The sequence below is a fragment of the Arenibacter algicola genome (assembly GCF_000733925.1).
Lineage (GTDB): Bacteria > Bacteroidota > Bacteroidia > Flavobacteriales > Flavobacteriaceae > Arenibacter > Arenibacter algicola.
Genome location: NZ_JPOO01000001.1, coordinates 346,028 through 576,713 on the forward strand (window position 1 = coordinate 346,028; position 230,686 = coordinate 576,713).

At 40.9% G+C, this 230,686-nt stretch carries 170 protein-coding genes, 1 tRNA gene and 3 pseudogenes (2 of these 174 cut by a window edge); 116 read left to right on the forward strand and 58 right to left on the reverse strand.

Features of this window, described 5'->3' with window-relative positions:
• Both U735_RS0101460 and U735_RS0101465 read right to left on the reverse strand, forming a co-directional pair.
• Nucleotides 1-2,537, reverse strand: partial view of a S8 family peptidase gene (locus U735_RS0101460; RefSeq protein WP_031442128.1) — the 5' portion only. The gene continues 79 nt to the left of window position 1, outside the view; 2,537 of the gene's 2,616 nt are visible here — the first part of the coding sequence; its start codon is at nucleotides 2,535-2,537; its stop codon lies off the left edge, out of view.
• The gene (locus U735_RS0101465; protein ID WP_031442129.1) at nucleotides 2,530-3,510 is read right to left on the reverse strand and encodes an AAA family ATPase; all 981 of its coding nucleotides are present in this window, start codon (nucleotides 3,508-3,510) and stop codon (nucleotides 2,530-2,532) included. Before U735_RS0101465 ends, U735_RS0101460 begins: the two co-directional genes overlap by 8 nt.
• 488 nt (nucleotides 3,511-3,998) lie before the next feature.
• On the opposite strand from U735_RS0101465, the gene U735_RS0101475 reads away from it, so the two are divergent.
• The 3 genes and pseudogenes from U735_RS0101475 to U735_RS25870 form a co-directional block, all read left to right on the forward strand.
• Nucleotides 3,999-4,385: a hypothetical protein gene (locus U735_RS0101475; protein WP_031442131.1), complete on the forward strand. Its 387-nt coding sequence runs from the start codon at nucleotides 3,999-4,001 to the stop codon at nucleotides 4,383-4,385.
• Nucleotides 4,382-6,688, forward strand: coding sequence for a relaxase/mobilization nuclease domain-containing protein (locus tag U735_RS0101480; RefSeq protein ID WP_031442132.1), 2,307 nt, complete (start codon nucleotides 4,382-4,384; stop codon nucleotides 6,686-6,688). Before U735_RS0101475 ends, U735_RS0101480 begins: the two co-directional genes overlap by 4 nt.
• Nucleotides 6,689-6,759: 71 nt before the next feature.
• Nucleotides 6,760-6,999, forward strand: a pseudogene (locus tag U735_RS25870) (heavy metal translocating P-type ATPase); the annotation flags it as partial.
• 17 nt (nucleotides 7,000-7,016) lie between these two features.
• Here U735_RS25870 and U735_RS0101490 read toward each other — a convergent pair.
• The 4 genes from U735_RS0101490 to U735_RS0101505 all read right to left on the reverse strand — a co-directional run bounded on the left by U735_RS0101490 (nucleotide 7,017) and on the right by U735_RS0101505 (nucleotide 13,233).
• On the reverse strand, nucleotides 7,017-7,529 hold the full coding sequence (locus tag U735_RS0101490) for a hypothetical protein (RefSeq protein ID WP_031442133.1): 513 nt from the start codon (nucleotides 7,527-7,529) through the stop codon (nucleotides 7,017-7,019).
• Between the two features lie 64 nt (nucleotides 7,530-7,593).
• Complete coding sequence (locus U735_RS0101495) at nucleotides 7,594-10,236, reverse strand: KAP family P-loop NTPase fold protein (protein WP_031442134.1); 2,643 nt, start codon at nucleotides 10,234-10,236, stop codon at nucleotides 7,594-7,596.
• A gap of 170 nt (nucleotides 10,237-10,406) precedes the next feature.
• A complete protein-coding gene (locus U735_RS0101500; RefSeq protein ID WP_031442135.1) occupies nucleotides 10,407-11,318 on the reverse strand; it encodes a putative phage abortive infection protein in 912 nt (303 codons plus the stop codon).
• A gap of 34 nt (nucleotides 11,319-11,352) precedes the next feature.
• Nucleotides 11,353-13,233: a hypothetical protein gene (locus tag U735_RS0101505; protein WP_031442136.1), complete on the reverse strand. Its 1,881-nt coding sequence runs from the start codon at nucleotides 13,231-13,233 to the stop codon at nucleotides 11,353-11,355.
• Between the two features lie 474 nt (nucleotides 13,234-13,707).
• On the opposite strand from U735_RS0101505, the pseudogene U735_RS25170 reads away from it, so the two are divergent.
• Together U735_RS25170 and U735_RS25175 are read left to right on the forward strand one after the other, a co-directional pair.
• Nucleotides 13,708-13,819: pseudogene (locus U735_RS25170) on the forward strand (single-stranded DNA-binding protein); the annotation flags it as partial.
• A 26-nt stretch (nucleotides 13,820-13,845) separates the two neighbouring features.
• Nucleotides 13,846-14,295 (forward strand): annotated as a pseudogene (locus tag U735_RS25175) (heavy metal translocating P-type ATPase); the annotation flags it as partial.
• A 41-nt stretch (nucleotides 14,296-14,336) separates the two neighbouring features.
• Here U735_RS25175 and U735_RS0101525 read toward each other — a convergent pair.
• From U735_RS0101525 to lhpI, 4 genes are all read right to left on the reverse strand, one after another.
• Nucleotides 14,337-15,560 carry a site-specific integrase gene (locus U735_RS0101525; protein ID WP_031442138.1) on the reverse strand — a complete coding sequence of 408 codons (1,224 nt, stop codon included), beginning with the start codon at nucleotides 15,558-15,560 and terminating at the stop codon, nucleotides 14,337-14,339.
• Between the two features lie 267 nt (nucleotides 15,561-15,827).
• Complete coding sequence (locus tag U735_RS25180) at nucleotides 15,828-16,046, reverse strand: transposase (protein WP_316932996.1); 219 nt, start codon at nucleotides 16,044-16,046, stop codon at nucleotides 15,828-15,830.
• A gap of 81 nt (nucleotides 16,047-16,127) precedes the next feature.
• Nucleotides 16,128-16,997 carry a hypothetical protein gene (locus U735_RS0101530; protein ID WP_146032841.1) on the reverse strand — a complete coding sequence of 290 codons (870 nt, stop codon included), beginning with the start codon at nucleotides 16,995-16,997 and terminating at the stop codon, nucleotides 16,128-16,130.
• 50 nt (nucleotides 16,998-17,047) lie between these two features.
• On the reverse strand, nucleotides 17,048-18,007 hold the full coding sequence (gene lhpI / locus U735_RS0101535; protein WP_031442140.1) for a bifunctional Delta(1)-pyrroline-2-carboxylate/Delta(1)-piperideine-2-carboxylate reductase: 960 nt from the start codon (nucleotides 18,005-18,007) through the stop codon (nucleotides 17,048-17,050).
• Nucleotides 18,008-18,690: 683 nt separating this feature from the next.
• On the opposite strand from lhpI, the gene U735_RS0101550 reads away from it, so the two are divergent.
• Both U735_RS0101550 and U735_RS0101555 read left to right on the forward strand, forming a co-directional pair.
• Nucleotides 18,691-20,451 (forward strand): PQQ-dependent sugar dehydrogenase, encoded by a 1,761-nt coding sequence (locus U735_RS0101550; RefSeq protein ID WP_034247952.1) that lies wholly within the window; start codon nucleotides 18,691-18,693, stop codon nucleotides 20,449-20,451.
• 186 nt (nucleotides 20,452-20,637) lie between these two features.
• Entirely contained in the window at nucleotides 20,638-22,896 is a 2,259-nt protein-coding gene (locus tag U735_RS0101555) for a ligand-binding sensor domain-containing protein (protein WP_034247954.1), read from the forward strand.
• Between the two features lie 88 nt (nucleotides 22,897-22,984).
• Here the strand turns inward: U735_RS0101555 and U735_RS0101560 are convergent, their stop codons facing one another.
• Both U735_RS0101560 and U735_RS0101565 read right to left on the reverse strand, forming a co-directional pair.
• Nucleotides 22,985-23,662, reverse strand: a complete 678-nt coding sequence (locus U735_RS0101560) for a LytR/AlgR family response regulator transcription factor (RefSeq protein ID WP_031442143.1) — start codon at nucleotides 23,660-23,662, stop codon at nucleotides 22,985-22,987.
• Entirely contained in the window at nucleotides 23,649-24,680 is a 1,032-nt protein-coding gene (locus U735_RS0101565; RefSeq protein ID WP_031442144.1) for a sensor histidine kinase, read from the reverse strand. Before U735_RS0101565 ends, U735_RS0101560 begins: the two co-directional genes overlap by 14 nt.
• A 191-nt stretch (nucleotides 24,681-24,871) precedes the next feature.
• On the opposite strand from U735_RS0101565, the gene U735_RS0101570 reads away from it, so the two are divergent.
• The 8 genes from U735_RS0101570 (at nucleotide 24,872) to U735_RS0101610 (ending at nucleotide 32,208) form a co-directional block, all read left to right on the forward strand.
• The gene (locus tag U735_RS0101570) at nucleotides 24,872-25,159 is read left to right on the forward strand and encodes an EF-hand domain-containing protein (RefSeq protein WP_031442145.1); all 288 of its coding nucleotides are present in this window, start codon (nucleotides 24,872-24,874) and stop codon (nucleotides 25,157-25,159) included.
• Nucleotides 25,160-25,194: 35 nt separating this feature from the next.
• On the forward strand, nucleotides 25,195-26,193 hold the full coding sequence (locus U735_RS0101575; protein ID WP_031442146.1) for a YHYH protein: 999 nt from the start codon (nucleotides 25,195-25,197) through the stop codon (nucleotides 26,191-26,193).
• A gap of 95 nt (nucleotides 26,194-26,288) precedes the next feature.
• On the forward strand, nucleotides 26,289-26,942 hold the full coding sequence (locus U735_RS0101580) for a hypothetical protein (protein WP_034248195.1): 654 nt from the start codon (nucleotides 26,289-26,291) through the stop codon (nucleotides 26,940-26,942).
• 451 nt (nucleotides 26,943-27,393) lie between these two features.
• The gene (locus U735_RS0101590; protein WP_051891820.1) at nucleotides 27,394-28,158 is read left to right on the forward strand and encodes a YHYH protein; all 765 of its coding nucleotides are present in this window, start codon (nucleotides 27,394-27,396) and stop codon (nucleotides 28,156-28,158) included.
• 9 nt (nucleotides 28,159-28,167) lie between these two features.
• The gene (locus tag U735_RS0101595; RefSeq protein ID WP_031442149.1) at nucleotides 28,168-28,767 is read left to right on the forward strand and encodes a toxin-antitoxin system YwqK family antitoxin; all 600 of its coding nucleotides are present in this window, start codon (nucleotides 28,168-28,170) and stop codon (nucleotides 28,765-28,767) included.
• Nucleotides 28,745-29,437 carry an SCO family protein gene (locus U735_RS0101600; RefSeq protein WP_031442150.1) on the forward strand — a complete coding sequence of 231 codons (693 nt, stop codon included), beginning with the start codon at nucleotides 28,745-28,747 and terminating at the stop codon, nucleotides 29,435-29,437. The genes U735_RS0101595 and U735_RS0101600 overlap by 23 nt, the downstream gene beginning before the upstream one ends.
• Nucleotides 29,438-29,442: 5 nt before the next feature.
• Nucleotides 29,443-30,207 carry a hypothetical protein gene (locus U735_RS0101605; protein WP_031442151.1) on the forward strand — a complete coding sequence of 255 codons (765 nt, stop codon included), beginning with the start codon at nucleotides 29,443-29,445 and terminating at the stop codon, nucleotides 30,205-30,207.
• Nucleotides 30,208-30,627: 420 nt separating this feature from the next.
• Nucleotides 30,628-32,208 (forward strand): sulfatase family protein, encoded by a 1,581-nt coding sequence (locus U735_RS0101610; protein ID WP_031442152.1) that lies wholly within the window; start codon nucleotides 30,628-30,630, stop codon nucleotides 32,206-32,208.
• A gap of 50 nt (nucleotides 32,209-32,258) precedes the next feature.
• On the opposite strand, the gene U735_RS0101615 is transcribed toward U735_RS0101610, so the two are convergent.
• The 4 genes from U735_RS0101615 to U735_RS0101630 form a co-directional block, all read right to left on the reverse strand.
• Entirely contained in the window at nucleotides 32,259-32,984 is a 726-nt protein-coding gene (locus U735_RS0101615; RefSeq protein WP_031442153.1) for a LytR/AlgR family response regulator transcription factor, read from the reverse strand.
• Nucleotides 32,965-34,026: a sensor histidine kinase gene (locus U735_RS0101620; protein ID WP_031442154.1), complete on the reverse strand. Its 1,062-nt coding sequence runs from the start codon at nucleotides 34,024-34,026 to the stop codon at nucleotides 32,965-32,967. The genes U735_RS0101615 and U735_RS0101620 overlap by 20 nt, the downstream gene beginning before the upstream one ends.
• Nucleotides 34,027-34,034: 8 nt before the next feature.
• Nucleotides 34,035-34,379, reverse strand: a complete 345-nt coding sequence (locus U735_RS0101625) for a DUF4907 domain-containing protein (protein WP_051891821.1) — start codon at nucleotides 34,377-34,379, stop codon at nucleotides 34,035-34,037.
• A 78-nt stretch (nucleotides 34,380-34,457) separates the two neighbouring features.
• Nucleotides 34,458-35,426, reverse strand: a complete 969-nt coding sequence (locus U735_RS0101630) for a Kelch repeat-containing protein (RefSeq protein ID WP_371514384.1) — start codon at nucleotides 35,424-35,426, stop codon at nucleotides 34,458-34,460.
• A gap of 267 nt (nucleotides 35,427-35,693) precedes the next feature.
• Between U735_RS0101630 and U735_RS0101635 the strand changes: the two genes are divergently transcribed.
• From U735_RS0101635 to U735_RS0101645, 3 genes are all read left to right on the forward strand, one after another.
• Nucleotides 35,694-37,013, forward strand: a complete 1,320-nt coding sequence (locus U735_RS0101635) for a DUF4270 family protein (RefSeq protein WP_031442157.1) — start codon at nucleotides 35,694-35,696, stop codon at nucleotides 37,011-37,013.
• Nucleotides 37,006-38,253, forward strand: a complete 1,248-nt coding sequence (locus U735_RS0101640) for an OmpP1/FadL family transporter (protein WP_103104000.1) — start codon at nucleotides 37,006-37,008, stop codon at nucleotides 38,251-38,253. The genes U735_RS0101635 and U735_RS0101640 overlap by 8 nt, the downstream gene beginning before the upstream one ends.
• 289 nt (nucleotides 38,254-38,542) lie before the next feature.
• Nucleotides 38,543-39,859 carry an IS110 family RNA-guided transposase gene (locus tag U735_RS0101645; protein WP_031442159.1) on the forward strand — a complete coding sequence of 439 codons (1,317 nt, stop codon included), beginning with the start codon at nucleotides 38,543-38,545 and terminating at the stop codon, nucleotides 39,857-39,859.
• A 333-nt stretch (nucleotides 39,860-40,192) separates the two neighbouring features.
• Here U735_RS0101645 and U735_RS0101650 read toward each other — a convergent pair whose 3' ends face one another.
• A complete protein-coding gene (locus tag U735_RS0101650) occupies nucleotides 40,193-40,576 on the reverse strand; it encodes a LytTR family DNA-binding domain-containing protein (RefSeq protein WP_051891822.1) in 384 nt (127 codons plus the stop codon).
• Nucleotides 40,577-40,906: 330 nt separating this feature from the next.
• Between U735_RS0101650 and U735_RS0101655 the strand changes: the two genes are divergently transcribed.
• Entirely contained in the window at nucleotides 40,907-41,860 is a 954-nt protein-coding gene (locus U735_RS0101655; protein WP_031442161.1) for a 2-dehydro-3-deoxygalactonokinase, read from the forward strand.
• Nucleotides 41,850-42,488, forward strand: coding sequence for a bifunctional 4-hydroxy-2-oxoglutarate aldolase/2-dehydro-3-deoxy-phosphogluconate aldolase (locus U735_RS0101660; RefSeq protein ID WP_031442162.1), 639 nt, complete (start codon nucleotides 41,850-41,852; stop codon nucleotides 42,486-42,488). The genes U735_RS0101655 and U735_RS0101660 overlap by 11 nt, the downstream gene beginning before the upstream one ends.
• 88 nt (nucleotides 42,489-42,576) lie before the next feature.
• Here the strand turns inward: U735_RS0101660 and U735_RS0101665 are convergent, their stop codons facing one another.
• Nucleotides 42,577-43,698 (reverse strand): T9SS type B sorting domain-containing protein, encoded by a 1,122-nt coding sequence (locus U735_RS0101665; RefSeq protein ID WP_031442163.1) that lies wholly within the window; start codon nucleotides 43,696-43,698, stop codon nucleotides 42,577-42,579.
• Nucleotides 43,699-43,863: 165 nt separating this feature from the next.
• Here U735_RS0101665 and U735_RS0101670 point away from each other — a divergent pair, with 165 nt between their 5' ends.
• The 12 genes from U735_RS0101670 to U735_RS0101725 all read left to right on the forward strand — a co-directional run bounded on the left by U735_RS0101670 (nucleotide 43,864) and on the right by U735_RS0101725 (nucleotide 63,787).
• Nucleotides 43,864-45,039: a lactonase family protein gene (locus tag U735_RS0101670; RefSeq protein WP_051891823.1), complete on the forward strand. Its 1,176-nt coding sequence runs from the start codon at nucleotides 43,864-43,866 to the stop codon at nucleotides 45,037-45,039.
• Between the two features lie 15 nt (nucleotides 45,040-45,054).
• Nucleotides 45,055-46,572: a sulfatase family protein gene (locus tag U735_RS0101675; RefSeq protein ID WP_034247956.1), complete on the forward strand. Its 1,518-nt coding sequence runs from the start codon at nucleotides 45,055-45,057 to the stop codon at nucleotides 46,570-46,572.
• Nucleotides 46,573-46,745: 173 nt separating this feature from the next.
• Nucleotides 46,746-47,351, forward strand: coding sequence for an RNA polymerase sigma-70 factor (locus U735_RS0101680; protein ID WP_051891824.1), 606 nt, complete (start codon nucleotides 46,746-46,748; stop codon nucleotides 47,349-47,351).
• Between the two features lie 74 nt (nucleotides 47,352-47,425).
• Complete coding sequence (locus tag U735_RS0101685) at nucleotides 47,426-48,559, forward strand: FecR family protein (RefSeq protein WP_031442167.1); 1,134 nt, start codon at nucleotides 47,426-47,428, stop codon at nucleotides 48,557-48,559.
• A 143-nt stretch (nucleotides 48,560-48,702) separates the two neighbouring features.
• Nucleotides 48,703-52,092 carry a TonB-dependent receptor gene (locus tag U735_RS0101690; RefSeq protein WP_083260531.1) on the forward strand — a complete coding sequence of 1,130 codons (3,390 nt, stop codon included), beginning with the start codon at nucleotides 48,703-48,705 and terminating at the stop codon, nucleotides 52,090-52,092.
• Between the two features lie 4 nt (nucleotides 52,093-52,096).
• A complete protein-coding gene (locus U735_RS0101695; protein ID WP_083260532.1) occupies nucleotides 52,097-53,767 on the forward strand; it encodes a RagB/SusD family nutrient uptake outer membrane protein in 1,671 nt (556 codons plus the stop codon).
• A gap of 13 nt (nucleotides 53,768-53,780) precedes the next feature.
• The gene (locus tag U735_RS0101700; protein WP_051891825.1) at nucleotides 53,781-56,306 is read left to right on the forward strand and encodes an alkaline phosphatase D family protein; all 2,526 of its coding nucleotides are present in this window, start codon (nucleotides 53,781-53,783) and stop codon (nucleotides 56,304-56,306) included.
• 98 nt (nucleotides 56,307-56,404) lie between these two features.
• The gene (locus U735_RS0101705; RefSeq protein WP_031442171.1) at nucleotides 56,405-57,967 is read left to right on the forward strand and encodes a sulfatase family protein; all 1,563 of its coding nucleotides are present in this window, start codon (nucleotides 56,405-56,407) and stop codon (nucleotides 57,965-57,967) included.
• Nucleotides 57,968-58,014: 47 nt separating this feature from the next.
• Complete coding sequence (locus tag U735_RS0101710; protein ID WP_034248202.1) at nucleotides 58,015-59,544, forward strand: sulfatase family protein; 1,530 nt, start codon at nucleotides 58,015-58,017, stop codon at nucleotides 59,542-59,544.
• Between the two features lie 95 nt (nucleotides 59,545-59,639).
• Entirely contained in the window at nucleotides 59,640-61,172 is a 1,533-nt protein-coding gene (locus U735_RS0101715; RefSeq protein WP_031442173.1) for a sulfatase family protein, read from the forward strand.
• Nucleotides 61,173-61,294: 122 nt separating this feature from the next.
• Nucleotides 61,295-62,761, forward strand: a complete 1,467-nt coding sequence (locus tag U735_RS0101720; RefSeq protein WP_031442174.1) for a sulfatase family protein — start codon at nucleotides 61,295-61,297, stop codon at nucleotides 62,759-62,761.
• 195 nt (nucleotides 62,762-62,956) lie between these two features.
• Entirely contained in the window at nucleotides 62,957-63,787 is an 831-nt protein-coding gene (locus tag U735_RS0101725) for a phosphatase PAP2 family protein (RefSeq protein WP_031442175.1), read from the forward strand.
• A 902-nt stretch (nucleotides 63,788-64,689) separates the two neighbouring features.
• On the opposite strand, the gene U735_RS0101730 is transcribed toward U735_RS0101725, so the two are convergent.
• Nucleotides 64,690-65,133 carry a hypothetical protein gene (locus U735_RS0101730; RefSeq protein ID WP_031442176.1) on the reverse strand — a complete coding sequence of 148 codons (444 nt, stop codon included), beginning with the start codon at nucleotides 65,131-65,133 and terminating at the stop codon, nucleotides 64,690-64,692.
• A gap of 463 nt (nucleotides 65,134-65,596) precedes the next feature.
• Here U735_RS0101730 and U735_RS0101740 point away from each other — a divergent pair, with 463 nt between their 5' ends.
• Nucleotides 65,597-66,127: a lipid-binding SYLF domain-containing protein gene (locus U735_RS0101740; protein WP_031442177.1), complete on the forward strand. Its 531-nt coding sequence runs from the start codon at nucleotides 65,597-65,599 to the stop codon at nucleotides 66,125-66,127.
• A gap of 66 nt (nucleotides 66,128-66,193) precedes the next feature.
• On the forward strand, nucleotides 66,194-67,102 hold the full coding sequence (locus tag U735_RS0101745; protein WP_051891827.1) for a lysophospholipid acyltransferase family protein: 909 nt from the start codon (nucleotides 66,194-66,196) through the stop codon (nucleotides 67,100-67,102).
• An 88-nt stretch (nucleotides 67,103-67,190) separates the two neighbouring features.
• Here the strand turns inward: U735_RS0101745 and U735_RS0101750 are convergent, their stop codons facing one another.
• Both U735_RS0101750 and U735_RS0101755 read right to left on the reverse strand, forming a co-directional pair.
• Nucleotides 67,191-69,812 carry a sodium:solute symporter family transporter gene (locus U735_RS0101750; RefSeq protein ID WP_031442179.1) on the reverse strand — a complete coding sequence of 874 codons (2,622 nt, stop codon included), beginning with the start codon at nucleotides 69,810-69,812 and terminating at the stop codon, nucleotides 67,191-67,193.
• Nucleotides 69,813-69,937: 125 nt separating this feature from the next.
• Complete coding sequence (locus U735_RS0101755) at nucleotides 69,938-70,711, reverse strand: creatininase family protein (protein ID WP_031442180.1); 774 nt, start codon at nucleotides 70,709-70,711, stop codon at nucleotides 69,938-69,940.
• A gap of 237 nt (nucleotides 70,712-70,948) precedes the next feature.
• On the opposite strand from U735_RS0101755, the gene U735_RS0101760 reads away from it, so the two are divergent.
• On the forward strand, nucleotides 70,949-71,674 hold the full coding sequence (locus U735_RS0101760) for a FadR/GntR family transcriptional regulator (RefSeq protein WP_031442181.1): 726 nt from the start codon (nucleotides 70,949-70,951) through the stop codon (nucleotides 71,672-71,674).
• A gap of 13 nt (nucleotides 71,675-71,687) precedes the next feature.
• On the opposite strand, the gene U735_RS0101765 is transcribed toward U735_RS0101760, so the two are convergent.
• The 6 genes from U735_RS0101765 to U735_RS0101790 form a co-directional block, all read right to left on the reverse strand.
• Nucleotides 71,688-72,575: a phytanoyl-CoA dioxygenase family protein gene (locus tag U735_RS0101765; RefSeq protein WP_031442182.1), complete on the reverse strand. Its 888-nt coding sequence runs from the start codon at nucleotides 72,573-72,575 to the stop codon at nucleotides 71,688-71,690.
• 806 nt (nucleotides 72,576-73,381) lie between these two features.
• Nucleotides 73,382-74,512 carry a sialidase family protein gene (locus U735_RS0101770; RefSeq protein ID WP_034247958.1) on the reverse strand — a complete coding sequence of 377 codons (1,131 nt, stop codon included), beginning with the start codon at nucleotides 74,510-74,512 and terminating at the stop codon, nucleotides 73,382-73,384.
• A gap of 23 nt (nucleotides 74,513-74,535) precedes the next feature.
• Complete coding sequence (locus U735_RS0101775; RefSeq protein ID WP_031442184.1) at nucleotides 74,536-75,708, reverse strand: AGE family epimerase/isomerase; 1,173 nt, start codon at nucleotides 75,706-75,708, stop codon at nucleotides 74,536-74,538.
• A 45-nt stretch (nucleotides 75,709-75,753) separates the two neighbouring features.
• Entirely contained in the window at nucleotides 75,754-76,656 is a 903-nt protein-coding gene (locus U735_RS0101780) for a dihydrodipicolinate synthase family protein (protein ID WP_031442185.1), read from the reverse strand.
• 211 nt (nucleotides 76,657-76,867) lie between these two features.
• Nucleotides 76,868-78,373: a RagB/SusD family nutrient uptake outer membrane protein gene (locus U735_RS0101785; RefSeq protein ID WP_031442186.1), complete on the reverse strand. Its 1,506-nt coding sequence runs from the start codon at nucleotides 78,371-78,373 to the stop codon at nucleotides 76,868-76,870.
• Between the two features lie 10 nt (nucleotides 78,374-78,383).
• The gene (locus U735_RS0101790; protein WP_084681059.1) at nucleotides 78,384-81,704 is read right to left on the reverse strand and encodes a SusC/RagA family TonB-linked outer membrane protein; all 3,321 of its coding nucleotides are present in this window, start codon (nucleotides 81,702-81,704) and stop codon (nucleotides 78,384-78,386) included.
• Nucleotides 81,705-82,119: 415 nt separating this feature from the next.
• On the opposite strand from U735_RS0101790, the gene U735_RS0101795 reads away from it, so the two are divergent.
• The 21 genes from U735_RS0101795 to U735_RS0101905 all read left to right on the forward strand — a co-directional run bounded on the left by U735_RS0101795 (nucleotide 82,120) and on the right by U735_RS0101905 (nucleotide 113,510).
• Complete coding sequence (locus tag U735_RS0101795; RefSeq protein WP_031442188.1) at nucleotides 82,120-82,620, forward strand: hypothetical protein; 501 nt, start codon at nucleotides 82,120-82,122, stop codon at nucleotides 82,618-82,620.
• 801 nt (nucleotides 82,621-83,421) lie between these two features.
• Nucleotides 83,422-86,370, forward strand: coding sequence for a SusC/RagA family TonB-linked outer membrane protein (locus tag U735_RS0101805; protein ID WP_051891828.1), 2,949 nt, complete (start codon nucleotides 83,422-83,424; stop codon nucleotides 86,368-86,370).
• A gap of 18 nt (nucleotides 86,371-86,388) precedes the next feature.
• Nucleotides 86,389-88,074 carry a RagB/SusD family nutrient uptake outer membrane protein gene (locus U735_RS0101810; protein ID WP_031442191.1) on the forward strand — a complete coding sequence of 562 codons (1,686 nt, stop codon included), beginning with the start codon at nucleotides 86,389-86,391 and terminating at the stop codon, nucleotides 88,072-88,074.
• A 233-nt stretch (nucleotides 88,075-88,307) separates the two neighbouring features.
• Complete coding sequence (locus tag U735_RS0101815; protein ID WP_031442192.1) at nucleotides 88,308-89,333, forward strand: LacI family DNA-binding transcriptional regulator; 1,026 nt, start codon at nucleotides 88,308-88,310, stop codon at nucleotides 89,331-89,333.
• A gap of 141 nt (nucleotides 89,334-89,474) precedes the next feature.
• Nucleotides 89,475-90,416: a class II fructose-bisphosphate aldolase gene (locus U735_RS0101820; RefSeq protein ID WP_031442193.1), complete on the forward strand. Its 942-nt coding sequence runs from the start codon at nucleotides 89,475-89,477 to the stop codon at nucleotides 90,414-90,416.
• A gap of 11 nt (nucleotides 90,417-90,427) precedes the next feature.
• Nucleotides 90,428-91,303 carry a 5-deoxy-glucuronate isomerase gene (iolB, locus tag U735_RS0101825; RefSeq protein ID WP_031442194.1) on the forward strand — a complete coding sequence of 292 codons (876 nt, stop codon included), beginning with the start codon at nucleotides 90,428-90,430 and terminating at the stop codon, nucleotides 91,301-91,303.
• Between the two features lie 6 nt (nucleotides 91,304-91,309).
• On the forward strand, nucleotides 91,310-92,323 hold the full coding sequence (gene iolC, locus U735_RS0101830) for a 5-dehydro-2-deoxygluconokinase (RefSeq protein ID WP_031442195.1): 1,014 nt from the start codon (nucleotides 91,310-91,312) through the stop codon (nucleotides 92,321-92,323).
• 11 nt (nucleotides 92,324-92,334) lie between these two features.
• Entirely contained in the window at nucleotides 92,335-94,194 is a 1,860-nt protein-coding gene (gene iolD, locus U735_RS0101835; RefSeq protein ID WP_031442196.1) for a 3D-(3,5/4)-trihydroxycyclohexane-1,2-dione acylhydrolase (decyclizing), read from the forward strand.
• 19 nt (nucleotides 94,195-94,213) lie between these two features.
• The gene (locus tag U735_RS0101840; RefSeq protein ID WP_031442197.1) at nucleotides 94,214-95,812 is read left to right on the forward strand and encodes a solute:sodium symporter family transporter; all 1,599 of its coding nucleotides are present in this window, start codon (nucleotides 94,214-94,216) and stop codon (nucleotides 95,810-95,812) included.
• 35 nt (nucleotides 95,813-95,847) lie between these two features.
• A complete protein-coding gene (locus tag U735_RS0101845; protein WP_031442198.1) occupies nucleotides 95,848-97,323 on the forward strand; it encodes a CoA-acylating methylmalonate-semialdehyde dehydrogenase in 1,476 nt (491 codons plus the stop codon).
• Between the two features lie 12 nt (nucleotides 97,324-97,335).
• Nucleotides 97,336-98,241: a sugar phosphate isomerase/epimerase family protein gene (locus U735_RS0101850; RefSeq protein ID WP_031442199.1), complete on the forward strand. Its 906-nt coding sequence runs from the start codon at nucleotides 97,336-97,338 to the stop codon at nucleotides 98,239-98,241.
• A gap of 43 nt (nucleotides 98,242-98,284) precedes the next feature.
• Nucleotides 98,285-99,295 (forward strand): inositol 2-dehydrogenase, encoded by a 1,011-nt coding sequence (gene iolG, locus U735_RS0101855; RefSeq protein WP_031442200.1) that lies wholly within the window; start codon nucleotides 98,285-98,287, stop codon nucleotides 99,293-99,295.
• Between the two features lie 288 nt (nucleotides 99,296-99,583).
• A complete protein-coding gene (locus U735_RS0101865) occupies nucleotides 99,584-100,165 on the forward strand; it encodes an RNA polymerase sigma-70 factor (RefSeq protein WP_069857906.1) in 582 nt (193 codons plus the stop codon).
• Between the two features lie 65 nt (nucleotides 100,166-100,230).
• Nucleotides 100,231-101,373, forward strand: a complete 1,143-nt coding sequence (locus U735_RS0101870) for a FecR family protein (protein ID WP_051891829.1) — start codon at nucleotides 100,231-100,233, stop codon at nucleotides 101,371-101,373.
• Between the two features lie 401 nt (nucleotides 101,374-101,774).
• Nucleotides 101,775-105,233: a SusC/RagA family TonB-linked outer membrane protein gene (locus U735_RS0101875; RefSeq protein WP_232233150.1), complete on the forward strand. Its 3,459-nt coding sequence runs from the start codon at nucleotides 101,775-101,777 to the stop codon at nucleotides 105,231-105,233.
• An 11-nt stretch (nucleotides 105,234-105,244) separates the two neighbouring features.
• Nucleotides 105,245-106,825, forward strand: coding sequence for a SusD/RagB family nutrient-binding outer membrane lipoprotein (locus U735_RS0101880; RefSeq protein WP_051891830.1), 1,581 nt, complete (start codon nucleotides 105,245-105,247; stop codon nucleotides 106,823-106,825).
• Nucleotides 106,826-107,031: 206 nt separating this feature from the next.
• Entirely contained in the window at nucleotides 107,032-108,495 is a 1,464-nt protein-coding gene (locus tag U735_RS0101885; protein WP_198036610.1) for an amino acid permease, read from the forward strand.
• 233 nt (nucleotides 108,496-108,728) lie between these two features.
• Nucleotides 108,729-110,105, forward strand: coding sequence for a glutamine synthetase family protein (locus tag U735_RS0101890; RefSeq protein WP_051891831.1), 1,377 nt, complete (start codon nucleotides 108,729-108,731; stop codon nucleotides 110,103-110,105).
• 4 nt (nucleotides 110,106-110,109) lie between these two features.
• Nucleotides 110,110-111,495 carry an aldehyde dehydrogenase family protein gene (locus tag U735_RS0101895; protein ID WP_031442207.1) on the forward strand — a complete coding sequence of 462 codons (1,386 nt, stop codon included), beginning with the start codon at nucleotides 110,110-110,112 and terminating at the stop codon, nucleotides 111,493-111,495.
• Nucleotides 111,496-111,537: 42 nt separating this feature from the next.
• Complete coding sequence (locus tag U735_RS0101900) at nucleotides 111,538-112,710, forward strand: iron-containing alcohol dehydrogenase (RefSeq protein ID WP_031442208.1); 1,173 nt, start codon at nucleotides 111,538-111,540, stop codon at nucleotides 112,708-112,710.
• Between the two features lie 2 nt (nucleotides 112,711-112,712).
• A complete protein-coding gene (locus U735_RS0101905) occupies nucleotides 112,713-113,510 on the forward strand; it encodes a type 1 glutamine amidotransferase (protein WP_146032819.1) in 798 nt (265 codons plus the stop codon).
• 106 nt (nucleotides 113,511-113,616) lie between these two features.
• Here U735_RS0101905 and U735_RS0101910 read toward each other — a convergent pair whose 3' ends face one another.
• A complete protein-coding gene (locus U735_RS0101910) occupies nucleotides 113,617-115,878 on the reverse strand; it encodes a GH92 family glycosyl hydrolase (protein ID WP_031442210.1) in 2,262 nt (753 codons plus the stop codon).
• Nucleotides 115,879-116,385: 507 nt separating this feature from the next.
• Between U735_RS0101910 and U735_RS0101915 the strand changes: the two genes are divergently transcribed.
• From U735_RS0101915 to uxaC, 5 genes are all read left to right on the forward strand, one after another.
• Nucleotides 116,386-118,932 (forward strand): phosphoenolpyruvate carboxylase, encoded by a 2,547-nt coding sequence (locus U735_RS0101915; protein WP_031442211.1) that lies wholly within the window; start codon nucleotides 116,386-116,388, stop codon nucleotides 118,930-118,932.
• Nucleotides 118,933-119,537: 605 nt separating this feature from the next.
• Nucleotides 119,538-123,335 carry a PAS domain S-box protein gene (locus U735_RS0101925; protein ID WP_031442212.1) on the forward strand — a complete coding sequence of 1,266 codons (3,798 nt, stop codon included), beginning with the start codon at nucleotides 119,538-119,540 and terminating at the stop codon, nucleotides 123,333-123,335.
• 195 nt (nucleotides 123,336-123,530) lie between these two features.
• Nucleotides 123,531-123,926, forward strand: a complete 396-nt coding sequence (locus U735_RS0101930; protein WP_031442213.1) for a response regulator — start codon at nucleotides 123,531-123,533, stop codon at nucleotides 123,924-123,926.
• A gap of 235 nt (nucleotides 123,927-124,161) precedes the next feature.
• Entirely contained in the window at nucleotides 124,162-126,402 is a 2,241-nt protein-coding gene (locus tag U735_RS0101935) for a DUF7133 domain-containing protein (RefSeq protein ID WP_031442214.1), read from the forward strand.
• A 78-nt stretch (nucleotides 126,403-126,480) separates the two neighbouring features.
• On the forward strand, nucleotides 126,481-127,890 hold the full coding sequence (gene uxaC / locus U735_RS0101940) for a glucuronate isomerase (RefSeq protein WP_031442215.1): 1,410 nt from the start codon (nucleotides 126,481-126,483) through the stop codon (nucleotides 127,888-127,890).
• A 302-nt stretch (nucleotides 127,891-128,192) separates the two neighbouring features.
• Here uxaC and U735_RS0101945 read toward each other — a convergent pair whose 3' ends face one another.
• Entirely contained in the window at nucleotides 128,193-129,110 is a 918-nt protein-coding gene (locus U735_RS0101945; RefSeq protein WP_031442216.1) for a ThuA domain-containing protein, read from the reverse strand.
• Between the two features lie 9 nt (nucleotides 129,111-129,119).
• Nucleotides 129,120-130,136 carry a LacI family DNA-binding transcriptional regulator gene (locus U735_RS0101950; protein ID WP_031442217.1) on the reverse strand — a complete coding sequence of 339 codons (1,017 nt, stop codon included), beginning with the start codon at nucleotides 130,134-130,136 and terminating at the stop codon, nucleotides 129,120-129,122.
• A 284-nt stretch (nucleotides 130,137-130,420) separates the two neighbouring features.
• Between U735_RS0101950 and U735_RS0101955 the strand changes: the two genes are divergently transcribed.
• The 23 genes from U735_RS0101955 (at nucleotide 130,421) to U735_RS0102075 (ending at nucleotide 162,202) form a co-directional block, all read left to right on the forward strand.
• On the forward strand, nucleotides 130,421-133,549 hold the full coding sequence (locus U735_RS0101955) for a SusC/RagA family TonB-linked outer membrane protein (RefSeq protein WP_034247963.1): 3,129 nt from the start codon (nucleotides 130,421-130,423) through the stop codon (nucleotides 133,547-133,549).
• Between the two features lie 16 nt (nucleotides 133,550-133,565).
• A complete protein-coding gene (locus U735_RS0101960) occupies nucleotides 133,566-135,413 on the forward strand; it encodes a RagB/SusD family nutrient uptake outer membrane protein (RefSeq protein WP_031442219.1) in 1,848 nt (615 codons plus the stop codon).
• 55 nt (nucleotides 135,414-135,468) lie between these two features.
• The gene (locus U735_RS0101965; protein ID WP_031442220.1) at nucleotides 135,469-136,695 is read left to right on the forward strand and encodes a DUF6807 domain-containing protein; all 1,227 of its coding nucleotides are present in this window, start codon (nucleotides 135,469-135,471) and stop codon (nucleotides 136,693-136,695) included.
• A 65-nt stretch (nucleotides 136,696-136,760) separates the two neighbouring features.
• Nucleotides 136,761-138,137, forward strand: a complete 1,377-nt coding sequence (locus tag U735_RS0101970) for a Gfo/Idh/MocA family protein (RefSeq protein WP_031442221.1) — start codon at nucleotides 136,761-136,763, stop codon at nucleotides 138,135-138,137.
• Nucleotides 138,138-138,239: 102 nt separating this feature from the next.
• Nucleotides 138,240-139,616 (forward strand): putative oxidoreductase C-terminal domain-containing protein, encoded by a 1,377-nt coding sequence (locus U735_RS0101980; protein ID WP_031442222.1) that lies wholly within the window; start codon nucleotides 138,240-138,242, stop codon nucleotides 139,614-139,616.
• Nucleotides 139,617-139,769: 153 nt separating this feature from the next.
• Nucleotides 139,770-140,588: an SDR family oxidoreductase gene (locus tag U735_RS0101990; RefSeq protein WP_031442223.1), complete on the forward strand. Its 819-nt coding sequence runs from the start codon at nucleotides 139,770-139,772 to the stop codon at nucleotides 140,586-140,588.
• 235 nt (nucleotides 140,589-140,823) lie between these two features.
• Entirely contained in the window at nucleotides 140,824-142,026 is a 1,203-nt protein-coding gene (gene uxuA, locus U735_RS0101995) for a mannonate dehydratase (RefSeq protein ID WP_031442224.1), read from the forward strand.
• 184 nt (nucleotides 142,027-142,210) lie between these two features.
• Entirely contained in the window at nucleotides 142,211-143,185 is a 975-nt protein-coding gene (locus U735_RS0102000) for a TRAP transporter substrate-binding protein (RefSeq protein WP_051891972.1), read from the forward strand.
• Nucleotides 143,185-143,673, forward strand: a complete 489-nt coding sequence (locus tag U735_RS0102005; RefSeq protein WP_031442226.1) for a TRAP transporter small permease — start codon at nucleotides 143,185-143,187, stop codon at nucleotides 143,671-143,673. Before U735_RS0102000 ends, U735_RS0102005 begins: the two co-directional genes overlap by 1 nt.
• Complete coding sequence (locus tag U735_RS0102010; RefSeq protein ID WP_031442227.1) at nucleotides 143,663-144,973, forward strand: TRAP transporter large permease; 1,311 nt, start codon at nucleotides 143,663-143,665, stop codon at nucleotides 144,971-144,973. The genes U735_RS0102005 and U735_RS0102010 overlap by 11 nt, the downstream gene beginning before the upstream one ends.
• An 867-nt stretch (nucleotides 144,974-145,840) precedes the next feature.
• Nucleotides 145,841-147,058 carry a phosphonoacetate hydrolase gene (gene phnA, locus U735_RS0102015; RefSeq protein ID WP_031442228.1) on the forward strand — a complete coding sequence of 406 codons (1,218 nt, stop codon included), beginning with the start codon at nucleotides 145,841-145,843 and terminating at the stop codon, nucleotides 147,056-147,058.
• 18 nt (nucleotides 147,059-147,076) lie between these two features.
• Nucleotides 147,077-148,504: an aldehyde dehydrogenase family protein gene (locus U735_RS0102020; protein WP_031442229.1), complete on the forward strand. Its 1,428-nt coding sequence runs from the start codon at nucleotides 147,077-147,079 to the stop codon at nucleotides 148,502-148,504.
• A gap of 63 nt (nucleotides 148,505-148,567) precedes the next feature.
• Complete coding sequence (locus U735_RS0102025) at nucleotides 148,568-149,680, forward strand: 2-aminoethylphosphonate aminotransferase (RefSeq protein ID WP_031442230.1); 1,113 nt, start codon at nucleotides 148,568-148,570, stop codon at nucleotides 149,678-149,680.
• A 212-nt stretch (nucleotides 149,681-149,892) separates the two neighbouring features.
• A complete protein-coding gene (locus tag U735_RS0102030; RefSeq protein WP_031442231.1) occupies nucleotides 149,893-151,155 on the forward strand; it encodes an MFS transporter in 1,263 nt (420 codons plus the stop codon).
• A 112-nt stretch (nucleotides 151,156-151,267) separates the two neighbouring features.
• Nucleotides 151,268-152,488 (forward strand): NAD(P)/FAD-dependent oxidoreductase, encoded by a 1,221-nt coding sequence (locus tag U735_RS0102035; protein WP_031442232.1) that lies wholly within the window; start codon nucleotides 151,268-151,270, stop codon nucleotides 152,486-152,488.
• Between the two features lie 19 nt (nucleotides 152,489-152,507).
• Nucleotides 152,508-153,512 (forward strand): metallophosphoesterase family protein, encoded by a 1,005-nt coding sequence (locus U735_RS0102040; RefSeq protein WP_031442233.1) that lies wholly within the window; start codon nucleotides 152,508-152,510, stop codon nucleotides 153,510-153,512.
• Nucleotides 153,513-153,544: 32 nt separating this feature from the next.
• Nucleotides 153,545-155,239: an endonuclease/exonuclease/phosphatase family protein gene (locus U735_RS24855; RefSeq protein ID WP_083260538.1), complete on the forward strand. Its 1,695-nt coding sequence runs from the start codon at nucleotides 153,545-153,547 to the stop codon at nucleotides 155,237-155,239.
• 69 nt (nucleotides 155,240-155,308) lie between these two features.
• The gene (locus U735_RS0102050; protein WP_031442235.1) at nucleotides 155,309-155,866 is read left to right on the forward strand and encodes a helix-turn-helix domain-containing protein; all 558 of its coding nucleotides are present in this window, start codon (nucleotides 155,309-155,311) and stop codon (nucleotides 155,864-155,866) included.
• Between the two features lie 403 nt (nucleotides 155,867-156,269).
• Nucleotides 156,270-157,076: a pyrroline-5-carboxylate reductase gene (gene proC / locus U735_RS0102055; protein WP_031442236.1), complete on the forward strand. Its 807-nt coding sequence runs from the start codon at nucleotides 156,270-156,272 to the stop codon at nucleotides 157,074-157,076.
• A 3-nt stretch (nucleotides 157,077-157,079) separates the two neighbouring features.
• Entirely contained in the window at nucleotides 157,080-157,850 is a 771-nt protein-coding gene (gene proB / locus U735_RS0102060) for a glutamate 5-kinase (RefSeq protein WP_031442237.1), read from the forward strand.
• A gap of 25 nt (nucleotides 157,851-157,875) precedes the next feature.
• Nucleotides 157,876-159,078 (forward strand): glutamate-5-semialdehyde dehydrogenase, encoded by a 1,203-nt coding sequence (locus U735_RS0102065; protein ID WP_031442238.1) that lies wholly within the window; start codon nucleotides 157,876-157,878, stop codon nucleotides 159,076-159,078.
• 416 nt (nucleotides 159,079-159,494) lie between these two features.
• Nucleotides 159,495-160,811 (forward strand): IS110 family RNA-guided transposase, encoded by a 1,317-nt coding sequence (locus tag U735_RS0102070; RefSeq protein WP_031442239.1) that lies wholly within the window; start codon nucleotides 159,495-159,497, stop codon nucleotides 160,809-160,811.
• Nucleotides 160,812-161,206: 395 nt separating this feature from the next.
• Nucleotides 161,207-162,202: an IS110 family RNA-guided transposase gene (locus tag U735_RS0102075; protein WP_031442240.1), complete on the forward strand. Its 996-nt coding sequence runs from the start codon at nucleotides 161,207-161,209 to the stop codon at nucleotides 162,200-162,202.
• A 139-nt stretch (nucleotides 162,203-162,341) separates the two neighbouring features.
• Here U735_RS0102075 and U735_RS0102080 read toward each other — a convergent pair whose 3' ends face one another.
• Entirely contained in the window at nucleotides 162,342-164,609 is a 2,268-nt protein-coding gene (locus tag U735_RS0102080) for a GH92 family glycosyl hydrolase (RefSeq protein WP_031442241.1), read from the reverse strand.
• A 526-nt stretch (nucleotides 164,610-165,135) separates the two neighbouring features.
• Here U735_RS0102080 and U735_RS0102085 point away from each other — a divergent pair.
• The 5 genes from U735_RS0102085 to U735_RS0102110 all read left to right on the forward strand — a co-directional run bounded on the left by U735_RS0102085 (nucleotide 165,136) and on the right by U735_RS0102110 (nucleotide 170,999).
• The gene (locus U735_RS0102085; protein WP_031442242.1) at nucleotides 165,136-165,720 is read left to right on the forward strand and encodes a precorrin-2 dehydrogenase/sirohydrochlorin ferrochelatase family protein; all 585 of its coding nucleotides are present in this window, start codon (nucleotides 165,136-165,138) and stop codon (nucleotides 165,718-165,720) included.
• Nucleotides 165,721-166,016: 296 nt separating this feature from the next.
• Entirely contained in the window at nucleotides 166,017-167,495 is a 1,479-nt protein-coding gene (locus tag U735_RS0102090) for a xylulokinase (RefSeq protein WP_031442243.1), read from the forward strand.
• Between the two features lie 11 nt (nucleotides 167,496-167,506).
• On the forward strand, nucleotides 167,507-168,832 hold the full coding sequence (xylA, locus tag U735_RS0102095) for a xylose isomerase (protein ID WP_031442244.1): 1,326 nt from the start codon (nucleotides 167,507-167,509) through the stop codon (nucleotides 168,830-168,832).
• 349 nt (nucleotides 168,833-169,181) lie between these two features.
• Nucleotides 169,182-169,550: an endonuclease domain-containing protein gene (locus U735_RS0102105; protein ID WP_031442245.1), complete on the forward strand. Its 369-nt coding sequence runs from the start codon at nucleotides 169,182-169,184 to the stop codon at nucleotides 169,548-169,550.
• 432 nt (nucleotides 169,551-169,982) lie between these two features.
• The gene (locus U735_RS0102110; protein WP_031442246.1) at nucleotides 169,983-170,999 is read left to right on the forward strand and encodes a LacI family DNA-binding transcriptional regulator; all 1,017 of its coding nucleotides are present in this window, start codon (nucleotides 169,983-169,985) and stop codon (nucleotides 170,997-170,999) included.
• Nucleotides 171,000-171,023: 24 nt separating this feature from the next.
• On the opposite strand, the gene U735_RS0102115 is transcribed toward U735_RS0102110, so the two are convergent.
• Both U735_RS0102115 and U735_RS0102120 read right to left on the reverse strand, forming a co-directional pair.
• Entirely contained in the window at nucleotides 171,024-172,097 is a 1,074-nt protein-coding gene (locus U735_RS0102115) for a phosphotransferase enzyme family protein (RefSeq protein ID WP_031442247.1), read from the reverse strand.
• Nucleotides 172,098-172,109: 12 nt separating this feature from the next.
• A complete protein-coding gene (locus U735_RS0102120; RefSeq protein ID WP_031442248.1) occupies nucleotides 172,110-173,000 on the reverse strand; it encodes a sugar phosphate nucleotidyltransferase in 891 nt (296 codons plus the stop codon).
• Nucleotides 173,001-173,263: 263 nt separating this feature from the next.
• On the opposite strand from U735_RS0102120, the gene hemN reads away from it, so the two are divergent.
• The 3 genes from hemN (at nucleotide 173,264) to U735_RS0102135 (ending at nucleotide 176,720) form a co-directional block, all read left to right on the forward strand.
• The gene (hemN, locus tag U735_RS0102125; RefSeq protein WP_031442249.1) at nucleotides 173,264-174,625 is read left to right on the forward strand and encodes an oxygen-independent coproporphyrinogen III oxidase; all 1,362 of its coding nucleotides are present in this window, start codon (nucleotides 173,264-173,266) and stop codon (nucleotides 174,623-174,625) included.
• A 53-nt stretch (nucleotides 174,626-174,678) separates the two neighbouring features.
• Nucleotides 174,679-175,500, forward strand: coding sequence for a universal stress protein (locus U735_RS0102130; RefSeq protein WP_031442250.1), 822 nt, complete (start codon nucleotides 174,679-174,681; stop codon nucleotides 175,498-175,500).
• Between the two features lie 152 nt (nucleotides 175,501-175,652).
• Entirely contained in the window at nucleotides 175,653-176,720 is a 1,068-nt protein-coding gene (locus tag U735_RS0102135) for an amidohydrolase family protein (RefSeq protein WP_031442251.1), read from the forward strand.
• Nucleotides 176,721-176,748: 28 nt separating this feature from the next.
• Here U735_RS0102135 and U735_RS0102140 read toward each other — a convergent pair whose 3' ends face one another.
• The 8 genes from U735_RS0102140 to ccoS form a co-directional block, all read right to left on the reverse strand.
• Entirely contained in the window at nucleotides 176,749-177,618 is an 870-nt protein-coding gene (locus U735_RS0102140) for a PIG-L deacetylase family protein (protein WP_031442252.1), read from the reverse strand.
• Nucleotides 177,619-177,759: 141 nt separating this feature from the next.
• A complete protein-coding gene (locus U735_RS0102145) occupies nucleotides 177,760-178,461 on the reverse strand; it encodes a sulfite exporter TauE/SafE family protein (protein WP_031442253.1) in 702 nt (233 codons plus the stop codon).
• A gap of 37 nt (nucleotides 178,462-178,498) precedes the next feature.
• Nucleotides 178,499-178,957 carry a FixH family protein gene (locus tag U735_RS0102150; RefSeq protein ID WP_031442254.1) on the reverse strand — a complete coding sequence of 153 codons (459 nt, stop codon included), beginning with the start codon at nucleotides 178,955-178,957 and terminating at the stop codon, nucleotides 178,499-178,501.
• Between the two features lie 79 nt (nucleotides 178,958-179,036).
• Nucleotides 179,037-180,455, reverse strand: coding sequence for a cytochrome c oxidase accessory protein CcoG (ccoG, locus tag U735_RS0102155; RefSeq protein WP_031442255.1), 1,419 nt, complete (start codon nucleotides 180,453-180,455; stop codon nucleotides 179,037-179,039).
• Between the two features lie 66 nt (nucleotides 180,456-180,521).
• Nucleotides 180,522-181,400, reverse strand: coding sequence for a cbb3-type cytochrome c oxidase N-terminal domain-containing protein (locus U735_RS0102160; protein WP_031442256.1), 879 nt, complete (start codon nucleotides 181,398-181,400; stop codon nucleotides 180,522-180,524).
• Nucleotides 181,397-181,591, reverse strand: coding sequence for a cytochrome c oxidase subunit IV (locus U735_RS0102165; protein WP_031442257.1), 195 nt, complete (start codon nucleotides 181,589-181,591; stop codon nucleotides 181,397-181,399). The genes U735_RS0102160 and U735_RS0102165 overlap by 4 nt, the downstream gene beginning before the upstream one ends.
• A 3-nt stretch (nucleotides 181,592-181,594) precedes the next feature.
• Nucleotides 181,595-183,796: a cytochrome-c oxidase, cbb3-type subunit I gene (gene ccoN, locus U735_RS0102170; RefSeq protein ID WP_031442258.1), complete on the reverse strand. Its 2,202-nt coding sequence runs from the start codon at nucleotides 183,794-183,796 to the stop codon at nucleotides 181,595-181,597.
• A 2-nt stretch (nucleotides 183,797-183,798) separates the two neighbouring features.
• Nucleotides 183,799-184,005: a cbb3-type cytochrome oxidase assembly protein CcoS gene (gene ccoS, locus U735_RS0102175; protein ID WP_031442259.1), complete on the reverse strand. Its 207-nt coding sequence runs from the start codon at nucleotides 184,003-184,005 to the stop codon at nucleotides 183,799-183,801.
• A 361-nt stretch (nucleotides 184,006-184,366) separates the two neighbouring features.
• On the opposite strand from ccoS, the gene U735_RS0102180 reads away from it, so the two are divergent.
• Nucleotides 184,367-187,027, forward strand: a complete 2,661-nt coding sequence (locus tag U735_RS0102180; RefSeq protein ID WP_198036611.1) for a DUF7133 domain-containing protein — start codon at nucleotides 184,367-184,369, stop codon at nucleotides 187,025-187,027.
• Between the two features lie 118 nt (nucleotides 187,028-187,145).
• Here the strand turns inward: U735_RS0102180 and U735_RS0102185 are convergent, their stop codons facing one another.
• The gene (locus U735_RS0102185; protein WP_031442261.1) at nucleotides 187,146-189,527 is read right to left on the reverse strand and encodes a heavy metal translocating P-type ATPase; all 2,382 of its coding nucleotides are present in this window, start codon (nucleotides 189,525-189,527) and stop codon (nucleotides 187,146-187,148) included.
• Between the two features lie 173 nt (nucleotides 189,528-189,700).
• Between U735_RS0102185 and U735_RS0102190 the strand changes: the two genes are divergently transcribed.
• Nucleotides 189,701-190,336: a Crp/Fnr family transcriptional regulator gene (locus tag U735_RS0102190; protein WP_083260617.1), complete on the forward strand. Its 636-nt coding sequence runs from the start codon at nucleotides 189,701-189,703 to the stop codon at nucleotides 190,334-190,336.
• A gap of 265 nt (nucleotides 190,337-190,601) precedes the next feature.
• Nucleotides 190,602-191,504: a universal stress protein gene (locus U735_RS0102195; protein WP_031442263.1), complete on the forward strand. Its 903-nt coding sequence runs from the start codon at nucleotides 190,602-190,604 to the stop codon at nucleotides 191,502-191,504.
• Here U735_RS0102195 and U735_RS0102200 read toward each other — a convergent pair.
• Nucleotides 191,497-191,724 (reverse strand): hypothetical protein, encoded by a 228-nt coding sequence (locus U735_RS0102200; RefSeq protein ID WP_031442264.1) that lies wholly within the window; start codon nucleotides 191,722-191,724, stop codon nucleotides 191,497-191,499. The two genes, U735_RS0102195 and U735_RS0102200, sit on opposite strands and share 8 nt — an antisense overlap.
• Before the next feature lie 216 nt (nucleotides 191,725-191,940).
• Here U735_RS0102200 and U735_RS0102205 point away from each other — a divergent pair, with 216 nt between their 5' ends.
• Complete coding sequence (locus U735_RS0102205; RefSeq protein ID WP_031442265.1) at nucleotides 191,941-192,645, forward strand: NUDIX hydrolase; 705 nt, start codon at nucleotides 191,941-191,943, stop codon at nucleotides 192,643-192,645.
• A gap of 72 nt (nucleotides 192,646-192,717) precedes the next feature.
• Here U735_RS0102205 and U735_RS0102210 read toward each other — a convergent pair whose 3' ends face one another.
• Complete coding sequence (locus tag U735_RS0102210) at nucleotides 192,718-192,969, reverse strand: hypothetical protein (protein ID WP_146032829.1); 252 nt, start codon at nucleotides 192,967-192,969, stop codon at nucleotides 192,718-192,720.
• Nucleotides 192,970-193,683: 714 nt separating this feature from the next.
• Here U735_RS0102210 and U735_RS0102220 point away from each other — a divergent pair.
• Nucleotides 193,684-194,841, forward strand: coding sequence for a homogentisate 1,2-dioxygenase (locus tag U735_RS0102220; RefSeq protein ID WP_031442267.1), 1,158 nt, complete (start codon nucleotides 193,684-193,686; stop codon nucleotides 194,839-194,841).
• A gap of 49 nt (nucleotides 194,842-194,890) precedes the next feature.
• On the opposite strand, the gene hutG is transcribed toward U735_RS0102220, so the two are convergent.
• From hutG to hutH, 7 genes are all read right to left on the reverse strand, one after another.
• A complete protein-coding gene (hutG, locus tag U735_RS0102225; protein WP_031442268.1) occupies nucleotides 194,891-195,862 on the reverse strand; it encodes a formimidoylglutamase in 972 nt (323 codons plus the stop codon).
• A 181-nt stretch (nucleotides 195,863-196,043) separates the two neighbouring features.
• The gene (locus U735_RS0102230) at nucleotides 196,044-197,006 is read right to left on the reverse strand and encodes a glycosyltransferase family 2 protein (protein WP_031442269.1); all 963 of its coding nucleotides are present in this window, start codon (nucleotides 197,004-197,006) and stop codon (nucleotides 196,044-196,046) included.
• Between the two features lie 50 nt (nucleotides 197,007-197,056).
• On the reverse strand, nucleotides 197,057-199,462 hold the full coding sequence (locus tag U735_RS0102235; protein WP_031442270.1) for a tetratricopeptide repeat protein: 2,406 nt from the start codon (nucleotides 199,460-199,462) through the stop codon (nucleotides 197,057-197,059).
• 154 nt (nucleotides 199,463-199,616) lie between these two features.
• Nucleotides 199,617-200,471 (reverse strand): methyltransferase domain-containing protein, encoded by an 855-nt coding sequence (locus U735_RS0102240; RefSeq protein WP_031442271.1) that lies wholly within the window; start codon nucleotides 200,469-200,471, stop codon nucleotides 199,617-199,619.
• 235 nt (nucleotides 200,472-200,706) lie between these two features.
• Entirely contained in the window at nucleotides 200,707-202,719 is a 2,013-nt protein-coding gene (locus tag U735_RS0102245; protein ID WP_031442272.1) for a urocanate hydratase, read from the reverse strand.
• A 14-nt stretch (nucleotides 202,720-202,733) separates the two neighbouring features.
• Nucleotides 202,734-203,984, reverse strand: coding sequence for an imidazolonepropionase (gene hutI, locus U735_RS0102250; RefSeq protein ID WP_031442273.1), 1,251 nt, complete (start codon nucleotides 203,982-203,984; stop codon nucleotides 202,734-202,736).
• A 51-nt stretch (nucleotides 203,985-204,035) separates the two neighbouring features.
• Nucleotides 204,036-205,616, reverse strand: coding sequence for a histidine ammonia-lyase (gene hutH / locus U735_RS0102255; protein ID WP_031442274.1), 1,581 nt, complete (start codon nucleotides 205,614-205,616; stop codon nucleotides 204,036-204,038).
• Between the two features lie 78 nt (nucleotides 205,617-205,694).
• Here hutH and U735_RS0102260 point away from each other — a divergent pair, with 78 nt between their 5' ends.
• Together U735_RS0102260 and U735_RS0102265 are read left to right on the forward strand one after the other, a co-directional pair.
• Nucleotides 205,695-206,588, forward strand: a complete 894-nt coding sequence (locus U735_RS0102260) for a LysR family transcriptional regulator (RefSeq protein ID WP_031442275.1) — start codon at nucleotides 205,695-205,697, stop codon at nucleotides 206,586-206,588.
• A gap of 43 nt (nucleotides 206,589-206,631) precedes the next feature.
• Nucleotides 206,632-207,183 (forward strand): nitroreductase family protein, encoded by a 552-nt coding sequence (locus U735_RS0102265; RefSeq protein WP_031442276.1) that lies wholly within the window; start codon nucleotides 206,632-206,634, stop codon nucleotides 207,181-207,183.
• A gap of 9 nt (nucleotides 207,184-207,192) precedes the next feature.
• Here U735_RS0102265 and U735_RS0102270 read toward each other — a convergent pair whose 3' ends face one another.
• On the reverse strand, nucleotides 207,193-207,708 hold the full coding sequence (locus U735_RS0102270) for a DUF456 domain-containing protein (RefSeq protein WP_031442277.1): 516 nt from the start codon (nucleotides 207,706-207,708) through the stop codon (nucleotides 207,193-207,195).
• 556 nt (nucleotides 207,709-208,264) lie between these two features.
• Here U735_RS0102270 and U735_RS0102280 point away from each other — a divergent pair.
• The 16 genes from U735_RS0102280 to U735_RS0102360 all read left to right on the forward strand — a co-directional run bounded on the left by U735_RS0102280 (nucleotide 208,265) and on the right by U735_RS0102360 (nucleotide 220,764).
• Complete coding sequence (locus U735_RS0102280; RefSeq protein ID WP_031442279.1) at nucleotides 208,265-208,627, forward strand: BlaI/MecI/CopY family transcriptional regulator; 363 nt, start codon at nucleotides 208,265-208,267, stop codon at nucleotides 208,625-208,627.
• Complete coding sequence (locus U735_RS25875; RefSeq protein WP_031442280.1) at nucleotides 208,624-208,899, forward strand: hypothetical protein; 276 nt, start codon at nucleotides 208,624-208,626, stop codon at nucleotides 208,897-208,899. Before U735_RS0102280 ends, U735_RS25875 begins: the two co-directional genes overlap by 4 nt.
• Before the next feature lie 485 nt (nucleotides 208,900-209,384).
• Nucleotides 209,385-209,747, forward strand: coding sequence for a BlaI/MecI/CopY family transcriptional regulator (locus tag U735_RS0102295; protein WP_031442281.1), 363 nt, complete (start codon nucleotides 209,385-209,387; stop codon nucleotides 209,745-209,747).
• Nucleotides 209,744-211,741, forward strand: coding sequence for a M56 family metallopeptidase (locus tag U735_RS24355; RefSeq protein WP_034247968.1), 1,998 nt, complete (start codon nucleotides 209,744-209,746; stop codon nucleotides 211,739-211,741). Before U735_RS0102295 ends, U735_RS24355 begins: the two co-directional genes overlap by 4 nt.
• A 158-nt stretch (nucleotides 211,742-211,899) precedes the next feature.
• Nucleotides 211,900-212,376, forward strand: a complete 477-nt coding sequence (locus U735_RS0102305) for a hypothetical protein (RefSeq protein WP_031442283.1) — start codon at nucleotides 211,900-211,902, stop codon at nucleotides 212,374-212,376.
• A gap of 32 nt (nucleotides 212,377-212,408) precedes the next feature.
• A complete protein-coding gene (gene ruvC / locus U735_RS0102310) occupies nucleotides 212,409-212,963 on the forward strand; it encodes a crossover junction endodeoxyribonuclease RuvC (RefSeq protein WP_031442284.1) in 555 nt (184 codons plus the stop codon).
• 137 nt (nucleotides 212,964-213,100) lie between these two features.
• The gene (locus tag U735_RS0102315) at nucleotides 213,101-213,466 is read left to right on the forward strand and encodes a four helix bundle protein (protein ID WP_031442285.1); all 366 of its coding nucleotides are present in this window, start codon (nucleotides 213,101-213,103) and stop codon (nucleotides 213,464-213,466) included.
• A gap of 87 nt (nucleotides 213,467-213,553) precedes the next feature.
• On the forward strand, nucleotides 213,554-214,687 hold the full coding sequence (gene hemW / locus U735_RS0102320; protein WP_031442286.1) for a radical SAM family heme chaperone HemW: 1,134 nt from the start codon (nucleotides 213,554-213,556) through the stop codon (nucleotides 214,685-214,687).
• 24 nt (nucleotides 214,688-214,711) lie between these two features.
• Nucleotides 214,712-215,464, forward strand: coding sequence for a cyclase family protein (locus U735_RS0102325; RefSeq protein WP_031442287.1), 753 nt, complete (start codon nucleotides 214,712-214,714; stop codon nucleotides 215,462-215,464).
• An 8-nt stretch (nucleotides 215,465-215,472) separates the two neighbouring features.
• The gene (locus U735_RS0102330) at nucleotides 215,473-215,832 is read left to right on the forward strand and encodes a DUF4260 domain-containing protein (protein ID WP_031442288.1); all 360 of its coding nucleotides are present in this window, start codon (nucleotides 215,473-215,475) and stop codon (nucleotides 215,830-215,832) included.
• Nucleotides 215,825-216,448, forward strand: coding sequence for a DUF4230 domain-containing protein (locus tag U735_RS0102335; RefSeq protein ID WP_031442289.1), 624 nt, complete (start codon nucleotides 215,825-215,827; stop codon nucleotides 216,446-216,448). Before U735_RS0102330 ends, U735_RS0102335 begins: the two co-directional genes overlap by 8 nt.
• Before the next feature lie 110 nt (nucleotides 216,449-216,558).
• Nucleotides 216,559-216,954, forward strand: a complete 396-nt coding sequence (locus U735_RS0102340) for a Dabb family protein (RefSeq protein WP_031442290.1) — start codon at nucleotides 216,559-216,561, stop codon at nucleotides 216,952-216,954.
• A 9-nt stretch (nucleotides 216,955-216,963) separates the two neighbouring features.
• The gene (locus U735_RS0102345) at nucleotides 216,964-217,488 is read left to right on the forward strand and encodes a GNAT family N-acetyltransferase (RefSeq protein WP_051891837.1); all 525 of its coding nucleotides are present in this window, start codon (nucleotides 216,964-216,966) and stop codon (nucleotides 217,486-217,488) included.
• Nucleotides 217,489-217,509: 21 nt separating this feature from the next.
• Nucleotides 217,510-217,869 carry an MmcQ/YjbR family DNA-binding protein gene (locus U735_RS0102350; protein WP_031442292.1) on the forward strand — a complete coding sequence of 120 codons (360 nt, stop codon included), beginning with the start codon at nucleotides 217,510-217,512 and terminating at the stop codon, nucleotides 217,867-217,869.
• A gap of 34 nt (nucleotides 217,870-217,903) precedes the next feature.
• Nucleotides 217,904-219,676, forward strand: a complete 1,773-nt coding sequence (locus U735_RS0102355) for a MutS-related protein (protein ID WP_031442293.1) — start codon at nucleotides 217,904-217,906, stop codon at nucleotides 219,674-219,676.
• Between the two features lie 86 nt (nucleotides 219,677-219,762).
• Nucleotides 219,763-220,764, forward strand: coding sequence for a metal-dependent hydrolase (locus tag U735_RS0102360; protein ID WP_031442294.1), 1,002 nt, complete (start codon nucleotides 219,763-219,765; stop codon nucleotides 220,762-220,764).
• Between the two features lie 121 nt (nucleotides 220,765-220,885).
• Here the strand turns inward: U735_RS0102360 and U735_RS0102365 are convergent, their stop codons facing one another.
• The 4 genes from U735_RS0102365 to U735_RS0102405 all read right to left on the reverse strand — a co-directional run bounded on the left by U735_RS0102365 (nucleotide 220,886) and on the right by U735_RS0102405 (nucleotide 228,693).
• Nucleotides 220,886-221,986, reverse strand: coding sequence for a DUF4407 domain-containing protein (locus U735_RS0102365; RefSeq protein ID WP_031442295.1), 1,101 nt, complete (start codon nucleotides 221,984-221,986; stop codon nucleotides 220,886-220,888).
• A 1,462-nt stretch (nucleotides 221,987-223,448) separates the two neighbouring features.
• Nucleotides 223,449-226,169 (reverse strand): M56 family metallopeptidase, encoded by a 2,721-nt coding sequence (locus U735_RS24860; protein ID WP_083260609.1) that lies wholly within the window; start codon nucleotides 226,167-226,169, stop codon nucleotides 223,449-223,451.
• Between the two features lie 2 nt (nucleotides 226,170-226,171).
• Nucleotides 226,172-226,537, reverse strand: a complete 366-nt coding sequence (locus U735_RS0102390; RefSeq protein WP_031442299.1) for a BlaI/MecI/CopY family transcriptional regulator — start codon at nucleotides 226,535-226,537, stop codon at nucleotides 226,172-226,174.
• 767 nt (nucleotides 226,538-227,304) lie between these two features.
• Complete coding sequence (locus U735_RS0102405) at nucleotides 227,305-228,693, reverse strand: dipeptidase (protein ID WP_031442301.1); 1,389 nt, start codon at nucleotides 228,691-228,693, stop codon at nucleotides 227,305-227,307.
• 483 nt (nucleotides 228,694-229,176) lie between these two features.
• Between U735_RS0102405 and U735_RS0102410 the strand changes: the two genes are divergently transcribed.
• Nucleotides 229,177-229,258 (forward strand) — tRNA-Leu (locus U735_RS0102410).
• Between the two features lie 451 nt (nucleotides 229,259-229,709).
• Here U735_RS0102410 and U735_RS0102415 read toward each other — a convergent pair.
• Nucleotides 229,710-230,597: a PorP/SprF family type IX secretion system membrane protein gene (locus U735_RS0102415; RefSeq protein WP_031442302.1), complete on the reverse strand. Its 888-nt coding sequence runs from the start codon at nucleotides 230,595-230,597 to the stop codon at nucleotides 229,710-229,712.
• Nucleotides 230,598-230,628: 31 nt separating this feature from the next.
• Nucleotides 230,629-230,686, reverse strand: the 3' end of a protein-coding gene (locus U735_RS25880; RefSeq protein ID WP_232233152.1) for a BspA family leucine-rich repeat surface protein. It continues 6,257 nt past the right edge of the window; only the last 58 of its 6,315 coding nucleotides appear in the window; its start codon lies off the right edge, out of view — the gene reads right to left on this strand; it ends in the stop codon at nucleotides 230,629-230,631.

Below are 230,686 nucleotides of genomic sequence, written 5' to 3' on the forward strand. Positions count from 1 at the left end.
GCTATTTCGAGCGTAACGGCCAAACCATATTTGACAAAAGTACCGTGGCCCAATTTGCTTGCATCTTCCCTGCAATTTATTTTAATATTTAATGAATCCCCATCAACAAAAACATCGGCTTTATCTCCTTCCATGATATCATGTTGTACAGTTCCTGACTGAGCTGCATTAAAGTCATAAGAGAGCCGTTTTAATTCGAGGTGACCATTACGCTTTGGATTATCAAAGTACAAATGGGCAGATCTGTATTTTCTCGTTTTAAAATTCAAGGGACTATGATAAGACAAGGTAACCGTAAGTCTTTTTTTTATTTGTTTTTGACTTATGGTGGTTGGAAGCGGAAAACTATACAAATGGGCATTACCTTTTGAAAGTGCACCATAACCTAGCAACGTAACTCTTTTGTCTGTGCAGTAGAGAATCCTTTCTGGGTCAATATTGCCGTAACCTAGGTACGGTAAAGTGTTTCTTCTGATAGTTTTATTCGCTACTCCTGGCTGATTTTTTACAATCTCTAGCAGTTTTTCGGAACCTTTTCCCCAACCTGCACTGTGCACCAACAAACTTTTAATCAACACAGTTAAATAGTTACTATCCAGAAGTGAACCGTCGTCCAAGGTAAGCGTTGACAGAACTTCGTGCAATTGAACTGCCAGTCTGGAAGTCAGAGCAGCGGAGTTGCTTGTTCCACATAAATATCCTATTCCGTCAGTTCTTCCCTGTTGGGATGGCATAGCCACTTGGCTTCCTGGAGGATTTGCTGCCGAAACGGAGGATTCCATACGCAATATAGTCTGGGCAGGATTTGGTTGTATGGGAGCTTTACGGTATAGTTTTCTTCCGCCCGGCATTAGTATATCCGGCTTTATGCCCTTGCGATAACCAAAACCTATTCTACTTATAGGAGAGGGCAATTCTGGAGAATCGATGACATCTTTTCTTTGATGAAGGTTTCCGGGATTAGAATAATCGCGATGTGTCGCTCCTACCGTAAGATTGTTGATGCTTTCGGATGGGGTCAATATTTTGCGGTTATAGTTGGTTTTGACTATTTCTTGTAGTACAAGGTTCTCAATTTCTTCAATGGAAAGACCATCAAATTCTTGTTCACCTACATTTAAAACTAGTTGTTCAACATAATTTCCTGCACTAATGATAAAAAGGAGGTCAAATTCATACGCTAGCCAATCGAGAAGTTTTGCCCAAGAACTAATATTGAAATGAAATGGTCTGAAAGGATCACCAATGGATAGATTGATAAATCGAACTTTTGGGGCTGTAGGTGCATTTCCATTTTCCCCTACTTTCATTCGTAGTACTGCCCTGTGTATCAAATCAAGTGGGAGTCGGTCATCTGGTAAGGCCTCTTCTTGAAAGTGAGGCAATGAATTTAATTTCATTATGGGCCTCACGTATATCGGTGTATCCAGAACAGCAGAGTTCGGAGCGTTTAAATCTCCATGAAGAATAAGAGAAGCCATAGAAGTTCCGTGAATTCGCGCGTTACTTAGATAATTGGTGGCAAATTCATCGGGGTCATCGACAATCAATCTATTTCTGAGCAATTGATGATTTTCCAATGGCATACCATCGAAAAGTGCTACTACAGGCTCTCTGTTGGTTTTATCAACTTCTACGGTTTTAGTGGTTGGAAGAAGTTCATTTTCTTCTGGAACACGTAATACAGTTTGGCCGACCGGTCGAAAAAATAGAATCTGCTGACTTTTAAGAAATAACACATTGCTGTTTTCGGTTAAGTCATCAAAGGACGCTATCGGGGCTTGGGCAATGAAAGCATGGTAGCCAATCTCAGGAATCATTGTCCTTGAGTTAAGGACACCAAAACCCTCTTGAATTCCAAGTAGAGCGATAACCTCGTTGTAGGCGGCCAAGTTTCTATTTTTATCATCCTTGTATGCCAATTCAATTTCAAAGCGAACATAATCAAAATGGAATGATTTCATTTCATCGATATACTCCTGAAGGCCAGTATCACGAATCCTATCTGCCACTCCATAAGGTCTTATATCCCTTAATTGTTCGAAAATAGTTCTGAACTTTGTAGTACCGCGTTTAAAGTGCTGGTTTTCACTTTCCTTTTGGTATTCGTTCCAGTACTTTAGAAGTTCTTGCAGTGCCCGCTGATTGGTCATTGTAAGATAGAAACGGGTGTCAATGGGCTTATCAGTCGGTTTGTCTTCTTTATCTTTGACATAAAACTCTAGGTCGGCTTCAAGCTCTGCCTCAAATTCCGCGAGAAACTCCATCCCAGGAGTATGTTGGGCAGCCTTGAAAAATTCATCTATTTCACCTGCTGTTTCTAGCACAAGGACCATTTCAGGGATAATATTGTCGATAGAGGATTGTAAGGAGGCTGTTTGGTTAGCAAGCACTGTATCTAATTCGGTGATTCTCGGACCATGTTTGGTAATCTGACTTTGTTTATCTGGGAATCTAATCGAACCGGGACCGCCGGACTTGTTCGACCTTTGTGCCGTGGCAGGGGAAGGAAAAATCAATAAAGGCTTTTTACTCATTTTTCAAAGAGTATTTCTTTTCCATTTCATCCAAACATTCGTCCACGACCCGCTGAACGTTTACCTCAGGAAGTGATAATATATATTTTCTTTCTAGGGCCAGTATAAATTCTTCAACTTCTGAAAAGTTATTTCCAACTAGTTTTGATGCTATTTTGGAAATAGGATATTGTAAATCGTATTTTACCTTAGCCTGAAATTTTCGCAACCAGAGTTCAATCATATCCTTATCCGGTGCTTCAAGTTCCAAACGTATTTGAAAGCGTCTCCATACCGCCTTATCAAGAAGTTCTGGATGATTGGTGGCTGCGACGACTACCACATAACTTGGAAGTCTATCAATTTGTAATAGTAATGAACTGACGACCCTTTTTATCTCTCCTGTCTCATGAATATCGCCACGTTCTTTGCCTATAGCATCAAACTCATCAAAAAATAGGACACATTCCTGTGTTCGTATAAAATCAAACATAGCCTTTAATCGGCTAGCTGTCTCGCCAAGATAACTACCAATAATTCCATCGTAGCGGATAACATAAAAAGGGACCATTAAAGATTGGGCAATAACCTCAGCTAAGGAGGTTTTTCCATTTCCAGGAGGACCCGCTAGTAAAATTCTGTTTCGCGGTTCTAGATTATAGGATCTTAACAAATCACTCCGTAAGTGCTCTTGGATAAAGTCTTGGATTACTTTTTCATTGCTATCATTAATAATGACATCATCCAACGATTTGTTGGGGTAGATTCGATACAAAAAGTTGTCCAGCTTTTCATCCAGTAAACGACTCTGGATAGTTGTTTTGGTATTTGTTCTGTTTGACTCATTCAGTGCCTCCGTAAGCTGTTTTGCCACAACATGATGCTGTTTGCTCTTTTCTTCGGCAATAATGGACTCGACCACTTTTTTGAAAAGGGTCATATTACCATTTATCCCGGATTTGACAAGTTTTAAAAGGAGGTCCGCTCTAGCCATTTGATACAAATTTATATAATTCCTAGGACAATCAGCTTTTTTTAGTTTATCCTAGGTTGATTTTTTGTTGGGCCTGCCACCTGCGGAAGTTCAAAAACCTTCCACTTCAAGACTTCCCGAGCTAACCGCTGCGCCGGTTCGCATTCGGGATCTTTTCGTTCCATTTTTTTGAACCCCCTCGCGGCCGCGCAAAAACCCAAGCGGCGGAAAGGCCGCTTGTCTTTTTCTCTCCCTAGTCACAAATTTGAACATTTCCATATTTCCTTCCATTTTTTCAACACCATATTAGACCATTTAAATCTACTATCTAGACCCATTTGAAGCCATATGTATTCATATGTTTTTGAAGTATAACATATTGATAATAAGTTAGTTAAATTCAAAATTAATATGCTAAATTTATCTATGAAACAGATAGCGAGGTGCATTCTAAGTAACTTAGAATTGTCTACTTCTGACGAAGTGTTTTGCTTTAAAAAGCAACGAAAATGGAACAACGAAAAAGAGGCCGAAAACGATTGGGGAAAATGAAACGGTACCATAACGTGATGCTACGGTTCAACGATACGGAATATGAAGGATTGAGGAAAATCTGCGAATCCTATGACTTGGATATTTCGGAAAGAGGAACGATAAGTCCGTTGTTGAGAAGATTGGTTTTGCACAGCGAAGCAGAGGAAAAGGATAGGCTTCCCGATACTTCAAATCTTGCCTATCATGTCAACAAGATAGGAAACAACATCAACCAATTGGTCAAGATAGCCCACCACAAGAACCTGAGAAGTCCGAACAGTAGTTTACAAAATGAAATACAGAAGACCAATGAACTGCTGCATAACCTTATAGAAATTACAATAATGGAACAAACAAGTTGATAGCAAAGATCAGTTATGGAGAAACCTGTCAGGGGACATTGAACTATGTCTTCGGAAAAGAAGGTATGCGCGTACTCGGTTACGGCAACACATTTTCCCAAAGCATATCGCCAAAGTTTTTCGGGAGCGTGCTGCACTTTCAGGGACAGCGCAACGCCACCAAGAACCGCTATGCCCATATCAGCCTGAACCTTCCCCATAGCGAACACCTTGATGACGGTACGTTTTTTAAAATCTCCGAAGAATACATGCAAGAAATGGGCTATGGGGAACAGCCCTATGTAGTGGTACGGCATAATGATACCAAGCACGAACACGTCCATATCGTATCCACTATCGTAAAAGAAGATGGAAAAGTGCTCGAAATCTTCAATAGCCATAGAAGGAGCATGGCTACACGGCAGCACCTGGAAAAGAAATACCGCCTGTCAAAGGCACCGACGACAAAACAGAAAAGACAACTCCCGATATACCGATTGCCCGAACTACAGTTCGGTATGGATGTGGAAAAAGGAACGAAGTTCTATTTACAGGATGTACTGAACGGCATCAACCAAAAGTATAAGGTGCGGAGTTTCGAGGAACTGGCGAAACTTGTTAAGCCCTATCATATCGAATTAAGAACCACCACAAGCGAAACGGGAAGGATAGGAGTAGCCTATGGCCTGAACAACCAAAAAGGCTATCGGACAAGGTTCATAAACGGGTCCGCCGTACACCGAAAGTTGAGCGGCCCGAAACTGCAAAAGGTCTTCGATACACATTCCAAATCCAAAATGTTGCCCATGCACCGCAAAAGGCTATTAAAACAGATCGAGACCACCTATGGTCTTTTCAAAACCATCCAGCCGAGGGAACTGGAAAATGTCCTGAAGGAGTATCAATGCATCGACATAAAATGGGAGGAAAGCCAAGACGCCATCGAGGGTTACACCATCTATGACAAATCGGGGTATGTGTTCACAGAAAGGGAGTTGAGCCCGAACATTAGAATGCAGAACCGTTTGGATATTTTTGGGAACGTTAACGAACCCACGAAAATCGATACCGAAGGTAAACAGTTCAAATTGGAAATCCAAAAAGTGATAAAAGAGGCATTGACCACATCGTATCTGAAATCCCAGAAACAGAACGGGTTGCTCTCGGAACATATCATGACCAGGAATTTCTGCAATATCGTTCCGAGCTTGATGGTTTCAAATAACCATAATTTTTTGGAAGGATATTTCCCAACAAATCAGAGAAAAGAATTCAGGAAAGCGGTAGAAGATGCGTTTCCTATGGTCAGGGAAAGGTTATGCGAATTGGAAACGAAAAAGGAAAAGGAAGCCTTGGAAAACAAGTTCCAACTTATCGGTGATGTACTAAAAAAAGAAATTTTCGAGGTGGGTACAAAAGAGGGAAGCGTTCGTCTTCTGTTCCAATCCTTGGGCGTAAAGTACAATGAGAACAAATTGTCCTTCACCAATTCGAACAGGCATACGGTTCCTGTTCCGTTAGGACGTTTGCCTATCCCCGAGAATATGGAAAAATATGTATCCTCGGGATTCGTCCGTCAAAACCATTTGATGCTCCAAATGCTTTTGGAACGGTCTTCCGAAAACAGTCCCAAGTTGACGGCATTGGCCATTTTTCTGCCCATGATTTTTCCGAAACTTTATGAAAAAATGAACCCAGTTTACAAAAAACAATATGAAATGGTAGCCTTGGCTCCCTATATAAAGAATGCGGAACGGATGCATGCCCCGTTCGAAAAATCCCCGAAGGACTATATCGCCCTTTTCAATGCGAAAGGCTTCTATTTCGTAAAGGGAGAAAATGGATTTGAGGTAAAATCCATTTACACTGAGTACGAAACAAGTTACCCATTGTCGCAAAGGACAAGTCTTTATTTGAGTTCAATTCCCGATTTGACCACAACATTGAATAAACAAGGACCCATCATCCAAGGGTTGGTTCAAGATGGTCGGAACAACCTAAAGAACCTATGGGCGGGGCACCTCATGGAAAGGGGAGTCTACGATAAGGTCACTTTCATGCTAACGAGCGAAAAAGCCTACCCGAACCTGCATCGGGAGATGGTACAGCACCATATGGACAATGGGCTACGGCAGAGCCTTGTTCAAGTATCCGAAAGGCAATTCAGTATCCAGCAGAACCGAAGGCTCAGAAAAGGAGTTTATACCGTTAGTTCGTTGTTGGGCGTTGGCGGCAAGAAAACTGAAGAGGTCTTTAACGGTTTTAAGAATGAGATGACAGACTGGTCGAAATATAAACGTAAGAGTAGAGGATTTTCATTTTAAATTTTGTTTTTAGGCTTAGTTCCAAAAACTATTGTTTTATAAAAGATCTCATATTTTCTGACCATTTTTTCATCGATTGCATTACTGGCGGTTTACTACCCGAAGATAAACTGAGCGAAGTAGAAGAACTCAAGAAACAACCTGATAGCAAGGTTGAATTTAAGAGTGATGGTATCAATGACGCAACTGTATTGGCGGTAAACGATGTAGAAATCGCAATGGGCGGTCTAGGTAGTGATGTTGCCATTAAAACAGCGGATGCCATCATTCGGACCGACCAAGCGAGCAAGATTACAAGGGCGGTCAAAATATGCAATTACAGCAATGTTTAATTGTTCAGGTTCATTACCTTATTGATTGTTATCAAATCGTTTTTGTTAAAGTCAATCATATCCCGCTTTAATAAAAAACTATAGTCCATAAGTTCATTTACAAAAAGAATGGATGGTTTGCTGAAATGGGTACCAGCCATACCCATGGAATCCATTTTTTCCCTGATGGTAACCCCAACAAAAAACCGGCCTCTTTGTCCATGAACCTTCATGCCGTTTCGCAAAGAGGTATAGACCGTAATGCTATTTGTGGCCATATACTTTGACTCGAAGTCAAAGACATTGACCAACCATTCATGAGTAAGGTATATTGGGATGTACTTTAATTTGGAACCCTTTACATCTTTGCTTTCCCAGAGGAGGATTTCCTGTAGAACCGCTATGTCCACTATCTTAATTCGTTGTTGGTTGTTGTCATAAATGAGGTGGCCAACTTTGAACTTATCACATAAAGTGGTACGGTAACTTCGCTCTGGTTCAACGTAATTCTCAATATCGTATTCTTTCATTTCCTTTTTATAAACGGTCGTTGGGCAATATTCTCAGATTACTTAGGAAAGCATTGGCCCACAATTAGGCCCGCTGCCACACATGTGATTCCAAAGCTTCCCTTGCCGGAGGATATTTGAAGTCAAACACTATTCCTTCATCCCCAGATGCTAACAATTGCGTTGCAAATTCATGATATTCATCTATAAATTCAGACGCCAAATTTCCTTTATCTTTCTTTTGCTTCATGTCGTTAAGAAAGTCCATGAAATTGGATCTGTTTTCGAAAATATCGTTTACAATACTTATGATGCCTAATTTATCCGCTCCATCGAATCCATACATACGTGGCGTTTGGATGAATTTGACCAAAAAGTGATCTAGGTAATTCTCAATGAAAGCGATAAAGATGTAGTTGGCCTCTAAGAACCGTTCCTTTCTTGAGGTTCGTGAAGATGGGCCCGTTGGGTCCCACTCCGTGACCAAACAATTACTGTAGTAGTTCCAAACGTCACCGTCTGGTACGGTGACCTTCTTAGTGTAATTTTTAAAACTGTTTAGAATGTACTGTTTAATTTCCTTTTTAGACAGAATCCAATTCTCTCCATGATAATGACTGTACCACCAGTTAAGCAGGTTTGCGCAAAACATTGTTGAATATTCTTTGGAATGCATTAGGTTCTCAACGAAATCCTTTAGTTTCTCTCTTTGTCCATCATAAAACTTATTGGACACTATGTTGTCATGATCTCCTATTATATTTCTTAAACTAACTGGGTCATAACCGTAATAGCCCATATGGTATTTATCATTTTCTCTTTCCATACTTGCCAGAAAGAAGGTGGCCTTTATAATCTTCTCGAATGATTTCCTATCCGGCAGCTCATACGTTTTCACTTCATAAAATCGTGCCCGTACCGCATCCAATTTCCCCTGTTCCTTCCATTTTGAAATGGTATTTTGTATACTGTCCAAGTCCTTTTCAATCTCTGTATTGAATACCAGTTCCGATATTTCGTGTTCCTCCAAAATGTCTTGAAAATAGCGATAATAGTGCGATGAAAATACGATGGAGAGATGGCTTTTCGATCCATACGTATTGTTCCTGAAAATATCAGACACCAGTTTTTGTAGGTCTTTAAGGGAATCCCCATGGATACGCAGGACTTCTGTGGCATGGATTCCCAACCTTGAATCCTCAAACTTGAGAAAACGGTTCCTGTACTCGTTTTTAGTTTCCCCTTCATAGGCCAATTGCCTGGCATCCCTATGTACTCCGCTGGCATTGCTTGTATTTTGTGAGGGACTCAAATAGTAATGTGGGTCCAAAAATAGCACTCGATATACGTCGTAAAACTTGAATTTTAAAAGTTTAATATTGAGATAGTCTTTAAAGTCCACCTCTTGTTCTATTTTCTTGTATTCGCTCAGAAAATTTTGAAGAAATCGTTTCACGTCCCTAATATGCTTCAGGCAAAAATCTCCTTTATCTCCCGTCAAGGAACGCATCGTATAGCCAAAGTAATTGTCAATTTCCTTTAGTCTAGAAGGCAGTTCCTCTTTTAAACGATCTGAAAGGAACTTCTTAATCCTGGCCTCGGTAATCGGCAAGAGGTTTTCTTCCTTCAGGAAAATCTTTTCCGCGAACTTTTCGTTCTTGGGTATACCAATTTTATTCAAGGATTCTGAAATATAGGTCTTGTCATAGGCCACCAGGTAAATGAAGTTATCAAAGTTTGCGGTATTCCGAATCAATTTCAAAATCTCAAATACTTCATCCGCTTTCAAGCGGTCCATATCATCGAGAACGATTAAAAACTTTTTACCCAACCTTTTCAGGGAAGTATTAATGCGTTTGAAATCTTCCGTGACGCTGTCATTTTTTCCAAAATCCAGCAAATGCCCTAAAAATTGGAAAAGGGAACTAGGGCTTAACTTTAATATGTTTCTGGAATACTTGCCCATATCCATGTAGAGGTCATAGCTTTCAGGTCTAATTTTTAATCGTAGAAGTTCAAAGAACTCTTGGATTATAGTGGTCGTGCCCAAGTTCAACCATGGATTAAAATTTAGTACCAATAAATCCCCTTGCCCTCTTTTCTCCAGTTCCCGCTCCACCAAATTCAAAAATGAGGTCTTGCCCGACCCCCATTCACCGGTAACGCCAAACGCTATGGAATGTTTGTTTGACGCTGCAATTATCTCATCGGCTAATAAGCGTACCTTCGGCATGCGTTTCAAAATGTCCTCCTCCTCATCGTCTATGGGTTCGTCAAGCAGTCCGGCAGCCTGGTCCGCTGTGGAATTCTTATTCCTCATCATTCGCTGTAGGAACGAAACAAGAACAAGCAGAAGACCATATCCCATTACCATATCCAAATAGGTAATTCCTGGAAAGGAAGAAAAACCTGTGAGCGTATATGTGTTTGCGAAAAATCGGTAATGGACATAGCATCCCAGGATAAACACCAAGGTTGCCACATAACCCCTGCCCATATCGGTACGTTTGGTAAATTTCCGCCAGCTATCGTACAGCATCCAAAACAAGAAACCCAGAAGGATAAAATCAACCGATAGGCTGGATTGGACTTGGCTAAGGATTGGGTCAACCACTATAGCGTTGAACATCCGTTCCAATGGGTCAAGAAAAACAATGACCAGTGCCGTGACCACCAAGAGGATCCGCGTTTCTTTCTTTATGATATGGTTGGCCGACCTAGTTTTCATACTTCAAATATAACCTTATGTTGCTGTCCATTAAAATTACTTTGTGGAAATTGCTCGTTCCGTAAGCGGCTTACTCCTTTCACGATGGAACCATCCGGACCTGTCAATTTCATCTATTGTAACTGCTCTCCAAACGGGACTATTGCGCTTTCTATTTGGACTTGGATGTATTAAAGGAACCGGATTTTGCTATTGAAGGCCTTTGGATGATACGAATTCATCCAGTCCTTGTTTTTTAGCTCGGCCTGGTTAAGATTGTCGAGTATGGCGTACCGTTCAATGAGGGGCTTGAAATTTTCACCTTTCTCCGTTAGACCGTTGAAGAAGAGCAGGAGTAGTTCATAATCGGATAGTTGGGCCCTGATAATGGCGGCATACTTATATTTTTCCGCTTTGATCCTTTCCGTCTCCTCAATTTTTTTGCCTAAACCAGGACTAGCATTTTCAGCGGTGGTATTATGGCTAAAGTCATACTCATCAATCATCTTGAAAATCCGGTACAGGTTTCGATAGTAATGGGCAAAATCCGTTCTCCGCTCGTGGAACATTTCCTCATACACCTTATTGGGGTCCTCGGTGCCTTTCTTCAATTTCCTGTTCATGGCTTTAAACCGATTTCGGAATACATCCCTTCCTATAATGGTACTTAGTGTATACTCATTTTTAGGACTCGGTTTAATAGTCAAATCGATGTCATTCACAATTTGATGATGTAGCGAGACCATATTGAAAAAGGTATTCTCAAACAATTGTTGTTTCAAGGTGGCGTTCTGCTGTTTGAATTCTTCCCTTGTTTGCTGTAGCTCCTTACGCTGATGTTCCAATTCTTTGCGCTGCATCAATACGGTTACGATTAAAAACCCAAAAGCAAGTGCTGAAAACAAGGCATTGGCCGCACCAAAGCTATCTCCAAATTGCGCGGCCGTTGGCGGCAACTCATGCCAATGTCTGTTCAGTAGCCAGAAGCCTATAAAAATCAATAGAACAATTCCAATCGCTATACCGATCCACTTCCCAATATTTGTTTTTTCGAATGATTTATCTTCCAATTTTTTCGTATTTTTTTGATTTCTTGTCTGCATTTCTTTCTTCCTTGGTAAAACACTTCGAATTGCCCTAATTGTTTAATTTTCCAATTCTAATATCGTCCTCTATTTTTAGTAAGATAAGTACGATTACCTTCAGTAGCAAGTAGTAGTCGTGCTTATGTCTTTCTTCAGATAAGGTGTTGGTGCCATGCAAGTAGCTGTTCCTTAAATCGTAACCGTTTGTGCAATCCCTTTTATTCAAATAATAATTTAGATATCGCGCTTCCTCCCGGGTAAATAAGGTGTTTTGGACAATGAACGTTCCTTCTTTTATCATACGATCCAATTCCTCCCGGACAAACCTCGGATAGCGCCAGAAATTTAGTCCCTCGTTTCGGTGCAGTTCCCTAATGATGTAAACCAAAGTAATCCTTTCAATACTCACCTGTTTATCCTCATTGATGCACAAATAGCCGTCCTGAATCATATTCTGGATAAGGCCCTTTTGGAAATTGGCAAAGTCCTCCATGAAGATTTTTTCCTTGGTCAATAAATCGAATAAGTTGTTGTATTTGCTCTTGTATTTTTCCGTGTAAAACAAATGACTCTGGTCTGAGAAGAATAAGTGTTTCAGTTGTAAAATCAGATTATCCTCTGAGTATACATATTTTTTGCTGGATTGGCTTTTGATTTGTTCTATTGCTATCGGCCGTGAACTCCAATGAATCAATTCAAGGTCGATTAGTCCATCTTCGGCCAGGAGCTGGTATTGTCTGAGCAGAAAATCTACATCGGGCAAGACCGTGCGCATACGCTCCAAATAGGTAGCCTTTGAGTCCCTTATTTTAAATACGAATTCGGCTCCTTCAATGAGACCATTTACATGGACCATAAAAACATTGATAAGATTTTCTATTTTGCTGTCCTTACTTTCTAAGTAACTATTTAGAATATGTAGTTGCAAAAATGACAGGTACTCCTTTCTTGTGAACGCTTCCCCGATTTCGTATTCGTTTTTTGATTTTAAGGATATTCGCTCAAGTACGTCCAATTCACTTCTTTTGCTGACCAATAAAATCATGGAAGTGTCGTCGGTATATTGAAAAAGATGTTTGAACATACTGAACAACTCGACATCATCCTCGATACGGTCCAAAAACTTTGCACCGTAGGTAGTCTCGTACAAACCTTTATCATACTTGTATTTTACAGGTTCTTCCTGATCTTTATGGAGTCCCACCTGTACCCTGATGCTCCAGGCATGGCCCTTCTCGAAAATCTCATTGTTCATTTCCTGAGACCGCCTCTTGGCCTTTAGTCTTGTTTTTCCCGATAGCCTCAAATTATTGGAGTCCTTGGAATTTTCCACCAATCGAACGTAGTTCAGATTGGCATCCTCATGTTCCAGATAGGCACTGATAATACCTTCTTTGTCCTGTAAATCAAGACTTTTTGGAAAATGGTAATTTGGCCGGTCCTTATCGGATTTTTGCTCCTCGAACTGGGTCAACAATAGTTCAGCCGAACTTTTATAGCACAGCAGAAATTCCCTGATTGTGGCATCGAACCTCTTAACGATATTCCTTTGGGACAATACAAAATCGATATGTCGGGAATGCTTGTATAGTACCCTCTTGAACGTTGCATCCGACAATTTTTCATAGCTCTTCAACGTATTCAGCAAACGCCAAAACTGTTGATGGTATGGATACTCTAGGCTTACAAGCGTTGCATCAACATCTTCGTTATTGATTGTAAGCAGTCGTTCCTTAAGTAATCGCCAATTATTCTTCAGGGTCGTTTGGTATCCTTCCATGTCATGCACACTCCACTTGGGTAGAAACAGGTTGTTATCAAAATGCAATTGGATATTATAAATTTCCAGTAAGTCATTAATTGAAAATTCCGCATCCGGACTATAATTGTCCAAGATTTTTTCTGCCTTTATGAGGGAATGCTTGGAAGCCATATCTTCTTTCGAATAAAACACTACCCTACCCACTATACAAAGAATTAATTGTTCTTTCCATCTTTTTACTGCTCTGAATCCATCCCTCTTGGAACACTAAATTGGGCAATCATTGCAGCCCTCAATGTTATCTTTTTGGTTGGCTTGGACTACCATTAATGGAAGGTACAAAAATGTCCTTAAAATATTTGTTATGCAATAGAATTCGGAAGGATTCTTTGTTGGCGTTTTGCCCTGCTTTCTTATGGCTTACATGCCACAAGAGGGTTACTTCTTGGATTTTTCAAATCGGAAGGCCAAGCCCTTCGTTGTTTTCGGGGCAGCAAAAAACAGGCATAGCATAACCCACTTCCCATATTGTACTACGCACGGAGGAAATCAAACAAACACCCCTTAAAATGAACCAAAGGTTTCAATTCGAAAAGGGAAACTCATTAACCCATCTGTAAAAAGCGGATATAAAAACCACGTGTTATGAGCAGTTTTAGAAACCATGTACAGTTGATTGGGAACATCGGGAGCGACATCACTATCCCCGATTTGGAAAGTGGGAAAAAAGTTGATGCACTTTTCCCTTGCCACCAATTAGTATTACCGAAATGCCAAGGGGAGAAAGGTAGTTTACTAATGGATGATAAGCTCAACGAAGTGGAAAAAATTAAAAAGCAGCCCAATACCAAAATTGCTTTTAGGGGCGATGCATTAATAATGCCCCTGTCACAGTAGCTAGCGGTGTGGGTATTCTAATGGGTGGGCTGGGCAGCGATGTCACAATAGAGACCGTAGACGTTATAATCCATACCGACCAACCGAGCAAGATTTCTCGAGCTATTTAAATAGGTCGTTCTACCCGCAGCATTTTTATCGCAAAATTCTGGTTTGGCCTATGCGGTAAAAATTATAGTGTTCATTCTGGGTACAGACAGACTTACCACTATGTGGGAAGCCGTTTTCGCCATTGTGGCTGTGAAGTTGTTAGAGATATTGAATACGGAAAGGTTGCAGAAAATGCGGTGGAGCAAAATTTTGTGGTTAAGGAGAAGAAGAAAAAGCGAAACTTAATTTGGCGCGTGAAGAAAAAAAAGTACACAATTCAATAAAACTCAAGACATGATTTTCGCATCGTAATCATCAAGGACGTTGGTTTCAAAAGAACTTAGATAGGCTTGGGTCATGGCCTCGGTAGTATGCCCTAGGCTGTCTTGTATCACATTGCTGGGAGCACCGCTTCTTTTCAGAATATTGGCGTAGGTGTGTCTTGCACTGTAGATAGTGAATTTTGGAAGTTCAAGCCTTTCAGCCAAACGCTTTAGGTAGATGTTCTGTCTTTTTCTTTTGTTTTTTATGGTTTCGTGGATTTGATCTTGAGAAAAATCCCTAGTAAGAATGGGAATTACAAAATCATCTTCTTTTATTTTCCCATTGCTATAAGTAAGTAGGATTTGCTTTAAGGCAGGGGTAATTTTAATGGAAAACATTTTGTTTCTTGTTTTGGATCTTATGTACATTATCCGCTCCAAGTCACCTTGAATATTATCCCCTTTCAAAAAAGCCATATCCATCCAGTTCATTCCCCGCAAATAAAAAGAAGCCATGTATAGGTCACGAGCTTTGGCCAAATGGGATTCCTCAACCGGAGCATCTTTTAAGATTTCCAATTGCTCTCTATTCAAAAACTGTCTTTTCGGAGTTCCGTTCTTTATGGAATAATCATTAAAGGGATTGTGATTTTCCTTAGCTAAACCATGCTTAATAGCCTTCTTATAAACCGATCTGAGTGTTCTAAGGTATACGCTCAGACCTCCTGCAGTATTTCCGGAAGCGTAGTGCTGTGTCTCCAACTTCTTTACAAAGGCATAGTTAATTTGACGAAAAGGAAGGGAACTCTTTCCGTGGAATTTTTCTATTTTATTTCGCAGGGTCTTATAGATTTCAGCATTGCCATATTTTTGGCCCTTTTTCAAATCTTGTATTAAGGTATCAACGAAACTGAAAAAGTCCATGTTGCCAACTGATTTTCCTTCAATTTCTTTTTTGAGGGACGACATGGAGAGGCTTTCTATTTTACCATCTTCTTCCAGACGGGATACCGTGTCAAAAATCTTCTTCAATTTTTCTTGTATGCCATTGTTAAGCCGCGTAATATTTGAAGCTATTTTACTTGAAGGTCTAATCCGTTGGTTCTTTGCATCGAAGTCTTTCTTGGCCATGTTATAACCTAGCGGCAGATATATTGATTTTCGATTGTAAGTAACACGAATTACCAACGGAAAAGTTCCATCCTGTTTTTGGCGTACTTTATTGAGAAGGACCTTTGTGGTTAGCATTTGTTTATAAATTTATAAACTATTTATAAACAAATATAGGTATTATTTGGCTCAATATGGTTTTGTGTAATTATTAATATATTGAAAAGCAGCACTTTAATGTTTTATAAAATCATATAAAGCCATAAATGACGTGTCTGTCACGCAGGGGGTCGCGGGTTCGAGTCCCGTCCGGACCGCTAAAAGCCTTCAACGCAAGTTGAGGGCTTTTTTCATTTTAGGGGACGAATCAGGGGACGAATAATGGATCAAGAACAATTGTTGTGTTTATGCAAATATTGTGGTTAATCTATAAAGGAAGAATTCTACGTTTTTGACTCCTCTGAATTGCGCTCTAAAAGCTTTTATTTTTGCATTGAATGATTCCGCCGATGCATTTGTACTCCTGTTTATAAAATAGTTCAGGATCGACCTATAATTGAGCGATATCGTATTAGCAATAGTATTGAAGGCCCTAAAGCCTGTGTTCTCTAGGATCATGATCATTTGATGTGTTTATAGAAAGATTCCAGTTGATTTGTAGAGAATAATGTATTCAGTCCAAACAAGAAAAATATAGAAAAGCCTCTACTGAGTTTTTTCTACAGAGTAAAATGGCTTCCCAATTACTCCTTCATCACTAAATAAGGAAGATTTCTGAATATCTTGAAGGACCTTTGTAATAAGATGTACTTTGTTATTGACCAGGACACTATCCTGTACCAATCGGATTCCGTGACTGTAATCGGCATATGTTTCACTATGACCCGCATAGACCGGCTGAATTGGGGTTCCATTTTGGTAATGCCAACCGTAAATAACAACTGGCTTGGACGATTTTTCATAGATTTTGTTGGAGATTATAACATCCTTTTTATGTCCGGCCACCAAATCTCCCAAAGATGCCTGTTTAAGGGTCTCTTTCCTTTGCCCTTTTAACCTAGTGTTGTGTTCCCACATAACCGGAATGGTTGTCATTTGGGGACTGGGAGGAATGGGGGAGGGAGCCAATTTTACGGAGGCGTTGCTCCAAATTTGATCTACCATTTGTTTGGTTGGGAGGGTAAAATCGATAGCCTTGGCTATTTTCTGGGCCAGGATTGGGGTCATTGGCATTAAGAAATAATCGGTATCCGAGCCAACGGCCAAATAATCTGGAAGTACATAATAGGTTACAACATAAGCGGAATCCTTGATGGTTTTTGAAAATGAAATGGGAACCAAGTCACGTAAAAAAGTGGGGATATTTCCATTCAATATCTCTTGGTAAATTTGATTTTCCCTGTCTTCCACGCTTAGGGTATCGATCTGATTTTTAAAAGTACTACCGGAAATAGCGTCATTGGCACGTGCAGGGAGGGGTAATTTTTGGGCCTTCAGTATCCCAGAAACAGTCATGCCTAAAAATAAAAGCACGACTGTTGACTTATTTAATGCCAAATAGAAAGTTTTACTCATTTTTTTGATGTTCCTTATTTACGAATGTATTTGCTTGAATTTTTTTTGTTTTAAACAGCCTGGTACATATTGTAATAATAGGTAGCCGCAGCCAGATCTTCCAAGGCATGTCCGACCGACTTAAACATCGTAATTTCCGCAGCACTTTTCCTACCTCCTTTAAATTGGGATGCAAGTTCAAATAAATCGGCCTTAATGTCCGTCTCCTTCAAAATTCCACTTTTTAAAGGAATGACGATATCTCCACTTTCCTTTAAACCGCCTTGATACGTATCAACATACACTTCCGCTTTTTTAACTGCTTCATCATCTGCCTCCCGCATATCCACCTTGTAGGCTCCTACCAGATCCACATGTTGACCGGGCTGTAGATATTTTCCCAAAACAAGAGGAGTTTTGGATAAGGTGGCAGAGGAAATAATATCGACTTCAGATATCTTATCCTTAATCGCTTTAATGGGTTGGACATGGAAGGATGCGTTCTTAAATTTTTGACTCAAGCTAAGTGCCTTGGAACAATCCCTGCCCCAAACATAGACTGTTTCAATGGGACGTATACTGGCATGGGCCTGTATTAAATTGGGAGCGAGGGCACCCGTACCTATCATTAAAAAGGAGCTGGAATTTTCCCTAGATAAATATTGTGATGCCAAAGCGGAGGCAGCGGCAGTCCTTTTTACGGTTAAACTTTTGGCCTCCAAAAGTCCAAGGACTCTACCCTTTAGGGCATCCAGATAAATATACGTTCCCTGAATGGCCGGTAAGTTAAATTGACCGTTTTTGGGACTCACAGTGGCAATTTTTACCCCAGCCTGTTTGCCGGGCTTCCAAGCCGGCATCAATAGCAAGGTGGAATCTTCTTGGACTTCGGGATTGGGAAAATCGTGATGATGTCTCATGGGCACCAAGGTGTCCTGGGCAGAAAATGCAGTCCTCAACGCATTTATAAGATCGGGAAAATTGGTGTTTTGCTCTATAAAACTTGCCTGAATTTGGGTTATATTATTCATCTCCCCAAAGTTATAAAAATAAAGGAAAGTCAATCTCGGTTCACAGATACCATACAAGTGGTTTGGTTTGTATGAAACCTACCTGGAATTCACAGTTAGGTCTATAGTAGCTATGTAAACGGCACAAAGGGACAATTAGTCGCAATAATGTTTTCGGCCATAATTTAATTGCCAATTAAGCACTTATATGCTACACGGATCTACATTAAAGGCCTTGCCTGCCAAATTGGATAGTTCCCCCGAATACCTTTTCGGCAAGCTGGCCAGTATGTGTTTAAGATGTGATTCATTTTGCCTCAATGGAACATTGCCTTTTTCATAAACCAGTATTCCATTATGGCATTTCATGGACAAACCTAAATTTATAAAAAGACAATCCCTTGCGGTTTTCCGCAAGGGGGTTAAAAATGTTCTTGGTGGTTTGGAATTTTCCTTAAATGGATATTGAGAATTGCAGTAGCCACTAAAAATAATTAAAGGTCACTTAATTATTTAAACAAATTTGATTAGCTTAGGAGGGGTTGTTCGGTATCGGAATCAGTTATTTGTAATTAAGATAAAAGATTAAATGTTACTCTTTATGGCAACAAAAAAGCACATTGATCATCAATTAGTCCATGTTATTTTAATTATGCTCAATAATAGATTTTACTTTCTTGGCACCGAATAGGAAATATAAAGAAATGGCAGTTCTCCTCCGTATATATAACATCTTGATTATCTTATTGTTTTCGGGCATTATGATGCAATGCACGAAGAGTTTGCCACCTGGAGACCCTGATAATGGCGGATTGCTACTTCCTGAAGGTTTTGAGGCGGTAGTGGTGGTAGACAGTATAGGGCCTGCCCGCCATCTTGCGGTTAATGACAATGGCGATGTATATATAAAAATGCGATTTGCCCATCCGGAAGGCGAGAATATTGGTCTGCGCGATACTGATAATGACGGAAAAGCCGACCAAATTGAACGGTTTGGGGTATTTGATCAGCGCGGTTATTACGCTACAGGGATGCGCATCTATAAGGATTACTTGTACTACAGTACAGCAAGTACGGTATATAGGCAAAAGCTGACCAGGGGCAAGTTGGTACCTGAAGGTGAACCTGAGGTCATGCTTACGGATGACTATCAAAATTCCCCTTATGGCTATTCCCATATTGCCAAACCATTGACTTTTGATGGTGACGGTCATATGTATGTTCCCTTTGGTTCTCCAGGAGATGTGTGCCAGTCAAAAGAACAGAATAGAATGCCAGGGGCATTGGGGCAGGATCCATGTCCTGAGTTGGAGTGGCACGCCGGGATATGGCAATTTGACGCAGATAAGCCTGGCCAGACGCAAAAGGACGGCTATCACTATGCTACAGGTATTAGGAGTGTTGTTGGGATGGATTGGAACCCTTACGATAATACCTTATATGCCTTGCAACATGGAAGGGACAACCTGAACCGTAACTGGCCGGAATACTACTCCCCATGGCAAAGTGCTATGCTACCTTCGGAAGAGTTTCTCAAGGTCGAAGAGGGGACCAATGCTGGTTGGCCTTACTACTATTACGATCATATGCAGGGCAAAAAATTGCTTAATCCAGAATATGGAGGTGATGGCAAAAAGGAAGGTGATGGGGCTAAATACGAGCAGCCCATAATTGGTTTTCCAGGTCATTGGGCACCCAATGACCTGCATTTTTATCAAGGTGATCAATTCCCTGAGCATTATAAAAATGGTGCTTTTATCGCCTTTCACGGCTCTACTATCAGGGCTCCTTTTCCTCAAGCCGGCTATTTTATTGCTTTTGTCCCATTTAAAAATGGACAAGCTGGCGAGTGGGAAGTATTTGCCGATGGTTTTACACAGGTCGATAAAATTGTTGATACGGACGATGCAGGATATAGGCCTATGGGTATTGCCATGGGACCGGATGGTTCATTGTATATCAGCGAAAGTGAGCACGGTAAAATTTGGCGGGTAATGTACAAAGGGGACAAGAAGAGTTTTGGAAAAGACCAACTTTCGAAAATGGAAAAACTCAAAAACTTACCGCATATCAAAACTCCGGATGAAACTAAGGATGATCTTACGCCACTTAGGGCAGAAGCGGGAGCTGTATTATATAACAAATACTGTGGAGCCTGTCATATGGCCAATGGTATGGGAGACGGTAGTAGGTTTCCGCCGATCGCCGGTTCAGAATGGGTCAAAGGGGATCAACAAAGACTTATAGACGTTGTGTTGAGCGGATTAAGTGGGCCCATAGAAGTGAATGGCAAGGCCTTTGACGGTGTAATGCCAGCGGTAGATTATTTGGAAGATGAGGAAATTGCCCAGATTTTGACGTACATAAGAAAGGAATTTGGGGATAATTCCCCACCTGTTGGGTCCTACTATGTGAAGCAGGGCAGGTACTTCGCCAAGAAGAAAAAACAGGAAAGTGGCATTTAGATTTCTAAATGTTTTTAATGTAGATGATATGAGTTGGGGGTAGGAAGGAAAGATGAATGGAGTTTGTGTCCAGACATATTATACAATACGTTTTTCAGGGACCATAGATCAAAGAATTAAAGTTGATGGAGGCATATATCCTTGGTATGGATTAAATTTAGACCTCAAACAAATCAACCACCGAAAATGAAAAAATTAGTACCCTTTCTATATCTTATTCCTATTTTGTGCATTGGCCAAACCAAAGATGCCGAAGCCAAACCAATAGCAAAGCTTAATACAATTTATGTAGATGAGCCTTTTGTTCAAGAATATCACGAGGCATTTATTGTTGCCGAAAACAGTGAAGACACCAATAACGTTAGGGCCATAAAACCCGATTTGGCGGGCAACATCTGGATTGCCACCAAAAATGGCATTTATCAAAAGGAAGTCGATTCCAGGGAATGGAAGTTAGTTATTAGTGGGAACAATCAGGGTCCGGCCTATGACGTAGAAATTGATAAAGAGCAAGATGTATGGATGGCCACTTGGAACGGAGTTTATAGGAGTCGCTCCGGGGATATCCAAAAAATGGAAGGTCCTAAGCCGCCTATTGCCAAACTGCTATCGGCAAAAGAAGGTTTTTATGCCCTTGGGCCACATGGAATATGGCTGTATAAAGACAGTAAATGGTCGAAAAAAGAATATAAAACAGCGAGAAGTATTCGTGCGGTACTGTCTGATAATAATGGGGGACTTTGGATAGGTACGGACGTGGGCCTGTATTACTGTAAGGATGAAAAAACTACGGCATATCAAGCAAACGTGGATCTGATCAGTGCCTATGTTAGGGGAATGGATTTTGACCAGGATGGAAATATGTGGATAGGGGGCCTGGGGGGTATTTCCATTAGAAACAAAACCGCAAAAATTGGGGAAAAACGGCCTGAGGATGGGATTACCAATGCTAATGTAACCGCTGTGGCAAGAGGACCGGACGGTAGGATGTGGGTAGGTACCCAATACGGCATAACACGATTTATCCCGGGAGAAAAAGAGTATTCCGTTAGATTGGGCAAGCGCTGGTTGGTAGATGATGCGGTGAACGATATCGCTTTTGACCAGCAGGGAAATGCATGGGTTGCGACTGCCAATGGAGTTAGTGCCATAAAGAACCGGAAGATGACCCTTGAAGACAAGGCAGACTATTTTTATGATAAATTGATACGGCGCCATGTCCGGGAACCATGGATAATAGCCCGTTCCAAATTAGTGGTACCGGGCGATACTACAACCATACAACCGGAGGACGATGATAATGATGGGGAGTTTACATCCAATTATCTGGCCATGGAATCCTTTAGGTATGCAACAACCAAAAATCTGGAGGCTAAGGAAAGGGCCAAAAAAGCATTCGATTTCTTACATTTTTTAAGGGAAGTAACCGGGGAAGATGGTTTTTTTGCCAGAACTATAATTCCAGTTTCCTGGGAGCAATCCCATGATATGAACCGCACTTATACCGAACGCGAATTGGCCGAGGCAATAATTGAAAACCCAAGACAAAAACCGGTGGAAAAGCGTTGGCATGTTTCCAAGGACGGTAAGTGGAAATGGAAGGGCGACACCAGTAGCGATGAGATTTCGGGCCATTTATTCGGCTATTATTGTTACTATAACTTGGTGGCCGATGCCAAGGAAAAAAAGCGGGTAGCGGATCATTTTAGTAAAATTATGGACCATCTCATAGAAAACGACTTCAACTTGGTAGATGTTGACGGGACCCATACCAAATGGGGCGTATGGTCCCCGAATATCTTGAACCATAATCCCGACTGGGCTCCGGAAAGGGCATTGAACTCTTTGGAGTTGCTGGCGTTCTTAAAGTTTACCCATCACATTACCAAAAAAGAAAAGTATCAAAAGGAATATTTGAAATTGATCAAGGAAGAGGGGTATTTGGAAAATGCAAAAACCTTGCATAATACCAATCCTTCCTGGGAGACATATTTTGATATTTTTTTGTCCCTATACATGTATCCGACCCTAATAAATTATGAAGATGATCCTGAATTGAAGAGGGAGTATCACGACCATTTGGAGCAATGGTTCAATAAACATAAAAAGGCAAAGAGCCCCATGATCAATTTTACTTACAATTTTCTAACAGGGGGAGATGAGGAACTGGATAATTCCATTGCCTTTTTAAAGGATGCCCCCTTGGACTTGGTAGACTGGTATGTGGACAATGCCCAAAGGGAAGACCTTAAGGTAGTTCGGAAGCCTATTCTTGAAGAGCTGCAAACGGCCTTACGCCCACCAAGTGAGTACCGAACTATGCGATGGGATCAAAACCCTTATGTTGCGGTTAGCGGTGATCCGTCCCAGGAAAAAGAACCTGTATACTGGTTGTTGCCCTACTGGATGGGGCGATATTTAAACTTGATATCCGCGGAAAAGTAAAACTTTAAGCTATTCAATGCATTTGCTATAGCCCAGTCAATGTGCGAAGCTTACAGCCCCAAGAGCTGCCATTTGTTTGTTTTAGTCTTTAAAAAAGATTCTTTTTTACAAGCTCATAATAACTGGCACTTACGGGTATGATCGCTTTTTCAATCAATAAATCCCTGCCCTTTAAAGCGTTTACTTTTGCCTTGTTAACGATATATGATCTATGTACCCTCATGAAACTTTGTACCGGGAGCTTTTTCTCCAAGGCGCTAAGGCTCTGGTTGCTCATAATCTTACCTTGAGGAGTGTGATAAATGACATATTCACTATCACTTTCTATGTATAGAATGCTATCAAACTTTATTTTATGTAGGTCATAGCCAGATTTAACAACTATTGAATCCTCTGTGGTTTCCTGATTAGTTTCTGTTTTAATTTTGTTGACCGCCTTTAAAAAGCGTTCAAAGGTAATTGGCTTTAAAAGATAATCTATGGCATTTAGTTCAAACCCTTCCAGGGCGTATTCGGAGTATGCCGTGGTAAAGATGACCTGTGTGCCGGGTGGAATCATTTTGGCAAAATCGGTACCTTTTATTTCGGGCATTTGTATATCCAATAGAAGGAGGTCTATTTTTTTTTCCTTAAGTACTTTGATGGAGTCCAAGGGGTTTTCGAAATCGGCCACCAATTCCAAAAAATTCACTTTGGCAATATAGGTTTTAAGGAGGCTTCGTGCCAATTCCTCGTCGTCTACAATCAAACATTTAATGCTTCCCATTCAGATCTATGTGTAGTTGAACTTTAAAAGTAGTTAATTCTTTTTGGAGCTTTAAGCTATGCTTTTTAGGATATAGAATTTCCAATCTTTTCTTTACGTTTTCGAGGCCTATTCCTCCCATTTTGTCCTTTTGCATAGACTCTTTGGGAATGCTGTTTTCAATTTCAAAATGGATTTTCCTGTCATCGGAGAAGATACTTATTTTTAAAAAGGCATCTGTTATCTTTTCTAGATTACCGTGTTTTAGGGCATTTTCAACAAACGGAATAAAAAGCATAGGGGCCACCTGTACAGTATCGTTTTTTATTTGAAATTCTGTGTGTATGGGATAGGTTTTACTGCTTTTTAGGACGTACATGGCCAGATAGTCCTTTATATAAGCTACCTCCTTTCCTATGGGTACATAAGCCTGTTCACATTCGTACAAAACATAGCGTAACATATTGGATAGGGTACTGATTCCCTGTTGGGTCTTCTCCGAATTGGTAACCGAAAGGGCATAAATATTGTTCAGGGAATTGAAAAGGAAATGTGGGTTGATCTGCGATTTCAGCAGTTTTAGTTCGGTCTGCAAATTTTCATTTTTGTTCCTAATGGTTTCTTCTTCCTTCTTTTGGGCAAACAAAAATGTCTCTACAAAGGTGGCCAGCACATAGGCAATGGACATTATCAAAAAATGGATCAAAAACTGGGGCGGTACCCTGGGGCGCATAGGGCGTGGTGGACCTGCCTCACGTGGTGGCTGACCTGAAAATAGTCCCAAAACAGGTTCGGAAATAATGGCGGCACAGAAAACGATCAGGGCCAAAGAGATCAATATAAAGGGCACATACTTTTTTTTGAACAAAAGTGCTGGAGCTGTGTAATAGATCAAAACGGCTATGACCACAATTTGTAAAAGAAAGGACGGTGTGTTTTTTTTTGCAAAGCCTGCATCATCTGTCATTAGTAACCAGGCCATAAGCCAAACGGCTAGCCATAATACAGTGTGAAAAAGAAATCGTTTAGTTCTGTCCATGGTACAAATTAAAGGAATTAATTTTCATCGCACTGCAAAAATTGGCCATCCAAACCTTTCTGAATATGTAGTTCACTGAAGCTAACACCTCATACGCTTAAAACCTCCAGTGCTTCATTGAAACTGGCCATTTGGTATTAAACCACGGGCCACCTTTGTAGTCCAAAGAATGAATTTAAAAAACAATAACAATGAAAAAAATGGTATTAAAATCAGCAGTGTTAACAGCAATGGTAACCTTATTTTTTAGCGCTAACCTTAGTGCGCAATCCCAAGGGGGTAAAGGACAAAAAGAACCACCATCCGTAGACCAAATTTTTAAGGAAATGGACAAGGATGAGGACGGTAAATTATCCAAAGAGGAATTAAAGGGCCCTATTAAAGATGATTTTGACACGATAGATACCGATGAGGATGGCTACATCTCTAAAGAAGAGTTGGAGAAAGCACCAAAGCCTAAAGGACGTAAACGTGAATAGGTAGAAAACTTAAGTGTAAATATAAAATTGAAGCTATGACCAATAAATTCCCATATTTTCTTGTAGGTACCGTGCTCCTCATGTCCTGCCTAAACTGCAGCAATGATAGTGCTGATACTACGGATGATAGCGAAACTATAGATGATTCTGCTGTTGTAAATGTTGATCCATCCTACTTTTATACAGCAGATGGGTCGGTCACGATTACTACCGTACCTTGTACACTTTCAGACGGCACCCAAACGGATTGCTATCAAATTGTTACCTCTAGTTTGGCAACAGATCACGAAATGGGCCCTTGGTGCCCGGACCACATCGCAGACGGTGAGGAAGCAGGAGGTATATGGCTGGAAGGCGGGGAAGTTTATGATGTGGATGGTGCCTTTGTTGAGAATTTGGCGACATTTTACAATGATACCAATTGGCTGATGTACGATGCCAATGGAGATATTTATGTAACCGATACGGAAGAAGATTGTGAGAATGCCGCTAACCCCAATGTAGGCGCCGAATATGAGAACTTCTGCGTAGAATGCCTTCCTTCCTATATTACCGATTTAAGTCAGACCTGGGTTATACCAGTAAGACCGGTAATACAGACTAGTCCCACTTTGTTTACTACTGCAGGAGGAGGACCTCCGGGAGCAGGCAATACGGCGCCTTCGACTCGTGGAGTAGCTTTGAACGGCATAGAATTTTCTGCTCCGGCACCTGTGGATAATATACTTGGGGCCTACACTCTCGCTCCTTTTGATGACGCTGGGGGGCATATTAATGTACATCAGGGCTATCACTACCATGCTGCTACAGGATTTGGTACACAAATAGTACAAGACGATGGGCATGCAGCTTTGATAGGATATGCCTTGGACGGATTTGGAATATTTGCTTTGGAAGATGCCCATGGCGATAGTCCTTCCGACCTGGATGAATTACGGGGGCATACGGATGATACTAGAGGATATCATTACCATGTAGACGCTGCAGGGAATAACAATTTTATAAATGGTTTAAAGGGTGCTTACGTCAATTGACAATACAGCTAGGAATAAGCCATGACCAAATAAGTATGCAAATCGATGGGGTTTTGGCTTATTCCATATGCCCTTTTGAACAAAAATATAAACAGATGAAAAAATATATGTTACTGCTTGTTGTGTTTGGGTTTTCAGTGGCCAGTTTTGCCCATAATCCCAATGTTTCTACTACCATGCTCGTAGAAAAGGAAGGTAATGGTTGGGTATTACAGATAAGTGCATCATTGACCGCTTTTCAACAGGAAATACGAACACATTTTGCAGAAACACCTTATCAAACTCCAGAGGAGTTTCGACAAATGGTGTTGGAGCATATTAAGAACAACCTTCGGATCAGCTTCAATGGGGAAGAGGATATTTCTTTCGGAAATGGGGCCGTAAAACTTGGACATGAAACCATGGTGGTTTTCGAGGTCTTCGGCATTCCCTCGGAGATAAATTCGGTTCTTGTTAGAAACAGTGCCTTTAAGGATATTCACCAAAATCAAAGCGCCCTGGTTTTTTTAAAGGAAGGATTTGGCAAAGATCGTTTTGTATTAAATAATGCGAATGAACACACCCTGTCATTGGAGGTAGTCGGAAATGAATTTGTAGAAGTAGGCCAAAATGAGGCTAGCTTTTTTTCATCCAGTATAGGGGTTATTTTATTTGGAATTGCAGTTATTTTGATTTTAGGGCTGGTTTTGTTAGGGGTAGGATATTTATTTAATAGGCCTAAAAAAGTGCCACTTACCATAGTTCGATGACCCAAAAATTGTGCGGTACAACTAATTGGCTTTAGTGGTATTTAAATGTAGTAGAATTATTGTCACCAAGTTGAAATACGAGTGAATAACAAATCACATTGTAATCAAAGTAATTGAAATTCAATCTAAAAAAAGAAATATAACCAATGGAGCTATGGGATAACATATGGGGCCATTTCAAGATTGCGGGTAATGAACCCAATCTCTGGTGGGCTTTTATTGTTTCATGTATGGTAATTGTCTTAGCCGCTTTGGTTATTTATAAAATGATCAATCCTGTAAAATAGCCCTTAACCCTTAAAGTTAAAATTGGTTTACCGATTCATATATATTATAGGCTTAATAGCAGCTGTAGTTCATGGAATTAAGGATTTTGCACTTAACGGATGAATTAGATTTGACATTGCATAACCTATGTAAAAGTTAAAAACATCACATTAAATTAAAGGATATGAAAAAAGAAGTGAAAATAAAAAAAAGAATTATGGCATTGGCAATGGTTCCGGTCTTGTTAATAAGCTCTCTAATTGCTTGTAGTGCGGATAGTGCCAGTGACGAAGAAATTGAAGAAGCCGAAGTAACAGAATTACATGCCGCCTTTGCAGCCTTTAATTCAGAAGCTACCACCATTTATTTGGAAGGATCCAATGTCGTAATAGAAACAACGGGTTTGCCCGATCATGAAACGGTGTATTGGGGAGAGGGAAATGCATTATATAAGGAGGAGCCAGATGTTGATAGAACCCCAAGTATCATGTCCAGTAACAACAATGCTACTACAATTATAGTGGATGCAACCCCTAATTTAACGGGAAGTACCGTATCTACACAATTGAACACTATTGGCATAGCAGTAAGTGGGGCTTCCATTTTCAATGATCAAGAAGGGGGAGGTTCATTAAACCAAGCAGCTGCTAGTTTGGATTGGACTGGAGCCCATATAGGCCCTGGGGTTTATCATTATCACTTGGAGCCAAAGGCTTTCACCGATGACGATGAGAAACTGGTGGGGATACTCTTGGACGGGGTTTTTCTTTACGGCAGAAAGTGTACTTCCACAGGGACCTACCCAACAGATTTGGATGCTTCTGGAGGACACACAACTGCAACCCAGTATACCGATGGTGAGGAGGAGTATCATTACCACATCATTAATGAATTGTATTCAACGACAGGATCTTATCTGGCTTTTGCCGGTCCATATCAAGGATATTAAAAGGAAATTATGCGACCATTAATCCTATTGTTCTTTACGGCTTTCTTTCTGTTAAATTGTAAGCAGGCACCTAGCGGTATTCGTGAAGGGGGAAAGTCTGTGGCAATCAATTCTGTTGAGGTGTCAAAAAAAGATTTGGTCCTTAATCAAATAGAAGGCAAATGGTATTATAAAAACCAGGCTTACAATGGCTATTCGCTGAAATTTCACGCCAATGATACCTTGGCCGAAAGATTGGGGTTTGTAAATGGTAAAAGGGAAGGTGTGGCAAGAAGTTGGTCCGAAAATGGAGTGCTTAGGGTAGAATCTACCTATCATCAAAACAAGTTGGTAGGGGTGTATAAAAGCTGGTGGGAAAATGGGGTACTGGCGGAAGAATCCAATTACGTAAATGGTTTAAAGCAAGGTGAGGAAAAGCAATGGTATGCTACCGGGCAATTGTCTAAAATAAGGCAATTGGTGGAAGGGAAGGAAGAAGGCTTGCAAAAGGCCTGGTTGCCGAACGGGACCTTATATGTTAATTATGAGGCCAAAAACGGACGCATTTTTGGGATGCTTAGGGCTAATTCATGTTATAAATTAGAAGATGAAGTTGTTGTTAGGGATTAGGAAGATTGGGGTAGTTTTATTTTGTTTGTTGGCGCTTCTTGTTAGTTGCAAAAATCAAGTAAAAAAGGAGACCGTTGAAGTGGTGGAGACCAGTAGGGTGGAATACCTTCCCTACTACAGAGATGAATCCTTTACGCCATATTGGATAACGCCCAATAGCGATGAGGAAAAAAATTTCCATAAAATCCCGGATTTTCAACTGCTGAATCAACTAGGGGATACTGTTTCCCAAACGACTTTTGATGAAAGGATCTATATAGCGGATTTCTTCTTTACCACATGTCCCGGTATATGCTTAAAGATGACCGGGAATATGGCAAAAGTACAGGAAGCATTTAAGGATGATCCGGAAATATTGTTGCTATCGCATTCGGTAACCCCCTCAATAGATTCGGTTCCGGTACTTAAAAACTATGCCGAAAAAAATGGGGTAAAGGATAATAAATGGCATTTGGTTACGGGAGACAAAACGGAAATTTACAATTTGGGAAGAAATCAATATTTTGTGGAAAATGATTTGGGAGTACCAAAGGATATAAACGACTTTTTACACACGGAAAACTTTTTGCTTATAGATAAAAACAAGCATATTAGAGGTATTTATAATGGGTTGAACAGGGCTTCCATAGCCCAGCTCATTACGGATATCAAAGCTTTAAAATTGGAGTAGTTGCTATGCGTTTATTTGCAAAAATTCGACGGGGCTTCATATTTTCCGGAAAATTCAAAAGCTATCTGCTCTACGCTTTTGGAGAAATATTCCTGATCGTTATTGGTATTTTGATCGCATGGAAAATCAACGATTTAAATGAAATCAGGAAAAACCGGATAGTGGAGATGAAGATCTATCACAGTTTGTATGAAGAATTGAACACCAATTTGAAAGTTCTTAATGAGGGCATTATCAAGTACTCCAATAATGTTAACAGATTGGAAGCTGCCTTAAACTATGTTGGCCTTGCTCCCGAAAAAATTACAAGAGGGGCCAAGGATACTATAGTGCACATTAATTATGCGCCAATGGTCTTGTTGGATGGAGCCTTAAATTCGGTTATAAGTACTTCTAAATTTGAGATTATAGAAAGCGATTCTTTAAAAACCCTTATCGCCAATTACCCCACGGAAATTGCGGAATTTAAGATAACAGACGCAAAGATCAACGATATAGTCGTCAATCACTTACAGCCTGTATTGGAAAAGCATCTTGCCTTGGTAGATATACTGCCACAGGAAAACCCTAAGTACAATAAAATTAGAGACTTTGGAAGAGTCTCCAATTATTACACATTACTTAATACAAAGGAATATCAGAACGCCTTGGTGGATAGATTGCTGCAAACTGAAAACCTTTTGACCCAGGCCAAAAAATTAAGGAATAGGACTCAGGTCATGGGCCTAAAATTACGACAGGAGCTGGGGTATCCTTCAGAAAATTTATAGTAGTGCCTCTTTGTTGACCAGTCAGAGGTGGATGATATAATTACCTCCATACAGTACGGAAAGCTTAAGGAATCCAGAGTGCGAATATTTGGTAGGTGACAATCCTATTTACAGTATAGGGGTTTACTCCCCTTGGTTAGTTTAGTTAGATTTAAAAGGGAGGTCGTTTCTCCCTTTTTTTATACATTTTGATGCGAATTCGGAAAAATCAAGAAGACATTTAAAAAGGACCCATGGCATTTTACAAATTTGATCCTTGCATTCGTTCTCGGAATGAAGTTCAGATGGCTTAAAACTTTCCAGAACATGGACATCAAAAACAGCTTAATTATATCATAAATTAGTGCTAAAAGCTATCTTTTGGTTTTAAAAGTTAATTTTACGGAATTTAAGTTTTAAAACTAATAAAACATGATGAAAATGAAATTCTTTGTAACTGTTCTAGGCTTAGCATTATTAACCATCACCAGTTGTAAGAATAAGACAGAAGATAAAAAAGTGGTCAGTACGGAAAGACCTAATATTCTTTTTATAATGTCAGATGATCATACCGCACAGGCCTGGGGTATTTACGGTGGAATTTTAAAAGATTATGTGCACAATCCCAATATAAAACGGTTGGCAGCCGAAGGCTGTGTTTTGGAGAATTGTTTGGTGTCCAATTCCATTTGCACTCCCAGTAGGGCAACGATCCTAACCGGACAGTATAGTCACGTTAATGGGGTCACGACCCTAGGGGCTGGTTTATCCCCGAGTCATAACAATATAGCGAAGGAACTGCAAAAAGGCGGTTATGCTACCTCCGTAATCGGGAAGTGGCATTTAAAACAAGAGCCGGCAGGGTTTGATTATTATGCCGTACTGCCTGGGCAGGGAGATTATTGGAACCCAAGATTAAAAACTGCCGACAACTGGGAGGATTACTACGGAGGCGGTAAGGTAGTGGAAGGTTTCAGTACCGATATCATTGCCGATAAAACCATGGAATGGATAGAAAATAGGGACAAATCCAAACCCTTTATGGCCATGTGCCATTTTAAGGCTACCCACGAACCCTATGATTACCCGGAACGCTTTAGTAATCTATATCGGGATGAGGAAATTCCTGTACCCGATTCTTTTTATGATCAAGGAGCTGAAACTACCGGTCGCGTCTTTAAGGGGCAATCTATAGACAACCTACAAAAACGCTATTTGGATGCCACTGCCGATCCGGAATTGAGAAAGGATTATATGGCCTATCCGGAACTGCCCTTCTCTGTGGAAGGCTTGAGCGCTGATAAGGCGCGGATGAAGACCTATCAAAAATTTGTAAAGGATTTTATGCGCTGTGGAGCTGCCATTGATGACAATATTGGCAGATTGTTGGATTATTTGGAAAAGTCTGGATTGGCAGAAAACACCATAGTTATATATACCGCCGATCAGGGTTATTTCTTAGGGGAGCACGGTTGGTTCGACAAGCGTTTAATTTATGAGGAATCTATTCACATGCCCTTTGTAATACGGTACCCAAAAGAGATTCCAGCTGGTACCCGAAATGCCGATATCATAGAAAATGCCGATTTCTCGGCCCTCTTTGCAGATTATGCTGGCATAGATTATCCTGAAACTATGCAAGGCCATAGTTTTCGGGAAAACCTAAAAGGTAATACCCCGGCAGATTGGCGAAAGCATGGCTACTATAGGTACTGGGACCACAGCAAAGACAGGCCAGGCCATTTTGGGATTAGGGGAGAGCGCTACAAGCTTGCCTTTTATTATGGCAACGGACTTAAGGTAAATGGGTACAGCAAAGAGGAGCAGCCTGAAAAATACTGGGAATTCTTTGACCTGGAAGAGGATCCCAATGAACTTTATAATGCATATGCCGATTCAGATTATCAGGATGTTATTTCCGAAATGAAAGCCGAAATTCTTAGACAGCGTAAAATGCTAGGCGATCTTGATGAAGGTAATGAGGAAATTCATCAAATCATTGCTGACCATTGGAATGATTAGTAGAATTCCAGTTATTCAGACCACCTAATGGCTATTAAAAGTTTGATAAGTTATAAGCCCAAAAAAGCAAAGAATTGGGTCTTATGACTTTCTCCGATGGGAATACGGGTATCGTTGATTACAATTCGGTTCCTTTGTATGGTCTTGATCACATTAACGTTGACGACGAAAGATTTGTGCACTCTTATAAACTGGTAATGGGGTAGTTTTTCCATAAGATCCTTGAAGCTCAAAAGTGTCAAGATGGTCTTATTGGTACCTGCAATATGAATTTTTAAATAATCTTTGAGACCTTGAATGTATTCTATATCATCCAAATTTATTTTGATATTCTCGTGTTCGGATTTTACAAAAATAAATTTTTGGTTATCGTTGCTTCCCCCAAAGGAAGGAAAAATATTGGCTTCCGTTGGTTTTACCTTTTGGGCCAAAATTTCTTTGGTTCTTGAGATGGCCTTTATAAATCTATGATAGGGAATCGGCTTAACCAAGTAATCAACTGCGTTAAGTTCAAAACCTTCCACGGCATATTGGGTATAGGCTGTAGTAAAAACAAATAATGGCCGGTTTTCCAAAGCGTTTATAAATTCCAGACCACTTATTTGGGGCATTTCAATATCACAAAAAATTAAATCAACTTTTTTTTCCTTAATAACTGTTATGGCATCCAAAGGATTGGTATAAGTGCCTACTACATCGGTAAAGTCTATTTTTTTGCAATAGTCTGTCAATACATCTATAGCCAAAGGCTCGTCATCAATTATTATGCAATTCATAGTTCTTGAAATTTAAGGTTAAATTTACCTCATAGGTCTTTCCATCATCCGCTATAAGCAATACATGGGCATGGGGATACAAATAGTTTAATCTGTTTTTTACGTTTTCGAGGCCTACTCCGCTACTTTTCGATTGGGCTTTAAAAGTTCCAATTATGTTCGTTACCTGTAGATGTATAGACTCATTATTTATGGAAAGGTTTATTTTCACAAAGGTTTTTCCATTGTAATCGGTGCCATATTTAAATGCGTTTTCAATAAAGGAGATAAATAAAAGTGGTGGGACAAATTTTCCCCTTTCCTCACCGGATATTTTTAGGGACACATCCTCACTGTTGGAAAGTCGCAGCCGCTGTAAAGCCACGTAACTTTTAATGTATTCCAATTCCTTGGCAAGGGGCACTAGTCTTTTGTCCGCCTCGTAGAGCATATACCGCATAAGTTCGGATAAATTGATTACCGCTTCGGAGGTATCGGGAGATTGTTTTACCGAAAGGGAATAGATAGTATTTAATGAATTAAAAAGAAAATGCGGGTTTAATTGGGTCTTTAAAAATTGAAGTTCTGACTGTATTTTTTCTTTCTCCACCAATTTACGGAGATCTTCGTTTTTTTGCCATTCCGTATACACCTTTAACATTGTTCCAAAAATATAGGGAACGGCGAAAATAATGGTCGTCATCAATAAAAAACGAAAAGCTCCAGGGCCATTATCCGTAAATGGGCGCATACGGGCCGCCCGTCTGGGAAGGTCGTCGGGTCCCATAGGCGGATGGACTAAATTGGACAAGATACCTGTGGCCAGTAACAGTAGAACAGATAGGCCAATATAGGTCCACATACGATCCTTTAGTAATAATTTTGGTGCCAGATAATAATAATTGAGGTAGAAGAGTGCTATGGCCAAAAGTAATTTTGCACCTAAGCCGTATGGAATTGTCCTAGACTCTGATAGGAAAGGAAAAAACAGCAAAATGGATAGTGTGGACCATAATAGGGTGTGAACAAGCCATTGTGGTATATTTTTCTTGTCAAAAGCCATGCGCTGCTTTATTTTGAGTTAAATTCAGGAATTTGCAGTTCCTTCAATTCTAAAAGTGTCAAGATTGGACTCTCTTTTCTTAATAATTTGGTGATAACCCTATTGGCAGTGCGCTCTGCATCTTCAGCTGATGTAAACGGCTTTTTTCCTTCTAAAATTGGAATATACTCCTGTCTAATAAGTACTTTGTCCTCTAGTGCTATTTGATATCCATAGCCATTCCCTACCTTAAATGTTTCGGAATGCAGCGGGTTTTTGCTTTTTGTTGAACCAAAGGTGTAATCTGTGAAGTTCAAAAATAAAAGTCCAAATACGACCGCAATCAAAATATATGCTACTAAAATTCTTTTCATTTATCGTTTATTTTAAAAGAGCTATGCCAAACAGCATAGCTCTTTTTACTAATTAATAAGTAAACATAATCAAAATCACTAATCTTCGTCGTCGTATTCGTCATATGGTAAAAATTCCTCCAAATCATCCAAATAGAGGCTACCTGTACGGCCTAGACCTATAAATGCCCTTACGTTATTGGAGAATACCACTGCATCCTGTCTGGATGTTCTTTCAAAATCTGTTTTGGATTCCCAAGTATCGGTATTGGGATCATATTCCCAAATAGATTGTAAGGTTCCCCCAAAGGTTCCTGTGGCTATATATCCATAGTCATTTAGAGTAAAACCTAAGGCATTGCTTCGAACAATGGAATAATCGTCTTCCTCGTCAAGATCCAATTTCTGTGTCCAACTTTCTGTGGCGGAATCAAAAGCCCAAAAGTCATTCAAATAAATACCATTGGAAACCCCGGTTCCCATATATGCAGTTTCACCTATGGTAAAGGTGGTTGCAGCCCTTCTTTTGTCACCACCAAAGCCTACTAACTCGGACCAGCTATCGGTAGATGGGTCGTATTTCCAAAAATCCTTCCTATCGTTGTCACCGTCAAAACCGGTACCAAAATAGCCATAGCCGTTTATTCCAAATGCAATAGCACTTCGTCTTGGGGTAGATGGGAAGGATGCGATTGCCGTCCATGTATTGGTGCTTGTGTCGTAAGAATAAAAATCCGACAGTTCGTCAAGACCATCATAACCAGATCCTATATATCCCTTGTCATTTATGGCAAAGCCTACTGCGGCATTCCTTGCTGCTCCTGGGAAATCGGCTTTTTGTGACCAATAATCACCATCCATATCATAGGCCCAAAAGGAGGTTAGGTAATCATCGCCATCATAACCTACACCACTATATCCAATGTTTCCAATTGTGAAATAGGCACTGCCACTACGGGGACTCCCATCAAATACAGATTTGTCTATCCAGTTTCCTAGATCTTCATCCTCATCGTCGCTAGAGCAACTGGCCATTAAGCAAAGTGTTAAGCTAGCCATAGTTAACATTCTAATGTGGTTTACCCTTTCCTTCATATTATAAATGTATTTCATTAGTTATTTTTTTTTTTCAAAACTAGATGCCGAACCTCGGGTTTGAAACTTAAATAGATAAAGTCACCTATTTAACATATGAAAACGGCTATTTTATCTACCAATGGTAGAGCCTATTTAATAGCTAAAATCCCCCATTTGGTCTTATAAGTTTGTGGATTGGTCTATTGGGGTTTCCGGGCTAGGGAAACGCATTTACTTTTGGTATCAAATAATGAACGAATGAGAAAACTCCTTGGACTTATAGCTTTGCTGGCATTAATGGTTTCATGTAGCGATGATACTATTAATGATTCCGATTTTGTAGCTGGCGGGACATTTACGAACAGTAATATACGGGTTGTACAAATTGATACTATGAACGTGGAAACCTATACCATGAAGTTTGATAGCCTCGTAACTTCACAAGCCACCCGTATGTTGATAGGGAAATATATAGATCCAGTTTTTGGGGCTGTGAAAAGTGCAACCTATGTGGAATTGTTGCCCAACAGTTATTCTATTGACTCGGAAGCCGAATATGACAGTATCGGCTTCTTTCTTAAATATGACGCTTACTATTATAATGACACCCTTAAAAGCAACACCATCCATATTAAGGAGTTAAGTGAGCTACTAGAGCCGGAGGATGGGAGCAATTTTTACAATACCAGCAAGGTGGCATATTCCGATGAGGATTTAGGTTCCATAACCTACACTCCAAGGCCCCTTGAAACCGATTCTCTAGTTATAAAATTAAGCGACACTTTAGGGCTCGGTATTTTTGATCAATTACAACAAAAGGATATTACCAACACGGAGGAATTTAAGGATTACTTTCATGGGCTAACCTTTCAACCGGGCGAAGACGACGATGGGTCCATAATAGGGTTTGATTTTTCTACAAGTGTAATGCGAATGTATTATAGTATTCCCGGAGAGGAAAGTCGAACACAATTTACCGCAGATTTTACCATAAACACGACCAGCAGTCCAATACCTTTCTTTAATCAGATGTCCGTAGTTGAAACCAACGAATATTTGGAGACACTAACAGATAAGGAAGTTCTTCTCAATAGTTCCGAATCGGATAACCAAAGTTTTGTGCAGTCCGGTATTGGATACACCACCAAAATAGAATTTACGAATCTAAAAACGCTTTTCGATATTCCGGGACAGGGCACCTTGTTGAATGCTGTTCTTAAAATAAAACCGGTTTTGGGATCCTATAGTGATGAACTGGCTCTAAGGGACAACCTAGCGCTTTATATAGTAGATCAAAACAACGATTTAACGGAGCAATTGCTGGGAACGGATAATGCAGCGGTACAAGCCACTTTAAACCGCGATGGTCAGGAATTCAATGACATTTATTATGAAATACCCCTAACTACCTATATAGAAGGAATATTGTCCACAGAAAGGGATGCCGACTATGCATTTATTCTTTTGCCAGAGAATTACAACAGCACTGTAGACCGTTTTGTATTAATGGGAAAAGAGGGCACTGACCAAGGTGTAAAATTGGAACTTACCTATGCAATATATGATGAAGATGAATAAATTACCTTTATTTGCCCTATTTCTAACGTTTTTATCCGCAATTCCTGTTTTGAGCCAATCCGAGGGGCTCACAAGTTCACCTTATTCCCTATATGGTCTCGGTGTAATAAACCAGACCAGTATTGGCCGCACCAATGGCATGGGATATTCCGGAATAGGGTTGAAATCCGACACAGAAATAAATAATTTGAATCCTGCCAATTTTGCCTTGACACCCCAGAATTCATTTTTTTATGATGTCGGGATAAGGGGAAAGCATAACAGTTATAGCAATAGGATAAATGATGAGGCAAAAACTACGTTCAATTTTTCAAATTTGGCCCTTGCCTTCAGGATAATGGACAGACTAGGAGCGGGAATAGCCCTAGTTCCATATACCGACGTTGGGTATACCCTGGTTGGGGTAAAAACCAATATTGAGGGATCTGAAGAATCCTTTGAAAGTAACGTAAACGGTCTTGGAGGAATGAGCGATTTTAAGTTCAGCCTAGGATATGGAATTACTGATAATTTGAGGTTTGGAGCCAGTTTCTCCTTGTTATTTGGGAAGATTGAGGAGGAAGAATCCTTTCAGGTTTACGGCAGTGCCCTGGTCTCTACGGAGGATACCAATTACAGTGGCGCGCGTGTAGGTCTTGGACTGCAATATGACCTAACAAATAAAATCACTATTGGAAGTACGGTCCAACTTCCAACCAGTCTAAAGGGTAGTGTAAGGCGATCTGTAATTAAAAGTCTTGATGGGGTTGAAATAGACGTGGAAGAGGATGAAAGTGATACTGTTGCCGATTTTAATATGCCATTGGAACTGGGGGTGGGTTTAAGTACCAATTTTCTAAAATCCTTTACCCTAAACGCCGATTATAAAAAGAATTACTGGAGTGATACAGGACAGACCGAGAATATAGGGACATACGTTGATCAGGATATCTATGCGGTGGGTTTGGAATTCGTAAAAAATGCTGCCAGTTATAAATTTAACCAGCGTATTCGATATAGGACTGGTTTCAATTACGACACTGGGTATTTGTCCATCAACGATGAAAAAATAAATGGCTATAATTTTACCGCCGGTATTGGTTTGCCTATTGGCCGGGGTAATAATTCCATGCTCAATTTATCCTATTCCTATGGGTCCAGCGGACAAATAGAAAATATACTCGTCAAGGAAAATTACCATGTACTTACCCTTAATTTAAGCTTGGAAGACTTGTGGTTTAAGAAGCGAAAAACCGATTAACGTGTGTTCGATGGATTTTAAATTGATAATGTGTTGTTTATGGTAATGTTGTCCGGTCGAGACCCAAGAAATTTTATTTTTCAAGCGGTAATAATGACGTAAATTGGATCATAATCTACCGAATTGCAAAATAATCGTAGTCGGAATAGTGTTATTTACCTGTGTTCGAGCATGATTTTCAAAAATTTGGAAAGCGAATCTGGTACTCAATTTCTATAATTGATGTCCGTATGGTAGTCTTGCAAGCTTGTTTTTTTTGAAGGCAATTTGGTTTTATAATCATATAGCTATGAAAAAGATCAGAACCCATGCTGCAGGTATCGACATTGGGGCAAAAAAAGTGTATGTGAGTATCGAGGACCTGCCTGTAAAAAGCTTCGATACCTTTACCCAGGACCTGGAGGCTCTGGGCGTTTATCTGGTGGCCCATGGCATAGAAACTGTGGCCATGGAGGCTACGGGCGTCTATTGGGTCATTTTGTACGATATACTGGTGTCCCAAGGTCTGGATGTTTGGCTGGTCGATGGAGCGGGCACCAAACAGGTTCCCGGCAGAAAGACCGACGTAAAGGATTGCCAATGGATACAGCAATTACATAGTTATGGGCTGCTGAACAAATGTTTCGTGCCCGATATCCGGGTACAGGAACTGCGAGCCTATCAACGCCTTCGCGAGGACCACATCCGTAGTGGTGCGATGCACATCGGCCATATGCAAAAGGCATTGATACTGATGAATATCCGGCTGAAGGAAGTAATAAGCCAGATCCACGGGACAAGTGGGATGCGGATTGTCCGCGCTATCCTATCAGGCGAAAGGAATGCCGAAAAACTGGCATTGCTATGTGATCAAAGGATACTTAAAACAAAAAAGGAATGGGTGATAAGATCATTAAAGGGGCATTATTCGGAAGCCGCATTGTTCGAACTGGGCCAAGCCGTGGCCTGTTATGATTTCTATGGGGAACAAATTGCCATGTGCGACATAAAGCTGGAAGAGGTGTTGAAGAAGATGGACCTGGACGGTACACCAAAGCCAAGGTCCAAGGGAACAAGAAAAGCAATCCGTCACAATAGACCGGATATAGAGAATATGGGAGGACACTTGTTGGGGATCTTTGAGGGAAAGGATGCTACCGTCCTGCCCGGAATTACGGATTATAACTGGATGCAACTGCTGTCGGAGGTGGGCACCGATCTTGGGAAATGGAAATCGGAAAAACATTTCACCTCTTGGTTGGGACTTGCCCCAAAACAACACAATTCGGGAAAAATGAAACGCAATTACAAACCCAAGGGAGTCCCAAGGGCAGGTCTGATCTTCAAACAGGCAGCAGTAGGCCTGCTCAACAGCAAGCACATTGCATTGGGCGCTTTCGGCAGAAAGATACGGGCCAAAAAGGGAGGATTGGTGGCCATAAAGGCAGTGGCCAGGAAATTGGCCGAACTGTACTGGAAATTGTTTGTAAAGGGACTGGAGTATGTGGAGAACGGTATCCAAAAATACCAAGAGAAAATGCTCTTGAACAAACAAAGGGCGGTAACAAGAATGGCACAAGAACTAGGGTTGGGGATAACTCCATTGAAAATACAAAGTGCTGATTAACAGTTTTCTATGATAGACGTCAATGGTAGCCTGCCTGTCTGGCCGACATGGCAGGCTCGAGGAGACAGAAACAGTAACTTTGATTAATTGATAATCAGTTATTTGAATTTCATTCAAAGCTGAACCTACCTTAACTACTGGCAGGACAGAATGAATTATAACACGGAATAGTTATGGCAGAACGAACCCCGCTTTCTTTGGCGGGGTTTATGTTTGATGCTCTCACCCTATACCTGGTTTCTTCTAGGGTCTAGAACTTACACCGGAGTTAAATGTTATTCTTTGGGAAAACTGGAATTGGGGTTTCTTCAGTGAAGATTTCAAAGTAAAAAATCAATCCAGGCTATTTTTGGCAATGTAGTCAAAAAAATGAGGTTTATAATTTTCCGAAACCGTAATACGCTGGTTTCCGATTATGATCTGACTGCGTTCTATAACATCTATGGCCTGTAAGGAAACTATAAAAGAGCGATGTACGCGCATAAATTTATCTTTTGGAAGTTCCTCCTCCAAGCCTTTGAGGTTCATTAAGGTTAGGATGGCCTTGACCCTCTCTTCTTCCTTTTGGGAGGCTTCACAGTTGTTTTTGGCAATCAATATATTCACTATGGCATATGGCAATTGTATATAACTTTCTGTAATGCTCGGAGTTATATTGTTCTTGACCTCTTCCTCATATAGCTTATATTGATTTATTAGCAGCTTTCCCTGTTTCATAGATGATTTATTTGGCAAAGGGACTATCCTGTCAATTTTTTTGTGTTACAAGTATTTTGGAGGAAATCTAAAATGGTGTAATCCAGACCTCAAGAAGTAAGCAGGGAAATTGTGCCAATATGTGTTTCGCTTTAGAGATATATTTTAAAGATGAAAATAATTAACGTATTTTTCGGAAATAGTGGAATCTATGGATCAATTCCTGATTTCATTTTAATATTTACAGGCCCATAGGGGAATAAAAATCAGCAATGTTGAAGAGGCTTGTACAACTATTGCGCTTTACCATAATCTGACTAAATAAAGAATAATTAAAGCATTATAATAAATATGGGGCTACCCGAAAAGTTTATCAGTTGCGATTGGGGCACCTCCAATTTTAGACTCCGTTTGGTGGAAACACATTCCTTAAAGATCCTTTCGGAAACTAGGAGCGACTTGGGGATTAAAAAATGTTATCAGTTATACAAACAGCAAAAGGAGCTATCCCAGCAAGCCTTTTTTTCCAATTATTTGTTGGCACAGTTGGAGAAGTTGGATTTGCAGGCAGTTGGAAAGCCTTATTTGGTGTCTTCAGGAATGCTGTCTTCTTCCATAGGCATGCAGGAATTGGAGTATTGCAAATTGCCCATTGCATTTTCTGGGGAAGATCTGATTAGTAATTGGATTCCTATGGGTAAGGATTTGGACCTCCTTTTAATTTCAGGGGCTAGAACCAATAGTGATGTAATGCGGGGGGAGGAAATCCAGGCCATAGGGCTTTCGGATTACCTACCTAAGAGTGGAAGGGGGATACTTTTGTTGCCCGGAACACATAGTAAACACATCCAATTTAACGATGGGCAATTTATGGATTTCACTACCTATATGACCGGGGAATTATTTGAGGTTATTGGGAAGCAAAGCATTTTGTCCGCCTCCCTGGAGGAAGTGCCATGGAGCCCATTATTTAAGGATATTTTTTTGAAAGGTGTTAAAAAAGGAGTGGACAACCAACAGATGGCATCCCTTTTTTCCATTAGGGCAAATAGTTTGATACATAAATCCTCCAGTTCTGAAAACTATTATTTTCTATCCGGATTGCTGATCGGAGCTGAGTTGTCCCATTTGAAAGATAGCAAGGAAACGGTATACCTTGCGGTAACTGGTATACAAAACGAATTGTACCAATTGGCTTTGAGATCGTTTCTGGAGGAGGCCCGAATAGTTTGTTTTGAGCCGCAGATTATAGAAACGGCCCTATTGGTTGGCCAGCGAAAAATTTTGGAAGCACATGTTAAATAAAGAATCATTTTCTTGGGAGCTCTACAATAGGGCCCCCATCGTGGGTATTGTAAGAGGAGTGTCAATGGACGTTATGCGGGATATTGCCAAGGCGTATCTACGGGCAGGCCTGCACACCATAGAAATAACCATGAATACTCCCGGAGCTGCCCAAATGATATTCATGTTGCGAAACGAATTTCAACAGCTCAATGTGGGTGCTGGTACGGTCTGCAATCTGCAGGATTATGAAATGGCCGTTGCTGCCGGAGCCCAGTTTATTGTGACCCCGATCATTGATGAGGTCGTTATTAAAACTGCCGTAGCCCAAGAGATACCCATTTTTCCAGGAGCTTACTCTCCTACGGAAATATATAAGGCATGGAGTTTAGGGGCATCGGCCGTAAAAATATTCCCGGCCTCCCAGCTTGGGGTTCAATATATAAAGGACATTGCGGCTCCACTTAACGATATTAAAGTTTTACCTACTGGTGGGGTTTCTTTGGAAAATATCAAATCCTTTTTTGAGGCCGGTGTTGTGGGGGTAGGCATGGGCAGTTCGCTCTTTGATAAAAAGCTTATTGAAGATAGGGATTTTGACGGGCTAACCGAGCATTTTATCAAGATAAAGGCTGAAATTGGGCGCTAGACATCAATGAATATCGCGATTAAAAAAGAATCTTTAGGAAAATGAAATGATGGTCATTTATTAATGAGGTAAATGGATGGCCATATTTTTATCGTTTTAAGCTGAAGTGTCCGCTTAAGGACTTATTGTTGCCCAAATTCACAAAGAACCAATAATCCGATGAGGGCATTGGTGATCCTTCGTAGCTGCCGTCCCAGCCCTGGCTGTCAAATTCCAACATTCGTGCTAATTTTCCATAGCGGTCATAAATAAATACTGGTGACTTTTCCGTAATATTTAATATGGACCTATTAAGTTGCCAAAAGTCATTAATGCCATCTCCATTAGGCGTGAAGAATTTTGGGTATTGCTTTGCGCTGGCCTGTCCAGCACAAACTAAAGGGTCAATGTTAATTCTAAAACTGGATTGTTCCATGCAGGAACCAACCTGGTTTAAAATATAAATGAGCTGACTGTTGGTAACTCTACTGCCAGCTTGGAGTTCGCTGCCTGTGCCGTTGGGTCCGGTAAAATAACGGTTGTTGGTACTATGTACTGGTAGCGCAAAACTTTCACAAACGGTAATGTCCTCCAGTACTTCAACTATTGGAGGCTTTACCAACCTAAGGCTAAATATTGTCTCTTTTAAGCAGCCATTGGTATCCGAAGCTTTAACCAGAAGGGTATATGGGCTCGAGTTTGGGTTTGGCAAAAGTTGGTTGAGATCAATGGCATTACCTATCAAATCATAATAGGTTAACAAAAGATCTTCCTGTGCACCTATAAGTTCCCGTTCAATACTAGCAAAATCTACAAAAATTTCATTGGTCCCTACGTTTTCGGTATAACATACCGATATATCCTTTTTTGGATTTATATAAAAGTCACATTCCTGAGGGGTGCTAAAGGACCACTTTGGGCAGCCGCTGGCAATTTCCATATCGTTGAAAGGAGTAATGGTGACATAGATAGTAGCATTGTTTGGAAAAATGATTTCTTCGCTATAATTTACCATATATATTGTTTTGCTCAGGATATCATCAGCAGTAGGGGAGCTTCCTAGAGTTAAAAGGTAGCCCGATGCAGAAGGGGTTTCCGACCACGAAATAATTGTAGGGGAACTAATGTTTAGGGAACCGTTGGGGGGACTTATCATTGTTGGGCATTCCAACTGTGCATGGGAGAGTATTCCACTTAAGGCTATGGATAAGTAAAGCAGTTGTTTTCGCATTCTACATCGTTCAGGCTATACAAGATACTACAAATGCCTTGTTTTTAAGGTACTATGGCAGTTTTTATTTGAATAATGAAGGCTTGTAAATGAAAATGTTTAAACTCCTTTTTTTAGAGAGCAGGTATCATTATATTTAAAATTCAATATTAATAATAAAATGATATGTTAAGACTTCCATTGCAACAGAATTCTGGATTCATAGCCCTATTATTGGGGATGTCTATTTTAATCGGATGTAAATCGAACTCCAAAAAGGCGGAAATATCCGAGACGGATTTTGAAAAAATAGAGAATTCCGAAGGAAAAATTCAAAAACTCTTGGTAGGAAGTTTTGCCGAAGGGGATGACCAGGGTATTTACCAGCTCGACTTCAATACTGAAACCGGGCTGCTTTCCAATAGCCATCGTGTGGCAATAGAAAGCAAGCCAGGTTATCTTTACCTTTCAAAGAATGGTGACATGGTCTATTCCTCCAATGGAACCAAACCGGGTAGTGTATCGGCATTCCAATGGAACGAAGAAAAAACGGCTTTGGAGAGAGTGGCCAATCTACCCAGTATAGGGGATGGAGCCTGTTATGTTGGGGCAAGTCCCGAGGAACACCTTGTTGCAGCGGCAAATTATAGTTCGGGAAATATCGTTTTATATCCGCTTGATGACAAGGGGGTTATACTAGAGGAACCACAAGGGATACAACATACGGGAAGTGGTCCGCATCCCAACCAAAAATCGGCCCATGCACATTGTGTACAATTTTCCCAAAACGGAAAATTTTTATATGCTGTAGATTTGGGTATAGATCAGATTTTGACGTATCCAATTAATTCTGAAAATAAATTGGGCAAAGCCGAGGTGGGTCTACAATTGGATCCCGGCGACGGTCCAAGACATCTCGTCTTCCATCCCACTCAGAACATGGTTTTTATTATAAATGAACTGTCCAGTACCGTTGTATCGGCCACCTTGGATGAAGAGACCGGAGTTTTTACAAAAATCGATAAAAAGAGTACCCTCCCGGATGATTACCAGGAACCGAATGCCTGTGCCGATATTCATATTAGTAATGATGGCCGGTTCCTATATGCTTCCAACAGGGGCCATAATAGCATAGCTGTTTATTCGGTATCTGAAAGCGGAGATTTAAAATTGCTTAACATAGAACCTGTTCAGGGAGATTGGCCGAGGAATTTTGCGTTATCACCAGATGGAAATTTTCTTTTGGTAGCCAACCAGAAATCTGATAATATCACTGTTTTTGAAGTAGATAGGCAAACCGGACTACTAAAGTATACTGGAAACCAAATAAGCCTTCCGCAACCAGTTTGTTTAAAGTTTTAAAACAATTTAGTCCCAATGACCAACCATGACCTAAATGCCATTAAGCTATTTATTTTGACTTTTGCACTTTGGAACATTTCCTGCTCCCCTAAAAAGGAGTCCAAGCAAATTGATGATAAGCGGCCCAATATTGTTCTTATAATAGCAGACGATATGGCTTGGGACGATAGCGGTGCATATGGACATCCAAACATTAGGACTCCAAATATAGATAAGCTTGCCAAAGATGGGATGCGATTTGACCAGGCATTTCTTACCGCCAGTTCCTGCAGTCCAAGTAGAACAAGTATTATTACTGGGCTATACCCGCACAATACCAATGCCGAGCAACTACACTGGCCTCTTACCCCGGACAAAGTGACCTTTGTGGAAAAGTTGAAAAGCTCTGGTTATTGGACTGCCCAGGCCGGAAAATGGCATATGGGAGATGCTATTAAGGGCCGCTTCGATGTGGTGTATGATATAGGTACCTCTGGGTTTCAGTTGGCACCGGATGGTTCCAAAGCCAAACAAAAAGGAGATGGTAGTGGTTGTGAAAATTGGGTTCCCTTAATTCAGGAACGGCCACAGGATCAGCCTTTTTTCCTATGGTTGGCTGCAGTTGATCCCCATCGTCCTTATACCGATGATGTTGTAGCCTATCCCCACAAAAATGAAGATGTAATTGTACCTCCATATATGCCGGATACTGAAAAGGTTCGGGAGGACTTTGTCTTTTACTATAACGAAATTTTAAGGTTGGATGATTATGTGGGCCAAGTAGTGGCCGAATTGGATAGGCAGGGAATATCGGAGAATACATTGATTCTCTTTATTAGCGATAATGGAAGACCATTCCCAAGAGATAAGACAACCCTTTATGATGGAGGTATAAAGACTCCATGGATCGTAAAATGGCCTAAAAGTGTAAAGCCTAATTCTATTTGTAGCAATCTGGTCAGTGCCGTGGATATTGCACCCACCTTTTTAAAATTGGCAGGTCTTGATCCCCTACCTGCTTTTGAAGGAAAGGATTTTTCAAAGATGTTGACTAGTCCTGAAATTAATATTAGGGAGATGGTATATGCCGAAGATCATTGGCACGATTATGAGGATTATACCCGTGCTATAAGGACCAAGAAGTTTAAATATATACGTAATTTTTATGCCGATCTTCCCAATACCCCTTCGGCGGACGCCTTTGTCAGCGGTACATTTGCCGAAATGCGCAGACTGAAGGAAGCCGGAGAACTTACCCAGGCCCAGTTGGCATGCTTCCTTACTCCGAGACCCAACGAAGAGCTTTATGATATGGAGAATGATCCTTATGAACTTACCAATTTAGTAGGCAACCTGGATTATCAGGAAAGTTTGGGGACTTTGCGGGAAGAAATGAAAAAGATACGAAGGATTACCAAGGATAGTGTGCCTTCTTTAAGGACTCCGGATGAATTTGATAGGGAAACCGGTAAAGCAAATTCATTTAGGAAACGTCCGCGACCCTCTAAAAAGGAAATGGAAAAAATTATTCAAAATACCACTCGGGCCAATTAAAGGTGATAAATCTATTCTTGTATGATCAATTGAATTCGTCAAAATTTTCTCAGCACAAGCGTTGTTGAATAAATAATTTTTACGCGTAAATTTTACATTTAATAAATTTTTGTATATTTAGCTGCTTTATTGGTAGTTAAACACATTCAATTTTATGTAATTCTTAATGCATAATGGAGAAAGGGCAGTTAAGTTTGGCGGATTTTCGGTTCCTTCAATTTAGGGAAGGTGATCGGCGTGCTTTCGAGTATTATTTTAAAGAATATTACAATAGTATTGTTGGGTTCGCTATTCAGTTTATAGGGGACAAGGACAAAGCAGGAAGTATTGCCCAGGATGCATTTATAAAACTATGGGAGAATAGGGAAAAGGTCCAAAAAATTAATGGAATTCGGTCCTTTCTATATACCTCGGTAAAAACCGATTGTTTAAACCTAATAAGGCATAACAAGGTTGTTCGAAAGTATGAATCCAAACAATTGCAAGCAAGGGAGAGCAGCTTGCACACAGAAATTTTGAACTCCTTGAATTTTGATTCCGTCACCTTTTCGGAATTGGAAAGCCTTATTGAAAAGTCTATAGAGGAATTGCCGGACAAATGTAAGCTGGTATTTGTAAAAAAGCGTTTCGAAAATAAGAAGAACAAAGAGATTGCGGACGAGCTCGGTATCACACTCAAGGCAGTGGAGGCCAATATTACACGAGCAACCAAATTCCTTAAATTAAGACTCTCCCACTACGTATTACTTATAATTATTTATTGTTTTTTGCAGTTTTAGCAAAAAAAATCATAATTCAATGTAGGGTAAAGGACTTCTAAGGTGTACTTAATTGGAACGCTAAACTCCAGTTAATGGATCACCATCTAATTTCAAAATATCTTTTAGGAAATGCCACAGAGGAGGAAGTGGAACGAATCTTCCAATGGATAGATGATTCCCCGGAGAACAAAAGAGTCTTTATTCAATTTAAAAAGGCCTGGGCCTTGGGCGCCAAAAGCGATGAAGATAGCCAGCTGGCCTGGAAGGCATTGGAATCCAAACTGGACAACAACAAGTCGAAACCTGGGTTTTCCGGACTCATAATGTATGCTGCTATCTTCCTACTTCTTGTGGGCTTAGGGTATTTCTTTACACAACAAAAATCAAATTCCGATCTACCGATCATCGATGAAAACGCCATTACCTTGCAATTGGGCAATGGAAATATTCAGGTTATAACCGAGGATGGGGAACAAACCTTTGTTGACAAAAAAGGAAAGCTGATTGGCACACAGAAAGGAAATGTCCTAAATTATAAGAGTGTTGCAAATGATCTAGATACTTCAAAACCTATATATAACGAATTGAGCATACCTTATGGAAAAACCTTTAAGTTGGTTTTGTCCGATGGTACAACCATTCACCTTAACGCAGGCAGCTCCATTAAATATCCGGTAAAATTTATTGAAGGGGCCCAAAGGGAAGTATTCTTAAAAGGGGAAGCATTTTTTGATGTTGTCAAAAATTCAAATCAACCTTTCGTAGTAAATGTAAATGAGTTGAACGTCAGGGTTTTGGGAACCAAATTCAATGTTTCTTCCTATCCTGAAGATAAGAATATCAACACTGTTCTCGTAGAAGGGTCTGTTGCCCTGCACGATAAGGATGATGCATACAATACTTCAACCGCAGTTTTATTGGAACCGGGCTATAAAGGGGAATGGAACCCCGATTCAAAAGAAACAAGCGTGGCAAAAGTAGATACAAATGAGTATACCGGCTGGGTAGAAGGAAGGATGATCTTTAGAAACACCCCTTTTAAAATCATTAGAAAAAAACTGGAAAGGCACTATAACATCTCTATTAAAAATAATAATAAAATACTGGAAGAGAGGACCTATAATGCAGTTTTCGATATAGAAAGTATTGAGCAGGTATTGCGGACTTTAAACGAAATATATTCTATTGAATACACAATAGACCAAGACGAAATAGTAATCAATTAATTCTAAAACAATCAAATATGAAATGACATCAAAGAGGCTAGACTAAATCTACTTTATAAAAAAACCAGAAAATGCTTGCGACATTTTCTGGCAGATTAAAGTGATTAAAAATTTTTATTAACCACCAAACGTATTACTAAATTATGAAAAAATTTAACAAACCGCGGTATGGCAATGGTTCTCCATGGCGATTCGACTTAAAAATGAAATTAACAACACTTTTATTATTAGTTGCTCTTTTTCAGGTAAATGCAAGTACTTACTCACAAAACACAAAAATAGACCTGAATCTTAACAATGTTAAGGTAAACGATGTGCTCAACGAAATTGAATCCTTAACGGAATTTAAATTCTTTATGGACACCAAAGAGGTGGATCTGCAAAGGATGGTTTCCATTAAAGTAAAAAGGGAAACTGTTTCGAAGATATTGGAGAAGATATTTCAAGGAACCGATATTGTTTTCAAGGTTTTGGACAAACAAATTGCCTTAAAACCTGGCCCAAAAGAAGATAAGGTAGACCTAAAAGGCAGCCCGGAAATAGGATTGCAGCAGTCTACGATAACAGGGACAGTTTTGGACAATACTGGTACCCCGCTACCCGGGGCCAATATTGTGGAAAAAGGAACTACAAATGGGGTAACGGCAGATTTTGACGGTAATTTTTCCATTGAGGTGGAAGATGCCAATGCCACTCTGGTAGTTTCCTATATTGGTTTTTCAACAATTGAAGTTCCCATAGATGGTCAGACCAGTCTTAACATTACCTTAGAGGAAAGTGCAGCCGGCTTGGACGAGGTGGTTGTTGTTGGTTATGGTGTCCAAAAGAAGATAAACGTAATCGGTTCTATTTCGCAGGTCTCTTCAGAGGATATAGAGAATAGGCCCGTAACGCAGGCATCCCAAGCTATAACTGGACAGATGCCAGGGGTTACGGTAATACAAAGATCGGGAAGGCCAGGCCAGAGTGGCGGAGATATTAGTGTAAGGGGGGTAGGTTCCTTCGGTGCCACACCAAATGCCCTTGTGTTGATAGATGGTATAGCAGGTACTTTAAATGATATCAATCCAGATGATATAGCGTCTATTTCCGTACTTAAGGACGCTTCCTCAGCAGCCATTTATGGAGCCAGATCTGCCAACGGGGTAATATTGATTACCACAAAAAGTGGCAGTAATAAAAAGTTTTCCGTTAGCTATAACAGTTATGTAGGTTTTAATGAAGCCACGGAGCTTCCTGATTTTGTCGATTCTTGGGAGTATGCTGAAATGTACAATATTGCTTCGGGAAGCAATAGTTTTAGTGCCGAGGACATTGAAAAATACAGAGCTCAAAACGATCCTGACAATTATCCAAATACTAGGTTTTTAGAGGATTTGTTTTCAAAAAATGGTATACAGACTTCTCATACCCTTACCGTAAATGGTGGGGATGAAAATAATAAATACTATGTATCTGCCGGTATTTTGGACCAGCAGGGTATTGTACCAAAAAATAGTTTTAACCGCTATAACTTCAGGATGAACCTTCAAAATAAGTTGGGGGACAAGTTTGAATTGAATTCCAGGTTTTTTGGTTCCTTGGAGGAGCGAAAAGAACCTCAGGCTACTGCCAATAAGGGCGGTGGTTTCCTAGATCAACTGGTTCAGAACGCGGTGCGCTACCCAGCAACTTTTTTAGGGGTTGATTCCGAGGGGAATTACGGTATAGGACCTGAAAGTGGAGGAACACCAGTGGCTTGGTTAGATTCCCAGTCTTATTTAAACAACCCCACAACCAAGGCCGGTGTAAATGTAAAATTGGATTGGAAGCCTAATGATGACCTAGTTTTTTCCGCGATAGGAGGATATAATTTTACACTATATGAGGAGCGTTCATACCTGGCCTCCCAAAGACTTAACGAAGATGTATTTTTAGGGCAGTCATATCTAAATCAACAGAGCAACAAAACTATTTTTAAGACCATGCAGTTTACCGGGGAGTATTCCAAAGAGTTTGGGTCCCACGATTTTAGCTTGTTGGCAGGATATTCCTTTGAAAATGAAGAGCTCTCCCTGTTTAACGGATATCGTCAGGATTTTGCGAGCAATGATTATACGGTTATGGATCTTGGTAGCGCGGAGAATCAGCAATCCGGGGGTTATGATGCGGAATGGGCTTTACAATCATTCTTTTCGCGTTTAAAATACAGTATTAACCAAAGGTATCTATTTGAGGCCACTATGCGTTATGATGGTTCATCGCGCTTTCCAGAAAATAACAAATATGCGTTTTTTCCATCTGCTGCTGTGGGATGGCGTGTTTCCCAAGAATCTTTTATGCAAGAGGTGTCTTGGATCTCCAATTTAAAATTAAAGGCTTCTTGGGGTATATTGGGGAACCAAAACATAGGGAATTATCCCTATCAAACGGTTTTGGCCTCGGGAAGGGATTACTCCTTAGGGGGTGGACTCGCCACAGGTGCCGCATATGCGAATTATAAGGATGCCAATATTAAATGGGAATCCACGGAAACCACGGATATAGGCTTGGAAACAGGTCTTTTTGATGGAAAGTTGACCTTTAATGCCACTTATTTCAATAGGAATACCACAGATGTCCTTTTTAAACCATCTGCAAGTGTATCCTCGGTACTGGGAGTTGGTATTAGCGAAACCAATACCGGAGAGGTAAAAAATACCGGATGGGAATTTGATCTAGGACATCGTGGCAATGCAGGAGATTTTGGATATTCTATCAACGCCAATTTTTCTATCATTAACAACGAGGTTATAACCTTGGGTCTAGGTAATGTGGAACAGCCCAATGGCTTTGTAGGTAATGGTTCGGACTTGTTTATAGGCTACCCCATGCAAATGTATTACGGCTATAAAGCTGATGGAGTGTTCTTAAATGACGGGGAGGTAGATAGCTGGCCAGATATGTCGGCGGTGAATCCTACGGCCCAGGCCGGCGATTTTAGATACAAGGATATTAGTGGGCCGGATGGGGTACCTGATGGTAAGGTAGATCCAACATATGACCGCACCTATCTGGGAAGTCGTATCCCTAAATATACCTTTGGTGCCAATCTTGGTTTTAATTATAAAAATTTCGACCTGTCGGTTTTACTTCAGGGTACTGCGGAGGTAAAAGGCCAATTGACCGGTTATGCAGGGAATGCTTTCTTTAATTTAGGGAATATTCAGCGTTGGCAAATGGACGGTAGGTTCGACCCCAACAATCCTGTGCGTTACCCTGACTATCCTAGGCTGGAAGTGCTGACCAACAGTGGGTCGGCCAATACGGAGACATCAGATTTTTGGGTAATAGACTCAGGGTATTTACGTGTAAAGAATATACAACTTGGATATAATTTCCCAAATGCATTGACCGATGTCATTGGGGTAGATAGTCTAAGATTCTATTTAGGGGCAGAGAATTTAAATTCTTTTAATTCCTATAGAAAGGGTTGGGATCCTGAAATAATTGGGGGTGGTGCATATTACCCCATATTAACCACATACACTTTTGGTTTAAATCTAAAATTCTAAGATCATGATTAAAATATATAATAAAGATTCATATAATTCTAGGTTCCTGAAGTTGCTTTTTCTAGGCATCGTTTCTTTGGGAACAATTGTTTCCTGTGATAAGGAACTGGAACAATTTCCGAGCAACGCTTTTGCGGCGGATAACTTTTGGACTTCAGAATCCAATGCCAATATAGCCCTTACAGGGGCATATAGAGGGGCAGTGGAATATAGCACACAGGTGGTTCCCTCCGACTGGTGGACCTACTGTGGCATCGTATTTATGGAATTTGCCACGGACAATGCCTATGATCGTAGAGGTGACAATTCCACCCAAAATCGACTTACCAATGGGACATTACTGCCCAATAACAATGTTGTAAATGGATATTGGCAGGGCTCCTACAAGAGGATCGCCATATGCAACGATTTCTTGGAAAATATTGACAAGGTGGATATGGAACAGGCCAAAATAGATAGAATGAAGGCCGAGGTACAGTTTCTTAGAGCAACACAGTATTTTTACCTCTCACAGTTTTGGGGCAGTGCTCCTTTGGTTACGACTACTTTAACACCGGATGAGGCCAATAATGTGGATAAGGCCTCTAAAACGGAACTAGTGACTTTTGTTGAGAACGAGCTTAAGGCTGCTACCGCTGCCCTTCCCACTTTTGGGGAATTAAAAGCTGGGGAAGCCGGTAGGGCCAATAAACAGGCGGCCCTAGCTTTTCTGGGGAGGTTGTATTTAGGGGAGAAGAAATTTCCGGAGGCTTCCGCGGTATACAAGCAGATCATAGATATGGGAGACAATATTATTGATCCAGATTACAAATCGCTTTTTACTCCCGTCAATGAGGGTAGTAGTGAAAATATATTTAGTTCGCAGTATTTTGGGGGTCAGGCAGGAAATGCGCTACCCCAGCACGCCTATCCGGCGGTTGCCTCGGGGTGGCATATTGTAAACCCCTTGGGAAGCCTAGCGGATGCCTATGGTTTTGATGATGGTACGCCTTTGTCTTATGACGACCCAAGATTTGACTATGAGGATATGGGAGCCAACAGGGATCCAAGATTTAGATATAACTTTATTTGGGATGGTGCCACATTTGCCGGAAGGATCTATGATTGTCATCCAGACTCTTCCGGATCTGTAGATCAATTAACGTATTCCAAACAGGCTACTAGAACAGGTTATGGCCTGCGTAAGTTTTTTGATGAATCCTTTAGTGGTAACTTAAGGACGGATTATGGCGGAAATATTCCGATCATCAGATATGCGGAAGTATTGTTGAGTTATTTGGAGGCCGAGCTCGAAGCTGGCAATGCCATTACCCAACAATTGTTAGATGAAACAATAAACGCCGTTAGGGGAAGGGCATCCGTAGGATTGCCTCCTATAACCGAAACCAATGCAGCAGCCCTAAGACCTATTTTAAGAAATGAAAGAAGAATTGAGTTGGCCTTGGAAGGACAGCGTTTATGGGATATCTTTAGATGGGGAATTGGTGATGAGGTATTGGTAGGAGATTTTTGGGGGGCCCCATTCCCAAATTCAACCTTGTACCCAACTACATCGAAAAAACTGGATCCGCAATCACGATGGTATGTAACCACAAAGAATTTCAGGGAAGGTGTGGATGACGTATGGCCAATTCCAGAATCGGAAGTCAACGTAAATCCTAAATTGGGAAATTAATCATTTTCAAAAAATGGTATTAAAAAGAAGAAAATTTATACAAAAAGTAGGGTTGGCAATTCCAATAATTGCCAACCCTTTCTCAAATATATTTGCACAAGGTGGAAAAGAATTTATAGCAGCAGAGGTTTCCGTTGCACCTTCCGTTCAATTTGGGTTTGATAAACTAAACGATAGGATCTGGATCGGAAAAGATTTCTGGAGTGTTCCCATGGAAGACTGGGAAATTAAAAACAAACGACTGGAGTTTAAAGGGGCTATGCAAAACGCCCGTTTACATCTACTGACCTATGTGCTTAAAAAGGACCAGGTAGATTTTCGGATCAAAAGCAGTCTAGGTCTCCTGAAAAACAATGCAGATAAAGGTTCCGTCGGATTTACCGTGGGCATAAAGGATACTACGGATCCCAAAAGTGTAAAAGCGGCCTGTTATTTTGGGGAAGGTGTATCAGCAGGTATTTCTTTGAACGGCAAAATATTTATGGCCGACAATGAAACTCTGCTTCCCGAAAATTTTGATTATAACAAATTTGACATGGAGTTGGAGGCCTCACCAAAAAATGGGGGTTATGAGTGCACCTTGACGGTGGTGGACAACAACGGTCTAAAAGGGGAATTGACTTATAATCACTCCGGAGAAATGGAAGGTTTGGTAGCCTTGGAGCAAAACATCCAAGAAAAGGTTGGGAGTACATTTTGGTCCCGATCATTAAGCTTGGAAGGTAGTAAAGTAAAACATGTTGCCGACAACAGTTTTGGGCCCATCCTTTGGGCAATGTATACCCTTTCTCATGGGACTTTAAAATTATCTGCCCAATTACCTCCAATGGGGGATAAGGATTCCAAGCATGTGGAACTGCAATTTTTTAAGAATGGCAAATGGGTGAAGGAAGGTAAAATGGAAATTGATACCATATCATTTACCACCATTTTCACTGTCAGCGAATGGAATTCGGATCAGGATATTAAATATCGCCTGGCGTATTCCGTGGATAAGGAAAAGCAATACTACGATGGGGTAATCAGGGAAGAGCCGGACGACAGACCGCTGCGATTTGGGGGGCTTACCTGTCAGGAATGGGCAGGATATCCTTATCGGCCTTTGGTGGAAAACCTGGAAAAATCCAACCCTGATATGCTGTATTTTTCCGGAGATCAGTTGTACGAGGGCAATGGTGGATATCCCATTAAAAGACAACCAGAGGATAGCGCTATATTGAACTATTTTGGTAAGTGGTATATGTTTGGTTGGGCTTTTGGCAATATTATGCGGGACAGACCAACCATTTGTACCCCTGATGATCACGATGTTTACCAAGGCAATTTATGGGGAGAAGGAGGCGAAGGTATTTCTTTTGAAGAATGGGAAAAAGTAAGGGACGCCCATGGGGGACTTGTGCAGACCCCGAAAATGGTAAATGTGGTTTACCGCACCCAATGTGGTCATCTCCCTGATGCCTATGATCCATTGCCCCTGCCATCCGGAATTACCAATTGGTATACCCAAATGGTTTATGGAAAGGTCAGTTTCGCTATTGTAAGTGACCGGCTTTTTAAATCTGGTCCGGAGATGCTTAGGAGTGGAGAAGGTAGGATAGATCATCTTACTGCACCGGCAAAACCAGAGGAACTTGATTCCAATGACCTGACCTTTTTTGGAAATCGACAAATGGAGTTTTTGGATGGCTGGATCCAAGATTGGAAGGGAACCCATATGAAGGTACTGTTAAGTCAGACTTTATTTTCCAACGTAGGTACCCATCATGGCCCTAAAAAGCAATTTTTATTCGGCGATTTGGACTCGGGAGGTTGGCCTAAATCCAAAAGGGATGAGGTAATACGGACAATTAGGAAGGCCAGTGCCTTTCATATCAACGGAGATCAACATCTGCCTTTTATGGTGCAATATAGTGTGGATGAAGTGCGGGATGGGGGCTGGACCTTCTGTACCCCGGCTATTTCAACGGGCTATCCAAGATGGGGACAGCCAGATTCGGTCAACGTACCTTTCACGGATAGACCGGCACATGGTTTGCCCAATACGGGTTGTTATCGTGATGGTTTTGGAAATATTAATTATATCTATGCCGTTGGGAATCCGACCGATGATTTTGACCTAGAGAAAAATAGATACTTAAGGGCTCAGAAAAAGGCATCCGGTTTTGGGATAGTTACTTTTGATACCGGAGCTAGGACAATAAAAATGGAAGCGATTCGGTTTTTGGCGGACCTTGATGTGGAATCGGATGAAAACACTTACCCAGGTTGGCCATTGACCATTGGCCAAGATGATAACGATGGCAGAAGGGCATTCGGCTACCTTCCCAGATTACATTTTAAGGAATCCGACCAGGTTGTTAAGATCATTAATGAAGAGACCAACGAAATGGTGAAATCCTTAAGAGTAAAGGGCAATGAATATATTCCTCCTGTTTACTCTTTGGCCAAGCACACCTTGGTTATAGGGGAAGGGAAAAATGAAAAAGTTATTAAATCGGTTGAAATAAGTACGGACCCTAAACAAGTTATGGAGGTTTAGACCAAATAAAAAATATGTAGTAAGATGCGACCCAAAAAATAGAAGGGTTGTACCTTACGAGCTGCTAAAACCAAAATCAGTTAATATACTATTAGAATATGAAAATTATTAGAAAGAATTTGTTTCAAACCGCTTTGGTTGTTTTGCTTATGGTAGGATGCAAATCCAAGGCAGAAAAAGAGGTCGCCGTTGTAGAGGATTCAAAAAAACCGAACATTGTATTTATTTATATGGATGATCTGGGTTATGGGGATATGAGTGCCTATGGCGCAACCGAGATCAGTACGCCAAATATGGATGCCCTGGCAATGGGCGGAGTGCAGTTTACCAACGGTTATGCCTCCTCTGCCACCTGTACCCCCAGTAGGTATGCCATACTAACGGGTAGGTATCCTTGGCGTAACAAGGATGCTAAAATATTGCCGGGAACAGCTCCTTTGATAATAGACACGGCACAAATGACTGTGCCCAAAATGTTGCAGGGAGAAGGATATGCCACAGGTATAGTGGGGAAATGGCACTTGGGTCTAGGTAATGGCATGGTTAATTGGAATGAAAGGGTATCCCCTGGTCCCAATGAAGTAGGTTTTGATTATTCCTATATATTGGCTGCAACCCAGGATAGGGTGCCAACAGTGTATATTGCCGATGGGTACGTAGATGGGTTGGATCCTAAGGACCCAATAGAAGTTAGCTACGATAAAAATTTTGAAGGTGAACCTACGGGATTGGACAATCCTGAACTAACTACCATGAAATGGCATCATGGCCACAATAACAGTATAGTGAACGGAGTGCCGCGAATAGGCTTTATGAAAGGCGGGGAGGTTGCCAAATGGAGCGATGTGGATATGGCCGACCATTTTTTGGCCAAGGCCCAAGAGTATGTAAAAGAACATAAAAACGAACCATTTTTTCTTTATTACGCACTACAACAGCCACATGTACCACGTACTCCGCATCCACGTTTTGTCGGAAAATCCGGTATGGGCCCAAGAGGGGACGTTATTTTGGAAGCCGATTGGATGATAGGGGAGTTTATGAAGACTTTGGAAGACGAAGGAATCCTTGAGAATACCTTGATCGTCTTTTCCAGTGATAACGGTCCTGTTGTGAATGATGGCTACTATGACGACTCTGAGGAAAAACTGGGCAATCATACCCCTGCAGGAATTTTAAGGGGAGGTAAATATAGTTTGTTCGATGCTGGTACAAGGGTTCCTTTTATCACCTATTGGAAGGGTACTATAGCCCCAGGCAAGTCGGATGCCTTGGTATGTCAACTAGACCTGCTCACCTCCATGGCGGCCTTGGTCGGAAGCGATAAAACTGGGGAGGACAGTGAGAATCTTTTGGATGCTTTTCTAGGCAAGTCTACAGAAGGAAGGGAAGAGTTGGTTTTGGAAGCAACTTCTAGAACAGCCTTTAGGAAGGGCAATTGGGCTATGATTCCACCTTACAAGGGAGCGGCGATAAACAAACAGGTAAATATTGAGTTGGGCAATGCTGAGGAATATCAACTTTATGATTTGGAGAAAGATCCTAGTCAAAAGGAGAATTTGGCGAAGTCCAATCCGGAAAAACTTCAGGAATTGGTTGCCGATTTTGAAAAAATTAGAGGTAACGGGAATGAGGGTGTCCAAGAATTGGAGTTGAAGTAAACCGTCTAATGTTTCCAACCCATCATGTTAAGATAAAAAACCAAATCATGAAATCACCAAGCTTTTACCCATTGTTAATTGGAACCTTGTTCTTTGCCCTCTTAATCAATGCCCAAGCAACAGGTGAAAGACCCAATATACTTTTTTGCATTGCAGATGATGCCTCCATGAAGAGTTTTGGGGCATATGGCGATACCTTTGTCAATACACCATCAATCGATAGCATTGCTAGGGACGGAGTTGTGTTTAACAATGCCTATAACGGCAATCCAAAATGTTCACCGGCCAGGGCATGTATCCTTACGGGGAAATATAGCTGGCAGCTCAAGGAAGCAGCCGACCACAATGGTCGTTTTCCTTCCGAGTTTAGGACGTATCCCCAATTACTGGAAGAGGTGGGGTACGATGTTGGTTTTACTGGCAAGGGATGGGGGCCAGGGGTGTACGATACTGCAGACAATCCCGCTGGTCCGGAATACAGCAGTTTAAAACTAATACCTCCTTATAAGGCTATCAGTGATGTAGACTATGCTGCAAATTTTGAATATTTTTTGAATAAAAAGGACCCAAATACCCCATTCTGCTTCTGGTTGGGGACCAAGGAACCCCATAGGGCATATGAACTGGATTCATGGAAAAAAGCAGGGCGACAATTGAAGGAAGCTTCTGTGCCTCCCTTTTATCCGGACAACGACATTGTTCGTGGAGACTTATTGGATTATGCCAATGAGGTGGAATGGTACGATACCCAAGTGGGCCGGGCAATTAAAATATTGAATGATAAAGGTTTGTTGGAGAATACCTTGGTAGTGGTAACTTCAGATCACGGGATGCCTTTCCCTAGGGTAAAAGGTCAAATTTATGAAGAGGGTTTTCATATTCCCTTGATTGTTTATTGGAAGGGTAAAATACTTCCTGGGCGTAGGGTGAACGATTTTGTAAGTTTTTCAGATTTGGCACCTACTTTTATGGAGGTAGTTGGGGCTGAACCACATCCTCAAATGACCGGAGGAAGTCTTGTGAAACAATTGCTTTCCACAAAATCGGGACAAATAGACCCGACCCGAGACCATGTTCTGTTGGGGAAGGAACGTCATGATGTTGGCAGAGCCAATGAGGATGGGACCGATTTGGCATATCCTGTCCGTGCCATTCGCAATGATTCCATGCTTTATGTCCACAATATAAAACCGGAAAGATGGCCGGTTGGCAATCCTGAGTACGGGTTTTTAAACACGGACGATTCCCCAACAAAAAGTTATCTTACCAACTTAAAACAGGGAGATAGGGAATATTTCTTTTTTGAAATGAATTTTGATAAAAGACCGGAACATGAGCTGTACAACATTCAAAAGGACCCACATTGCATAACAAACTTGGCTAATCTTCCAGAGTATGCTGTTCAAATTAAAGAACTCCGTTTTCAAATGGAATCAGAGCTTAGAGCGCAGGGCGATCCCCGCACCTTGGGCAATGGGGATGTTTTTGACAATTATATCTATTACGGAAAGAGATTGGATTATAGTACGGGCCAGCGCATAAACGCAATTAAATATACAAAGCAGGGAACCGACTAGTAAATAGTATGAAATAAACCATTTTTAATACTTTACGATATCTTTATCACTAGTGGTAACCTATTAAATACAGGAGTTTTATAAACACTTACAAAATGAAATATTTGAATATAAAGCTAAGTATGTTTTTGTTGTTGGGCTTTTACTCATTTGGGCAAAAAGCAGAAAACGACAGACCCAATATTGTAATTATTTATGCAGATGACATGGGATATGGGGACCTTCATGTCCAAAACCCCCATTCCAAGATACCCACTCCAAATTTGGACCAATTGGCTTCTGAAGGTATGCGTTTTACTGATGCCCACAGCTCTTCCGGGATTTGTTCCCCCAGTAGATATGCCCTTCTTACGGGCACCTATCATTGGAGGAGGCAATTCGGTATTGTAGGGTCTTTTGGGGAACCTTTTTTTAATGAAAGTGATGTTACCCTGCCCCAAGTGCTTAAATACAACGGATATCAAACCGCTTGTATTGGTAAATGGCATTTGGGATGGAATTGGAATTTTAAAAATGAACCCTCTGGGGAGGTAGCGCAATGGGGAGGGATACGGAAATTTTATCAACCGGAGGATATAGACTGGAGTGGACCTATAACTGGTGGACCGTTGGATAGGGGATTTGATTATTATTTTGGTGATGGGACCATTAATTTCCCTCCCTATGCCTGGATGGAAAATGACCGATTTGTACGGTTGCCGGAAAGTGTTATGGATGTTCATAATGTGGGCTTCGATATCGAGGAAGGGGAATGGGAATTTAGACCTGGGCCCAAGGTGGAAGGTTGGAACCCTTATGAGGTTTTGCCAACGCTTACCAAAAAAACAGTGGAATGGATAGGAAAACAGGATAGTAATAAGCCTTTCTTTTTGTATTTCGCCCTTCCTTCTCCACATGCCCCTATAATTCCAAACGATGAATTTAAAGGGAAGTCTTCGGCGGGACCCTATGGAGATTTTGTTTATCAAACGGACTGGGTAGCGGGTCAAGTTCTCAAGGCATTAAAAGAAAAAGGATTGGAAGAGAATACCATAGTTATTTTTAGTGCCGATAACGGACCGGAAAAGTATGCCTTTGAAAGGGCCCAAAAATATGATCATTTTAGTATGGGCGAATTTAGGGGACTAAAACGGGATGTCTGGGAGGGCGGTCACCATGTTCCCTTTATTGTAAAATGGCCAAATCACATTAAGCCTGGGACAGTTTCCAAGGAAGTAATATCCCAGGTAGATATCATGGCAACATTGGCATCCATTACCAATACAGGCTTACCCACAAATGCGGCACCCGATAGTTATAATTTAACCCCGCTTTTAAAAGGCAAGGCCTATAGTTCCCCCTTGCGAGAGGCCACGGTACATAATACCTACGAGAAAATCTGGGCCTTGCGTCAGGGTAAATGGCTATATATAAACGGTCCTTCTGGAGAACATTCCAAAATGCCCGAAAGTTTTAAGGAGCTTAGAGGTTACACGGATTTTGAATCGGCTGGATTACTATTCGATATGGAAATTGATGCCGAACAGAAAAATAACCTCTATGATAAATATCCCGAAATTATTAAGGGTATGCAGGGTGTTTTGGAAAGGTACCAACGGCAAGGGTATTCCGTTGAATCCAGACAATAGTAGGAATAATACAAAATTAAATTGGCCTATATTAAGATTTATGCAGGGGTATAGGTTCAAGTTGAATGATTTTCCAAGTTGTAGTATAATACAAAATGAATTTTAACAACTAAATATATCCAATGAAACCTAGACTAGCCATTAGTATGTCCATTATTGTGATGTTGTTCAGTTCCTGCGCGGACAATAAAGAGGCAATGGTAACAACACAGACCTTAATAACTAGACCAAATATTATTCTTTTTGTTGCCGATGACCATGGAACGGATGCTTTGGGTTCTTATGGGAATAATGTAATTAAAACCCCTCACCTAGATCAATTGGCTACCGAAGGGGTGCGTTTCAACAATGCCTATTGTACCACTGCCAGTTGTGCCGCCAGCAGGTCGGTAATTCTTACCGGACTGTTCGGCCACGCCACTGGGTCTTATGGGCATGTGCATGATTATCATCATTTTAGCACCTATGACAAAGTAAAATCATTACCTGTATTGCTGGAGAAAGAAGGATATGCCACAGCAAGAATAGGCAAGTACCACGTAGCTCCCGAATCGGTGTACCATTTTCAGGAGGAGTTAAAGGCCAACCCAAGAAACACTGTGGAAATGGCAGAAGAATGTAAAGATGTATTGGCTTCGGAAAAGCCATTTTTTCTTTATTTCTGTACAGATGATCCCCATCGCGCAGCTTCGACCAACCCAGGGCAGTGGGATGCCCCAAATAGTTTCGGAAATAAGGTGGATGGATATGCCGGAGTAGAAACTATAACCTACGATCCCGAAGAGGTTATTGTACCCGATTTTTTACCGGATACCAAGGAAAGCAGGGAAGAAATTGCGCAATACTATCAAAGTGTTTCCAGGATAGATCAAGGTTTTGGTAGGTTGATGCAGATGCTCAAGGAGTCGGGCAAGGCAGACAACACAATTGTTATTTATATATCGGACAATGGAATGGCTTTTCCGGGAGCAAAGACCACCCTTTATGAACCGGGCATGAAATTGCCATGTATCATAAAAGATCCCTTTTCAAAATTGAAGAACACTACATCCGATGCTATGATTTCATGGGTAGACCTAACGCCGACCATTTTGGACATGGCGAAAGTGGAAATAAAGGAAAATTCGTTTCATGGGCGTTCTTTCAAAGATGTTTTGAACGTAAAGGAACCCGAAGGATGGGATCAAATATATGCCTCCCATACCTTTCATGAAATTACTATGTATTACCCCATGCGTGTGGTTCGCGACAAGAATTACAAGCTGATCAGAAACATAGCATGGCGCTTGGAATACCCCTTCGCTTCAGACCTGTGGGCGGCATCAACCTGGCAGGAAGTACATAGAAACCAAAAGGAGTTTTATGGAAAAAGAAAGGTGCAGGATTACCTATTTCACCCCGAATTTGAATTATTCGATTTGGAAAAAGATCCAGATGAAATCTTGAACTTGGCCAATGACCCGGATTATAAGGAAGTAGTGGATGAAATGATCAAAAAAATGAAGGCCTTTCAAATCCAAACTCGGGATCCTTGGTTGATTACTTGGGACCATGACGATTCGTTGCAGGGAACAGGTGTTAATTTATAGCCTAATAGTCTTGAGAAGTGATCGAATGGGAATGTTGCGGTTTGTCAGGGTAAATATACTTACCTCGACCTATATGATTGACAGTGACAGCTAACAATGGCCTTTTTTTTGATGGTATACGTTAAAATTTAGAACTAAAACCATAATTGGTTAATTTTGGCCACAATTAAGACGGAGTTTCCAATGGTATTGAAAATGAAAGTAATTGTATTTGGTCTAGTCCTTTTTTTATCTATTCATAAAATGGACGCCCAATCCCAAGTAAAGGACACGGTCACTACTTGGGAAATGCTGGGTTATGATGGGGCAAGCGCCTTTGGTGGGTTAAAGTATGCCTACTCTCGGCCGTTTCATTGGGAGAAAAAAGATTTTCTAACGGCAGGGGCCATAGTCTTGGGAACTGCTGCGTTATTTACTTTTGACGAGGAAAGTTCCGACTGGTTTCAGGGGCAGGAAGAAGACGTTCCGGGAGTTCTTAAGGAAACAGGCTATTATCTTGGAAAACCGCTTTACAACTACTCCATTAACGGAGGGGTGTATTTAATAGGGCTTTTTACTAAGAATGAAAAATGGAGAAAAACAGGGGTGCTCTTAATTTCATCGGCCACTACGGTGGGATTGATACAGACCGTTAGCAAAACTTTGGTGGGGAGAGCCAGGCCCATTGCCAATGTAGGTAAGGCAAGTTTTGAACCTTTTAGTAAGGAGGCTGCCTATCACAGTTTTCCCTCGGGTCACACCATATTGGCATTTACCACCTTTTATGCCATAGGCAAGCAGTTTAAAAACCCTTGGGCCAAAGGCGGGTTTTATACTTTGGGTCTACTTTCCCCGGTAACCAGACTTTGGAGTGGAGCACATTGGTTGACCGATGTGGCACTGAGTATGGCGGTAAGCGTTGTGGTGGTCGATTCCATAGACAAATATCTTAATAAGGAAAGATATCCAGGGATCGATTCTAAGAACAAAATTAGCTGGAGCCTTCAAATGGGGCCAAGCAGTATTGGTTTAAGGGGCTCCTTCTGAGAACAGGTAAAAAGTGATTTTATGTAGTCCCTGTTTGGAAAATAGGTGCTACTTTGATCGTTTTTTGTAAACTACCTATTGCTAATCTTGCTTGCAAGAAGCCTCTACAAATGTGAAATAATATATTTAGCTGAAGGCTTTTTTTAGTTTTTTGTAACTAGAAATATTAGGGGATGGGCCAATTGGCCTTCATCCCCATTAATAGATTTAATAGGTTCTTTTTTTAACGATTTTGTAGGTGATAAGTGCTAAGGCTATAAGCAGACAAAAAACTATTGAGATAAATGGATTATTGTCTATTAGCTTTACAATTGGGGTCACTATTTCCATATTATTAATTTATTTCAGAGTATCTAAAAAATAGACCACGGTTAAACGTTTTTTTTCTTTAGATATTATACACATACAAAGGTTGCTCCAAAACTTCTTAAATAAATTGCAAAACACTGCTAAACTTTGTTAAAACTAACGGAATTAGGGAAAGAGGTTGGTTAATTTAAAAGCTTTGAACTAAACCGTATGGCCAAAAGGAGGCTTTATTATGTTAACGTGAGTTCGATATGTATTTTATTTAAAATCAGTTGTTTATATGACATCTGTCCGGTCGAGCGGAGTCGAGACCTCATTGTAAATACATTACAGTAAAATAACCTCTCGACTCCGCTCGAGGGGACCGTAGCATTTATTATAACTTACATTAAATCAATGTATTGATAATATTTTTATGTCGAACTCACGTTATGTTACCAATTTTAGGGGTAACACAATTTTTGAAAATTTACAGGTACTGAACGATTATTTTTTCAAAAGGACAATGGTCTTTTACTTTCTTAGATCACTGTAATAGGATATCCTTACCATGGGGTAAATGGTGAACTTAACAGGGTAATCATCAAGTATTTCTAGTTAAGCAACCTATTCCCTTTGTCCTTTTTCATGATTTTTGAAACCAGTTTAAAAAGGCGCGACTTAAGTTCCCTGTAGTTAACAGAATATTTTCCTATTTCTGAATTTAACTCCCAATGGGTCTCGGTATAGGTTTTTTCCATTTTCAACTGATCTATATGATCCAGCATAATTTCCAATTGGTTCTCATGGGCCTGTACTTTTTTCATAAGTACAATTACTTCCTTTTCGGCGGTTGCGATAGCCCCAATAATCTCCTTGCTTTCATTGAACACGGCGGAATCCGTCAATTGCAAGGTGAAGGATTTTACCAAATCGTTCAAGAACAGCTGTTCGTCTCTTATGAATTTTAATTCGGACATCCATTTTAGGCTGGCTTCGTGCATTTCGCTTGGATCCAACCACTCCATCATACTTTTTTTATTGATTGAAGCGCTCATAATTTTGTGTTTTATATATTCTACATGACTCTTTATGTGCGGTATATCCAATAATTATAGACTTATTAGAAGATACCATATGCGGATAAAGGATAAAAAAGGGTCGGTAGTTGCAACTTTTATACCCGCAACCTTAAAGTTAGGAAATTGAAAAAGGTAGTTAAATGACCTTGGTCATTTTTGTTGTTCCATTTACAAAATTTTTATGCTTACCACAGTGTTAAGAGCTTTATATATTTTAAGGGTAGAAACACTATTTTAAGCCGTTGCAACTGTTGCGCTAAATAAATATGTTGTCTCTCCTTGTTTTTTTTTGGGAATTGGATATTAAGTACAATTGCCTAAAAATCATTAATTTAGATAGGGTAAAAGAAGTATTAACAAATTCTTACAATTTTAAATTAATGGGTCCATAGTAAGTATTTCTAATTTTGACCTACAAATAGAGCAGAACATAAATACGATGAAAAAATTAAAATTTACTATAATTTTGTTGGCGGTAATGTCAACGGCCGTAGCAATATCACAGACAAGAAAGGATAAAAAAATTCTGAACGATGCTGCCAAGGCAAAAAAGACCTTGCTAAAGGCCCATTCCGGGTTACAAAGCTTATTTGATGATTCTGCTGGATATGTAATTTTTCCAAACGTTGGCAAAGGTGGACTTGTGGTAGGCGGAGCTTCAGGAAATGGAGCCGTTTATGAAGATGGAAATGTTATTGGCCTAGCTGGACTTAAAAAATTAAATATTGGGTTGCAGGCAGGTGGGCAGGCAATAATAGAGGTCATTTTTTTTGAAGATGCTGAGGCGCTTAACGAATTTAAACAAGGCAATTTTAGCTTTGCAGCAGAGGTGTCGGCGGTTGCGCTAAAGTCTGGAATAGCCTTGAACGCCAAATATAAGGATGGTGTTGCCGTGTTTGTTTTACCTAAAGCAGGTCTAATGGCCGATGCTTCGGTAGGAGGACAAAAATTTAGTTTTAGAGCATTTTAGAGTATTTGGATTGTTGTAGCATTTTAAATGCTGTTGTTTTTTTGGAAGAACTTAAGACTGAACAGGATGAAATACCTTTCAAGAGTTAAATTTCTGCCCTTCTATGCAGTTTCCATATTACCAATGGGGGTACTTTATGTTCTCTCGGATATGATGTATTTCTTGGTATACCGGGTAGTGGGATATCGTAAAAAGTTGGTTTTCAATAACCTTAGAAATTCATTTCCTTCCAAGAGTGAAGAGGAAATAGGGCAGATTGCCAGGGATTTTTATAGGCATTTCTGTGATATTGTTTTGGAATCGTTTAAAAGGTTGACGATAGGGGAGAAGGAAATAAAAAAACGCTTGCTCATCAAGAATCCGGAGTTGATCCAAGAGTATGTAAATGACCAACGAAGTATTCTCATGTACACAGGGCATCAAGGCAATTGGGAATGGTTGGTTTTTTTGCCTTTAATGTTTCCCTATAGTTCCAATACATTTTATAAACCTATTAAAAACAGATATTTTGATGAGCTGTTCAAAAATATGCGAGAACGTTTTGGTGTAAATTGTGTGGAATCGGACAAGGGTTTTAGGACCATTATAGATAATCATCAAAGGAAAGTACTTACCCTAAATTGTATGATCGGCGATCAAAGTCCAACTAAAAAGAGTTCCAAATACTGGTATAATTTTCTAAATCAGGAAACAGCATTTTTTATAGGTGCCGATAAGATAGCCAAGAAAACCGATCAGGTAGTTTTATTTCCATTTTTCAAAAAATTGCGGAGAGGTTATTACGAATTGGAGTTTAAGATCATTGAAGATCACCCACAAATAAGGGACAATTTTGAGATATTGGAAAAATATACCCAACAATTGGAACAGGCCATTATGAGTGCCCCGGAATTATGGTTGTGGAGCCATAGACGATGGAAGCTAAAAAGGGAAAATGAAGCCTCTTTGCCGGAATTGGAATATGCTTCCAAATAGGCTGGCCATGGTTCATAACTTACCTCATCTTTTTCTTTTCGCCCAAATTGAATTAGCAAATAAATGGGCGTTGGACAGGTTGAAAAATTTAAATTTGGGTTCCATTCTGTTTTTTGTTCTTAAAAATCAGGCTAAATACATATCCAAATACAAAGCAGGAAACCAATCCAAAAAAGGCGTACATTAAAAAGTTTATAGAGGTATAGTTACTAATATAGTAGATTAAGCCTCCACTGAACACAAATCCGATTAGCGTGCCTTTGGCATTGGCTTTTTTCGTCAACATGCCCAAAAGGAACATTCCTCCCAGGCCGCCTGTAAAAAGACCCAGGTATCTGTAGAATTCATCCCATAGGGATTTTATGTTGGAACTAGCCATCCATAGTGCAAACAACACCCCTAAAATACCTGTGATTATGGTAGCCACCCTTGCAATGCGTAGGAGGCGCAAATCGGCTATTTCGGGACGGAAGTGCTTGTAGAAGTCGCTGCAGAATGCCGTGGAAACCGAGTTTAAACTACTGCTGATGCTGGACATTGCCGCTGAAAAGATTCCTGCCACAAGCAGTCCTGACACTCCTAGAGGAAGCTCTTTAACAATGTACCACGGAAAAATGGAATCGTTGTTGGTAATGGATGGGGATAAGCGATCGGGCATCTCAGAATAAAATATAAATAATAAGGTTCCAATACCAAAGAATATTATGGTTGCCGGTAGGGTCATAATGGCGTTGGTGTAGACGGTTTTCTGTGAATCCTTGATATTTCTACTGGTCAAGTAGCGTTGAACAATGGTTTGGTCCGTTCCTTGGGTGACCAGAGCAGAAGCCAATCCTCCAATAAAAACCACCCAAAAAGTGGAGTCGGTAAAATTGAGTTCCATGTTCATAATGTTGAACTTATTTTTGTTTGATGCATAATCTATCATTTCACTGAAGTTAGCTTCTGTATGCAGCATAATCCAGATAATAGCCAAAACACTACCTCCCATTAAAACTATCACCTGCAGTACATCTGTCCAAATTACCGCTTCTATCCCTCCGAATGCAGTATATATTATGCAGAGTATGCCCATTAATAAAATACAGGCCTCAACGGGTATTCCGGTAACTATGGATACAGCCAATGATGGCAGCAATAGGACAATCCCGATTCTGCCCAATTGAAACAAAATAAAGGAAAGACTGCCCAATGCCCTGGCCGTGTAATTAAACCTATTCTCCAGAAATTCGTAGGCTGTGGATATTCGGAGTTTGGCAAAATATGGAATAAATATATAGGCAATTACAGGGGTAATCAAAATAGCGGTCATATTGAGCATAAAATAGGACCAATCTGTAATAAAGGCTTTGGCCGGTATAGCCATAAAGGTTATTGCGCTCAGCAAGGTTCCAAAAACACTGAGTCCCGAAGCCCACCAAGGGATACGCCCACCTCCGGTAAAGTAGTCTTCAGTAGAGCGCTGTTTCCTGGAAAAATATAGCCCTATAAGGACCGATATGCACAAATATGCCGCCAATATCCCATAATTTAGCAGTCCAAAAGGATGTGCAGCTTCCGCAATTTTGAACGCTTGTACTTTCGGCGTGCGTATTCCGGGAGATATTTCACCTGAGACGATGATGAAATTGTCCTGGTCGCTGAAAGATAGGGCCGTAACCGGAATTTTAATGTCCAGACTATCATGGACGAACCATTTTTTGGTAATGGTGTTGTAGGCCAAAATGTCCCTGCTAAAACCGGGATGTGTATTTAATATATTATTTCTTGATCGAATTAAATTTTGCCTTATGGAATCATTGTTCTCTTTGGAAATTTGTAACCCATATTGCTCCAATTGATTGAAAAGTGTTTCGTCAGAACCACCGTAAATCATTAAATGCATAGATCCCATGGCTTCGGCGGAGGCCCCCATCAATACCCTGGGCTTTTGGTCTATAAGTACTTCACCTTCTTCTTGCCAAGTATTGTTTTTGAGATTATAGGATAAATAGGTGCGGATTACTTCCGAAAGATTTCCCTTTACTTCATTCCTTCCGCCAACCACAAATATCTTTTTAGCTTCAGTGGCTTCTTGGACCACTGCCGTATGAAGGCCCCTGGGGGGACCCGGGAAATCCGGAAGCCGTTCCCAGGAAGTTTTGGTTTTTAGATCCAGTCTTAGAAAAGCGTTGGTGCTCTTAGCATTATTGATGCCCCCAATAACATAAACATAATCTCCGTTGATAACGGCGGCAGAGTTGGATAGAGGTTCTGGGAGGTCCGGGTAGTTTATTATGGATATGTCCGAGGTATTTTTGTCGTAACTCATAAGAAAAACAGCATTACTGGTTTCTTCATTATTGTTGCCGCCAATACACAGAATTCCATTGGGAAGATTTACCGATGCTCCGTAGGCTAAAGGGTAAGGCAGAGAAGTTTTTGCCAATTGCCATATGTCATCTTCGAGGATATATATAGAACTGCTCCATTTTTTTTGTCCACCTTCCCAGGGAAGGGCATCGGGGAAGTTGGCTCCTCCTGCTGCGATCATTACTCCATCATGCACGCCCCCCAACATCCCTGCGAGGCCGAAGGCCTTTGGCTGATCAGGTTCGGCCGGAAGATTGGGATAATCTTGAATGGAAAGCTTAAGGCTGTCTTGGGAAAAAGCTGGGAATGTGCCCAGGAGCACGATTATAAGTATAAAAAGCTGTTTTAATATCCGCATGTTAGATATGTGTCTTGGTTGGGCCAATATACTTAAAATAATAGTATTATGTATGACATATTCACAAGATTTTAAATTTTAACAACTTTATTATTCGTGATGGTGGTATGGCTGTTAATATATGGTTACTCGTACATATCATCAACATCGATTTCATGGAGTTCCACTAAAAATTTGGCAATAGAAGCTGTCACTGCCTTATGGAAGTTGGCTCCATTTTCTGGGCTGGCCATTTTTGGATTTCCCACGCCGGTATCTTTGGTGACGGCCGTCCATTTACGTTGGGCGGTAACCCATCCCTCCTTTAATCCTTTTATTTTGAATGTTTTAGCGTTTCCATCTCCGGCTTCATTCAAGGGCAATACCAAATTTGGGGTTAAATGCATTACAACGGCGGTCTCCAATTCCCCGGCATGGTCCCCTGGTTCTTGAAAATAGTAGGAAGCCTTGGCGGCCTGCCACCAATTTAGAGAGCAAACGAAGACTGTAGGATGAATTATGCTCAGTTCCCTGATCATCTGTTTGAAATTATTGCCTCCATGTCCGTTTACGATGACCAATTTCCGAATACCATTGGCCTCCATAACCTGGACCAAATCTTTTAATACGGCCATTTGGGTACTTGGGTTCATATTTAAACAAAGATCAACATCTATTTGTCCCGTATTTACACCAAAAGGGATGGTGGGCAGAACAATCACTTTAGCACCTTGGGTCCAGGCAATTTCGGCCGATGCCAAGGCGGCGTTCTCTGCCAGAATATTGTCGGTTCCATAAGGCATATGGTAATTATGTGCCTCAGTAGCGCCCCAGGGCAATATGGCAACGGTGTAGTTTTCCTCTCGCACGGTTTTCCAATTGGTTTCGGCCAATACGTATGGTCTTGGATAATTCTTCATCTTTATGGATTTTAATTTAAAGGTTATTGTTATCTAAATAAATAATCAATTTCACATTATACCTCTACAACTTGTTACCCAACACACTTCAATTTCCATATTAATATGTAAGACATAAAACAATTTTTACGCAATTAAGGGGAAATAGTTGTAATTTTGTTATAAATTACGCAAAAATTAATCTTCTGCCTTTAAATTGAACCAGGGTAATATCGCAATTCTAATTTTCGTAAAAAAATGAGTACACTAAATAAAATTGAACCTTTGGAAAACCTGTCTTTGGTGGATAAGGCGGAAATTAGAATTCTTAAGTTTTTTAAGGAGAACAATTTAAAGCCGGGGGATGCCATTCCAAAAGAATTGGAATTTTCCGAAGCTTTTGGGGTTAGTAGAACAGTTGTGCGGGAAGCTCTCTTGCGTTTAAGAACGCTAGGGATTGTTGATTCCAAAAAGCATCGCGGCATGATTTTGACCCAGCCCGATATTATAAATAATTTTGAACGTATCCTTGACCCCACTTTACTAGGCGATGATACCCTTAGAAACTTATTTGAGCTTCGATTGATAATGGAAATGGGAATTGCGGATTTTCTGTTTGAATACAAAACGCAAAAGGACATGGATGAACTGGAGCGAATTGTGACTTTGGAGGAAGAAACAAGTTATGAGAAGGATCGCTTTTCTTTGGACAGGGAAATTGCATTTCACGGCAAGCTTTACCAAATGTCCAACAATGCCACTGTGCAGCGGTTTCAAAGTCTTTTGTTGCCCGTTTTCGAGTATGTGTATTTGGAAGAATCCAAGAAAAACAAAACTGATTATCAATATTCTTCCGGACAATTTGTTACACATAGAATGCTAATGGACAACTTAAGGGTAGGTACTCCCGAGACCTATAGGAGTGCCATGCGCCGTCATTTGGAACCCCATTTTGATCATGCGTTAAAGAAAGGTAAAAAATAGAACAGATACTTTTTTAGGAATATTGAGGGGTATAAAGTAAAGGGAAAAATTTACCCTCCATCTTATGGCCTTTTGGAACCTTGGGAACCCCGGCCAAGAGCTCGTCGTCCGTATTGCTTACAGTGCCATCGGCAAATACGTTGAGTACAAATGCCCTTCTGCTTCTTTCCGATTTATTCTCGTAAGAACCATGCACCATTAATGGATGATGAAAAGTGGCGAAACCCTTTTTCAATTCAATGGCCGTGGGCTTAAACTCTTTTTTCTGATCTTCACTAAGATATTTCATGAGGCCATCCATATCACCTGCCAATGACGGGGCATCCAAAAGACCCCATTTATGGCTTTTGGGAATATAATGAAGGCAACCATTGTCCATATTGGCATCATCCAATCCTGTCCAGCAGGTAAGGTGTTGCATGGCAATTGTTCTGGTCCAATAGGAATAGTCTTGGTGCCAAGCTACTACACCACCATGCCGGGCTGGTTTACAAAATAATTGGTCGTGCCAAAACCTAACGGATTTGGTGTTCAACAGCTGATGGGCCGCCATAGTAAAGGCAGGGTTCCAAAGAACGTCGTGAAATCCTGGAGTAATACGCCAATGTCCAAGGGAATGGAATAAAACCGAATTGGGGTTCTGGGATTCATTACTGTGGAATTCATAGAACAAATGATTCCCGGGATGATCCGGGTCCATTATTTCCGCCAATTCTTGGTTTAATTTATCAACCTGCCATTCCTCCAAGAGCTTTATGCCCGATACATAACCAAATTCATGAAAGTGCGCCAGCTGTTCATCGGATAATTTGTATTGCTCCCATTCCGCCGCTGATTTAGGCTGTTTGAACATATCCGAAACCGCGTGGTCAAAATTGGCTAGATCCTTTACAATGGCCATAGGTGGATTTGTTAAATTAAATGATAGATCTAAACTAACATGCTAAAAGGCGTAGTTCATCATAAATATATCCATAATTTTTCAATGGGGCAATTTATCTGAATGTATTGCAGTTGTTTAAAGTGAGTTCGACATAAAACAATATCAAGATGTTGATTTCGTGTAAATTAAATAATTACTGCAGTCCCCTCGAGACCCAAGAAATTTTATTTTTCAAGCGGATAAAATGACATTATTTTAAAAATTTGATTTTGGGGTAAACATCAAATATGATACGGGTAGAGAGACAGTTAAAGGTATGAGTTATAAACTGAAGGTTTCCAGATCGTCATTTCGAATGCATATGAGAAACCGAAGGTTCACGAATACCCCTGAAATAAATATGACATGAGCTAAATCGCACATCCAGCTCCCGGCCTGTATGTGTGACTTCTCGTCGTCCCGAAAAGGGACTCTGTCGAAGTGACTATCGTTACCAATTCATATCATTCATATTGAGACTATTAATAAAGACGTCAATGGTAGCGGAGTCAAGAGGTTTTTTGAGAGTTATATCTTTTTATTGAGGTCTCGACTGCGCTCGACCGGACAAAATTATCATAAATAACTAATTAACAATTAGATATAAGTCGAACTCAGGTTACTTATAGTTTCCAAAAACTTAGGTAGTCCACAGTTGGCAAAAGGAAACCTTATTCAGTCAAGGTCACGTTGCCAACTGAATACTGTATACTACCAACGTATCATCCATTCCGTTCCAAATTCCTGACAGCAAAGCCAAGGATGTATTTTCATTGCATAATAGTTTAGTTTTTCCTGGGCCTTGGCTTTCTGTACCTGTCTTTTCCATCTGTCAGCCATTTTAGCGAAAAGCTTACGAAAGTATTCTTCTGGTAATCGTCCTGTTCAAAAAACAGACCTATGTCCCCGTTCTCCATGATGGTCATGGACGAATAAGCCGATTCTCCTTTGTAAATAGTTTTTCCTTCGGACCAGGTTTTGCCCTCATCATAACTTATTCTAACGGTCATGTTAACGCGATCTTTTTCACTTTTGGCATTGGAAAACAACAATCTGTTTTTTCGGTAACCATCCTCGATGGTGGTATAGCGGACTATACTGGCATTACAGCCTGGATCTATCAAGGCAGGTTCGGGTTGGGTTACCCAGCTTTTTCCTTCATCACTGGAAATATGTACATATCTTTTCCCCTCTTTATTCGCCCTTGCGTTGATCATCCAATCCCCATTGGCCAACTCTATAATTTTGGATTCGTCCGCAGGACTTACGGGAGTGTCTATAAAAAACCAGGATTTTCCATGGTCCTTACTGCCAAACACATGTAAACCGTTATTTAGATTTACCATGCAATGGAGTAGGGTGCCGGATCGGGTCTGTATACCACGACCGGAGGTGATAAATTTAAAATCGTTATGCCATTCCTGTTTCGTAATTTGAGGGGTAATATCTTCGGGTTGGCTCCAGGTCTTGCCGTTATCTGCACTTTTTACCACATGTAAATAGTACACGTCCTTTTCCTTATCCAGATCCATATAATTGTAAAATAGAAAAATTTCATTGGTAATGGCATCGACGATCATAGAAGGGTCCGAAGCGGATTGACCTAATGGAAAATCCACAATTTTTTCAATTGCTGACCAAGTTTTGCCATTATCAGCACTTCTTCTTATCACAATATTAATGTCTTTGCTCCATTTTAGGTCGCCACAGGAAGGTACCCTTTCATCAATAGCAGCAATAATATTGCCATTGGGAGCAGTGGCCAGGGCAGGGATGCGATAACAGGAAACATCCTGGTTCATAGTGGTGTTGAACAGATCCTGATGGCTTATAACCCCATCGGCAATCTCGAAGCTTTCCTGTTGTGCAGTAACATTATAGGTTACGAGCAGAAGTGCTAAAAATGTATTTTTCATGTCTTATAAATTTACGATAATTTCTATTTTATTATTCCTTTATTCTCCATTCTCTCAAAGGCTTTCCAACATTGGAGCATGGCTCTTGGCACATGAAAGCATCCCTTCCATTTGCCTCCTTTGAGGTTTAACAATACTTCCCCCCTTCGATTTAGATACCCAAACCATTCTCCGTGTTGTGGGTCTGAAAAATGCTGCCAGCTATAGTCGTGCACCTTGGTGTACCAAGCGGAAATTTCCGGGTTTTGGGTTTGTTCATAAGCCTTTGCAAGGGCTACCAAAGTCTCCAAATGTACCCACCATAATTTTTGGTCCCATTCCAATTGTTGGGGAGGATGACCCTTTGAATCCATAAAATAAAATATTCCGCCATATTCTTCGTCCCAACTGTATTCCAGAATTTTGACGATGGTCTCAGTAGCCTTATTTATTAACTCCCGGTCATTCCTTCTCACGGCAATATCGATCATAAACCACATGGCTTCTATGCCATGACCGGGATTCAGCAAACGGCCGTTAAAGCTGTCTTCCAAACTGCCATCGGGCTTTGTGAATTCGTAGATTATACCTGATTTCCCATCCAGAAATACTTCCATAACCTCTCGAACCGCAAAATCTATGGTTCGCTCCACTTCATTGGGTTCCAATATGTCTTCCAGCTCCAGAACCAAATTGGACAAGATCATGGGCAGGGCAAAACTTTTTAAAGGTCTGGCCAATGTTCCTTTTTCATATTTTCCCTTGGGGTTATCCTTTCTTAGAAGAATATTTAGATACGTTTTTTTGGCGAGTTCTTTATATTCCTGATCTTCTGCCGCTATTCCATATTGGGCAAAAGCCATGGCCGCAAAACAATGCGAAAAAATGTTATAGGGTTGTACCAAGGGTTGTCCGTTTGCGGTTAGGGAAAAATATACATTGCCTTGTGCATCCATTCCCTTATGTCTTATAAAATCGACCCCACTTTTGGCAATTTCCAACCAATTTTCCTTTGGTTCCACCTGGTTGTACAAGGTAGAGAACATCCACGCCTGTCTTCCTTGCAGCCACATAAATTTATCGGTGTCGTAAACCTTGCCTTCCCTATCCAGACAGGTAAAATAGCCGCCGTTTGTACGATCAAGGGAATGCCTTTCCCAAAAGGGGATGACGTTGTTTAGGAGATTGTCTTTATAAAGGTTGCTGTGAGGTTTCATTTGTAAAATTTAATTTTTTGGATAGCGCTTTGAAAAATGGAACATTTAAAATTTTGAAGTATAAGCCATTATTCCAAGGTCGTCTAACTCATTTTCGGCCCTTTTAAGTTCCTCAATTGAAAGTGTAACATGTGGAAATCTACTGGGGCCACAATCCACGCCCAAGACCTTCATAAAGGATTTGGCCGCCCCATTAAAACCACCTTTTGCATTTAGGGTATCCACGAACTTCATGGATTTTTCCTGAAGGGCCGCAGCCAACTTATGGTCGTTGTTTTGGAAAGCCTCTATGATGGATAAATACAAGGGCGCCAAATGGTTGTAGGTGCTACCTACCCAGCCTTCTGCTCCCAAAGGAAGACTCGCCAGTAAGATTTCATCAAAACCAAACAGAATATTATAGGCGCCATTATCAAAATCCTTACAATATTTATAGTCTATCAGGTTATTGTTGGTAAACTTGATCCCTGCAAAGTTTGGAATTTCCTGGGAGGCCAATCCCAAAAATTCGTGCATGAGGAAATTGGCACCGGTCAATACCGGTATGTGATAGTAATAAAAGGGAGTGTTGGGAGCGCAACTCGCAATCTCTTTGCAGTACTCCAACAAACTTTTTAACGAACTAAGTCTAAAGTAATAAGGGGCCAATGCTGCTATGGCATCTACCTTTTGGGCAGAATGTGTTGCCAAGGCTTTGGCTTCCTTTAAACTATTATGTCCAACGTGGTTTACCAGAAAAAAGTCGTTTGGTTTGTTCGCGGCCCATTCAGTGATAATATCTTTCCTTTCTTTAGTGGTTAAGGAAACAAAATCTCCGGTGGATCCGTTTACAAAGGCCCCTCTTACCTTGTTGTTTTTCAAAAATTGGCCGTATTCGGAGATTATACCCAAATTTATTGAGGTATCCTTATGCATAGGTGCATAAGTCGCGGCTATTAGTCCTTTCATCTATTTAATTTTTATTATGTATTACAAAATACAATTACGCACAAAGATTTCATTCTCCCAAAATAAATTAGTCAACACTTGGCAATTGGTTTAATCAATTTGGGTAATTTTTATTGGATGGTTTTAATTGTGGAATTAAAGCTTAAAAAGGATTCCAAAAAAATGGAACCCTTTTTTCAGCAAACAACTCAATTCAAACTAACTCAATATTTTAATTGTATCCCGGAGTTTGTTCCAGTAAAGGGTTTCTTCCGATCATATCGGTAGTAATGGGCAGTACCAATTTATACTCGTCACCAGGGTTTAAGAAGCTTATATTGTCCAGTACAAAGCTGTTCCCGGCCCTTCTTAAGTCCCACCATCTTTTGCCTTCACCTATAAACTCCTTATATCGCTCATCTAAGATGGCATTGGCGTTTTCTGTCGGAGATCCATTGGTGTAGGCGTGGAGGAGGGGCGCATAATTATCACCGTATGCCCTTTGGCGAATTTGGTTTATTTCTCTTGAAGGATCTTCCCCCAATAGGTTTTTGGCCTCTGCCAATAAAAGGATTACGTCCGCATATCTGTAGACTGGAACATCATTTTCAAAAATACGCTCGGACCCAATAACCTGCCCCAAAAATTTATTGAATACGGAACCGAAGTAGGCCGATTCATTATAGTTTGTATATCCAAGTCCGCCATTATCGTCCACATACAGCCTAATGAAAGTGGCATCCTTGCGACTGTCGTCATTGTCGTCCAGCAACAGTATCGTTTTTTCCGATTGTCCATATCTGTTGGCTCCTGCGATTACAAAATCGCCCATTGAGTTGCCTTTGTCATTAAAAGTTGGGTTTATTTCGGTACTTCTTCCGGTAAGGCTATTGTAAAAGTTGGAAGCTTCATCCTGCTTGTACTGTATGGCAAAAATAAACTCGCTATTTCCTTCATTTCCAACACCCCATAAGTCCGAGATGTTCGGCTCCAATGCCACCCCGAAGGAAGCAACCTGCTGTAAGGCTGTTTTTGCGGCCTCAAAATCCGAAGCACCACCGCCCATTACGTTGCCCGACCAAATATAAACATCGCCTTTAAGGGCCAATGTTGCCGCCTTGGACCAGAAGTTTCTATTGCCTTCCCAGAAATTGTTTGATGATGCAAAAGTGTTCAAGGAGGTTTCAATATCAGCTTTGATCTGGGTCATAACCTCTGCTTGGGTTGCTCTGGCTTTGCTCAAACTAGCGGGATCCACATCGGTTATGGGTTCCAAAATGATAGGTACTCCTCCCCAGGTCTTTAGAAGGGTGTAATAGTATAAAGCCCTTAAACCGTAGGCTTGTGCCAGTAAATGGTTTTTATCCTCTTCGTTTACAAAGCTAACATCTGGGGCGTTGGCCAGAAAATCGTTGATACGGTGTATTCTGGTGTACAGACCTGCCCAGCCACCAAAGGGTGCCGTGGCAACGGTAATGTCCGATCTTATCAGGGATTCATTGTTGGGCGATTCAAAGGTTCTGCCACCCCAAATATCACTTCGTATTTCACCTAATAGCCATAAGTCATCCGCAGAAGATCTTAAATTGGCATATAGGCCCGTATGGGCGGTTCTAACCCCTTCTTCTGTATCCCAAAAGCCGGCTGTGGTCAATTCACTGGGGCTGGTGAGTTCCAACTCACTTTCGCAAGCGCCCATGGTAAAGGCTATTAATAGTATGGAAATATATTTCTTCATCGTTCTAATTTTAAAAAGTTAGGTTTAATCCAATGGTAACGGTTTTTGGGACGGGAAATGCTCCGTACTGAACACCCCCTATTTCCGGAGTTTCTCCAGTGAAACTTTTGAAGTAATGTAGGTTACTTCCCGTTACAAAAATGTTCAGTCTCTTAATGACATCATTGAAATATTCGGAGGGGACGTCATAACTGAAGGTTACTTCCCTTAGGGCCAAATAATCCCCTTTTTCCCAAAACTGACTATTACCTGCATTTAAAAGGCTGGAACTATCCCCTGAGCTTGCTCCTTCATTCCCTCTCCAAACATTTTTGGTTCCGTTTACGAAAACAAAACGTGGCCAGTCGGTATCCGTATTGGTCGGTGTCCATGAATCCAAGACTTCAGTAGGCTGGTTCAAGTTACCTTGTGTTTGTCCATAACCTTTGTTCCGGATATGGTTCCACACCAAATGTCCCGTAGCAAAATCGGTTTTTACGAACAGGTTAAAGTTCTTGTATCTAAGACTGGTGGTTAAGCCTCCCAAGAAGTCTGGAGTAGTACGTCCTATCACTTTTCTGTCCAAGGTGTTGATGATTCCATCGCCGTTTTGATCTTTCCATTTTACATCTCCTGCAAAATGTGTGTTTTTATCTCCAGGCAGGAAGTCGTCCTGAATGTTGCTGTCGGCTTCGGCTTCGGCCTGACTAGCATAGATACCTTCCTGCTCATAGGCAATAACGAGGTCGTTGCCTACGCGCTGGCCTTCCTGAAGACCTCCTACCCACTCTTCTTCCCCTGTCTTGGCATTCCAGATCAACTGTCCGTCCTGTCTGTTGAGATCGTTGGCATTTTCCGGAAGTTTCTCTACGTAATTCCTATTGGAAGTAATGGTGGCGCCAACATTCCAGGTAAGGTTTTGGTTTTGAATTATATCTCCATTGACCTGCAGTTCAAATCCTTTGTTCCTAATGGTTCCATTGTTGGTAAGAATACTGCTAAAACCGGTGTAATAGGGAAGGGTAAGATTTGCGAGTTTGTCCTTTATATCCCTGGAGTAGACATCTGTGATAAAGGTAAGTCTATCCTTAAAAAATGAAATGTCCAAACCGGCATTTAGGGTGGTCGACTTTTCCCATTGTAGATCCAAGGTAGGTAATCCTGAGTTGGCATAACCGGTTTGTCCGTTATATACCCCTTGGCTGCCATAGGCCCCAAAAACACCATAATTGCTCAATACCTCCTGATTACCGTTTACACCATAGCTCAATCTCGGCTTTATCCTGGATATAGTATTGACTATATTGGAATTGGCAAAGAAATTCTCATTGTGCAGGTTCCAGCCCAAGGATACTCCTGGGAAAAAGTCACTCTTGTTATTCCCGAGCCTAGAGGAGCCGTCATTTCTAAAGGTAAACCCAAATAGGTATTTGTTGTCATAATCATATAGTAACCTTCCAAAAGCAGAGGCAAGCACATATTCAGTTTCAAAGCTAGAAGGTATGCCATTGGCTTCCGCTCCCGCATTCAAGGTCTCTATCAGGTCTGTGGGGGAATTTCTGGTTCCAGCAGAGGTGGTAAAGTAATTGTCCTTGAAATATTCTGCACCAATCAGGGCATTAAGATTATGACTGCCTATACTCTTGATATAATTTAGAGTACCGGTCAGCTGATTTCTCAAGGTCCTATCCAGACTTACCGACGCTTCCCTGCCCGTTCTTAACGGACCGGTTGTACTGCCAACTCTATAGGCTCTATTAAAGCTTTCGTTGTGGTTGTTAATGGTAAAATGGCTTCCATCTACGGATAGGATTAGGTTGTCCAATATGCTCCAGTCGATACCCACTGAGGCCGATAACCTTTGTTCCAAATTTTTTCTGACAAATTTATCCTGATAGTATAAAGGATTGCCAAATCCTTGGTTTTGTCCTACCGCATATATGTTGGACCAAGTGCCATCAGGGTTGTTGTCGTAGGTCCTGGAGGTAGGGGCCTGGCTCTGAAATCTCCTGAATACCGTGTCATCGCCACCCAATGGACTCAAACTTAGGTTGGAATGGGAGTACAATACATTGGAGTTTACCTTTAGGTTGTCCGTAATTCTGTAGGATCCCGTAAACTTTCCAGAGTACCTTTTAAAACCCGATCCCAGAATTAAACCGTCGTTATCCAAAAGTCCCAGGCCTAAATAATAAGAACCTTTTTCATTTCCGCCGTCAAAGGAAAGGTAGTGGTCTTTGGTGGCACTATTTTGGTAAATTCGATCGCCAACAGTCTTATTGTCATAAAACAAAATGTCTTGACTTGGATTCAGGATATCCGGGATTGTGCTCCAGCCTGGTTGATTCAACAAATATTGATTGTCCGCGGTTAACAATTGCGTGGTGAAAGGGGAGCTAATGGCATCACCGCCTGTTCCCATACTGTTGGCCCCGTCCAAAAAGGCACCAAAGGATCCAGGGTTATTAATGGCCTCGCGATACCAGGCAATTGATTGTCTGTTGTAATTTATGAAGTCGGCCGCACCAATATATTTTTGGTCATTTCTTTCTTCATTCATACTATACTTATATTTATAGTTGATCGAGGACTTTCCTGGTTTACCGGATTTGGTTGTCACCAATATTACGCCATTGGCAGATCTGGCCCCGTATATGGCTGTAGCCGCCGCATCTTTCAGGACTTCGATAGATTCGATATCATCGGAGTTTAGAGCATAAAAGCTGCCTGGTATCCCATCTATCAAAATTAATGGTGACCCTGTACCGTCAAAGTTGGTACCTCCGCGCAAAACTATTTGCGGGGTAGCTCCGGGTTGCCCAGTGGTGTTGGTTACCCTTAATCCGGCAATGGTACCTTGCAAGGCTGTTGCTGCGTTGGACCTAGTGGAGATTTCTAGGATTTGGGTGTCCAGTTTTGAGACCGAGGTGGTCAAGGTGGCCCTGGTTTGGGATCCGTAGCCGGTAACGACCACTTCGTCCAGGAGGGCAGCGTCTTCTTGTAGGACTGCATTTATTGTGGATTGATCGCCTACGGTAATAGATTGTGATGTGAATCCTAAATAGCTGAATATTAGAACATCGCCTGTACTCGCCATAATGATGTAGTTGCCATCAAAATCACTTTGGGTCCCTGTTGAGGTCCCCTTGACCAAGACATTGGCTCCGGGTAGCGGTTGTCCGCTTCCATCGGATATGGTTCCTGTTATTTCTTTTTGCTGTGCAAAGGTTAAGCCAAAGGTCAGTAAAAGAATTAAACTGAATACCAAAGAAGGGGACTTGGTAGTTTTTTTGTTTTGAACGGACTTGGTGGTAGGTCCATTTCCTGTCCATGGTTTTTTAAGATGCTTCATAAAAAGGATGTGTTTGAGTTATCATATCTGTTAGATTTTGGGCAATATATAAATTATATATTATTATGTTATACATAAGGCATATAAAAATTACAATTTTAACACATAAAAATGATTTTTATGCTATTTTATTTTAAAATATAATTTTAAGGCATAAATAATATATAATTATGTTTATGTAATAGGGGTCCTTGTTTTGCCAAGGTTGAGTTGGCTGGGTTTTGGGAGAGCATGATAATTGTAATTTATAGGTGTCGTGGGGGTATTGAGTATACGCAGATTCTAAACCTTGGCATACTGCGGGGCCGGATAATGAGCATTCCCACAACCTTTTTTGTAGGTTTTACAACAAAAATATGGTCTAGAATAAAGAAGATTCTAGATTTATGCCAAACCAAAATAAAAACCAACATTTATGAAAAAAGTACTTGTAACCCTTGTTTTTGCACTTTTAGGAATGGGATTGTTTGCCCAAAAGGGGTTGAAATTGGGAATTCACGGGGGGCTGCCCTTGGATGAGTTTCAAGATGAGCTTAGTCTTGTTGCCGGAGTGGATCTGGGATATAGATGGGGATTAAGTGAAATTATAGACCTTGGGGTTATGGTAGGTTTTGTAAATGGATTTCCGGAAAAATATGATAGGGAGCTCTTCGCAGAGGATTTGCCCAACATTCAATTTGTGCCACTCGCCGCATCTGTTAGATTTTGGACATCCAATTCGTTCTCCATTGGGGGCGATGTTGGTCAGGCCATAGGAATAAATGATGGCAATGACGGTGGATTGTACTATAGGCCCACAATTGCTTATTTGATGGGTGCCCAAACTGAAGTCAATTTATCTTATACCGGTATTGCCTTGGATGGTGCTACATGGTCCACTATTAATGTGGGGGTGCTCTATACTTTCGATTTTTAAAGGCATATCTTTATAGAAGGCTCAAAGGGATTATATTTTCTTTCAGAAAACTTGTCGGTTATTCATCAAGGTCATTTTTTGGTCTGTATACTACATGGAATTATTCCTTAATTGCTCGAGCTAAATTTACTCTGGACACTTTAAAACTCATCATAATAACTAGGTAGGGATACTTTAATGTTAAGTTAGGGTTACCGGAATACAAAAGTGATCAACAGTTGCCTCATGTAAATTGCAATCAATGTTTTTCTTTAGTAAACATCACTGTAAATACCATAGAATGAATTAAATAGTGGTAAAAATTTTAAATTTTTTCCTCCTCCTCTAGTGTAAATTCAATCTTTCCTATACCTATATATGTTGCTCTTAAGTAATGTAGGTGCAATAAAACCAAGTCCCTGTTATTAAACTGTAAAGCCAAGGTAAAATCATAAAACCGCTTCATTTTCGTACGTGCATTTATATAGTTTTGCCGTGAATAACCAAGCATTTATTAATCGGTAGCGTAGTTGTGGGTCTTTGACAATGAGGTCTTATATTTTTTTCCTGGACGAAGTAAGTAGTATGATCTTTATTAAAACCATAGTTTTGGGTTTGCTTAATATTTATTAATGTGGCTTCATAGTGGGCTGTATTAAACTAGGAAAACTGAATTTTGACTAAGGCATATTTGTTTGTAAGAAATTTCGGCCTTACTTCTGAAATGCAAACCTTTGCATAGTTTTTAAAGTCCTGAAAATTCCGATATCGTTAATTATGTGTTAAATTGGTTATGACAAAACTAATTTAAACCATAAAAATATGAAGAAACTGAAATTTTTGATGTTTGTCTTTGTGATAGGCACATCCATGACATCATGGGCACAGACCACTGTTACCGGTACGGTGTCCGATGAACAGAATGTTCCCTTGCCAGGTGCAACCGTGCTGGAAAAAGGAACTTCCAATGGAACTACGACCGATTTTGATGGTAATTTCACCATACAAGTATCGGATGAAAGCGCGATTCTCGCGATATCCTTTTTAGGCTATGCTACCAAGGAGTATCCACTCAACGGTCAAACTAATGTGAGTGCTGTCTTGCAGGAAGACTCATCATTATTGGACGAGGTGGTCGTTGTAGGTTATGGAACCCAAAGAATTAAGGACGTAACTGGTGCGGTGAAACGGGTTACCAGCGAAGACTTTAATAAGGGAGTCGTTAATAATGCGGGCCAACTTATACAGGGTAAGGCTGCGGGTGTAAATGTTACCTCCTCAAGTGGTGAGCCTGGAAGTGGTCAGCGTATTGTGATCCGTGGACAAGGAACTATTCGTTCGGGATCTGGGCCGTTATTTGTATTGGATGGATTTCCATTGGGCTTGGCAGGTACAGGTTCAGGGGAAAGCCCTTTGAATTTTATCAATCCAGATGATATAGAATCCATCGATGTATTGAAGGATGCCTCGGCAACTGCTATTTATGGTTCAAGAGGAGCCAACGGTGTTGTAATCATTACCACGAAAAATGGAAAGGCCGGTGTTTCAAAAATATCGCTTTCTACCAATGTAGGCGTCTCTACATTGGCTCGTAAACTGGATGTTTTCACCGCTGATGAATTCCGTAGGGAAGTGGCTGCAATTCCAGGGAGTGAACTTATTGATGGAGGAGGTTCCACCGATTGGCAGGATGAATTGACCCGGGCTGCCATTACTCAAAACCACAACTTGGTTTTATCAGGGGGTACCGAAAAGGTCAATTACTATGCTTCCTTAGGTTTGCAAGATCAGGAAGGGATTGTTTATAACTCAGGTCTCAAAAGGACAAGTGCAAGGATTAATGTGACCCAAAAATTGTTGCAAGATCGATTGAAAATTGATTACAATTTAAATACTACAATTACCGAGCAATCCAGAAATAATAATCTGGGGTATTCTACCAACCCTACCTTTGATGCCTATACGGCTGATGGGGAAATTAACAACCCTCTTAATTGGAACAATCCATTGTTGTCCAATAAATATAACGGTGACTTTTCGGAATCTAGAAGGATTTTAATCAATATTGCACCTTCCTTTGAAATTTTGGATGGTCTGGTGTATAAATTAAACGTAGGTTATGAGAATAGATCATCGGATAGGGATCAACAAACGATTGCCAATAGTGATCGGAACGATTTAGGTTTTTTAAGACAGTCTTTTGGGAAGTATGAAAATAATCTAATTGAAAACTACTTGACCTATACCTTTGATGTTGGAGACCACAACCTAAGTATTTTAGGGGGTCATTCCTATCAAAAAACATTTTCAAGAAGTAGTAGTTGGTCTATTGATGAATTTCCGGCCGACACTGGTATAGATCCTCGTAATAACCCTGGTTTGGGTGGGGATACCAATATAGTTGACCATAGACCTTCGGGCAGTACATATGAAGACGAGTTGCAATCCTATTTTGGTAGGGCCAACTGGAGCTTTAAAGATCGTTACCTGTTTACTGCAACGGTTAGGGCCGATGGTTCCTCTAAATTCGGGGGAAACAACAAATATGGTGTGTTCTCTTCCTTTGCAGGGTCTTGGAGGATCATAGAAGAGGACTTCATGGAGGGGTCTATTTTTAGCGATTTAAAATTAAGGGCGGGCTGGGGCCAGACCGGTAACCAGGAAATTCCCGGAAAAATCACGAAAGCCTCTTTTAGGGTTAGTAACTCCAGCAATGTGAGTTATCCAATTGATCAGAATGGTCCTTATCCCGTGGGATCCGAGTATACCCGTTTTGCCAACCCGGACATTCAATGGGAGGTTTCTACCCAATCCAATGTGGGTGTTGATTTTGGATTATTCGATGGAAGTCTAACAGGTACCTTGGATTATTTTCATAAAGTATCCGATAATATCTTATTGGAGGTTACACCTGTAGATCCAATTGTACCGGCTCCTACCTATTGGACAAATGTTCCTGGCATGACAATTACCAACAAAGGGCTTGAAGTTGCGTTGGATTATTCCAAGCAGAACCCTGACGGTCTTTCCTACGGCTTTGGAGTAAATGCCACATTTATAGATAATTTAGTGGAAGATTCTCCTTTTACCATTGTAACAACTGGATCCGCTTCTGGTCAGGGGCTTACAGATGCTACCATTAACGGATTTGTTAGTGGAGAGGCTATCGGGGCCTTTTACATGCAGACATTCACAGGAATTGGTCCTGATGGTCTTTCGCAATTTGCGGACAATGACGGGGACGGTGAGATTACCGAAAAGGATAGAACCATTGTTGGAAGTGCTTTGCCCGACATGACCTATAATTTTTATCTAAACTTGAAGTACAGAAGGTTTGATCTTAATGCCAATTTTAACGGGGTATCCGGAAATGAAATATATGACCATACCGCTATGGGGAGTTTTTACAAAACCTTGTTGAGCAAATCTAACAACACAACAGCAGCTGCCATAGAGTATCCTGAAGAAAGTATCATAAATTCGGCAGCCGTTTCCACACGTTATTTAAAGGATGGTTCTTATTTGAGATTAAATAATTTAACCTTTGGATACTCTTTCGATACAAAATCCATGTCATGGGCTTCAAATTGGCTCCAGGAATTTAGATTGAGCTTTACTGGTCAAAATCTATTCGTTATTACGGATTATGACGGTTATGATCCAGAAGTGAATACGGATAGTTCTACCAATGGGATTCAATCCTTTGGTATTGATAAGTTCGCCTACCCTAAGGCAAGAACATTTGTTTTTGGTTTGAATGTATCCTTTTAATAAAAAATAAAAATAGATATGAAAAACAATATAAAATTAACACTGTTGTTAGGCAGCATGTTACTGAATTGGAATTGTACGGATCTTGAGGAGAATATATTGGACGAATCTTTGAATCCCAGTACAGAAGGAATTGATGAAGCTGTGGCAGCTATTGCCCCGGTTTATGCAAATGCAAATAACAATATTTGGAGGCATACGAATTATTTTTCTATGCAGGAAATCTCTACGGATGAAGCTATATTGCCCTACAGAGGTGGTACCGATTGGGGTGATGGAGGTAAATTTTCAGATTTGTATCGTCATGCCATGACTCCTGGTAATCGTATTATGAGCGATGTATGGAACGGGGTTACCAGGCATATAGCAAGATCGGTTAGTGCCATAAATGCTCTGGAACCCCTGGCAGAAACAAATCCCCAAGCAGTTGTCTACTTAGCGGAAGCCAAGGCCATGAGGGCACTGTTTAACCATATTTTATTGGACGCATTTGGTTTGGTGTTCGTTAAGGATAATATTGATGATCAGTCAGTTATACTAAGAGGTAGTGAGGCAGTGGATTATTTAATAAGTGAATTGAAAGCAGCTGAACCCGATTTATCTACAACGACTGCCGTTGGACCGGGTAGAATGACAAAGACAGGTGTTCAGGCATTGTTGGCGAGAATATATCTGAATGCGGCCGTATATAGGGATCCTTATGGGACACCTAATTTTACCGCAGCAGATATGGATGCGGTTATCCAATATACCAACCAGGTAATTAATTCAGGCGAGCATGCTCTATCTGCAGAATATTTTGAGATTTTTGATGATGAAAACCATACCAATAAAGAGTTGATTTTTGCTATAGATCAACGTCCAGATTTGGATGGTCACAATCGTATGGCCTATTTCTCTATGTCTGGAGATTTTTACCCCTTGCCAGAATTTCCTAGTGCCAATGGTACCGATGCCGCGGCAATTACTCCAGATTTCTATCAGACCTGGGTAGATGCTTATGGTGATGTAGATCCGGCAGATGCAGATCCCAGATTCCATAAGGATAATTTGATCAATGAACCCGGATGTGTGAGTGCCGAAGATTTTGAAGTGGACAGGGGTATTTATAGAGGCCTATTGTATGGCTTGCAACACGATCAGGGCGGAGATCCCTTTGAGCGATGCGATGGTGACAATTACGTAGTGGACCTGGTTGTAAACCGTAGGTCCGAGGTAGGGGATCCTGTTTTTCATTCCTTGGAAATCGATTTTACTACCAATAGTTCGCATAGTAATGGATATAGGGTATTGAAGTATGAGTTCAGTAAGACTTCGGACTCTGGAAGAAACAAAGGACAGGCAGATCTTGTAGTTTTGCGCTTGGCCGATATGTACCTGATGCGTGCGGAGGCAGCATTAAGAAAGGGAGATGCTGGTGCCGCTCTTGCCGATGTTAATTTTGTTAGAGCTTCTAGAACCGCTAGGCATACGGCTCCTGCACTTGATGAAATGAACCTGGATTTACTGTATAGAGAGCGTGGATTTGAGTTTTATTGGGAATTCCAAAGACGTACGGATATGATACGTTTTGGAAAATATGAGGACTCTTATACCGAAAAAACAAATTCAGATCCTCAGAAACGCCTTTTTCCAATACCACAAAGTGCCGTTGATGGAGCCTCTATCCTTGATGGGTACTTGGTTCAAAACGCAGGATACTAGGAAGATTAAAAGGAATTGACTTTTGAAAAGGGTGGGCAAATATTTGCCCACCCTTTTTTTTGTGCTTGCCGGCCGTTACCTCAAGTAGTTGTAGTGTATTTTGTTTACAAGTTCCAATTGCCTAATTTCGGAATATAATTGCCTAAATAATAATTAGTAGGTTCTAAGGGTCCGCATCGTGTAATAAATTGGAAAATGAAAAGGGAAATTAGGATTGTAAATAGGGACTTTTTATGAAGAAGGGCCGCGTTACCATTAAGGACATTGCACGGGAGCTCAATATAGCTCCCTCTACTGTTTCCAGAGCCTTGAACGATCACCCGGCCATAAAAAAAGAGACCAAGGATGCCGTTAAGGCACTTGCGGAAGCATTGGATTATCAACCCAATCTTTTAGCGTTGAACTTACTGCAAAAAAAATCCAATACCATTGGAGTGATAGTGCCAGAAATTACGGGCCACTTTTTTTCCGCAATAATTACTGGGATACAGGACGTAATTGTTGATTCCGAATACAATATTATGATCTGTTTGTCCAATGAATCCTATGAGGAAGAGTTGACCATTGTAAAGAGGTTGTCCAAGATCCAGATAGACGGGGTCTTGGTGGCACCCTCATCCGAGACCAAGAATTTTGATCATTTCCGCAGGCTTCAGAAAAGCGGTATTCCCGTTGTGGTTTTTGATAGGGACTGTCCGGGACTGGAGGCAGATAAGGTGTTGGTAGATGATTATTTCGGGGCATTCCAGGCAGTGGATTACCTCATTGGCACAGGCTGTAAAAATATAGCCCACCTAGGAGGTCCTTTAAACCTTAGTACTACAGAACAAAGGCTTCAAGGGTACCTGGATGCTCTTGAAAAAAATAAGGTTTCCATAAAGAGAGATCATATTGTACATGTTCCCGGGTTTTCGCATAAAGACGCTGTAAAGGCCACAAAAAGATTATTGGAACTTACTGAGCGTCCGGACGCAATATTTGCCTACAACGATAAAATAGCCATTTCGGCCATGCACATCGCTAAAAAAACGGGTTTGCAAATACCCGATGAAGTCTCCGTCATAGGGTTCGATGATGAGCCTCATTCTTCTTTTATTACTCCCTCTTTATCTACTGTTTGGCAACCGGTTTATAGTATGGGAATGCTCTCCGCAAGAATTTTATTGAGTCATTTAAAGAACCAGAATACTGCATTGGATTTTCGAAAGGAAGTCTTTAAGCCAGAACTGGTTATCAGGGCTTCTTCCAAGGAGAAATAAGGAATTGTAATGGAATGGTAGGGCCGTTTCCTAATGCAAACCTTTGCATAGACTTTTAATGCGAAATTCTTCGAAACATTAATTATTTATTGTTATTTGTATAAAATATTAAGGCTATAAATAGTTATATTCAAATTTTACATGCAAGTCTCGCCTAAAATTTTTTATGAACATTGTTATGGCAGGTATGCCATTCCAGCCGTCAATGTTTTTACGATGGAACAGGTGCTCGGACTTTTTAGTTCAGGGGAAAAGGCCAATGCACCTTTTATAGTGCAAATTACACCGGCCGCAAGGAATTATGCCGGGCCAGAAATGCTGATTGCCATGATTAAGGCAGCTGCCAAAATATTTCCCAAAGCGGTGTATGCAGTTCATATGGATCATGGGAACGAGGAACATGCTTTTGATGCGATTTTGTCCAACGATTATCAATCTGTTATGATCGATGCCTCCCATGACAGTTTTAAAGATAACGTAAAAAGAACCAAGGCCGTAGTGGAGGAGGCACATAAAAAAAATATAGTTGTAGAGGCAGAATTGGGGGTGTTAAGCGGAGTTGAAGATGATTTGTCCATAGACGAAAAATATGCCAAATACACCCAGCCTTCGGAGGTGCAGGAATTTGTGGAGCTCACCGGATGCGATAGCTTGGCGGTCGCGGTAGGTACCAGCCATGGGGCCTACAAATTTTCCGGAGGAGATGGTATTCAGTTTAGTATTTTGGAAGAAATCCAAAACCGATTGCCTCAATTCCCTATAGTGCTGCACGGTGGCTCTGCCGTTAATCTGGAAGAAATAGAGCGGATCAATAAGGCTGGGGGGCAATTGAACGAGGGGGCATCTGGGGTTTCCCCTGAAGAGATTGTGAAATCCATAGCGTATGGGGTGTGCAAGATCAATATTGCTACAGATACGCGATTGTTATGGACACGGGTACACAGGGAATTTTTTAGGGATACTCCCGAGCTTTTCGATCCTGTGATCCCAGGGAAGACCTATGTAGCGGAATACGAAAAATTTATGCTGCAAAAGTTCGATCTTTTAGGGGCCACTGGGAAGGTGAGGGACATGAAAATTTAAAATAAAATATTATGGAGCATAATTCACATTTACAAATAAAACCAAAATCCAAAACGGGAATATACCATCAGATCACCACCAAATCGGCTCAGTGGGAATACCTCAATTTTGAAGCCAGGCTAATGTCCAAGGGCGAAACCTGGGAACATGATACCCAGGGTAACGAAATGGTGATAGTGCTTTTGAGCGGTAACTTTAAAGTAGAAAGCAATCAGGGGAGTTGGGAGACCAAAAATGGCCGAAAAGATGTTTTTAGTGGAGTGGCACATACACTATACTTATCTCGCAACAGCAAATTTAGCTTGACCGCATTGAGCGATTCCTTGGATATTGGTTATGGATGGTGCAAGGTAGAGGAGGATTTTCCTGCCAAGTTTGTGACGCCTGAAGATACCCCTGTAGTTATTTTTGGTGGGGATAATGCTACCCGGCAGTTTAATGACCTAGTCCCTCCAGGGTTTGGTTGCAGTAAAATAGTAGTCCGGGAGGTATATACTCCTTCAGGTAATTGGAGCTCCTTTCCGGCCCATAAACATGACGAAAGAATAGTGGATGCAAAAGGGACTGTTTTGGAACCAATACAAGAGGAAACTTATTTTTATAAATTTCAAAAGCCGGAGGCTTACGCCATACAACAGGTCTATACCAAAGATAGGTCGCTGGACGAGATTGTAAGGCCCAGACATAACGATGTTGTGTTGATACCCAAAGGCTTCCATCCGGTGGTAGCCGAGCATGGCTTTCATTGCTACTATCTAAATTTCCTGGCCGGTACCGATCAATGCTTGGCCAATACCACAGACCCCGATCATGAATGGATATACAATTCATGGACTTCAAAAGACAAAAGATTGCCATTGGTAACTGCGGAAATGAATAATCAATAATTGGAAATGAGCACTAAAAAATTTGATGTAATCACGTTTGGAAGATCCAGTATCGATCTTTATTCACAGAATATTGGTTCGCCATTTAATGATATTAAAGGGTTTGATGCCTTTGTGGGAGGGTCTCCGCTAAATATAGCCGTGGGCTGTGCAAGATTGGGGGTAAATGCCAGTCTGTTGACAGCGGTAGGGAACGACAAAGTGGGCGAGTTTATTCTCAATTTCTTGAACGGGGAGGGGGTCAATACCCATTGTATCCCAGTAAAAAATGGCAGTAGGAGTAGTGCAGTGGTGCTGGGAATTGAACCTCCGGATAAATTTCCCTTGGTCTATTACAGGGATAATGCAGCAGATAGTCAAGTGGATATAGATGATGTTGACAAGGCCAATATTCCGGACTATAAAATATTATTGATCAACGGTACCGCATTAAATATAGAACCCACTAGGAGTGCTACTTTTTATGCTACCGAAATAGCCAATAGAAATGAGGTGGACGTTGTGCTCGATCTGGATTTTAGGGCAGACCAATGGCACGATTATAGAGCTTTTGGATTAACCGTAAGGGCCATACTCCCAAGAGTGAAGATGGCGATTGGTACGGAAGAGGAAATACTGGCCGCTACCCTTACCGATTCCTCACAGGTGACCATTAAGGAACAGCAAATTTCAGCCCCAGAAATAAAGGGCAATATTGATGAATCCATTTCACAATTGCTTTCTTCCGGGATAGAGACCCTAATCGTGAAGCGGGGGGAGAAAGGGGCTAGTATATACCAAAAGGATGGCTCCAGAGAGGATGTTCCCGGATTTCCAGTAACAGTTTTAAATGTACTTGGAGCCGGAGATGCCTTCGCCAGCGGGTTTTTATATGGCGTCCTTCAAGGCTGGGATTTAAAAAAGGCATGTAGAATGGGCAATGCCAGTGGAGCTCAAGTAGTGACGAAAAAGGGCTGTGCCAACTTCATGCCAACCTTGGAAGAATCCATGGACTTTATAAATCAAAAGGGCGGATTTTAATTCTAAAAGAGATGAAAACAAAAAAACTTACAGTGGCACAGGCCACGATTGCCTATCTAAAGAACCAATACGTAGAACGGGATGGGGTTCAGAACAAATTTTTTGCCGGTTGTCTTGGTATTTTAGGACATGGGAACGTAGCAGGAATAGGACAGGCATTGCACCAAAATCTGGATTTCCCTTACTATGTAGCCAGGAACGAACAGGGTATGGTACATACGGCTGCGGCCTTTGCCAGAGTTAAGAACAGGTTGCAGACTTTTGTCTGTACATCCTCCATAGGCCCCGGAGCTACCAATATGCTCACCGGAGCGGCAGCGGCCACCATCAACAGGATTCCTGTACTTCTGATTCCAGGGGATATATTTGCTACCAGACAGGTTGCCCCCGTATTGCAGCAGTTGGAATCCAATTTAAGTCAGGATATATCTGTGAATGATTGTTTTAAGCCAGTTTCCAAATATTGGGACAGGATCAATAGACCCGAACAATTGATTACCTCCCTCCCGGAAGTAATGCGTGTATTGACTTCCCAAGCGGAAACAGGAACGGTTACTCTGAGTATTCCGCAGGACGTTCAGGCGGAGGCCTATGATTTTCCTGTGGAAATGTTCCAGAAACGCGTTTGGTATGTAGGCAGGACTATGCCCGATAAAACACTTTTGTCTAGGGCAATCCAACAGATAAAGGACAGTAAAAGACCCATGATTATTGCGGGAGGTGGTACCATTTATAGCGATGCAACCGGAATATTGAAAAAATTGGTCAATAGAACGGGAATCCCCGTTGCCGAAACCTTTGCGGGAAAAGGGTCTTTGGGTTATAACGAACCTCAGAACTTGGGAGCTGCAGGGGTAACCGGAACCCCTGGGGCCATAGAAATTGCGAAGGAGGCCGATCTGGTTATAGGGATAGGTACCAGATATAGCGATTTTACGACCATCTCCAAATCGGCCTTCCAAAATCCTAATGTGCGTTTTATCAATATAAATATTACGGAGTTCGATTCCTTTAAACATGGGGCACTGCCATTGGTAGGGGATGCCAAGGCCATTTTGGAGAGTATGGACAAGGAACTGTCCAATTTTGAGGTGGATGCAGACTATCGCAAAAAAGCGGAAAACTATAATAAGAGCTGGGACCAATTTGTGGAGGATATCTATGCGGAAAAGAATGAGGTGCCTGCATTTCAAGGAGAGGTTATCGGAGCTGTAAATTCCTTTTCCAAGCCTGAAGATATTGTGCTTTGTGCAGCAGGTAGTCTGCCGGGAGACCTACATAAATTGTGGCGTACCCGAAACCCGAAAGGCTTCCATCTGGAATACGGTTATTCCTGTATGGGTTATGAGATTGCCGGTGGCCTAGGGGCAAAAATGGCACGCCCAGATAGCGAGATATATGTAATGGTCGGTGACGGAAGTTATTTAATGATGTCCCAAGAGATTGTAACATCGATCCAAGAAAAACAGAAAATGACCATTATTTTATTGAACAATGATGGTTATTCCAGTATAGGAAGTTTGTCCAGTTCCCTTGGAAGCGAGGGCTTTGGAACATACTACCGATATAGAAATGAGGAGACAGACCAATTGGACGGAGGAAAGTTGCCCATAGATTATGCAGCCAATGCCGCGAGTATGGGTGCCCATGTAATTAAAGCTGCCAATGTAAAGGAACTGAATTCGGCACTTGAAAAAGCCAAAACCATAGACAAGACTACCGTGATCTATATTGAAGTGGACCGTAAAAAAGCGGTACCCGGATTTGCCTGGTGGGATGTGGCAGTAGCCGAAGTATCCGAGAAGGATGCCGTGAAGGATTCATTGAAGACCTCTCTGGAAAATAAAAAGACCCAGAAGTATTACTTATAGACCATAACCAACCAAACTTATGAATTCCGAACTCATCATCATTTTAACTTCGTTCCTGATTTTTACGGGAGGGGTTGCCTTTTTTACATGGTATAGTCTTAGAAAAACAAACTTAACATCCTCCGATGGCTATTTCTTGGGAGGTAGAAGTCTTACCGGAATCGTTATTGCAGGTTCCATGTTATTGACAAACATTTCTTCGGAACACCTTATTGGGATGAACGGTAATTCCTATGTAAATGGTTTTATTGTTATAGCCTGGGAAGTTACCTCTTCGATTGCATTGGTAATCGCGGCCATTTTCTTTGTCCCCAAATATTTAAAAATGGGATTGACCACCATACCGCAGTTTTTGGAAAGTAGGTTTGATGGGATGACAAGGACCATGGTAGCCGCTATCCTCATCTTTTCTTTTGTGGTTACCTTGCTGCCAATCGTATTGTATTCCGGCGCCATAGGCATAGAAAGCCTCTTTGGTGTTTCGGAGGCCTTAGGGGTCAGTAAATCTGAAGGATTATGGATTACAGTGGTCATTATTGGGGTCATAGGGTCTATATATGCCATTTTTGGAGGATTAAAGGCTGTGGCCTATTCCGATACCATTAATGGATTTGGACTTTTATTGGGAGGTTTGTTGATACCAATATTGGCGCTACTAGCCATAGGAGATAACAACATCTGGGACGGATTGGTGAAGGTATATGATTATGCCCCTGAGAAATTTAATGTGGTAGGGGCAAGGGATTCGGTGTTGCCGTTTGAAGTGTTGTTTACAGGATTGATTATTAATCAGTTATATTTCTGGGGAATGAACCAGACGATTATCCAAAGGGCCTTGGGGGCGAAAAATTTGAAGGAGGCCCAAAAGGGACTTTTGATAACCGGTCTTTTTAAGATCTTGATTCCCTTAATAATTGTGCTTCCAGGGGTAATATGTTACTATTATTTTCAGGACACCTACTTTGACCAACAGGACACGGTTTATCCTCAATTGGTCAAAAAGGTATTACCCGTTTGGTTGATAGGCTTTTTTGCAGCCGTAATCATGGGAGCGGTATTGAGTACCTTTAATTCTGTGTTGAATTCGGTGGCCACCTTGTTCAGTATGGACATTTATAAAAAGCATATTGCCAAAAATGTCAGCGATGTTAAACTGGTAAAGATTGGAAAAGTCACTTCCGCAGTTTTGGCGGTAGCGGCCATTTTCGCGGCCCCAATGGTAGCCAATGCCTCGGACGGACTCTATCAATTGCTGCAAGAGCTTAACGGAATATTTTTTATTCCCATTGCCTCCATTCTATTGGCGGGCTTCTTTATGAAGAAAGTCTCTGCAACCGGGGCTAAAGTTGCCCTAATATTTGGACTCTGTTTTTATATTTTCATGACCTGGGGCTACACTAGCCACGGTATACATTTTGTACATCTATGGGGTATAGAATTCTTGCTGAATGTGGCCATAATGTATTCAGTGTCCTATTTCTATCCCAACGGGAATTTGTATGAAATTACCGATGTTGGCGCTGTAAACCTGAAAGCTTGGAAATACACCATTCCCATGTCCATTGGTTTGTGCGCCGTTACTATATTAATATATGTATTGCTCTGGAACAACCAGTAGTACTGCTATGATCAAAATTATTAAATAATTAAAAAATGGAAACTCTAAAAAATTATATCGATGGAGCTTGGACACCGAGCACATCCAAAGAAACAATAGACATTGTAAATCCGGCCACACAGGAAGTTTTGGCCAAGGTTCCCTATGGTAAGGACACACAAAAGGATGTTGATTTGGCCGTAGCTTCGGCATCCAAAGCATATCAGGAATGGAGTAAGGTTCCGGTGCTAAAACGGGTTCAGGTGTTATATCGTTTAAAATCCCTAATGGAGGAAAATACCGAAGTGCTTGCGGAAATTATTACCAAGGAGTGCGGGAAAACTTATGGGGAGTCTGTTGGAGAAATCCAAAGGGCAATCGAAAATATTGAAGTGGCATGTGGAACGCCCATGCTAATGGCTGGAGATGTTATTGAGGACATTGCTACTGGTATAGACGAGATGATGATCAGGCAGCCATTGGGTGTGGCCGCTTGCATTACCCCCTTTAACTTTCCAAGTATGATCGTTTTTTGGTTCTTGCCCTATGCCATTGCTACTGGTAACGCCTTTGTGGTGAAGCCATCCGAGAAGGTGCCCATGACCATGATGAAGATTTTTGAGTTTTTGGACCAATTGGATATCCCAAAGGGACTTGTTAGCCTAGTGCACGGTGGTAAGGATTCTGTAGATGCTATTTTGGAACACCCTGCCATTAAAGCGGTGAGTTTTGTGGGAAGTACCCCGGTGGCCAGATATATTTATTCCAAGGGTACCGCCAATGGTAAGAGGGTGCAGGCCCAAGGGGGTGCCAAGAACCCGGTGGTGATCCTGCCGGATGCAGATATAGAAATGTCCACGAAAATCATAGCGGATTCCGTTTATGGATGTGCAGGCCAAAGATGTTTGGCCGCTTCCACAATAATCACTGTGGATGATCAAAAAAGACAGATCAAGGATGCCCTTTATGAAACCGTTAAATCCCGAACAACTGGTTACGGTCTGGACAGGGAAGTTAATATGGGGCCTGTTATTACTTCGGAAAGTAAGGCAAGAATTACAGGCCTGATCCAGAAAGGAATAGATGAAGGCGCCAAAGTGCTTTTGGACGGCCGAAATGCTTCCATTTCAGGCTATGAGAAAGGAAACTTCCTAAATCCTACCATTTTGGAGGATGTAGCCTTGGATAAGGAATTGATTAAAACAGAGATTTTTGGTCCGGTGATGAGTCTTATATCTATGAAAAATATAGATGATGCCCTAAAATTTGTCAATAGTGGAAATTATGGAAATATGGCATGTTTGTTTACCGGTAGCGGTGCCAATGCCAGAAGGTTTAGAAATGAGGCCGATGCCGGAAATATCGGAATCAATATAGGGGTGGCGGCCCCCATGGCCCAATTCCCGTTTAGTGGTTGGAAGGATAGCTTCTTTGGCGACCTGCACGGTCAGGGCAAACATGCTATAGAATTCTTTACGCAGACCAAGGTAATTATTGAGAGATGGCCGAATATTTGGTCAAGAAAATTTTAATGAAATTATAAAATGATGAAAATCGCAAATGCTCCATGCTCATGGGGCGCCTTGGAATTTGACCTGGAAGAAAAATCCGAAGAGATAGGATTTGAACAGGTGCTGGACGAAATAAAGGAAACCGGATATATAGGCACCGAATTGGGGGACTGGGGCTATATGCCCACCTCCCCAAGCCTGCTAAAAGCAGAGTTGGAAAAAAGACATTTGGATCTTTTGGGCGCCTTTGTGCCCGTTGCATTGGCAAAAGCTGCCAACCATGATGCAGGTGTTGTTTCTGCCTTAAAAGTAGCGGAACTTATGTTCAATGCCGGCTACAGGAATTCTTTTATTGTTTTGGCAGATGACAATGGTTCTGTTCCGGAACGTACCAAAAATGCGGGAAGAATTACCCCTGCCATGGGACTCTCGGAAGACCAATGGAAAGTATATGCCTCAGGTGCAGAAAAGATAGTGAAGGCAGTGAAGGATGCCTACGGCATAAGAACAGTGTTCCACCATCATTGTGCAGGATATGTAGAAACCCCTGAAGAAATAGATAAACTCATGGCCCTGACCGATCCGGAATTGTTGGGGTTGTGTTTGGATATGGGGCATTATGCCTTTGGAGGAGGTGATCCTGTAAAGGCCCTGAAAAAGTATGGCAAAAGAATTTGGCATGTGCATTTTAAGGATTATAGCCCTGAAGCGGCCAAAGCGTCCCGGGAGGCCAACGGGGATTATTTTGATGCCATTAAAAGGGGGGTATTCTGTGAACTGGGGAAAGGTGCGGTAGATTTTCAATCCATTGTAAAAATATTGGAAGAAATGAAATATAACGATTGGATAGTAGTGGAGCAGGACATTCTACCGGGCATGGGAAATCCCAAAATATGTGCACAGGCCAATAGGGACTACATAAAATCCTTAGGGTTATAGACAAATCAAAATTTACGAAACAATTTTAAAGAAATATACATCAATGACTAAAGTTAAATTCGCGGTAGCAGGGTTGGGAAGGATAGGAAAGATCCATTTGGAAAACCTGCTTCAAATGGATCAGGTGGAAGTGGTGGCCGTAATGGATCCCATGGAAGAATGTAGGGAATATGCGCGGGAAAGGAAGATACCCCATATTGTCAATACTTATGATGAACTATTGGTTGTTGCTCCTTTCGATTCTGTAGTCATCTGCTCCCCGACAGATACCCATGCCAATTATGTTGAAATGGCGGCCAAAGCCGGTATCCATGTGTTCTGCGAAAAACCTTTGGATCTATCCATGCAAAGGGTTGTAGAGGTTTTAAAAGTGGTAAAAGAAGCCAATATTAAATTGATGTTGGGTTTTAATCGCCGGTTCGATAAGGAGTTTAGAAAAGTTCATGATTTGGTAAAGCAGGGTGCCGTTGGGCAGCCCCACTTGGTAAAAATTACCAGTCGGGATCCAGGAGCACCACCGGTAAGCTATATTAAACAATCCGGAGGTCTCTTTTTGGACATGACCATACACGACTTTGATATGGCCAGATTTGTAGTGGGCAAGGAAATCGAAGAGGTCTATGCCAAAGGAGCAGTCCTTGTGGATCCTGCTATAGGTGAGGCCGGGGATATAGATACTGCTGTGGTTACCTTGACCTATACGGACGGTACCATGGCCGTTATAGACAATAGTAGGGAAGCCGCTTATGGCTATGACCAAAGAATAGAGGTGTTCGGATCCAAGGGAATGGCCCAGGCAGACAATAATTATGAGGATTCACATCGACTGTATACCGGCAAGGGAATACAAGGATCACTACCGTTGCACTTCTTCTTGGAAAGGTATGCGGCGGCTTACAAATCCGAAATGGCCAGTTATGTAACAAGTCTAAAAAATGGAGATACCATGGAGGTAGATGGCACCGACGGACTGCGGTCACTTCAAATTGGCCTAGCTGCCATAAAATCATTACGGGAAAAAAGACCTGTAAAAATTGAGGAAATAGGCAATTAGCATCCGTAAAACTACGAAAATCCAAAATCAATTTTTATAGGCAGAGTAAAGAAATTTGATTCTTGGTTAAAATATAATTTTTTGCTAAATTGTGGTGATTTTGTATTTATCAATGGCAGGGATGCCACTTGGAAAAGGAAGCGAATACGATGGCATTACCTATAAGTTTAGTACGATCTTGATGTTGAAGGGGAAAATTTAGTTGGATCAGTATGCCATATTAATAGGAAGAAGTTGCTTTCTAGGTTGGTAAATTCTTGGAGCCGGATATTTAAACCCAATTATAAGTTGAAAAAAGGTCAGCCTAATATCAACAATGAGCTTTTTCTTTCCCTTTTGGAAAAGGGAGAGAAGTGTGCATTTGAGACCTTGTTCAGACTCTACTTCCCCAAACTCGTACAAATTGCAAAAGGATACCTAGTCTACCAACAGGAGGCAGAAAGTATAGTACAGAACGTATTTCTTAAAATATGGGAAAATAAAGAATCTCTGGGCGATGTGTCCAATATCAATAATTATTTATATACCATGACCAAGAATTTGTGCCTGGACCAATTGAGGCACGAAAAGGTTAAGAGGAACTACATAGATAATAGTTTTCGCATAAAATCCGAAATTCAATATAAATTTATTCAGGATGAAGCAGCCTCATTGTTGCTTGAAAACGAATTGGAAAGCAAAATTATTCAGAGTATAGAATTGTTGCCTGAAAAATGTAAAAATATTTTCAAGAAGAGCCGACTAGAGGGTTTGAAGCATAGTGAAATAGCAGCACAGATGGGTGTTTCCCACAAAACGGTAGATAACCATATTGCCACTGCCCTGAGGCATATGAGGTTTCATTTAAGGGAATTTATCTCAATTTCATAATAAATTTATTATCCGCACTAGGTGTAAATCTTTTCTGAATCGTCTATTAAAGGTAACTCATGACGATGCTGGATCAAAAAATATACAAATACTTAAGGGGTACTGCGACTTCAAAGGAGGAAAAGGAAGTTCAGGAATGGATTGTTTCTTCGGATCAAAATGCCAAAAGATTCCTTGAGATCAAGGCCAAATATGTGGCATCCACCTTGGATGCAACGGATGTGGGTTTAGATGCTTCCTTCCAAGGTATTGTCAATGCCAAAAAACCAAGCTCCAGAAACGGACGTCGCCTTCCACTTGCTATTTTGAAATCTGCTGCTATTTTGGCAATTCTAGTAGGGCTTGGTTTTATATTTAGGAATACTATTGTTGATTCCCGTACTGCGCCCGTTATTCCTGGGGATGCCATTATATTACAATTGGAGAATGGAAATATTGAGGTAATCTCAGAAGGGGGAGAGGCCAAGGTTGTAGATTCTGAAGGCAATGTATTGGGTGCCCAACAAGGGGCACAGTTAGTCTACAAGAACAATGGGACTTCACAAGAGGAGATAACCTACAATACGCTTACTGTTCCCTATGGTAAGAGATTTGATCTATTGCTTTCCGATGGAACCCAGATAACTCTTAATTCTGGAACATCCCTCAAATATCCAGTGCAATTCTTAAAAACAAAAAACAGGCAGGTCTTTCTGGATGGGGAAGCTTTTTTTAATGTAGCCAAGGATTCGGTAAATCCCTTTATAGTAAATACCAATGGGCTTAATGTGCGTGTATTGGGGACAAAATTTAATTTATCCTCCTATCCGGAAGATCAATATGTCAATACTACGCTTTTGGAAGGTTCGGTTTCCGTTTACAATAAACAGGACACTTTTGATTCTTCCAATGCTTCTTTACTGGAACCTGGATTTAAAGCGGAATGGAACAAATACAATAAACAAATTTCAGTAGAAGAAGCGGATATAGCTATGCACACCGATTGGTTGAATGGGAAAATCATATTGAGACATGTGCCCTTTAAGAACATAGTAAAGAAATTGGAACGGCACTATAATGTAGAGATCGTGAACAATAATCCCGAACTTGATGAAGAATTGTTTACGGCAAGTTTTGATGTCGAAACCATAGATCAAGTCTTTAAGACCTTCAACTTCACCTACGAAATGGAATACAAGATCAACGACAGACAAATAATTATAAACTAACTAACTAAGCAAAAACAACTGCCAATGAATTAGACTTTCTAAAATTTAGAAACTGTTTAAATTTTGTTTTTGGAATATTTTATAGTGTATTTTTTCGTCAGGCGAAGGTATTTTAAGGTGCATAGCCATAGCTACGGACCGAAAAATAGCTGAAGCATGGTAGAAAAAGACGCCTAAAAGAACCAAAGAATAAAACTTAAACAGTTTCTTGGACAGATCACAATATTTGCGGGACCCTAATATTATAAGTCTCAAAGGCAAAAAAAAATCGGAAAGTGCGCCAACACTTCCCGATCTAACGTGATTAAATTAATTAACCACTTAAAAAACACTGCAAAAATATGAAAAACCTGATCATGCCGGGGAGGAAATTCCGTTTTCGGCTACAATATGATTTGAAGATGAAACTTACTACATTATTATTGATTGTTTCGCTTTTTCAAATTCATGCCAACGAAACTTATGGTCAAAAGACCAAAATTACCTTGAACCTCGAAAATGTAAGTATCGAAAGTGTATTGAACAGAATTGAGTCGCTTACAGAATTCAAATTCATGTATAATGATAAGGAGGTAGATTATAAAAAAATTGTCTCTGTGAGCGCTGATAAAGAATTGGTAACTACAATTCTTGATAGAATTTTTTCTAAGATGCACATTACCTATGAGGTATTGGATAAACAGATAGTGCTTAAACCGGAAAAAAATGTTCCCCCCCCAACTAGGGACAAAGAAGAAAAGGTTGAGTTGTATCAGCCGTTTAAGGTAAATGGTACTATTTTGGACAGTGATGGTAGCCCATTGCCTGGAGCCAACGTACTGGAAAAAGGAACTACCAACGGTACCCAGTCCGATTTTGATGGTAATTTTTCCATTGATGTTAGCGGGCCAAATGCAGTTCTAGTAGTTTCTTATATAGGGTTTACTACCTCGGAAATGGCAATAAATGGGCAGACCAATGTTTCTATTACCTTGGAAGAGAGCGCTACCGGTCTAAGTGAAGTGGTAGTAACGGCCTTGGGGATTAAACGGGAAAAGAAGTCCTTGGGATACGCGTCCCAAGAGCTTGATGGCGAGCAGGTATCCGCGGCCAGGGAGCCCAATCTTTTGAACGGCATTTCGGGAAAGGTGGCCGGGCTACAGATTACCAACAGCCCCTCGGGCCTTGGAGGTTCCGCCAGGGTATCCATAAGGGGCGATGCTTCCCTGAACATCAATGGCAACTCGCCTTTGTTCATTGTGGACGGTACCCCCATCAGTAATGAAATTGTAGGGTCGAGCGGTTCCGGGACACAGGATGTGGATTATGGAAATGGGGCTTCGGAAATTAATCCTGAGAATATAGAATCCATCAACGTGTTGAAAGGTCCTGCCGCCGCGGCATTATATGGGGCCAGGGCGGCTAACGGGGCCATTATTATAACCACCAAGAAGGGAACTTCCAAAAAGGGCCAATTGGGGATTACCGTCAATTCTGGAATTACTATGGAAAACGTTCTGTTGTTGCCGGACTGGCAAAACGAATACGGCCAGGGGAACAACCAGCAGTTTGCATTCGTTGACGGAAGTGGGAGCGGTATCGCCGATGGTGTTGACGAAAGTTGGGGCCCCAGATTGGATACCGGGCTAATGATCCCACAGTTCGATTCGCCACGGGAGGACGGTACCAGGGGAGGGGACTATTTGGTAAGCAATTCCCCTATAATTCCAACGCCATGGGTTTCCAATCCGGACAATACCTTGGATTTCTTTAATACTGGATACACAAAGACGAATAGCATTGCCATTTCCAAATCGGGGGACTTGGGCAATATCAGGTTCTCCTATCAAAATCTGGATCAGGAGGGCATAGTGCCCAATACGGACCTTAGGCGAAATACCTTTAATCTGAATACAGGCCTTGACCTGACGGATAAACTGACGATCAATACCAATGTAAATTATATAAAATCCGATAGTGACAATAGGCCTTCCCTGAGCTATGGTACGGAAAGTATCATGTACCTCTTTATCTGGTACGGTAGGCAATTGAACACCAACAGTATGCGGGATTATTGGATGCCCGGCAGGGAAGATCTGCAGCAGTTCAACTATAATTACAACTATCACGACAACCCTTTCTTCAACGTATATGAGAATACCAACTCCCAGAACAAGGACAGGGTATATGGAAACATTAGTGCCAATTACACCATAAACGACAATTGGAGCTTAATGGTAAGGACCGGAAGGGATTTCTATCGCGATCTAAGGACCAAGAAAAGGGCGTTCAGCACACAGCGTTTCCCCCTTGGTTACTACAGGGAGGACAATGTGTTCTTTGAAGAGTCCAATACGGATTTCCTTTTGTCCTATGATAAGACCTTCAACGGGAAATGGAACGTAAATATATCCGCCGGCGGCAACCAATTTCGCCAGAAACAGGAGTATACCCAGACCGTTGCGCCACAGTTGATCAACCCGGGCGTGTATTCCTTCAACAACACCAGGAGGCCGCTGGAGGTATATACCAACAACGAACAGAAGAGGATCAACAGTCTCTATGGTTTTGCCAGGTTTGCCTATGATAATCTGCTTTTCCTGGATGTAACCGGACGTAACGATTGGTCCAGTACCCTGCCTACGGACAATAATTCCTATTTCTATCCTTCGATTACCTTGAGTGCCATTGCCAGTGACATGTTCAAAATGCCGGAATTTGTGTCCTTTGCAAAATTAAGGGCGGCATATGCCGAGGTAGGTAATGATACGGATCCCTATAAGTTGTCCAGTTTCTTTACCAACGAAACGCCTTTTGGGGATAACCCGATTTTGACGGAATCCTCCTTGATCCCCAATGCGGACCTGAAGCCCGAGATTACATCATCCTATGAGATCGGTGCCGATATCCGTTTGTTCCAAAGTAGGCTTAATTTGGATGCCACCTATTATGACGGTCGCACCAAGAACCAGATCATACCTATAAGTACGGATATTTCCAGCGGGTATACCAGTAAGCTTATCAACGCCGGTGAGGTGAGGAACTATGGGTTCGAGGCCATGTTGAACGTTGTGCCCGTCAGGACGGAAAACTTTACATGGAACACCATGTTCAACTATTCCAGGAACAGGAGCGAGGTCACCGATCTGGGAGGTATAGATTATACCCTTACCGAGAGGAACAGTGTCTTTATCCAGGCCAGGGAAGGCGGTTCCATCAGTGCCATTTACGGTAGGGGATTCCAACGTGTAGAGGACGAGAACAGTGAGTATTACGGGCAAATGATCGTAAATAACAGCGGTATCCCCATCAGGACGGACGATCTGGTGTACCAGGGCGATTATGCCCCCGATTATACCTTGGGGATACTGAACAGTTTTAAGTACAAGTCGTTGGATTTTGGATTTATGTTCGATATCAGACAAGGTGGGATAGTAGTATCCAGGACCAAAACGATAGGTTCCACTTCCGGGCAGTTAAAGGAGACTTTGGAAGGAAGGGAGACCGGAATCGTTGCAGAAGGTGTATTGGAGACCTCTCCCGGAGTATATACGCCCAACACAATAAACGTGGACGTAAGGACCTTCAATAACCGCTACTACGAGCGTGACAACGTGGAGGCGGCCAAATACGATGCCTCCTACACCAAATTGCGCGAGGTTACCTTGGGCTATAGCCTTTCAAAGAAAATTATAGACAGGCTTCCCATCAGCAAGGCAAGATTGTCTTTAACGGGAAGGAATTTGGCGCTATGGACGGACAACCCCCATTTTGATCCGGAAACGGTCTCGGTGGCCGGAGGCACCCTGCAGCCCGGTATAGAGAATATGTCCTATCCCAGTACCAAAACATACACTCTGAATTTACAAATCGATTTTTAATTGCATAAAAGATGAAAAACATACATAATATAAAAAAGGGTTTCTTCGCGATGTTTCTTTTGGCAGCTTTTATGGGTTGTACGGAAGATTTTGAAGAAATAAATCAAAACCCCAACTTTCCCGAGCAGGCTTCCTCGGAACTGCTTTTGCCCGGGGTTTTAAGACAGATGGCCTATAATTGGGGAAACCAGGGATGGGAAGAAGGCTTTACCGTGGTTCAATATGGTGCCCGATTGCAGTTTACCTCCGGGGATATATACCAGTGGTCCCCGACCAGTGACCCTTATAACGACGCCTATGACGGGCTGCGCGATATTGAGAATATTATCCGCGATAACAGGGAAAACCCGGATCGCCAAAATTATTATGGCGTTGGGCTTATCGTTAAATCGTGGATCTATTCCTATCTAACGGATGCTTATGGCGATGTTCCCTACACCGATGCCGTAAAGGGGATCAGCGATGATAATATTACGCCTGAGTTTACGCCCCAACAGGAAATTTATGACGGACTTCTGGCCGACCTAAAAGCCGCCAACGCGGCATTGACAGGTACACAGAATATATCCGGGGATATATTGTACGGTGGCGATGTACTGAAATGGAGGAAGTTTGCCAATTCGCTACGGCTTCGTCTCCTGATGAGGATCAGTGATGTGGACCAGGCCAAGGCTACGGCCGGTATGGCGGAGATCATGGGGGACCCGACCACATATCCCATATTCGAGGGCAATGGGGATGCGGCACTGTTGCAATGGAATTCCGATAATCCACAGCCCAAATACAATACCCGGTCCGGTAGTTTTGACGAGGTCAGGCTGAGCCTTACCCTGGAGACCAGATTGAAGGACCTGAACGATAGAAGGCTTATCGTCTTTGCCCAGCCCACTTCCAATTCCGGAAAAGGGATCTATTCCGACAACTTGGATGATTATGTAGGTATGCCAAACGGCCTGGACGATGAGGCCGCCCTAGGCTACAGCCCTACCGGTAATCCCAATGAGGTGGGGTCCAATTTCATCTCCAGAATAGGGATCCTATTGGCTTGCAGGGCCTGTAACGTGGAGCTTGCCTCCCCAACAGCTTCCCAGACCATCATTATGGATTATTCAGAACTCCAGTTTATCCTTGCCGAGGCCAGGGAAAGAAATTTCATAAGCGTGGGCGATGCCGCCACTTATTATGAAAATGGAATAAGAGCTTCCTTTTCGTATTATTTGGACAGGATAATTGCCGGGGGCTGGAACGAGATCGCTGCGGATCTACAGGCCTTTGACCTGGACGGCTATATTGCACAGGCGGCGGTGGCCTATACGGGGACAACGGCCGAAAAGCTGGAAAAAGTGGCCCTTCAAAAATGGATAGCCCTGTTTTATACCGGTTTTGAGGCCTGGTCGGATTGGAGGCGTACCGGAATGCCTGAAGTTATACCAGGTCCGGATGCCGTAAACGATAAGAAGGTCCCGGTAAGGTTTCAGTATCCCAATTCCGTGAAATCAACAAATAATGCCAACTACCAGCAGGCGGTGACCCGTATGGGAGGGGACGACCTCAACACCAGACTTTGGTGGGATGTTACCAGTAACAATTAAATGTGCAGTTAATATAAAACTTATTATGAATCTTACGGACCATGGGGATTCCTCCCCATGGTCTTTTTTATTCGCAAAATAAATCCTTCAAGTTTAGAGAGTGATATTTTTCTTATTTCATGGTATATTAGTTACCAGCTTAGAAATACATAATCAAACCAAAAACCAAGAGAATAGATATGGGCAAGGGCGTTAAGTACAAAAAAATGGATAAATCCTATTTTGAATCTAGGGAACTGAAACGCCATGCAGGGGTTTGGTCTTTATGGGCCTTGGGTGTTGGAGCTGTGATTTCAGGACATTTTTCAGGGTGGAATCTGGGCTTGGCTTCTGGAGGGTGGGGCGGTATGTTCGTCGCCACTTGTATCGTAGCTATAATGTATGTTGGACTCACCCAAAGTGTAGCAGAAATGTCTCCGGCCCTACCACATACCGGAGGCGCATATTCATTTGCCAGATCGGCCATGGGACCTTGGGGTGGCTTCTTTACAGGCTTGGTAGAAAACTTGGAATTTATACTTACCCCGGCCGTTATTGTTTTTTTTCTAAGTAATTATATGCAGGGCATCTTTGAAACGGCACCGGAAATGTTGCCTTTTTGGTGGTTCGGATTTTATACCATCTTTACCCTTTTGAATATCGTAGGGGTAGAGCTGTCTTTTCGCTTTACCGTGGCCTTAACCTTATTGGCTTTGGGATGTTTGGGCATATTTTGGCTGTCATCTATTGGAAGTGCTGATTTTATGACTTATGCCTTGGATATTAAGGCTGGCCCCGATGGTAGTGCAGAACATTTGGATGGTGGCGGAGGTTCCCTTTTCCCAATGGGATGGGAAGGAGCGCTTAAAGCAATGCCATTTGCAGTTTGGTTGTTTTTGGCCATTGAGCAGTTGCCCTTGGCGGCGGAGGAATCCGTAGATCCCAAAAATGATATGCCCAAGGGGTTGACCTATGGGATAATTACTTTGATTATATCGGCCTTTTTAATTTTATGGCTCAATGCCTCTATACCTTTGGGGTCCTATGCCCTTTCCCAATCCGGGGAACCCTTATTGGACGGATTTAAGGTGCTGTACGGGGACAATATAGCCAAGCTATTGGCCTTGGTGGCGTCAATTGGCCTGTTGGCATCTTTCCATACCATAATTTTTGCGTTTGGCAGACAGATTTATTCCTTGTCCAGGGCAGGGTATTTCCCTGTAATATTATCCTTGACCCATAGCAAAAGAAAAACACCATATACTGCTTTGATTCTTGGTTCTCTTATTGGGTTTACGGTTTTGATGGTCACCAAATTTTTGGCCGGAAATGAAAGTGAGGTATTTGTTGGGGGGGCTTTATTGAACATTGCCGTTTTTAGTGCCATGCTCTCCTATATATTGCAATGTGGCTCCTTTTTATTGCTGAGGAAGGATAAACCGGATTTGGAAAGACCTTATGTTAGTCCGTTCGGGAAATTCGGTGCCTGGACCACTATATTTTTGGCCAGTATAATTATATATTTTCAGTTACAGGATCAATCTTATAGGACGGCAGTTTTTATATCCATAGGGTATCTAATTATCGGGTTGGTATACTTTGGGCTAAAAGGTAGGCATAGATTGATACTGTCGCCGGAAGAAGAGTTTGCTTTGGAACACGAGGCAAAAAAGGAATTGGCAAAAAACTGATTTTTACGATTATAGGTGGGCATTATTCAATAATTTTATGGAGCATTTTTATCAAGGGATTGCAATAATGTAAACAGGGATATGTGACCGTTAATATATTTTCAACTATATCTAAAGCATATCACTAATAGCGGAATAAGAATAGAATAATGAACCAAAATAGCACAAAAATGTAATCTTAATGTCCATGGCTAGGGACTTATAGGTTAATAGTTAATAATAAAAATATACCAATGAAAAAGGAAGCACCAAAAATGACCGTAGAATCGGTTAGAAGTTATATACAGGAACATCAAATTGAAAATATAAAGTTGGCCGTTGTTGATGTTGATGGAGTTCTCCGCGGGAAATACGTTAATTCCAAAAAGTTCCTATCCGCTTTGGACAAGGGATTTGGTTTTTGCAGTGTAATCTTTGGTTGGGATTCCAATGATGTACTATATAAGAATGATTCCTTTACTGGCTGGGCAGATGGTTTTACCGATGCCAACGCTACGATAGATGCATCCAGTATGCGAATGTTGCCAACGGAAGATTTCAAGTCCGTTATTTTTTTGGTTGATTTTTCCGAGAGCAGTGCAGCAAGTGTTTGTCCAAGATCTATTCTGCGGAAAACCTTGGATAGATTGGGAAACTTGGGGCTTAAGGCAAGTGCCTCTTTTGAGTTCGAATTTTTCCTTTTCAATGAATCCCCGAAATCCGTTCGCGATAAGAATTATCATAATCTGGAACCAATGACGCCAGGTAACTTTGGGTATTCCATTTTGCGCAGTTCTACCCATGCCAGTTTTTATCACGAAATAATGGAACTCTCCAAGGAGATGGACATGCCTTTGGAAGGGCTGCATACAGAGACTGGTGCAGGGGTGCTGGAAGGGGCCCTTGAATATTCCGAAGCCTTGAGGGCAGCCGATAATGGAGCTTTATTTAAAAATTTTATTAAGGTTTGGGCGCAACAAAACAATTTAATGGCCTGCTTTATGGCCAAATGGTCTTCCAATTATCCAGGACAATCCGGTCATATCCATATTTCCTTGCAAAATACGGATGGTTCCTCTGCTTTCTTCGATAAAGATAAAACCGATGGCATGTCCGATGTAATGCGATGGTTTATTGGAGGACAGCAAAAGTTAATGCCCGAGTTTTTGGCCATGGTGGCTTCTACCTGCAACAGCTATACCAGACTCATTCCTGGTTTTTGGGCCCCCACCGCTGCCTCTTGGGGTATAGATAATAGAACATGTGCCCTCAGGGCCATTCCTGGTTCAGAAAAGTCGCAAAGAGTGGAATATAGGGTTTCCGCAGCCGATATTAATCCATATTTGGCACTGGCAGCCGCCATTGGTTCAGGATTGTGGGGGATTGAGAATAAAATTGAACCTACAAAAGCGGTAGACGGGAACGCCTACGATGTAGACTTTTCACAGGAGCTTCAGTTGCCCAGGACCTTGTCCCAAGCGGCCGAAAAATTTAAGAATTCAACAATTGCACGGGACCTGTTTGGTGATATATTTGTGGATCATTATGCTTATACCAGACTATGGGAAGACCAACAACAACTTGGAGCTATAACCGACTGGCAATTAAAACGTTATTTCGAAATAATTTAAAAAAATGATAAATACCATATCACCTATAGACGGCACTATTTATTTCACTGCCGAAGAACATGGCACAAAAGATATTGAACAGGCCTTACATCAGGCGAAAAGTGCTTTTCCACTTTGGTCCAATCTTTCCATTACCGAGCGTGCTAAATTTATTACAGGCTTTGTTGAAGCCATTGTTGAGGATAAAAATTATATCGCCCTCGAAATAACCTGGCAAATGGGGAGGCCCTTGGGACAATCCCCTGGAGAGATAAAGGGCTTTGCAGACCGTGCCCATTATATGATAGGAATAGCGGAAGAGTCTTTGGGCGACTATAAAGTTGTAGATGCTGCGAATCCGGATAAAAGATGGGTAGAGCGTGTTCCAATAGGTGTGGTTAGCGTGCTGAGTCCTTGGAACTATCCATTCTTGACCTCAGTAAATGCTATTGTTCCCGCCTTAATGGCAGGAAATGTGGTTATTTTAAAGCATTCTTTCCAGACACCATTGGTGGCGGAACGTTATGCCAAGGCAGCTGCCAAGGCCGGACTGCCAAAAGGGGTATTTCAGATACTGCACCTGAACCATAAAAATACGGCCCAGTTAATTGGTGATAATCGAATAGACGGGGTGTACTTTACGGGTTCTGTACAGGGTGGAGTAGCCGTTCAGAATTCCTTGACAAACAAATTTATACCCTGTGGTTTGGAATTGGGAGGAAAGGATCCTGCCTATGTCATGGCCGATGCCAATTTGGAAAATAGTGTGGAAAATTTGGTGGATGGGGCTTTTTTTAACAGTGGGCAGTCCTGTTGTGGTATTGAAAGAATTTATGTTCATGAAAAGCTTTACGACAAGTTTGTTGATGGATTTGTAGCACTTACCAAGCAGTACAAATTAGGGAATCCGTTGGATGCAGAAACCAATTTGGGGCCTATGGTGAAGACCGATGCGGCCAATTATGTAAGAAAACAAATAGAGCAAGCCTTGGGTAAGGGGGCAAAATCTTTGGTGTCAGAATCTTTATTCAAAGCGTCCAAAAAAGATACGCCTTATTTATCTCCGCATGTGCTGGTCAATGTGGATCACAGTATGGAGGTAATGACCGAGGAGAGTTTTGGACCCGTAGTTGGGATTATGAAGGTGGAGAACGATGAGGAGGCATTAAGGTTAATGAATGATTCCCAGTATGGACTTACCGCTTCCCTTTGGGCAAACGATATGGATAGGGCTATTGATCTGGGTAGGAAAATTGAGACCGGTACCGTTTTTATGAACCGTTGCGATTATTTAGATCCTGCACTGGCTTGGACGGGCGTTAAAAATTCCGGCAAGGGCGTTACATTGTCAAAAATGGGATACGACCATGTTACCCGGGTTAAATCATTCAATTTTAGAAAAGGGAAGTAAAAAATTTTAGATCAGTTTATAGAATTTAAAAAATAAGAATTAATGCAATTAGCAAATACAAATTGGAATTATCCTACCACCATCTGGTTTGGAAATGGTAGAATAAACGAACTATCGCAGGCATGCAAAAAATTGGGAATCAATAACCCTTTATTTGTTACCGATGAAGGCTTGGTAAAACTGGATATAGTTGGGAAGACCATAAACATTCTAAAAAGGGATGGGTTGAATTTCACGGTCTATAGTGACGTACAGGGAAATCCAACAGAAAAAAATGTGGTTGATGGGGTGGCCCATTATTTAAAGAACAAACATGATGGGGTCATTGCCTTTGGAGGTGGATCTGCCATTGATGCGGCCAAGACCATCGCATTTATGTCCGGCCAAACAAGGTCCTTATGGGATTTTGAAGATGTGGGAGATAATTGGAGTTATGCAGATCCTGCCGGAATTGCACCTATTGTAGCCATCCCTACCACAGCAGGTACAGGTTCGGAGGTAGGTAGGGCTTCGGTAATATTGGATGAAAAACAGCATACCAAGAAAATCATTTTTCACCCAAGAATGTTACCGGCAATCGTGATATCGGATCCGGAACTAACCTTGGGCCTGCCACCACATATAACGGCTTGGACCGGTGTAGATGCTATGGTACATGCCATTGAGGCCTATTGTGCTCCAGGGTACCACCCTATGGCCGATGGTATTGCCATTGAGGCTATCCGAATTATTGCCAAGTATTTACCAATAGCAGTTAAGGACGGGAAAAATTTGGAAGCTAGGGGCCAAATGTTGGTAGCGGCATCCATGGGTGCAACGGCCTTTCAAAAAGGACTTGGATCCGTGCATTCCGTGGCCCATCAATTGGGCGCTATTTACAACAAACAGCATGGTTTGTTAAACGCTATAATATTGCCCTATGCCCTAAAACAGAACAAATCGGCAATAGAGGAAAGAATGGTGCATTTAAGTAAGGTGTTGGGTCTGGAAAAGGAGGGTGCCGATGCTATTATCAATTATATAATCGGTTTGAGAAAAGAATTGAATATCCCGCATACTTTAAAGGAAATAGACATTAATTTGGATAATGCACAGGAAATTGGGGAAATGGCCTATAAGGATCCTTCCACTCCTTCAAATGCCAAACCTGTTAACGCGAAGGATATGGAGCAGCTTTTTAGAGCCGCGGTATCTGGAGATATAAACGGACTGTAAGTGTGAAACTATTAATTGTAGAAGGTAATAACGAACAAACACGTTTACAGCGGGGAGCTTTTGGGATAAAGCCCTATCATCTTACGTTTCAGGTTATGCTTAAGGAATTGGTTCCAAAGGCACAGACAGATTTTGCTTTTCCTGCAGATGGTACAGGCGGATTACCAACAGTTGCGGAATTGAAGCAGTATGACGGTGTTTTATGGACAGGAAGTTCCTTAAGTGTTCTTGATGATATTCCGGATGTTCATGGGCAACTGAATTTTGCCGATGAGGTTTTTGAAAGCGGCGTGCCGTTCTACGGCAGCTGTTGGGGGATGCAGGTGGCCACCTTAGTGGCCGGGGGAAAGGTGGCATTAAGTCCTAATGGATTGGAGTTTGGGATATCCAAGCCCATTGAAGTAACAGCTTCTGGAAAGGAAAGCCCATTTTTTAAACATCGAAAAACGCCGTTTACGGCCCTGTGTATCCATTATGACGAGGTGACAGAAGCACCTGAAAATGCTATAATTTTGGCCAGTAATGCACATTCCAAGGTGCAGGGCATGACTTTCGACTATAAGAATGGATCATTTTTTGGGGTACAATACCATCCTGAATTCAATACTTCGGAAATGGCTTTGATAGCTTCATTTTTATCCGAAAAACTAGTCAAAAGCACAGCTTTTGAATCCTTGAAAGAAGTTCAGGATTTTTGTTCGCAATTGAGGGAGCAAAAAGGCCTTCCGTCGGAAATAAACGATTATCATCTCCATACCCAAGAAATAATGGCTTGGTTAAGATACATATCTGGAGAATAAAAGACATAGTTTATAAAATTTAAAGAGGATGGTTTTAAAATGTGGAAACCATCCCCTTTGTTCTTTTTGGAATAACCAAAAACTTAAAACAAGGCTACCTTCGTTTCTAATTGTTTTTAAAGGCAGTTGGGTTTGGACTGTTTCCCATTTCAAATTCGAGGACATTGCCGTTCATTATTTGGGTATAGGTAATAAAGGGTTCCTCCACCAACTTTCCATCCAAAGTAAGCGATTGAATGTATTTATTGGTTTCGGACAGGTTGTTGGCAATTATTTTAAAGGATTTTGGTGCTCCATCCTTGAGTAATCTGAGGGTGAACTCGGGAAATTGTGGTGCTCCAATGGCAAAAATTTCGGTTCCGGGGGTAACTGGATAAAATCCCATAACTCCAAAAACATACCAGGCCGACATTTGTCCGCAATCATCGTTTCCGTTGATTCCTAGAGGATGATTCCTATAATTAATGGTTGAGGTGTGCTTACGTATAAGCTCTTGGGTTTTCCAGGGTTGCCCGGCATAGTTAAATAGGTAGGCATAGTGGTGCCCAGGTTCGTTATCGTGCCTGTAGTGCTGCCCATCAAAGTTTTCATTTAATTTGGCGGCAAACTTTTCCTTTCCGCCAAAGAGTTCAATGCTTCCTTCAATGTCGTGCATGGCACCGAATAAATAGGTCCATCTCCCACCTTCCGTAAATCCTTCCTGTTCGTTTTTGTCCCAATTGCCGTTGTACAGTCGGGCATTGAGGAATCCCGTTTCCTTGTTGTAGAGGTTTTTGTAATTCTTGCTCCATCCCATTAATCGCTCATAGTCTTCCATTTTACCCATATCCTTGGCCATCTGGGCAATGCTATAATCGTCTATACCGAACTCTACGGTCCTGGTTACGGATTCCCTAGTCTTGTCAGAAGCTACATATCCCAGTGAGTGGTAATAGGTGAGTCCGCCCCTGGCTTCGTACAAAGTGCCTTCATCCCTATCGCCCCAAGCTTTTTCGGTGTCCCTGTAAGGCGGGTGCATTGCATTTTTTCTTATGGCTTCATAGGCTAGATCCAGGTCGTAATCCCTAAATCCTTTTACATAGGCATCCGCAATTACGGCATCTGCATGAGTGCCGGTCATGATATTGGTATAGGTTGGATTGGGCCATTTTGGCAACCAGCCTCCTTCTTGGTACATCTGCAACAAGGACTGAACCATGGGGCTTACCCTTTCGGGATGTGTAAAATGCAGTAGGGGGTGCAGGGCTCTAAAAGTATCCCAAAGGGAGTAGTCGTTATACGAAACCCCTTCATGGACCTTGTCGTCGAACGGACTGTAGTAACGTCCGTACTCCGAAAATTCCCTAGGGAACAACATGGTGTGGAACAAGGCGGTATAGAAAATACTTTTTTGATCTTCGGTAGCCCCATCTACCTTAATTCTGGAAAGGTTTTCCTGCCAGATATCTCCTGTATTTTCCACCACTTTGTCAAAATCCCAATGCGGTATTTCCTTGGATAGGTTTTCCCGGGCCTGTTCCAAACTTATAAAGGAAGTGGCAATTTTAACTTTGACCTTTTCATTTTTTTCCGTTTTGAAGCTTATGTATCCACCCATTCTTGCACCTGTCTGTTCCCTGCCCATTTCATTGATATCGGGCTCTGTTCTAAAAGAATTCCATGTTCCAAATCGCTCAAAGGATTTATCGAATTGAATTATAAAATAACCTTTAAAGTTTTTAAGTTCCGGACCCAAATGGGAAGACATTCGCTCAGGGTTATACCCGGTAATCTCCCTTTTGTTTTCATCTATGCGTATATAGCCATGAAACGCCTTCTTGTTCTCGGTAATATTAATGCCCTGAATAATGATATGCGATTCATCCGATTTTGGAAAGGTAAATTGAAAGATGCCACAGCGGGAGGCAGCGGCTATTTCCCCTTTAATTTTTTGTCCTTTATCCCCCATGGAAACGCTGTAGTAATTGGGTTTCGAAATCTCTTCCTTATGGGTAAACGGTAAGGCCCTGTCTTTAGGAAGAAGCTTTAGCTTACCTACCTGTGGCATTACGGATACGTAGCCGTAATCTCCCATCCAGACCGTGGGCTGGTGTGTTGCCATAAAACCCTGAATGGTATTGTCCTCATAAAAGTATGGCATTTCACTGATCTTATTTTCACGCGTCTGGGCCACAAAATTGGTCATGGCAAAAGGGGTGCCCACACAGGGCATGGTACCACCGCCATCCCTACCTTCCATAAATCCAGAAGAGGGGGTTCCAATTAGCGGATTTACATAATCAACTTCCATTTTATTTTGGGCAGATAGAACTGTTATCCAGAAGAAAGGTAGAACTAGGGGGTACAAGAATTTTTTATTCGTTTTCATGTGATAAACAAGCTTAAGCCATTGAAAAATCATAACTGATAATAGAAGAGCGTATTAATCAAAAAAACGATAAAATATTGATAATACGAAAGATAGGGGGAAGTTTATTGTGCAAAGGTTTGCATGGTTTTGGCAATAGCCAGGCACCCCAATATAAGTCCCATCATTTCATGATGACAATTGTTAAGACGCAATTATAGACCTATTTTGCTTTAAATGGGTCCAAACTAAAAAGAGCCTTACCGGTCAGGCAAAGCTCTTTTACGAGAACACTATATGAAAATGAAAAAATTACTTTTTAATTATTACAATGTAAATGTACCTTATGGCCCTGCGTTGTAAAAAATATTGTTGTCAAGTGCATTGATTTTGAGGTGTCCACATTAAATTTTGATGTTTGACCCATAATTCCTCCTTCAAATCTAAAAATATACCGATATTTAATGTTTGAAATTCGTGTTCCTAAATTATAGGGAGCATGATTATGTAGAATGTAATTATAGACGTATGCTTCAATCAGAGAGATTAGACGAATTTAAAAAATCGGTCCAGAACAAGTTCAATATTTATAATAGCTTGTTTCTTAATTTGCCGTACCAGAATATTGAAAATGTTGGGATGTTGATTCCTTTGTTACTGCATCAGGCAGAAACAGGATTGAAATCAGGTAAAAATCCCCAAGAAATATTGGATGCTTTTTTTCAAAATTATGCAAATATTGATTCGGAAAGGGACAGGATAGATTTTATGTTCCGGATAATACAGTATGTGGAAAGACAGGTGGTGTTGTATGATAGTGTTGAAGATGCTGCTTTTCCGAAGCTTCAGAAGCACAGTAGTTCCCTGACCATTGGGGATTATTTTCAATTGGTAGACAAAAACAAAAGTTGGGACCAGATATCTGAAAAACTGTCGACATTTAGTGCGCGTATCGTTTTAACTGCACACCCTACGCAGTTTTATACTCCTGCAGTCTTGGATATCATAGGTAATTTACGGAGTCTTATTTTGGAAAACAAAATAAATGATATTGATCTGGTGCTTCAGCAATTGGGACTAACTTCCTTGATAAATGCCAAAAAGCCTACACCCTTGGATGAGGCAAAAAACATAATTTATATTCTAAGAAATGTATATTATGATGCCGTAGGGGAACTCTATGCTTACATCAAGGACAATATTGGTGACATGGATTTCAACAATCACAATATCATGAAATTGGGGTTTTGGCCAGGAGGGGATAGGGATGGGAATCCTTTTGTAACATCCAATATCACTAAAGATGTCGCCGATGAGTTGCGTATTACTTTAATGAAATGCTATTATCATGATATAAAAAAGTTACAGCAAAAACTGACCTTTAGGGATCTTCAGGATATAATTTCCAATTTAAGGGGTCGTTTGTACAATACCATGTTCGATACCAGCAAGGTTATGCGCTATGATGAAATTATTGAACCCCTTCTTGAAATAAGGTCGGTGCTAATTGAAAAATACCATAAGCTATACCTAAAGGATTTGGATTATCTTATAGATAAAGTGAAGATTTTTAAGACACATTTTGCCACCTTGGATATTAGGCAGGACCATAGCGTTCATACCCAGGTTGTAGAAGCCATTCTTAAAACTAATGGATTAATTTCCGAGAATATCGGGGAATTGAATAAGCAGGAATTAATAGATATTTTAATCCATAAGGATATTGATCTTCAAGTGCAGAATTACGAAGAGGATATTGTTAAAGAAACAATACAAAATATTCTACAATTAAGGGGGATTCAGGAGAAAAATGGCGAGGAGGGTTGTAATCGATATGTTATAAGTAATTCCGAGAGTGTTTTTTCGGTACTATTTGTATATGGGCTTTTTAGATGGTGCGGTTGGGAGTCGGATAAGATTACCTTCGATATTATTCCGTTGTTTGAAACCATGAAAGGCATGGAAAGTTCTGAAAATACAATGAATGAATTGTTTGATCTTCCAGAGTATAAAAAACATTTGGCCCAACGCCATAATAAGCAGACTATAATGCTCGGGTTTTCCGATGGCACCAAGGATGGTGGATATGTGAAAGCAAATTGGGAAATTTTCAAAACCAAGGAAAAATTGTCTGCCGTTTGTGATAGGAACGATATAAAGGCCATATTTTTTGACGGGCGCGGTGGTCCACCGGCCAGAGGAGGAGGAAAGACCCATAGATTTTATGCCGCTCAGACCAAGGACATTGCCAATAATGAAATTCAATTAACCATTCAGGGGCAGACCATTACGAGTACCTATGGCACAAAGGAGCAGTTTATTCATAATTCTGAACAATTATTAACGGCTGGACTATCGAATAACTTTTTTGGCAAGGAAAATGTTATTTCCAAGGAATCAAGACAATTGTTGGAGGAGTTGTCCGATCTGAGTTTTGAGAAATACGATGCATTAAAGAATCATGATAAGTTTATTGCTTATTTGGAAAACAAGAGTACTTTAAAATACTACCAAAAAGCAAATATAGGGAGTAGGCCAGGTAAAAGAGGCCATAAGAAAAAACTTGAACTCACAGATTTGAGGGCCATTTCCTTTGTAGGTTCCTGGAGTCAGCTTAAACAGAACGTCCCAGGTTATTTTGGAATCGGAACGGCTATTAAGATTTTAAAGGACCAAGGAAAATTGGAGGATCTGAAAAAATTATTCAAAGAAGTTCCGTTGTTTAAGGCATTGATGCTCAATAGTATGATGTCCTTGGCCAAGTGTTATTTTGAACTTACCAGTTATATGAAGGATGATGAGGAATATGGTGAATTCTGGAACATCCTGAATGAGGAGTATTTGCTTTCCAAAGAAATGCTGTTACTTATTTCTGAATCCAAGATTTTAATGGAAAAAGAATCGGTTTCACGTGAATCGGTTAAAATTCGTGAAAATATAGTGTTGCCTCTATTGGTAATCCAACAATTTGCCCTTCAGCAAATGAGCAAGGAAACAGAATATAAAGAATTGTATGAGAAAATAGTTATTAGGTCTCTGTACGGTAACATTAACGCAAGTAGGAATTCCGCCTAAGAGTAAATAATACATCAAGGAATGCGCACGGGCCAAGGCTAAATAAGTGGGAAATTCCTAGATATAATGCCTTTCCGTTGTTTCTTAAGCGGAAAGGCCATTCATACGTAACTTCTTATTGCTAGGCTATCCCATCATGTATTCCTGGTTCTTCTACCTATACTATTCCTAGGGAATTTATGTGATTGGGTTATGTTCCTGATTTTTATTGTTCTAGGGATGTCGATTTTTTTGGATATAAATTCTTTTGTAAAATGGCAGGTATTCCTATTGTTGGCCAAAATCTCCTGTAGCATGTAATTTGTTCGTTTTGCAATCGTTAAGGTACTAACGTTAACTTTGCTTATCTTTGACCATAATTGGTTAAAGCGCAATAATAGTAATTTGCCAATGCAATAGGGAATCTGTTACGACTACAAGGTACTCCCCCCTCTCCTTTCAAGTAGTAAATTAATGTCGCTAAAAATGTAACCAACAAGGCTGTGCATTGTTAGCTATAGTGTGGATTATAATAATTCATTGGGTTTCTGTGCAAGATATAAATTGAAATTCCATCTCTCTTGTAATGGTTAGGGAATTTTACGTATTATTTTAAGGAATATTTTATGCCAAAAAACAACAGCACTGCACTAGAAAAAACATTTAATGATCTATTAAAAAAGGAAAATGATTTTTTCAATTTTGCTGGAGAAAGTTTAATGGACGGCCTATGGTGCTGGAATTCGGTACATCCTGAAAGTGGATATATTAATGGTAAGTTTGCGCAATTGCTCGGTTATTCTCCGCACCCAAATACCTCCGTACAGATAGATTTTTTATCCTTGGTTCATACAGAGGATTTAGAGGGGGTCCAAAGTGCTTTTCAAGGCCTATTATCCAATTCCCCTAATAATTCATTGAATATTGATGTACGGTTCAACCTCGTGGACGGACATTATATTTGGTTAAACCTCAGGGGCAAACTGGTTGTTGACGAATCCAAAGACTGCCAAGGCCTTATTGGTACAGCGCTATGTATAGATAGGTACATGGAAAGTGAAAGGCAATTACAGATCAACAAGGATTATTACGAAAATGTAATCAAAGGTGCCAATATCGGGGTCTGGGAGGGCAATCTTTTAACAGGGAAGGTTATTTGTAATGAAAGATGGGCAGATATGATCGGATATACCTTGGCCGAATTGGAACCATTAACCTATGATGCCTTTTTAAATCTGGTTCATCCAGAGGATGTTGAGAGGATAGATGTTTCCTTGGAAAATCATATAAAAGAAAGTGGTATTTATGAGGTAGAATTTAGAATGCTTCATAAAATGGGGCATTGGGTTTGGGTCTTAAGTCGCGGAGAGGTTACCAAATACGGTGCGGACGGTCTTCCAGAAATCGTATCGGGCATTCATTTCGATATAAGTAATCGTAAATTCAATGAAATTTTATTGGAGAAGTATAAGAATCTTTTTGAGAGGTCCAGTGAAATTGCGAAAATTGGCTATTGGGAAGTGGATGAAGAGGAAAACACTGTTTTTTGGAGCAAGGTGAATAAGCAAATACACGGGGTGTCGAAAGATTATACGCCAACAGTGGAAGCTGGTTTGGATTTCTATTTGGAAGGTGAAAATCGTGAACGCATAAAGAAGGTTGTTTCAGAATCCTTTGAAAAACCGATGGAGTTTGATGAGCAGTTGCAAATAAAAACCCAGAAAGGCAAATTGAAATGGGTAAGGGTAATAGGTGCTTCCGAATACAGGGGGAATAAGTCTTTAAGGTTGTATGGGCTAATTCAGGATATTGATGAAATTAAAAAGGTACAGCTGGAAATTAAGTTTAGAGAGGAGCAATTTAGGCAGACCTTTAACCACTCTGCCATGGGAATGGCCTTAATTAATATTGAAAATAAACTATTAAAGGCAAACAAAAGTTTATGCCATATTTTAGGTTACACCGAGGAAGAATTGCAAAAGATTGACCTGGCCAACATGGCGCATCCGGAGGACTTAAAATTGAACAGAAAGTATATAGAAGAATTATTCCAGGGCAAGCATAAAAATATAAAACTAGAACATCGGTTTATACATAAGGACGGTTCTGTTATTTGGGCCAACATTTCTATGTCCGCTATTCATAACGATCAAGGACAGGTAATACATTATGTTTCCCAGGTGCAGGATATAACGGAGCGTAAGCACAATGAATTGTTGCTGGCCCATAATGCCCAGGTAATGCAGCGCATTAACGATGCAGTGCGTATTGGGATTTGGGAGCTGGATTTGGTTTCAAATTCTGTTTATTGGAGTCCTACCATAAAAAAAATGGTAGAGGTGTCAGAGGATTATAAACCTACATTGGAGGAAGTGTATCCTTTTTTTCAGGAAGGGGAGCATAGGGAAATCCTAATAGAGGCATTAAGAAGAGCTGTTGAACAGGGGGAGGGATTTGATCTTGAACTAAAGGTAGTTACAACTGCCCAAAGGGTATTTTGGTCCAGAACTATAGGAATTCCAGAAATGGTGGATGGGGTCTGTACCAGATTATATGGTTTTTTTCATGATATTGATGAAAAGACAAGGGCCACAAAGGATTTAGCGGTCAAGGAAGAGGAGATGAGGCAGACCTTTGAACATGCCCAGCATGGTATGGCCTTTATTGATTTGAACGGAAATTTGCAGAAGTCCAACAGTAGTCTTAGCCGTATTATTGGCTATTCTGAGGCGGAATTGCGTAAATTGACCTTAGTAAATATTACTTATCCCGACGATTATGCAAAATCTCAGGCCTTAATGTTCGAGGTTTTGGAGCGGAAAAGGGATTCTTATAAGGTAGAAAAGAGGTTTGTACATAAAGATGGGGATATCATTTGGGTTAATCACTCCTTATCGGCCATTAAAAACGATAAGGGGGAATATATGCATCTATTGTCCCAGGTTGAGGACATTACCGATCGTAAGAAAAGTGAATTATTACTTATAGAAAATAAAAATCTCTTGGAGCGTTCCCATGAAATAGGGAAGATAGGTTCGTGGGTATATTTACCTCAGGAGAATAAGGTGACCTGGAGTGAGAATCTCATAAAAATGTTGGAGGCCGATAACTATAAGCCGCATAAGCTGGAATTTTCAATTGCCAATTACGCTCTTAAAAAGGATCAAGATCGAATTATGGAAATTTTGAATTTGGCTGTAGCGGAAGGTAAAAGTTTCGATTTTGAATCTGAAATTTTAAGTAAGTCGAAAGGAGTATTTTGGGCACGTCATATCGGAGTGCCAGAATTTAAAAATGGGAAATGTATTCGGATATCTGGGCTTATGCAGGATATTGACCGTGAAAAGCGATTAAAATTGGAACTTGCTTTTAGCGAAGAAATATTTAGAACAACTTTTGAGCATGCCGCTATAGGTATGGTTGTTATAGATTTAAAGGGAAGACTGCAAAAGGCCAACCCGAAAATCTGTGAGATATTGGGCTATGGGGAAAAGGAGATTCTTGAAAGAACGGTATTCGATTTTATTCACCCTGAGGATGTGGAGTCAGCAAAAGATCTATTTGAAAGGACTATTGTTACCCTAGATGGGTTTAAAATGGAAAAGCGCTGCAGACATAGGAATGGAAATTATATTTGGATTTATGAGGCAGTAGCGGCGGTAAAGAACGATAAGGGGGAGCTCATGCATTTCGTGGCCCAAATCCAAGATATTTCTGACAAAAAACAAATGACCGAAAATCTAACGGAGCATAACAACCGACTCACCAATTTTGCTCATATCGTTTCGCATAACTTAAGATCGCATACCAGCAATATTTCCATGCTCTTGGATCTGGCAGTGCAAGATGATCCAAAAGTACTTGAAAATGAATACTACCGTAACGTTAAGGTGGTTTCGGATAATATGAACGAAACCATTCGCCAGTTAAGCGAGATTGTAGAGATAAATTCACAAGTGAGCTCCACCTTAACTTCTCAAAATTTATCGAAAAGAGTCCATAAGGCCATGAAGACTGTTGATCCCGTGGTCAAGAAAAACAAAGCTACAATTCTTGCCGAGGTGGATGTCAATATTAATGTACTGGCAGTACATGCCTATTTGGAGAGTATTATTCTAAATCTAATTACCAATGCTATAAAATATAGATCTCCAGAGCGACTTCCAGAATTGAAAATTACCAGTGGAAAAAAAGGGGAATATGCCTTTTTGAGTTTTGAGGATAATGGACTTGGAATCGATTTGGACCGGCATGGTTCCAAGCTTTTTGGGATGTACAAAACATTTCATAGTCACCCTGAAGCACGTGGTATCGGACTTTTTATCAGTAAGAATCAGATAGAGGCCATGGGAGGTAAGATAGAGGTAGAAAGTGAGTTGAATAAGGGTACTAAGTTCACCGCATATTTTCGAATTGCTTTGTAAAATATGACCAATTTCAATATTTGCGGATAGTGATGGTAATGAGGCATAAAAGCTGTTTTGTAAATTTTATAACAATTTGTTAATAAACATTAGAGGTCCTATTTGGCGAAAATAAATTATATTAGTAACGAACAAATTCTATAGGGTAACAAGAAATGTATTTTTTAAATGCATAAGTAAACAATATTTACAAGAATGACGATTAATACCATATGCATAATTGATGATGATCCTATATTTGTTTTTGGCTCCAAGATACTTTTAAGGAACAATAGTTTCGCTTCGGATTATCTGATCTGTCAAAATGGGAAAGAGGCTTTGGATGTAATAACGCCTTTAATAGAATCTGAAGAGAGCTTGCCGGAGGTTATTTTTTTGGACTTGAACATGCCCATTATGGATGGGTGGGAGTTCTTGGACGAGTTTGGTAAATTATCCGAGGAAAATAATATTAGGATATATATTTTAAGTTCTTCTGTAGATTCTAGGGATATAGAGCGCGCCAAGAATTATGGTATGGTCAATGGTTTTATAGCCAAGCCACTGACAGATGCCAAAATTAAGGAATTGGCTCAGGAAATTGAAGGGTAGCGATTCTTATTGACTTCTAGTTTTGCTGCACTATAACGGCATGGCTCATTTTGCGTGGTCTTAACTTTTGGCCTGTTCCTGTTGACGTTAATGCTGGAATATCCTCCAAATATATAAAGTACTGTTATGTTGGTCTGTTTTTTGCCAAATAAATATTAATCCATTAGTATTTTAAATACCTCTGTATTAATTTAGTGGCCTTGTCAAAATTTCAGAATACAAACCACCAATATTAATGAGATTATCATTTTGTTTATTCTTTTCTCTTTCGCTTATCGTTTTTTCATGTAAACCGTCTTTCAATGAGCCCCAGATTTCACTGGAGGATTATAGGGTAGAAGAAGGTTTTGAATTGGAGATGGTGGCTTCCGAACCCCTTTTGACGGCTCCGGTAGCTATAGATTTCGATACTAAAGGACGCATATGGGTCGCTGAAATGGCGGGATTTATGGTTAATTTGGAAGGTGATGATGAGGATTTGCCCAGCGGGTCCATTAAAATTCTGGAAGATCTTAATAATGATGGTATTATGGACCATGCCAAGACATTTTTGGATAGTTTGGTAATGCCAAGGGCTTTGGCGCTCGTTTATGGCGGGTTGCTTTACGCAGAATCCCCTAATCTTTGGTTTGTTGAGATTGAGGATGATAAACCGGTAAATAGGGTGTTGGTAGATTCTCTTTATGCTACTGTGGGCAACCCTGAACATCAACCCAATGGCTTAATGATGAATTTGGATAATTGGATCTATAATGCCAAATCCAATTTCAGATACCAACGTAAAGACGGAGTGTGGAAAAAGGAACCTACAACCAACAGAGGGCAATGGGGTATTTCCCATGATAATTTTGGAAGGCTTTATTACAACAATAATTCTACCCAACTTTTGGGCGATCATATACTTCCCAATAGATTGGTCCGCAATAAATATTTTATTCCCAGAAAGGGGGTCGATGAAACCTTGACCAAGGATAATCGGGTTTATCCCTTGCATGCGGCATCTGTGAATCGAGGATATGAAGAGGGGGTTTTAAACCAGGACAGTCTCTTGGTCAATGTTACGGCGGCCTGTGGGCCATTGGTCTACAGGGGAGGAATGTTCCCGGCCGATTATGATCAAAATGTCTTTGTTTGTGTTCCTGAGGCCAATCTGATAAAAAGAAATATCCTATCCTTTTATGGAGATCGTGTTGAGGCCAAACAAGCCTGGCAGGGAAAAGAATTTTTGGCATCTACGGATGAAGGTTTCCGGCCTGTGAATTTGTCCAACGGGCCCGATGGTAATATGTATGTGGTAGATATGCACAGAGGTGTAATTCAACATTATGCATTTTTGAGCCCTTATTTAAAGAAGATATCGGCAGAGAAGAAATTGGATACCATTCTAGATTATGGAAGGATATTACGGGTTCGGTCTAAGGACAAGCTGGCAAGGGAAATTCCTGACCTGGAGACTTTACCTGCACCCCGATTGTTGGATTTTTTGAAGGATTCCAATGGTTGGATACGGGATAGGGCCCAACAATATCTGATTCATAAAAATGATAAAGGCGTTTTGCCCGGACTCAAAGAAATGGCTTTGGACAACAAAAGCCCTTTGGCACAATTACACGCGCTTTATGTCTTAAAAGGCCTTAATGTACTATCTTTCGACTTCCTGCAGCAATTGGCCATAAGTGGTGGTCCCGAAGCTACAGCGCATGCTTTGGTCCTAATGGAGGATTATGCCTCTGAAAAAAATGTTCCCAAAGCAAAAGATCTTTTTGCCGAACTGTTGAACAGGAATGAACCCATGTTGGATCTATATCTGTCCACAACGTTGGGCATCTGGGCCAAATATGATCAAGAAGTGTTTTTTTCTTTTATTTATGATCTGTCCTCTAAATATAAAGATAATGTTATAGTTCAAGAAGCTATACTAAGTGGTTCCGAAGGAGTTATGTCGGCTTTGAAGTTAAAGTTGGAGGAGAAGGACAATTTGAAGAATATGGACCTTGATGTATTGGCGGCGGCAAGTTTGGAAAGGCAAGAAAACAATAGACCTAATTACATTTATTCAACCCAGATTGCACGGGCAGATTCTAGAACCAATGGAGCCATACTTTTTCGACAAATATGTGCCTCCTGCCATTCCAGTAGTGGTGAAGGTATCCGTGGATTGGCACCGCCATTGGTTGGGTCCGAGTATATTTCCAACCATTTGGAACAATTAGGGCTTATTATTCTTCACGGACTAAAGGGGCCATTGCTTATCAATGGGGAGGTATATGATAACAACCATCAAATGCCAGGCCTGAAGTACAATAAAAGTCTTTCGGATAAGGATATTTCGGATATAATATCCTATGTGACCAATGCATTTTCGGTTAACCCAAAAGGATTGAAGCCGGAAAAAATAAAGGAATTAAGAGGTGTTTCCTCTAAAGATGGTATGGAATATACCGAAAAGGAATTGTTCGAACAGATTGGAAAATAACCTAAGGGATTTTATCTGTTTTCTTGAACAAAGAAAGTGTTAGGGTAAAATAAAATTTAAATTAAATTCGGTAGTAAGATGAAGACTTTTATTAATGATGATTTTCTATTGCAGAGCGACTTTGCCAAAACCTTGTATCACAATTATGCAAAGGAATTGCCCATAATTGATTATCACAATCACTTGCCGCCCCAGGAGATTGATGGGAACCGGATTTTTGAAAACATCAGTCAAGCTTGGTTGGCAGGGGATCATTATAAATGGCGTGCCATGCGGGCTTTTGGGATAGATGAACGCTATATCACCGGTAATGCTACGGACAAGGACAAGTTTCTTAAATGGGCCGAAACAGTGCCTTATACCGTAAGAAACCCTTTGTACCATTGGACCCATTTGGAACTTCAGCGCTATTTTGGGGTACAGGAGTTGTTGGGGCCAGAGAATGCGGAGGAAATATATGAGCGTACTTCGGCAATGTTACAGCAAAGTTCCCACAATACCGTGGGATTATTGCAACAGCAAAAAGTAGAGTCCCTGTGTACTACAGACGAATCTATAGATTCCCTTCAATTTCATAAAAACATTAAGCAAAAAGGGATTTCGCCTAAAGTATTTCCAACCTTCCGCCCGGATAAGACGTTTGCCATAGAACAGGGTAGTACCTATGTTGCCTATATGGAAAAATTGGGTCAGGCTGCGAACGTTAATATTACTTCGTATAAGGATTTGTTGGCAGCTTTAGAAAAACGAGTTGACTATTTTCATGAACAGGGTGGTAGGCTTGCGGATCATGGATTGGAACAACTCTATTATTTTAAGGAAGGTACCTATAATGCCGAAAGTTTGTTTAAAAAAGCTTTGGATGGTAAAACTCTTGTTGTGGAAGAAGTCCAATATTTCAAGGCACAGGTGTTGCTATTTTTAGGAAGATGTTATCACAAAAAAGGATGGGTGCAGCAATTCCATATTGGGGCTATCCGTGATAATAACAAAAGGCTATTGTCCAAATTGGGCCCGGATACCGGTTTCGATTCTATAGGCGATTTTTCACAGGCACGTGCATTGAGTGGTTTCTTGAACGAACTGGACGGGACGGATCAATTGGCAAAAACCATAATCTATAACCTTAATCCTGCCGATAATGAAGTAATAGCTTCTATGGTAGGTAATTTTAATGACGGAACCGTTAAGGGAAAGGTGCAGTTCGGTTCAGGTTGGTGGTTTCTGGATCAGAAAGACGGAATGGAAAAACAAATGAATGCCCTATCCAATATGGGCCTTTTAAGCTGTTTTGTGGGAATGCTGACCGATTCCAGGAGCTTTTTATCCTTTCCAAGACACGAATATTTTAGAAGGATCTTATGCAATCTAATTGGCAATGATGTTGTAAATGGCGAGTTGCCGACAGATGAAAAGTTATTGGGTAAAATTGTGTCCGATATATCCTATTACAACGCCAAGAACTACTTCGATTTTAATAAGCCGTAAGCAATAGATATTAGATGCTAGATATTAGACTAGATATTAGAATTGAGATATTAGAAATGAGATGCTAGATGCTGGATTCTAGAAGTTAGATATAGATTCTTGACGTTAGACTTTAGATACTAGAATTTAGCATTAGACTCACTTTAAACTTTATGACTTTCAACATTAAACCTGAAACTTTTTCCCTGCCAACTGCCACTGCCTACTGAATACTCTTCAATCTCAATACTCAATACTATGTACTCAATACTAAGCTGAACTTTCAACATTATGACTTTCAACTTTTAACAAGTTCCTGCCCACTAATTTACCCCGATTGGGCTATCGTCACATATCAGATCACCTACCACATATTGCATGCCATCCAAGAAGAACTGAAGCAATTCCGGATTGTCCATACTTTGGGCATTGTGGGATGGAGAGGTGTAAAATACCCTGCCTTTACCATGCCTCTTGATCCAGGAAACATATATGGTATTGTCACTGACTGCCTTCTTAACCCCTTCCAGTTTGTCCGCTTCAATGTACAGTAGCGGTCTAAAATTATAATCGGAATAAGCATTGTTGAAGAAATAGGGCTCGTCCACATGGGTAAATCCATTTCCTTTAAAGGCCTGTACCATAGGGTGGTTTGGATTAACCTCTTTTAAGTGCATTTCCTGTTGCTTGGGGTGGTAGTCAAAGCTGCCCCCTGTCATTTTGCTAAATTCCTTGGAGTTGTTCTGTACGGTAATGGCTCCATGAAGGATCATTAAACCGCCTCCCTTGGCCACATAATCCATCAAATTATTTTCGTATTCTGCGGCCTTTATGGCAATGGAATTGTCGTCCAGGCTACTATTCTTCTTTAACAAATCCCAGAACAGGTCCCTTTTTGGCCCTGCCGGATTTGAGTTGTTCAAGATTATGGCATCGTATTGCTTTAAGTTCTTCTTCTCAAAACTGTCAATGTCCCTTGCAATGGTAACCTCAAAGGCCCCGGATTTTGTAGCCAAAATTTTCAGCATTTCGTCATTGTGGGGAATGGTCCAATGGTAAAATCCTGTATGCTGTGAAAAGACCAATATTTTTTTTACATCGGCCTTGACCCTCGGCGCGGACGGTGCCAAAGATTCTATTTTGGAAAGCCATTGGTCGGTTATTGGAAATTCTTCTAGTCCTTGGGCGAAAATTGTGCCAACATAAAGAAAAGTTAGTAAGGTGTAAACTGCTTTGTTCATTGTAAATAATTAATTAAATGTGGATTCTCTCTTTATTAATTTATGTCTAAGGGTAATGGAATTGGCGGGCTGCAAGTTGATACTGCCGTTCAACTGACTTATTACACTTTGTCCCGCCAAAATTCCCATTTCGTATCCAGGGTAATTTACGGTGGTTAAAGTAGGGGTAACCAAATCCGATATAGGGTCATTGTTAAAGCCGACTATTTTTACGTCCTGTGGAATTTTATAATTCTCTCTTTTTAATGCTTTGATGATATGGGCGGCAAAATTATCACTGGACACAAAAAGTCCGTCTACCGCATTTTTCATACTTTTTATATAATTAATCACGGAATCCACGTCATCAGGACTTAGATCGGTTTCCAAGAAATGGGTCTGGTCAAAATCAAGTTGGTGTTTCTCCATAGCGTCCTTAAACCCTTCCAGCCTGTCCAAATATACGTTACGTTTTATATTTCCGCCAACGTAAAGTAAGTTTTTGCAGCCTAATGATATCAAATGTTCCGTAGCTTCAAATCCGGCCAACCTGTTATTGATGATTATCGTGGAACAATTAGGTAAATTGTGTACCCTATCAATAAATATAAGGGGGATTTTGTTGCGGATGTAATGCGCAAAATGGTCAAAATTGGAAGTGTCGTAGGCCAACGAAACCAAAAGGGCGTCTACGCCGCTATCATATAAGGTTTTTGCGTTTATTTTTTCCTTTTCCATGGATTCCAAGGATTGACTTATGATCAAATTATAACCGGCCTCGTTCGCTATTTTTTCGATCCCCGCCAATACGGTGGACATAAATATGGAATTTAATTTAGGAACGATGACCCCTATGGTATTGGATTTCTGTTTGCTGAGGTTTACTGCAAATTTATTGGTCTTATAGCCCAGCTCATTGGCCATTGAGATAACCCTTTCCTTGGTTTTCATACTTATTGATGGATGGTCGTTAAGACTTCGACTTACCGTTCCGGCCGAAACACCTAGCGTTTTGGCCAGATCGTATATGGTTATTTTCTTGCTCATGGGTTCATCCCTGAAAATTGTTGCACAGGTTTCGAAACAATATTACATAATAAAATGTATTAATTAAAACAACAACGATAATTTCGTATAAAAATATAGAATAAGTAATATATGTATATAAAAATTACACATTTGTGAGGTTAGTTGTGAAATAAAGTAATATTTATTACGCAATCGGTTGCGTAATAAAATGCAATTAATTAGATTTGTTCGCAATGAAGCTGTGATTTGACTCATCACGGTGCGACTTAAATTCAATAACTACCAACTTTAAAAAATTATGTATGAGAAATTTATTTAAAAAAGTTAGGTGCAGCGCTCTAATACTTATGATGCTGTTGTGCACCTTATTTTCAGCTTCTGTCTATGGACAAGATGGCTTCATGGTTTCGGGAACCGTGATTGATGATCTGGGCCTTCCCTTGCCTGGTGCATCCATTGTTGAAAAGGGAACGACCAACGGCGTAGTTTCCGATTTTGATGGAAACTTTAGCTTTGAGGTGGCCAATCCGAACGCCACATTGACCATTAGCTATGTTGGTTTCGAAACTCAGGAAGTGCCCATAAATGGTAATTCTGTATTAAATGTCACCATGCAAGCCACGGCTTCTACCTTGGACGAGGTGGTTTTGGTGGGTTACGGTGCGGTGAAAAAGAAAGATCTTACCGGAGCAATTTCACAAGTGGATGCCGATGCACTTTCCGATCAATCTACGAACTCGGTTACCGATGTGTTGAGAGGTAATGTAGCTGGTCTTAGTATCGGACTTTCTGCCTCTCCAAAAGGCACCAGTCAAATTAGGATTCGTGGTAACAATAGTCTTAGTGCCGGGTCTAGTCCTTTGATAGTTGTGGACGGAATGATATATAATGGAGACTTGTCCGATATAGCTCCCGCAGATATTGATAAACTGGATGTTATGAAAGATGCCAGTTCTGCTGCCGTTTATGGGGCCAGAGGAGCCAGCGGCGTAATTTTGGTCACCACCAAAAGAGGTACTAGCGATAAGCCAACTATTAATATTAATACCAGTGTTGGGATAGCAACGGATGCCTATAAGGAAAGACCTTATGATGCCCAGGGTTACGCAGACTGGAGAACAGATGTATTTAAAAGTATTAACCCGCAGAACACCATTGACGATCCAGGAAGATATGATAATCCCAATAACTTGCCGGCCGGGGTAACCTTGGATCAATGGCTGGCCTATGATGGGTCTGCCGGAGACCCTACAAGGGCTTGGCTGAACAGGATAGGATTTCAGGATGTGGAAATAGAAAACTATTTGGCCGGTAACAGCATTAACTGGTACGACCGAATTATGCAGACTGGATTTCGTAACGATATCAACACTAGTATCTCCGGACGAAATGGTGGGTTGAACTACTATTGGTCCATTGGCCGTACTTCCAACGAGGGTATAGTAAACGGTGAAAAGTTTGAGGCTCTACGTTCGCGCTTAAATTTGGATGCTAAAATTACGGATTGGTTAACCGTAGGTATGAATACCCAATTTGCCAAGCGTAATGAAGGTTTTATTGCGGCAGATAGAGGTCAAATTGAAAGATCTTCACCTTGGGGTTCTGAATTTGACGATGAGGGAAATATCCGTCTAAGCCCTCAGGATGACAATGGAGCAGGGGCGGTTAACGCATTTTTGGCTCAAAAATTTAATGATCGCATAGACTTGGATCATACATTTAATTCAAGGGTGTATGCCAAGATTAAGTTGCCATTGGGCTTTTCATATGAAGTGGGGTATACCAACCGCTTGGAATTTCAAGAATATTACAACCATGCCATGGCAGCTAGTCCACAAAACGTAGTAGGTTCGGCAGAGAGACAAGTGACCAAGATCAATGAATGGCAATTGGACAACATTTTGCGTTGGGATAAGACCATTGACAAGCATTCTTTTAATTTGATGTTTTTGGTGTACGGCGAAAAATATCAAAGTTATTTCACCCGGGCCAGGGCAAACACCTTTGAGCCCAGTGATGCCCTAGGTTATAGTGCTTTGGAATTGGGTACGGTGCAGACGGTGGATAGTGAAGATGAAACAAGTACTGGCGATGCGGTAATGACTCGTTTGAATTACAATTACGATTCCCGTTATCTTCTTACCCTGACAATGCGTAGGGATGGTTACTCTGCCTTTGGAGAAACCAATAAGAGGGCATATTTTCCATCAATAGCCGGGGCTTGGACCATTTCCAATGAATCTTTTTTTAATTCGGAATTTGTTAACTTCCTTAAACTTAGATTGTCTTACGGGGAGAATGGGAACCGTGATATTGGTAGGTTTACAGCCTTATCTAGGTTAAATGCCAATAAATATCTAAATGTTGATGCCGGTGGAAATGTTATAACCGTACCAACTTTTGATAACGGAACCCAAGAAAATACCGAGTTAAGATGGGAACGTACCAAGGCGACCAATTTAGGATTGGACTTTAGTTTGGCCAACGGAATTGTTGAAGGTTCCATTGAGGCCTACCAGAATATTACCAACGATCTTATTGTTACCAGGCAGTTACCGAATATTATAGGTTTTAATAATGTGACCACCAATTTAGGTGAGATAGAAAACAAAGGGTTGGAGTTTACCTTGGCCACGCAAAATATCAATAGGGAGAATTTTCAATGGAATACCAATTTCAATTTCTCATTGAACAGGAATAAGATCAGGAAATTGTACGGTGATCTGGACGAAAATGGGGAGGAACTGGATGATATTACAAACCAACGCTTTATAGGGCAGGCCACAGACGTTATTTGGGGTCAGGAAGCCATAGGTATCTGGCAGACAAATGAGGCTGCTGAAGCCGCCGAATATGGTGTTTTCCCGGGGGATTGGAAAATAAATGATGTGGATAATAGTGGGGACTTCACCGTGGAGGATAATGTTTTCCAGGGTCATAGATCACCGCGATTCAGTTGGGCCATGTCCAACAGGTTTACCATGTTGAAGAATTTCGATTTTTCCTTTGAGGTGTATTCCAATTGGGGGCAAAAGAGGGTATTTAATGAGGCAAAAAACAGAAACGGTTTTATCGATAGGACCAATTCCATACAAACACCTTACTGGACGCCTGAAAACCCTATAAATGATTATGCCAGATTGTTTTCCAGTGATGGTAGTTCCAATTTTTCGATCTGGAGAGATGCTTCATTTATTCGATTAAGTAATATTACCATTGCGTATAGATTTCCAAAACCCTTTCTTGAAAAGTTGTCTTTACAGAGTCTTAGGTTATATGCCAACGCTAGAAATGTTGCGGTTTATGCGCCTCATTGGGATTTTTACGATCCAGAACCCACTAATATTGATGGAAGAAATTCTGACGGTACCAACGATTCGAGTTTGCCGACACCCAGGTTTTTCACCTTTGGAATTGATTTAAGCCTTTAATAAAAAAATAATAGCAATGAGAAATATAATATACAACTATCGAAAAGCCTTCTTAAGCTTTACCCTAATTGTTGCCATAACCTTCACGGGTTGTGAGGAAGAATTTTTGGATGCCGATCCGCAATCGTTCTTTACACCAAGTAACGCCTTGGATACTCCGGAAGGATTAAATAGTCTTTTGTCCCAAGCCATGAGGAATTTAAGGGCAGAGTACTATGGAGATGGGGCTCCAATGATTACTGAGAATATCTTTTCCGAAGTATCGGTAGAAGGTACAACGGATAAATCAGGTCCGGCGCAGGATTTAAATCTTTTAATACTACCTGATGCCAATCTAAACTCTGCCAATTTTAATCGAATTGGATGGTTTTGGGAGGAATTCTACAAAGGCATAAAGTATGCCAATACCGTAATAGGAAGATTGGACGATGCTACCTTTGAAAGTGATGCTCAAAAGAATGATATTTTAGGTCGTGCCCTTTTTCATAGAGCTTACCGATACTATAGATTGACCCAGCAGTTTGGAGATATTCCTTTGATATTGGAGGAGATTACCTCGGCTAGGTTAGACTTTGTTACTACGGCCAGGGAGACCATCCTAATAAAAATGCAGGAAGATCTTAATATAGCCGTCCCCTTGGTAAATGAAGTGGCAAACAATGGGGATATTAATAGGGATGCAGTTTTACATTTGTTGACCAAGGTTAATCTTGCGTTGGGCGATTTTGATGCTGCAATAGCATCTTCTTCCCAGATAATCAATGGTAGCACCCATACTTTAACGACGGATCGCTTTGGGATAGATGCCGGTAACGCATCAAAGGATGTTACTTGGGATTTGCACCGTGTGGAAAACAAAAGTATCCCTGGAAATACTGAAGGAATATTGGTGGTTATAGACAGGTTGGGATATGAGGATAATGGTGATTATGCTGGTGGTACAAGTATCCAAAGACAAGCGGTGCCCCTTTGGTGGCGCTTTATCAACACACCAGATGGTCAGAACGGAATGTCCGATGCCCCTGGAATAGATATAGATCAGGTGACTGCCATTGGCAGGGGAATAGGTAGAAATAGAGGTACGCATTACAGCACCAAAGAGATATGGAAAAATTCCAATAACGATCAACGTCACAAATTGGGCAATTGGTATGATATGGAGGATTTGGTTTATAATGCACCTAGCTTACAAAATTCCGGAAATTCCTATTATGGGAAAAATCTGGAGCTTTATTTGCCCAATGGGACTCCGCTATGTTCGGATACTATAAGAAACTGGTATGGTTTTCCACATTACAAATTTTTTGTTCCGGATCCCCTGAATGTAAAACCGGCCGGAGGGCATGGCGATTGGTATGTGTACCGTATAGCTGAAACCTATTTGTTAAGGGCTGAGGCATACTTTTGGAAAGGAAATTTAGGGCTTGCCGCTGAGGATATTAATGTGGTTAGAAGAAGGGCAGAGGCCGATGAGATTACGGCTGCGGATGTGGATATAGACTACATTTTGGACGAACGTGCACGGGAATTGTATTATGAGGAGAATAGGAAAACAGAACTGACGCGCATTGCTTACATTTTTGCAAAGACTGGTAAAACAGCCTATAATGGTAAGACCTATAGTCTGGCTAATTTTTCTACGGATAATTTTTGGTACGATCGGATAATGGAGGTTACGGACTTTTATAACCTAGGCGTTAAGACAATTCATGGGGATGAATATACCATGAGTCCATATCACGTGCTATGGCCAATTCCTGCCTCAGCGATCAATGCCAATACCCAGGGAATAATAAATCAGAATGAAGGGTACCCGGGAGCAGAGAATAATATTCCGCCATTGACGACCATACCCGAAGAATAATAGTTGTATTGAGTTAATTAGTTTTTTGTAAATTTCATCATCCAAACCTATTTTAATGAGACATATTCTCCTCGCTTGTTTTTTAGTTTTCCTATTATCCTGTAATGATAACGAGAAGTATAGTTTCAAAATAGTGGAGGATGATGGAATTTTTCAATCTTCGCCAATTTCATTAAAAGTGGAAGCCATAGGGCTCGAAGATACGAACGGCCAAGATAATTTGGCGTTGACCTCTAACGGGGAACAAATTCCATTTCAATTTGACAAGGATAAAAAACATATATGGTTTGTTCATGATTCAGGCAACAAAGGTTCTTATGAAATAGTAAGTAAAGCGAGTGTCAACGAGGGCTCGGGTGGCATAAAAATGGAAAAGAACAATGGGGATCTACAATTGATCAAAGGTTCTATACCCTTACTTACATATAGATATGGAATGACCTATCCTCCAGAAGGGGTGGATTCCATTTTCAAAAAATCCGGGTATATTCACCCTTTACTTTCTCCTTCCGGTGATACCATTAGCCGTATTCAACCCCCTGATCACTATCATCATTATGGTATTTGGGGACCATGGACACATACCCAGATAGAAGGTGAAAGGGTAGATTTTTGGAATTTGGTGGAGGGACAGGGAACGGTCCTTTTTAAGGATTTTAACGACACTAATTCTGGAGCTGTATATGGGGGCTTTAGTGCGCGCCAAGAGCATATCAACCTAAAAGCTTCCGCGGATAAGCGCATAGCGTTGAACGAGGAATTGGAGGTGAAGGTGTGGGACCTGGACCGCCCAGATAGGTATATGGTAGATTATACATCCAATTTTAATTCGCCACTGGAAAACGGTATTCTTTTTGAAGCGTATCGATATGGAGGTGGTCTTGGGATGCGGTTTACCGAACGTTGGCACAAGGATAATTGTACAGTGCTTACCTCCGAAGGCAACGATCGCCTTACTGCCGATGGGACCAACGCCCGTTGGTGTATGGTTACCGGGGAATCGGCCGACGGCAAGGGAACCAATGGTGTTTTGTTTTTAAGTTATCCTGAGAATAGAGCTCATCCGGAACCAATGCGTGTTTGGCCTATTGATGGTAATGGGGGAAGAGGCGATATGTTTTTCGAGTTTTGCCCAATTCGGCATGAGGAATGGAAAATAGAGCCTAATAAAGATTATCGATTAAAATATAGGATGGTGGTATTCGATGGCAAACTAACTGCCGAGGAAGCCGAATCTTATTGGAAGAGTTTTGCAGAAATGCCTAGAATTGTAATAGAATAAACCCGAGGACAAGGGTTAATGCCCAGGTTTTCAGCCAAATAATTTGTAAATTAAAATCAAAAAAGATGCAAAGAAGAAAGTTTATCAACAACTCCTTATTGACTACTGCAGCTGTTGTTGGATTTCCAACTATAGTACCAGCAAGCGTATTTGGGAAAAATGCACCGAGCAATAAGATCAATATCGGGCAAATTGGTTGCGGAAGAATAGCCCGTGATCATGATATTCACGATACCATTAGATTTGACCAATCCCGTTATGTTGCAGTATGTGATCTGGATTCCAATAGGGCTGCCGATGCAAAGGTATTGGTAGACAAGTTCTATAAGGAGAAGACAGGTAAGGATAAATATATGGACACCAAAATCTACGACGACTATCGCGAAATGTTACTTAATAAGGACATTGATGCGGTGGTTATTAGTACCCCGGACCACTGGCATTCGCAACCAGCTATGGAAGCTGCCTTGGCCGGAAAGGATATATACCTTCAGAAGCCAACCTCCCTTACGGTAAGGGAAGGCCAGCAGTTACGTGATGCAGTTCAGAAAACGGGCGTTATTCTGCAGGTAGGAACCCAACAAAGGGCTATGCCCCAGTTTAGAGTAGCTGCGGAGTTGGTCAGAAATGGCCGTATAGGTAAAATCCATACGGTGAAAATTGGGCTTCCAGGGGATCCGGCAGGACCTGAAGCACCAGCAATGCCGGTTCCTAAAAATTTAAACTTTGACATGTGGTTGGGATCAACACCAGAAGTTCCCTATACCGAAATAGGTGTTCATCCGCAGCAGGGCTATAGTAGGCCGGGTTGGCTTCGTCTTAGAAGCTATGGAGCAGGTATGATAACAGGTTGGGGACAGCACCATTATGATTCCGCAGCATGGGGAATGGATACTGAACTAACAGGGCCAAAATCCGTAGAGGCTTTGGCAGAGTTTCCAAAATCGGGTCTGTGGAACGTGCATGGTGATTTCTTTGTGAAACACGAATATGACAACGGAATTACAGTTTATACCAGTGGAGGTTATACCAACGGAATACGTTATGAGGGTACGGACGGATGGATTTTTGTGTCCCGAGGGGCCTATCAAGCTTCAGCCTCAGATCCTGTGGATCAGGAAAAGAGTGCCAAAGCCCTTAATGCCTCTGATCCTAAAATATTGGAATCGGTAATCGGTGATAACGAGACCCATTTGGAGAAGATCGATGATCAACACGGTAACTGGTTGGATTGTATTAAAACAAGGAAAGCTCCGATTTCACCCATTGAAAAAGGACACAAGGCCTGCGTAACTTGTTTGATCAGTGATATCGCCATGCAATTTGATAGAAAATTGGAGTGGGACAATGAGAAGGAAATGTTTATTAACGATGATGAAGCCAATGCCATGTTGCACAGGGAACAAAGAAAGCCTTATGGTACCGACTTTGTGAAAGTTTAGTAAACATGTTATATATTTAACAATGCAAAAAATAATCCCTCCTTTGGTCAAAAACAGGTTGAACAATGGAGGGCTTATTGTTATCCGTAATAAATCCGATAAATGAAGTATAATGTTTTAGCCCTATTGGCAATCTTATGTCTAGGTTGCGGGGAAAGTAAAAAAGAAGTGAAACCCACTATGGACGATAATCCAGGGCAAGTTAGACTAATGACCTTGGACCCAGGGCATTTTCATGCTGCTCTGGTTCAAAAAACGATGTATGAGGGGGTAGATTCCACCATCTATGTTTTTGCACCCGAAGGACCGGAAGTAAACGATTTTTTAAACAAAATCAAGTCCTACAATACAAGGACTGAAAACCCCACACATTGGAAGGTAGACAGTTATTTTGGAAACGATTATTTAGAAAAAATGATTTCCCAAAAACCGGGCAATGTCATGGTTGTGGCAGGGAAAAACTCTAAAAAAATAGACTATATTTTGGCAGCTGTAAAGGCCGGGTTGAACGTTTATGCGGATAAACCATTGGTGATCAACCCAGAGGGATTCCAGAAATTGGAGGAGGCCTTCAAAATAGCAAATGAAAAAGGGGTCATGATCTATGATATTATGACAGAGCGTTTTGAGGTTACGACCGGAATGCAAAGGCAGTTTTCCATGTTGCCGGAGGTCTTTGGTCAAGTATTGGAGGGAAGTAAGGAAGAACCGGCCATCATAAAGGAAAGTGTGCATCATTTCTTCAAGTATGTTTCAGGACAGCCATTGGTTAGACCTGCGTGGTTTTTTGATGTTAATGAAGAGGGTGAGGGTATTGTAGATGTAACCACCCACTTGGTAGATTTAGTGCAATGGGAACTTTTTCCGGACGAGATTATTGAACGCGCGGATATTGAAATGGTGGAGGCAAAGCGTTGGCCAACAATCTTGACATTGGAGGAATTTAAAAGGGTTACCGGCTTGGAGAATTATCCGGATTACCTGCAGAAAGACTTAGAGGGCGATAAACTTAAGGTGTTCTGCAATGGGGAAATGTTGTATAAAATTAAAGGAAAATATGCCAAGGTTTCTGTGATATGGAATTATGAAGCTCCTGAAGGCACAGGGGATACCCATTATAGTATTATGAGGGGGACTAAAAGCGACCTTATCATTAAACAGGGAGCGGAAGAAAATTATAAGCCTACCTTATATATCAAATCCAAGGGAGGGGAAAATTTTGATAATGTCATAGCTGAGGCAATAGAACAGCATATAAATTCCAAATTTGCGGGAACTAAAGCGGAAAAAGTATCAGAAGACATGTGGAAGATCAATATTCCAGATGAATTTAAAATTGGTCATGAGGCACATTTTGGCCAAGTGACGCAGAATTATCTGCGTTATCTGGAAAATGGTAAATTGCCCAACTGGGAGGTACCCAATATGATTACCAAGTATTACACGACCATTGAAGCATATAAAATGGCCAAAGAGTAAGGTTGTATATTTTACATAGAGACTTAGGGGGGACTTTTTGAACTATGAAAACCTTTGGTAATTGGCCTAGGGTAAATATTGGATATTATGTTAAATATTGTGCCCTTGTGTTATATTTGGGTTTTTTAAAATAGAATTATAAAAACAAAATTGATGAGTAAACTTTTTTCGATTGAAAATAAAATTTATGCCTTATCCGGTGCAACAGGTACTTTAGGAGGGTCAATTGCCAAGTATCTTGTAGAAAACGGAGCCAAGGTATTGCTCTTGGGCAGGTCCCTGGATAAACTGGAGGAAAAGTGCAAGGAATTGGATGCAATTGCTCCCAACAGTGCACATTTATTCGTTTTGGATGTGATGGATGAAAAGCAATTAACCGAGTTGAAGAATACTATAACAACCAAGTTTAAGAGATTGGACGGACTAGTAAATTTGGCCGGAGGAAACATCCCTGGGGCTACTTTAAAACCGGACCAGACAATTTATGATATTGAGTTGGCCGATACTCAAAAAGTAGTGGACATAAATTTGTTCGGCACCGTAATTCCAACCATTGTACTAAGTGAAATTATGGCAAAACAAGGCTTTGGATCCATAGTGAATATATCTTCAATGGCGGCCAAACAGACCATTTCACGTGTGTTGGGTTATTCCATGGCCAAGGCAGGAGTGGATATCTTCACTAAGTGGATGGCCAATGAACTGGCTTCTAAGTTTAGTGATAAGATAAGGGTGAATGCCATTGCACCAGGTTTTTTCATAGGAAATCAGAATAGAAGGCTATTGACCAATGAAGACGGTTCCTTTACGGACAGGGGTGAAAAAATTATTACCAATACTCCAATGGGCCGTTTTGGGGATGCCTCAGAACTTAACGGAATGGTACATTATCTGCTAAGTGATGCTTCCTCTTTTGTGACAGGGACCATTTATGATATCGACGGAGGTTTTAGTTCCTTCTCTGGAGTATAATTTTTGCAACTTAAATAACACAACACTATATAATTCGAAGGGAGATCAAATTCCCCTCTTAATAGAGCCTCTCCCGCTTTTTAGCGGGAGGGTAGCCTGCCTGCCGTAGGTAGGGGCTGTGTATTCGCAGATGTAGGGATGGCCATGAGTTTTGTGTGTTATGTTAAGTGCATTGCAAATACTGTCCGCAAGTCCTCATTATTACAAAGTAATAACATTTTAATAGCGCATATTATTGAAAAATTTAAAAAAAACCCTGAGGTGGTTCGGGCCCAGTTTTGGAGTATCTCTAAAGGATATCAGGGAATTGGGAGTGGATGGCGTGGTCACGGCATGCCACCAGGTATCCATTGGAGAAATTTGGTCTTCTGAAGTTATAAGGGCGGTCCAAAAGGAAATAGAGTCCAATGGCTTGGAATGGTCCGTAGTGGAAAGTGTTAATATACACAAAGCTATTAAATATGGTCTTCCGGAAAGGGACTTTTATATCCGGAACTATATTGAGACTCTCCGTAATTTGGCGGAAAACAACATTAAGGTGGTCTGCTATAATTTTATGCAATTGATAGATTGGACCCGTACCAATTTAAATTATGTACTTCCAACAGGGGCTATAAGTTTATTGTACGACCCTGTGGCAATTGCTGCTTTTGATTTGTATATCCTGCAAAGGGATGGGGCAGCTCAGGTCTATAATGATGAAATCATTCATAAGGCTGAAAATTATTATAATGACTTAGACCAGCAGGGACGTGAGCTGCTAAAAAGTGCTATATTGGCTGGGATGCCTGGCTCCAAGGATGCCATTCCCCTTTCCGATTTTAGGGACACTCTCGAGGAAGTCAGTAAGATTGAAAAATCGGTCCTTAGGGAAAATCTGGCATATTTTTTAAAAGCGATTATTCCGGAGGCCGAAAAGCTGGGTATAAAAATGGCCCTGCATCCGGATGATCCACCATTTCCCGTTTTTGGAATTCCCCGTATAGCCTCTACCTACGAGGATTTGGAATTTATTTTGGATTGCGTTCCTTCACCCAGCAATGGATTAACCTTTTGCTCTGGTTCCTTGGGAGCGGTGGACTCCAATGACCTTCTTAAAATTATTCGGGATTTTGGGCCACAAATTCATTTTTTACACCTAAGAAATGTATCTAGGGAAGAAGACGGTAGATTCTATGAAGCCGCCCATTTGGATGGATCCATTCCCATGTCCAAGATAATGCTGGAAATTGTTAAGGAGCAATTAAGTAGACATGAAAGTGGATATGGGGAGGTGGCAATACCCATCAGGCCGGATCACGGACATGTTTTGTTGGATGATAAAAAAAGAAAAGACGAATTCTATTCGGGGTATTCGCTAATAGGGAGGGCTATTGGTATGGCAGAGCTCTATGGCCTGGAAAAGGGCATTAGGGAAATGTTGTTCAAACCAGATTAGTAAATATGTAAAACAGAGGTGTTATTGTTGATGAAGATGCAACTAAATTGCTATTATTGTAATGAATTGTTGTTAAATTTTAAAAAAAGAGTATTTTTAAGGTTTGGAATTAAAATATATAAGTCAATTGCGTTAACGTTAACGTCCAATTTAAAAAATGTCTATGCAAGTTTATAAATCCCTAATGAGAAAATTAGTTGTTACAATTGGTGTTTTGGTATGTTTAGGCTTGTATTCTTGTTCAGATATTACGGATCACAAAACCTTGTTCTTTGCACACTCCCTACCAATAACCCATCCAGTCCATAAAGGTATTCTGGCCATGAAAGAAGCCCTTAATGAAAAATCGGGCGGAAAATTGCAGATTAAGGTTTTTCCCGATGGCCAGTTGGGTACAGAAAGGGAGGTCTTGGAATTATTGCAGATAGGAAGCGTGGCCATGACCAAGGTAAGTGCTGCCGCCATGTCCAGTTTTGCGCCGGAATATAGGGTTCTGGGAGTACCTTATTTGTTTAGGGACAGCGAACATATGTTCAATGTCCTGGAGGGTAAAGTAGGGCAGGAGCTTCTGGAAGGAGGCAGCGAATATTTGCTACGCGGCCTCTGTTTTTATGATGCCGGGAGTAGAAGCTTCTATACCTTGGACGGATTTATAAAGACACCGGAGGATTTAAAGGGCAAAAAAATCAGGGTAATGAACGACCAAATGGCGGTTAATATGGTAAACGACCTAGGTGGTTCTGCTACCCCTATGGCCTATGGTGAGCTTTATACTGCTCTTCAACAGCGAGTAGTGGATGGTGCAGAAAACAATGTTCCTTCCTTTGTAACCTCCAATCACTACGAGGTGTGCAAATTTTATACCTTGGACGAACATAGTATGGTACCGGATGTAGTGGTGGTAGGCACCAAATTTTGGGATACCCTGAGCGATACTGAAAAAGGATGGTTGCAGGATGCGGCAGTTGAAAGCGTGAAAAAACAAAAAGTCTATTGGAAGGAAAACGTAGAGGAGGGTATGAAGGTCCTAAAAGAGGCAAATGTAGAAATCTATTATCCGGATAAGACTCCCTTTGTTGAAAAGACCAAGCCCATTTTGGAGGAATTGATCAAGGATCCAAAGATGAAAAAAATAATCGACCAAATTAACAATCAATAATGCAAACGACGTACAGAATATTGAATAAGGCCATTGAAGGGTTGTTGGTAATAATATTTAGTTTATTGGTGCTGGATGTGGTGTGGCAGGTAGTCTCCCGATATGTGGTGGGACAATCCAGCTCCTTTACCGAGGAATTTGCTAGATTTTCGTTGATCTGGCTAACCGTTTTGGGTGCCGCTTATATCAACGGACAAAAGGAAGGACATCTGTCCATGGATTTTTTATTATCCAAACTTCCAGTAGACAAACAAAAAAGGAGACATAGAATAATACAGGTAGTGATGGCTGTTTTCGCCTTGGTCATTATGGTTATTGGTGGAGGTAATTTAGTTTACACTACTTTAAAGTTGGGACAATTGTCCCCTGCTTTATTGGTGCCACTTGGCTATGTGTACGCCATTGTGCCTATTAGTGGGCTAATGATCATTTTCTTTTCCGTTTATCATATTAAAATAACCTTTAACGCCAACAACAATGAGTATTGAAACCATAAGTATCCTAGTATTGTTTATTAGTTTTATGGGTTTGTTGGCCTACGGAGTACCAGTGGCTTATGCCATTGGGATTTCAACAACGATAACATTATTGATCAATATAGCATTCATGCCTTCCATCACAACGGTAAGTCAAAGGATGACGACAGGTATCGATAATTTTGCCTTATTGGCCATTCCCTTCTTTATTTTGGCAGGGGAAATTATGAATCGGGGAGGTATTGCGAATCGTTTGATAGACTTTGCAAAATCGCTTATCGGTAGTTTGCCCGGTGGATTGGCATATGTTAATATAATTTCCGCCATGTTGTTTGGGGCCATATCAGGATCGGCCATTGCAGCTGCATCGGCCATTGGAAGTACTTTGACGGAAAAGATGGCTAAAGACGGTTATCCAAGGGAATTTAGTGCAGCCGTTAATATTAGTGCATCAACAACAGGACTATTGATCCCGCCGAGTAACGTTTTAATAATCTTTGCGTTGGCCAGTGGAGGAACCGCATCGGTAGCCGCTCTGTTTATTGCTGGGTATATACCCGGTATTTTGGTAGGTCTGGCCATTATGATGATGGTGTATTTTTATGCTAGAAAAAAAGGCTTGCCCAAGGAAGAAAGGGTGGGTTTTAAAAAGCTGTTCCGCGATTTTAGGAATGCTTTTTTAAGTTTAACCTTATTGGTTATAGTCGTGGGAGGTATTGTAGTCGGTATTTTTACCGCTACGGAAGCAGCGGCTATTGCTGTAGTCTATGCCATGTTACTTGGTTTTGTAAATAGGGAACTTAAGTTTGCAGATTTTAGGCCTATCCTTCTTCGAAGCGCCAAAACTACTGCAATAGTGATGTTCTTAATTGCTACTTCCATGGCCATGTCCTGGTTATTCTCTTTCGAGTCCATTCCGCAGTCATTAACGGGCTTCCTTTTGGAATCGGTTAAAAACCCCTTATTGGTATTGCTTTTTATAAATATCACCTTACTGGTAGTAGGTACATTTATGGATATGACCCCGGCAGTACTTATTTTTACACCTATTTTTTTGCCAGTAGTTATGGCCTTGGGGATGCACCCGGTGCAATTTGGGATGGTAATCGTTCTCAATTTGTGTATAGGGGTATGTACCCCTCCAGTAGGTACGCTGCTGTTTGTGGGTAGTGGTGTTGCCAAAGTGCCTGTTACAAAAGTGATAAAACCGTTATTGCCCCTATTGGCGGCAATGACTGCCGTATTGTTGATATTGACTTATGTTCCAGAACTTTCCTTGTGGCTGCCCAGAGCTTTTGGGTTGATAGATTAATAATTTTACAACTACAAAATTTTGTAAGTCCCTATTTCTTAAATGAAATAGGGATTTTTGTTTGGACCTTGTTGGTCCATGGCTTCCATATTTTTATTTGAAAAAAACTTATTTTAACGTGAGCGATATGAACTACGTGCAAGACATTGATTTCGTGTAAATTAAAAAATTGCTACAGTCCCCTCGAGACTGCCTAGTCGGAAAGACAGGCGGAGTCGAGAGGTTATTGAACTGTAACGCTTTTATAATGAGGTCTCGACCCTCGCTACCATTGACAACTTTACTAAACATTTTATAACCAATGTTTTGATATGATATCGTTTTAGCGGCCGAAAGTTATTTCAATTCTAATTTGGAGACAACGCTAGCCACTTCGACAGAGTCCCTTTTCGGGACGACGAGAAGTCGCACATACTGGATGAGAGCTAGATGTCTGATTTCTCATATACATTCGAAATGATAACCTCCAAATCTTCGACTTATAAGCTAAAACTGCCACTATCCCACAACCATGGTCGTCTTTATTAGGTGCCTCCAAATCAAATTTTTGAAAAAATGTCATTTTAGCAGCTTGAAAAATAAAATTTCTTGGGTCTCGACCGGATAGATATTATTTAAACAACGGATTTTAAATAAAATATATATCTAATTCACGTTATTTTATATAATTAATTTAGTGTTTAGCTAACGCTATAATAATCTAAAATTAGCTGTTTTACTTCATATTAGGTTGATTTTTGTAGGACAATCATACTCCTTCCTTCCCTAGCTATATAGCATTTATTTTTTGTGACTAAAATTATCCTATTAGTAAATATTTTGTACTTTAGTGCAAAATTAATGAGAAACTCAAAGACTTTTTAAAACATGAATATTAACGACAGAAATTACCCTAAGCAAAAGCAGACCATTATTGGAATATGTATGGATGGAACCTCTTATCCCTATTATGAAGGGGCCAAGGAGGTAATGCCCAATTTGCAAAGGTTTATTAAGGAAGGTTCCATGGGAATGGTAAAAAGTGTTATTCCATCCTTTACCAATCCGAACAATATGGCGATTGTTACAGGGGTTACACCCAAGGTGAACGGAATTTGTGGGAATTTTTATTGGGATACCGACCTTCAGGAAGAGGTAATGATGAACGATCCTAAGTATCTGAAGGTGCCAACCATTTTATCAGAGTTAAGTAAAAACGGTAGAAAAGTGGCTGTGGTTACCGCCAAGGATAAGTTGCGAAAAATGCTTGCCCACAATTTGGATGGTATCTGCTTTTCGGCAGAATTTGCCAATCAGGCTACTATGGAGGAAAACGGTATTGAAAACGTAGAGCAAGGATTAATGGGCAAGGAAAGACCAGGTATCTATGATCCATATATTTCCGTGTATTGTATAGAGGCCGGTGCCAAATTGTTAAAGCGCGAACATTTTGATGTTATGTATTTAACAACAACCGATTTTGTGCAGCATAAATATGCTCCCGGAAGTCCGGATGCAAACGATTTCTTATCAAAAATAGACCTTTGGCTGGGGGAACTGGACAAGTTGGGAGCCATTATCGGAGTAACCGCCGATCATGGTATGCAGGCCAAGACCAATGCGGATGGAAGTCCAAAAGTGCAGTTTATAGAACAACTTTTGGATGCCCAAAATATTAAATCGAGGGTAATATTGCCTATCACGGATCCCTATGTTGTGCATCACGGGGCCTTGGGAGGTTATGGTACCTTGTATTTGGAAGATAAATCCCAGTTACAGGCGGCCAAGGACTATTTGTTGTCCCTGGACGGAATAGAAAAGGTACTTACCAATGCCGAGGCGGTTGAGGAATATGAACTTCCCGGCGATAGAATAGGTGACCTGGTAGTATTGGCAGATTCGGCCACTACCATTGGTAGAACCCCTGATTGGCACGAATTGGATAAGGTTAAGGAAGGCTTGCGTTCACATGGGGGAGAACACTGTCAAGTGGTGCCCATGATATTTAACAAGAAATTGAACGCCGAATACAGTGAAAAATTGGCGTCCGGGGCTAGTAGGAACTTCGACTTGTTCCATTTTTTGAGCAACGGATTCGCTAACTAAACCATTTAAAACAATACTATGATCGAGTTTGGAAGTATAATTAATGGAAAGCAGGTTACAAGTGGGGAATGGATAGATATTTATAACCCATACACCAAAAAGCAGGTGGGCAGGGTAGCTTCCTTGGATACAAAAACCTTGGATAAGGTGTTGACTGATACCAAGAACACTAAAATTAACCTTACCCGTTATGAACGGTACGATATACTGAATAAAATTGCAAATGCTTTGGAAGAGCGGGTTGATGAGGTAAGTAAAATGATTACCGATGAGACCGGACTTTGTTTAAAGGATACCCGTTATGAAGCCAGTAGAGTTTCGGATGTGCTGCGATTTTCTGCCATGAAGGCTTTGGATGATGACTCCCAGGTATTTCCCTGTGATGTTTCAAAAAATGGTAAACCAAGAAGGATATACACCACTCGTGTTCCCTTGGGACTCATTAGTTGTATAACGCCTTTCAACCATCCTATGAACCAAGTGGTTCACAAAATAGCCCCGGCAATTGCCACCAACAATACTGTGGTCTTGAAACCATCTGAGAAAACTCCCTTATCGGCTTATTATTTTGCACAATTGGCCTTGGACTGTGGTCTGCCGCCCAATATGTTGAACGTAATAAATGGTGCAGATGTGCAGGCTACGGCAGAGATGATGACCATACATCCAGAAATTACCATGGTATCCTTTACAGGGGGTAGTAAGGTTGGGAAAATAATAGCCTCCAAAGCAGGATATAAAAAATTGGTTTTGGAGTTGGGAGGTAGTTCCGCATTGTTGGTGCTTGAAGATGCCGATATAGATGAGGCGGTAGAGGTTACCATGTCCGGAACCTTCAAAAATTCCGCCCAGCGTTGTACCGCTATTAGAAGAATTTTGGTGCATGAGAGTATAGCGGATGATTATGCCGCTAAATTAACTGCTCGGGTTGAAGCTTTAAAATATGGGGATCCATATGATGCTGAAAATGATATGGGTACTGTTATTACCGAGGAATCCGCCAAGGAAATGGAATTGCGTGTCCAAGATGCTATTGATAATGGAGCAATTTTATTGGCTGGACATAAAAGGGATGGTGCCCTGTATGCCCCTACCGTTTTGGATCATGTGCAAAATGCCCATGAAGTTGTGGCCAAGGAGACCTTTGGGCCTGTTGCGCCAATAATCCGCTTTAAAACTTTGGACGAGGCCATCGATATTGCCAACGACACCCCTTACGGCCTGTCTGGCGGAGTAGTAAGTAATCACTGGCCATCCATTCAGAGAGTTATTACCGAATTGGATACCGGTACGGTAAACGTAAACGAAGCACCAAGTTACCGATTGGAATGGACACCCTTTGGAGGGGTGAAAGATTCCGGCTTGGGGTACAAGGAAGGGGTTATCGAGACCATGAAAGGGTATACCTATGTCAAGACCTATTCCCTGCCTTGGGATATAGCCTAATGTAAGTATCTATAATTTTTAATAAAATTTAAGTAATTCAAAAATCTTAATCGAAAATACGAAATGCAAATAAAAAGAAATGTGTTGCTCAATCCTGGTCCGGCAACTACCACTGATTCCGTAAAATTGGCCCAGGTCGTTACCGATATTTGTCCAAGGGAAAAGGAATTCGGAGACCTAATGGAATACTGTGCCACTGAGATCACCAAATTTGTGGGAGACCCTAAGGAATATGCCACTGTTTTGTTCGGGGGTTCAGGAACGGCCACCGTAGAGGCTATCTTGAGTTCCGTTGTACCCGAAAACGGACGCATTCTTATAATAGATAATGGTGCTTATGGCAAGCGCATGTGCCAGATAACCAAAATTTATAAATTGGATACGGTAGTTTTTGAATCGTCGTCCATAGAGCCAATTGATCTAAAAGCTCTTGAAGAGGTAATAAAAGGAGAAAAGGGGTTAACGCACTTGGCCATGATACATCATGAAACCACTACAGGTTTGTTAAATGATATTTCTGCCGTAGGGAAATTATGTGCCAACTATGATATCAGTTTTATAGTGGACTCCATGAGTGGTTTTGCTGCTATTCCAGTAGATATGAAGACCATGAATATTGATTATTTGGCAGCCAGTTCCAATAAAAATATTCAAGGAATGGCGGGAATTGGTTTTGCCATATGTAATAAGAAAGCATTGTTGGCAACAGAATCCATTCCCATGCGGAACCTCTATTTAAACTTATATGCACAGTATGCCTATTTTGAAAAAACACATCAAACCAGGTTTACTCCTCCTGTACAAACCTTCTATGCATTAAAGCAGGCCATTATAGAGACCAAAGAAGAAACCATTGTAAAGCGTTATGACAGATATGCCAAGTCATGGGAAACATTACTAAGCGGGATAGAGGAAATGGGATTGGAATATTTAATAGATAGGGAACATCACTCTAAAATTATAACCTCTATCATTGAGCCCAAGAATGATAAATATGATTTTGATGAAATGCACGATTATTTCTTTGAAAGAGGGTTTACCATATACCCGGGGAAGGTAAATAACTATGATACGTTCAGGATTTCCAATATAGGACAGATCGATTATAAGGATATGGAAGACTTTCTAAAAGTATTGAAGGAATACCTTGTTCAAATAGGGTTTTTGGAAGATTGATTTGAAGCGAACAGCAGACGAGAACCTAATAGTGAAAGTTGCTTTTTGTTTTTAATCTAAATGCAGTGGTAACTGAATAAATGTTCCACAATATCAATAAAATGCCGCCACCTGTTCAGAATTATCAGAATTACAGGTGGTGCGCACCTTCTAACCATTTTCTTAGTCATGTGATCTCAAATTTTAAGAAATATAAATAACCAATACCAAACATGAGTTTAACCGTAGATCAAAAATATTGGAGGAAGAGAATATTTGTTCTTACTTGGCTCGCCTATGCGGGCTTTTATTTTGGAAGGAAGAACTTATCGGTTACATGGAGTTCCATGGAGCAGGATTTGGGACTCGACAATTCTGACTACGCTTCCATCATTTTTGTATATAGTTTGATATATACCATTGGGCAATTTGTTAATGGGTACCTGTCCGATACTTTTGGACCCAGAAAGGTGGTAACGGTTGGGTTGTTACTAGCCGCAATTGGAAACTTATTTCTTGGAATGACATTTTCTGCTGGCGTAATTGTTTTTCTTATAGCGGTTAATGGCTATGGGCAATCTACGGGTTGGAGCGGATTAATAAAAAATATGACCCCTTGGTTCAGAAGAACGGAGCGAGGTATAGTTATGTCATGGTGGTCTACCTGTTACGTTACCGGGGGCTTTCTGGCTACTATATTTGCTACCTATGCGGCTTTTGATATGGAGTTCCTTTCAGAGCTTGGTTGGAAAAGGGGTTTCATATTTCCGTCGGTGATTCTTTTTGTTATTGCCATCTTATACCTTCTGTTTACCAGAAACAATCCTGAAGATGTTGGCCTGCCCAAAATCGTTGAAAACAAGTACGAATTTGAAGGAGGGGCCAAGGCCGAGAAGCTTAAAATATTGGGTCTGTTACTGAGGAATAGTTCCCTATGGATCTATTCCAGCTGCTATATGATCCTAAAGATGACCAGATATGCCTTTCTTTTTTGGTTGCCTGTCTATTTGGAGAAAGCGCTGCACTATGATGTCAGCGATGCAGGTTATATGTCTTCGGTATATGAGCTTATAGGTTTTTTTGGTGTCATCCTAGCGGGTTACAGTTCGGATAAGATCTTTAAATCCAATAGATTTAGTACAGTTGCTATAATGATGATCGGATTGGGTCTTGCCTGCCTAGCCCACCCCTATATGGTTCCTTATGGAAAAATAGCTACAATAATCAGTATAGCCCTTATAGGGATAGCCACTTATGGGCCGGATTCACTTATCTGTACAGCCGGCTCCATGGATGTTGGGGGTACCAAGGGAGCGGCAATGGCTGCTGGCATTATTAATGGGATGGGGTCTATTGGGCAAATGTTTTCAGGTTTTATTGTAGTAGCCATTAATGAGTATTACGGCTGGGACAATCTATTTTACTTTTTTGTTGTCATGTCGTTCATTGGAGGAGGATTAGCGGCCATAAAGTGGAATTTAAAAAGTACGGATTAAACCAAGAAAAAGCTATATCATCTGTTATTTCCAATATCATTTTAATCCAAGTACAAAGGTGAATAAAAATGATTTGGCTACTAAAAATATGCAATAAAAGAAATACGATTCGATGGAAAAGACCGATTTGGTAATAATTGGAGGCGGCATATTTGGTTGTGCCATTGCCTATTATTTCAGTAAAAACAATCCAGGAAAACAGCTAATGCTCTTGGAGCGTAACGAGCTTAATAATGCTGCCACAAGTAGGGCAGCGGCCCTTATGACCATGGTAAGATCCAAGCGCTCCTATATTCCGCTGACCATAGAGACTTTTAAAGTCGCCAAGGAAATGGAAGGGGAACTAGGAGAAACTTTGGACTTTAAGGTGGTGGGTATGATGCATGTAGCAGCAAGCGAAGCCAAGGTAAGGGATCTGGAAGTGTTAATGGGCATTGCCAGGGAATACGATCAGGAAGCATATTACATTAGTAAGGAAGAGGCCAAGGAAAAAGCACCTTGGCTAAAGGTGGACGAGGCGTTGAAAATAGGATTTGTTCCCAATGAAGCCTATTGCGACCCTTATATGTTAGGGACTTTTTTTGCCAGATGTGCCAAAAACCGGGGAACTAAAATTCGCCAAGGGGTAGAGGTAGTTGGTTTAATACATGAGGCCGGTACGGTGAAGGGCGTAAAGACTACTGAAGGGGACATCCTTGCAGAGACCGTTGTGGATGCGGCTGGTGTTTGGGCACCTCTGTTGGCCGAGGAGGTGGGGGCGGGCCTTCCTATGGCCCCAGTGCGAAGTCAGTATTGGATAACGGAACGCTGCGATCTGTTTCCCACTAATTCGCCCATGGTCCTTTTACCGGATGCCCAAGCCTATGCCCGACCCGAAGGGGGAGGCCTGTTGTTTGGGATTCGCGAGGGAAAATCGTTGGTAACTTCACCTCAAGATGTTCCGAAGGATATTACCGATTTCGTTTTCAGTGTCGATGGAGGGATGGACGATCTTTTTGAGAATGGGGAGCGACTTGCCCGTTTTTTTCCTGCTTTTTACGATATGGGAATCAAATATTATGTGGCCGGATTTTCGGGCTATACGCCAGACTCCCAATTGGTAGTAGGAGAGGTACCGGGCGTAAAAGGATTCTTTGTGGCCTCGGGGTGTTGTGGTGCAGGGATTTCCGTTGCAGGCGGGGTAGGGCTCGGCATTGCTGAAATGGCAGCGGGAAGGCCAAACCCCCTCGATTTTTCGGAATTTCAAATTTCTAGATTTGGCAAAATAGATCCCTTTGGGGAAGAATGGCTGAACAAGTGTGCCGCCGCCAGATCCAATAAGGTAAGTGGTTAAACAATTAAGAAAGTACATCATGCAAAATCAAGAAAAAGGACGTCGTAAGTTCATGGCCAAGATGGGCTTGGGAACTTTGGCTTTGGGGATGGGTAATGTTGGGGCTTACGCCTTTGCACCTAAAAATGAGATCACTAAAAAAAACAAGGTCAATATTGGTTTTATTACCGATGTCCATCACGGCTTTTGTGCAGACGGGCTTGAGCGTTTGCAGGTATTTATAAAGGAGGCATCTTCCCGAAAATTGGATTTTATTATTCAAGGAGGCGATTTTTGCTTTGCAACGGAAGAAGCCCAGGAGTGTATGGATCTTTGGAACACCTACAAGGGTGAAAAGTATCATGTGCTGGGTAACCATGATATGGACAAGGTTACCAAGAAGGAAGCCATGGATTTTTTCGGGATGGAGAGTAATTATTATTCCTTTGATAAGGGCGACTTTCATTTTGTGGTAATGGATGGAAATTATATACTGAAAGATGGGAAATATGAAGATTATGGCAATGCCAATTTTTATATTGATCAACAGAATAGAAGTTTGGTAAACCCGAAACAAATTGAATGGCTAAGGAAGGATTTGGAAAAAACGGATAAGCAGACCATAATTATTTCCCATCAGGCCTTTGACGAAATTTGGGATGGTTGGTCCTCTCCCAGTAGGTTTGAGGTTAGAAAAGTTATTGATGATGCCAACAATAGAACGGATTATCAAAAGGTTATTGCCTGTTTCTGTGGCCACCATCATGTAGACGATCACAGTTATATAAACAATGTGCACTATTTCCAGATGAACAGCGCCTCTTATTTTTATGTTGGAGAAGGCTATGGCTCCGATGGCAGTAGGGCCATGTACGAGGATTCCATTTTTGCCTTTTTAACCCTGGATCCCAGTGGTAAAATTTCAATTGAAGGACGCAAAAGTCAATTCGTACGTCCAACCCCTATGGAAAAAGGCCACCCCGATGCGCCAAGACTTTCCGCATCCATTAGTGATAGGAGTGTTGGCTTTAAGAAGAAAGTATAAAATGAGATCTAATTGTAAAATCAGCACTGTAAATGAATCAAGTTTTTTGTAAGTCGTTCCAAAGTAGAGAGATACTACTGTTCAATTATAAATTAAGGTCATTGACACACGGCCTAAGAGTGCTATTTAGTAGAATTGTTAAGTTCGCTCCCATTCTTATCATTTTGCTGATCTGCCAATTGGCAATGTCGCAACAAGCTGTTTTTCAAATGGATTTTGATGACAATAGCTTCGAGGAAAAAATCATTTCTAAAGACCATGCTATTTATATGGTAGATCTTCAGCAGTCCCAATTTGCAGAGGGCTTGTCCGGTTATGCTCTTGATCTTTCAGCAAACGCCTCATTGAGGAGACCAGTAAAATTAAATAAAGGCAGCTTTCCTGTTCTTACCGAACAATCGTCTTTTAGTGTTCAAATCTGGGTAAAAACCTTGGCCAATGCCAAAATGGGGGCCGTTATTGCTGGAAATAAAAATACCGATAAGCTTTCTAACAGTGGGTGGCAAATATATACCCAGGAGAATGGAGCCTGGGCCTTAAATCTCAGCGATGGGAAGAATAGATATGACTATAGGCCCACTGCGGAAAGACAAGGAATTAACGATGGACGTTGGCATCAGATTTTATTAAGTATCGATCGTGATAAAGATGAACTTTGGGTGTATTTTGATGGCAAGAACGTGGCCATATACAATATGCCGGAGTTAAAAGTCTTGGAATCCGAATTGGCCACAGTTATAGGAGGTTCCGATGAAAAATGGGAATATGGGTCCTATGGGCAATGGAATGCCTTTAATGGCTTTTTGGATGAAATAAAGGTATGGGATTCGGCCATTGATGCCGAAACCGTTGAAAAGTTGTACTCCCAATATTACCCAATTTCGGAAAATAATCCATTAGTATTGGACGCCCGACATTTAAAGGTGTTGACCTGGAACATTTGGCATGGAGGAAATAGATATGGCAAAGAGGTAGGAGTACAAAGGGTCATCGAAACCATTAAGGCTACCAATGCGGATATTGTTGGACTTATAGAAACTTATGGCTCGGGGGAAATAATTGCTGATTCCTTGGGCTATTACTTTTATCTGATAAGTTCCAATTTATCTATAATGAGTCGTTATCCGATTACTGAAACCATTAAGATTTTTAAGCCATTTAATTTTGGTGGGGTTAAATTAAATATGGGCCCTTCCAAAGAATTAATCTTTTTTGATACCTGGCTGCATTATTTGCCGGATTATAGCAAGAGCATCATAACAGAGAATAAAAGTCCAAAAGCCTTGATAGCGGATGAGGAAAATACACGCCAAGGGGAAATAAAGGAAATTTTAAAAGGCATAACACCGTATCTAAAAAATACAGATGAAACCCCTGTAATTATGGTGGGCGATTTTAATATGGGGTCACATCTTGATTGGACAAAGGAAACCAAGGATATCCATTACGGAAAAATAGTGGAATGGCCAGAGAGTAAGGAAATGTACCTTGCCGGATTTATAGACAGTTATCGTGAATTGCATATTGATCCTTTGTTGGATCCCGGGTTTACATGGACTCCAAGAGCTGCCACCTCTTCGGACAAATACGGACTCAGGGACAGAATCGACTATATCTATTATAAAGGAAAAAGTTTGAATGTTTTGGAATCCAAAGTAATCGATTACCACCCTGTTATGTTCCCTTCGGATCACGCAGCTGTTTTTAGTGTTTTTCAATTGAATTAATTGTCTATTTTTGCTATATTAAATGTCATTGTGGCAAATTCATGCCTGCAAATGACCAATAGTAGCTAAATGGATGACATTCTAATAAACATAGGTAGGCAATTAAAATTGGCCCGCCAGAAGAGGGATTTGACCTTGCAACAGGTGGCAAAAAGAACTGGTGTTAGCGCCGGACTTATTTCTAAGATTGAAAATTTAAGAACCACGCCATCTTTACCAGTGCTATTAAAAATAATGCAGACGCTTAGTATAGATCTGTCAGAATTGGACCTGTCATCCAGTGTTACGGGAGATTATATCGTTATCAAAAATGGAACGGGGACCAAAGAAGAACGGGAAGATTCCGTTAACCTGGAATATACGCACCTTTTGTCCAGTCCTTCTTCGGATAGTAGTATAAGGGTGTATATTGTTAGTGTTGCTGCTGGAGCATATCGAAAGCCAATCTCAACCAACGCCAATGAACTAATTTATGTGCTGGGAGGAAAGGTAAATTATTTGCTTAAAAAGGACAAGGTGCTATTGGAAAAAGGAGATCTGCTTTATTTTGATGGCTCTATTCCACATGGCGTTTCCAATGAGTTCAATGAACAGGCAACCATGTTGAAAATTTACTTTTTACATTAAGGAAGGGTAAATTTATATCCTTAATTTATTACCTCCCGACAGTTTTTCTGTAACCTGATAGGACTGATTTATTTCCGTAACCCATATAAGGGGTCATTTTCCTGCAATTGTTATTATTGATAAGGGTGGACTGCCATGCTTATTATTTGCCAATTCTTACATGCAGACACCATTTTTGTCAGGTTTTGCAATTATATTTTCTAGGCTAGAAGGCCTTGAAACAAAAATTTTCGAATCCTCTTTAAAAATCGAATTGCGCTAATAGTAAAGGCTAAGGGCGATGTATAGGTTTTATCTATGGTAAAATCATATCAACAGTTAAACTCTATATGGAATAATGGGGTATCGCATGGTTATTGTGCAAATAGGGTTGTAAATTAACGTATTAACATAAAAACAATACATGAAAGTATTAGTAATTGGGGCAGGGAATATGGGATTGACCTACGCGGAATCCATGTCAAAATCAAAACTGTTAAAGAAAAGAAATTTAATGATTTTGGACAGTTCCCAAGAAAAGACCTTGTCCTTAAAAAAGATTTTACATTTTGAAGTACATGAAAATTTGGAGGATTGTGTGCCCAAGGCAGACTTAATCTTTATTGCGGTAAAACCTTTCCATAGCGAGGATTTATTTAAGAAGATGAAAGACCTGGTTAAAGAGGGACAGATTGTTATATCAATTATGGCAGGAGTGACTATAAAGTCCATGCAAGATCAATTGGGACTTCAGAAAATTGTCCGTGCCATGCCAAATTTACCTGCCCAAATTGGGAAAGGGGTAACTTCATATACGGCTTCTAAGGAAGTCTCAAGAATAGAATTGTTGACCATAGAAAATTTATTGGATACTACAGGGAAGTCTATTTTGGTAAGCTCCGAGAAGTTTATAGATGCCTCCACAGGTATTTCTGGGAGTGGTCCGGCCTACGTTTTCTATTTTATGCAGAGCATGATGGAAGCTGCTTTAAAAATGGGCTTTTCGGGCAATGACAGTAAGATGTTGGTTAGTCACACCTTTGAAGGCGCCGTAGAGTTGTTTAATCAATCCGATCTTTCTCCCAATTCTTGGATGGAAAGGGTAGCCTCCAAAGGGGGCACTACCAGGGCGGCATTGGATTCCATGGAAGACAATAATGTAAAGGAGCTTATTAAAGAGGCTGCTTACTCCGCTTTTAATCGCGCTGTAGAACTAGGACAAGATAAATAGGATATGTATAAACAGAGAGTAGTTATAAAAGTAGGTACCAATGTAATGACCAATAAGGATAACAGGATAGTAAAACCTGTCCTTGATCATTTGGTACAACAAATAGCAGAATTGTACGAACGCAATATCATGTCTGTTTTGGTTTCTTCGGGATCGGTTATAGCGGGCATGGAGGTAATGGGGGAGAGTCAGATTACGGACAAGGCCACAAGGCGACAAGTGTATTCGGCCATTGGACAACCAAGGATGATGCGCCATTACTATAATATATTTCAAGATTATGGAATGAAGTGTGCCCAAGTGTTGGCAACCAAAAGGGATTTTAACCCTGGGAGCCATCGAGATAATATGATCAATTGTTATGAAGGCTTATTGGCAGAAGGCGTGGTGCCCATTGCCAATGAGGATGATGCCGTTTCCTTGACCAATTCCATGTTCTCGGACAATGATGAGTTGGCAAGTCTGGTAGCGGAACTTACGAAAGCGGATAAGTTGATTATCCTTACCGATACGGACGGATTATTTACAGGACACCCTGATGATAAGGATACCGAAGTAATACAGAATGTAAGCGTGGACCAGAATGTGGAGAAATATATAAAGACCATAGATAAAGGTGAAGCAGAAGGTAGGGGAGGTATGGGCTCCAAGTTGAACATCGCCAAACAGACTGCTTCCAAGAATATCCCGACCTATATTGCCAATGGGAAAAGAAAGCGGGTTATTCTGGATATTGTGGAAGGAAAGAGCGTGGGTACCAAGATTTCGGTATAACTGAAGCTAACGAAAAATAAAACGAATGATATTATTAAATACAGATATTAAGAATAAAGTATTGCAATCCATGATGAAGATTTTGGATAGCAAAAGGAACGAAATAATAGCCGCCAATCAAAAAGATCTTGATCTTTTTGATAAGGCGGATAGGGCCATGTACGATAGGCTTATAGTGGATGATAAAAAGGTAGACGGAATGATTGCAGCTATACAAGAGGTGCTGCAACAGCAAGATCCGGTAGGCAAAATAAAATCGGAACAAGCCCTTGAAAACGGATTGAAAATTGAGAATAAAACGGCGCCTTTTGGGACCATAATGATTATTTACGAATCCAGACCGGATGTTACCATAGAAGCTGCGGTTTTGGCCTTTAAAGCCAACAATAAAATTTTGTTGAAGGGCGGAAAAGAGGCCGTAAACAGCAATATTGTTTTAGAGAAATGTTGGCATTTGGCGCTAGAGGAAAATGGTTTGGATACCCAATGGATCCAACTTCTTCATATGAATAGGGAGGAGACCCAGGAGTTTTTGAGGAATCCTACTGAAAAGTTGGACTTAATCGTGCCCAGAGGCGGTGAGCGGTTGATCGCTTTTGTTAAAGAGCACGCCAAATGTGCAGTATTGGTCAGCGGAAGGGGAAATAATTTTCTGTTTGTAGATAAGGATGCGGATTGGGCACAAAGTTTAGAGGTAATCCTCAATGCAAAGACCCAAAAGATATCGGCCTGTAATGCCTTGGATAAAATCCTGGTCGATGTTAATATCGATGATTATTCCAACAAGATAAAGGAGCTCAATGCTATCTTAAAGGAGCAGGGAGTCTCAGTTGTAGTAGATAGCAAGGTGGCCGAGCTGCTACCTGAAAATACCGTTGTGAAAGAAGACTCTATTTGGTATGAAGAATTCTTGGCCATGAAGTGTGTGGTTGGGGCAGTAGTGGATTTGGAAGAAGCTGTTCAAAAAATCAACAATTTTTCAGGAGGGCATTCCGCAACCATTATGACTCGAAATAAGCAACTGGCCATGGAGTTCATGGATCAGGTGGATAGTGCTGCCGTATACCACAACGCCTCTACCAGATTTACGGATGGTGGACAAATGGGTGTTGGTGCGGAACTGGCAATCAGTACGGACAAACTGCACCATAGGGGTCCACTGGGACTGGAGCAGTTGGTAACCAACAAATATTACGTTTATGGGGATGGGCAGGTAAGAATGTCCTAAAACTTCCATAGCCCTTTAAAGGGTACAAATATCGGTGCGGCGGTCCTAAGGCAATTTCTTGCTTCTTAAAAGGGCCGCCGCTTTTGATTTGGAGAAGTTTATAAATTTTATAAAACCTACTCTAATAACGTGAGTTCGATTTATATTTAATTGTTAATGAGTTATTTATGATAATTTTGTCCGGTCGAGACCCAAGAAATTTTATTTTCAAGCGGTAATAATGACGTAAATTGGATCATAATCTACCGAATTGCAAAATAATCGTAGTCGGAATAGTGTTATTTACCTGTGTTCGAGCATGATTTTCAAAAATTTGGAAAGCGAATCTGGTACTCAATTTCTATAATTGATGTCCGTATGGTAGTCTTGCAAGCTTGTTTTTTTTGAAGGCAATTTGGTTTTATAATCATATAGCTATGAAAAAGATCAGAACCCATGCTGCAGGTATCGACATTGGGGCAAAAAAAGTGTATGTGAGTATCGAGGACCTGCCTGTAAAAAGCTTCGATACCTTTACCCAGGACCTGGAGGCTCTGGGCGTTTATCTGGTGGCCCATGGCATAGAAACTGTGGCCATGGAGGCTACGGGCGTCTATTGGGTCATTTTGTACGATATACTGGTGTCCCAAGGTCTGGATGTTTGGCTGGTCGATGGAGCGGGCACCAAACAGGTTCCCGGCAGAAAGACCGACGTAAAGGATTGCCAATGGATACAGCAATTACATAGTTATGGGCTGCTGAACAAATGTTTCGTGCCCGATATCCGGGTACAGGAACTGCGCGCCTATCAACGCCTTCGCGAGGACCACATCCGTAGTGGTGCGATGCACATCGGCCATATGCAAAAGGCATTGATACTGATGAATATCCGGCTGAAGGAAGTAATAAGCCAGATCCACGGGACAAGTGGGATGCGGATTGTCCGCGCTATCCTATCAGGCGAAAGGAATGCCGAAAAACTGGCATTGCTATGTGATCAAAGGATACTTAAAACAAAAAAGGAATGGGTGATAAGATCATTAAAGGGGCATTATTCGGAAGCCGCATTGTTCGAACTGGGCCAAGCCGTGGCCTGTTATGATTTCTATGGGGAACAAATTGCCATGTGCGACATAAAGCTGGAAGAGGTGTTGAAGAAGATGGACCTGGACGGTACACCAAAGCCAAGGTCCAAGGGAACAAGAAAAGCAATCCGTCACAATAGACCGGATATAGAGAATATGGGAGGACACTTGTTGGGGATCTTTGAGGGAAAGGATGCTACCGTCCTGCCCGGAATTACGGATTATAACTGGATGCAACTGCTGTCGGAGGTGGGCACCGATCTTGGGAAATGGAAATCGGAAAAACATTTCACCTCTTGGTTGGGACTTGCCCCAAAACAACACAATTCGGGAAAAATGAAACGCAATTACAAACCCAAGGGAGCCCCAAGGGCAGGTCTGATCTTCAAACAGGCAGCAGTAGGCCTGCTCAACAGCAAGCACATTGCATTGGGCGCTTTCGGCAGAAAGATACGGGCCAAAAAGGGAGGATTGGTGGCCATAAAGGCAGTGGCCAGGAAATTGGCCGAACTGTACTGGAAATTGTTTGTAAAGGGACTGGAGTATGTGGAGAACGGTATCCAAAAATACCAAGAGAAAATGCTCTTGAACAAACAAAGGGCGGTAACAAGAATGGCACAAGAACTAGGGTTGGGGATAACTCCATTGAAAATACAAAGTGCTGATTAACAGTTTTCTATGATAGACGTCAATGGTAGCCTGCCTCGTCTGCAGACAGTCCTGCCCGGCGGCAGACGGGCGAAGTCGAGACCTCATTGTAAAAGCATTACAGTAAAATAACCTCTCGACTCCGCCTGCCTTCCGCCTTTAGATTTGTATTATAAATATAATCTATAATAATGTTGAAAAGAGGGGGTCCGGGGGAGACTCATAACTTTTAAAATGTTCATAAATTTAATGTAAAACAAAAAAGAACGGGGTGAACTTTCCTGCCGCAAAGGTTTGTGACCTATTGCCTGTATCAGTCCCCGTTCTTCTAACCGGTTGCCAAGAACCATATAGGATTTCAGCCAGATCTTTTAAAGGTCTTAGTTTAGGCAACCATATTAAAACATTATAAAATTATGAAAATAAAAGATGTAATCGGTATCGATGCCAGTAAATTGACACTGGATTGTTGCCTTCACAAAAGTGGGGCCCAAGAGGTTTTTGAAAATACTCCCGAAGCTATCGTGTTTTTGGTGGATTGGTCTATAAAAATTAGTGGCCTGGCCAAAAATGAGCTTTTGTTCGTTTTTGAGCACACGGGCCTTTACACCCATCAACTTGTCCGTTATCTGAGCGAACAGGGCTATTACTTTCTCTTGGTCCCTGGGCTGGAGATCAAACGGTCCCTGGGCATTGCCAGGGGGAAGGATGATAGAGCGGATGCAAAACGTATCGCCCTTTACGGATATCGCATCCGGGAAGAGGCAAGGCCCTATCAAATGCCAAAGGAATCTTTGATAAGCCTGAAACGGTTGATGTCCATGCGCAGAAAACTGGTTTCACAGCGCGCAGGGCATATTGCCACTCTAGGGGAACAAATAAGAGTGCTGAACAATGATCTGGGGCCCATATTGCTACAGGTACAGCGCGATATTATCGGGGTACTGGATGTGCAGATAACCAAAATAGAAAAAGAACTCGATAGGCTTATCGAGCAGGATCCAGAACTGCAGATTATATATCGGTTATTGGTCAGTATCAAGGGCATCGGAGCGGTAACGGCCCGGTTCATGATCGTTCATACCGTTGGCTTCACAGCTTTTAAATCGTGGAGGAAATTCGCCTCCTATTGTGGCATTGCCCCTTTTCCCAACAGATCGGGGACCAGTATAAGGGGAAGGACCAAGGTAAGCCAACTGGCCAATAAGGAAGGCAAGACATTGCTGAATCTTTGCGCCGGCTCCGCCATTCAATGTAATCCAGAGATGAAGGCCTATTATACCCGAAGAATAGATGCGGGAAAAAATAAAATGAGTACCCTGAATATAATAAGAAACAAATTATTGGCCAGGGCATTTGCAGTAGTGGTAAGAGGGACACCGTATGTCAACACCATGGGGTATATATCCTGAACTATAGAAAAAATTTATGAGAAAAAATTTGTTTTAACCATAGGATACAGGCAGGCTCGAGGAGACAATAGCAATTTTTAAATTTGCACGAAATCAATGTCTTGAAATTATTTTTATGTCGAACTCACGTTAATAGTTCTTATTTTTCATTGGAAAGTGAAAAAGGAAAATCCTCAGTTTTAGTTCCCCTAGTCTTGTTAGGAATGTCCGACATTTTAAAATCCAAAACAGCCCCCTGCATCAATTCCTTGTGGCTCAACCAGTTTTTGGAATAGGTCTTTCCGTTTAGGGTGAGTTCGTCCACATATTTGTTGGTATCACTGTTCTTGGGGGCGTTAATGCTGATTTCTTTCCCATTCTGAAGCCTAAGCGTTGTTTTTTGGAACAATGGGGCTCCCAATACATATTGATCTGTTCCTGGGCAAACCGGATAGAATCCCATGGCAGAGAATACATACCAGGCTGAGGTTTGTCCATTGTCCTCATCCCCGCAATAGCCGTCCGGTGCCGGGGTGTACATCCTATCCATGGTTTCCCTAACCCAATATTGGGTCTTCCATGGCTGTCCCGCAAAATTATATAAATAGGGCATGTGCTGTATTGGTTGGTTACCATGGGCATATTGTCCCATATTTGCCACCTGCATTTCCCGTATCTCATGAATTACAAAGCCGTAATAACTCTCGTCAAAAACTGGAGGCAGGGAAAATACTTCATCCAACTTGGCGGCAAAGGCTTCGTTTCCACCCATTAAATTTGCCAAGCCCTGAATGTCGTGAAAAACGGACCAGGTGTAATGCCAGCTATTGCCTTCGGTAAAGGCGTCCCCCCATTTAAAAGGATTAAAGGGGGCCATAAATTCACCGTTCTTATTCTTTCCACGCATTAATTTGGTTTCCGGGTCGAACAAGTTTTTATAATTTAGACTTCGCTTTTTATATAGGTTGATTTCCTTTTTAGGTTTGTTCAAGGCTTTTGCCAACTGATAAATGGTGAAATCGTCATAGGCGTATTCCAAGGTTCTGGCTGCATTTTCATTGATTTCCACATCATAGGGGACATAGCCGAGTTTATTGTAATAATCCACTCCGGCCCGTCCAACTGCTGTCAGTGGACCTGCGTTATTGGCACCATGGATCAAGGCTTCGTACAATGTGGCAATGTCATAATTTTGATTGTTTCCAATTTTTAAATAGGCATCCGCTACAACGGAAGCGGAATTGTTGCCCACCATCACATTTCTTAGGCCTGGACTACCCCATTCGGGTAACCAGCCACCTTCTTTATAGGCATTGGCAAGGCCTTCCTGTATCTGTGAGTTAAGTTCTGGGTACATGAGGTTTAGAAAGGGGAAAAGGGCCCTAAAAGTATCCCAAAACCCAGTGTCGGTAAACATATAGCCGGGAAGTACTTGGCCATTATAAGGACTGTAATGCACTACATTTCCGTTAGCATCATATTCATAGAACTTTCTAGGGAACAACAAGGATCTATATAGACAGGAATAAAAAGTCCTAAATTGATCTACACTTCCGCCTTCTACCTTAATTCTTCCCAGTTCCTTGTTCCAAGCTTTCCTTCCATTTTGTTTTATGGTATCAAAATTATCGGTGCCAAGCTCCTTTAGATTCAATTCGGCCTGGTCATAGCCAATAAAAGAGGAGGCTACTTTGGCGATAACGACCTCGCCTCTGTTTGTTTTAAAGCTGACAATGGCACCGGCGTGGTCGGTTTCAATCTCCATGCCTTCCAAAAGTTGCTCCCCGCTAAAAGTCTTGGTGGATTCGAAATCCTTATCAAAGACCATCACAAAGTAGTTTTTAAAATTTTCTGGTACCCCGCCGCTATTCTTGGTGGTATATCCTATTATTTTGCGTTCGCTTGGAATAATTTTTACATAGGAGCCTTTGTCCAAGGCATCGAGTACCACATGTGAATTTTCATTTTCTGGAAAGGTGAACCTGAACATGGCAGCTCTTTCAGTGGGGGTAATTTCGGTGGTTATATCATGATCGGCCAAATATACACTGTAGTAATGTGGCTTTACGATTTCTGATTTATGCGAATACCAACTGGCCCTATCGTCTTCCGTGAAGCGTAATTTTCCCGTAAGTGGCATAATGGCAAACTGACCATAATCGTTCATCCATGGGGAAGGTTGATGGGTTTGTTTAAAACCCCTTAATTTATCCGCAGCATAGGTATATGCCCAGCCATCGCCCATTTTCCCCGTTTGTGGGGTCCAAAAGTTCATTCCCCATGGCATGGCTATGGCAGGATAGGTGTTTCCGTTGGACATGCTGGGCTTAGAATCTGTGCCCACTAAGGGATTAACGTAGTCCACTGGTTCTTGTCCGCTTAATATCCAAGTACATAGAAATAAAAGGGATAAAATTAAATTTTTCATAGGTTTGTAATCGATCATAATCTAGGAGTTGGAATGTACATGGAACTGGCCATGAATTTTTATTTTGATTAAAGCAAAAATAATATTATTCGATGCATTTATTTTATAGAATTCGAAAGTAGCACTTTTGTCTTACCCATTAAAAAAAAATCAAAGTATATTCCCATCAATTATCAAGAGACATCTGCCGGGTTGTAAAATGCTTTTAAAATATGGAATGGACTTGGATTTTGTGTCTTATCTTTGAATGACTTGGATTTTTGCTTGTTTAATTTGGTATGATCGGCAAAAGCCATGACCTCTCAACCGCGACGGTCTACCTCAGTTAGGCTGGAGTAGACGTATTGGAATTAAACAAATTTTGAACGGTCGGGCTCAGTGGAGTCCTTAATAAAGCTTATCGAATGAAAATACCAAATTTTAGAGAGACCCTTACGTTAAAGGAGGTTTGGAATCCTTGTCAAACAAATGGAGTACTCTAATAGATGATTTAATAAACAAACTTATAAATAACACGGAGGGAAATATGGAAAGGAATGAATTGTACCCTGTTTTTTTAAAGGTATCACAGCTTAATGTCCTTATTGTGGGAGGGGGTAACGTTGGTCTGGAAAAACTGACTTTTATGCTCAAATCCAGTCCTAACGCCAAAGTAGAAATGGTGGCACCGGAATTTTTGGAGGCAACATTGGAACTTGCCAAAAAACATCAGGTTAAGATAACCAAGGATGTGTATGACAAAAGCTATTTGGAAGGACGCCATTTGGTTATTGCCACTACCGATAAAGTCGATGTAAACGAACAGGTATATCACGATTGCCGGGAAAGGCATATCCTTGTGAACGTTGCCGATAATCCACCTTTTTGTGATTTTTACATGGGCGGGATCGTAACCAAGGGCAATGTAAAGGTGGCCATCTCCACCAATGGCAAATCGCCCACTACGGCTAAACGCCTACGACAGTTTTTTGAGGATGTAATTCCAGAAAATATTGATGATTTGGTAAAAAACCTAAACGAATTCCGAAAAACAATAAAAGGGGATTTTGAGGAAAAAGTGGAGACCTTGAACGAGTTTACAAAAGGATTGGTGAATAAGAAAAAGGATTAAGTTGAACCCCGTGGTACTGGCTAAATAGACACGTCTAAATTTTATGGCCGCTTGATGTAAGAGCCAAATTCTACGAAAGCGTTTTCGAAAAGTTTCGTAATGTCACGATAATTTTATAAATAGCTTATTCACAATTACTTACGCTAATAAATGGATCAATAGCTATAGACTGCGCTATTTACTTTTATTTAGGCCGTGTGCCTCAATATGCTTGTCGTTATAGAGATTTTAATATATTTGAATGGTTCTTCAAGAATTTTCATTTTAGGAATTTAATCCATAAAATTTTAAGACATATGTATTATTTGGGATTGGATATTGGCAGCTCTTCAATTAAAGTGGCTTTAGTAGAGGTGGCTACTGGAAAAAGTGTTGGGGTGGTACAGGAACCGGAAACGGAAATGGAAATGCTGGCCTTGAAAAATGGTTGGGCAGAACAAGACCCGAAGGAATGGTGGGGATATATTTGTCAGGGCATAAAAAAAATAAAGCAGAAGTTTGCTGTTGATCAAGATCAAATCAAGGGGGTAGGAATTGCCTACCAGATGCATGGTTTGGTATTGGTGGACAAGCAGGGAGAGCCGGTAAGGAAATCCATAATTTGGTGCGATAGTCGTGCCGTGGAAATAGGACGGAAGGCTTATGGCGATATCGGGGAGGACAACTGTAAGGCTCATTTATTGAATTCCCCTGCAAACTTTACCGCTTCTAAATTAAAATGGGTAAAGGAAAACGAACCAGAACTATATAAGATGGCAGACAAACTAATGCTGCCGGGAGATTATATAGCTTTTCGTTTTTCCAATGTTATCAATACCACTATTTCCGGATTATCGGAGGGTATCCTTTGGGATTTCAAAGAAGATGCGGTAGCAGATCTGCTTTTGGAGCATTATGGTATTCCCAAGTCCTTTATCCCGGATATTGTGGATACTTTTGGGCTTCAATCCAAAGTGGATGCCATAGGGGCCCAAGAAAGTGGTTTGGCAGTAGGCACACCTATACTATACAGGGCAGGGGATCAACCCAATAATGCCTTGGCCCTTAATGTGTTCAATCCAGGTGAAGTTGCGGCCACGGGAGGTACCTCCGGAGTGGTCTATGCGGTTACCGATAGTCTATCGGGAAAGGAAAGCACCAGGGTGAATAATTTTGCCCACGTCAACTACAGCAAGCAGAATCCAAGAGTAGGGAAATTACTGAATATCAATGGTGCTGGAATTCAGTACCGCTGGCTTTTGAACAATCTGGATGTGGATTCTTACGAGGAAATGAACTCCTTGGCTTCAGAAATTCCAGTGGGTTCGGACGGCGTATGTCTCATTCCGTTTGGAAACGGAGCAGAGCGTATGCTCAACAATAAGGATATTGGAACCAGACTGGTCAACATCAACCTTAATAATCACACCAAGGCACATGTTTGTAGGGCGGCTTTGGAAGGTATAGCCTTTTCCTTTGTATATGGTATGGAAATCCTGAAATCGGACGGCATTTCCATTGAGGTAATGCGTGCCGGGAATGATAATTTGTTTAGGTCGGAGATTTTTTCCGATACTATATCCACCCTAGTGTCTCAGGACATTGAAATTTATAATACCACTGGGGCCATTGGTGCGGCTAGGGCAGCTGGAATCAATGAAGGAGGTTTTGAAAAATTTGGAACCTATATAACCAATAACGACCATGTAAAGACTTTTAAGCCTTTGGGGGACAAAAGTACTTATCAAAGAGCCTATGAAAATTGGAAAAAAGAATTGGAACTAATCATTAAATAATAAAAAAAGAGATGGCAATAATTGGAAACAAGGAATACTTTAAAGGAATAGGGGATATTAAATTTGAGGGCAAGGAATCTGATAATCCTTTGGCATTCAAATATTACAATCCGGACCAAGTGGTTGCGGGGAAAACCATGCGCGAGCATTTTAAGTTTGCCATAGCATATTGGCATACCTTCTGTGGGCAGGGAGCAGATCCGTTTGGTCCAGGTACCCAAAATTTTGAATGGGACCAGTCTGCCGACCCGATACAGGCGGCCAAGGACAAGGCAGATGCGGCTTTTGAGTTTATTAGTAAAATGGGCTTTGATTATTTTTGTTTCCATGATTTCGATCTTATTCAGGAAGGAGCCACTTTTGCGGAATCTGAGAAACGTTTGTCAATAATTACCGATTATTTGAAGGAAAAAAAGGCCGACTCTGGAATCAAATTATTATGGGGAACTGCCAATTGTTTCTCCAATCCACGTTATATGAACGGGGCTGCTACCAACCCTGATTTTAATGTAGTGGCAAGGGCAGGGGGCCAAATAAAATTGGCCTTGGATGCTACTATTGCCCTTGGTGGGGAGAATTATGTTTTCTGGGGAGGAAGGGAAGGTTATATGTCCCTTTTAAATACCGATATGGGACGTGAATTGGATCATATGGCACAATTCTTAGGGATGGCCAGGGATTATGCCAGGGCCCAAGGCTTTAAGGGAACCTTTTTTATAGAGCCCAAGCCAATGGAACCTTCCAAGCATCAATACGATTTTGATACGGCAACTGCTATAGGATTCCTTCGTGAATACGGCTTGGAGAAAGATTTTAAAATAAACATAGAGGTGAATCACGCCACCTTGGCCCAGCATACTTTTCAGCACGAATTGGCAGTGGCGGCCAAAGCGGGAATGTTGGGTAGTATAGATGCCAATAGGGGGGATTACCAAAATGGATGGGATACCGATCAGTTCCCCAACAATATTCAAGAAACTACCGAGGCTATGTTGGTATTCCTTAAAGCAGGCGGACTACAAGGCGGTGGAGTAAACTTTGATGCCAAAATAAGAAGGAATTCTACTGATTTGGATGATGTTTTCCATGCCCATATAGGAGGAGCAGATACTTTTGCCCGTGCTTTGCTTACTGCGGATAGGATTATTTCTTCCTCGGCCTATGAGAAGATGCTTGCGGAAAGATATAGTTCTTTCGATTCAGGAAAAGGAAAAGACTTTGAGAATGGTAAGCTTAATCTGGAAGCCCTTTACAAAATAGCCCAGGAAAATGGGGAATTGAAGTTGCAAAGCGGGAAACAGGAGTTGTTCGAGAACATCATAAACCAATATATTTAGGATTTTAGTAGCCTGGCTATGCTTTTGTGGATAGACCGGAATTGTATTAAATATCCAGGCTAGGTTCTTAATCTCCCCGTCCCGCCCGTGGCGGGACACCCCTCTTTTTAAAAGAGGGGAGCTTTTTTGGAAGGCAACCATAAAGAATAGCTATTTCCACAATTGGAAACAGCTATTTGAATGTAAAACGGATTTAAGAAGTAATTTTATAGAAAACTAAATATTGTAGTGATAACGGGCTCCTCCCTTTGGCTAAAGGGAGGTGGCTTCGCCAAAGCGAAGACGGAGGGATTGGAATTTGTTTCTTTACAAATAGCCTTTATTGTATTTGAATTTGCCAGGGTCGATTATGAAAAGGGTTTGTCTCCATAACAGGAAAGAGCTAATTGAATCGAGAAAGGATTTAAGAAGGAAGCTGACGCCTTCAGAAGCCTTTCTTTGGAAGCATCTCAGGGCAAAACAACTCGATGGTAAAAAATTTGTAAAGCAGCATAGTATTGGAAAGTATATTGTGGATTTTTATTTGGCATCTGATAAATTAATCATTGAGCTTGACGGTGAAGTGCATCAAAATCCTGTGGCTATGGAATATGATGAACAGCGCACTGCATACTTAACCGGATTAGGGTTTTCAGTCATTAGATTTGAGAATAAAATGGTGTTTGATAATCTTCAATCCGTTTTGATGGAAATAAGAGCCAATTATAAAGAAAAGTGAACATTAATGCAATAAGAAGCTCCTCCCTTTGGCTAAAGGGAGGTGGCTTCGCCAAAGCGAAGACGGAGGGATTCGTAAGCTAACTTTAAATATAAGGCTGTAAGGTCTAATCTCCCCGTCCCGCCCGTGGCGGGACACCCCTCTTTTTAAAAGAGGGGAGCTTTTTTGGAAGGCAACCATGAAGAGGGGCTGTTTCAACACCGGGTAGGAGTTAGTTGAACCTTAAAAGGATTTAAGAAGTAGTTTTAAAGAAAAGTAAATACTTACTATAATAAAAAAGCTCCTCCCTTTGGCTAAAGGGAGGTGGATTCGCCAAAGCGAAGACGGAGGAATCGCTAGCGAATATTTTTGATTAAAAACATTGACCAGGGTTAGTTAAGTTGTACTGATCTTTGGTTGGCCTTACCCTAATTTGGGCTATATTGTAGATCCATGAAAAAAATAACCCTAAAGGAGATTGCCCAATATTTTGGTGTTTCCATTTCAACGGTTTCCAAGGCCATCAACGATAGCCATGAAATTAGTGATGGACTAAAGGCTAAAATACAGCAGTTTGCCAAGGACAATAAATACAGGCCAAATAAAGTGGCCCTTAGTTTATTGCAGCGGAAGACAAAGACCATAGGAGTTGTAGTTCCCAATATTCTCAATTATTTTTTTACACAGGTATTTTCAGGGATTGAAAAAGTAGCTAACGAACGCGGGTATATTCTACTTAGCTGTATCAGCGACGAATCCTATGAAAAGGAAGTGGCGACGCTTGAATTTCTAGGAGGCGGAACGGTTGACGGATTGATAGTTTCCATGGCGGAAGAAACACAGTTTAAGAACAAACTGGAACATTTTCAAAATATTCTGGACGAGCAAATTCCTTTGGTTATGTTTGATAGGGTTTCGGATGGAATTATATGTGACAAGGTAGTGGTCGATGATTTTGAGGCCGGTTATAAAACCACCAAATATTTTATAAATATCGGTTGCAGAACGGTTGCCCTGGTTACCGCTATTGATCATTCCAGCGTGGGTAAATTGCGGGTGGAAGGATATAGGAAAGCTTTGGAAGAGGCTAATATCCCCTTTGATGATAAATTAATATTAAGGGTGGGCAAGGAGGACGATCTGGAAGTTCTGTTGACTTTTTTGTTAAATTATAAGTCTATTGAGGGTATAATGGCTTTGGATGAAATTACGGCGGTGGAGGTCCTGAGACTAATCAAGGCTAGGGGGTATAGAGTGCCGGAAGACATTTCCGTTATTGGGTTTACCAATGGCAAATTATCGCGCTACGTAAGTCCGGCTCTTACTGCGGTAAGTCAGCACGGTACTTATATAGGGGAAACGGCGGCCAAGGTCCTTATTGAAAGGATAGAGAGCAAGGAATATATGGATAGCACCACCAAGGTGATTAAAACCAGCCTAATTGTTAGGGATTCTACCAAGAGGGTTTAATCGCCTCCTTCACCCAACAAAAAATTAAACCTTAGGTGTTAGTCCCTTTTTTATTACTTGGGTCATATACCCTATTTCTTGAAGGGCTTTATTTGTAAAATCGAACAAGCTTAAACAGCGGTCCAAATTCTGGTTTTCGTATGATACCTTGTAATAGATATTGTCGTTCAAATAGTCCGTAAGGGCTCTTAAACCGTGGATGAAGGGCATAAATATTGCTCCCCAGGCCAGTAGGTCTATTTCTTCTTGGTATAAAAATGGACCGTTACTATCCAGGCCCTTAATGAAGGCTTCGAACAAAGGTCTTTCAAAAGTAATTTTGCTATGATCCTGTTCGTCTTCGGCAGCTGTATTGGCAACGGTTCTTATGGCATCACCAAAATCAAAGTAAAAATACCCCTTCATAATCGTGTCCAGGTCTATAAGGCAAAGGGCCTTACTGTCTTCTTTGGAGAAAAGGATATTGTTTAATTTCGTGTCATTGTGACAAACCCGTAAAGGCAACTTGGAATTGTCCAAAATTTTCAATTTTTCCAAGGTTTCTTTGGCAAAGCTTATAGCCTTTTTGGCCGTTTCCAATTTTTCTGTTTTCGCAGATCCAAGGGATTCCTCAAATTGCTTTTCCCTTAAGGGGAGATTGTGGAACTGCGGAATTGTATCCACGTAATTGTCCAAGGGAGCCTCTGCCAGAAGTTGATGGAATTTTCCGACCACTCTACCGGCCTCGAATGCAATGTTGGTATCCGTGGCATTGTCGTAGGCCGTGGTATTGTTGATATAGGTCATCAATCTCCAATATCCCGTTTTTTCGTCCTTAAAATAAGAATTGTCCGATTCTGTTTTTAAGAGTTCTATGGCCGTGTAATTCTGGTCCTGCAAATGTTGAAATGCGTTGGCAATATTGCCCATAAGACCATGTACGTCCTTAAAGACATTATGGTTTACCCTTTGAAGAATGTACAATGGGTAATGATTGTCCAAGACTAAATAAGTGTCATTGATATATCCCTGGTTTATTCCTTGGAACTCATAGGTTTTCCTATCTATAGAGAAGTTTTTCAACAGCTCGTTAAGCTCAGCATTTTTATTTTCAATCATGGAAAAGCTGTTCTAAACATTGTCCCAAAGAGGAGAGGTGTACCCATTATTGTCTGTCATACGTTGTAATTCTGAAACTGCCATATCTTTATCGCTGGCGTAGGTAACTCCAAACCATTGACTTGCAGAAGGAATTACATCTACATCTATCAGATTTTTGGCAATCATTTCCTTTATGGCGAAAGGTAGGTATATTTCCCCTTTGGCATGATTCTCCTTATTTCCGATAAAGTCTTTAAGGTACTCCGTGATAAATGGAAATATGGAAGGCTGACAAACCCAGAAGTTCATGCTGACCAATTCTTCCCCTGTAAATTGGGTGCCCGAATCGGAATCAATTATAACATTGTCCTGGGCTTCTATTTTGGTATGCTCGTGTATGGAAGTCAATTTTCCGCCCTCCGATTTACAAACTCCCCTGGAAACCGATCCATGCTCGGATAGAGTGTTTTTTAGTATATAGGCAATAAGACCAAATGTCTCTTTGTTACCATTGTTCTTAATAAAGTCGGCAGCACTTTCAAAAGCACTTTTGCCGTAATAATCATCCGCATTAATTATAGCGAATGGTCTGTCAATTACATTCCTTGCAGTCCAAACTGCATGTGCCGTGCCCCATGGTTTAGCTCTTTCACCGGTAAAGGTTACCCCTTCAGGAAGGTCGTTTACTTCCTGTGCCAAAACATCAAGTTTAACGTGTTTAGGTAATCTGCTGGATAAATGTTCCTTTAAGAAATCTACATTTTCCTTTTTTGTAATGGCAACTATGTGGTCAAAACCGTTTTTCAGAGCGTCATAAATACTGAATTCCATTAGGAACTCGTCTTTCGGGCCCAAGTCATCAAATTGTTTCAGTTTGCCATATCGGCTTCCACTACCGGCCGCCATTAAAAGTAATGTCATAATTGGTTATTTTTAAGTTTACAAAAATATAGTTTTTATCATAAAGGGGCTTCTAGAACGGATTATTTAAAAAATTAGTTTCTAATTGTACTGTTTTTAACGATTATTTAAATTAAAGTAGGTTTCAAAGAATCATTATTTTGGCAATTAAATGGTCAGGAATCCTTGGCCATAGTTATTGGACGATAGTGAAACCTGATAAGTGTCATATTTTTAAAGGCCGCGTCATGGTATTTTTGTGGCTATTGCAAACACAATAGCTTATGACCAATTTAGTTCAAAAATACAATATCCCCGGTCCCAGATATACCAGTTACCCTACGGTGCCCTATTGGGATTTGGAATCCTTTTCTGGCCGGAAATGGCAAAATACTTTGATCAAAAATTTTAATGAAAGCAATGGGGACGAAGGTATAAGTCTATATATCCACTTGCCCTTCTGTGAAAGTCTCTGTACTTTTTGTGGGTGTCATAAAAGAATTACCAAACGGCATGAAGTTGAAAATCCATATATCAGCGACGTCCTCACAGAGTGGAAACTTTATTGTGATTTATTTGAAACAAAACCAAGAATAAAGGAGCTTCATTTGGGGGGAGGAACCCCAACTTTCTTCTCTCCGGAAAATTTAACAAGGCTTATCAATGGTATTTTTGCCACAGCCACCCGTGCGGAGAATTACGAGTTTAGTTTTGAAGGACATCCCAATAACACCACCAAAGAACATTTAAAAGCGCTTTATGATGTTGGATTTAGAAGGGTGAGTTATGGGGTTCAGGATTATAACAAAAAGGTACAGCTTGCCATTCATAGGTGGCAGCCTTTTGAAAATGTACAAAATGTTACCCAATGGGCCAGGGAAATAGGATATACTTCCGTGGGCCATGATATTATTTTTGGCTTGCCCTTTCAAACAAAGGAAGATGTTGCCGAAACTATTTTAAAGACCAAACAATTAATGCCAGACCGTTTGGCATTCTATAGTTATGCCCATGTTCCTTGGTTAAAGGGAAATGGACAGAGAGGGTATAAGGATTCCGATTTACCATCTGCGGAGGAGAAGCGTGAGCAGTATGAGATGGGCAAGAAATTATTGGCAGAAGTAGGTTATTCGGAAATAGGAATGGATCATTTTTCACTAAAATCGGATTCGCTTTTCAAGGCTATGGAGAATGGTACCTTGCACAGGAATTTTATGGGATATACAGCCTCCAAGACCAGGGTTATGGTAGGTTTGGGGATTTCCAGTATAAGTGATAGTTGGGATAGTTTTGCGCAAAATGTAAAAAGTCTGGAAGAGTATCACCATCTGGTGGAAAGTAATATTATACCTGTTTATAGAGGACACATTTTAACCGAAGAAGACAGGGTTATTCGTAAGCATATCTTAAATTTAATGTGTAAATTTAAGACTAGCTGGGAGAATCAAAATGAAAGGTTCAACGAATTGGATGAGGTTCGGGACAAACTAAAGGAAATGGCTCTGGATGGTATTGTCGAATTTGTTTCCAATGGTATTTATGTTACCGAAAAAGGAAGGCCTTTTGTACGCAATGTGTGTATGGCGTTCGATTTGTTCCTGCACCGCAAGGCACCGGAAACCAGATTGTTTTCGATGACTATTTAAGTGCACTGGACCATTTTTTAACCTCTTGATAATAAATCAGTAAAAATAAATCTATGAAAAAAATTATTGTACCCGTCGATTTTTCAGAACAATCTGAAAATGCCCTAAAAACGGCCGCTTCCATTGCTACAAAATACGGATCTGAGATTTTTGTCCTACATATGTTGGAATTGTCGGAGGCCCTTGTTTCCGCCAATGAGCAGGCACATTATCAGCAAGCCGTCTTTTTGATAAAATTGGCTGAAAAAAGGTTTGAGACATTTTTGGAGAAGCCCTATCTAAAGGGAATCAAGGTTACTCCTATTGTCAAGCATCATAAAGTGTATAGTGAAGTTAATGAGGTTGCGGAAAAGCACCAGGCAGATCTGATTGTTATGGGCTCTCGGGGAACCGATGGAATCAAAGAAATCTTTGTAGGTTCCAATGCTGAGAAAATGGTTAGAAATTCCAATGTTCCCGTTTTGGTAATAAAGGATTATATTGAAGGTTTTGAGGTAAAGCGATTTGTTTTTGCCTGTGATTTTGAGGAGGAAAATTTGGAACCCTTTCAAAGGGCCAAGAAATTGGCAGACAAACTTGAAGCTGAATTGATTTTGGTAAATATCAATACTCCCGGAGATAATTTTCTGAGCACCAAGGATGCTTTTAAGAAAATTAATAATTTCCTGCATTTGGCCAAGGCGAGTTTGGAAGTCGAGATATATAACGATTATAGTGTAGAGAGGGGAATACTTGCTTTTAGTGAAAGCAGGAATGCCGATTTAATAGGTTTGCCTACCCACGGGAGAAAAGGGCTTTCTCACTTTCTAATGGGCAGTATTGGGGAGGATGTGGCCAATCATTCCAAAATACCCGTTATCACTTTTAAAATTTAGAGGATTTGGAAGTCAATAAGGCCAAGTACCCGACTTGGCCATCATAGTTTAGGCCAAGGATTGGTTAAATTGCTTGTAATTAGTAATGTTTAAATTGTTATATTTGAGATACATGGGGCAAATATCACGGTCTAATTCCCATGAAACTCGATATGAAAAATTACTACCACATTTTCTTATTCGTTGCTTTTATTTCTACTTCAGTAAGAGCACAGGAAGACATTCTACTTAAGGATTACGATCCAGTATCCATTTATAATACCCCTAGTAACAAGATATCCAAAGCTAAATTTCCTGCGGTGGATTTTCACTCGCATCCCTATCCAAAGTCGGAACAGGAAATAAGTGAATGGGTAAAGACAATGGACCGGGTAGGGGTTGCCAAATCTATTGTACTCACTTATCAGACGGGGAAGTCCTTTGACAGTATTGTTAATCTTTATTCCAAATACGGGGACCGTTTTGAGCTTTGGTGCGGCTTCGATTTTACAGGTTACGAAGAAAAAGGCTGGAGCAAACGTGCAGTAAAGGAATTGGAAAGATGTTTTAAGATGGGAGCAAAGGGCGTTGGAGAATTGGGCGACAAAGGTTTTGGTTTTTTTTACTCTAAGCCAACACCGGCAGAAGGCATGCATGCGGATGATGAGAGGATGAGGCCACTATGGGAAAAATGTGGTGAATTAGGAATGCCAGTTAGTATTCATGTGGCAGATCCTATGTGGATGTACGAGCCAATGGATGTTCATAATGATGGGCTGATGAATGCTTACAAATGGAGAATAGATACTACAAGGGAAGGGCTATTAACGCATGCAGAATTAATTACTACCTTGGAAAATGCCGTTAAGCAAAATCCAAAAACCACTTTTATTGCCTGTCACTTTGCCAATTGTAGCTATGATCTGGATATTATAGGGAGACTTTTGGGGACCTATGATAATATGTATGCCGATATTTCGGCGAGGTATGCGGAAACAGCGGCTGTTCCGCGATATACGAAACGTTTTTACGAAAAGTATCAGGATAAATTGGTCTATGGAACCGATATGGGTACCGACCCTGAAATGTACGAATTAACCTTTCGCATTCTTGAAAGCGAGGATGAACATTTTTATGACAAGAATATATCATCCTATCATTGGTCGTTCAATGGGCTGGGCCTTAGCGATGAGGTTTTGAAGAAAATATATAGTGAAAATGCCAAGAAAATTCTGGATTAGGCACTACTGACTTTTGTCTTAAATGGGATTATTTTTGGAGCATGGGGAAAAGTGTCCTGATCTCTTCATCTGTGGGTTGTTTGCCGTACTCACATATTTCAAAACCCTCTATATGTTTAGCGCTGTAAGCTTTGGTCCCGTACCATTTTTCTGCACATTTCAGGAGATCCTCCTTGGGAGGTTTTGATCTCCAATTGGCCAACATTTCCAATCTGCCCTGATCATCCTTGGGTACCTTGTCCAAATTTCCGGCTGTCCATGGAAGCCATTCAAAGAATTGTGATTCGTGTGCCGACATGGCATACACCTTTTGATCAAATACAGTATCGATGATCACTGCAATATCAGGTTCGAACGGGCTGGGTTTTTGAAAACTATCTTCCGAGTAAAGAAAGACTGGATTTTTTTGGAGCGGTGGTACTTCTGGGGCAACATTGGGAACTATTACCATGTAGGCGGCGTCCTGTACCAGAACCCCTGTATATCGGTGGTCCGGATGGTAATCATTGGGTCTGGGAGCAATGACCACATCGGCATTCCATTTTCTGATTTCACGTATCACCTTCAGTCGATTTTCCAAAGTAGGCATTAATTCCCCATCGTGGTTATCCAAAACCGTATATTCTACTCCAAATCTTTGACCAGCTTCCTTGGCCTCGGCTATCCTTACTTTGGCGAGCTCCCCACCGCCCATGGCATAATGGCCGGCGTCACCATTGGTCAGGGAAACAAATTTTACATTGTGCCCCATCTTGGCCAGTAAAATTGCCGTACCTCCAGTGTCTATATCGCAATCATCGGGATGTGCGCCAAAAACGATGACGTTTATTTTTTGGTTCTGTGAAAATAATAGCGTCCAATTTAAAAGGAGGAAACATAGAAGTATGATTTTCTTCATAGGAGAATGTTTAAGGTTGGTTGAATAGGCACTATGCAATAAATGGACAGGGAATCCTTGCGAAAGCTAAATCCCTATATACTTGAAATTTACATTATTTTTAGCTACACAGCAAGTTTAAAAGGCTGGTGTAATTGAAAATTAATGGCACTCAAGGGTACTGTCTACAACCTCCATGACAGGTTCGGGCGAAATATAGGGAATACCTAGTCCCATTCCCCTTAATATAAACAGTAATCCTACGAGGATTACGAATACCGGGATCAATCGCTGCACTGATTTTTTTGCCGAGCCTTTTAACATACTGCCAAAGTATACGGCAGTGGTCATTAATGGGATAGTGCCTAGTCCAAATAGGGCCATGAACAATGCGCCAAGCCATGGGTTGGCAGTAGCAATACTCCCGAAAACGGCCATATATACCAATCCACAGGGCAGTAATCCGTTTAGAAAGCCAATGGTTAGAAAGGTGTCCGGACTCTTTTTTTGCAATTCCTTCCCAAGTCTACTTTTTATTTTGGTCAAGAAGGAATAAATGGGTTTGGAGAAATTGTATTTGCCAAAAGTTTTGTAGGGAATTAGGATGATGACGATCATTAAGACTCCTATAATTATGGAAAGTCTTTGTTGTAGGCCAAAGACATAAAGCCCTTTGCCTAAAAAGCCAAAAATGAGGCCTATTAGACTGTAGGAGGTAAGCCTGCCTATATGATAAAGAAGGACCTGAAATAGTTTTTTGGCCGGTTTGTTATGATCTACAGGCAACATAAAGGCAATAGGACCGCACATTCCAACACAGTGAAAGCTTCCCATTAGACCCAAAATTACGGCAGATAACAACATAGTTTAAAGGTTTTGACCCTTTTGATATTTACATTCCTTATTTACCTTGGTGATAGGTAATTTTTTTCTTAAACAAATAGGTTTCATCACTGTATTTCCATGATACTTTAATGTCCCAGCGACCATCCAACAAACGATTGTCAGGTATGAGCAAATAGTCTTGGGATAGACTTATAGGTAAGTCAAAATCCAAGTGCTTGTTAGATGGTCTGTAAAGGGACACTGTACCTTTGATGTTTTCTGTAATCAAGTTATTTGGAAAGACCAATTTTATACCTTCATTGGTTGTTTCCAAGCTAAGGTCTACTTCTTTGGTCCTGGCATTATTTTGTGCATCAATTTCATTTTGATATCCCAATTCAGCTCCATAGTAATTTTCGGTTACCAAATCGTGATTGGCCCTATTGTCCATGCTCATTCGAACTACAAAAAATAGAATAAAACTTATAAATCCTATGAAGGCTAGTACAATTCCGGTTCCCCAATTAATTTTCATGGCTTCTTAATTTAGTTTCGATTTCCTACTGACAGGAAATTCTATTCGTTTTTTAGGTGTTTAACCTGTTTTTTTTAATTTACTTATAGCTTCTGGGAGCTAGAAATCTGGCCGTTGCCGTTTCAATTAATTTATCCCCACTATAAACTCCAATGTTCAATTTATTCTTGTCGCCTTCCAAAGCCGAATTGTTTATTTCTACAAATAGGGTGCCTTCCGCCAATCCCTGAGCAGGTACTGTAAATAGTTGATGCCTAACCAGGTTGATGGATCCTTTGTGGGACATTAGTTTAAAGCTTATGTCCGGAATATCCTTGGTGGTTTTGTTTACCAATTTATACGTATAAACGTTGCTGATAATATTGCCTTCCTTATGTTCATAAAGTTGTCCAGGAAGTCTAAGGATATTTGCTTCCACCTCATTCCTTAAAAACAGCATTCCGATCAAGATTCCGGTAAGAATCACAAGCACTGCAGAATAACCTTTTAGTCTGGGTGTAAACTTGAACTTGCTCTTTTTCTCAATATTGTCTTCGCTGGCATAACGGATAAGTCCCTTGGGTAGGTTTACCTTCTCCATTATGGTGTCGCATTCATCAATACAGGCGGTACAGTTGACACATTCCAACTGGGTTCCGTTTCTAATGTCTATTCCCGTTGGGCAGACGTTAACACATTGAAAACAATCAATACAGTCGCCATGTCCCAAGGCTTCCCTATCCTCCCCTTTTCTGAACTTTTTTCTTCCGTTTTCAGCCTCCCCACGTTTATGGTCGTAGGCCACGACTATCGACTTATTGTCCAGTAGTACGCCCTGCATCCTTCCATAGGGGCAAGCTATGATACATACTTGTTCCCTAAACCAGGCAAACACAAAATAAAACACCCCCGTAAAGATTAAAAGGGAAACCAATGTACTTACGTGTTGCAAGGGCCCATCGGTGATATATTCTATCAATCGGTCACTGCCAATTAAATATGCCAAGAATACATTGGCTATTAAAAAGGAAATAATGAAAAAAACAATCAGTTTAAGGGCGCGTTTCCTGATTTTCTCAGCGTTCCAAGGCTGTTTGCTAAGCCGTATTTGGGCGCCTCGGTCACCATCGATCCAAAATTCGATCCTTCTGAATACCATTTCCATGAAAATGGTTTGGGGGCACATCCAGCCACAAAAAATACGGCCAAAGGTGACGGTAAATAAGGCTATGAATATTACCCCGATAATCATGGAAATTACAAAAAGATGAAAATCCTGTGGCCAAAAAGGAAACCCAAAAATATTGAAACGCCTTTCCAGTACATTGAACATTAGGAACTGGTTGCCATTTACTTTTACAAAGGGAGCTAGAAAGAGAAATGCCAAAAGCACATAACTCACATACTTGCGATATTCATAAAACTTGCCACTTGGCTTTTTTGGATATATCCAAGCCCTTTTCCCCTCCTCATTAATTGTTCCTATGGAGTCCCTAAAATTGTCCTGGTCCTGTGCCATTTCTTTTTTCTACTTTATTGTAATTATGGGTAAGCGTAAAATTTTGCTCCTTAAGGTTTTAGGTGTTTACTCTTCAGTCCAGATTTCGCCTTCTGCGGCCTTTGGATTGGCAGGTGTCTTGCCGTTTATTTCCGAAAGAATAAAACTGGCTACCTGGGCTATTTCGGCTGGCTTAAGGGTCTGTTTCCACGCTATCATGCCCTTTCCGTCCCTTCCACCTTCTGAAATGGTATGGAAAACGTTTTTTACACCGCCTCCCAAGATCCAATATTCGTCGGTTAGATTTGGTCCAATACCACCACCGCCATCCGGCATGTGGCAAGCTACACAATTGGCGGTGTATATTGCCCCACCTGCTTTAATATCCGAGGCTTCCGTTAATAGTTCAACCGTGTTGGCGTCAACTAAACCTTTGGCTGTTTTTTTATACTCTTCTATGGCTATCTTGGCTTCGGCCACTTCCTGTTCATATTCCATGTCCTGGGTGTAGTCATTGAAGACATGGAAACGGGCTAAGTAAACCACACCGAAAATGATGGTGGCATAGAACATATACACCCACCAAGGTGGTAAGTTGTTGTCCAATTCACGGATTCCGTCATAATTGTGGTCCAGGATAATTTCCTTTTCTTCTTCAATAGGTTTGTTTCCGGTGATTTTTTTCCAGAAGGCTTTGCCCCATTTCCACTCCCATTGCTTGGATTTGGACTCCAAATATCGCTTTTGCGCTTCGGGGGATAGGGTTTGGAACATTACATTTTCCACTGATTTTAGGATCAATTCAATACCCACCAATATGAACAACACTACCAACATAAACACAAGTGTGATAGGGTATTCAATAAATGCGGGTTTGTCCCCGGAGTCAATAAAATACTCCATCAATCCGAAGATTAGGAAAAAGATTAAGGGGACTCTTATCCACCAAGGTGACATATTTCTCATAACGATTCTTCTTTAGGTTGGTTATCTGTTTCTAATGGTAATTCGCTAACTTCCTTAATATGCTCTTTAGAGGCGGTAAATACCCACCAGAAAAGAATGGTAAAAAACACAAAGAAGATTAACAGTGATATCATGGGATAGGTGGCAACGCCATCTATACTTTCCATATAACCTTTTACAAATTTTAGCATGACTTATTTGTTTTGTGAAATTATTTCGTCCGTTTCCTTAATTTTTATATCTGTTCCCAGTCGTTGCAGATAGGCTATCATAGCTACAATTTCCCTGTCCTTCATTTCTATGAATTCTTCCCCGTTTTCAGCAGCATATTTCTTGTCTTCCTCATATCCCTTGGCAAAATCAGGATCGGAGTATAGATTTTTTTCTATTTTGGTGGCCTGCTCGTCCATAGATTGTTCGGCATTGGCTATCTCATCATCGGAATAAGGTACTCCCAGGGTAACCATGGTTTCCATTTTTGACTGAATGTTACTTCTGTCGTGCCTATTGCGTACCAGCCATGAATAGGAAGGCATAATAGATCCGGAAGAGGTACTTTGTGGGTCGTACATATGGTTCAAGTGCCAGTTGTCCGAATATTTGCCGCCTACCCTTAAAAGATCGGGTCCGGTACGTTTACTTCCCCAAAGGAAAGGGTGGTCGTACACATACTCTCCTGCTTTGGAGTACTCGCCATAGCGTTCCACCTCACTTCGGAATGGCCTTACCATTTGGGAGTGACAACCAACACAGCCTTCCCTTATATATAAATCCCTACCTTCCAATTCCAGAGGGGTATATGGTTTGACACTGGTTATAGTTGGAATGTTCGACTTTACCAAAATAGTGGGAACAATTTGGATTATCCCTCCAATTAAGATGGCAATGGTAGCCAAGATGGTCAATTGAATAGGCTTGCGCTCCAACCAAGTATGGAAAGTTTCTCCAGCGGTTCTTTTCTTGGAAACGGTAGTCAATGCTGCCGCCTCTGCCAATTCATCCTCTACTTTTGTGCCCTGCTTAATGGTAACAACTACGTTATAGATCATGACAATTGCCCCGACGATATACATGGTACCACCAATGGCCCTCATCCAGTACATTGGAATAATTTCATTTACGGTCTCCAAAAAGTTACCATAGGCCAGGGTTCCATCTGGGTTGAATTCTTTCCACATTAAGGCCTGGGTAAAACCGGCAACATACATGGGAAGTGCGTAAAGTATGATTCCTAAGGTGCCGATCCAGAAATGGAAGTTGGCCATGGGAAGGGAGTGTAATCTGGTCTTGAACATTTTTGGAACCAACCAATAGATCATACCAAAAGTCAGGAATCCGTTCCATGCCAAGGCTCCTACGTGTACGTGTGCAATAATCCAATCGCTAAAATGCGCTATGGCGTTTACATTTTTTAGTGAAAGCATCGGACCTTCAAAAGTGGCCATACCGTAACCGGTAATTGCGACTACCATAAATTTCAAAACAGGGTCGGTCCTTACCTTGTCCCAAGCTCCACGCAAAGTTAGAAGTCCGTTGATCATACCTCCCCAAGATGGAGCAATCAGCATAATGGAGAATGCCACCCCTAAGTTTTGGGCCCATTCGGGTAAAGTTGAATATAAGAGATGGTGGGGTCCGGCCCAGATATAGATAAATATCAATGACCAAAAGTGTACAATAGATAATCTATAGGAATATACAGGCCTATTGGCTGCCTTTGGCACAAAGTAGTACATTAATCCCAAGAAAGGTGTGGTAAGGAAGAAGGCAACGGCGTTGTGCCCGTACCACCACTGTACCAGTGCATCCTGTACCCCGGCGTATACCGAGTAACTTTTAAAAGCGCTAACAGGTAGAGCCAGGCTATTAAAGATATGGAGTACCGCCACGGTTACAAATGTGGCCAGGTAGAACCATATGGCTACATACAAATGACGCTGTCTTCTTTTGAACATGGTTCCGATCAGGTTCCATCCAAAGGCTACCCAGACTACGGCAATGGCCAAATCTATGGGCCATTCCAATTCTGCATATTCTTTGGATGAGGTGTACCCCAGGGGTAAGGTAATTGCCGCTGCCACAATAATGGCCTGCCATCCCCAGAAATTGAAATTACTTAATCCATCACTGAACATTCTCGCCTTTAACAAGCGCTGGGTAGAATAATAGACCCCGGCAAAAATGGCATTACCTACAAAGGCGAAAATAACCGCGTTGGTGTGCAAAGGTCTTAGCCGACCAAAACTCAACCAGGATATTCCATCGGTTAAATTTGGAAAAAGAAACATGAAGGCAAGCAATAAACCTACCGACATTCCCACAATTCCCCAAAACATAGTTGCATAAAGGAATTTTTTTACGATTTTGTTATCGTAATAAAACTGTTGTACTTCCATAATTACAATTTTTGACTTTCACTTTTTTGGTTAGATATTTCTTCGGTCTTCTCGGGAGCACTTTTTACAAGTTCATCTTCAAAGAGCATACGAACGGATGGGGTATAGGAATCATCATATTGACCACTCTTGGTAGCAATAATAAAAGCCGCAAAAAAAATGACGGCTACAACAATACTCAAAGTCAACAATAAATAAATAACACTCATACCTACCTGAATCAGGGCGTAAAACTAAACATGGGGGCTGTGGAATAATATGACATTTATCAGCTTTTGATAAAATATTGCAAGTTCTTCTCCCTGAGAACATTTTTAAAGTGCCCTCCTTTCAGATATCCTAATTATTAATCTGAAATGCTCATTCGTAACCATAAAAAAATAAAGGTTTCAATTAAGATTGTGTAGTCCACTAATAATGGGAATTCATCTAAAATAATGTGTTCCAACCCTTAATAATTCAATTTAATCATGGATTTATGGGAAAGATTTTTAGTTTTGCCGCTACTTTGTTGAAAATCCGGTAAACCTTAACTGGTTTTTCTACCCTAGGGTGTAATTTTAAATTTTAATGGAATTGAATATGTTTAAAAAGGCAGGATTAATTTTATTTTCAAGTATTGTATTTTTTAGTTGTAAGCAAGGGGAGGTCACATGTACCCCTAGTACCGAGGCAATAAATTATCCTTCCAGTGATTCTTTGGCCCAGGTCCTGAATTGGCCCGAAGATTTGGATATAACTGGATTTTCAGGTCCTGACTTAACGCCAAGTCCCGCCTGTATGGCCGTTGCTGCAACTGGGGAGGTCTTTGTTGGGGTAGATATGATGGGTTCCCTAGGGAAGGAGATGAACAAAGGTTTTATAAAACGTTTGGTAGATTGTAATCACGATGGAATAATGGATTCCTATACCGAATTTGCCCAAGTGGATAACCCAAGGGGAATTTTGGCCATTGGGAATGAGGTGTTTGTGTTGCATACTACTTTTTCACCCGAAACGGGAAAGGCCTTTAATATGGACTTGGTGGTATTTGAAGATAAGGACAAGGATGGAGTAGCCGACGGACCTGCCAAGGTTTTAATAAAGAATTTGAGCAATTCCAAATACCTGGCGGAGAGAGGTACCGATCATGCAACCAATGGCATTCAGATGGGTATAGACGGGTGGATATACATAGCCGTGGGCGACTTTGGCTTCCACAATGCCACAGATAGCGATGGAAAACAATTGACCATGTTGGGCGGTGGGGTATTGCGTGTACGTCCGGACGGAACCGAAATGGAAGTGTATACCCATGGGTTGCGGAATATTTACGACGTGGCCATTGACCCTTTTATGAATATTTACACTAGGGGAAATACCAATGATGGTGGGGGCTGGAACATCAGATTTATTCATCAGATACAATCAGGCGAATATGGATATCCTGTGCTGTTCAAGCATTTTACGGAAGAGATCCTTCCTGCCTTGGTAGATGTTGGAGGGGGCTCTGGAACAGGGTCACTTTATATGAACGACAACCGTTGGCCTGAAAAATACAATAATGTTCCCATGATGGCCGATTGGGGTAGAAGCTACCTTTATTTTCACAGGCTTACTGAAAATAAGGCCAGTTTTATACAGGATGAGGAAGAGTTTATACAGTTGCCACAGATAACCGATGTGGACGTGGATGCAGCCGGTGCCATGTATCTTTCCGCTTGGGATGGTGCAGGCTATTCGGGAAGCCCTGATAAAGGATATGTGGTTAGGGTTTTACCAAAAAACTTTATTTATGAGCCATTCCCCGACCCACAGGATTTATACTGGACCGGTAGTTTAGTGGATCTCCTAAAGGCAGGTAATGCCAAGACCCGTTTAAGTGCCCAGTATGAATTGATAAAAAGAGGGAAAGGGGCCGATAAAGTTTGGCAAATGGCGCAGGATAGCTCTTTGCCATTGGAGGTACGCGCTACTGCTATATTCACTTTTGCCCAATTGGCCGGGGAAGGTGGAATTGATCGCCTTGTTTCACTAACTGAAGATCCACAAGTTCAAGAATTTGCCTTAAGGGCCTTGTCTGACCGTTTGGGAACATTGGAAAAAGTACCTACAGAACCATTTGTAAATGCACTAAAGTCCGACTCAGACCGTGTAAAGGCAGCTGCAATTATAGGTTTGGGCAGATTGGGCAAGAAGGAAGTGGCCAATGACTTATTGGAGATTCCGGTTCCAAATTCATTTACAGCTCCAGAAATGGGTGCTGAAGGGCTCCATGCCAGACCAAATGCCGATATAGTTGTTCCACATTTAGCGGTCAAGGCATTGGTTAAATTGGATGCTGTGGACGCTTGCGTAAGTGCCTTGGGTACCGATCAGAGGGATATGGCCCTTTGGGCAATGCGATATATGCATAGCCCAAAGGTGGTTGATGGAATGATAAAGGCTTATGAAAATACCGAAGATGACGTTTTTAAGGATAAAATAATCCATACCTTGGCGCGTATATATCACCAAGAAGCACCCTATGATACCTCATGGTGGTGGAGTACACGTCCGGATACGCATGGCCCTTACTATAAAACGGTAGAATGGGATTACACCCCTGTGATTCGTTCATTTTTAAGGGGGGGATGGGAAAAATCTTCGGAAGATGAAAAGGAATTGTACGCAGAATTGAACAGTAAGTTCCGATTGGCAATCGATGATTTTGGTACCGTGGAAATTACGGCACCCAAGGAGGATATGCCAACAGTTGACCTAGAAAAGATTAAGAACAAAAAAGGACAGATCGGGGAGGCTTCCATTGAGGATATTATGATCGCCTTAAAAAGTATAAAGGGGGATCCTGAAAAAGGAAAGGAAATTTTTAAGACCCAAGCTTGTTTTACCTGTCACAGTGTATCCTCCAGTGAAGTAATGAAAGGTCCGTTTATGGGGCAAATAGGTTCCATTATGAACAGGGAGCAGATCGCTGAGTCTATCTTGAAACCCAATGCCTCCATTTCCCAAGGATTTTCAACTGTACAGATACAGACCAAGGGAGGGGATAATTATGTTGGTTTTGTTACCCAGGAATCGGCCACTGACCTGACCATAAGAAATATAGCAGGTATAGCTACCCAATTAAAAAAATCCGATATCGCCGAAAGAAAGGAGTTGGAGACATCAATGATGCCCTCCGGTCTGGTGAATGCCCTGAGTTATGAGGAAATGGCTTCCTTGGTAGCGTATTTGGAGCAACAGAAATAGGGAAAGGTCCTTCCTTAACTTAAATTAGTTATTACATGAATAAAAGGCAACCGTTGCAAAACAGTTGCCTTTTTAATTAGTGCTTTATTCCTATCTCCAAAAGTTATTCTTGGGATGATTATTTCTGCGCTAGTTTTCTGCCCAGAAGGTTTGTAGCTACAGTAGTGAATATAACAATACTGATAGAACTTAAGGGCATTAGGATGGCCGCAATAACTGGCTGCAATTGTCCTGTTACCGCGAAATACAATCCCACTACGTTATACATTAAGGAAAGTATGAAACTTAGTTTTATAATTTTAATGGCTTTTCTTGAGGCCAGAATATACTGGTATAGCGATTTGAAATTTTTGGCATCCAGAATGCCGTCACAGGCAGGGGAAAAAACGTTTACGTTTTCTGAAATGGCTATACCCACATTACTTTGTGCCAGAGCTCCGGCATCATTTAGTCCGTCCCCTACCATCATTACCTTTTTGTTTTGATCTTGGAGCGACTTTATAAATCGGAGCTTCTTGTCCGGTTTTTGATTAAAATACAGCGGTGTTCCCACCGGCAACAACTTGGTAAGGTTGGCTCTTTCCCCGGAGTTATCCCCTGACAGGATTGCCAATTCCATGTCTCGCGACATTGTTTCGAAGGTTTCTCCGACCCCCTCCCGGTATTGGTTCTGAAAAATAAAACAACCCTTGTATTGTTCGTTGGAGCTTAGGTGGACCGAGGTACTGTCCCTATTGTTTATTTCGGAATTGCCAACAAAGGCGGCAGAGCCAATTTTAACACTGTCAGTAACCGTTGAACCTTTGATTCCTTGGCCCAAATATTCCTCGTATTCCTCTAGTGGTACAATATTTTGCTCCGCCAACATATCATAGAGTTTTCTGCTCAATGGGTGATTGGAGGAACGCAAGGTGTTTTTTAACAAAGACTCCTCTTCGCTGGTCAATTCGAGACCTTCATAGTACACGTTTCCCTTTTCGGCCGTGGTAATCGTACCTGTCTTATCGAATATAGCGGTGTCTATCTGAGCCAATTGTTCTATGGTCTGGGTGTCACGTAGGTAAAATCCGTGGCGTCCAAAAATTCGTAACATATTGCCTAGAGTAAAAGGGGCTGCCAGGGCAATTGCACAAGGACAGGCAATTATGAGTACAGCTGTAAAGACATTGATAGTTTTACTAGGGTCTATTATTAACCATATTATGGCAGAGACGAAAGCGATGGTCAGGACGGCAACGGTAAACCTTTTGCCAATACTATCCGTTAAGGTTTGAAAGCTTCCCGATTTGTCCTGTTGGAAGACTGCATTGCTCCAAAGTTGTGTAAGATAGCTTTGGGAAACAGATTTTATGGCTTCAATTTCTATGGCACTACTGATCTGTCTTCCGCCGGCATAAACTTTGTCTCCCGATTTCTTGTCCACCGGTTCCGATTCGCCCGTTACAAAACTATAGTCTATCTTGGCATTTCCGTTGATCAGTATAGCATCCACAGGAATTAGTTCCCCATTTCTTATTAGGAGCCTATCCCCAGCTTTAATATCGTATACTTGAGTGTTCTCCTCGGTGTTTTTACTTGTTATTCTGGTGACGGCAATAGGGAAGTAGGATTTATAATCCCGTTCAAAAGACAAATAGGAATATGTTTTTTGCTGAAAGAATTTACCCAACAATAAAAAGAAAACCAAGCCTGTAAGGCTGTCGAAAAAGCCAGATCCCCAATCGAAAATGATTTCTACGGTGCTCCGAAGGAATAAAACCAAAATACCCAGGGCAATTGGGATGTCTATATTTAAGAACCTAGATCTTAATCCCTTGTACGCCGAAATAAAATAATCTTGGGCCGCGTAAAAAACCACGGGTAGGGAAAAGCCAAACATAAGCCATCTAAAAACCCCTTTAAATTGTTCCAGCCAAAATTCCCCTACCTCAAAATATTCGGGGAAGGAAAGAAACATGACATTTCCGAAGGCAAAACCGGCAATACCCAATTTATAGGATAAACTGCGGTCTGTTCCTTTTTTGGTCTTGTCATAATCGTCCAAGGATATATAAGGTTCATAACCAATCCTGGCCATTAGCACTACCAACTCTTTAAGAGAAATCTTGTTGGAGTTAAAAGTGACCCTCACGGTCTTTTTAGGAAAATCTACTTGGGAACTGCTTATGCCCTTGTTTAGTTTGTTCAGGTTTTCCAATATCCAAATACAGGAACTGCAATGAATATGGGGAATGTATAGATTTATTATTTGGGTGCCGTTATCATTAAACTCGATCAGTTTTTCTACAATGCTTTGGGATTCAAGAAAGTCATATTTGCCCTCCACTTCCACAGGGGAGGCACCTGCGGCAGACTGCAGGTCATAATAGTAGGACAGGTCGTTGCTGGAGAAAATCTCATAAACGGTTTTACATCCAACACAACAAAAATTTTTGTCGTTATGATTTATGGGATTGTTCCCGCAATCGTCACCACAATGATAGCACGTTGCCTTATCCATAGATTATTTGCTTAATACCTGAGTGCAAAGATGCTCATCATTGCTATTTATAAACATGATAATTGTCAGTTTTTCCTCAGTTAATAACCTTTAAATTTGCCATATCAGGCAATTTTTTAGTTATGGGCAGATGTGAAAATTGTATTATTCGTCAATTCAATTCCTTGCGGGCAATGAGCAAGGAGGAGTTGAAAAGGGTTTCAGATACCAAGATTACCAAATTAGTAAAAAAAGGGGAAACCATTTTTGGCGAAGGAGACAAACTCAATGGTGTTTTTTGTGTAAGGGAAGGTGTCTCCAAGTTATCCAAATTAAGTCCAAACGGCAAGGATCAAATAGTAAAACTGGCAACTCAAGGTGCTGTCTTGGGACAGCGTTCCGTAATTACAGAAGAAGTGGCCAACCTAAGTGCAATTGCAGTAAACGATATGGAGGTATGTTTTGTTCCCAAAGATGCCATAATGGATAGCCTTAATAGCAATCCCAATTTTGCTGTGGAAGTTTTGAGGCATATAGCACATGATTTAAAGGAGGCCGATGACGTAATTGTGAATATGTCGCAAAAGACTGTGAAGCAGAGGATAGCCGAGGCATTTATTTATTTGGAGAAAAATTTTGGAAAGGATAAGAACGGCTATTTGGCCTTAACGCTATCCCGGGAAGATATTGCCAATGTAGTAGGTACGGCTACGGAATCTGCCATTAGGATTATTTCAGATTTCAAAAAATTGGGGTTGATAAAAGCTTCTGGAAAAAAAGTGGCCATAGCGGACAGAAATGGCCTTAATGAAGTTGCAAAGGGATCCTGATCCCAGAGTTTCCGTTTCTTCTTTTTTCTATTGTAGCCTGCAGTGCTCTGTTCAATAATTCCCACCTATAGTTATAACTTCTATTTCTTCATTTTTGCGGATAAGGGTAATAACAACCTTCCAGAATCGGCTACTGCCGAAGTTTTTGCGTTCTAAAATATCAACCCTAAAAGCTGATAAATGTCATAGTTCAGGTTTCTGACTTCCCATAATTTTACCCCATGGTTTTAACCTCTGAGCGGGGTTCTTATAAATATAAAATAGTTTGAAAAAGATATTATTACCTACAGATTTTTCTCCCAATGCTTGGAATGCAACCAAATATGCAATTTCCCTTTATAAGTATGAAGAGTGCGAGTTTTATATTTTAAATACATATACTCCTACCATTGCCCATAGCAGGTTTATGGCAACAGGTGCGGGCGGCAAAGCTTGTGAGGATGTGGTGAAGCATAATTCCGAAAAAGGCTTGGACCAGCTCTTGTCAAAGATCCAGGAAAAGTACCATAATCCGAAACATAAGTTTATTACCATTTCTTCCTTTAGTCTCTTGGTAGATGAAATAAAGAACATTATAGAGACACATCAAATTGGTTTGGTGATTACGGGAACAAAAGGTGCATCAGGATTGGAGGAGGTGTTTATGGGGAGCAATACCGTTAGAATAATAAAGTCCATAAAGAACTGCCCGGTACTGGCCATTCCTCAACATTTTAAATTTAAAACTCCTTCCGAAATAGCTTTTGCAACAGATTTTAATAGGTTTTACACGACTTCCGAATTGAAGCCCCTGTTGGAAATGGCAAAATCCTTTAAGGCGGCCATTAGGATAGTACATGTGCAATACGAAATTAAATCGCTTACTGAAGTCCAGCAATTCAACCTTAATATGTTAAGGAAGTACATAGGTGAGGTAGAGCATTATGTACATACCGTTTCAGAATTGAATTCGGTTTCCCAGACCTTGGAGGTCTTTGCAAACGAATTGGACATTCACCTATTGGCCATGCTCAATTATCAGCACAGCTATATGGAAAAAATGACACGGGAACCAGTAATTAAACGATTGGCATTTCACACTCAAATCCCCTTATTGGTAATCCCGGAATTGGGTATGGGAACTCCTCCAAATAGCAAAAAAGGCAAGGAAATATCGGCCTCTAGTTAATTTCACCCCTTAAAGGACAATCCTCATAGAAATCCTTGAAGGTCTTGTCTGTAGTGTAGTTGTCCGTAAGCACTCTGAAAACCATATATACGAGCATTATTTGCCCTAAAACGGTAACGTAAAAAACCCAATTAAAAGGAAAGTTCATAGCCGCCATTATGGTCAAGGAAATTAGGACCAAAGTCGTTGCGGCTACCCAGAACATGGCTGTATTTTTCATCTTTTTTTATTACAAGTTATTCAAAATGAAGGAGGTTTAGTGTTAAATGACTGCTAAATGTGTTGGGGGAAATTGTAGGTAATTGGACGAAAATAGAAAGTTGGATTTGGCCATTGCTACAAATTTTTATTGCTTATAAATGGGTTTAGGGTTATAAAATTTGGGCTTTTGATGATTTGATATATATTTTTGATATTTTAGTGCATTATAGTTTAAATGACGGCCTTGGAGAATAATAGCCCTTATATTGCGCAGCCCAAAATACTTGTGGCAACAGATTGTATTGTTTTTGGTTTTGATGAGGGGATTTTGAAGCTCTTGGTCTTTAGAAGGAGAATAGATCCTCTTAAAGGGGAGTGGTCCCTGATCGGCAGTTTTGTAAATGAAGAGGAGAGTGTCCCAGATGCTGCCCGCCGGGTTCTTTTACAGTTTACAGGCCTTGAGAATATTTTTTTAGAGGAACTAAGGGTTTATAGCGATGTGGAGAGGGATTCCGGTGCAAGATGTATTTCCATTGCCCAATATGCACTGATCAGAATCAATGATTATGATAGGGAACAGGTAGAATTACATGGCGCCAAATGGTTTGCCTTAGAAGATATTCCACAATTGGTACTGGATCATAATGTTATGATTGCCGATGCCTTGGACCGACTAAGGCAGAAAACTACGCACAAGCCTATTGGGTTTGAGCTTCTTCCCGAAAAATTTACTATTCCACAGCTTCAATCATTATACGAGGCCCTTCACCAGACCAAATTGGATGATCGCAATTTCAGAAAGAAATTATTGTCCTTCGATTTGCTTATAAAATTGGACGAGAAGGATAAATCCACATCTAAAAAAGGCGCATTTTTGTACAGGTTCGATTACGGGAAGTATAAAAAATTGGAAGAATCAGGAATTAACTTTGTACTTTGATATATTTAAAATGGGACATAAAAGGATTGTCCAAATAAGCTTGTCCAAACAATGAAAATCTAAAAACCTTTACTATCTTTGCCCAGTTGTGTTGTGTCTCAATGCAAATTGAGGCAAGGTTGTTTTCGTCGATTTTTCCGGATGTAAATTTGGACCGACAAGCACCGATGAAAGGCTTTCCATTTTGGGAGGCTTTTTTTGTTTGTATTGTCTTGCCTGTTCATTAACAAGGACAACTGTATTCTCTAGGATCATTCCCGAAAATTGTGTGTGCACTAAATGAAAAGCTGGAACAATCCGTTTGACATTTGATGTTTTGTTCATTTTTTGCATCGCCCAAAAACGACCAGGGCCGATAAACTAAGGTACAGTGTGCCTTGGTTTAGAGGAGCCAGCTGTAGCCAAGGCCACCTTTTTACACAGAACTACTTCCCGATGTGAAAACCCCTTGATTTGCTACGAAAATAAAAATAGGCCGAAAACCAAAACGAGAAGCTTATCGATTGTTTTCCTGATCCGCAGAATAGGGTTCAAAAGCTCCGAGATCCAGCTTTTTTGTTTTTGAAAAAAGCGCGGAGTTTTGAAACCGGTTTTTAGACATGGTCTAAAAAATTCCTCGGAGAAGGTGTCTTTTCTTTTGTTTCGTTTTCTTTGGACAAGCAAAGAAAATGAAAGAAGATCCAATTTATGGACCTCCTTCGTCGGTTGCTATAATAAAAAGCTGTTTTTATGATTTTTCAAAGGAATTAATGAAATCTTCCTTTAACTCAATGAAAATACTGAATTCCATTAGTTGGCAAGATTTAGATATGCAAAGAAATTGTAGATGGATCTAAGTTGATAATATATACTAAGTAATACTATGTACTACTGGTAATAAATTACATAAACACAATGAGTTTTGATCCGTTGTCTAAGCCACTAATATTGATAAGCACTCTTCATATTGCTTAACAGCTCCTTAATTAAAGTGGATTCTTGTGGATAATCCTTATTTTATCGTATTTTTAAAAAGGAATCATTAATAAGGATATAGCTATGCCCGTGTATCATAAATTAGGTAAAATTCCCCCCAAAAGACATACTATTTTTAAGAAACAGGACGGAAGCCTGCATTACGAGCAATTGTTTGGAACCATCGGTTTTGATGGTATGTCGTCTCTAATGTACCACCTGCATAGACCAACGATGGTAAAGGAAGTGGGGAAGTCCTTCGATGTTTCCCCCAAAGCCCTGGTGTCACATAATATCAAGTCCAGATTGCTAAAAGGTTTCGAAGTGAAGCCAATGAACGATTATTTGGAAAGTAGAAGTGTAATGTTGTTCAATTCCGATGTTCATATCTCGCTTGCGGCACCCAAAAATTCCCTGACAGATTATTTTTATAAAAATGCCGATGCGGATGAATTGTTGTTCGTCCACAAAGGTACGGGGGTGTTAAAAACGATGTTGGGAGAAATTAGATTTGAATACGGGGATTATCTTGTTATTCCGCGTGGAATGATCTACCAGATTACTTTTGATACCGAGGAGAACAGATTGCTGATTGCGGAATCATATCATCCCATTTATACCCCAAAAAGATATAGAAATTGGTTTGGACAGCATTTGGAGCATTCCCCGTTTTGCGAGCGCGATTTTAAATTGCCGCAGAACCTACAGACCTATGATGAGTTGGGCGATTTTGTGATCAAAGTTAAAAAACAAGGTCAATTGCACCATTTGGTGTATGCTTCCCACCCATTTGATGTGGTAGGATGGGATGGTTACAATTATCCCTATGGCTTTTCCATACATAATTTTGAACCCATTACCGGGCGGGTTCACCAACCACCTCCAGTGCATCAGACTTTTGAGACTTCAGCCTTTGTGGTCTGCTCCTTTGTGCCTCGTTTATATGACTATCATCCCCAATCCATACCTGCCCCTTACAATCATTCCAATATAGATTCAGACGAGGTGTTGTATTATGTTGATGGCGACTTTATGAGCAGAAAGAATATAGACAAGGGATATATTTCCTTACATCCTGCTGGAATCCCTCATGGCCCTCATCCGGGTACTTATGAGGCTAGTATTGGAAAATCCAAAACTGAAGAGTTGGCTGTGATGATAGATACATTTAGGCCCTTGCAGCTTACAAAGGCCGCCATGGATATTGATGATGGCAAGTATTACAAATCTTGGTTGGAATAGGGTTTTTTTCCCTTGATGGGATTAGAAATGGGTTATAAGTGGTTCAATATTATTGGCTTTGGTGAATCACAAAATGAATAAGGGAAGCGGCCAATTTTGCCGTTTGATGGTCAATATCATAAGTCGGATTCATTTCGGCGATATCGAAGCTTATCATTTTTTTTGATGCAATTATAATCTTTAAGCATTCCAGGACAATTTCCGGGGAGAAACCCATTGGAGAGGCAGCACTTACACCAGGCGCGTAGGCCGAGGAAAATCCATCCAGATCAATAGTAGTGTAGATATAATCCACCTCCTTGGCAAATTGAGCTATTTTATCTTTTATGGTATTAAAATGCAGGAGGTTGAAATTGGTTTTGTCAACATAGGAAACACCTAGGTCCTTTGCGGTGCCATAAAGGCTACTGTTATTGGCATCCTCACGGATTCCCAAACACATATAGCGGAATTTTGATTGGTCCAGTTTACACTCTTGTGCAATTTGATAAAAGGGTGTGCCAGAATTGTTATTGGTTTGGTTACTTCGTAAATCAAAATGGGCGTCAAAATTAATGATGCCAACGGATTTATTAATGCCTTCCGTGGCTAGATATCTTTTTATTCCGTTATAATGGCCATAAGCAATGTCATGTCCTCCTCCCAAAAGGATGGGGAAAGCGTGTTGCTGAAGCAGTTGGGTGACGGTACGCGACAAAACGGTCTGTGTTTTTTTTAAATCGCCGTCCTGGCAATCCACAGTTCCTGTGTCCAAAACTAAGGTGTTTTCCCTAAGGTGGTTTGGGAGTTTGGCGAGTTGCTTGCGGATGGCATCGGGTCCTAAGGCTGCACCTATTCTGCCTTCATTCCTTTTAACGCCCTCGTCGCAAGCATATCCCAGTATTGCCCAGGACCGCCCATTAGTAATGGGGACTTGCTCGGAATTAAGATCAACGCAAATCACCTTTTCGTGAAGATAAAGCTGTTGGCCAGACTTGCGTCCTGTCCACAGTATAGGGTCTGTTTTGGAATAGGTGTGCATTTTTACTGAATTTTATAGGTTGATGGCTTAGTTGGCCAATTCATGGATGCTCTGAAATTTGAACAAAATAGTTCAAAAACTTCTTCGCTATCCTAGAAAATCCCTATATCAATATTAGTGTTTTTCCCTTGGACATTAGCAGCTGTACCTCAATATTTTTTGCAAAGAAGTTTAGGGTCTTTTATTGCGCTTTTGGGGCATTTATTATGTCGTATTGGATGGCCTGAAGGATAAGCTGAAAGCCCAATATGATAGATAGGGTAACAATCATAATGGTACCTGTTGGGGCAAAGGTGTTTATGGAGGCGTAGTAAATCCATTCTATAATACCAAAAATGATTCCGAACATAAACAGTGGAAATCCAAATAATAGGTATACTGAGCCAATATTGAAATCGTATAAAAAATACTCCTTAACAATACGCTTTATAAAGGTGTTGGTTAGCCTGGTCCCAAAGACAAAAGGCATTTGCCATATTTTCATGCTCGATTTTTCTTCGCCGTATATGGCGGGCATGGCAATATCCTTAATAGCCGCCTTTTCAAAGTACAGTTGCGACAAAAGGGAGGTTTCAAAATAATAGCGGTTGGCCAGATTATTAAAATTCAACTTTTTAACAACATCGGCTTTAAGGGCCAAAAATCCATTGGTGGGATCAAAATTGTGCCAATAACCTGTAGCCGCTTTTATAAGGAATGATAAGCCTAGATTGCCAATTCTGCGTATAAGGGGCATGGCTCTTAAAGCCTTTAGGTCCCTAAATCTGTTGCCTTTCGCAACATCGCACTTGTTTGCAATTAGTGGATCCAGTAAGTCGGGAAGGTAAGTAAGATCCATCTGGTCATCGGCATCTACCTTGATTATTATTTCTGCCCCAATTCCAATTGCTTCTTCAAATCCTCTTTTGGTGGCGCCACCTACCCCTAAATTTATTGTATTTTCTAAAAAGTAAACCGCTGCTTTGGAAGGTGCTAGTTTTTCAATATCCGCTTTTGGGAGGGGAGTGGGACTTTGGTCGTCCACAATAATAACACTATGAATATAATCCGGTAATTTGGAAACGACGAGCAATATTTCATTGGAGGCATTGTAAAATGGGATTACAACAGCGATTTTAATAGCACTATATTTCTGCGTTTCCATGGTTGCCGGGTTAGTTGCGATTCTTTTTTGTATTAGCTTTGATTTCTATTCTAAAAGTTCCTGGCCTGTTGTTCGGCGTAATTTAGATTGCCTTTGGCCAACTTGGAACCAGCGTCTAGTTTTAACGCTTCATTACATGCGGCTATTGCCTTCTGATATTTTTTGAGTTGGTTGAAGGAAGAACAAATGTTGTTATAAGCAATGGCATTGGGTATAATTGCGTTCGACTTCCTTGCTGCGGCTATACAGCTTTGATATTTTTCCTTTTTGTAAAATTCAAGACTAAGATTTATATAATAAGCAGATGCTTCCTTATCCGATAAACTTGAAGTAGCGTTGGCCAAATCTTTCTTTTTGTCCTCGGCATTTGCCAAATTGTTTTTCGCCAATTGATAGGACGGGTTCAATTCAAGTGCTTTTTGGTAGGCTTCAATGGCCTGGTCATAGTTCAAGAGATAAAAATGGCCTATACCTATATTGTTGTAGGCATCGGCGTATTCCGGATTTAATTCCACTGCTTTCCCTGCTACTCGGATACAATCTTCGTAGTTACCTTCATTAAAATATTGCAAACTCAAATTTAGGTATTTTTCTGGGCTGGGAGAATCGGAGACCTCTTCTTCCAAAACTGTCAATACTGATTTTTTGTTCAAGGCAATATCCAAATATTTTTTTGAAGTGTCATCTTTTGGCCAGTTGGCCAAAACTTCATTGCTAAAGCTTTTCATATTGTCCCAATCCTTAAGTTTATGATAGGATTTGAAGATATAGTCGTTTGTGTCAAGATAATTGGGAACACTTTGGTTTACGTGTTTAAATTGGTCTATAGCCTCATCAAATTTATTGTTTTGAAATAAATATCGACCATAGAAGTATTTGGTTTTATGGTTTGCATCATTAAGGGATAAGGATTTTTGGAAATATTTATCTGCACTTTCCTTATCCCCTATGGCATTTTTCAGGATACCCATATTAGTGTAAATACTGGAGTAATATGGAACATATTCCAAGGCATTGTTAAACGATATTTCGGCATTGCTATAATCGCCTTGGGCCATTAGAGCTAGGCCATAATTCATATGTCCGCGACCATTTTTTGGACTTTTTATGGTTACATCCTTCCAGAGACTAATTTCATCTTTCCATACTTTGTTTCGCTGGTGCACGCCATAGGCATTGGCGAACAGGAAAAAGATTATGAACAGGGATATTATGGACATACCTTTTTTTGAGGTGAATATTTTGGGAAAATATGTTTCGAGAAAATATTTGGAACCAAAAACAAAAGCTATAGTGAGTCCCATATATGGGATAAAGCTTCGGTGGTCATTAAGCACCTCTGCAAAGGGAAGTACGGAGGAAGAGGGTAGTAGAGAGATAAAGAACCAGAGTAGGCCAAAGGAAAATAATTTAGTTTCCCTCTTTTTCGATGTTTTTAACGCTAAGAAAATCAATGCCCCTATTCCAACAATGCCCAAAATGGCCCTGTAATCCATAATAGATTCAAAAGCTACCCAATCCGTATCTGCAGATAGGTTATAGGGAATAAAATAGGTTAGTATATAGTGGCACATGACCAGGGGCTGGGTAATCAAATAATTATAACGATCAACACCTCCGGGTGCAAAGGTATCCGGAAGCATGGAGAAATAGAATACCAAAAAGGCCACGGTAAGAATAAATGACGGGAACACTTTAACAAAGGAGCGGATACATTTTTTAAATTCCGTTGCCCGGTAGAACCGCAATAGATCTACGTCCTCTTCAAAAATTAAAAAATATAGGAACAGCAGCGGTGAAAACACCAAAGCCATTTCTTTGGAAAAGAAACCTATAAATGGGAAAATAAGATAAAGATGCCATTTCCTCCATTTCCCGCCACTCAAAAATGCAACAAACCCCAATAGCACATAGAAGCCGGCTACAATTTCCGATCGCTGAATAATATAGTTGACCGTTTCTGCATTGGCACATAATAAACCGAAAGCGGCAGCTATCAGGAGGCCCCAAAACTGGTTGTATTGGGAGAATTCCAACCTATCCAGTAGTTTTTTAACAAAAAGGCAAAGTGCGGCACAGGTTAAAATAAAGAATACAAAAATGTGGATATGAAATGCAAGTGGGTCCAGTCCACCTCCAAGTTTGTAGTCAATGGCATTTTCAAGAGTGGTGTAGGGCCGGTAGGACCTATTGCTGGGGAGTGTACTAAATGTTGTTACATCCTTAAAAAATGCCGTTGCGTTTACTTCGGTAATGGCCTTGTTCTCTTCTATGGTATGGCTATCGTCAAAATGAAAGCCATTTTGAAAATGATTGGAGTAAGCCGCAAGGAGCGTCAATAATAGAAAGATGCAAAGTAGTATAAATATCGGATTTCTAAAGGAGTTGTTGTTATCGCCAGTAAATCCGGTAAACTTGTTTATCGAGTTTTTAATTTTCAGTAATATTGCAATCATCGAGTTTGGTGATTTTATACTTCTTGGCGTTTTAACAGCTAGGAATCAAATGAATCTAAACTGCCCATTCGTAATAATTAACAAACTAAATTAACATTTTAACGATATTTGATTTTAAATGTTGTTTTGAAGAAACTACATTTTTTATGCTCAATTACCTTTTTCTAAATATAAAACAACGGGTGTCCGGGAAAATTTGTAAAAATGGAAACAAAAGAAACACTCCAATTTTAGTTGCTATTTTCGCCAGAGTTCCTTGTTGGTTATCCTGTTCTATCCTATCTGATATTTCAGATAAATTAATGGTTTTTAAAGGAAATGATTCAACTGCTTCAAAATTGTTGTCCAGGGCCAATTTAATCAAGGTTGGTTTGGTAAAGTAACTCAAATGTGGGCTGTGAAAATTAAATTGCCACATTCTATCCATTAAGGATTTTACCCCGAATAGATAAGCCATTTTGGAAATGAAATATATTAAACCACTTTGTTGAGGTAAATTAACGATCAATAGTCCTTCCGGATTAAGTAAACCGTAATTGGCTTCCATAATTCCCTTAAGATCGGGCAGGTGTTCCAAAACATCATTATAGGCAATAAAATCAAAATGTGATTCTTCTTGTAGATCTTGTGGAAAAAAACCATTCTTTACTTGCAAGCCTTCCTTTTGGTAGTGTTCATTGAAGCGGGTTTCCGGTTCAATGCCCAAGCAACTAATCCCATGGTCCCTGCAGACCTCCAAAAACCAACCATATCCCGGACCTACCTCGAGCCCCTTGGATTTAATTTCCTTGTTTTTCTTAATGGAGGCTATGATATGTTGGAAATTCTCTTTCCTTAAATTGATAAGTGCTTTTTCACGGGTTTCTTCATTTAAATCAGAAACCAAACTTTTGTTGAAAGTGGCATCGGGACAAAATTGAAAACCGCAATTAGTACATTGATGCACATTAAATTTAAGCTGGTATTTTAATTTGGTTTTGGGGTGGTTACAGATTGGACAGGGAATCATTATTTAAAAAACTAATTTATAGTATGTTTATTCCAACAAAAGGGGGAACAATCCTTAAAGCAATGTCTATTTATTTGGTTGAGGAACTGTTTAGTGAATAAAAATAGATGATTCCAAGTAATATTTAAAATTTTCGATATTTATTTTGCCCTAAACGTAGTGGCCGGTAGGATTTTGATTACGACTAAGGCTTGTGAGGCATATGTGGCTATCGAAAAAGAATTGAAATATATTTTTATGGAAACAAAATATCCAGTAATTCATCCTCAACTATATTTGGCAAGGTAACCTTTAATTCCGGTGTTCGGGCCATTTCCCGTTTTATTGCAAACAAGGCTTCTTTGTTTCTGGCCCAACTTCTTCTAGATATTCCATTATTTACATCATAAAACAACATGTTTTTTAGACGTTCAGCGGCATCGTCTGAACCATCCAACACTAAACCGAAACCACCGTTGATGACTTCTCCCCAACCTATACCTCCACCGTTGTGAATGGATACCCAAGTGGCGCCCCTAAAGCTATCTCCAATTACATTGTGGATGGCCATGTCTGCAGTATACTTGCTGCCATCATAAATATTGCTCGTTTCCCTAAAGGGCGAGTCTGTACCGCCCACGTCATGGTGATCCCGTCCCAAAACAATGGGTGCACTGATTTCTCCGGATTTAATGGCATTGTTGAAGGCCATAGCAATTTTGGCCCTTCCTTCAGCATCCGCATATAGGATGCGGGCCTGTGAGCCTACTACCATTTTGTTGGATAAAGCTTCCCTGATCCACTTTATATTGTCCTCTATTTGCTGTTGGATCTCAGAGGGTGCGTTAATCTTAATTTCTTCTAAAGTTTGGAGTGCAATATCATCCGTTTTTTGCAAATCCATTGGGTCTCCCGAGGTGCATACCCATCTAAAGGGTCCAAATCCATAATCAAAACACATTGGGCCTAAAATATCCTGAACGTAAGATGGATATCTAAATTCCAGACCATTTTCAGCCATTATTTGGGCTCCTGCTCTGGATGCCTCCAATAAAAAGGCATTGCCATAATCAAAAAAATAGGTGCCTTTGGCCGTATGTTTGTTAATAGCGGTTACCTGTCTTCTTAACGAAGCCTGTACTTTTTGTTTAAAAGCTTCTGGATTGGTCCTCATAAGCTGATTGGATTCTTCAAAAGAAAGGCCTACAGGATAATAGCCCCCTGACCATGGGTTGTGAAGGGAGGTCTGGTCGGAACCCAAATGGATGAATATATTTTCCTGGTAGAACTTTTCCCATACATCCACTATATTTCCAATATAGGCCAAGGAGACAACTTCCTTTTGTTGTATTGCCATTCTGGCCCGCTCTACCAATTGTTCCAAATCTTCCAAAAGCTCATCTACCCAGCCTTGTTGATGTCTTTTCTGAGCAGCAGCCTTGTTTACCTCTGCACATATGGTAATACAGCCGGCAATATTTCCCGCCTTGGGCTGGGCTCCACTCATACCCCCTAAGCCGGAAGTGAGAAATATTTTTCCTTTAGCGGATTCCTCTTTTTGTAGGACTTTTCTAAAGGCGTTCAAAACAGTAATCGTGGTGCCATGAACTATGCCTTGTGGCCCAATATACATATAGGATCCTGCCGTCATTTGTCCGTATTGGGTAACACCTAGGGCATTATACTTCTCCCAATCATCCTGTTTGGAATAGTTGGGAATCATCATCCCATTGGTGACCACCACTCTTGGAGCCTCTTTTGAAGAGGGAAATAGCCCCATGGGATGCCCTGAATATATGTGCAGGGTTTGTTCGTTGGTCATATTCGCCAGGTACTGCATGGTCAAAAGATACTGTGCCCAATTCTGAAATACGGCACCATTGCCCCCATAGGTTATTAGTTCTTCTGGATGTTGTGCTACCTGGGGGTCTAAATTGTTTTGTATCATCAGCATTATACTGGCCGCCTGTTTACTTTTTGCGGGATAATGATCAATTGGTCTTGCATATAGAGGGTAATCCGGCTTAAAGCGATACATATAGATTCTGCCCAAAGTATTTAATTCTTGGGCAAATTCTCTTCCAAGGATTTGGTGCCAATCGGATGGAAAATAGCGCAAGGCATTGCGTATGGCCAATTTTTTCTCATCTAAGGATAGTATATCCTTGCGTTTTGGGGCTCTATTTGCATTATTGGGATAGTCTTTTTTATTGGGCATTTCCTTTGGAATGCCTTGGAGTATTTGAGCTTTAAAATTTTCTTCCGTCATCGTTCGGGTCTTTTTTAGTTATTACCGACTACCAATTTTCCCTTTATGCATACAAGGGAAGGCAGCATCATACCTTGTTGATAAAGTATTTCTTTGTAATCGTTGGTTGGGAATGCAATAAGATCTGCCAATAATCCGGTTTTCAATGTACCGCGATCCTCTAAGTTTAAAGCTGCCGCAGCCCTAAATGTAATCCCAGCCAACACCTCGGTATTTGTGAGTTTCTCAAATGTTCCGAGTACGGCTGCCTGAACCAATAAATTACCCATTGGGGCGGAACCGGGATTCCAATCGCTGGCTATGGCCAAGGCTGCTCCTGCATCCAATAATCGGCGCGCCGGGGTATAGCTACATCCCAATCCCATAGAGGCACCGGGCAAGGCAGTTGCTACAGTATTGCTTTTGGCGAGTAGCTGAATTTCTTTTTCTGTACTTGCTTCCAAGTGATCGGCACTTACTGCCTTATATTTAACAGCAACATCACTACCTCCGGTTGAAAATTGGTCGGCATGTACAGTGATATCGAATCCCATGGCCTTCGCATTGTCAAAATATGCTGCGATTGAAACGGGAGAAAAGGCCCCTTCCTCCACGAAGGCATCAATTCTATTGGCTAACTTTTCTTTTTTTAAAATTGGAAATAGTAAAGTGCTTATTTCCAAAAGATAATCGGCTGGACTTCCCTGACAATCTTTGGGGACCATATGTGCCGCCAAACATGTGGGAATTAGGTGGGGATGACATTGTTTATCGGCTTGCGCAATGGCGCTTAACATTTTTAGTTCCTCTTCAACCGAAAGTCCGTAGCCGCTTTTTACTTCTATGGTGGTCACACCATGGGCCAAATGTCTGTCCGCTCTTTTTTTTACACCCTCTATCAAGGAGGATGTGGTGGCCTTTCTAGTCTCGGTAACCGTATCCCAAATTCCACCTCCAGCTTTGGCAATTTCGAGATAGGTTTTACCTGAATTGCGTAGGGCATAGTCTTTGGCCCTGCTTCCTCCAAAACAAATATGGGTATGGGCATCAATTAATCCGGGAAGGCATACCATGTTGGATTGGATAGGTATATTTTGCGCATTTAGGTGGTTTGCTTTTGTCTGAATTTCAGGATAAGATCCTATGGCGTGAATTATGTCATCCACCATAATAATACCCCCATTTTCCAATATCGGTAATTGCTCGTCAGATAGTGGGCCTTTTAGCGGTAGACCTGTCATCGTCAAGATTTGCTTAAAGGGGCCTATAAGGGTGTATTTTTTCATGTTTGTTCAATGTCTGAATTGTGCTTGGGGTACTTAATATTTTGCAATTGCCTAATATTTTTCAAATTCGGCTTCAAATGGACTTTCCATTTTAAGATTGTTGCGCTTCATAGTTTTTTGTACCGAATGTATTATGGTGCGGCCTTTGATCATTTCAATGCCTTTTTCAATATCATCGGAAAAAACCCTGTCCTTATCGGCAAAGGCTACTTTTTTGCGAATAGTTTTATGTACTTCATCCAGTAAGACGCCAGATTTCATGGGTTTTCTAAACTCAAAAGCCTGTGCTGCGGTCAGAAGTTCAATGGCCAATATTTTTTCTACATTTTCCAATACTTGAAGGGCTTTTCTACCGCTGATGGATCCCATACTTACATGGTCTTCCTGCCCTAGGGATGTAGGGATGCTATCGGCACTGGCAGGGAAGCACAAACCTTTGTTTTCACTGGCCAAAGCGGCAGTGGTGTATTGTAAGATCATATAGCCGGAATTGATTCCGGTATCCTTCATCAACAATTTAGGCACCCCGGGACTGTTGCCTTCCAGAGCCAAATAAATACGGCGGTCCGAGATATTTCCAAGCTCGGAAGCGGCCAAACATACATAGTCCAGTGCCATGGCCAATGGTTGTCCATGAAAATTGCCCCCACTTATCGTTAATTCCTCATTAATAATGATTGGGTTGTCCGTAACCGAGTTCAATTCTATCTCCAATAATTCTTTTAAATGCAGCCAAGCGTTTCTGGAGGCTCCATGTACTTGGGGAATACATCTTAGTGAATAGGGGTCTTGTACCCGTTCACAATCTATGTGGTCCTGCATAATTTCTGAATCTTCCAAAAGGAAACGGATTCTTGAAGCTACGTGACTATTGCCTTTAAAGGGGCGTAGCTCATGCAGTTCTTTATAAAAGGGTTTTACGCTACCCTGTAAACCTTCGATCATCATGGCCCCAATGATGTCCGCATGAGTAGTGCAGGCGTGCATTTTGTCTATGACCATTACGGCATGGGCAGCAATAAATTGGGTGCCGTTTATTAGGGCCAGTCCCTCTTTGGGACCCAATTCCAAGGGCTCAAGCTCATAAATTCTGTGGAGTTGGGCTGTGGTGATCGTTTTTCTTATGTATCTTACTTTTCCCAATCCAACTAGAGGTAAAAATAAATGGGATAGGGGGGCAAGGTCACCGGACGCCCCCACAGAACCTTGGGAGGGTACTATTGGAATAGCATCGTTATCTATATGCCATATTATTCGGTCCAGGGTGGCTTCTGCAATACCAGAAAAACCTTTGGCCAGGGAATGTGCCTTTAAAACGAGCATCAATTTGGCCATTTCCGTTTCTATTGGTGGTCCAACCCCCACACTATGACTTTGAAGTATATTGTTTTGTAATATTTTGGTTTCAGTTTTGGAAATTTTGGTGGTACACAAGGGACCGAATCCGGTATTGATTCCGTAAACAGGTTGCCCCATCTCTACAATACGTAAAACGGTTTGGTGGCTTTCACGAATTTTTTTTCTTGCTGGTTCAGAGATTTGCCCTATGATCGTTCCCCTTACAAGGCTCAAAGCCAGGCCTGCAGTAAGATGATCTTCCCCGAAAAAAAAGATTTTTTTTGAAGTAGCCATGGGATTATTTTTATCAATATAAATTTATTGATTATGTTTGATAATCACCAATACTATTAATGTACACACTTAATAACTATGGGTTATCAAATAGAACTCAGACATTTCAATTATTTTTTGGCAGTGGCCGAAGAGTTGCACTATAGAAAGGCAGCGGAAAAGCTTTGTATTTCCCAACCAGGATTAAGTCGACAAATTAAACAAATGGAAGAGATTCTGGAGGTAAAGCTTTTTGTCCGGACAAAGAAAAAGGTAAGCCTTACTGCAGCCGGGGAATATCTCAAAAGTGAAATAGAGTTTATCTTAAACCATTTGGAAGTCACCAAAAAGCAGTTGAGACATATTAGGGATGGCAATTTTGGGGAGGTCCGAATAGGGTTTTTGGGTTCGGCCATGCAGGAAGTGATACCTAACCTTCTGATCAAGTTAAAGGATAAATTCCCTGGCATCCAGACCAATTTGGAGGAATTGTCCAACAATGCCCAGGTCAATGCCATCTTGAAGGATAAATTGGATATGGGCTTTGTACGAACGGCCAGAGTGCCTGAAGGCCTAAATATTCAACCGGTATATACCGACACTTTTTCCGTGGTTTTGCCAGAATTATATCCTTTATTGACCAGGGAATTTACAGATGTAGGGCAATTGGCGGCGGAGAATTTTATTTTGTTCGCCCAGGATTATAGTCCGTTGTACTTTGACACGGTTATGAGCATATGTGAGGATTCGGGTTTTACTCCCAAGGTTTCCCATAAATCCGTGCATGCCCAGACCATTTTTAAGCTGGTGGAGAATAATTTGGGGATAGCTATCATACCCACTTCCTTGCAATATGGCTTTCAGATGAAGGTGAAATTTATTGAACTCAAGAACATTCCGCAAAGGGCAGTACTATCCGTTTGTTGGAAGGAAGACAATAGAAACCCGGCTTTGCGACATTGTATTAATTTATTGTTAAACGAATCTATATAGGGAATTTAAAAACCTTAGTTTGTAATATTTAAATTGAGAAAGTATGATTTTTGATATAATTAAGAGGCGTCGGTCTATTTTTCCTGCCCAATATAATGATGAACCTATAAGTAGGGAGAACATTGAAAAGGTATTGGAGGCTGCCAATTTTGCGCCTACCCATAAGAAAACGGAACCTTGGCGATTTAAAGTACTACAAGGGGAGGCCAAGGAAAAATTGGGCTTATTCCTGTCATTGAAATACATGGAAACGGACCCAAAGCCTAAGCAGTTCAAGGTGGAAAAGTTGATTCAGAATCCAAAAAAGGCTGCCGCAGTCATAGCCATTTGTATGCAACGTGATCTCCAAGAAAGTGTGCCGGAATGGGAAGAGGTGGCAGCAACGGCAATGGCGGTACAAAATATGTGGCTCTGTTGTACAGAGTTGGGTATAGGGAGCTATTGGAGTTCTCCTGGCCTGATTAAATATATGGGCGATTTTTTTGAGTTGAATACAGGCGAAGTATGTTTGGGCTTTTTCTATATGGGGTATACTGATGAAGAAATTCCAGTTGTCAGCAAAGGCCCATGGCAAGAAAAAGTTACATGGATGTAGAAATATGGATTAACTAAAGAAGGGAAATAAGTCTGACTTATATTCCCAAGCCTTATATATAAATAGGCCCAGATAAATTATGGTAACCATAAATTTCAGGAAGGTTCCGGTTAAAAAGCCTAAAAATGAACCAAAGGCGGCCTTTAGGGCCGTTTTTTGATCGGCCCTGTTGATCAGTTCCCCTACCAAAGCGCCCAAAAAAGGCCAGATTATGATTCCAAAAAATCCAAGAACTGGAAATATAAGGGCTACTATGAGTCCAATGGTAGTACCGATCATTCCCCACTTGCTTCCCCCGAATTTCTTGGTTCCCCAAACGGGAATAATGTAGTCCAGGGCAAAAACTAGTATGGCTACGGCCAAGGTAATACCCAAAAAAATCCAATCATCTGGAATGGCTTTGGTAAGATAGAGCAGTAGCAAGCCTACCCAGCTTATAGGTGTTCCCGGGAGTACTGGAAGAAAACTACCCAATACGCCGACGAACATTAAAATAAACCCGATAATCAATAACACAATATCCATAGGAATCTTTTGAATACTTAGTTTGACGAAGATATGAAGGATTTGTTACAGGGATGGGGAAAGGACTGGTACTAGTCACTTCGACATGAGGCAATTTCAGTGACGATCCAAACCTAAGTTGTCAATTGGAAATTATGTGCTTTTCCAAGGACTTGGGCTTACAATCCCTTCCGTCTCCTCGGCCGATAGCCGAGGATCCACCTTCCCTTATCCAAGGGAAGGAGCTTACGATGATTATACTTATGGTTTTATGTTACACAATGAAATGCTTAGAAAATGCTCCTTCCTCTAATCAGGGGAAGGTGGCTTCGACAAAGGAGAAGGCGGAAGGGGTGAGAAACGCAGACCATTCCGAGTAATGAAGAGAATGCTTCGTAGCCATACCTCGTCGCAGGCGCAAGAGTCACGCTCGTGCCTATTTAGAATTCAGATTAAAAAAATTCTAGTATGAGTTTGACGCTAGGGATAACTTCAAATCAACTTTTTAACTAAAAAATTAGTTTAAACTAAATATTTAGTTATATTTGTTATAGTGTTCAACTAAAAAGTTAGTTAAATGAAACAATTAACCAAGGCAGAGGAGGAAGTAATGCAGGTTCTATGGCAGTTGCAGAAATGTAATGTGGCCGCAATTATTGATGAACTTCCAGAACCCAAACCGGCGTACAATACAGTTTCCACTATTGTACGCATTTTGGAAAGTAAAGGATTCGTAGACCACGAACAAGAGGGTAGGGGGTATCTTTATTTTCCGTTGATCAAGAAATCGGATTACGGCAACCAGTCCATCAACAAATTGGTGGACGGTTATTTTCAGGGTTCTTTTAAGAGTATGGTCTCGTTCTTTATGAAAAAGAACGATATGAGCCTATCCGAATTGGAATCTATACTCAAGGACATTAAAAAAGAGAAGGAATGATACGGTTTATTTTAGAATGCATGGCATTCCAGCTATTATTTTTGATCGTTTACGATCTATTCCTTAAGCGGGAAACCTTTTTTCAGTGGAACAGGGTATACCTGATCGGGACATTTGTACTTTCCCTTTTGCTGCCTTGGATAAAGATAGAGGCTTTTAAGACCACTGTATCCTTTCGCTGGCGCGAGCGTCACGCTCGTGCCTACATGTGTTCAGTAGAGGAAGGCGGCAGTTCGAGTGCTACGCTCTTACTAGATTTAGGATTTTCCTAATCTAAGTTTTCTAATGGAAATTATGTTCTTTCCCAGGACTTGGAACCCCAATCCCTTCCGTCTCCTCGGCTGCTGGCCGAGTATCCACCTTCCCTTATCCAAGGGAAGGAGCCTATTGTTATTATTAAACTCAAAGTTTTATTGTCACACATTGCAATGCTAAAAAAATGCTCCTTCCCCTAATCAGGGGAAGGTGGCTTCGACAAAGGAGAAGGCGGAAGGGGTGAGAAACGCAGACCATTCCGTGTAAAGAAGAGAATGATGCCCAGCCATAGCTCCCACGCGTCATTTAGGATGACGCTTCATAAAAGAAAGAAAACTAATCTTACGTTTAATCCAATATTCCCCTCTTGAGAGGGGTTAGGGGTGTGTTTTCCTCTTTCTGGACCGCGCAATAATTTCAATTCAATTTTTTAACTAAAAAATTAGTTTAAACTAAATATTTAGTTATATTTGTTATAGTGTTCAACTAAAAAGTTAGTTAAATGAAACAATTGACCAAAGCGGAGGAGGAGGTAATGCAGGTATTATGGCAGTTGCAGAAATGCAACGTTGCCGCAATTATTGACGAATTGCCGGAGCCCAAACCTGCCTATAATACAGTTTCCACTATTGTACGTATTCTGGAGAGCAAGGGTTTTGTGGACCACGAACAGGAGGGAAGGGGTTATCTTTATTTTCCATTGATCAAGAAATCGGATTACGGCAATCAGTCCATCAACAAACTGGTGGACGGTTATTTTCAGGGTTCTTTTAAAAGTATGGTCTCTTTCTTTATGAAAAAGAACGATATGAGCCTATCGGAGTTGGAATCCATACTGAAGGAAATTAAAAAGGAGAAGGAATGATACGGTATATTTTAGAATGCATGGCATTCCAGCTATTGTTTTTGATCGTTTACGATCTGTTTCTTAAACGGGAGACCTTTTTTCAATGGAACAGGGTGTACCTGATCGGGACATTTGTACTTTCCCTTTTGCTGCCTTGGATAAAGATCGAGGCTTTTAGGACTTCAGTTTCTCCAGAATATTTTGTGTATCCAGAATATTTGTGGGGTATGGACATGTCAGAGGGAGTGGTTGTTGCTCGAGAAAACGATGCTTCTTTTGATTTTTCTGCGATCGAAATAATTTTTTACGGAGGAATGTTAATTGCAGCCTTGCTTTTTGTCTATAAGCTATATCAAATAGACCGACTAAAACGTCAAGGTGAAATCCGGTATTTTGAAAATTTTACCCGAGTGGTGGTACGGAACAGTGAAATGGCTTTTTCCTTTTTTAGGTCCATCTTTTTGGGCGACAAAGTATTGGAAAAGGACCATGAGAGTATCATTCAGCACGAGCTGGTGCATATAGAGCAGCGGCATAGCTGGGATCTGCTGCTTTTTGAACTGATGCGGATTGTAAGTTGGTTCAATCCCTTGGTCTACGTTTATCAAAATAGGGTTTCCGAATTGCACGAGTTCATCGCCGATGCAAGAGTGGCCAAGACCCATAAGTCTGAACAGTATCAGTTGCTGTTGTCACAGGTCTTTCAGACCCAACATATTTCTTTTATCAATCAATTTTTTAAATCATCATTAATCAAAAAACGAATCGTCATGTTACAAAAATCAAAATCAAAAAGAGTTTGGCAACTTAAGTATTTATTGTTGGTGCCATTGGTAGTAGGGATGCTGTTATATACTTCCCTGGAGGCCCAAGAAAATGGCATTTCTGGCGAAGAACAATCTACTGGCGAAGAACAGTTAGAAAAAGAAAACCAATTGCCTCAACTTAGTAATCCTAATCAAGACGTCGTTGACGTTCCCTTTGCAGAAGTGGAGAAGGTGCCCGTTTTTCCCGGTTGTGAAGACGCAGATAACGAAAGGGATTGTTTTCAACAACAAATCCAGAAACATATTGGTAAGAATTTTAATTATCCCCAAGAGGCCATAGAAAAGGGAATTGAAGGCCGGGTCAACATCATGTTTGTTATTCAAAAAGATGGAAGTATTGGAAATGTAAGGATGCGCTCCCCAGATAAGATTTTGGAAGCGGAAGCAGCCCGTATCATTTCCTTGCTTCCGAAAATGGCCCCAGGGGAACACAAGGGGAAAAAAGTGAGGGTTGCTTATTCTATTCCGATCACATTTAAGTTGGAGGGAAAAGAGGAATTTGGTACAAGGAAGAATGATGATGGAACAGTAGATATAGCCTTCGCCATAATAGATAAAGTCCCGGTTTTTCCTGGTTGTGAGGATGCAGAAAATAAAAGGGATTGTTTTAATGCCAGTTTGCAGAAACACATTAGCAAAAATTTCAGGTATCCCAAAGAAGCCCAAGAAAAGCGTATTGAGGGGCGGGTAAATTTGTTGTTCATTATTCAAGAAGATGGAAGCATAGGAAATCTTCGTATGCGCGGACCTGATAAGATTTTGGAAGATGAGGCAGCCCGTATTATTTCTTTGTTGCCGCAAATGATACCTGGGGAACACCGTGGTGAAAAAGTACGGGTGCCTTTTTCGATTCCGATTACATTCAGGCTTCAGGGCCCAGAAGAAAATGGTTCATCACAATCGCCAGAATTAACGTCAGTTGCGAATACAATGTCTGTTATGGCATATGTTAAAAAGGTTGATGGTAAGGAATATCTTCGATGTATGGTTACGGATGGAACCAAAGGGTTGCCCGGAGTTGATGTTTCCATACAAGGAAAAAATGAGGTTGTGGTTACCGACTTTGATGGGCTAATTGAGATTGAAGCCCAAAAAGGGGATGTCTTAACTTTTAAGTACAAAGGATTGCCCACTACTATGCTTGTCGTTACGGACCAACAGAAATACCATATTACCAATAAGTAAACACTACTATTTCTTTCCAAGAGGTGACCATTGTACTATTCCGAAGTTTATTTCATGAAAATTGTAGGCCATAGGATAAGACTATTGAGGAGGAAATTGACAGCTACAGCCCTTAAATTGATCAAAAAATTGTAATTTCCGCCCAGAATCTGGCATACATGAGGAAAGTTGCGGTTTTGGCTTGTTTTTGTCTTTTTACCTCTTGCGACTGGTTTACTTCCAAAGAAGAAAAAACCCAAGAATTGGTAAACGAGGAAATGCGCAATATAAATTTTAATGAGGTTGATAAGTACCCCTTATTTGACAACTGCGATGAAATGTTGGACAAGACGGGGCAGTTGGATTGTTTTCAAAATACACTATTGGAACAATATACTGCGACTTTGGAGGATTTTGAATTTCAATTTGTGTCCGATATCAACACCTCTATATACGTGGATTTTTTGGTGGACTACAAAGGGGAAATTTCGGTATTGGAAGTGCAGCGCAACCAGGATATTGAAAATCAGATCCCCGAATTTCGTAGCATCATCACTCAAAGCCTAAAAGGCCTGCCTCCATTATCGCCTGCCTTAAAACGAGGGGTGCCGGTATCCTCAAAATTTAGGATTCCCATTATAGTGAATTCCAACTGAAATATAAATCTAGAATCTAAACAATTCCTTCCTTGGCAAATGAAAAGATAATATTGGGTATCGATCCTGGAACCACCATTATGGGTTTTGGCATAATTAAGGTGGTGAATAAGAAAATGGAGTTTCTTCAGATGAACGAACTCCTGCTTCAAAAATACGATGACCCCTATACCAAGCTAAAACTTATTTTTGAACGCACCATAGAGCTTATCGATACTTACCACCCGGACGAAATTGCTATTGAGGCCCCTTTTTTTGGAAAGAATGTGCAATCCATGCTCAAGTTGGGCAGGGCCCAGGGCGTGGCCATGGCTGCAGGCCTATCGCGCCAAATTCCCATCACGGAATACCTCCCAAAAAAGATTAAAATGGCCATTACAGGAAACGGTAACGCCAGTAAGGAACAGGTGGCCAAAATGCTGCAAAGCGTGTTGGGATTAAAGTCGCTCCCTAAAAACCTGGACAGTACCGATGGTCTTGCCGCTGCAGTCTGTCATTTTTATAACGAAGGCCGAATAGAAGTAGGCAAAAGCTATAGTGGCTGGGATGCTTTTGTGAAACAGAACGATGGTAGGGTGAAGAAGTGAAGATTGGCGGTTATATAGTGAACAGTAATCAGTAAAAAGTAAACAGTTTGGTTTGAGCCAAATGGGACTTGGATCAGATTTATATACCAATTCTTTAAAAAACATAATTTAGATCTATTGAACAGCAATCAGTAACTATGAGATTTCAGGACTTATTGGCTTATAAAAAATCTTTTACTTTGGCGATGAGGATTTTTGAGATTTCCAAATCCTTTCCTAAGGAAGAAAGATATTCTTTGACCGATCAGATAAGAAGATCCTCCAGAAGTGTTTCGGCAAATATTGCCGAATCTTATGCTAAGCGTCTTTATCCAAAATATTTCATTAATAAATTAACAGATAGTGATGCCGAGAATCTAGAAACTCAAGTATGGTTAGAGTATGCGAAGGAGTGCCAATATATTGATAAGAAAATATTCGATGAGTTGATTGGCGAAAGCAAGGAAATAGGTAAGCTAATTTATTACATGATTAATAACCCTGACAAGTTTGGTTCCAAATAGATATTTTTACTAACCACTAACCACTAACCACTGACCACTGACCACTGACCACTGACCACTGACCACTGTTTACTGATTACTGAAAAAATGAGCGGCATTTACATCCATATCCCTTTCTGCAAGCAGGCCTGTCACTATTGCGATTTTCATTTTTCCACCAATATGGGGAAGAAGGAGGCCATGGTACTGGCATTGATCAAGGAATTGGAACTTAGGAAGGATGAGTTTAAGGAGGAGGAGGTGCAAACAATTTACTTTGGGGGTGGAACTCCATCGGTTTTGAACACAGCAGAAATCAACCAGATAATTGGGTCGGTTTATAGTAATTATACTGTGGTAAGTGCACCCGAGATCACTTTGGAGGCCAACCCCGATGATCTGTCCGAAGAAAAGATAGAAGAATTGGCCAAATCACCAATCAATAGGTTAAGTATCGGAATCCAATCTTTTTTTGAGGAGGATTTAAAGATGATGAACAGGGCGCATAATTCCATGGAAGCGGAAGACTGCATCGTACTGGCCAAGAATTATTTTGATAATATTTCCATCGATCTTATATATGGTATTCCCGGGATGACCAATGAACGATGGGTTGCCAATATAGAAAAGGCATTGGCCTTCGGGGTGCCCCATATTTCCAGTTACGCCCTTACTGTGGAGCCCAAAACGGCCTTAAAATCGTTTATAGAAAAAGGGCTTATCCCTCCTGTGGATGATGAATTGGCTGAGGTACATTTTCATATTCTGGTACGTAAATTGGAAGCTGCAGGCTTTATTAACTACGAAATTTCCAATTTTGGAAAACCAGGTTACTTTTCCCGGAACAACACGGCCTATTGGCAGGGGAAAAAATACTTGGGCATTGGTCCCTCCGCCCATTCCTATGACGGAATTAGAAGGGGCTGGAATGTAAACAATAATACCAAGTACCTAAAAGCGATTTCTCAAAATGAATTGCCTATGGAAGCAGAGGTGCTGTCCAAAACCGATCGTTACAACGAATATATTATGACCGGGTTACGAACTATATGGGGAGTTTCCTTGGAGAGGATAAAAGAGGAATTTGGCGGGGAATTCCATTCGTATTTATTGAGGCAGGCCAGTAAAAAAATCGAAGATGGCCTGCTTTATATGGAAAAAGAACACTTATTCGTCTCCCCTAAAGGTAAATTTTTGAGTGATGGGATTGCTGCCGATTTATTTTTGGTTAACTTGTCCTGAGCACGATTAAGAAGTTCAACATACATGAAAACCATAATAAAACACAACACTAAAAACTACACCATAGATTTATCCCAACCCTTGGATATTTCCATACCTATAACCGGAAAGAGTACCAATGTAAATGCATGGTATGTGGACCCACCAAAAATTGAACCCCATACCGAAGGGGAATTTATTGGCAAGGTCACAGAAGGGGCTTCGACCAATTTTAACGATATCAATTTTAATCCTCATGCCCATGGTACCCATACCGAATGCATTGGTCATATAACGGAAGAGTTTTATTCCGTTAATAAAAGTCTTTCCAAATTCTTTTTTATGACCGAGGTGATTACCATAGCTCCGGAAAAAATAAATGGCGATTTTGTAATCTCCAAAAAGCAATTACAGTATGCCTTGGGCAATAAAAATAGGGAGGCAGTGGTCATTAGGACCATCCCAAACCTAAGGGACAAAATGACCAGGCAATACGCCAATACAAATCCCCCATATTTATTGGAATCGGCAGCACAATTGCTGGTGGACAAGGGTGTGGAGCATTTGCTGATAGATCTTCCTTCCGTGGATAAGGAAAAGGATGAAGGAGCTCTTTTGGCCCATAAGACCTTTTGGAATTTCGATGGAAAACGTCGACTACAGGCTACTATAACAGAGTTTGTTTTTGTAGCGAATACCATAAAGGATGGGAAGTATTTTTTAAACCTTCAACTGGCTGCCTTCGAAAATGATGCCAGTCCCAGTAGACCGGTTCTATATTTAGTAGAGGAATCATAAACGGTGCTATGCGGTTACTTATAAGAGCTGAGGAGTTATTAATGTTCTGTTTGGGATTATATCTCTTTAGTTTGTTGGATTATAGCTGGTGGTGGTTTGTTGGGCTAATTTTGGCACCAGATATTGGAATGCTTGGCTACCTTATGGGGAATAAGGTTGGTGCCATTGGGTACAATCTGTTCCATCATAAAGGCTTGGCCATAGCGATTTATTTCCTCGGGATTTATCTTTCATTACCTTTGTGTCAGTTAATAGGAATCATCCTATTTTCACATGCTTCCATGGATAGAATATTTGGATATGGACTTAAATATAACAAGGGGTTTAAATACACCCATTTAGGAGAAATAGGTAAGGCAAATGAGTGATATATTGGAACTTTTTTTGGGTCTTATTCTCGGGGCCATTGCAATGTACTGGGTGTTTTCTTTTTTTCGAAAAAAAAGGAGCAAAGAGCTTACGGAACATCAGTCGGCCATACTGTTGGATAAGATAAAAAGCGTTTGTAAATTAATAACGGTGGAAGGTGATTTTGCCGAGATTTATCGATACGAAAACACCAAGGAGCGTTTTCTAAGTTTGGTAAGTAGCAAAAAGAAGGCCTTGATCATCATCAATGCCAAGGCGCATATTGGTTTTGATCTAAAAAAGTTGCAAATGTATGCCGATAACGATAAGAAAAGAATTATCCTTACCAATTTTCCGCAACCTGAAATTTTATCAATTTCCCCGGAACTACAGTTTTACGATATACAAAACGGACTATTCAACACTTTTACTCCAACAGATCTTACCTCCTTGAATATGGAGGCAAAGCAACATATTAGGGATAAAATTCCTCAAAGTGGTTTAATGGATACCGCCAATAAGGAAGCTCTTGAAGCTGTACTTTTAATTGAAAAAATTGTAGAGACCATAGGATGGAAATTGGACTATTCCGCCTTGGAAATGAACAATCGAAAGAAGCAGATCATGGAGAAGTAATATCCTTTTTCCAATGCTCCCAAATTGGAACCAATTTTTTTTATTTTAGCGGGATGTTGGGTAATCTCTATAAAGCATACTTTTGTGTAATTTCCAAAACAAAATATATAATGAAAACTTTATTTTATACTGTATTATTTTTAACGATGACCGTAACAAGTTATGGTCAAAACAAAGAAGATATGAAGAACTTTGATTCCAATTTTGTACACACCGTTTTTTTCTGGTTGAAGAATCCTGATAATGTTGAGGATAGGAAGGCTTTTGAGACATCCATCTTGAAATTTATGCGGGATTCCAAATATGCCAAGACCAACTTTGTGGGCGTGCCGCCAAAGGCCACCCGCGATGTTGTAGATGGTTCCTTTACCTATTCTCTGGTAGTTTCTTTTGAATCTGCCGAGGCACAGGCAAAGTATCAGACTGAGGAAGCCCATAACCTTTTTGTTGCGGAATCCAGCAATTTATGGACCAAGGTAATAGTGTACGACTCCCAAGGGATTTAGACATATTTTATGGTGACTTACAGGCAAGCCAATGCCGGTGATTATTTGGAAATTGCCAAATTGCATGTAAAAAGTTGGCAACAAAATTACAGGGGTGATTTTAGTGATCATTTTCTGGATACCGAGGCTACCGCTGAGCGTGAAGGTGTTTGGCAGAATAGGTTAAATAATCCAATGCCTAACCAATTTTGCTGGGTAGCGGAGCTGGAAGGGGAAATTTGTGGTTTTGCCTGCGCCTTTCTTGGGGATGATGCCAAATACGGCACATTATTGGACAATTTGCATGTGTTGGGTACAACCAAGGGAAAAGGAATTGGCAGACAATTGATGAGGTTGGTGGCCCAGGAGGTACTAAAGAATGATCCGGGTGGAAAATTGTATTTATGGGTGCTAAAGAACAATACCAGTGCTATGGCCTTTTATGGGCGTTTGGGAGGAGCTAATTGTGAAACCGTGGTAGGAAACGATATTGGCGATCAGCAAGTGCTTAAATGCAGAATAGTATGGGATAGTTTAAAGGAGCTGGCCCACTAGTGATTCAACATAAGTGACGCTATGAATATAGAGGAATTTAGGGAGCATTGTATTCTTAAAAATGGGGTTACGGAAGAATTTCCCTTCGATGCCGGCACCTTGGTGTTCAAGGTAATGGGAAAAATGTTTGCCCTGGTGCCTCTGGAGCGTATTCCGTCCCAGGCCAATTTAAAATGCGATCCGGAAAGGGCCATAGAATTGCGGGAGACATACGATGGAAAAATAACTGCTGGGTACCATATGAGCAAAGTACATTGGAATACCCTTTATCTTGAGACTTTGTCACCCTCTTTGGTCCGGGAATTGATAGACCATTCCTATGAACTGGTAGTTGCCGGTCTAACAAAAAAGTTACAGGCCCAACTTAAGGCCTTGGATTAACTACATTTGCATAAATTACATTTCAAATTCCTAAATGGATAACCTAATCGCATTTTATAAACATAGAGTAGAACTCCATGCCGGAGTACTTGGACAGGTAAAAAGACAACTGGCCATTTCCAGTACTATCAGATTGATCGTTTTTGTTCTCGCAGCCAGTTTTATCTACCTTTTTTTTGGGGATACTAAATTGGTCCTAGGAACGATTATAGTGGCTATAGGCCTATTTCTGTATCTGGTTTCCAAACATACCGACTTACAATACAAGAGGGACAAACTTTTGGCCCTTATTAAAATTAATGAAACGGAAATAAAGGTGTTGGTGCGTAATTTTCATCACCTTCCCGATGGTTCGGAGTATAAGGATCCCAATCATTTTTTTGCCCAGGACATTGACCTGTTCGGAAAAGGTTCCTATTATCAGTATAGCAATCGTACCGCCTTGGTCCAAGGTAGTGATATGCTGGTGGAAATGCTATTGGCGAACGATTTGGAGAATATTGCGGGCAAGCAAAAGGCCGTGGAAGAATTATCCAAATTACCCGATTGGAGACAGGAATTTTCTGCAATAGCTACCCTGGTAAAAACGGATACTACAACCAAAACCATAGTTTCATGGCTTGCTGGTTACAAAGCATACGTTCCCAAATCCATGCGTTATGTATCCTATACTTTTTCTTTGGTTTCCCTTATTTTGATTGGAGGATACTTGTTGGGGACATTACCAGGTTTCCCTATTTTTATTATTCTTTTGGCCGGTTTGTTATTGAGTGGTTTTTTTCTAAAAAGCACTTCTAAACTGGCTTCGGATGCCAACAGGGTTCAAAGCACCTTTCAGCAGTATCAAAAATTGATCTTAAAAATAGAGGAACAGGAATTTGCCTCCGATCTTTTAAAGGAAAAGAAGAATTCTGTGGTTTCCCAGAAAGAGCTGGCCTCAAAGGTTTTAAAGGAATTCTCGGAAATTCTAGGTGCGCTGGACCAAAGGAACAATATGTTTTTTGCCTTGTTGGGGAACGGATTTTTTCTTTGGGATTTGTTACAGGCCTACAGGATAGAACGGTGGATAGGTAAACACGGGCCAAAGGTGGAGAAGTGGTTTAATGCCATAGCCTTTTTTGACGCTTTTAATAGTCTTGGGAATTTTTCCCATAACCACCCGGCCTATAATTACCCCCGTTTGGTAGATAATGGGGTAATACTAAAATCGGTCAATGCGTCCCATCCTTTATTGGATCCTAAAAAAGCGGTGCCCAATGATATAACCATCCTTAAGGAGCAATTTTTTATTGTCACCGGAGCCAATATGGCTGGGAAAAGTACCTTTTTAAGAACGGTATCCCTGCAAATTGTCATGGCCAATGTGGGCTTGCCCCTATGCGCTTCGGCGGCCGAGTATTCTCCGATCAAGTTAATAACCAGTATGCGCACTACGGACTCACTTACGGACGATGAGTCTTATTTTTTCTCCGAACTGAAAAGGTTGAAGTTTATAGTGGATGAAATACAAAAGGACAAGTATTTTATTGTTTTGGATGAAATCCTCAAAGGGACCAACAGTTTGGACAAAGCCATAGGTTCACGTAAGTTTGTTGAAAAATTGGTGGCTTCAAAGTCTACCGGGATTATTGCCACCCATGATTTAAGTTTATGTGAAGTTTCGGAAGAATTGCCCCAGGTTAAGAACTATTATTTTGACGCCGAAATTATTAACAATGAACTTAATTTCGATTACACTTTTAAAACCGGGGTTTGTAAAAATATGAATGCCTCCTTCTTGTTAAAAAAGATGGAAATAGTGGAATAATCGCAATAGTCCGGGTCGGGAATTGTAAATTTTTGGTACCCTCTGGAGAAATGAGGGCTTGGCCTTTTTTTGAATAAATAATAAGGATGGATTCGCTAACGCAGATAGTATTGGGTGCCGCAGTGGGAGAGGCGGTTTTAGGTAAGAAAGTGGGCAACAAGGCCATGTTCTATGGGGCTATTGCCGGCACCATTCCGGATTTGGATGTTTTGGCCAATTATGTTGCCGATACGGTCACTGCTATAGAGTGGCATAGGGGGTTTACCCACTCTATCTTCTTTTCCATAATTTTTGCCCCTATCTTCGGTTGGCTGATTTTTAAATTGGAACGCAAGGGACCTGCCACATGGAAGGAATGGTCTTTATTGATGTTCTGCGGACTTTTCACCCATCCCATTTTGGATGCCTTTACCACATGGGGGACCCAACTTTTTTGGCCCTTTGATCTACGGATAGCTTTTCAGAACATCTTCGTTATCGATCCCTTGTACACCCTGCCATTTTTGCTGTTTCTTATTCTTGCTATGCGCCAAAAGCGCGATTTGGCGCTGCGGTGGCGCTATAATATGTATGGGTTGAGCATCAGCAGTTTATATTTGGGACTTAGCTTGGTACTCAAAGGAGTTGCCCATAAAAAGATTACCGATAGTTTGGACGCACAGGGAATAGCTTATACAGAAATAGACACTAGGCCTTCTCCGTTTAATACTGTTCTATGGTCTGCCAATGTTGATGCCGGCGACGCTTACCTCATTGGTAATTACTCTTTTTTCGATAATAAGCCCGTTCAGTTTAGTCGCTATCCAAAAAACCACGAATTACTGGGTGATTTGGCCCAAAGTGATAAGGTTCAACGGCTGAAAAAAATTACTGAAGGTTGGTATACCATAAATGAGGTAAACGGACAGTTATTTTTTAATGACCTGCGATTCGGGTTGATGAGTTTGGACCCGGATGAATCCCAATTTGCCTTTAATTATAAGTTGATTCCCAAGGATGGGGAGCTGTCGGTAGAAGAAAGCCCAAAATTAAAGAGGGATGCCAAAAAACTCCTTTTGGCCCTATGGGTAAGAATGTGGGGGAATTAGCTAGGAATTGCCCTAGGCCTCAGATATTACTGGTAAAGGGTTTCGACAGCGCTCAATTGGACAGCCGGGATAATTGGGTTTTTTAATTGACTAATAACCTATCAAAATGTTCTTATTTAATCTATAGACTTTTCACTTGGCCTTCATGAAATGCATTGGCCTGTAGCCTTAACAATTCCTCGGCCTTTTGTTTTTTGTATTTGTAGATTTCCTCTTCCTCGGCAATTTCACTGTAGATCTTATTGTTTAGAAGGGTGTCTGTTTCCAGCACTTTTTCACGTTGGCCAACCTTTTGTGTCACCCATGTCCTAACGGCACTTTCTTGGTCTTCCAGCTTATAATCGTAGGCACCTTTTGGGGATAGTAGCTTTGCTATTATTGGTGATGTCTCAATGGCCAGGAACAAAAGAAAAATAAAAAATGAGGGCAACCAGGGCAATTTATCCAAGGCATTTATACGAGCCATGAGTCCGTCGAAACCGTCAATTATCGGTTGGGTATTGGTAACTTGATCTACATATTCCAGATCCAAGGCCGCAATCTGTGCCTCTAAGGTTGAAATTCTTTCGGCGTTCGTTTGTTTTAGGGACTGTAATTCGGCCAGGGCAGCATCGTGTTTGTCCCTTTTTTCCTTGTATACTGGCCCTTTGCCCAATAATTTGGTGCCTGCAGTACCTTCTGCCTCGGAGATGTAGGTATCGTAAAGCGCGTTGGTTTCGACTTCTTTAGTCGCTATTTCATTTTTTAGACCCAAAATATCAGCCTTCAGTTGTTCCGTTTTTGGGGTGTATTGTGTGGCAATTTGCTCTTTGTTGGCAAGTGTCATAGTGTTTTTCTCCTCCAAAAGCACTTGGTTGATTTCCTTTTCAAAAATTTTCATTTCCAAAGGTTTGGAAATAACAATTGCGATAATGACGGCCAATATTATTCGCGGTGTAGCTTGTAGTAATTCGCTCTTAAAACTATCGCTCTTTTTTATAGTGGAGACTATAAATCGATCCAGATTAAATATGAGAAGCCCCCAAATAAGGCCGAAGAAAATGGAGGAATATATATTGTCGAATACTGTATAGAGGGCATAGGCACTGGCTATAAATGCCATGACGGCGGTAAAGAAAACTGTGGCGCCTATTCCGGCGTATTTGTTTTGTTCTCCCTTGGAGCAAGTTTTGAGAATATCGGTATCTGCCCCGGAGCAGAGCATAAAAAAGTGCTGTAACATAGTGTTCTGATTTTGATTGATGTTCCTATAGACTGTTAGAACGTAGAAACCTATGATTTGTTACAGAAAATTATCATAAATATGGGGTGTAATCATAAAGCTTTTCAATATTGATGCTTAGTGGATGTGCCTATTCAGATAAATTCCAGATGGGTGGCCATTCGTATCAAATCCCTAAAGGTTTCTAAAACCTTGTAGGTATAGTGTAGGGCATAGTTATTTGTTTGGAATCCCCGGTAAGGCTGGTTCTAATCCTGTAAGGTTTTGGAAACCTTGTAGGTATGGTGCTAGAACATGGTTGTTTGTCTGGAATTCCTGGTAAGGCTTGCTTCTAATCCTGCAAGGTCTATTTTGACCTTGTAGGTATAAAGTTTATGCTGTTTGTCTGCTATATTGCCCATCCGGTTTCGTTGTGGTTCTAATCCTGCAAGGTTTTTTTGAACCTTGTAGGTATTGAGAAAGCACATGATGATTTATATTGTTGGTTAGGTTCGGGTGTAAGTCCTACAAGGTTTTGGAAACCTTGCAGGACTAACTCATGATATGTAGCGGAAGGGGGCAGCGTATGTCTTTCGGATAAGGTGAGGTGGCCTTAGGGCAATTCCAATTGGTACAGTTTTTCCACCCGCCCCGTCTTCTTTCCCAACTCGCTGTCGGTAAAGAATCCACCCCTCCCTGTCCAGGGTGGGGAGCCATTGTATTGAAAAAACTCGGCATCATCGTTAATTAATATTGCGTTGGCTGTTCCTGGGCATTTTTTTGCTTTTTTGTCACCTGTCCCTGATCCTGCAAGGTTTTGGAAACCTTGTAGGTATGGTGCTAGAACATGGTTGTTTGTCTGGAATTCGTGGTAAGGCTTGCTTCTAATCCTGCAAGGTCTTTTTTAACCTTGTAGGTATAGTGTGAGTGCATGATGTTATGTTTGGAATTCCTGGCTAGGTTGGTTCTAATCCTGCAAGGTTTTTTTGAACCTTGTAGGTATTGAGAAAGCACATGATGATTTATCTTGTTGGTTAGGTTGGGGTGTAAGTCCTACAAGGTTTTGGAAACCTTGCAGGACTAACTCATGATATGTAGGGGATGGCGGAAGGGGGCAGCGTATGTCTTTCGGATAAGGTGATGTGGCTTTAGCGCAATTCCAATTGGTACGGTCTTTCCAACCGCCCCGTCTTCTTTCCCAACTCGCTGTCGGTAAAGAATCCACCCCTCCCTGTCCAGGGTGGGGAGCCATTGTATTGAAAAAACTCGGCATCATCGTTAATTAATATTGCGTTGGCTGTTCCTGGGCATTTTTTTGCTTTTTTGTCACCTGTCCCTGATCCTGCAAGGTTTTGGAAACCTTGTAGGTATAGTGTGAGTGCATGATGTTATGTTTGGAATTCCCGGCTAGGTTGGGGTGTAAGTCCTACAAGGTTTTGGAAACCTTGCAGGACTGCTTTAAGTTTTGTTTGGAATGTGAACATCAACAACCACCCAGTTTTACGATAGGGAAATCACTTACATTAATATTTGGATCTTTACTCTTTTGGACCAATTCGATTGCTTCAATCGTTTTGTATTTATGGGGGCCAAGATAAAAGGTCGCTCCCTTTTCGGCTAATTCCTTTAAATATTTCACAGGATTCGGATGTGGCTGAGGTGGAGGCTCAGGTAAATTGTACAATTTTCCATAATATACCGAAGGCTCTTTATTAAGTTCTTGTTTTTGATTGTCACTACTTTTTAAAATTGGCGATGGAGTAATTTCTTCATCCACTTTTAGTGGAGAATTTGGTTCTCCAAATTCCCCTTTCGGGTCATTATATAATGGGACTGGATGCACATAATGATTTTCCTTATATGCCAATTTTTTATATGCATTGTATAATTGCATTACTTCAACATAGTTTTTTTTCAATTCATCGAGACTACCCTTGTGCTCGTTGTGGTAACTGGAGACTGCCGTCCTATAGCTTTTTGCTTTTCTCAAATAGTTGTAAATAGCATTTTTCAACTCTTTGGAATAATTTTCAGTATTGACATGGGTTGCAATAGTTGGAGGAGGGGGCGGTAAATCGGAAGTAACCACCGTGTCAACCTTAGTGTAATTGATTTTCTTGCCTTCTGATTCGGTAGATTTTAATGAAAGGTATACAATAGGTTGATTTACCTCAGGATATTTAGTAATCATACTGATGTTCCTATTTTTTCCTCTTTTAACCAACTCCCAAGCTTCCTCACTTGTAATTTTTTTTTCTTCAAGATAAAATATTGCATTTTTGCTCTGCATATAACTAATATGAATAAAGGGATTGGCATGATGCGATGGGCCGGACACGGATTTTTCTGTAACTAACACTTTTTGTGGTGTGCCGGAGGCTTTTGTGTCTTTGGCAGGAAAAGTGCTGCCTACATACGGTGATATATTACTGCTTTCATCTTTTGAGTCTTTTGAAGAAGGTAATCCAGAATCCTCCTTGGCCTTGGGTGGGGTGGGTTTCATAAGGTCTTCTTTTACGGCTAGTTCCACATAACTATTATATAAAACCATAGTTTCTTCGTACAAAGTTTGAAGATTGGCTAAGGTTCCCTCCCCTTTTTTTGTAAAGGCTTCAGTTGCTTTGCCGTAGGTATTGGCCTTTTTATCGAATTTTTCAAAAGACTCCAGTAGGGCCTTTGAATGCTTTTCTGCATTGGGAACGGCGTAAGGTGGGGGTGGTGGAGGAATAGTTTGATTTGGCTTTATAGTGCGTTCAGGAGCTTTTGGAGTCTGTGGAACTGTTGGACACTCAGGAAAGGGCTCTGCCTGCTCTTTTTGATCATTGGTCATGCTGCCATAAATATTCTCCAAGGTCTTTAAGTCTTTTAGGGGAATAACCCTTGATTCTTGGGGTTGTGCGTTATATTTTTTGGCTAGGGTGTTATATTCCTGCAGTTTGGATTTGGTGGCCCCAACTTGATTTGGGGATGGTGTGGGCCCTTTAATGTCAATGGTGGCTACCCCGTAGTCCATTAAAATAGCGTCCACTTGTTTTATAATATTGTTCGGAGTTTCTTTCTCAACACTAATAACGGCCCTTACGCTTTGCTCTCTTTGTTCTTTGGTAAGGCCTTGGTTGTATTTAAGGAGGTGTGATTTTAAGTCTTCAATTTTAACCAAATCAACATTGACCAACAACTGTCCTTTTTTGTTTATAGCTATGGAAATTTCCTGTGTTGGAATATTTTGATTTCTTGAATCATTTATTTTTTCCTGTTCAATATCCTCTACTATTACTTCTTGTGGATAGTGCTCCTTAATCGTAACCTTCTCAATTTTCCGAATTTCTAGAATTTCTTTGGTGCTAAAACTGTAAAGTAACAATGACATTAAAGGTATCAGCAATAAACTTCTAAGCCAAATGGCTTTTTTTGAGGTTTGTGTTTTCATGATGACGATTCGTTTTTTGATTGATGAATAATGAATGGCATTTGCCAAAGGTGGTGTTACGGCATTCCGATAGCTATCGGAAGATGAGAATGCCAATACCATTTTTTGGTAATTGGGAACACTTGCTCCTCTTTTTAAAACAGCCTGATCGGCCAAAAATTCATGGTTCAGTTTTGCCAAATGTTTTGCCCAATAGATCAATGGGTGAAACCAGAAGACAATTTGAATCAGCTCCAACAATAAGATATCCAAGCTGTGTTTTTGTCTGGCATGGGTTTCCTCGTGCCAAAAAACTTCTTGCGGAATTTTATGGGCTTCGTAATTCTTTTTGTTGAAAAAAATATAGCTAAAAAAGGTGTGCGGAGCAATTAGTTCTTGAAGCAACACGTGATGGATACGTCCCGATTTTAATTTGGGATTGCTCTTGATATTTTTGATTAATGACCTGAGGTTTCCTAAAAACTTGAGTGCGAAAATGAATGCCCCTAAAGCGTAAATACCCCATAAAATAATGGGTAACATTGGGGTAGTGTTGTTTTTGTTTTCTATGGAATAACTACTGGATTGATCAATGTACGTTGGAAGCAGGGTAGGCTCTATTGTTACGGTAACATATTGGGTAAAAGTGATTAAGGGAATGCTTAGGGAAATGATAAAAGCGGATAGTAGGTAATATCTTTTAAAATGATGAATATGGACCTTCTCCAGAACCAACTTGTAGAAGAGGAGGAGGAGTGCCAAACACGCGCTAAATTTTAAGAGATAGATCCACATGACTACTTGTTTTTTATTTCGGTATCTATCAAGTTTCTTAATTCTTCCAGTTCTTCCTTGCTCAAATCGGTTTCTTGGGCAAAGAAGGAAGCAAACTGTGAGGCGCTATCATTGAAAAAGGTTTTAATGAGTCCGTCCAAGTGCTTGGAGAAATAATCTTTTTTCTTGACCAAAGGATAATACTCCCGTGACTTACCGAATAAAGTATAACCCACAAAACCTTTGTCCGTCATCCGTTTTAACAAGGTGGCCACGGTAGTGGTGGCGGGTTTGGGTTCGGGATAGACTTCCAGCAGATCCTTCATGAAAGCTTTGTTCAGCTTCCAGAGGTGGTTCATTAATTCTTCTTCTGTTTTTGATAGTTTCATTTGTGAAAATGATTAAAGTGCTCTACAAACATAGAGCAAATATTTTAATTCTACAAATGTAGAGGTTATTTATTTGTGGGTAGATATGGGAAGCTATTGGTTTTTCAGGTTATGGAACGCAGGAATAAGGGGTTTTGCAGCTGTGCACATTAGTTTGTTTACTGACCATAGATTAACAAGCTGTGTAAATAGACCCCATTGCTGATTGCTGTTTGATCATTGTAAATTGATTTTGCGTTAGCTATTGCAGCGGCATCCTTTTTTGGCCCTTGTCCTGCAAGGTTTCCAAAACCTTGTAGGACTACAACCCAAACTGATGGGGAAAGGAAAGGGGATAGGCGTGCACTAAGACCTGCAAGGTTCAAAATAAACCTTGCAGGACTCCTTGTGATGGATATAACATGAAGCTCCTTCCCCATGCAGGGGAAGGTGGCATCCAGACTTTTTTGTCGGGATGGCGGAAGGGGTAGTCTGCACCTTCGGCTTTTGAGGTGAATTAATAGGTGCTAAGCTTGATGGGTGCAGACATTCCACCCGCCCCTTCTTCTTTCCCGACTCGCTGTCGGTAAAGAATCCACCCCTCCCTTTCCGGGGTGGGGAGCATTATATTGCCAAAACAGGGCATCAACCTTGGTTGAATTTGCGTTAGCTTTTGCAGCGGCATCCTTTTTTGGCCCGACTCCTGCAGGATTGGTGGATAGGGGCCAAAAAAGATACAGCGGAAAGAGCGGCCCGCAAGGGAAACGCCCAGAAAGGAAGAATCTAGTTTATTCCGATAGTTCTGCAAAGTATTGATAGAAATATGGAATGGTCTCTATGCCCTTTAGGTAGTTCCACACGCCAAAATGCTCGTTGGGAGAATGTATGGCATCGCTGTCCAGACCAAAGCCCATAAGGATAGTCTTGCTCTTCAATTCCTTTTCGAAAAGCGAAACAATGGGGATGCTGCCTCCGCTACGCTGAGGTATGGGGGTCTTGCCAAAGGTGGTTTCGTATGCTTTTGAAGCGGCTTTATAGGCATTATTATCTATGGGGGTTACATATCCTTGGCCACCGTGATGGGGGGTAACTTTGACCGTAACTCCGTCTGGTGCCAAACTTTCAAAGTGAGTTTTAAACAGTTCCGTTATTTCTTTCCAATCCTGATGGGGCACCAGGCGCATGGAGATTTTGGCATAGGCCTTACTGGCGATAACCGTTTTTGCGCCAGCACCAATATATCCGCCCCATATTCCGTTAACGTCCAAAGTTGGTCTAATGGAGTTGCGCTCGTTGGTGGTATAGCCCTTTTCCCCATAAACAGCCTTTATGTCCAAAGCTTTTTTGTAGTTCTCCAAGCTAAAAGGTGCCTTGGCCATTTCGGCACGTTCTTCCGTGGAGAGTTCTTCTACCTTGTCATAGAACCCAGGAATGGTAATGTGGTTGTTTTCGTCATGTAGTGCGGCAATCATTTTGGTCAACACATTGATAGGGTTGGCCACAGCACCACCGTACAGGCCTGAATGTAGGTCCCTATTGGGCCCCGTTACCTCTACTTCCACATAGCTAAGTCCGCGTAAGCCTGTGGTTATTGAAGGTACATTGTTGCCGATCATGCCCGTATCCGAGATCAAGATGATGTCGTTGGCCAACTTTTCTTTGTTTTCGGCCACAAAGGTTCCTAAATTCTCGCTGCCTACTTCCTCTTCACCTTCTATCATAAATTTTACGTTACAGGGCAATTGGTTGGTTTTTACCATGAATTCCAAAGCCTTTACGTGCATGTACATTTGTCCCTTATCATCGCAGGCGCCCCTAGCGAAGATGGCACCTTCGGGGTGGATATCGGTGGTTTTTATAACGGGCTCGAAAGGTGGGGAGTTCCAAAGGTCAATGGGGTCTGCCGGCTGTACATCATAATGGCCATATACCAATATGGTTGGCAATTCCAGGTTTATTATTTTTTCTCCGTAGACTATAGGGTATCCGTTGGTTTCGCATATTTCTGCGGTATCGCAACCGGCCTCCAAAAGTGAAGTCTTTACGGCTTCGGAAGCATTGATGACGTCCTGTGAATACGCTGGGTCGGCACTTACCGATGGTATCTTTAAGAGTTGTATCAATTCGTTAATAAAACGTTCCTTGTTTTTGACTAGGTACTCCGAAATGTCTTGCATGTTTTGGTTTAATTGAAGGCTAAATTTACAAAAAAGAACTTTTTATTGACTAAGTATTTTAAAATTGAAAAATTACTTTATATTTGCATCCCGATAATAATCGGGTTGAATGCAGGCGTGGTGGAATTGGTAGACCCGCCCGAACGTACCGCTCGGTACGGGCGGGCACGCTAGAAAGTCTAGCGTGATAAAGGGTTTACATTAAAGTTAGGTTTGTAATTTTATTGAAGTTTATGCAGGCGTGGTGGAATTGGTAGACCCGCCCGAACGTACCGCTCGGTACGGGCGGGCACGCTAGAAAGTCTAGGGTGATAGAGGGTTTACATTAAAGTTAGGTTTGTAATTTTATTGAAGTTTATGCAGGCGTGGTGGAATTGGTAGACCCGCCCGAACGTACCGCTCGGTACGGGCGGGCACGCTAGAAAGTCTAGCGTGATAAAGGGTTTACATTAAAGTTAGGTTTGTAATTTTATTGAAGTTTATGCAGGCGTGGTGGAATTGGTAGACACGCTAGACTTAGGATCTAGTGCCGCAAGGTGTGAGAGTTCGAGTCTCTCCGCCTGTACAACAAGGGAAAGCCGACTTTTAGGAGTCGGCTTTTTTATTTTTGGGTAACACATAGGTAACACAAAATAGTTTTTTTTGGATAGTAATTTTAAATGATATTATTTGATATCATTTGAGGCCAAACAATGTCATTTCTGGTATAAATTAGATAATTCAATAAATTTTATTTTCAAATTTTGAGCTTGGACCTTGCTTTTTTCTTACAGATTACATTAAATGATAATAAATTACCAAATATGTAATTTCCATTTTTAAATAATTCATTGAGGGGTCCATCCTACCCGTTTATAAGCTTCTTAAATAGAACTACATTAAGCTGAAATAGCATCATAATAGAGTTTTGTTTTAATAATATATGCGCTCAATTAATAAAGAGACTGTTTAAGGAAAGTTAAACGGTCTCTTTCTATATATAAATTAACTTTTGTTAAAGAAATCACTCTTTCTATTTAAAACACAAACTTCATGAACAGCTCATTGGTATTCTTGGCACTGGCCAGTTCGCTCCTGGTACTCACCTCATAGGCGAAGCCCAGGGTGAGTCGCTTTTGTATGCTTAGGTTTACCAGTCCGGCAAAGGCCGAATCGCTCCTATAGCTGGCCCCCAGTTCAAAATCGTTGTTAAAGGAGAGCATGGCATTAAAATCTACGGACAGTGGTGCCCCGCTCACCTGCCTCATCATGGCCGAAGGTTTTAGCATTAGGTTGCCGTTGTTGCCAAGCGGCAGATCATAGCCCACTGTGGCATAAAGGTGTGGTTTGGCCACAGTGGCCGTAGCCGTACCGTTACTGTTCTCTGCCCTGTCCGTGCTCAGCATTCTGGGCATGGCCAAGGAAAGAAACAGTGCTTCCCTTTTAAAAAGTATCCCCGCCCCAATATTGGGGTTAAAATCGGAGATGGAGGATATGCTGGGGTCCGACTGAATATTATAGGTTTCCAGCCCTGCCGTGTTCACCGAATAGGTATTGCCGCCTGCCTTGAGCCCTAGGTAGAGTTCCGACTTCTCGGACAACTGAAGCTTGTAGGAGTAGTCGATACCGATGAAGGTCTGGCTCTCTATAAAGGTCTTGTCGTTCATTACGGACACCCCAAGCCCCATCTTCTCGCCCAAACGCGTACCAAAGGAGACCACCATGGTCCTTGGCGCCTCTTCCACTCCCGTCCATTGCTGGCGGAAGCTGGAAGTAATGGCCGTCTCCCCCCCTGGGGAGACATAGGCCGGGTTATAAGCGTTCATATGGTAGCGGTAATTGGTCAACAGCCCTTCCTGTTGTGCACTTAGCGCCCCAAAGATGAGAAAGAGGGCTATGGATACTATGTTCTTTATATTCTGCATTGTATTTTATTGTATTTCTTATCTATTGTGATTATTGTTTGGCCAAAAACAGCCATCCGTTCATATCTACGTTACCGTCCCCTTCAAGG

Excerpts from the sequence above, each read along its gene's own strand:
- U735_RS0101465 (WP_031442129.1), bottom strand. The coding sequence starts at position 3,510 with ATGGCTAGAGCGGACCTCCTTTTAAAACTTGTCAAATCCGGGATAAAT.
- U735_RS0101475 (WP_031442131.1), top strand. The coding sequence starts at position 3,999 with ATGGAACAACGAAAAAGAGGCCGAAAACGATTGGGGAAAATGAAACGG.
- U735_RS0101490 (WP_031442133.1), bottom strand. The coding sequence starts at position 7,529 with ATGAAAGAATACGATATTGAGAATTACGTTGAACCAGAGCGAAGTTAC.
- U735_RS0101495 (WP_031442134.1), bottom strand. The coding sequence starts at position 10,236 with ATGAAAACTAGGTCGGCCAACCATATCATAAAGAAAGAAACGCGGATC.
- U735_RS0101500 (WP_031442135.1), bottom strand. The coding sequence starts at position 11,318 with ATGCAGACAAGAAATCAAAAAAATACGAAAAAATTGGAAGATAAATCA.
- U735_RS0101505 (WP_031442136.1), bottom strand. The coding sequence starts at position 13,233 with ATGGCTTCCAAGCATTCCCTCATAAAGGCAGAAAAAATCTTGGACAAT.
- U735_RS0101525 (WP_031442138.1), bottom strand. The coding sequence starts at position 15,560 with ATGCTAACCACAAAGGTCCTTCTCAATAAAGTACGCCAAAAACAGGAT.
- U735_RS25180 (WP_316932996.1), bottom strand. The coding sequence starts at position 16,046 with ATGATCATGATCCTAGAGAACACAGGCTTTAGGGCCTTCAATACTATT.
- U735_RS0101530 (WP_146032841.1), bottom strand. The coding sequence starts at position 16,997 with ATGAGTAAAACTTTCTATTTGGCATTAAATAAGTCAACAGTCGTGCTT.
- lhpI (WP_031442140.1), bottom strand. The coding sequence starts at position 18,007 with ATGAATAATATAACCCAAATTCAGGCAAGTTTTATAGAGCAAAACACC.
- U735_RS0101550 (WP_034247952.1), top strand. The coding sequence starts at position 18,691 with ATGGCAGTTCTCCTCCGTATATATAACATCTTGATTATCTTATTGTTT.
- U735_RS0101555 (WP_034247954.1), top strand. The coding sequence starts at position 20,638 with ATGAAAAAATTAGTACCCTTTCTATATCTTATTCCTATTTTGTGCATT.
- U735_RS0101560 (WP_031442143.1), bottom strand. The coding sequence starts at position 23,662 with ATGGGAAGCATTAAATGTTTGATTGTAGACGACGAGGAATTGGCACGA.
- U735_RS0101565 (WP_031442144.1), bottom strand. The coding sequence starts at position 24,680 with ATGGACAGAACTAAACGATTTCTTTTTCACACTGTATTATGGCTAGCC.
- U735_RS0101570 (WP_031442145.1), top strand. The coding sequence starts at position 24,872 with ATGAAAAAAATGGTATTAAAATCAGCAGTGTTAACAGCAATGGTAACC.
- U735_RS0101575 (WP_031442146.1), top strand. The coding sequence starts at position 25,195 with ATGACCAATAAATTCCCATATTTTCTTGTAGGTACCGTGCTCCTCATG.
- U735_RS0101580 (WP_034248195.1), top strand. The coding sequence starts at position 26,289 with ATGAAAAAATATATGTTACTGCTTGTTGTGTTTGGGTTTTCAGTGGCC.
- U735_RS0101590 (WP_051891820.1), top strand. The coding sequence starts at position 27,394 with ATGAAAAAAGAAGTGAAAATAAAAAAAAGAATTATGGCATTGGCAATG.
- U735_RS0101595 (WP_031442149.1), top strand. The coding sequence starts at position 28,168 with ATGCGACCATTAATCCTATTGTTCTTTACGGCTTTCTTTCTGTTAAAT.
- U735_RS0101600 (WP_031442150.1), top strand. The coding sequence starts at position 28,745 with ATGAAGTTGTTGTTAGGGATTAGGAAGATTGGGGTAGTTTTATTTTGT.
- U735_RS0101605 (WP_031442151.1), top strand. The coding sequence starts at position 29,443 with ATGCGTTTATTTGCAAAAATTCGACGGGGCTTCATATTTTCCGGAAAA.
- U735_RS0101610 (WP_031442152.1), top strand. The coding sequence starts at position 30,628 with ATGAAATTCTTTGTAACTGTTCTAGGCTTAGCATTATTAACCATCACC.
- U735_RS0101615 (WP_031442153.1), bottom strand. The coding sequence starts at position 32,984 with ATGAATTGCATAATAATTGATGACGAGCCTTTGGCTATAGATGTATTG.
- U735_RS0101620 (WP_031442154.1), bottom strand. The coding sequence starts at position 34,026 with ATGGCTTTTGACAAGAAAAATATACCACAATGGCTTGTTCACACCCTA.
- U735_RS0101625 (WP_051891821.1), bottom strand. The coding sequence starts at position 34,379 with ATGAAAAGAATTTTAGTAGCATATATTTTGATTGCGGTCGTATTTGGA.
- U735_RS0101630 (WP_371514384.1), bottom strand. The coding sequence starts at position 35,426 with ATGTTAACTATGGCTAGCTTAACACTTTGCTTAATGGCCAGTTGCTCT.
- U735_RS0101635 (WP_031442157.1), top strand. The coding sequence starts at position 35,694 with ATGAGAAAACTCCTTGGACTTATAGCTTTGCTGGCATTAATGGTTTCA.
- U735_RS0101640 (WP_103104000.1), top strand. The coding sequence starts at position 37,006 with ATGAATAAATTACCTTTATTTGCCCTATTTCTAACGTTTTTATCCGCA.
- U735_RS0101645 (WP_031442159.1), top strand. The coding sequence starts at position 38,543 with ATGAAAAAGATCAGAACCCATGCTGCAGGTATCGACATTGGGGCAAAA.
- U735_RS0101650 (WP_051891822.1), bottom strand. The coding sequence starts at position 40,576 with ATGAAACAGGGAAAGCTGCTAATAAATCAATATAAGCTATATGAGGAA.
- U735_RS0101655 (WP_031442161.1), top strand. The coding sequence starts at position 40,907 with ATGGGGCTACCCGAAAAGTTTATCAGTTGCGATTGGGGCACCTCCAAT.
- U735_RS0101660 (WP_031442162.1), top strand. The coding sequence starts at position 41,850 with ATGTTAAATAAAGAATCATTTTCTTGGGAGCTCTACAATAGGGCCCCC.
- U735_RS0101665 (WP_031442163.1), bottom strand. The coding sequence starts at position 43,698 with ATGCGAAAACAACTGCTTTACTTATCCATAGCCTTAAGTGGAATACTC.
- U735_RS0101670 (WP_051891823.1), top strand. The coding sequence starts at position 43,864 with ATGTTAAGACTTCCATTGCAACAGAATTCTGGATTCATAGCCCTATTA.
- U735_RS0101675 (WP_034247956.1), top strand. The coding sequence starts at position 45,055 with ATGACCAACCATGACCTAAATGCCATTAAGCTATTTATTTTGACTTTT.
- U735_RS0101680 (WP_051891824.1), top strand. The coding sequence starts at position 46,746 with ATGGAGAAAGGGCAGTTAAGTTTGGCGGATTTTCGGTTCCTTCAATTT.
- U735_RS0101685 (WP_031442167.1), top strand. The coding sequence starts at position 47,426 with ATGGATCACCATCTAATTTCAAAATATCTTTTAGGAAATGCCACAGAG.
- U735_RS0101690 (WP_083260531.1), top strand. The coding sequence starts at position 48,703 with ATGAAAAAATTTAACAAACCGCGGTATGGCAATGGTTCTCCATGGCGA.
- U735_RS0101695 (WP_083260532.1), top strand. The coding sequence starts at position 52,097 with ATGATTAAAATATATAATAAAGATTCATATAATTCTAGGTTCCTGAAG.
- U735_RS0101700 (WP_051891825.1), top strand. The coding sequence starts at position 53,781 with ATGGTATTAAAAAGAAGAAAATTTATACAAAAAGTAGGGTTGGCAATT.
- U735_RS0101705 (WP_031442171.1), top strand. The coding sequence starts at position 56,405 with ATGAAAATTATTAGAAAGAATTTGTTTCAAACCGCTTTGGTTGTTTTG.
- U735_RS0101710 (WP_034248202.1), top strand. The coding sequence starts at position 58,015 with ATGAAATCACCAAGCTTTTACCCATTGTTAATTGGAACCTTGTTCTTT.
- U735_RS0101715 (WP_031442173.1), top strand. The coding sequence starts at position 59,640 with ATGAAATATTTGAATATAAAGCTAAGTATGTTTTTGTTGTTGGGCTTT.
- U735_RS0101720 (WP_031442174.1), top strand. The coding sequence starts at position 61,295 with ATGAAACCTAGACTAGCCATTAGTATGTCCATTATTGTGATGTTGTTC.
- U735_RS0101725 (WP_031442175.1), top strand. The coding sequence starts at position 62,957 with ATGAAAGTAATTGTATTTGGTCTAGTCCTTTTTTTATCTATTCATAAA.
- U735_RS0101730 (WP_031442176.1), bottom strand. The coding sequence starts at position 65,133 with ATGAGCGCTTCAATCAATAAAAAAAGTATGATGGAGTGGTTGGATCCA.
- U735_RS0101740 (WP_031442177.1), top strand. The coding sequence starts at position 65,597 with ATGAAAAAATTAAAATTTACTATAATTTTGTTGGCGGTAATGTCAACG.
- U735_RS0101745 (WP_051891827.1), top strand. The coding sequence starts at position 66,194 with ATGAAATACCTTTCAAGAGTTAAATTTCTGCCCTTCTATGCAGTTTCC.
- U735_RS0101750 (WP_031442179.1), bottom strand. The coding sequence starts at position 69,812 with ATGCGGATATTAAAACAGCTTTTTATACTTATAATCGTGCTCCTGGGC.
- U735_RS0101755 (WP_031442180.1), bottom strand. The coding sequence starts at position 70,711 with ATGAAGAATTATCCAAGACCATACGTATTGGCCGAAACCAATTGGAAA.
- U735_RS0101760 (WP_031442181.1), top strand. The coding sequence starts at position 70,949 with ATGAGTACACTAAATAAAATTGAACCTTTGGAAAACCTGTCTTTGGTG.
- U735_RS0101765 (WP_031442182.1), bottom strand. The coding sequence starts at position 72,575 with ATGGCCATTGTAAAGGATCTAGCCAATTTTGACCACGCGGTTTCGGAT.
- U735_RS0101770 (WP_034247958.1), bottom strand. The coding sequence starts at position 74,512 with ATGAAAAATACATTTTTAGCACTTCTGCTCGTAACCTATAATGTTACT.
- U735_RS0101775 (WP_031442184.1), bottom strand. The coding sequence starts at position 75,708 with ATGAAACCTCACAGCAACCTTTATAAAGACAATCTCCTAAACAACGTC.
- U735_RS0101780 (WP_031442185.1), bottom strand. The coding sequence starts at position 76,656 with ATGAAAGGACTAATAGCCGCGACTTATGCACCTATGCATAAGGATACC.
- U735_RS0101785 (WP_031442186.1), bottom strand. The coding sequence starts at position 78,373 with ATGAAGAAATATATTTCCATACTATTAATAGCCTTTACCATGGGCGCT.
- U735_RS0101790 (WP_084681059.1), bottom strand. The coding sequence starts at position 81,704 with ATGAAGCATCTTAAAAAACCATGGACAGGAAATGGACCTACCACCAAG.
- U735_RS0101795 (WP_031442188.1), top strand. The coding sequence starts at position 82,120 with ATGAAAAAAGTACTTGTAACCCTTGTTTTTGCACTTTTAGGAATGGGA.
- U735_RS0101805 (WP_051891828.1), top strand. The coding sequence starts at position 83,422 with ATGAAGAAACTGAAATTTTTGATGTTTGTCTTTGTGATAGGCACATCC.
- U735_RS0101810 (WP_031442191.1), top strand. The coding sequence starts at position 86,389 with ATGAAAAACAATATAAAATTAACACTGTTGTTAGGCAGCATGTTACTG.
- U735_RS0101815 (WP_031442192.1), top strand. The coding sequence starts at position 88,308 with ATGAAGAAGGGCCGCGTTACCATTAAGGACATTGCACGGGAGCTCAAT.
- U735_RS0101820 (WP_031442193.1), top strand. The coding sequence starts at position 89,475 with ATGCAAGTCTCGCCTAAAATTTTTTATGAACATTGTTATGGCAGGTAT.
- iolB (WP_031442194.1), top strand. The coding sequence starts at position 90,428 with ATGGAGCATAATTCACATTTACAAATAAAACCAAAATCCAAAACGGGA.
- iolC (WP_031442195.1), top strand. The coding sequence starts at position 91,310 with ATGAGCACTAAAAAATTTGATGTAATCACGTTTGGAAGATCCAGTATC.
- iolD (WP_031442196.1), top strand. The coding sequence starts at position 92,335 with ATGAAAACAAAAAAACTTACAGTGGCACAGGCCACGATTGCCTATCTA.
- U735_RS0101840 (WP_031442197.1), top strand. The coding sequence starts at position 94,214 with ATGAATTCCGAACTCATCATCATTTTAACTTCGTTCCTGATTTTTACG.
- U735_RS0101845 (WP_031442198.1), top strand. The coding sequence starts at position 95,848 with ATGGAAACTCTAAAAAATTATATCGATGGAGCTTGGACACCGAGCACA.
- U735_RS0101850 (WP_031442199.1), top strand. The coding sequence starts at position 97,336 with ATGATGAAAATCGCAAATGCTCCATGCTCATGGGGCGCCTTGGAATTT.
- iolG (WP_031442200.1), top strand. The coding sequence starts at position 98,285 with ATGACTAAAGTTAAATTCGCGGTAGCAGGGTTGGGAAGGATAGGAAAG.
- U735_RS0101870 (WP_051891829.1), top strand. The coding sequence starts at position 100,231 with ATGCTGGATCAAAAAATATACAAATACTTAAGGGGTACTGCGACTTCA.
- U735_RS0101875 (WP_232233150.1), top strand. The coding sequence starts at position 101,775 with ATGAAACTTACTACATTATTATTGATTGTTTCGCTTTTTCAAATTCAT.
- U735_RS0101880 (WP_051891830.1), top strand. The coding sequence starts at position 105,245 with ATGAAAAACATACATAATATAAAAAAGGGTTTCTTCGCGATGTTTCTT.
- U735_RS0101885 (WP_198036610.1), top strand. The coding sequence starts at position 107,032 with ATGGATAAATCCTATTTTGAATCTAGGGAACTGAAACGCCATGCAGGG.
- U735_RS0101890 (WP_051891831.1), top strand. The coding sequence starts at position 108,729 with ATGAAAAAGGAAGCACCAAAAATGACCGTAGAATCGGTTAGAAGTTAT.
- U735_RS0101895 (WP_031442207.1), top strand. The coding sequence starts at position 110,110 with ATGATAAATACCATATCACCTATAGACGGCACTATTTATTTCACTGCC.
- U735_RS0101900 (WP_031442208.1), top strand. The coding sequence starts at position 111,538 with ATGCAATTAGCAAATACAAATTGGAATTATCCTACCACCATCTGGTTT.
- U735_RS0101910 (WP_031442210.1), bottom strand. The coding sequence starts at position 115,878 with ATGAAAACGAATAAAAAATTCTTGTACCCCCTAGTTCTACCTTTCTTC.
- U735_RS0101915 (WP_031442211.1), top strand. The coding sequence starts at position 116,386 with ATGCTTCAATCAGAGAGATTAGACGAATTTAAAAAATCGGTCCAGAAC.
- U735_RS0101925 (WP_031442212.1), top strand. The coding sequence starts at position 119,538 with ATGCCAAAAAACAACAGCACTGCACTAGAAAAAACATTTAATGATCTA.
- U735_RS0101930 (WP_031442213.1), top strand. The coding sequence starts at position 123,531 with ATGACGATTAATACCATATGCATAATTGATGATGATCCTATATTTGTT.
- U735_RS0101935 (WP_031442214.1), top strand. The coding sequence starts at position 124,162 with ATGAGATTATCATTTTGTTTATTCTTTTCTCTTTCGCTTATCGTTTTT.
- uxaC (WP_031442215.1), top strand. The coding sequence starts at position 126,481 with ATGAAGACTTTTATTAATGATGATTTTCTATTGCAGAGCGACTTTGCC.
- U735_RS0101945 (WP_031442216.1), bottom strand. The coding sequence starts at position 129,110 with ATGAACAAAGCAGTTTACACCTTACTAACTTTTCTTTATGTTGGCACA.
- U735_RS0101950 (WP_031442217.1), bottom strand. The coding sequence starts at position 130,136 with ATGAGCAAGAAAATAACCATATACGATCTGGCCAAAACGCTAGGTGTT.
- U735_RS0101955 (WP_034247963.1), top strand. The coding sequence starts at position 130,421 with ATGAGAAATTTATTTAAAAAAGTTAGGTGCAGCGCTCTAATACTTATG.
- U735_RS0101960 (WP_031442219.1), top strand. The coding sequence starts at position 133,566 with ATGAGAAATATAATATACAACTATCGAAAAGCCTTCTTAAGCTTTACC.
- U735_RS0101965 (WP_031442220.1), top strand. The coding sequence starts at position 135,469 with ATGAGACATATTCTCCTCGCTTGTTTTTTAGTTTTCCTATTATCCTGT.
- U735_RS0101970 (WP_031442221.1), top strand. The coding sequence starts at position 136,761 with ATGCAAAGAAGAAAGTTTATCAACAACTCCTTATTGACTACTGCAGCT.
- U735_RS0101980 (WP_031442222.1), top strand. The coding sequence starts at position 138,240 with ATGAAGTATAATGTTTTAGCCCTATTGGCAATCTTATGTCTAGGTTGC.
- U735_RS0101990 (WP_031442223.1), top strand. The coding sequence starts at position 139,770 with ATGAGTAAACTTTTTTCGATTGAAAATAAAATTTATGCCTTATCCGGT.
- U735_RS0102000 (WP_051891972.1), top strand. The coding sequence starts at position 142,211 with ATGAGAAAATTAGTTGTTACAATTGGTGTTTTGGTATGTTTAGGCTTG.
- U735_RS0102005 (WP_031442226.1), top strand. The coding sequence starts at position 143,185 with ATGCAAACGACGTACAGAATATTGAATAAGGCCATTGAAGGGTTGTTG.
- U735_RS0102010 (WP_031442227.1), top strand. The coding sequence starts at position 143,663 with ATGAGTATTGAAACCATAAGTATCCTAGTATTGTTTATTAGTTTTATG.
- phnA (WP_031442228.1), top strand. The coding sequence starts at position 145,841 with ATGAATATTAACGACAGAAATTACCCTAAGCAAAAGCAGACCATTATT.
- U735_RS0102020 (WP_031442229.1), top strand. The coding sequence starts at position 147,077 with ATGATCGAGTTTGGAAGTATAATTAATGGAAAGCAGGTTACAAGTGGG.
- U735_RS0102025 (WP_031442230.1), top strand. The coding sequence starts at position 148,568 with ATGCAAATAAAAAGAAATGTGTTGCTCAATCCTGGTCCGGCAACTACC.
- U735_RS0102030 (WP_031442231.1), top strand. The coding sequence starts at position 149,893 with ATGAGTTTAACCGTAGATCAAAAATATTGGAGGAAGAGAATATTTGTT.
- U735_RS0102035 (WP_031442232.1), top strand. The coding sequence starts at position 151,268 with ATGGAAAAGACCGATTTGGTAATAATTGGAGGCGGCATATTTGGTTGT.
- U735_RS0102040 (WP_031442233.1), top strand. The coding sequence starts at position 152,508 with ATGCAAAATCAAGAAAAAGGACGTCGTAAGTTCATGGCCAAGATGGGC.
- U735_RS24855 (WP_083260538.1), top strand. The coding sequence starts at position 153,545 with ATGAATCAAGTTTTTTGTAAGTCGTTCCAAAGTAGAGAGATACTACTG.
- U735_RS0102050 (WP_031442235.1), top strand. The coding sequence starts at position 155,309 with ATGGATGACATTCTAATAAACATAGGTAGGCAATTAAAATTGGCCCGC.
- proC (WP_031442236.1), top strand. The coding sequence starts at position 156,270 with ATGAAAGTATTAGTAATTGGGGCAGGGAATATGGGATTGACCTACGCG.
- proB (WP_031442237.1), top strand. The coding sequence starts at position 157,080 with ATGTATAAACAGAGAGTAGTTATAAAAGTAGGTACCAATGTAATGACC.
- U735_RS0102065 (WP_031442238.1), top strand. The coding sequence starts at position 157,876 with ATGATATTATTAAATACAGATATTAAGAATAAAGTATTGCAATCCATG.
- U735_RS0102070 (WP_031442239.1), top strand. The coding sequence starts at position 159,495 with ATGAAAAAGATCAGAACCCATGCTGCAGGTATCGACATTGGGGCAAAA.
- U735_RS0102075 (WP_031442240.1), top strand. The coding sequence starts at position 161,207 with ATGAAAATAAAAGATGTAATCGGTATCGATGCCAGTAAATTGACACTG.
- U735_RS0102080 (WP_031442241.1), bottom strand. The coding sequence starts at position 164,609 with ATGAAAAATTTAATTTTATCCCTTTTATTTCTATGTACTTGGATATTA.
- U735_RS0102085 (WP_031442242.1), top strand. The coding sequence starts at position 165,136 with ATGGAAAGGAATGAATTGTACCCTGTTTTTTTAAAGGTATCACAGCTT.
- U735_RS0102090 (WP_031442243.1), top strand. The coding sequence starts at position 166,017 with ATGTATTATTTGGGATTGGATATTGGCAGCTCTTCAATTAAAGTGGCT.
- xylA (WP_031442244.1), top strand. The coding sequence starts at position 167,507 with ATGGCAATAATTGGAAACAAGGAATACTTTAAAGGAATAGGGGATATT.
- U735_RS0102105 (WP_031442245.1), top strand. The coding sequence starts at position 169,182 with ATGAAAAGGGTTTGTCTCCATAACAGGAAAGAGCTAATTGAATCGAGA.
- U735_RS0102110 (WP_031442246.1), top strand. The coding sequence starts at position 169,983 with ATGAAAAAAATAACCCTAAAGGAGATTGCCCAATATTTTGGTGTTTCC.
- U735_RS0102115 (WP_031442247.1), bottom strand. The coding sequence starts at position 172,097 with ATGATTGAAAATAAAAATGCTGAGCTTAACGAGCTGTTGAAAAACTTC.
- U735_RS0102120 (WP_031442248.1), bottom strand. The coding sequence starts at position 173,000 with ATGACATTACTTTTAATGGCGGCCGGTAGTGGAAGCCGATATGGCAAA.
- hemN (WP_031442249.1), top strand. The coding sequence starts at position 173,264 with ATGACCAATTTAGTTCAAAAATACAATATCCCCGGTCCCAGATATACC.
- U735_RS0102130 (WP_031442250.1), top strand. The coding sequence starts at position 174,679 with ATGAAAAAAATTATTGTACCCGTCGATTTTTCAGAACAATCTGAAAAT.
- U735_RS0102135 (WP_031442251.1), top strand. The coding sequence starts at position 175,653 with ATGAAAAATTACTACCACATTTTCTTATTCGTTGCTTTTATTTCTACT.
- U735_RS0102140 (WP_031442252.1), bottom strand. The coding sequence starts at position 177,618 with ATGAAGAAAATCATACTTCTATGTTTCCTCCTTTTAAATTGGACGCTA.
- U735_RS0102145 (WP_031442253.1), bottom strand. The coding sequence starts at position 178,461 with ATGTTGTTATCTGCCGTAATTTTGGGTCTAATGGGAAGCTTTCACTGT.
- U735_RS0102150 (WP_031442254.1), bottom strand. The coding sequence starts at position 178,957 with ATGAAAATTAATTGGGGAACCGGAATTGTACTAGCCTTCATAGGATTT.
- ccoG (WP_031442255.1), bottom strand. The coding sequence starts at position 180,455 with ATGGCACAGGACCAGGACAATTTTAGGGACTCCATAGGAACAATTAAT.
- U735_RS0102160 (WP_031442256.1), bottom strand. The coding sequence starts at position 181,400 with ATGAGAAATATGTCACCTTGGTGGATAAGAGTCCCCTTAATCTTTTTC.
- U735_RS0102165 (WP_031442257.1), bottom strand. The coding sequence starts at position 181,591 with ATGCTAAAATTTGTAAAAGGTTATATGGAAAGTATAGATGGCGTTGCC.
- ccoN (WP_031442258.1), bottom strand. The coding sequence starts at position 183,796 with ATGGAAGTACAACAGTTTTATTACGATAACAAAATCGTAAAAAAATTC.
- ccoS (WP_031442259.1), bottom strand. The coding sequence starts at position 184,005 with ATGAGTGTTATTTATTTATTGTTGACTTTGAGTATTGTTGTAGCCGTC.
- U735_RS0102180 (WP_198036611.1), top strand. The coding sequence starts at position 184,367 with ATGGAATTGAATATGTTTAAAAAGGCAGGATTAATTTTATTTTCAAGT.
- U735_RS0102185 (WP_031442261.1), bottom strand. The coding sequence starts at position 189,527 with ATGGATAAGGCAACGTGCTATCATTGTGGTGACGATTGCGGGAACAAT.
- U735_RS0102190 (WP_083260617.1), top strand. The coding sequence starts at position 189,701 with ATGAGCAAGGAGGAGTTGAAAAGGGTTTCAGATACCAAGATTACCAAA.
- U735_RS0102200 (WP_031442264.1), bottom strand. The coding sequence starts at position 191,724 with ATGAAAAATACAGCCATGTTCTGGGTAGCCGCAACGACTTTGGTCCTA.
- U735_RS0102205 (WP_031442265.1), top strand. The coding sequence starts at position 191,941 with ATGACGGCCTTGGAGAATAATAGCCCTTATATTGCGCAGCCCAAAATA.
- U735_RS0102210 (WP_146032829.1), bottom strand. The coding sequence starts at position 192,969 with ATGAACAAAACATCAAATGTCAAACGGATTGTTCCAGCTTTTCATTTA.
- U735_RS0102220 (WP_031442267.1), top strand. The coding sequence starts at position 193,684 with ATGCCCGTGTATCATAAATTAGGTAAAATTCCCCCCAAAAGACATACT.
- hutG (WP_031442268.1), bottom strand. The coding sequence starts at position 195,862 with ATGCACACCTATTCCAAAACAGACCCTATACTGTGGACAGGACGCAAG.
- U735_RS0102230 (WP_031442269.1), bottom strand. The coding sequence starts at position 197,006 with ATGGAAACGCAGAAATATAGTGCTATTAAAATCGCTGTTGTAATCCCA.
- U735_RS0102235 (WP_031442270.1), bottom strand. The coding sequence starts at position 199,462 with ATGATTGCAATATTACTGAAAATTAAAAACTCGATAAACAAGTTTACC.
- U735_RS0102240 (WP_031442271.1), bottom strand. The coding sequence starts at position 200,471 with ATGATTCCCTGTCCAATCTGTAACCACCCCAAAACCAAATTAAAATAC.
- U735_RS0102245 (WP_031442272.1), bottom strand. The coding sequence starts at position 202,719 with ATGACGGAAGAAAATTTTAAAGCTCAAATACTCCAAGGCATTCCAAAG.
- hutI (WP_031442273.1), bottom strand. The coding sequence starts at position 203,984 with ATGAAAAAATACACCCTTATAGGCCCCTTTAAGCAAATCTTGACGATG.
- hutH (WP_031442274.1), bottom strand. The coding sequence starts at position 205,616 with ATGGCTACTTCAAAAAAAATCTTTTTTTTCGGGGAAGATCATCTTACT.
- U735_RS0102260 (WP_031442275.1), top strand. The coding sequence starts at position 205,695 with ATGGGTTATCAAATAGAACTCAGACATTTCAATTATTTTTTGGCAGTG.
- U735_RS0102265 (WP_031442276.1), top strand. The coding sequence starts at position 206,632 with ATGATTTTTGATATAATTAAGAGGCGTCGGTCTATTTTTCCTGCCCAA.
- U735_RS0102270 (WP_031442277.1), bottom strand. The coding sequence starts at position 207,708 with ATGGATATTGTGTTATTGATTATCGGGTTTATTTTAATGTTCGTCGGC.
- U735_RS0102280 (WP_031442279.1), top strand. The coding sequence starts at position 208,265 with ATGAAACAATTAACCAAGGCAGAGGAGGAAGTAATGCAGGTTCTATGG.
- U735_RS25875 (WP_031442280.1), top strand. The coding sequence starts at position 208,624 with ATGATACGGTTTATTTTAGAATGCATGGCATTCCAGCTATTATTTTTG.
- U735_RS0102295 (WP_031442281.1), top strand. The coding sequence starts at position 209,385 with ATGAAACAATTGACCAAAGCGGAGGAGGAGGTAATGCAGGTATTATGG.
- U735_RS24355 (WP_034247968.1), top strand. The coding sequence starts at position 209,744 with ATGATACGGTATATTTTAGAATGCATGGCATTCCAGCTATTGTTTTTG.
- U735_RS0102305 (WP_031442283.1), top strand. The coding sequence starts at position 211,900 with ATGAGGAAAGTTGCGGTTTTGGCTTGTTTTTGTCTTTTTACCTCTTGC.
- U735_RS0102315 (WP_031442285.1), top strand. The coding sequence starts at position 213,101 with ATGAGATTTCAGGACTTATTGGCTTATAAAAAATCTTTTACTTTGGCG.
- hemW (WP_031442286.1), top strand. The coding sequence starts at position 213,554 with ATGAGCGGCATTTACATCCATATCCCTTTCTGCAAGCAGGCCTGTCAC.
- U735_RS0102325 (WP_031442287.1), top strand. The coding sequence starts at position 214,712 with ATGAAAACCATAATAAAACACAACACTAAAAACTACACCATAGATTTA.
- U735_RS0102330 (WP_031442288.1), top strand. The coding sequence starts at position 215,473 with ATGCGGTTACTTATAAGAGCTGAGGAGTTATTAATGTTCTGTTTGGGA.
- U735_RS0102335 (WP_031442289.1), top strand. The coding sequence starts at position 215,825 with ATGAGTGATATATTGGAACTTTTTTTGGGTCTTATTCTCGGGGCCATT.
- U735_RS0102340 (WP_031442290.1), top strand. The coding sequence starts at position 216,559 with ATGAAAACTTTATTTTATACTGTATTATTTTTAACGATGACCGTAACA.
- U735_RS0102345 (WP_051891837.1), top strand. The coding sequence starts at position 216,964 with ATGGTGACTTACAGGCAAGCCAATGCCGGTGATTATTTGGAAATTGCC.
- U735_RS0102350 (WP_031442292.1), top strand. The coding sequence starts at position 217,510 with ATGAATATAGAGGAATTTAGGGAGCATTGTATTCTTAAAAATGGGGTT.
- U735_RS0102355 (WP_031442293.1), top strand. The coding sequence starts at position 217,904 with ATGGATAACCTAATCGCATTTTATAAACATAGAGTAGAACTCCATGCC.
- U735_RS0102360 (WP_031442294.1), top strand. The coding sequence starts at position 219,763 with ATGGATTCGCTAACGCAGATAGTATTGGGTGCCGCAGTGGGAGAGGCG.
- U735_RS0102365 (WP_031442295.1), bottom strand. The coding sequence starts at position 221,986 with ATGTTACAGCACTTTTTTATGCTCTGCTCCGGGGCAGATACCGATATT.
- U735_RS24860 (WP_083260609.1), bottom strand. The coding sequence starts at position 226,169 with ATGTGGATCTATCTCTTAAAATTTAGCGCGTGTTTGGCACTCCTCCTC.
- U735_RS0102390 (WP_031442299.1), bottom strand. The coding sequence starts at position 226,537 with ATGAAACTATCAAAAACAGAAGAAGAATTAATGAACCACCTCTGGAAG.
- U735_RS0102405 (WP_031442301.1), bottom strand. The coding sequence starts at position 228,693 with ATGCAAGACATTTCGGAGTACCTAGTCAAAAACAAGGAACGTTTTATT.
- U735_RS0102415 (WP_031442302.1), bottom strand. The coding sequence starts at position 230,597 with ATGCAGAATATAAAGAACATAGTATCCATAGCCCTCTTTCTCATCTTT.